This is a genomic window from Mesorhizobium sp. SEMIA396 (assembly GCF_024518615.1).
Taxonomy (GTDB): Bacteria; Pseudomonadota; Alphaproteobacteria; order Rhizobiales; family Rhizobiaceae; genus Mesorhizobium.
On record NZ_JANIFC010000002.1, the window covers coordinates 1 to 229,139 of the forward strand.

Here is a 229,139-nt window from a genome sequence, read left to right on the forward strand (position 1 = left end):
TTGACGGTTGTAGCCGGAGGGGCAGCGGGCGACTTCGCCAAGCCTCGGGCCGGATGGCCATCCGGCCCGAGGCTCAATCGCTTCCATCGCACATAATCATCTCGTGCAGATACAAGGGGCGGCGCCGACGCTCGGAATTGGCCATTCCGACGAAAACTGAAAACTAGACCAGTTCCTCGCTGTGGCGGATATCGACACCATACTCCGCAGCCGAATCCAGCACCGTATGCCAAAGGCTTTCGGCGAAGGTCGCAAACACCAGAAGGTTGAACACCGCCTGCCCATCCGGCCGATCGCCGCCGCGCCAGAGCGTGACGCTGGTGTGATCCATCGATGTCGCGGCGGCGGCGCCAACCGGGAACGTCGTTGGGTGCAAGTCGATCGAAGACAGTTTCGCCAGCATGGTGCGTGCCTTGACGCCCGAAATGCTGATCAAGACCCGTGCATGCGACTGATCCGACAGCGAGGCGGAGCCGGAGAATGCCGGCGTCAACGTCTGCGTCGTGTGCTTGCCGCCGTTTGACAGAACGAAGAACTGATCCGGCCCCGACCAGATCAGCGTGGCATCCGGAGTCTGTACCGCCTTCGGCGCATCCGGTGGCACCGCGCCGAAACGGGCCCTGGCCGCTTTCGCCAGATCAGCCCCTTGGCCGCGCCTCGCCATGATCTGGATCAGGTCAAAATTGCGGATCTCGGTCAGCGAGACGCCGGCCTCGATACCGCGTGCACCATGCACGCCGGCAACAAGCGCCTTTTCAAGGGGACTGCGGGGAGCCCAGGAAAAATCAACCACGCTGGCGCCCTCCATCCGGATCGTAGAAGACGGGATTGCAGAGTTCGACATCGTAGTCTTCGCCGCGCAACGGGTCATGCCCATGCACGATCTCGCCGATGCGTTCGCGGCCGCGTTCGACAAGCGCGAGCCCGATCCACTGATCCGACGTCGGCGAGAAGCAGACCGAGGTGACATAGCCCTGGTCGTTGCCGGGGCCGGGTGTCTGTCCCTTCGGGATGATGTGCGCACCGGAGCGCAGCCGGCGTGCCTTGTCCGTCGGCTTGATGCCGACGACGACCTGCCGGTCCGGGGCTACCAGCGCCTCGCGTCCGGCCATGACGCGGCCGATATAGTCTTTCTTGGTCGACATCATCTTGCCCAGGCCAAGATCGGCCGCCGTCGTCGTGCCGCTCAGTTCCGGTCCGGCGATGTGGCCCTTTTCGACGCGCATGACGCCGAGCGCCTCGGTGCCGTAGGGCGTCACGCCGAATGGCGCGCCGGCCAGCATCAGATTGCGCGCCATGGCATCGCCAAAGCGCGCCGGCACTGAAATCTCGAAAGCCATCTCGCCTGAGAACGAGATACGGAACAGCCGTGCCCTCAGGCCCCCGCGAAGTGCTACTTCGCGCGCGCCCATGAATGGAAAGCCTTCGTTGGAAAGGTCTTCGGCCGGGTCGACGATTTCCCTGAGCAGGTCGCGTGTCTTCGGCCCGGCGATCGAGAATTGCGCCCACTGGTCCGAGACGGAAGTGAGCTGCACGTCGAGCTCCGGGAACAGCACCTGGCGGCAGAATTCGAGATGCTGCATCACCAGCCCGGCCTTGGCCGTGGTGGTGGTCAGAAAATAGTGGTCCTCGGCCAGCCGCGATGTCGTGCCATCGTCATAGACGATGCCGTCCTCGCGCAGCATCAGCCCATAGCGCGCCTTGCCAACGGCGAGGCTGGAGAAGGTGTTGATGTAGACGCGATCGAGAAAGGCGCCGGCATCGGGGCCGTGCACGTCGATCTTGCCGAGCGTCGAGACATCGCAGAAGCCGACGCCGCCGCGCACCGCCTTGACCTCGCGGGTCACCGATTCCAGCCAGTCCTTCTCGCCGGCGCGAGGGTACCATTGCGCACGTTTCCACAGGCCGGTGTCGACGAAGATTGCGCCCTGTTCGGCCGCCCAGTGGTGCGACGGCGTCAGCCGCGTCGCATGAAACGTCTCGTCGCGATGATGACCGGCGAAGGCGCCGATGGCGACCGGCACGTAAGGCGGCCGGTAGATTGTCGTGCCGGTCTCGGGGATCGAACGGCCGCTGACCGCGGCCATGATGGCAAGGCCGGCGACATTGGAGGTCTTGCCCTGGTCGGTCGCCATGCCGAGCGTCGTGTAGCGCTTCAGGTGCTCGACGGATTCAAAGCCTTCGCGTTGCGCCAGTTCGATGTCGGAGGCGGTGACGTCGTGCTGGTAATCGACAAACGCCTTGCCCTTGCCGGCGACGTGCCATAGCGGCGTCAGCGAGAATGCCTCGTCGTCGGCGGCAGGCGCGATACCCACTGTGCCGCTATGTCCCGTGTCACGCGCCGCTGCCGCGCCGGCGGCAAATCCCTCGCTCAGGCAGGCGCCGAGGCCGAAATCGCCATTGGCGGCACCCGCGGCGACCATGCCTGGAGGCGCGCCGTCCGGCACGAAGGCAGATATGTCGTTCTGCCATTTCGGCCGGCCACGATGGTAGGAAGTCAGCCCGACAGCCGGGTTCCAGCCGCCAGAGACCGCGAGGCCGTCCGCTTCGACCTCGGCGCGCGCGCCACCGGTCAGCGAGACCGCGATTTTCCTGACGCCATCCTTGCCGCCATCGACGCCGCTGACGGAACCATGCAGCACCGGGAAGCCGCCCTTGGAGGCCAGCGAACGATGCGCTGGCGACACTTCGGACCGTGCATCGATGACCGCCGCGATCTGCAGGCCGGCCCCGAGTGCAGTCTCGACCGTGCGCCAGCCATCCTCATTGTTGGTGAACAGCGCGAGGCGCTTTGCCGGTGTCGCCGCATAGCGCGCGACATAGGTGCGCATGGCGGACGCCATAATAACACCGGGCGTGTCGTTGCCGGCAAAGACGATCGGCCGTTCGATGGCGCCGGCCGCGACGACGCAGCGCTTCGCCACGATCCGCCACAGCCGCTGTCGCACCTGATGCTGAGGCGGCGAGGGCAGGTGGTCGTTGACCCGCTCGATCGCGCCATAGGCGCCGCCATCGTAGACGCCGAATAGTGCCGTGCGGGTCATGATGCGGACGTCCGGCATATCGGCCAATTCAGCCAGCGTCCGCGACAGCCATTCGGCGGCCGGAACACCATCGATCGTGCCGCCATCCGACAGCAGGCGGCCGCCGGGGACAACATCCTCTTCGCACAGGATGACGCGGGCGCCAGCGCGGCCGGCTGCCAATGCCGCGGCCAAACCGGCCGGACCTGAACCGGCGATCAGCACATCGCAATGCGCCCATGCCTTGTCGTAGTGATCGGGATCGGCGATGCCTGAGGCACGGCCGAGGCCGGCGGCGCGGCGGATCGCCGGCTCGTAGATCGCTTCCCAGAATTTCGCCGGCCACATGAAAGTCTTGTAGTAGAAGCCGGCAACGAAGATCGGCGCGAACAGCTGGTTCACCGACATCAAATCGTGGCGCAGCGACGGCCAACGGTTCTGGCTGGCGGCCTCGAGCCCGTCATAGAGTTCGGCTGTCGTCGCCTTGGTGTTCGGCTCGCGCCGTGCGCCGGTGCGCAGCTCGACCAGCGCGTTGGGTTCTTCCGAACCAGCGGTGAGAATACCGCGCGGGCGATGGTATTTGAATGAGCGGCCGACCAGCTTGACGCCGTTGGCGATCAGCGCGGAGGCGAGCGTATCGCCCTGGAAGCCGGAGAAAGCCTTGCCGTCGAAACGGAAGTTCAGTGGCACCGAGCGGTCGATGAGACCGCCATTGCCGAGCCGATGGGATTGGCTGGAAGTCACGATTGCCGACCCTTCGTCGCTTCGATGTCATGCGGCAGCGTCGAGCCGCCCCTCATCGCCCTGCCGGGCACTTCTCCCCGTATAGTGACGGGGAGAAGGACGCTCTCGTCCACGATTTCGCTAATCATCAACGCTGCAGGAATAGCAGCCAGGTCCCTCTCCCCGTCTCTATACGGGGAGAGGATGCCGGCAGGCAGGTGAGGGGCGGCGCTGACTTGCACAAGAAAATTCATTTCGCGACCTGCCTCGCACCCACGCCAGCCGCCGGCTCAACGGCGGAAATCTCATGCGTCAGCGTGTTGCGGGTGACCTTCAGCCAGGCCCGGCAACCGCCGCCATGGTACCAGTGTTCGCTGGTCTGTCCGGCGACGTTGTCGCGCAGATAGACATAGTTGAAGACCTCGTCTTCCGAGGCGTCGGCGACCGGCCGCACCGGCTTGGCGTCGCCGAGATAGGTGAACTCGCCGAGTTCGCGTTCGCCGCAGAAGGGACAGACAATGCGCATGCTGTTCTAGACCGCCTTCAATGCAGGTTCGGTTGGGCGCCTTGGCCCTTTTCGTCGATCATGGCGCCGGTACGGAACCGGTCGAGACGGAACCGAGCGGCTTCTTCGTGCGATTCGTCGCGCGCCAGCAGATGGGCAAAGACAAAGCCGGAGCCTGGTGTCGCCTTGAAGCCGCCATAGCACCAGCCGGCGTTGAGATAGAGCCCGTCGACCGGCGTCTTGTCGATGATCGGCGAACCGTCCATCGACATGTCCATGATGCCGCCCCACTGGCGCAGCAGGCGCACGCGGCCGATCATCGGCATCAGCGCCATGCCGCCCTCGCAGACGTCCTCCATGACAGGCATGTTGCCGCGTTGGGCGTAGGAATTGTAGCCGTCTATGTCACCGCCGAAGACGAGGCCGCCCTTGTCGGACTGGCTGACGTAGAAATGGCCGGCGCCGAAGGTCATGACACCAGGGATGAGCGGCTTGATCGCCTCGGAGACAAAGGCCTGCAGCACATGGCTTTCGATAGGCAGGCGCAGGCCGGCCATCGCCGCGACGCGCGACGAACTTCCGGCGACCGCCATGCCGACCTTGCCGGCACCGATCTTGCCGCGCGATGTCTCGACGCCGGTCACCTTGCCATTGGCGTCCCTGACGAAGCCGGTGACTTCGCAATTCTGGATGATGTCGACGCCGAGTTCGCTCGCCGCATGGGCATAGCCCCAGACCACCGCATCGTGCCGCGCCGTGCCGCCGCGCCGCTGCAAGAGCCCGCCTTGCACGGGAAAGCGCGCATTGTCGAAGTTCAGGAACGGGATCATCTTCTTGACGGCAGCGAGGTCGAGCAGTTCGGCGTCGATGCCGTTGATGCGCATGGTGTTGCCGCGCCGCGCATAAGCGTCGCGCTGTGCGTCGGAGTGGTAGAGGTTGATGACGCCGCGCTGGCTGACCATCGCATTGTAGTTGAGGTCCTGCTCCATCCGCTCCCACAGCTTCATCGACAATTCGTAGAAGCCGGTGTTGCCGGGCAGGCCGTAATTGGAGCGGATGATGGTGGTGTTGCGGCCGGCATTGCCGGAGCCGATCCAGCCTTTTTCGAGTACGGCGACATTCTTGATGCCGTACTCGCTGGCGAGAAACCAGGCGGTGGCAAGCCCGTGGCCGCCGCCGCCGATGATCACCACGTCGTAGCGATCCTTCGGCGTGGCGTCGCGCCAGGTGCGTTGCCAGTTCTTGTGGCCGGACAGGGCGGCGCGGGCGAGCGAAAAGATCGAATATTTCATCAGTTCATTCCGAGGTCGCTCGCGTCACGCTGGTGGTCAGATATCCAGCGTGTGGTCGCGCTCCCATTGCGTGAAGTGCGAAGCATAGGAATTCCATTCCTGGTGCTTCAGCTTTAGGTAGGCCGACGAGAATTCCTCACCCAGCGCCGCCTTGAGCGATTTGTCCTTGTCGAACTCGCGCAACGCGTCGAGCAGGTTGAGCGGCAGTTTTGGCGCGCCCTTCACCGTGTGCCCATGCTGGTACATGTCGATGTCGTAGCGCTTGCCGGGATCTGCCTTGGAGCGGATGCCGTCGAGGCCGGCGGCGATGATAACCGCCTGCAGCAGATAGGGGTTGGCCGCCCCATCCGGCAGTCGCAGTTCGAAGCGGCCCGGGCCGGGCACGCGCACCATGTGGGTGCGGTTGTTGCCGGTCCAGGTCACTGTATTCGGCGCCCAGGTCGCGCCCGAAATGGTGCGCGGCGCGTTGATGCGTTTGTAGGAATTGACCGTCGGGTTGGTGATCGCGGCCAGCGCCGAGGCATGCTTCATGATGCCGCCGAGGAAATTCCGGCCCTTGGCCGACAGGCCGAGCTCCATCGATTTGTCGGCGAAAACGTTGGTCTTGCCCGATTTATCCCAGACCGAGATATGGGCATGGCAGCCATTGCCGGTCAGGCCCTGGAACGGTTTGGGCATGAACGTCGCGCGCAGGCCATGCTTCTCGGCGATCGACTTGACCATGAACTTGAAGAAGGAATGCTTGTCCGCGGTCGCCAGCGCGTCGTCGAAGGCCCAGTTCATCTCGAATTGGCCGTTGGCATCCTCGTGGTCGTTCTGGTAGGCGCCCCAGCCGAGCGCCAGCATGTGGTCGCAGATCTCGGCGATGACGTCATAGCGACGCATCACCGCTTGCTGGTCGTAGCAGGGCTTTGAGGCCGTGTCGTATTCGTCGGAAATCGTCTTGCCGTCGGGCGAGATCAGGAAGAACTCGGCCTCGACGCCGGTCTTGACGTGCATGCCGTCGCTGGCGGCTTCCGCGATCAGCCGCTTCAGCGTGTTGCGCGGCGCCTGGTCGACCTCCTTGTCGTCCATGATGCAGTTGGCCGCGACCCAGGCGACTTCCGGCTTCCACGGCAGCTGGATCACCGAATCCGGATCCGGCACCGCCAGCATGTCGGGATGTGCCGGCGTCAGGTCCAGCCAGGTGGCGAACCCGGCAAAGCCGGCGCCATCCTTCTGCATGTCGGCGATCGCCTGTGCCGGCACCAGCTTGGCACGCTGGCCACTGAACAGGTCAGTGTAGGAAATCATGAAATATTTGACGTTTTTCGCCCTTGCGAATTCTGCAAGATCAGTTGCCACGATAGTTCCCCATTTTTATCGATTGTTGTTCCCGAGTATGCGGGAGTCGGCCCTTCGTTGATTAGAAGCCGTTCTTCCCCGGTATCCAGTTGGTGCCGGCCAGCGGCACGCCGGCCATGGCGGCTGCCTCGATCGTCAGCGCGACGAGGTCCTCGGGTTCGAGATTGTGCAGGCTGTTCTTGCCGCAGGCACGCGCGATGGTCTGCGCTTCCAGCGTCATCACCTTGAGGTAGTTCGCCAGCCGGCGCCCGGCAGCCACCGGGTCGACCCGCTTCATCAATTCGGGGTCCTGCGTGGTGATGCCGGCGGGGTCGCGCCCCTCGTGCCAGTCGTCATAGGCGCCGGCGGTGGTGCCGAGCTCGTTATACTCCGCCTCCCAGCGGGGATCGTTGTCGCCGAGCGCGACAAGGGCAGCCGTACCGATCGAGACCGCGTCGACGCCGAGCGCCAGCGCCTTGGCGACATCGGCGCCGTTGCGGATACCACCGGAGACGATCAGCTGCACTTTGCGGTGCATGCCCAGATCCTGCAGCGCCTGCACCGCCGGCCTGATGCAGGCAAGCGTCGGCATACCGACATTTTCGATGAACACTTCCTGGGTGGCGGCGGTGCCGCCCTGCATGCCGTCGACGACAACGACATCGGCGCCGGCCTTCACGGCAAGCGCGGTGTCGTAGTAGGGCCGGGCGCCGCCGACCTTGACGTAGATCGGCTTTTCCCAGTCGGTGATTTCGCGCAGTTCCAGGATCTTGATCTCGAGATCGTCGGGTCCGGTCCAGTCGGGATGGCGCGAGGCCGAGCGCTGGTCGATGCCCTTGGGCAGCGTGCGCATCTCGGCGACGCGGTCGGAAATCTTCTGGCCAAGCAGCATGCCGCCGCCGCCCGGCTTGGCGCCCTGGCCGACGACGACTTCGATCGCATCGGCGCGGCGCAAATCGCGCGGGTTCATGCCGTAGCGCGACGGCAGATATTGATAGACCAGCTGCTTTGAATGGCCGCGCTCTTCCTCGGTCATGCCGCCGTCGCCGGTGGTGGTCGAGGTGCCCGACAGGGTCGCGCCGCGCCCGAGTGCCTCCTTGGCGGGGCCTGACAGCGAGCCGAAGCTCATCCCGGCGATGGTGATCGGGATCTTTAGCTCGATCGGCTTCTTGGCATGGCGAGAGCCGAGCACGACTGATGTGTCGCAGCGCTCGCGATAGCCTTCGAGCGGATAGCGCGAGATCGATGCGCCGAGGAACAGAAGGTCGTCGAAATGCGGCAGCTTGCGCTTGGCGCCGGCGCCGCGGATGTCATAGATGCCGGTCGCTGCGGCACGGCGGATCTCGGAAAGCGTGTAGTCGTCGAAGGTCGCGGATTTGCGCGGCGTCGTCGGCGGGTTGCGATAGGTCATGCTGCCTCAATACGCGTCGGCGTTGTCGATATTGAAATTGTAGAGCGTGCGCGCCGAACCGTAACGCTTGAACTCCGACGGCTTGACGCCGGTGATGCCGGCACGGTCGAGCAGGCCTTGCAGCAATTCCAGATGCTCGGTCCGCATCTCCTTGGCGATGCAGTCGGCACCGAGGCTTTCGACCTTGCCGCGCACGAAGAGCCGCGCCTCGTAAATGGAATCGCCCAGCGCGTCGCCGGCATCGCCCAGCACCACCAGATTGCCCGACTGCGCCATGAAAGCCGACATATGGCCGATATTGCCGTGGACGACGATGTCGATGCCCTTCATCGAAATGCCGCAGCGCGACGAGGCGTTGCCTTCGATGACCAGCAGGCCGCCCTTGCCGGTGGCGCCGGCATATTGGCTGGCGTCGCCTTTGATGGTGATCGAGCCCGACATCATGTTCTCGCCGACGCCGGGGCCTGCCGAGCCATGCACGGTAATGGTGCTGCCGGAATTCATGCCGCCGCAGTAATAACCGACGCTGCCGCGCACATCGATGGCAACAGGCTGGTCGACGCCGACGGCGACCGAATGGCTGCCTTTCGGGTTCAGCACTTCCCATGCCGTTTCGTTCGAGCCCGGCGCCAGATTGTGCAGCGCCTGATTGAGTTCGCGCAGCGACAGCTGGTCGAGATCGAAGACCCGAGGATCGTGTGCCGCAGTCTTTGAAAGCGTGGTTGCGGGCATGAACTCAATGCTCCCAGAAATAGACGGTTGCGGGCTCGGGTTCCCAGACCCTCGCATTGTCTATGCCGGGCAGTTTGGTCAGCGCGCGATATTCCGAGCCGAAGGCGACATACTGGTCGGTTTCGGCCATGACAGCGGGCTTGCAGGCGATCGGGTCGCGCACCACGCCAAAACCGTTCTTGGTGCCGACGACGAAGGTGAAGAAGCCGTCTAGGTCGGAGAGCGTGCCTTCCAGCGCCTCGCCGAGATTCTTGCCATGCGCCATCTGCGACGAGAGATAGGCGGCAGCAACCTCGGTGTCGTTTTCGGTTTCGAACGTCATGCCTTCGCGGATCAGTTCGCGGCGGACATTGTTGTGGTTCGACAGCGAGCCATTGTGCACCAGGCACTGGTCGGCACCGGTCGAGAACGGATGCGCGCCCATCGTCGTCACTGCCGATTCCGTTGCCATGCGGGTATGGCCGATGCCATGCGTTCCGGTCATCTTGCGGACGTCGAAGCGATCGACGACGGCCTCCGGCAGGCCGACTTCCTTGTAGATCTCGACAACGTCGCCGGCGCCCATGATGCGGATGTCGGGGCGCAGCGCCTGGATGGTTTCGCGCGCTTCATCGATCTTGGCCGGCGTGGTCCTGACGACCGCATGGGTGGATTTCACCGCGATCGTCACCGGCGTGCCGATGGCCTTGGCGAGCTCCGCCTCGAGGCCGCGGAAATCGCGGTCGGGCTTGGCGGACTGGATGGTGATCTTGGCCTCATTCTTGGAAGGCGCGCCATAGATGGCGATACCGGCGCTGTCCGGACCGCGGTCGCTGAGGGAGATCAGCATCTGCGACAGCATCGCACCAAGCTGGGGTTCCAGCGACTTGTCCTTCAAAAACAGTCCGACAATTCCACACATGTCAGCCTCCCGATGTTTGTAGCTAAGAGATCGTTTGTAGCTAAGAGAGGATGTATCGAATGAGCTGCACAAATTCAATCGTATGAAAAAAATATTCCTCTAGTTACCTATGCGGCTCAATGCCGCTCTGCGCACTGTCGCCGTCTCGCCGGGCATTGTGAACCCATTTGGCGGAGCGGATGCGGGCGAGCTTGTAGGCGTCGAGAATCGACAAGGCATAGATCAGGAAGCCGCCGGCGTGACGGCCGACGAAGCTGGCATCGGGCGGTGCGATCTTGGCCGTCACCCATGCCAGGATCACCATGAAGAAAAGGAACTGAAGGCCGCGCACCGGCACGCCGAGAATGACGTGCCCGCTTCCCGGCAGCACGATTGCGGCGCCGAGAACCAGATAGGGATTGGTGGGTGCCGTGGTGGGAATGGTCATGCGGCTTGCCGTTCGCTTTTGTTGATGGCGTCGCGAAGCGCCGACACCGACATCAGCAGTCTTTCGATCAGCGCACGATCGAGTGTGGCGTCGCCAAATTCGGCCTGCCGGAACACACCGTAGCGCGCCCGTTCGGCTTCGGCCAGCAGCCACACGATGCGTACCCCTTTCGGGGTGATCAGCAGTTCCTTGGCGCGCCCTTCGGAAAAAATCCCGAGGTGGCCGGCGATGGTCTCCAGTGGGAAGTGGACGCCCCTGCGATCCGTCCGCAACACGGCCTCGGCCGGAAATGCCGAACTCTTCGGCAGCGTGTGGTCGAGATGATCGAAATTGGAGAAGGTCGTCGGCGACCCCGGCCGCATCATCATGTCGAAGGTGCCGGGCACGGCCACCGGCTCGGTGACCGAGATGCTGAGCCAGCGCGCCGGCAGTTTCCGCGTCGCCAGTGTGTCGACGATGGTGCGCACCTGGACGCGTTGGCTGTTCCAGGATCCTTCCCAGGTGATGACGCCGGCGGTGCCGTCCGAGACATTGGCTGCGTCGGCGATGGCTGTGCGGATGCGGTCCTGCTCGACGGCAAGCGCCATCGATGCCCTGTTGCGGCTGGCACGCGCCTGCCAGGCAAGGTGGAGAACGATAGCCAGGACAATGGCTCCGGCCAGCAGTGCTGATGTCAGCTCGGACATTTTCTCATGCCACGCCCATCCAGGATACGGACCGGCCTACTCCCATCAATAACCCTGCGGCTTCGGCCACGGCATGGTGAACTGATCGCCGCGCCGCACGAATTTGTAGCGATAGAAATGGAACCACAGTGAGATCAGGAAATAGAAGGCGACCATGGCGATCAGTTGCGAGCCGAAGCCGAGGAAGATGGCGAAGAAGGTCACCACGCACAGGCAAAACAGCACGATGGCCGGGATCGGGTGGAAGGGGTGCGTGTAGCCGCGGCGGATCGAGCCGAGCGGCCACTTCTTGCGGAACATGATGATGTTGATGCTCATGAACGTGTATTGCAGCACGCCCGACAGGATCGAGAAGGTGATCGCCTGGTTGAGGTCGGCGATGAAGGCGAAGGCCAGCGCGATCGGCAGCAGGAACAGGATCGAACGATAGGGCGTGCGATATCTCGGATGCACGGCCGAGAACCATGTCGGCAGATAGCGGTCGCGGCCGAGCGAGAACCAGGCGCGCGCCGCATCGTTGATGCAGCCATTGGCGGAGGCCATTGCAGCAAGCAGCGTGGCGACGAACAACAGGTTCTCGAGCAGCGGGCTGCCAGTCAGCTTGCCGGCGTCCCACAGCGGATAATAGGTGATGCCGAGATATTCCCATGGCATCATCGAGGCGCAGACATACCAGGTCATGGCGGCGGCGATCAAAAGCGTGATCATGCCGGCCATGGTGCCGTAAGGCAGCGAGCGGGCCGGCGAGCGCACTTCCTCGGCGGCCTGTGTGGTGCCCTCGATCCCGAGATAGTACCAGATGCCGAACTGGAAGGCGGCGATGACGCCAATCCAGCCATAGGGGAGTGCATTGCCTGGCGTGACCAACTCGTTCAGCTTCAGCACGGCGCCTTGCGTCCACGGGCTGACCGAAAAGAACAGGATGACAATCGAGATATAGGCGACCGCTGTGATGACGAAGTTGACATTGAGCGTCATCAGCACGCCGCGATAGTTCAGCCACGCCAGCACGACGATGGTCGCGGCGATGAAGGAATTGTGGGTGAGCCCTTCGACGCCGGCCTTGGCGACGATGGTGTCGCCGAGCAGGATGGCGTCGGACACTTCGAGCATGGTGTAGGCAAAGACCAGGAACAGCGCGACGTTGAACGCCATCAGCGGTCCGACGATGTGCTTTGCCTGCGCATACTGGCCGCCGGCGGCGGCCACGGTCGATGTCACCTCGGAATCGATCATGGCGACCGAGGTGTAGAGCAATCCCACGACCCAGCAGACGATCAGCGCGGCCAGTGCGCCACCCTTGTCCGCCGAGAAATTCCAGCCGGTGAATTCGCCGACCAGGACGATGCCGACGCCGAGCGCCCAGACATGGGCCGGTCCGAGCACGCGCAGGAGTGAAACTCTGTCCCCTTGGGCAGCCGGTTCAAGTGCGATCGTCATTGTTCAATCCTCACTCAGATCCGGTGTTTTTCGGAAGTGGCTTCCAGTTCGCCCTCGCGCGAGGAGGTCAGCACCTCTTCGGAGAAGGTCGTGTCAACCTTGAACCAGTCGTAGAGCATCCACAAAGCGAGCACGATCGAGATGCCCCAGCATGCGTAAGAGAGTGCCACCCACATGATCGTGTCCCCCGAATTAAATCGTCCTCAGAACTCTTACTTGTCGTCGAATTTTTCGTTGATGACGTCGCGATATTCGCGGTCTGATGCACGAAACAGGAAGACGAAATAACCGATCAGCACCGCCGCCATGATGATCAGCGTCGGCCAGTCGATGACATAGTGGAAGCGGTTCTGGATGATGTCGTGCGCGGTCTCGGGCGTATAGCCGAGCTTTTCCCAGATAGACGCCATGGTCGGGTTCTGGCCTAGCGCTTCCCAGGTCTTGGCGTCGAGCGCGTCGATGGATTTCGCCGCGCCGGCGAGGCCCAGCTTGAGCGGTAGCCACAGTGCCACGAAAATGGCGACGACGACGACGGCGATGTCGAAAACCTGCCCGGCCTTGCTTTGTTCCGGCGGCGTGTAGCGGGACATCTCTTCTACCCCTCAGGACTTGCGGTTCAGGACTTGCGGTTGCGGAACGCGTCGGCGTTCTTGATATCGAGCCCGTAGATGAATTCCTTGTCTTCCTTGTAGTGCTTGACCATCGCCAGGATGGCGGCCGTGTTGAAGATCAGCACGGCGGCGGCGGCGATCGCGACCACGGCCTTGATGCCGCTGTGCGGGATGTAGGGCCATGTCATGAGGAGGACGAAGAGGATCGTCGCCCACAGGCAGACGATCAGGAGCGCGGCTCCGCGCACGTCGGAACGATACAGCGCTTCGATGCGCTGTTGCATGTCTGACATCGGTTTCTCCCCTTTTCCGCCGTCCGGTTCCGAATCCCCCGTCCGTCGTCCTCTTTCAACAGAGTGAAATTTTTTTCATAAGTTCTGTCTGAATCCCGCAATTGTCAAGCGCGATTTACGTGGGGTTAACCGTTTGGTTTGCGCGGCGGATTTTGCCTGACAATGAAATTAATTGCTTATGGGTATTGCGGCGCCCGGAGGTTTGCGATCAATATTCGGCCAAAGCTCCCGCCGCTGCGCAGGGGGCAGGGAACAGCAGAGCATTATCGAAACGGAGGACGAGCGGATGACGGCATCCTGGAGATTTTCGACCCTGGCGGATCGGCACCGAGCGCTCGGTTCGAAGCTCGAAGACTGGAGCGGCATGGGAACCGCCTGGACCTACGACAAGGATGCCGACGAGGAGTACATCGCCATCCGCACCAAGGCTGGTCTGATGGATGTCTCCGGCCTCAAGAAGGTCCACATATCAGGGCCGCACGCCTCGCATCTCATCGACCTCGCCACCACACGCGATGTCGAAAAGATCTATCCCGGCAAGTCGGCCTATGCCTGCATGCTGAATGAGGCGGGCAAATTCACCGACGATTGCATCCTCTACCGCACCGGCCCCAACGCTTGGATGGTCGTGCATGGTTCGGGCACCGGCCATGAGGAGTTGCAGCGGGCAGCTATGGGCCGCGACGTCTCGCTGCGCTTCGACGACAATCTGCACGATCTGTCGCTGCAGGGTCCGACAGCAGTCGACTATCTAGCCAAGCATGTGCCGGGCATTCGCGACCTCAACTATTTCCATCACATGCAGACGCAACTGTTCGGCTTGCCCGTCATGATATCGCGCACCGGCTATACCGGCGAGCGCGGCTACGAGATCTTCTGCCGCGGCCAGGATGCCGGCACGATCTGGGACAGGATCCTCGACGAGGGCAAGAGCGCCGGCATCATTCCGTGCCGCTTCACCACGCTCGACATGCTGCGCGTCGAAAGTTATCTGCTCTTCTACCCCTACGACAATTCCCAGAAGTATCCGTTTGAGAACGAAGGCCCGGGCGACACGCTGTGGGAACTCGGCCTCGACTTCACCGTCAGCCCCGGCAAGACCGGCTTTCGCGGCGCCGAGGAGCACTATCGCCTGAAGGGCAAGGAGCGCTTCAAGATCTATGGCGTGCTGCTCGACGGCAAGGAGCCGGCCGATGAAGGAGCGCCGGTCTATCGCGACGGCAAAAAGGTCGGCGTAGTAACCTGTGCCATGTATTCGCCGCTGGTCGAGAAATCGATGGGCATCGCCCGGCTCGACGTGGACTGCGCGGTCAAGGACACCAAGCTCGAAATCCGCAACAAGAGCGGTGCCATCAAGGCGACGGCGCAGCCGCTTCCCTTCGATGATCCCAAGAAGACCAAGCGCGCGGCGAAAGGTTGAGGCATAGTCAACACCGAGGGGTTCGAGCAATTCCAGGAAAGTGTGAAACGGTTTTCCGTCCGGAATTGCGTCGAAGCAAAGAGATAGAGCGGTCCGCCGTTTCTATGAAACGGTGAAGCGCTCGAAGGCACGAAGACATAAATGGCAGCCAAAAGTATCATCAGCCGGCCCGTTTACGGAACCTTGTCTCCGCAACCCGGCAAGCATCATCTTTTCATCGCGGACGCGGAAGGGGCGCTGGCGATAGCGGAGATGGCCGGGAGGGCGCCGCCCGGGTTTTTCGGCGACGCCGAAATCGTCTTCATTCCCGGGCTTGACGGCAAACATGCCGTCGCACTCGAAGCGTTGAAGCCGGCACAGTTCCACCAGGCGCCGTCCTTTGCCAGCCTGCTGCCACGGCTCCGGCAGACACTGGCCAACGCGCATATGGGCTTGCGCCTCTATCTCGCCGGCACGGAGGGCCTGATCGGCCAGGCGATGCAGGTGGCGCTTGAAGCCGGCATCGACCACACTTCGATCCAGACCGAGCACCGCGGCTCGCTGGCGCGGCGCATGCAATGTGTCCATTGCAAGGGCATCACCGAGAATGTGACGACGCAGCCGGCGACCTGCGCGCATTGCGGCCTGCTGCTTCTGGTGCGCGACCATTATTCCAGGCGCATCGCAGCCTTCCAGGGCGTCTGCATCAATGCGGAAGATCGCTCGGAGATTCCTCCGATGGAGGAGATTTTTCGATGAGCACCGGAACAACAAAACTCGATGTCGTTGTCAGCGACGTCGTCCCGGTCAACGACCTCGTCACCCGCTTCCATTTTCGCCGGCGCGACGGGCAGCTTTTGCCGACTTTTTCCGGCGGCGCCCATGTCGTGGTCGAGATGCGCGACGGCGAACGCACCAGGCTCAATCCCTATTCGCTGATGGGCTCGCCGCTCGATACGCGCGAATACACGATCTCGGTGCGGCGCGACGATGTCGGCCGTGGCGGCTCGCTGTTCATGCACCGGAGCGTCAAGCCGGGCATGGAGATGGTGGTCAGCTACCCCGTCAACCTGTTCTCGCTCGACCTGCGCGCCAAAAAGCATCTGATGCTGGCCGGCGGCATCGGCATCACGCCGTTCATGGCGCAGACCGCTCAGCTTGCGGCGGAAGGCGGCAATTTCGAACTGCACTACACCTGCCGCACCGCATCGCTCGGCACCTATGCCGATGTGCTGCGCGAGCGCTACGACCGCCGGGTCAGGCTCTATCATGACGACCTTGAGGAGCGCATCGAACTCGACCGGTTGCTGTCGACACAGCCGCTCGGCACGCATCTCTATGTCTGCGGCCCGGCTGGCATGATCAACTGGGTGCGCGATCGCGCGGCAAGCCTCGGCTGGCCGGCGGAAACCGTGCATTTCGAGCATTTCGCGGCACCTCAACCCGGACTGCCGTTCGACGTGAGGCTTGCCGTCAGCGGCAAGGCGATCCGCGTCGATGAACAGCAGAGCCTCTTGGAAGCGATCGAGGCGGCCGGCGTCGATCCGCCCTATCTCTGCCGTGGCGGCGTCTGCGGCCAGTGCGAGACCAACGTCATCTCTTGCGACGGCAGGTTCATCCACAACGACCACTGGCTGAGCGAGGAAGAGCACCGTTCGGGCAAGAAGATCATGCCGTGCGTGTCGCGCTTCGAAGGCCGGTCGCTGGTCCTGGAACGGTAGAGCATTTTGCAGCCAAGTGGATACACTTGGCGTCGCAGAAATGCGGCTAAAACAAAGAGATAGAGCGGGCAGCCCGCTCTAGGAGAAAATCATGGGCATCACCTTTCGCAAGGAAACGTTCCGCGATGACTTCACCTTCAAGAACAGCCCGGAGCACATAAGGCGCTTCCCGTTCCCGTTCCACGAAGACGCCTACATGTATGCTGTCAACATCGAGCCGCATGTCGTCGGACCCAGGGGCAGCGTGCTGGAAAACCTGATCGACGTCGACGAGCACTATGTCGCCGAGATGCAGGACCGCGCGCTGGTGCTGGCCGAGGATCCGCTGCGCTGCCAGTCGCTGCCGCACATGACGCTGGCCGGCTGGGACCTGCTCGAGCTTTTGATGGAGCAGCAGGCGCTGGGCTATCCCGAGCATTTCACGCTGACCCGCGACGGCGATCGCTGGCGCTGGATCAACCGGCCGCTCGGTATCGACGACACCTTCACTTTCGGCGACACCTCGACGCTGCCTTACGGGCCGATGGAATACATCACCCGGCAGAGCCAGGGCGATTTCTGCATCCTCGACCAGCGCGACGGCAATCTGTGGATGGATGCCGGCATGGTCACCACCCAGGCCGACTGGTCGCTCGATTTCGACATCGGCATGAACTTCTTCGAATGGCATGCGCCGGTGCCGCTGGCGCATGAGAAGGGGATTTTCGTCAGGGCGCTGAAATTCCTCACCAACATCCAGCAAGGCAAGCCGGCTCGACGCCTGAACTGGACGATGACCATCAATCCGCGCCTCGACACCAGCCCCGAGAACTACCACAAATGGGGGCCGGACCGGGCGACGGTGACGCCGGAGAATGTCGGCGACAAGGTGCATCTGCGGGTCGAACTGCAGAGCTTCTGGCGGCTGCCGCGCTCCAACGGCATCGTCTTCCCGATCCGCTGCTATCTGATCAAAATGGATGAACTGGTGACGCAGCCAAAATGGGCCCGGCGCCTGCACCGCGTCATCCGCGACCTGCCTGACGAACTCGCCAACTACAAGGGCCTGACACGCTATCGCCCGGCGTTGGTCGAGTGGCTGTCGAAGCTGGACGATGGGAGCGCGACGAGCCCAGGGTTTGGGCCGGATTGAATAGCTGATGTTGGCGCTGCCCCCAAAGCAGCCAATCTCCCCCCAAGAGGGGGAGATGCCCGGCAGGGCAGAGGGGGGCGCCGTGGAGCGCCTGCCTTGCCCAATCTCCACCTCCGCGCTTACGACGCGTCGCCCAGCCCAGCCACAATCATGACATGCTGGCAGACATTGTCGATATCGCGAATGACATCGTCGTTCCAGAAGCGCAGGACCGTCCAGCCCAGCGCTTCGAATTTGGCGGTTCTTGCAGCGTCCGATTCCGACGTTTCGGCCCGGCCATGCTGGGAACCATCAAGCTCGACGATCAGCTTTTTGTCCGGGCATGCAAAATCGACGATATGGCCGGCGATAGGCATCTGGCGCCGAAACCCCAGTCCCATCAGCCTGTGTGCCCTGATCTCATTCCAAAGCTTGAGTTCGGCATCGGTCATCACCTTGCGCATCGTGCGCGCATTGCGGCGGCTGTTGGCGGATACCAGATTGTGCGTCATCGCGGTTCGCCCCCCTCTGTCCTGCCGGACATCTCCCCCTCCAGGGGGGAGATCGAATGTCACTTCAGCTTTCGCCAATCACCAGTGCAAAAGAGGAGCCGTCGCGAAGCCGATCTCCTCACGAGAGACCAAGGGGAGATCGAGTCCCGCTTAACCCGCGCTCTGCGGATAGCAAATAATCGACAGATAGCGCATCGGCAGTTTCGTCAGTTGCTCCGGCCCGTGCGGCGCGTCGGCGTCGAAGAACAGGCTGTCGCCGGGCTTCATCGGGTAGAGGTTGCTGCCGTGCCGGTAAACGACCTCGCCTTCGAGCATGTAGAGGAACTCCATGCCCTCATGCTGGAAGGTCGGGAACACATCGGAATCCTCGGTCAGCGTGATCAGATAGGGTTCGACGACGACGCCGCTGGTGTTGGAACCGATATGTCCGAGCAGGTTATACTGGTGGCCGGCGCGGGTGCCGCGGCGCTCGACATCGAGACCTTGGCCGGCCTTGACGAAGACGGCGCTGCGCTCTTCCTCGAAGCGGCGGAAGAAGGCGGTGACCGGAACGCCGAGCGCCCGCGACAGTGCCTGCAAGGTGGTCAGCGACGGCGAGGTGATACCATTCTCGATCTTCGACAGCATGCCGAGCGAAATGTCGGTGGCGACCGCGAGATCAGCCACGGTGATGCCGAGCTTCTTGCGGAAGGCCCGCACCTCGCGGCCGATCGCCACCTCCAGCACTTTTTCGCGCGTGTCGCGAATGGCATGCGGGTTCTGCGTCAGCGGCGCGCGGATGGTCTTGCCGTCGGCCGAGACCTTTGGCAGCGGCTTGGCCGTCGCACCGGCAAGACCAGCCTTGGGATCGGAAACCTTCTTCGCCATGTCGCCCCCGGCACTCCTGGGATTTATTTCACTCTAGGTGAACATGTCAGGTGCCGATACAGGAGCGCAACTGCGACGGCAAGTCGCGTGAACGCGCATGCGCATGATAATGATGTTTGGCCGCGTCCGGTTTTTCGCGGGAAATCCACATCGGCGAAACCTTGTTTCAGCATCGGGCTGTTGACAGCACGAAAGGGCCAATTACTGTCCTGTGAGTGAAATTTGTTTCGTAAGAGCAATTCCGGGACAAGCGCATAGCGCTTTCCCCTCGGGAATTGCGTCAAGACAAAAGTCGAAACCAGATCGGGAGGCCTGCCATGAAAAGTCGCGTTGCCGTCATCGGAGCCGGCCCGTCCGGCCTGGCACAGCTCAGGGCCTTCAAGTCGGCGGCCGACAAGGGCGCCGACATTCCCGAAATCGTCTGCTTCGAAAAGCAGTCGGACTGGGGCGGCCTGTGGAACTACACCTGGCGCACGGGCCTCGACGAGCATGGCGATCCGGTGCACGGCTCGATGTACCGCTATCTCTGGTCGAACGGACCGAAGGAGTGCCTGGAATTCGCCGACTATACTTTCGAGGAGCACTTCGGCCGGCCGATCGGCTCCTATCCGCCGCGCGCCGTGCTGTGGGACTACATCAAGGGACGCGTCGAAAAATCAGGCCTTCGCAAATGGGTGCGCTTCAACAGCCCGGTGCGCATGGTGACGTTTTCCGACGAGACGAAGAAATTCACCGTCACCGCGCATGACCGCACCAACGACGTCACCTATTCGGAAGAGTTCGACAATGTCGTTGTCGCTTCCGGGCATTTCTCGGTGCCCAACGTGCCCTATTTCGAGGGCTTTTCGACCTTCAACGGCCGCATCCTGCATAGCCACGATTTCCGCGACGCGATGGAATTCAAGGGCAAGGATATATTGATCATCGGCCGCTCCTATTCGGCCGAGGACATTGGCTCGCAATGCTACAAATACGGCGCCAAATCCATCACCTCCAGCTACCGCTCGAAGCCGATGGGTTTCAAATGGCCGGAGAATTGGAAAGAGGTGCCGCTCTTACAGAAGGTCGTCGGCAAAACCGCGCATTTCAAGGATGGCACCACGAAAGACGTTGATGCCATCATCCTGTGCACCGGCTATCTCCATTCTTTCCCCTTCCTCACCGACGATCTGAAGCTCAAGACCGCCAACCGCATGTGGCCGCTCGACCTCTATGAAGGCGTCGTCTGGGAGAAGAACCCGCAGCTCTCCTATATCGGCATGCAGGATCAGTTCTACACCTTCAACATGTTCGACGCGCAGGCCTGGTTCGCCCGCGACGTCATCATGGGCCGCATCAAGCTGCCCTCGGCCGAGGCGATGGCTGCGCACGGCGCGAAATGGCGCGCACGCGAGGAGACGCTCGAAGACGCCGAGCAGATGATCTGGTTCCAGGGCGACTACACCAAGGAATTGATGGACCAGACCGACTATCCGGGCTTCGACGTCGAGGCGGTCAACCAGACCTTCATGGAATGGGAACACCACAAGGCGGAGAACATCATGGGCTTCCGCGACCACGCCTACCGCTCGCTGATGACGGGCACCATGGCGCCGCTGCATCATACGCCGTGGCTGCAGGCGCTGGACGATTCGATGGAGAGCTATCTCGAGGTGAAGGGCGTCGCGGCGGAGTAGGGCGGCGCCTGCTACCCCAGCCTTGCCCTGGCCTTCGCCGTCCAGGCGCCGAACAGCCGGTCGGCGACAATGCCGATGAAGGCGATGGCCAGACCCGCGACGATGCCGCGGCCGGAATCGGCCTTGGACAGCGCGATGAACACTTCCTGGCCGAGATCGCGGGTGCCGACCATGGCGCAGATGATGATCATCGCCAGCGCCATCAGGATCGTCTGGTTGACGCCCAGCATGATCTCCGGCAGCGCCAGCGGCAGTTGCACGCGAAAGAAGGTCTGGCGCGGCGTGCAGCCCGACACCTTTGCCGCCTCGATCAGCGCCGGCGGCACCTGCCTGATGCCGTGATTGGTGTAGCGGATGGCCGGCACCACGGCGAAGGCAATGGTGGCGATCATCGCCGTGACATCGCCGACCCGAAACAGCATCACCACCGGAATGATGAAGCAGAAGGATGGCAGCACCTGCAGCGTGTCGATGACCGGCGTGACGATCTTCTCGAAGCGGTCGCTGCTTGAAGCCATCAGCCCGATCGGGATGCCGACCAGGCAGGCGATGAAGGCCGAGATACCGCAGAGATAGACGGTTGCCATGGTCTTTTCCCACAGGCCGGTGATGGCGCAGAAGGCAGTCAGCGCTGCCACCAGCGCGGCCAGCCGCAGGCCGGAGAGCTGATAGCCGGCAAGGCCGAGCAGGAACACCGCGCCCAGCCAGGGAAACCCTTCGCAAAAGGCACGCAGCGGGTTCAGCAAATTAAGGATCAGCGCCACGCGGAACGCTTCGATCGTGTCGAAGAAATTGATCGTCACCCAGTTCACCGCTGCTTTCCACAGCGGCGCGGTGGTGAAGGTGATCGCTTTTGGCACTCCCGCGAAGGCCGGCACGAACAGGCCGAGAAATGTCGTCACCACAAGGATGGCGATCGCCAGCGTCAGATTGGGATAGCGCTGCCAGAAGCTCGGGCCCGCCTGCTGATGGGTATTCCCCTCTGCCTGCTTGTGCGCGATGGCCTGGCTCAGCCGGTCGAGCGCAATGGCCAGTGCCACGATGGCAAGGCCGGCTTCCATCGCCTCGCCAACCTTCAGTGCGCGCAGCGCCAGGAGCACGTCGTAGCCGAGGCCGCCGGCGCCGATCATCGAGGCGATGATCACCATGTTCAGCGCCAGCATGATCACCTGGTTGACGCCGACCATCAGTGTCGGCCGTGCCGAGGGCAGCAGCACTCGCCACAGTTTCTGCCGCGCCGTGCAGCCTGCCATCTCGCTGAAATCGTCGATCTCCGACGGCACCCGCGACAGGCCGAGCATCGTTGCCCGCACCATCGGCGGCGTGGCGAAGATGGCGGTCGCGATCATCGCCGAGACCGGGCTGTTGCCGAACAGCAGCAGCATCGGGATGAGATAGGCGAAGGTCGGAATCGTCTGCATCAGGTCGAGGGCAGGGGAGACGATAAGCCTTTCGGCCCATGGCCTGCGCCACGCCCAGATGCCGGCGAACAGCCCGGTGACGATACAGAACGGCACGGCGATGGAGATCAGCGCCAGCGTCAGCATGGCGCTGGTCCATTGGCCGAACAGGGCGATGTAGAGGAAGCAGCCGCCGACCAGCAGGCTGAGTTTTCTGCCGCCAGCGGCATGACCGGCGAGGAAGGCGGCGGCGCAGACGCCGACCCAGGACAGGCGCGGCAGGATATAGGCGTCAGCGCCGTGGCCGATCTTGAAATTCTTGGCCAGTAGATTGAGCGCGAAATCGAGGGGAACGCCGAGCACAGCGGTGATCGAGCGGGTCAACCAGGACAGGTTCGACTTGATCCAGCGCATCAGCGCGCTGACCCAATCGGCGACCGGCACGACGGCACTTGCCGGATAGTTGACGGCCCAGGGCAGGCGGTCCTGCAACAGGAACACGACAAGCACGGCGCCAAGCGCTGCCGCCCAGACCAGCAGCCAGACCTGAATCGGTCGCGACCGCGTCTCGCTGGCGCTTGCTGTCACCGTCATGCGCCGACCCTTGAGCGATCGATGCCGGCCAGCAGATCGATCACCGCTTGCGGCGTCACCTCGCCGATCGGCTTGCCGGTGCCGTTGACCACCGCGAACGGCTTGTTGGCGGCAACGATACCGGCCGAGAAGCTGGCGATCTTGGCCTCCGGCGCCACCGTTCCGCCATGCTCCGAGCCGTCGCAGGCGCGCATTAGGCTGCGTGCCGAAATCACCTTGGCGCGGTCGACGTCGCGGGTGAACTCGGCGACATAGTCGGTCGCCGGATTGACCACCAACTCCTCCGGCGTGCCGATCTGGATGACCTCGCCATCCTTCATGATGGCGATGCGGTCGGCCAGCCGGATCGCCTCGTCGAAATCATGGGTGATGAAGACGATGGTCTTGTGCAGCATGGTTTGCAGCCGCATCAGCTCATCCTGCATTTCGCGGCGGATCAGCGGGTCGAGCGCCGAGAACGGCTCGTCGAGGAACCAGATTTCCGGTTTTGTCGCGAGGCTCCGGGCGATGCCCACACGCTGCTGCTGGCCGCCGGACAATTCGCGCGGATAGAAATGCTCGCGGCCACGGAGCCCAACGAGTTCGATCACCTCGCGCGCCCGTGCCTCGCGTGTCGGCCGATCCTGCCCCTGGATGCTGAGCGGGAAGGCGATGTTCTCCAGCACGTTGAGATGCGGCAGCAGGGCAAAATTCTGGAACACCATGCCCATGCGGTGTCGTCGCAGCTCGATCAGCGCTGCATCCGAAATCTTCAGCAGATCCTTGCCTTCGAATTCGACCTTGCCGTGGGTCGGCTCGACCAGCCTCGACATGCAGCGCACCAGCGTTGACTTGCCGGAGCCCGACAGGCCCATGATGATGAAGATCTCGCCCTGGCGGATTTCGAGGTCGACGGCGCGCACCGCGCCGACAAGTCCGGCAGCTGTGACGTCGGCCATGCTGGCCTTGCCGTCGCGTTCGCGGATGAAATTGGCCGCGTTCGATCCGAACAGCTTCCAGACATTGCGGCAGGCAAGCTTTATCGGGCGGGCATCTTTTGGCGTGCCCGCCCCCTTGGCGCCCTGTTCAGTCTTGTCCGTCATTCAAACGTCCTTCTGGAGCACAAGAACCGAGGCCCGCCTGATCAACTGCCGGGTCTCATCTTCCAGTCGGAACGATCACTGCGCCCAGGCTTTCCAGTCGGCCTCGTGGGCGGCGATCCAGGCGGCGGCGACGTCTTCCGGCGTCTTGCCGCCGAGATCGATCTCGCCGCTCATCTTGTTGAGCTCGTCGGTGTCGACCGTGTAGGCCTTCGCCACCTTGTAGGCGACCGGCCATTTGTCCTTCATGCCGGCCCAGGAGTACTTCCAGATCTCGCCATGCGGCTTGCCGCAATCATATTTGGCGTCGGGGTTGGTGCCCCATTTCGGGTCGTTGTAGCACTCGGCCGTGTATTCGGGGAATTCAACCCATTCGCCCTTGTATTTGGCCGGCGCCCAATGCGGCGAATAGATCCACAGCATGATCGGCGCTTTGCGCTGATAGGCCGAGTCCAACTCGGCGAACATCGCCGCGTCGGTGCCGGCATGGATGACGGTGAAGGGCAGTTTCAGCGCTTCGACGCGCTCGTCGTCAAAGCCTTCCCATGTTACCGGGCCGCCGAGATAGCGCCCCTTCGGTGCGGTCTCCGCCGTCGAGAAGGCTTCGGCGCATTTCGGATCCTTCAGCGCTTCCCAGTTAGGCAGGCCGGGGCACTTCTCCTTCATGTATTCGGGAAACCACCATTCTTCCTTGGCCTTGGGGCCGAGCTTGCCCAGCCGTTCGGTCTGGCCTGTCGCATCGGAGGCCTTCATGGCCTCGCCGGCGGTCGTGTCCCAGAATTCCATGCCGACATCGAGATCGCCATTGGTGAGACCGGTGGTCAGGCTGGAGAGGTAGTCGGCGGTCGGATATTCGACGGTATAGCCGAGCTTTTCCAGGATGCCGCCGAGGATCTTGGCGTTGAGGTTGACGCTGGTCCAGTCGAACAGCGCGATCTTGATCGGATCGTTGGATTCCGGTGCGGCGGCTTGGGCGGAAGGTGTCAGCAGGCTTAATGTCGCGAGCGCGACGGCGCTCATCGAGAGTTTCGAGATCTGGCTGCGAAATGACATGCTTGTTCTCCTTCAAGCTGTGAAAATTATCGTTCGTTCCCTTCTTGCGGCTTTTTCTTGATTGTGTTGGAAAGACTGGTCTTTGCGCAAGACCGTCGGCGCCAAATTATTGCCCCGGCTTTGGCCAGTGCAGGCAAGATGGTGCTCAGTTCTGGTGATAATGGAACAGGATCGGAGTGTCGGCGTCATGACTGCCGACGGATCACTGAGGGAGCGGTCATCTGCGGATCGATTGCCAGTCCTGCGGCGCCCTGCAAGGTGCGAGCCATCAAGGTCGTATGATCTCGGCTACCCGCCTGGTAAGCCCCATCTCGCCAAGGCCGTTTCATAGGATGAAATTATATATACCAAGGTTCATGTCGCGCAACGACTAACGCTTCGCGAGACGTACAAATTCAGACTGCAGGCGAAGCTGAGCTCTTACCAGCAGACGTAGCCGCCATCGACAATCAGGTCGAGGCCGGTGACGAAGCTCGCTGCGCGGCTGGCGAGGAACACCGTCGGCCCGACCATTTCCTCCGGCGCCGCCATGCGCCCCATCGGCGTGTCGCGCTTGAAGATCTTCACCTCTTCCGCCACCTCTGGCCGCTTGTTCATCGGCGTCAGCGTGTAACCGGGACTAACCACATTGACGCGCAGGCCGCGATCGGCCCACTCCATGGCGAGGCTCCTGGACATGTGGATGACGGCGGCCTTCGAAGAGTTGTAGTGCGCCTGCGTCAGGCCGCGGTTGACGATGGTGCCCGACATCGAGGCGATGTTGATGATCGAGCCCTTGCCTCGCGCCAGCATCTTGCGCGCTTCGGCCTGACAGGACAGGAACACGCCGGCGACATTGACGTCGTGAACCTTCTGCCACGTCTCCAGCGGCATCGTCTCGGCGGGCTCGGAGCCGGCAATGCCGGCATTGTTGACGGCGACGGTGAGCGCACCGAGTTCGCTCTCGACGCGATCGATCGCCGTCGCGAGATCGCTCTGCGATGTCACTGTACCGGTCAGCACCAGCGCTTTGCGGCCGAGCGCCGTGATCCGGTGCGCGGTTTCGTCCAGCCCACCCTTCGATGCATGGCCGAAACAGGCGACGTCGGCGCCTGCCTCGGCCAGTCCGATCGCGATTGCCTGGCCGATGCCGCTGCCGGCGCCGGTGACCAGCGCGACATCGCCGTTCAGTTTGAAAAGATCCATCGAGTGCCCTCCCTGGCCCAGGGAGGGTATGCGCTGAGCCGTGCTTCGATCAAGCGCTCGCGCGCAAATGGCTCAAGCGGCGTCGATACTCAGAAATAACCGCTCGACGCGGCCGTGGCTTCCTTCGGGATTTCGACGCCATCGACCAGGATCTTGTCGACCAGTTCGTGGTGGAAGCAGACCAGCCCCTTGATGCGCTCCGCCTCGTGCACCGGCTCGGGATAATACCAGACCAGGTTCTCGTGACGCTTGGCCTTGGTCGTCACGTGATAATAGTTGGAGATGCCCTTGTAAGGACAGCGCGAAATGTAGCGGCTGGGCGCGAACATATCGAGCCGCGTGTCGGCGATCGGCAGATAGTGGCGCACCGGATGGCCGGTCTCGAACAGGAACACGCCGCGGCGTGAATCGGCGACCTGTTCGCCGTCGAGAATGACCTGCACGCGCCGCGACGACGGCAGGCAGTCGACCCGGCGGAACGGATCGCGGGCGTGGACGAAGATCTCCTCGTCCTCCTCGAACCAGTGTCCCATCTTACTCCAGGTGAACGACATGTAGTCGGATATCGGCGGACAGCCCTTGACCGGATCGAGATAGCGCCAGGCCGCGTCCTCGACCAGCGTGATGCCGGTGTTGAGTGAATAGTGGGTGGCTGTGCCCTTGAACGGGTCCTCTGTCGTCGTCTTGCTCGGCAGCAGGAATTCCTCGCGAACGTCGCCGATCGGGAAGTAGTAGACCGGCAGGTGATCGGATTCGTAGAACACCAAGGCATTGGTCGTATCGGCCACGGTCATCGATCCCACCTGCACACGCAGGCGCTTCTGCGTCGGCATGGTGAAGGCTATGTAGCCCGGCTCGAATTCATACTGCACGATGTTATCGAGCAGTGGAAAATGCGGCCCACGGCCGCGCAGATGGGGCTTGCGAATGGTAGTCTCCCGTTTTGTTTCTTTTGTCATCGGGCGTTGGGGCATGATCAGCTCAACGACACGCGGTCGAGCAGCAGGCCGGCCGCGATCGGCGGAAGGCCGCTGACATTCTTGCGCACCGGCACCAGCAGATCGGGGAAATAGCTGAAGATGACAGGCGTCTCGTCGAGCAGCAATTTCTGGATGTCGGAGGCGGCAGCGCGCTGCGCGCCGGCATCGAGCGCCTTGAGATAGCTGGTGACCATGCCATCATAGGCCGGGCTCTTGAAATGCGCCGCGTTCCAAGGGCCGTCGCTGACCAACGGGCTCTTGAGGAAGATGTTTGGCACGCTGCGATGCGCGTAGTCGGTGATGCCGAGCGGGCTGTCCAGCCAGTCCGACTGGCCGAACACCGCTTTGCCGTAATATTTGTCCTGGTCCTCGATGTTGAGCGAGATGCGCGCACCGATCTCCTTGGCGAAATTCTGGAACAATTGCGCATAGCCCGGAATGTCGGAATAGCGCAGCGTGGTCAGCGTGACGTCGAAGCCTTCGGCGAGACCCGCCGCCTCGAGCAACTGCTTGGCCTTGGCGATGTCCTGGACGCGTTGCGGCACCGACTTGTCGGTCGCCGGGAAGGCCGGCGCGAACGGGCTGTCATTGCCAGTCGCCGCCATGCCGCGGCACAAGCCGTCGACCAGCTTGGCGCGGTCGATGCACAGCGCCAGCGCCTGGCGCACGCGCTTGTCGGTGAAGGGGCCGGTGTCGCAGCGCATGTGCAACTGGCGGTGCGCGGTCGAAGCGACACGCAAGACGGTGATATCAGGACTGTTCAGCACGACCTGGCTGACATCGAGCGGGACGGCATCGAGAATGTCGACCTCGCCGGCCTGCAGCGCCAGGATGCGTGGCTGCACATCGCCGTAGAACTTGAATTCGAGCCGGTCGGGCAGCGCCTTCTCACCCCAATAGTCGGGGTTGCGGATGAAGGTCGCGCCGACCTTTGGCGTGTAGCTTTCCAACCGGAACGGTCCGGTGCCTTCGAACGTCTTTTCGTAATCGCCCTTGTAGCTCGCCGGCAAGATGACGGCGTTGTAATTGTCGATCGACACTGAATAGGGAAAGCTGCCATTCGGCGCATCGAGATGGAAGGCGACGGTGTGGTCGTCGACCTTCCGGGTGCCGCCCTTCGAAAGAAGGCCTTTGAACACCGAAAGCGCGTTGGAAGCGCCGTTGGGATCGGCCAGCCGGTCGAAGGTCGCGACGACGTCGTCGGCCTTGAAATCCTCGCCATTGTGGAATTTCACGCCCTTGCGCAGCTTGAAGGTCCACACGCTGCCATCCTCGTTCGGCGCCCAGCTCTCTGCCAGCACAGGCTTCAAAGTGAGGTCCGGCTGCGTGATGCAGAGAAACTCGGCGGTTTGGAAAACCAGCTGGTAGCTGCCGCTGTCATAGTAGGTGACGGGATCGATGGCGCCGCCCGGCGTCGCCACGCCGGCGCGCACCGTGCCGCCCGGCTTGCCCTCGGCGCGGGCCTGCTGGGTGCCGAGGCCGGCGGCCGCGACAAGGCTGCCCAGGAACGGCAAGGAAAGCCCAAGCACGCTGCCATGGCGCAGGAAGTCACGGCGGTCCATCCTGCCGGCCAGCAATTCGTCAACAGCGGAATTTTCGATTGCAGTGAGTGTTCTGCAAGCGTTGTCGATCATCCGGAAATGCTTGGGCATGGCTGGATTCCTCGCTTGTCTTGGGGTTCAGCCATCTAGTTCATTGTTGACTGCCGCCGGAAAGCGATATTTTTTGATAGGAGTCATCGAAATTTTCGATGCAGGAGGTGGGCATGGACACTGAGAATCTGCGCAGCTTTCTCGAAGTCGCCACCCATGGCAGCTTCACCGTCGCGGCCAGCCGGCTCAACCTCGCCCAGTCCACCGTCAGTGCGCGGATCAGGGGGCTGGAGGAGCAGTTGGGCCGCCGGCTTTTCGTGCGCGACCGCGATGGCGTCACGCTGACGCCGGCCGGCCGGCAGTTCCTGCCGCATGCCTCGTCGATCACCCGCACCTGGGAGCAATCGCGGCAGGACATCGCCGTTCCCGATGGTTACGAGACCTTGCTGCGGCTGACCGCGCCGGCCTATCTGTGGGACCGCATCACCTCGCCATGGGTCGAGTGGATGCGCGCCAGGCGGCCGAACGTGGCGCTGCGGCTGGAGGGCAGCTTTCCGGACTCGGCGATCGACCAGCTGGCGGAAGGCCTGCTCGACATCTGCATCCTCTATCTGCCGCGACCGCATCCCGGCATTGTCTACGAGACGCTGGCCGTCGATCAGGTCGTGCTCGTCCAGCACGCCGCACAGACCAAGCCATGGACCGAAAACTATATCCTGATGGACTGGGGGCTGGAGTTCCGCATCGAGCACGACCGCGCCTTTGCCGGCATGGTCAAGCCGGCGATTTCGGCCGGGCTGGTCTTCATCGGGCTTCAGCACGTGCAGTCGCAGCAGGCCGCCGCCTATCTGCCGCTCAGTGCCGTCAGCGGTCATATCGAGCGCGGCGAGATGCGGCGCATCGACAACGCTCCGGTATTCCAACGGCCGATCTACCTCGCCTATCCCTCGAATCCCGTGTCTTCGGATGTTCTGGATGTCGCGCTCACAGGCCTGCGCACGCTGGCCAGAGACTGGGCCGAAGGGCAGGGTTTTTCAGAAGGTGACCGTGCTCTCAGCATGGCCGGCCAGATCTGACCGGCCAAGCCACGCGAGCGAGAGCGCTATGCCGGCTCGGTCACGACCGCTCTCTGCAGCCTGGCCAGTTCGGCGTAAGGAATGTGGCAGCGGATCGAATGGCCGGGCTGGGCCTCGCCGAGTGGCGGCTCCTGCTGTTCGCAGATCGGGCCGATCTTGCGCGGGCAGCGCGTGTGGAACACGCAGCCCGAAGGCGGATTGGTGGCGCTGGGGATTTCGCCGTCGAGACGAATGCGTGCCGTCTCGGTCTGGTCGAGTTTGGGCACCGCCGACAAAAGCGCCTCGGTATAGGGGTGATGCGGTCCGGAAAAGACGTCTTCCGATGGCCCAAGTTCCATGATGCGGCCGAGATAGAGCACGGCGATCTTGTCGGAGAGGTAACGCACCACGGCAAGGTCGTGCGAGATGAAGATGTAGCTGACGTCTTCCTTCGACTGCAGGTCGGCGAGCAGATTGAGGATGGCAGCCTGCACCGAGACGTCGAGCGCCGAGGTCGGCTCGTCGCACACCACGATGCGCGGGTCGCCGGCGAAGGCGCGCGCGATGGCGACGCGCTGCTTCAGGCCGCCGGAGAGCTGGCGCGGCTTGACGGCAAGATGGCGGTCGGTGAGCCGGACCGAGCGGACAAGGTCATTGAGGCGCGACTCCAGCGCTTTGCCGGAGAGGCCGGCCAGCCGCTTCAGTGCCCGGCCGATCAGATGGCGAATCGAATGCGAGCGGTTGAGAGCCGAATCCGGATTCTGGAAGACGATCTGCATCGCCTTGATCTGGTCGTCGCTGCGGTTCTCCAGCCGAGGCGCCAGCGCCTTGTCCTCGAGTTCGATGGTGCCGCCTTCGTCGGGCGGTACCAGGCCGAGCAGCAGCCTGGCGAAGGTCGTCTTGCCGCTGCCGGACTCACCGACCAGCCCGAGCGTCTCGCCGGGCCGCAAATCGACCGAGACATCCTTGACGGCGCGCAGTGCGTGACCGTGGCTGGAATAGGTCTTGTTCAACCCGGCGACGCGCAGCACTGGTGCTGCCGCCGGCTTTGGGGCGGGCGCCACATCGCTCGGTGTCGCGCGCGGCAGCGCCTGCGCCTTGTCGTGATGGAAGCAGCGCGACAGCCGGCCGCCCAGATCATAGAGCGGCGGCAATTCGCTGCGGCAGCGATCGTCGGCGAGCGCGCAGCGATCGGCGAAGGCGCAGCCCTTGATGTCGGCCCCGATGCCGGGCAGGAAACCCGGAATGGTGTCGAGCCGGCCCTGATCCTTGCGTTGGCCGCCGCGCGGCAGGCAGCGCAGCAGCGCCACCGTGTAGGGGTGGCGCGGATCGTTGAACACGACCTCCGTTGGTCCTTCCTCGACCAGCATGCCGGCATAGAGCACGCCGACCCGGTCGCACATGTTGGAAACGACGGCGAGGTTGTGGCTGATGAACAGGATAGAGGCTGACAGTTCCTGCCTGAGCTGTGCGATCAGGTCGAGCACTTCGGCCTCCACCGTCGCATCGAGGCCGGTGGTGGGCTCGTCGAGGATCAGCATCGACGGATCGTTGGCCAGCGCCATGGCAATCGCCAAGCGTTGCTGCATGCCGCCGGAAAGCTGGTGCGGGTAGCGCTGCATGACACTTGTCGGGTCGGAGATGCGCACTCGGTTCAGCATCGCAATCGCCCGGTCAGTGGCCGCTCGTCCCGAAACGCCGCCGAGTTCAAAAATCTCGGTCAGCTGACGGCCGACGCGGATCGATGGGTTCAGCGCCTTGCCCGGGTCCTGATAGACCATGGAGACGCTTTCCGCGCGCGCCCGCCTGAGCGCTTCGGCGTCAAGTTTCATCACATTCTGGCCGTCGAGCGAGATCGCGCCGCCGGTGATCGAGCCATTTCTCGGCAGATAGCGCACGACGGTGAGCGCCACTGTCGACTTGCCGCAACCGGACTCGCCGACCAGCCCATAGGCTTCGCCCTGGCCGATGGTGAGGCTGAGGTTGCGCAGCACGGCGCGATTGCGGCCGGCGACGCGGTAGGCAACCGAAAGATCGGTGAGTTCGAGTGCGTTTTCGGCCTTGGCGGAGTTAGTCATTGAGCGCTCCGTGAACGCCGTCGGCCGCCAGATTGACGCCGATCACCAGCGAAGCGATGGCGAGCGCATCGAACAGCACCGTCCACCAGAAGCCGCCGCCGATCATGCCGTAATTGTTGGAGATCGACAGCCCCCAGTCGGGCGAGGGCGGCTGGATGCCAAAGCCCATGAAGGAGAGCGTGGCGACGGCGAAAATGGCATAGCCGAGCCGCACGGTGGTTTCGACCAGGATCGGCGGGATGACGTTGGGCAGGATCTCGACGAACATCGTATGCAGGGCACTTTCATGCCTGAGTTGTGCGGCGGCGACATAGTCGAGCTCGCGCTCGGCCAGCACCGCCGAGCGCACGGTGCGCGCGATGATCGGCGCGAAGCTCAGGCCGATGACGACGATGACCGTCGTCTTGGAGGTGCCGAGCGCAACGATGGCCAACAGCGCAACGATGACCACCGGGATCGCCATGAAGGCTTCGAGGATGCGGCTGACGACATCGTCGACGAGACCGCGAAAATAGCCGGTAAGGAGGCCAAGCGCCGTGCCGGCTACCGTCGCCAGCAAGGTTGCCAGCGGTGCGACGGTCAGGATGTCGCGCGAACCGACGATGACGCGCGAGAAGACGTCGCGGCCGATCTGGTCGGTGCCGAACCAGTGTTCGGAAGAGGGCGGCGCCAGCGCGTTGATGATGTCGTCGGCGAGCGGATCGTAAGGTGCGAAATGCTCGCCGAACAGCGCACAGGCAACCCAGAACAGCACGATGGCGAAACCGACAAGGAATGTGCGCGAGCGCAGCAGCGAGAAAAAGACCTCCGCCAGCGGGCTGCGCCGGCGCGTGTCGTCTGGTGTAGGAGAGCTGGTTTGGACGGCGCTCATTGATCTGACCCCAGACGGATACGCGGATTGAGCACGGAATAGAGGAAGTCGGCGACAAGGGTGGCCACGGCATAGACAATGCCGATGGTGAGGATGCCCGACTCCAGCATCGGGAAATCCTTGCCGCGCGCGGCGGTGAAGATCAGCGACCCGATGCCCTGGTAGCGAAACAGCGTTTCGATGACGACAAGGCCGCCGATGAGGTAGCCGGTCTGCGTCGCGATGACGGTGATGGTCGGCAGCAGCGCATTGCGCAGCACATGCCGCCAGATCACCGTGCGCCAGGGCAGGCCCTTCAGCACGGCCGTTCGCGTGTAGTCGGAATCGAGCGCCTCGATCATGCCGGAGCGTGCCATGCGGGCGATGTAGCCGAACAGCACCAGGAACAGCGGCAGCGAGGGCAGGATCAGGTAATAGAGCTGCGTGAAGAAGCCGGCGTCGCGCGGCCATGCGGCCGATATCGGCAGCCAGCGCAGCCAGACACCAAAGATCAGGATCAGGATGATGCCGGTGACGAATTCCGGCAGCACCGTCACCGACAGGCCGCCGAGACTGATGATGCGGTCGAGCGGGCGGTTGAGGTTGAGTGCGGCGACGACGCCGCCGAGGATGCCGATCGGCACCACCAGCACGAAGGCGACCGCCGCCAGCTTCATCGAATTGCCCAGCGCATCGATGACGAAAGGCGCGACCGGCGAGCGGAAGATGTAGGACGTACCCATGTCGCCCTGGACGAAGTTGGAGATCCAGCTCCAGTATTGCGTTAGCAGCGGGCGATCGACGCCGAGCGTGTGATTGAGCGCGTCGACCGCGCGCTGGTCGGCGAACGGGCCCAATATGGCGCGCCCGACATTGCCGGGCAGCACCTGGCCGCCCAGGAACACCATGATGCTGAGCAGGAACAGCGTGACGAGCGACAGCGAGACACGCCGGACAAGGAAGGAGAGAATGGCTAGGACTCCTTGTGGAGCCAGCCCCCATGCGGGAGCTGGCTGTTAGAGGATTGGCTTTCCCTTCCGTTCAGGCCTTCGATGCCTTATCGAGGAACAGCTGCGACATGGCGGTCGGCTGCACGCCGGCCACACCCTTCGCCGTCGCCGTGAGATAGTCATAGAAATAGCCGAAGATGACAGGCGTTTCTTCGAGCAGCAGCTTCTGGATCTTGCCGGCGTCGGCCTTCTGCGCCTCGAGATCGAGGGCCGCGATGTAGCTGGTCGCCAGCGCGTCATAGTCCTTGTTCTTGAAGTGTGCCGCGTTCCAGGTGCCTTCACTCTTCAGCGGTGCCGCGAGATAGACGTTCGGCACGCCGCGGTGGCCGTAGTCGGTGATACCCATCACCGAATCCAGCCAGTTCGACTTGCCGAACACTGCGTCTCCGTAATAGCCGCTCTGGTCGAGGATGTTGAGGTCGAGTTGGACGCCGATCTCCTTGACCCAGTTTTGGATCAGCTGGGCGTATTCAGGGATTTCCAGGTAGCGTTCGGTGGTCAGGGTTATCTTGAAGCCCTGGCCAAGGCCGGCTGCTTCCATGAGCTGCTTGGCCTGGGCGATATCCTGCTTGCGCTGCGGCACGCTCGTATCGGTCGAAGGGTAGACGGCGGCGAACGGGCTGTCATTGCCCAGAGCGGAGCGTCCCTTCATCAGGCCGGCGGCCAGCTTGTCGCGATCGAGGCAGAGCGCAATGGCACGGCGCACGCGCGCATCCTTCAACGGGCCCTCGTCGCAGCGCATGTGCAGTTGCTGATGGGCCGACGACTTCAGGCTGATGATGTCGACGTTCGGATCGTTGAGCAGAGCGACGCCGGCCAGCACGGGCATCTGGTTGATGATGTCGACCTGTCCGCCCTGCAGCGCCAGGATCTGCGGCTGCATATCGGTGAAGAAGGTGAATTCGGTGCGTTCCGGCAGTGCCTTCGGACCCCAATAATCCTCGTTGCGGACGAAGGAGGCGCCGACCTTTGCCGTGTATTTCTCAATTTTGAACGGCCCGGTGCCGTCGAAGCTCTTCTCGTAGTCGCCCTTGTAACTCGCCGGGATGATGACGGCGTTGTAGTTGTCGGACGACAGCATGTAGGGGAAGTTGCCGTTCGGCGCATCGAGGTGGAATTCCACCGTGTAGTCGTCGACCTTCTTGGAGGCGCCCTTCTGCAGGATGCCGTTGAACACCGACAGCGCGTTGGACGAGTTTGCCGGATCGGCAAGGCGGTCGATGCTGGCCACGACGTCGTCGGCCTTCATCTCCCCGCCGCTGTGGAATTTTACGCCCTTGCGCAGCTTGAAGGTCCAAACCGTGCCGTTGTCGTTCGGCTTCCAGCTCTCGGCCAGCGCCGGTTGCAGCACCAGGTCGGGGCCGTCGACACAAAGGAATTCCGCAACCTGCTGCATCACCAGCAGGCCGCCGGCGTCCGCAATGGTGACTGGGTCGATCGTTGCTGCCGGCACGCTGCTGGCGACACGGATGGTGGCGCCGGGTGCGCCTTGGGCACGCGCCAGCGACGGCATGCCGCCGAGGCCGGCGGCCATGCCGATACGGCCCAGCAGCGGCAGCGACAGGCCGAGCAGGCTGCCGTGACGGACGAAGTCGCGGCGGCTGACACGACCGTCGACAAGGCCGTCGATCAGGTGATTTTCAAGCGGCGTGCGATTGCGCCGGATCAGGTCGAGAATGCCAAAGTTCTTGCTCATGGGTTTTTACCCTTTCCCCTATTTCTTATGGTTGACGAAATTTCGTGGATTGCTCCATTTTTCGGCCGCCAGAGAGGTCTGTCGACCGAAACCTTAGCATGCGGTTTTGTCCGGTCCATCCAGTCGTGGCGTGGACGCGCCGGCTTCCTGGCTGCACTGCTCCATCGTCTTGTCCAACCTTCCTGACCGAAGTCGCGCGGTTGGCTTCTCGTCTCTTGGCCGCTGTCTGGCCGGCTGCCGCCGTCTAGTTCAGCGGCAAACGGCGATAGGTTCCGGGCTTTGCCGGGTCATGATACTTGTTGCACGGTCCTTTCTCGGTAAAGTCTCTGTGACAGGCAGCGAGGTTTTCGCGCGACAAGGTGACGCCGAGACCAGGACCTTCCGGAACGCGCACGAAATTGTTTCTCGGCGAAAACGGCCCTTCCTCGGTGACATCCATCGGCAGCATGCGAAACAGCGACTGGTTCGGCTCCCTGATCCAGCCAAGTGCCGCGCACAGGTGCAGATAGGCGGCACTGCCGATGCCGCTGTCGCCGCTGTAGCACCAGAAATCGATGCCGGCGTGCTCGCAGGCGCCAACGAAGCGCAGTAGCCGGCCGATGCCGCCATGCGTCGTCGGGTTGCCGACGAACGCGTCCGGAACCTTGGTTTCCATGGCGCGCGCAATGTCGATGTTGTGGGTCGAGAACGGGATCGAGCAATGGCGCCGCAATTCGCGCATCTCCTCGATGGTCGCCACCGGATCCTCCCAGTTGCGCACGCCCAACTCTTCCAGCGGGCGCGCCAGCCGCCGCGCGGTGCTGAGTGAATAAGCCTGGTTGGAATCGATACGGATCATCGCATCGTCGCCGAGTTTCTTGCGGATCAGCTCGACCATCCTGAGCGAGACTTTCGGATCTTCGGTCGAGAACTTGCCTTCGAAGAAGGTCGTTCCATGCGTCTCGTGCAATTCGACGCAATAATCGGCGACTTCTTCCGGCGTCGTCTCGCCCTTCACCTTTGGTCCATCACCGCGCAGCGAAAAATAGTCGGTGAACGGGATATCCTTGCGCACAGCGCCGCCAAGCAACTGGTAGAGCGGTTGGTTCCACGCCTTGCCGCGCAGGTCCCACAACGCCATCTCGATGGCGCCGAAGGCCATGATGCGGGTGCGGTCGTTGATCGACTGCACGCCGGTCCAAAAGGGCAGGCAGACATGCTCGGCGCCGGCGATGTCGAAGGCATCGCGGCCGACCAGCCGTGGCGCCAGGACATCGTTGATAATCGCGGCCGCCGCTGGCGTCGGCGCTTCGCCGAGGCTAATCAAGCCATCCTCGGTCTCGACTTCAACAATGGTCGGCGAAAATCCGTCGAGTTCGCCGAACACCCAGGCATAGGGTGCTTCGAGGCGCAGATTGATCGGCGTGGCTTTGATGCTGCGGATCTTCATCTCAGCGGCCGACCTCGAAGAAAGGCTTGCCCAGCAGGTCGGGAACGACGTCGATGCCGAGGCCCGGTCCGTCCGGAATGCCCATGCGGCTGCCGGTGACCGGCGGCATGTTCGACGCCGTGCGCACCGTCACCCATTCATGGAAGGCGATGGCATGCAGCCGGCGCTCTTCCGGCGTCGACAGCGACAGATGCGCCATGGCCGCGGTGTCGATCTCGGCGCCGCCCGTGTCCTCGACCGTGATCATGAAGCCGAGGTCGACGGCAACGTCGCGGATCTGGCGCGTCTTCGTCACGCCGCCAAGGCGCGAGATCTTCAGGGTCAGCCCGTCGGCCGCACCCAGGCGATGAATTTCCAGCATCGCCTCGAGCGAGGTGACGGATTCGTCGAGCACCATCGGTTTGTCGAGCATGCGGCGCACCGACATGTTCTCGTCGATCGTGGTGCAGGGCTGCTCGAACGTGTAGTCGATGGCGCGCGTGGCGTCGGCGAACTGGCGCGCCTGATAGGGCGTCCAGCCGGCATTGGCGTCGCAGAAGATGACCGTGCCTTTCGGCACCGAGGCGGCGACCGCGGTGACACGCTCGATGTCGTCATGCACATTGCCGCCGACCTTGACCTGTAGCCGGTGGAAGCCGTCCTTGACGATGCGCTTGGCCAGCGCGGCCATGGCGTCGACGCTGCCGTGCGTGACGACCTTGTAGAGTTCTGCGGTGTCGCTTTCCTTGCCGCCGAGCAGCGTTACCAGCGGCACGTCGGCGGCGCGCCCCGCCAGATCCCAGCAGGCCATGTCGAGCGCCGACTTGATGTAGGGATGACCCTTGAACACCGTGTCCATCAGCCGGCCGATGTTGGCTAGTCCGCGCGGATCATGGCCGATCAGATGCGGCGCGATCTCGACCACGCCGGCGCGAACGCCGGCCGGGAAGGCTGCCGAGTAAAAATTGCCGAGCGGCGCCATCTCGCCCCAGCCGGTGATACCGCTGTCTGATGCAATGGACACGATCACCGCGTCGAAAGCGTCGGCCTCGCGCCCCTTCGACATGCGGTATGGCCCGTCCACGAAGGGCTGCACGACATGGTAGGCCTTGATGGTTTCGATCTGCACGTGTCTTGTCCGCTGTCTGTGATGGTGGGGAACGGGTCAGGCGCCCCTCGACGGGCGTTGTTCGAGGCCGCGCGCATAGGCAAGCAACTCCTCGAAATCGAGATCGATGTGCTCCCTGGCATGGCGCTGGGCTGCACGCATGTCCTTGCCCTTCAGCAACCGCACATAGGTTTCGTGAACGTCTTCGGCCGGCACCGGCTCATTGCGGGCATGCTGGTGGAGCGCAAAATACATCTGCAGCCGGCTGGTCAGCCGCTGCCAGGTTTCCAGCAGCACCGAATTGTCGGCCCATTCGTAGATCAGGCCATGCAGTTGCAGCGCGGTTTCGATTTGGCGTGTCGTGTCCAACGCACGGGTCGCCTGCTTCACGGCTTCGTGACGCCGGTCGAGCTCGTCGAAGAAGCGCTGGTCGCGCAGCGGCCACGCCCGCTCGATGGCCAGCTCGTCCATCACCTTGTTGAACGAATAGGCATCGTCGATGTCCTTGGCTGTGACCTCGATGACGAAGGTGCCGGCATAGGGGATGCTGGTCAGGATGCCTTCCTGGACCAGTTCGCGCATTGCCTCGCGCAACGGCGCGCGGCTGACCCGCATCTGTTCGGAAATCCGCAGCTCGTTGAGCTTCTGGCCGGGTGCGAGCTGCCCGGTCAGGATCGCACGCCGCAACAGCGCGACGATCTCGGCGCGTCGCGTCGTGTCCGCAATCGGACTGAAATCCGCTTTCGCCATTCGGCCACTCCCAGGGAAATCGAAAGCAAGACAAGCAGATTGTCGACAATCTAACAAGAGGTCATCTTCGGATTCTTGGGGGCCGTTGGCATGTCGGCCTTTCGGTCTCAGGCGGCACGGCCGTAGAAGCCGACCCGCTCCTCGGGGCTGAACACCACGCCGGGCTTTTCATAGTAGGAAAACACCGCGATCATGCGCTCGCGCTCGCCTTCGACCGTGGTGACGCGATGCGCGGTGTTTTTGCCGCGGAAGACATTCAGCGTGCCGGGCTTCATGCGCAGGATCTTTGCATCGGGATCGCGCCCGTCCAGCAGCCTTGCGACGCCGTCATAGTTGGGATTGCCGTCAGATCGCAGATCGGTGCGGTATTCGAGGTCGCCGCCGTATTCCGCTGCCTGCAGCAGCAGCGTCGTCGTGAATTCGGAGCGATCGAAATGCCAGTTCAAAGCCTCGCCGGCGCGATAGGCCATGACATTGGTTCGCGCCAACGGATCCTGCATGACATGCAGCCTGGTCTTGCCCATCGTCGCCGCCAGGAAGCGCAGCAGCGGTTCGTATTCGTAGATGGCGAGCACGACGCTGGCCGGAATCTGGTCGGCACAGACGGTGTGGCTGATGGTCTCCACCTTGCGCAGCGCCGGATGGTCGGGTGCAAGCTCGGGAATGTCAGGCTTGAAGTAGATGTTGTGCATCCGCTTGTGCACATGCGAGCGCGCGGCCATCACCGGCTGGATTTCGCGCACGGCTTGTTCCGCCACGCCGGGGCGCAAAAACCCTTCCAGATTGAACATGCCGTCGGCTTCGAGCGCGGCGACGGATTGTTCGACAAGGCGCTGCCATTCGGCGCTGCCTTCGCGGTCGAGCGGATAGCGGTCGAGATCGAGGATGTCTTTCATCGTCATGGCTCCGAAGGTTTCGAGCCTATGAGACGGCAAAAAAATCTTTCTCTCAACGTCGAAAATAATTAGGATTGAGCAAGAAAAACTTATGGATCTGTTGTGGAACGGTTGCCGCCGCTGAATGCGATCAAGGCTTTTGAAGTTGCCGCCCGTGCCGGCAGCTTCACCTTGGCCGCTTCTGAACTCGGCGTGTCCTCTGCAGCGGTCAGCCAGCAGATACGCAATCTTGAGAACTGGTTCGGCAAGCAATTGTTCGTGCGCACCGGCAACCGCATCGCGCTCACCGATGCCGGCCACGCTATCTATCCGCAGACCGCGAAGGCTTTGGGAGACATCGCCGCTATAGGCCAGCGTATGCTGGAGGGCGGGATGCGGACGCGCCTGGTCGTCAGCGTGCCGTTCTCGCTGGCCGAACTGTGGCTGGCGCCGAGGCTGGCGGTACTTCTCGATGCCTTTCCGCAGATGGCGATCGACGTTCGGGTCGAGGACGATCCGGTCGACCTGATGCGCCAGAACATCGACCTGCGCATCAGCTATGGCGATTATCACTATCCCGGATTGAAACTCGTCCGTCTCGTCCATGACGACGTCCTGCCTGTCTGCGCACCGGAATTCTGGCACCGGCACGGCAATGGCGATACCAGTCTGGCGGATTTGCACGAGAGCCAGTTCATCCACACCAATTGGGGGCCGAACTATGCCTCGCACCCGACCTGGGCTGACTGGTTTGCGGCCTCCGGCGGCAGCCGCTCACCCGACCCGTCGCACGGGCGGCGCGTCGGCCTGTCCAGCCTTGCGATCGCCTCGGCAAGGCTGGGCCTGGGCATCGCGCTTGGCCAGCGGGTCATGGCGCGCGCCGATCTGGAGGCCGGTCGGCTGATTGCGCTCTCCTCCGTCTCCGTGCGCCTCGGGCATCCCTACTGTGCATTCATGCCGGTGGCCAAGGCCGACCGCGCCGATGTTGCCGGTCTGGTGGAACTGCTCAGTCGAGCGGCGCCCGCGACCTGTGGGAAGGTCGGGGCGCCGCGCTGAAGCCGGGTCCTGACGGGGGTGTTCAGGTGGCCGGCTTTTCCGGTATCGGCGATACAGGCGCTCCGGGTCCGATCTTCTGCAGATTGCCCGTGATCACCTGGTCGCCCTCGGCGACGCCGCTGAGGATGGCGACCTGACCGCCGCTCGTCGGTCCGAGCGAAACCAGCCGCTGGTCGACCGTGTTGTCCTTGCCGACGACATAGAGATATTTGCCGAGCTGGCTCGAGCCCAGCGCCGTCTGCGGCACCATCAGCGCGTCGGCCTGCTCTCTCACATGCAGCCGGACACGAACATATTGGCCGGGCAGCAGCGTGAACTTGCCGTTACCGATCGTTGCGCGCGCCGTGATCGTGCCGGTCGAGCGGTCGACCGAATTGTCGATGAAGGTAAGCTCGCCCTTCTGGCTGGCCTCGGTCTGGCCGGGGAGCAGCACCTCCACTTCGATCGGGCCGTTCGCGCGGGCTTGCTCGATCTCGGCCAGATCCGTCTCGCTCGGGTTGAAGGTGACATAGATCGGATCGAGTTGCACCAGCGTGTTGAGCACGGTGCCGGCAACGCTGACCAGCGTTCCGACCGAAGCCTGGTTGCGGCCGAGACGCCCGCCAAACGGCGCCCGGATTTCAGCGTAGCTCAAATTGAGCTCTGCCGTGCGGACCGCCGCCTGATTGACCGCCAGCGACGCCTGTGCCTCGCGCAAGGTGCTGGTGCGCTGGTCGAAGCCGTCCTTGGCGAGGTAGCCGCTCTTGGCGAGCTCGGTGCCGCGACCGAGGTTGGAGCGGGCATAGTCGAGCGTCGCCGTATCGCGCTGCACTTGCGCCTTGGCCTGGTCGAGAGCCGCCTGGAAGTCGTCAGGCGAGATCTTGTAGAGAAGATCGCCTTGCCGGACGTCGACGCCGTCGGCTGCGGTCTGCTCCTGCAGATAGCCCGGAATCCTGGCCTGCAAGGTGATGCTGCGGATCGGTTCCGTCCGCGCGGCATAGTCCAGGTAGATCGGGATCGTCTTCTTGACGACACTAACCACCGGCACCGGCATGACGAATGCCGCCGGAGCAGGCGTCGCCGCGGCCGTGCCGGCATTGAGGCTGAGGTTGCCCATGTCGAGCAGGTGGACGCTGGCCACCGAGATCGCTCCCAGCGCGACGGCCGTTCCCAACGCGATTTTCCATTTACGCATGATCAGTCTCCAATCTTATTCGGCCGCTTCCGCCAGGGGGCGCAAGGCGGGCTCAGTCGTTGGTTCATTGTCTTGAGAGGCGGGCTCGTCATTGCCGCGGCGTTCGCGCAGCTGCTCGATGACCGCGTAGAACACCGGCACGAACACCAGCGACAGGATGGTCGCTGCGACCATGCCGCCGAACACGGTGGTGCCGATCGACTGCCGGCTTGCCGCGCCGGCACCGGTGGCAAACATCAGCGGCAGCACGCCGAGGATGAAGGCGAAAGCCGTCATCAGGATCGGCCGCAGCCGGAGCCGTGCCGCCTCCATCGCCGCGTCGACGATGCTGAGGCCTTCTTCGCGCCGTCGCCTTGCGAATTCGACGATCAGGATCGCGTTCTTGGCCGCCAGGCCGATCAGCATGACGAAGCCTATCTGCGAGTAGACGTCGATCTGCATGCCACGCAGCAACAGGGCCACGAAGGCGCCGAACAGGGCCAGTGGCACCGCCAACAGCACCATGAACGGCATCGCCCAGCTCTCATACTGCATCGCCAAGATCAGGAAGACGAAGACGATGGCGAGGCCGAAGACGACGGACGCGATCGATCCTGCCTTGAGCTCCTGGAAGGTGATGCCGGTCCATTCGAAACCGAAATCCCTTGGCAGCGCAATGGCGGCGGCCCGTTCCATCGCGGCAACCGCCTGGCCCGAGGAAAAGCCGGGTGCGGCACCGCCATTGATCGAGGCCGAGGCATTGTTGTTGTAATGCGGCACCGTCTCCGGGCCGACGAAGGGCACGAGTTTGCCCAGCGTCGAGAGCGGCACCATGCCGCCGGAGGCATTGCGCACATAGAGCCGCGAAATGTCGGCGGCACCCGCACGTGCATCCTTGTCGGCCTGGATGGTCACCCGGAAGGTGCGGCCGAACAGGTTGAAGTCGTTGACGTAGAGCGAGCCGAGATAGATCTGCAGCGTGTTGAAGACATCGGGCAGATTGAGGCCGAGCAGTTTGGCCTTGCTGCGGTCGAGGTCGTAGTTGAACTGCGGCGTCGAGGTCGAGAATGGCGAGAACAGCTGCTGCGGGTTGATTTCGGGCTGCTTGCGCGCCTCGGCGATCACGGCTTGCGTCGCATCGTTGAGGGCTGAACTGCCGCGGCCGGTCAGATCCTCGACGACGAATTCGAAGCCGCCTGTGGTGCCGATACCCGGGATAGAAGGCGGATCGAAGCTCAGCGCGAAAGCTTCCGGAATCTGCATCAGCTTGCCGCGCACATCGGCGACGAGCTTCGATGCACTCTGGTCGGGGCCGCGCTCCTCCCACGGCTTCAGGATGGCGAATTCGACCGCCGAATTCGACTGCGCCGCACTGGTCAGGAAATTCAGGCCGCTGATCGAGCCGACAATCTCGACGCCGGGCGTCGCCTGCAGGATGTCACGCGCCTTCTGCGCCACCGCGTCGGTGCGTTCCAGCGACGCGCCGTCGGGCAACTGGATGACGACGAAGAAATAGCCCTGGTCCTCGACCGGAAGGAAGGTCGAGGGCAGGCGCTGCCAGACGAAGTAGGTGGCGACCAGGCCGGCCGCGAACAGGCCGAGCATGATCCAGCGCAAGCGGATGAGAATGCGTACGCCATTGGCGTAGGCGTGCGATAGCCTGTCGAAGCCGGTGTTGAACCAGCGGAACGGGGCGAACTGCGTCTCGCCGCGATGCCGCAGGAAGGCCGCGCTGAGCGCGGGACTGAGCGTCAACGAGTTGAAGGCCGAGATGCCGACGGAAATCGCCACCGTCAGCGCGAACTGGTTGTAGAGCTTGCCGGAGACGCCGGGAATGAAGGCGACCGGCACGAACACCGCCATCAGCACCGCGGTGGTGGCGATGATCGGTCCGGTGACCTCGCGCATTGCGGCCTTGGTCGCCGCAAGCGGCTTGAGTCCGGCCTCCAGCTGTCGTTCGACATTCTCAACCACGACGATGGCGTCGTCGACGACGAGGCCGATCGCCAGCACCATGCCGAGCAGGGAGAGCATGTTGAGCGAGAAGCCGAGCATCTCCATGACGACCAGCGTCGCCACCAGCGACACCGGAATGGCGATGGTCGGGATGATCGTCGTGCGCCAGCTTTGCAGGAAGAGGAACACCACGGCGACGACCAGCACCAGCGCTTCGCCGAGCGTGATCAGCACGTCATGCATCGACGCCGAGACGAAGCGCGTCGTGTCGTAGTGCATTGCATAGGACACGCCCTTCGGGAAGCGGCCCGACAGCTCCTGCATCTTGTCCTTGACGCGCTGCTGCAGATCGAGCGCGTTGGAGCCGGGCATCTGGTAGACGGCGAGCACCACGGTCGGGTCCTTGCCGAAGAAGGCCGACGACGAATATTGCAGTGCGCCGAGCTCGATGCGGGCGACGTCGCGCAGCCTGACCAGCGAGCCGGTGTCGGTGTTGGCGCGCACGACGATGTCGCCGAATTCCTTTGGATCGCTCAACCGGCCGACGGCGTTGACCTGCATCTCGAAGGCGGTGCCGGCGGGTGCCGGCGATTGGCCGATCTTGCCGGCCGCCACCTGGACATTCTGCTCGGCGATGGCGTTCTGCACATCGACCGCGGTGATGCCGAGATTGGCGAGCTTGTCGGGATCGAGCCAGACGCGCATCGAATAGCGCCGCTCGCCGAAGATCTGCACATCGCCGACGCCGGGCAGGCGCTTCAGCGGATCGACCACCTGCAGATAGGCAAGGTTGCTCAGCGCCACCGGATCGACCGAACTGTCGGGCGAAGTCAGGTTGACGATGAGGACGAAGTTCGGGTTCTGCTTCTTGATCGTCACGCCGCCCTGGTTGACGATCGCCGGCAGCGACGAGGCGGCCTGCGAGACGCGGTTCTGCACGTCGACGGCGGCGGTGCTCAGCGAATAGCCGACATCGAAGGTGATGGTGATGGTCGAGGAGCCGTCATTGGAGCTCGTCGACGACATGTAGGTCATGCCTTGCACGCCGTTGATCTGCTGCTCCAGCGGCGTCGTCACCGTATCGGCCACCACTTGCGCGCTGGCGCCTGGATAGTGGGCGCTGACCACGACCTGCGGCGGCGTGATGTCGGGAAACTGCGAGACGGGCAGCAGGAAATAACAAATCGACCCGGCGAGCACCATGATGATGGCGATCGCCGAGGCGAAGATCGGACGGTGGATGAAAAAGTTTACCACGAGACGCAAGCCTCCCCGGCTGCTCTTGCCCGCCCGAAGGCGCTGGCGACGCTGGACAGTCTTTGACCGCGCTTGTCACCGAGGTCGTCCCGCGAATGCAGCAACGGCACCTCGTTGCGCTGCGCATCGGCAAGCGAGCGCAGCATCGTCTCGAAGGCGCGCGGGTCGACGCCATCGGCTCTCATGACCAGCCGGATCATCGGATCCCGGACGGCTTCATCTATGGTAAGATCGCGGCGCTGTGGCATTGGCCGGCTCCTTGTCTGTCGATTCGCAGCACGTGCTCGCGAACCGTTTTCATCTTTTCACCGGCCGAGGCCGCATGATTGGCAGTTTCTTGTCCCTCTCGTCGGCAGGGCCAGTTCACGGCCTTGTTATTGACGGTGGACGATATAGGTGTTACCAGTAAGTAACATTCTGGAAGTTACAGACCGGTAACACCCTAGTCAAGAGGTGGCCGAGGGTTTTTTGGAAACGAAAGGAGATCATGATGGCAGACGGCATCGTGGAGCGCTCTCGTCCCCGGGATCGGATCCTGGAGACGGCACGCGACATGTTCCACAAGCATGGCATCAAGGGTGTCGGCGTCGACGCCATCACCGAAGCTGCCGGCACGAACAAGATGACGCTCTATCGTCACTTCGAATCCAAGGACGAACTGATCGTCGAATGCCTGCGCGCCAATGCGGCCAAGGCGGGCGCTATGTGGGATGCGTTCGAGGCCGAATTTCCTGGTGACAAGCTTGCCCAGCTGCATGCCTGGGTTCGCAAGGCGGCTGCCATGCTCAATGCGGATGGGCGCGGCTGCGACATGGCCAACGCCGCCGCTGAGCTGACCGAGCCGGACCATCCGGCCAGGCTGGTGATCAAGGAGCTCAAGGAAGCCCAGCGCGAGCGCCTTGTGACGCTATGTCGGGATGCGGGCATCGGCCAGGCTGAACTGCTCGCCGATACGCTGTCGCTTCTGCTCGAGGGCGCGCGGGTTAGCGTGCAGACCGTGGGGTCGGAAGGTCCGAGCACGCAGTTCGTGCGCATGGCTGAAGGATTGATCGTTTCTTTCAGGGGCGCCGCCGCCGGTTGAGGTGACCTGTCGCCTGTCCATGTGCGCCATTCATCGCGTGATGACTGGGCGCGCTTTGGTGTCGCTGTGCCGTCATCCCTGTCGGCCAAACGAAAAAAGCCCGCTGCCGGGAGGAGGTGGCAGCGGGCTCGATTTTCGAATGTGGCGCGGGAGGAGGTGCACCCCATTCAGCGTCGGCATCGCATCTGGGAGGAGTAGATGGCCGACAACCAGAACCTACGAGTTGCCCAACGATTCGGCAACAAAGAAACTTGCATAGCTGCTGTGCAGATTTGCCGTGCCAATTATCGTACAAATCCGGAAACCCGGTTTAGCCAAGCCATTTCGCATTACTGCCCCGGGACGTTTTCCCTGAAGATCAAGCGCGGTTCGATGAACTTGCGCGTCAGATAGGGTGCCGAGGAGGCGATCGAGCCGAGCAGGCGGATGACCGACTGCTCCGCGATCAGCCGTGCATTCTGGTCGATGACGATATCGAGCAGGTCGTCGACGAGATGACCGCGCGTGTCCTTGGTCAGATCGTGGCAGATGAACACCGGCTTGCGGTTCGGCCTGGCCTCGCGGATCGCCTTTGCAACGCCCGAATGTCCAGCTCCGACGCAATAGATGCCAAGCAGTTCCGGCTCGTCGTGCAGCGCCTTCATGGTCTCGGTGTAGCTGGCATCGGGCTCGTCGTTGACCTCAACGGCGCTGCTGACGGTCAGATTGGGAAACTCCTCACTGAGCACCGAGCGGAAACCCATCTCGCGTTCCTCGTGGCCACGATAGGAACGTGAGCCGACGACCATCGCCAGATGGCCGGTGCGGCCGCCAAGGAAGCGTCCCATCAGCAGCGCCGCCGTTCGTCCCGCCACCCGGTTGTCGATGCCGACATAGGCCGCGCGCGGTGCCGCCGGAACATCGGACACCAGCGTCACCAGACGCATCCCGGCATCGACGATGTCGCGCAGGATGTTGCGCGTACGCGGATGATCGACGGCGATCACGCCGACGCCATTGGCCCTGAGCGACAGGTTTTCGACAGCGCTCTGCAGCGCGTTCGGCGAGATACCGGCGAGGTTGTGGATCCGGCACGAGGCGACAAGCGGCAGGCGCGCGGCGTAGTCCTCGATATGCCCGGCGAGATCGCGCATGAAGGCATTGCTGCCGATCGGCAGCAGGAATTCAAGGTGGGCGGGCCGCGAGGGCAGCGTTACCTGATCGGCGACCGGCAGATAGCCGAGCTGCTTGGCCGCCTCCATGACGCGCTGGCGGTTGGCCGCACTCGCACCCGGCCGGTTGTTGAGCACCCGGTCGACCGTTGCGGTCGATAGCCCGCAGCTACGAGCGATATCGGAGACAGTGGCTTTCATGCCGTAACCCACAGCCCGCAGTTGCGTGCGGTATCCGAAACTGTGGCTTTCATGCTGCAATCCTGTTCGCCATGCGATGGCGCGTCAGACAAGCGATGCGATCTGAGGTGACGGGTGATTGCCGCCCATCACCATTCTCAGTGCGATGGCTTGCCATCGGCGATGGCATCGCGGATCTCCTTGTCCGACATGCCGGTGATGATCCGTTCGACCTCCGCCACGCTGGTCTTCTTGGGGTCTATGTCGTCAGCAACCACCTTGCCGCGGCGCATGACGACGATGCGGTCGACCACCTGGAAGACATGGTGGATGTTGTGGGCGATGAAAATGCAGGAATGGCCGGAATCGCGGGCGCTGCGCACGAAGCTCAGCACACCCTGTGTTTCGGCGACGCCGAGATTGTTGGTCGGCTCGTCGAGAATGATCAGGTCGCTGTCGAAATGCATGGCGCGCGCGATCGCCACCGCCTGGCGCTCGCCGCCGGAGAGCGAGCCGATCGGCGTCGTCGGCGGGATGTTCTTCGAGATGCCGACCTGCTTGAGCAAGTCGCGAGCAACCGTGTTCATCGCATCCTGGTCCATCCGGTTGAGGAAGCGCGGCGGCTTGATCGGCTCGCGCCCGAGGAACAGATTGCGGGCGATCGACAGTTGCGTCACCAGCGCCGAGTCCTGGTAGATCGTCTCGATGCCGTGGGCGATGGCGTCGCTGGTGCTGCGCAGGCTCACCTTCTTGCCGCGAATGAAGATATCGCCGCTGGTCAGCGGAACGGCACCCGAGAGCACCTTGATCAGCGTCGACTTGCCGGCGCCATTGTCGCCGAGCAAGCCGACGATCTCCCGTTCATTGACATGGAAATTGGCATCCTCCAGCGCCTGCACGCGGCCATAGGACTTGCGGATGCTCGTCATGCGGATCAGTGGCTCGGCCATGGTTCAAGTCCCCGCCTGGTGCCGGCGTTCCAGCCATGAATGCAGCGCCATCATGCCGAGGATGATGGCGCCGATGAAGATGTTGTAGGCAAGACCGGGCACGCCGATCAGCACGATGCCGTTGCGCATCACGCGTAGGATCAGGATGCCGAGCACGGTGCCGATGATCGTGCCGCGCCCGCCGGTCAGGGCGGTACCGCCGATCACCACCATGGCGATGACTTCCAACTCATAGCCGGTACCGCTGTTGGGGTTGGCGGCGGAAGTGCGCAGCGAAGAGATGACGCCGGCAAGCGAGGCCATGACCGACGACAGCACGAACAGGCCGATCTTGACGCCGCTGACATTGACGCCGCGCGCCCTTGCAGCACTCGGGTTGCCGCCGGCCGCCTGGATCCAGTTGCCGGTGCGGCTTTGCGTCAGCACATAGCCGAGCCCGATCGCCGCGGCGATGAACCAGAACAGCGACATGTAGATGCGGAACGGGCCGATGAAGAAATCGCCGACCAGCACTTCCGCCAGCCAGCTGCCTTCCGCGGTCCAGGTGCGCTGCGGAAAACCATCGGTGACGAAAAGAGCGGTGCCGCGCACCACCAGCAGCATGCCGAGCGTCACCAGGAAGGACGGGATCTTGAGCTGCGTCACGAACCAGCCATTGACCAGCCCGATGAAGGCGGCGACCAGCAGCGCGGCGACAAAGCCGACCTCGAGCGAGGTCAGGCCGCTGTTGAACAGGGTCCACATCAAGACCGGCGAGAAGCCGAATAGGGAACCGACCGAGAGGTCGAACTCGCCCGATGTCATCAACAGCGTCATCGCCAGCGCGATCAGGCCGAGCTCGACCGTGAAGGCCAGCGTGTTGGAGATGTTCTGCGGCGACAGGAAGTCGTGGTTGAAACTCCAGAAAACGGCGATCTCGACGACGAGCAGCACGAAAGGGCCGAATTCCGGCCGTGCGATCAGGCGTTGGACGAGCGAATGATTTTCCACAGGCAATCCGCGACATGAGTGGAAGGCTGAGCGTTGCACATCGCGTGCGAAGGGCTCGGCGAAATGGAGAGCCAGTCGCGACCGTTGGGCGGCCGCGACTGCTAGGATTGGATGTTACTTGCCGGACAGGATGTCATCGTAGATTTGCGCGGTGTCTTTTTCGTAGAGCGCGCCGGTGATGACGTTGAAGCCCGGAGGAATGCCGCCGGCGGCCATATTGGCCAGCGAAAGCGCGACATAGCTGGTCGCCTGCGGGTCCTGCCACTGGCCGGCATTGACATAGCCGTTCAGCACTTCCTGGGTGGTGTCGAGCGAATTGCCCCAGCCGACGACCGGGATTTCGCCCGGCTTGATGCCGACCTGGTCGAACACCCGCTTGATCGAGCCGGTGACGAGATCGCCCAGGCCGATGATCGCCTTGACCTTGGCCTTGTTGGCCGTGAGGTAGTCGACCATGCGGTTGATCACTTCAGCCTGATCAAGCGTGGCTTCCGTGATTTCATAGGTGATACCGAGCGGCTCGAAGACGCTCTTGATGCCTTCTTCTTCCTGCACGCCATAGGTGGCGCCGGGGATTTCGACCGGCATCCAGACGAAGTCGCCTTTCTTCACCAGGCCTTTGTCGACCAGATACTGCGCCCAATGCTTGCCGAAGGTGACATTGTCGCCACCGACATAGGCGTTGAAGTCGGCCTTCGGATCAGGCGTGTTGAAATTGATGATCGGCACTTTCGCCGCACGCGCTTCCTTGACGATCTCGATCAGGCTGCCCGGATCGGGGCTCGTGGTGACGATACCATCGGCCTTGGCGGAGAGGGCGGCGCGAACCGCTTCCTGCTGCGAGGCGACATCGCCATTGTGGAACGAGGTGTTGACCGTGTTGCCGGTGTCCTTGGCCCATTGCTTGGCGCCGGCCAGGAAGTAGGTCCAGACCGGATCGGCCGGACCGCCGTGCGAAATCCAGTAGAACGTCTTGGCCTGTGCCGCTGCTGGTACCACCATCAGCGCCACCAACAGGCCGTATAGAACGAGTCTTAGCCGTGTCAGCATTTGATTTCCTCCCGTTTGTAGATCGTCAGTTCAAAATCCGTCCCTTGTTCCGCGTCTTTTTGCCAGCGCCGGTTGAATGCGTCAGAGCATCCCCTTTTTCGACGGATGGCAAGCCTCCATCTGCCAAGCCTCCATCTGCAGGTGTAGTGGGCGCCTGACGGGGCGTCATCAGCGGTCCCATCAGATTGCATCAGCTGAGGTGATTTTCCGACTGTCGGATAATTGGCGTGATTGTTTAGGGTCGCGCGAACGCGGCCTGCGCCGACAAGGGTCACGCCGGCGACCATCCTGCGCCCACGGGACCAGGTCCGCAGCGCTTGGCAGGGCGTCGACGACACCAGTTGCTAGATCAGATCGGCTCTGGCCAGCTCCCGCATCAGATGGCTGGCGCCGTAGGTCCAGTGCGGACAGTCCGGCGACAGCTGCACGCGGTTGACCAGCGCGCCGAATTTTTCCGACGAGATGGTGACGATGTCGCCGACCTTGTGGGTAAATCCCTTGCCCTTCTCGCCGCGATCCTTGGACGGAACGAACATGGTGCCGAGATAGAGCGCCAGCCCGTCCGGATACTGGTGGTGCGGCCCCATGGCCGCGGCGACCAGTTCCTCCGGCGAGCGGCTGATCTCCGCCATCGAGCTTGCGCCCTCCAGCGAGAACCCGTCCTCGCCCTCGACTTTCAGGCGCACGACGGCGCGCTTGACGTCATCGATGGAGAATTTGTCGTCGAATAGGCGGATGAAGGGGCCGAGTGAGGCCGAGGCATTGTTGTCCTTGGCCTTGCCGAGCAGCAGCGCCGAACGCCCTTCGACGTCGCGCAGATTGACGTCGTTGCCGATGGTCGCGCCGACGATCCGGCCGCTGGAGGCGGCGATCATGGCGATCTCGGGTTCCGGATTATTCCAGGTCGACACCGGGTGCAGCCCGACATCGGCGCCGAAGCCCACCGAGGCCATCGGCTGGCACTTGGTGAAGATCTCGGCATCGGGGCCGATGCCCACTTCCAGATATTGCGACCAGGCGCCGCGCGAAATCAGCTTGGCCTTGATCTCCATCGCTTCGGGCGAACCGGGCTTCAGCTTCGACAGGTCGTGGCCGATCAGTCCTGCGATGTCGGCGCGGATGGCATCGGCTTTTTCAGCCGAACCACGCGCCTGTTCCTCGATCACCCGTTCCAGCAGGCTGACGACGAAGGTGACGCCCGATGCCTTGACCGCCTGCAGGTCGACCGGGGAGAGCAGGTAGGGTTTTGCTGGATCGCGCCCGGTTTCAAAACTGTTGGCGGCGATGTCATCGAGCGATCCGATCGGTCTGCCTTCGGCCGAGCGGACATGCCCAGCCGGGTCGGCCATCTCGCAAAGGTCGCGCATGGTTGGTGCCGCACGCGAGGTGATGTCGAAGACCGTGCCATCGCGCACCGCGACGACCAGCGGGTATGCGGCATCGCTGCTTCTGGCGCGTCCGACAAAAAGGCCCTCTGTGGGCAGGTGGGTCGGGTTCGTCATAGCGCTCTGTCCTCTGAGTGATCGACAATGTGGCGAAGTGATCGTCAATGTGGGTTGGCCGGATCGGCGCGGCACTTTCACCGGATTCCCGTCAAAGGTCTATCCCGTCGCGGGCGATCGGAACTCTGGGTCTCCGATCGTCTCGGCGGCAGTCCACAGACGAAAGCCAGGGCGCTCTTTCAAAATTGTGAAATTCTGACTAGGATTTTCACCAATCGCAGCGCAGTCAGGTGACCTTTGGCGACAGCATTCTCCGATCCGATCTGGCGCAAGCCACAGACAGCTTCCACGTTTCAATGGCTTCCCAATGGCGAACGTGTCGATCTCGCCATCGTTGGCGGTGGCATCATGGGCTTGTCGACCGCCTTGCATGCCGCCCGGCTTGGCCTGTCGGTGCAGGTGCTGGACGCCGGCGAGATCGGCCAGGGCGCATCGGGCTTGAATGGCGGTCAGGTCATTCCCGGCCTGAAATACGATCCGGAATGGCTGCTGGAGCATTTTGGCCCGGAGCGCGGCGAGGCGCTCGTCAATTTCGCGGCGTCGACTGCCGATGCGGTGTTCGAGCTGATCCGCGACGAGAAGCTGGCGGTGCCGTTCGTCCGCAATGGCTGGATCCAGGCGGCGCACACGGAGGCCGCGCTGAAGGCGGCGGCGAACCGCGACCGGCAATGGCACGCGCGTGGTGCCGACGTCCGGTTGCTCGATGCAGCGGAGATCGCGGCCAGGACCGGTGCGCAGGGCTATCTCGGCGGCTGGCTCGACCGCCGCGCCGGTGTGATCGATCCGCTCGCCTACACGTCGGAATTTGCCCGGGTCGCGACCGCGGCTGGAGTGAGGGTAGCCGGACACCAGAAGGTGGTTCGGCTAGACAACAGCGCCGGCGTTTGGCGTGTTTCAACTGAAAACGGGGTGCAATTGCAGGCAAAGGCGGTCGTGCTGGCGACAAACGCCTATACGGACGGTCTGATCCCCGGTCTCGCTCAGACGATCGTGCCGCTGCATTCCTTTCAGATCGCCACAGCGCCGCTGTCGCCCGATCTGGCGGCCACGATCCTGCCGGAAGGGCAGGCGGTGTCGGACTCCAGGCGCATCCTCGTCTACTACCGCAAGAGCGCCGACGGCCGGCTGGTGCTTGGCGGCCGGGGTCGCATGGCGCTGCCGACGAGCGCCGGCGACTGGGCGCATCTCGAGCGGGCGCTGCGGCGGCTCTATCCCGTGCTGTCCGGTGTCGCCATCGAGAAGCGCTGGTTCGGCCGCGTGGCGATGACGCCGGACCATCTGCCGCACATCCATGAGCCGGAGCAGGGCCTGCTGGCCGTGGCCGGCTGCCAGGGTCGTGGTGTCGGCCTGATGACCGCGCTTGGCGAGCGCATCGCCGGCTACCTCCAAAGTGGCGACGCCAGGCAATTGCCTTTCCCGGTCTCGCCGATCCGGCCGATCCCGTTTCACGCCTTCCGTCAGGTCGGCGTCGCCGCGACCATCGCCTGGTACCGTCTGCTCGATGCGTTGGAGCGCTGACCAGGGCGCTTCATCTCCTTGGGGTTCCGTTAGAGGATTCTGCTTGACAGTTTCATGGATATGAAAAACTCTAAGCCAATTTCAAAATCCCGATAGGCAGGTGGATGTCGACCCTAGTTGCAACATCAGCGCCAGAGGTCCGGTCTTCTCAGGGCTTCCGGGTCGCCATGCTGCTGCCGGGCGCTCTGGTCACTTTCCTGCTGATCCTGTTTGCCCTCGGCCTCGTGCTTTTTCTCGCCTTCCGCGGCAATGACGGTTCGCTGCTCGGCGCCGGCTTCACCGTGGCGAATTTTGTCACTGTGGTGTCCGATCCGCTGTACTGGACGGTGACGCTGCGCTCGCTGATCATTGCCGCTCTGGTCACGCTGGCGACCGTCGTCACCGCTTATCCCGTCGCCTACTACCTTGCCTTCCACGCCGGCCGGCGGCGCGGCCTGCTGCTGTTCCTGGTGACGCTGCCGTTCTGGACCAGCTATCTCCTGCGCGTCTTCGCCTGGAAGATCGTGCTCGCCTACAATGGCGTTTTGAACTCGGCGCTGATCGAAAGCGGTATCTGGTCCGAGCCGACATTGGCCTTTCTCAACACGCCGGCCGCCGTCGTCGTCACGCTCGCGCACGCCTATGCACCGTTCGCCATCCTGCCGATCTATGTGGCGCTGGACACCATCCCGAAATCGCTGATCGAGGCCGCTTCCGATCTCGGCGCGCGGCCATTCACCTCTTTCCGCCGTGTCGTGCTGCCCAATTCGATGCCGGGCGTGCTGGCGGCAGCCCTTGTCGTCTTCGTGCCGACGGTCGGTGACTATGTCACGCCGGCGCTCGTCGGCGGCCCGGCCAGCACCATGATCGGCACGCTGATCCAGGCGCAATTCGGCAAGGCCAATGACTGGCCGTTCGGCGCCGCACTCTCCGTCGCCGTCATGCTGGTCATCCTGTGCGTGGTGCTGGTCGCGCGTTTCGCCGACCGCAGATTTGGCAGCCGCACATGAGCGCTGCACGCACGCAGGGAGGCGGCCGCTGGCTCGGCGTCTACGTCGTCGCCTATCTGGTCTTTCTCTATCTGCCGGTGCTGCTGATCCCGCTGTTTTCCTTCAACAACTCGATCCAGGCAGCGTTTCCACTGCAAGGCTTCACCTTGCAATGGTACGCGACACTGTTCGGCAATTCGGCGCTGACTGGTGCACTCTTGAACAGCCTCGTCATCGGCGCCATTGCCGCCACGGGCGCGACGCTGTGCGGCATCACCGTATCCTACATGGACCTCTATGGCCGCTCGCCGCTGGCCGCCACCATCAGCGCCATCGCCCGGCTGCCGATCCTGATCCCCGGCGTCATCGTCGGCATATCGCTGCTGATCCTCATCAACCTCATTGGTTTGGGGCCATCGCGCATCGCCATCGTTCTCGGTCACATATTGGTGGCGCTGCCGACGACCGTGGTGATCATGCGCAGCCGCTTCGCCGCCGTCCCGAAAACCATTCGCGAGGCGGCGCTCGATCTCGGCGCCTCCGACTGGACGACGTTCCGGCGGGTCATGCTGCCGCTCAGCCTGCCGGCCATCGTTTCGGCCTTCATGCTGGCCTTCCTGATCTCCTTCGACGAATTCATCGTCGTCTTCTTCCTCGCCGGCACCGAGCCGACGCTGCCGCTCTACATCTGGAGCCAGCTGCGTTTTCCAAAGTCGCTGCCGACGGTGATGGCGCTGGGCACGTCGATCCTGGCTGTGTCCTTCATCATCGCTGCAGCAGCTGAAATCCTGCGCCATCGCGGCCTGTCCGCCACGGCGCCAAAGCCCGCGGATCCATCACAACCAAAACAAACCAAGAGAGGAGAACTGCAATGGCATTCGACCTGAAATCGATCTCTGCAAAGACTGTTTGCGCTGGATTGACGGCGTTCGCGATGACGCTGTCGTCGACCGTCGCTTTCGCCGGCGACAAGCTGCAATATTTCACCTGGTCGGGCTATGAACTGCCCGATTTCAACAAGAGCTTCCTTGCCGCGCATCCCGATGGCGTCGAGGCCTCCATCTTCGGTGACGACGATGACGCCTTCACCAAGGTCAAGGCCGGCTTCCGCCCCGACATCGCGCATCCCTGTTATGACAAGGTGGCGCGCTGGAACAAGGAAGGCCTGCTGCAGCCGATCGACACCAAGCGCATCAAGAACTGGGATTCGATCTTCCCGGTGTTCAAGAACCTGCCCGACCTGCAGGCCGGCGACGGCAAGGTCTGGATGGTGCCATGGGACTGGGGCAACACCTCGATCCTCTACCGAACCGATCTGGTGAAGAACCCGGAAGCGAGCTGGAACCTTTTGTGGGACAAGCAGTATGCCGGCCGCATGGCGACGATCGACGCCGTGCACGACACGCCGGTCGTTGCCGCACTGCTCGCCGGCGTCAATCCGTTCGACATGACGCCGGAGCAAATGGACAAGGTGGCCGAGAAGCTGCGCGAGCAGCGCCCGCTGCTCTCCAACTACACCACCGACATGACCTCCGTCGAACAGGCGTTGGCCAGCGGCCAATTGGTCGCCGCCATGACCTGGAACGCGTCCGCCACGTCGCTGAAGAAGCAGGGCGTGCCGGTCGAGTTCATGAAGCCGAAGGAGGGCATGCTGACCTGGGCCTGCGGCTTCGTCATGCTCAAGGACGCCAAGAATGTCGATCTCGCCTATGACTTCATCAACAGCCGGCTGGATGCCGACTCCGGCAAATACCTGATCCAGGCCTATGGCTACGGCAGCTCGCTGAACTCCGCCTTCGCCACCGTGCCGAAGGAGGAACTTGAGAAATTGCAGCTGCCATCCGATCCCGAGGTGTTGCTGAAGACCACCATCTTCACCGGGCCGATGAAACAGAATGACGACCTCGCCAAGATGTTTGAAAAGGTCAAGGCGGGCGGGTGAGTTTCAACCGTATTCGAGGCGACCAATTGCCGAAGTTTGCGCTGCCCCTCACCTGCCTGCCGGCATCCTCTCCCCGTATAGTGACGGGGAGAGGGACGCTGTCATCGCCCATTTCGCCAATCATCAGCGTTGCAAGGATGGCGCCGGCGTTGCGGCCAGCCACTTCTCCCCGTCACTATACGGGGAGAAGTGCCCGGCAGGGCGATGAGGGGCAGCACTGACGCCCGATAGCTATCCAACCCTGAAGCCGGCCTTGGTCGCCACCGGCCCTAAGCACTGCAATAAGGACTAACAAATGGACATGCTGGACGAACCGGCTGAGAAGCCGAAGGACGATGCCGATGTGCGGGTCGGCCGGCGCGTGCGGGCGCTGCGGCTGGAGCGCAATCTGTCGCTGGCCGATCTTGCGGCAAAAGCTGGTGTGTCGATCGGGGCGCTCAGCCAGATCGAGCGCGGCATGTCCTCGCTGCGCGTCAAGGTGATCTGGCCGCTCGCCGCCGCCCTCGACATCGAGCCGTCGGCGCTGATCGCCGACGGCAACGATGCGGCCAACGATCTCTATTGCGTGCGCGCCGACAAGCGGCGGCAGATCCCGGTGAAGTCGGAAGGCATTGCCAAGGCGCTGCTGTCACCCCCGGGCGCGACGCTGACCGGCATGCTGGTGACGGTGGAAGCCAGCGGCGGCACGGCCGAGGCCTATGCCCATGCCGGCCATGAATTCGGCTTCGTGCTGGCCGGCGAGGTCGAACTGGTGGTGGATTCGACAAATTACGTGCTGAAGGCCGGCGACAGTTTTGCGTTCAAGAGCACGCTTTTGCATGCCTTCCGCAATCCGGGCACCGAGCGTTGCCAGATCCTCTGGGTCAACACCACGAAGCCGTCCGAGGTTCGCGATGGCGCCTGATCCACTCGTGCGGCTGCAGGCGGTCTCGAAGATTTTTCCTGGCGGCATCGTCGGGCTCGACGCCGTCGACCTCGACATTATCAGCGGCGAGTTTGTCACGCTGCTCGGGCCGTCGGGTTGCGGCAAGACCACCAGCCTGCGCGTCATCGCCGGTTTCGAAAGCCCGTCGAGCGGCAAGGTGTTGCTCGATGGTCGCGATATCACGGCCCTTCGGCCCTTCGACCGGCCGGTCAACACCGTGTTCCAGGATTATGCGCTGTTCCCGCACATGAATGTCGCCGAAAATGTCGGCTTCGGTCTGTCACTGCGCAAACTGTCTGGAGCCGAACAGGCAAAGCGAACCGGCGAAGCCCTCGACATGGTCGGTCTCGCCGACAAGCTTGGCGCCCGCGTCTCCGAACTGTCGGGCGGCCAGCGCCAGCGCGTCGCGCTGGCGCGTGCCATCGTCTGCGAACCACGCGTGCTGCTGCTCGACGAGCCGCTGTCGGCGCTCGATGCGCATCTGCGCGAACAGATGCAGGTTGAACTGAAGCGGCTGCAGTCGCGGCTCGGCACCACCTTCGTCATGGTCACCCACGACCAGACCGAAGCGCTGTCGATCTCCGACCGCATCGTCGTCATGAACAAGGGCCGCATCGAGCAGATCGCGCCGCCGGCCACCCTTTACGACCGGCCCGCCACGAAGTTTGTGGCGAGCTTCATCGGCACCATGAATCTCCTGCAATCGCGCTTCGTCGGCCGAGACGGCGATCGCCTGCGCTTCGCCGCCGGCGCCCTGCCGCTGGAGGCTATTTCTGAAACTAGCGAGGCACCTGCCGAGGGCGCCACCCGCACCATCGGCGTGCGTCCGGAGGATTTGCTGGCGATGACCGAGGCCGCGCCCGGCACCGCGCCGGCGCGCGTCAACAGCGTCGTCTTTCACGGTCGCACGCTGCGCCTTCATGCCGAACTCGGGCAGGGCGCGCCTGTTGTCATCGATGCGCCGCGCCAGGCCGAGGGTTCCCAATTCAGCGTCGGAGACGTGGCGCATATCAGCCTGCGCCGTGGTGCCAACTGCCCGGTGCTACCAAGCTAATTTTGTCGACGTTAAATAACCGGAGCACACGCCGCGCGGTGGCTACAAGCCGTCGGTCAACGGCCGGGGGTATGTCGACTGGTCGATCCACGATTTTCGGGAGGTCAGGGCATCATCGGCTACGGATCGTAGGGTTCGGCCCCTGCTCGAAAATGCTTGCTCCGCCGTTAAGCTTGCGGGCGCTGATGCGGAAACCATTAGCGCCGGTTTTGTTTTCACTTGATTCGTTCCCTTTTTGTTCTAAGCTTCTCGGCTTGATACAATCTGCCGGACGAGATCGGTTGTGAGTGGGCAATTTTCATACGGAACCGCGAAGAACGGTCAGACCTTTTTCCGATTTGAAGGACAGAGCCCGATCCGGGAGCCGCATCTGTTTTACGGATTTCTCGTTGAAGACCCGGTCAATGCCATGCTGCGGCGCAGGGCTGAGCACTACAATCAGGAACTGAGATTGCGGGGATGGCTGACGCCAACCGATCAAATGCACATATCCCTGATCGGCCTTGGCGACGGCAAACAGAAGCGTGTGGTGGAGATCGCCCGCCATGTCGGCTTGCTGATGCAAGCCACACCATTCGATGTTTGCTTCGACCGCCTGTCGGCTTTCGGCGGCGGGGCGCTGGTGCTTCGCAGCAGCGACCATTCGCCGACTTTGCAAGCCTTCTGGCGCAAGCTCTCTGCCGTAATTGACGACAGCCCGCTAAAGCCATTCATCACGACCTCGCTGGAGCCACATGTCACGCTGCTTCGCGACAGGAGGGGCGTTCCAAAAGTGCGGGAACGGATCGTTGAGCCGATATCCTGGACAGTGCGGAGTTTTTCGCTGATCCGTAGCCACCAGGGTGAATACAAATGTCCGGCGACCTGGCAATTGACCGGTCAGGACGATTCCCTAGCCGGCATGTGAGAAATCGTCGTCATACAGCCGCTATATCAATCGTCCTGACACGGCTTGTCAGCTGTAGTGCCGGCAATGGTGGCAGGCCAGCAAGCTGTTCCCCATTTGCAGTGCGTCTGACAGGAGGAACACAAATGACCATCGCGGAAATTGCCAAAGATTTCACCGAACTGCTCAAGCAGGGCGATAACGAAGCTGCTGCCGAGAAGTACAATGCCGATGATATCGTCAGTCTCGAAGCCATGGCGGGGCCGATGGCCATCTCCCATGGCAAGGAGGCTCTCAAGCAGAAGGGCCAGTGGTGGCAGGAGAACAACGAAGTGCATGGCGGCTCGGTCGAGGGCCCCTATGTCAACGGAGACCAGTTCGCGGTGCGCTTCAAGTTCGACATCACGCCCAAGGCCACCGGCGAGCGCGTCACCATGGATGAAGTTGGCCTCTACACAGTCAAGAACGGCAAGATCACCGAAGAGCGCTTCTATTATTGAGGCGGAAATGCCACCGGGAGACTGCTCTCTTCGCTCCCGGGTTGAAAACAAGCATGACGGCCAAGACAACGTCCTGGCCGTCATGTGGGAAGATCAGATCGTCTTCACGTACTGCCCAAGCTGATCGGCCACCGTGCCCCAGCCGTTGAAGAAACCCATCTCCTCATGGTTGTTGCGGGTCGCCTCGTCGCGATGGATGGCGGTGGCGGTGTAGCGCGTGCCCTTGCCGTCCGGCTGCAAGGAGATAACAGCGGTGATGAAGGGTTCCCCTGACGGCCGGTAACCCGGCAACAATGCATCCGTCCACACCAGCCGCTCGTTCGGCACGATTTCGAGATAGCAGCAATGGCGGTCGTTGACCTCGGTTCCGTCGGGCGACTGCATGCGCGTGCGGAACAGCCCGCCCGGCCTGAGGTCTATCTCGCAGTCGGTGATCATCCAAGGCTTCGGCGTGAACCATTGCTTGACGTGCTCCGGCGTCGTCAAGGCGCGCCACAGCAATTCGCGCGGCGCATCGATGACGCGCTCCAGCACGAGGTCCAGTCTGGGATCCGGCTTGAGGGGATAGATCATTTTTCTGTCTCCTTGAGGGTCATCACATAGGCGTCGAACTGGTCGAGGCGGCGCTCCCACAGCGTGCGCTGTTCGGCCAGCCAGTTTTCGGCAAGCTTCAGCGGCTCGGGCGCCAGTTGATAGGTCCTGACCCGGCCGGTCTTTTGCGAGCGCACCAGCCCGCAACCTTCGAGGATTTTGAGATGTTCGATGAAGGAGGGCAGGGCCATGTCGAACGGTTGGGCAAGCTCGCTGACCGAGGCAGGGCTGCGGTTCAGCCGCTCCACCACGCGTCGCCGCGTCGGATCGGACAGTGCGCGAAAGATGCCGTCGATCGGCGGAGGGCTCGGAGTTGTGGTCTGAAGGCTTGTCATTGGTTGGTCCTGAGGCGCTGTCAAAATACTTAGGGAAATTCCTTAGTGTTGGCAAGGGCAAAACCGAAGGCATGCCGGGGAGCGCTGGCAAAGCGCGCAGAGCGTCCTTAATCTGCGGTCAGATTCGAAATCGGAAGGGCCACTGTTTTGACGATCATCATGTACGGCATCACCACCTGCGACACGGTCAGGAAGGCGCGCCTCTGGCTGGAAGGCCATGACGTGGCCTACAGGTTTCACGATTTCAGGGCAGAGGGACTGGACGCGAAGCGGCTGGATGGCTGGGCGGGCAAGGTCGGCTGGGAAAAGCTGCTCAACAAGGGTAGCACCACGTTTCGCGAACTGCCGGACAACGACAAGCAGAGCCTCGACGAAAAGAAGGCCAAGGCGCTGATGCTGGCCAAGCCGACCGTGATCAAGCGACCGGTGCTGGAGGTTGGGGATCGGATTCTGGTGGGGTTCAAGGCTGATGTTTATGAGGCGGTGGTGAAGTAGGGCAGCGCATACACCTCACTTCGTCATCCTATGGCGAAGCAAGGAGCGGAGCGACGCAGCGCAGACCATAGGATCCATGCCGTGATCTATCCGTGTTGCAACGGTGCAGATTCTGCTCCGCTGCGCCTTTCGACTGAGGTCGCGGCATGGATCCTCGGGTCAAGCCCGAGGATGACGAAGGTCTGGCTAACGATGGCTAATTGTGAGCGCTTGCGCTGAGATACCCCGCCAGCGCCACCGCATTGTTATGCGCTTCATCATGCGCGCCATAGAGCAGCGTCACCTTGCCGTGGCTGATCAAGCCTCGCAATTCACTCACCGCCTCGCCGTTCCCGTCCAGCTCAGCACGATACCGCTCCTGAAACTCCGGCCAGCGCGCCGGCGCATGGCCGAACCACTTTCGCAGGTCGTCGCTCGGTGCGATGTCCTTCAACCACAGCGTCAGCGCAGCGTCTTCCTTGCTGACACCGCGCGGCCAGATGCGGTCGACCAGAACCCGCTGCCCGTCATCGGGCGCGGGTGGCTCGTAGATACGCTTGACCGCCAGGTCGAAGGCCATCGCACCCTCCGTACGGTCAAGCCCATTCACCCTTGCGCATGACGGGCACGCGGGCGCCGTCCTTGTGGACACCATCGATGTCGATCTTGTCCGAACCGATCATCCAGTCGATGTGGATGAAGCTCTTGTTGCCGCCGCGCGCCGCGATCTCGTCCTGGCTGAGCGAGGCGCCGTCGACGAAGCACTTCGAATAGCACTGGCCGAGCGCGATATGGCAGGCGGCGTTCTCGTCGAACAGCGTGTTGAAGAACAACAGCCCGCTTGCCGAGATCGGCGAGGAATGCGGCACCAGCGCTACTTCGCCGAGGCGGCGCGCGCCCTCATCTGTATCGAGCACCTTCTTCAGCACATCCTCGCCCTTCGATGCCTTGGCCTCGACAATCCTGCCTTCTTCGAAACGCACCGAAATGTCGTCGATCAGCGTGCCCTGGTAGGACAGCGGCTTGGTCGAGGAGACATGACCCTCGACCCGCCTTGCATGCGGCGTGGTGAAGACTTCCTCGGTCGGGATGTTGGGGTTGCAGGTGATGCCGTTCTTGGCGGTCGAGGCGCCGCCCATCCATTCATGGCCGTCCGCCAGTCCAACCGTCAGGTCGGTGCCGGGTCCGGCAAAGTGCAGCGCATGGAAATCATGGCCGTTGAGCCATTCGGTGCGGCTGCGCAGCGCCGCGTTGTGCGCCTTCCAATTGCCGATGGGGTCCTCCACATCGACCCGCGACGCGGCGAAGATGGCGTCGGCGAGCTTCACGACCGCGACATCGTCGGCATCGTCAGGAAAAACCTGCCTGGCCCAGGCGAGGTCCGGATAGGCCACGATGTTCCAGTTGATGTCGAAGCCGGTGATCTTTTCCAGCGCCGGCTGGTAGGCCATCGAATTCGCCTTGTTGGCGCGCGCCACTTTCGCCGGATCCTGAGCCGACAACAGCGATGGATCCTCGCCGCGCACGGCAAGCCTGGCCGCATTGTTGGAAAAGGCGTTCGCCATGCCTTCATAGAGCCAGCCGGCGGCGCGGTCGAAGCTCGCATCGGCGCCGAAGCGGTAGCGGGCCAGCGTCATCTCGTCGTCGTTGAAGATCGGCGTCACCAGCCCGGCGCCGGCCTTGTAGGCGTGCTCGACGATCCGCCTGGTCAACGGCAGTGCCGCGATCGACGAAGTCAGCACCAGATCCTGCCCCGGCTGCAATTGCAGTCCGACCTTGATGGCGACTTCCGCCAGCCTGTCGAGCTTCACCGGGTCGATCGATGCGGAAACGCCGCGCGAATGTGTGGTCATGATCCTGCCTGTCGTAGTTTGATGTCCGACTCTACATAGCTCGGTGCCTCCGTCCTTTCCACCGCGATCGCGCCGGCGGGTTCTGGGTTTACGGACCCGAACCGCGCCATGGTTGCCTCGATCTCTTCCCTGATCCAGACCTTGAAATCACGGACCTTGCGGCTTTCCGCCTTGACGGACGAGGTCACCAGCCAATAGCCGAGCCCGCTCTGGGCGCGGATTCCGAAAGGCGCCACCAGCCGCCCGTCGGTCAGCGCATCCGCGGCAAGCAATTGCCAGCCCAGCATCACGCCATGGCCGGCAATCGCCGATTCCAGGCACAGCATCGGGTCGGTGAAACGCGCACCCTTGAGGAAGGTGACAGGCGGAACGCCTGCTGTCTCGAACCAGCTTTCCCAGTTGATCATTGCCCGCTCGTCGGTGATCGCGCAGGTCTGGGCAAGATCCTCGATCGACTTCAGTTTTTGGGCGATCGCCGGCGCGCAGACCGGGAAGACTTCCTGCGCCAAGAGCAGTTCCGTGCGTCCGCCCGGCCATTTGCCGTCGCCGAGCCGGATGGCGATGTCGATGTCCGAGTGATCGAGATTGGCCAGCCGCACCGAAGCGTCGATGCGCAGCAGCACTTTGGGATGCCGGTCGAAGTGGCGAGATAGTCTGGGCAACAGCCACTTCGAGGCAAAGGCCGGCGCCACCGAAACCACCAATGTGCATTGCGTAGCCTCGTCGGCCAGGGCCACGGCCTGGGAAAGCTCACGAAATCCAGCACCGAGGCGGGCCGCGAAGACGGCGCCGAATTCGGTCAGCACCAGACCGCTCGCCGTTCGCTCGAACAGCGCCTGGCCGAGCTGTTTTTCGGTACGGCTGATCTGCTGGCTGACGGCGCTGACGGAAACGTTGAGCTCACCGGCCGCCGCCGCCAGCGATCCGAGACGGGCAACGGTTTCGACGGCGCGGAGGCCGTTGAGATGGACGCGGTTGAGCATGGCCATTGAGTTTTTCTAAACTGATCCGGCTGAAATCTCAATTGATAGGCATATCGAAACGGCAGATTTTGTCGGGAGAGACAGACCTGTGGAGCCGGAAATGTTAGGGATTTTGTCGTCGTCGCTGAAGGTCTTTTTCACTGCGAGCAGGCCGTATGAGCCGCGCCCGGACGGCGAGGCGCAGAGATGGCTGATCGATCCGCTTTCGCATCCGGTGCTGAACACCATGTCGGAGCGCGAACTGGGCGATGTGCCGTTCAGGCTGACGGCACGGCGGACAGTGCACGAAACGGCTCCGCTACGCGCCGGCGGTCGCTGCTGAGCAGGCGCGAAGCGTTCGGCTTGGGGAAAGTCGAGGCGAGCACCGCGTCCCGCGCACGCACTGGCCCAACAGATGGCGATTGTTTCAGCGATCCCTGCACTTATTGTGCAGTGCAATGACATCGGCCACCTCGACAGCGCTGCGTTTCGCCTTCGCCGGCATGATTGCCATGGCGATTGCCATGGGCATCGGCCGTTTCGTCTACACGCCGATCCTGCCCGGCATGATGCAGGAACTGCATCTGTCGCCGGCCGATGCCGGCTGGATCGCCTCGGCCAACTATCTCGGCTATCTCGTCGGCGCGTTGGCGGCGGCGGGCGGCTGGGCGCATGGGCGCGAGCGCCTGCTGATGCTGGCGGGGCTTGGCGCCAGTGCGGTCCTTGCCGCGCTGATGGGGCTGACCGAAGCGATGGCGGCCTTTCTCGCCATCCGCTTTCTGGCCGGTCTGGCCAGCGCCTTCGTCATGGTGTTCATGGCCAGCATCGTGTTCAGCCATATCGCGGCTGCCGGTCGCAACGACCTGCAGGCCTGGCATTTCGGCGGCGTCGGGCTCGGCATAGCGGCATCGGCGGCGATGATGGCGGTGCTGGTCGCCGAGCATTCGGGCTGGGCGGCAGGCTGGCTATGGTCGGCGGCGATTTCGGCCTGCGGTTTCGTCCTCGTGGCTCTGTTGGTCAATGAGGGTCCGCTCGGCAACGGCGAAGTCCCCCGCGAGCCGGCACTGCGGATGGACCGGTCGTTGGTCAAGGTCATCATCGCCTACGGCCTGTTCGGCTTTGGCTATGTGGTGACGGCGACATTCCTGGTCGCCATCGTCCGGCAAGGCGGCGGCAGCCGCGTCTTCGAGGCCATTGTGTGGATGGTCGCCGGTCTTGCGGGCTTTCCCTCGGTCTGGTTCTGGCAGAAGATCGCGGCGCGGACCGGCCTCTATGCCGCCTATGCGCTGGCGTGCTTCATCGAAGTTGCCGGCGTCACCGCCAGCGTCGCCATCGGCGGCGCCACCGGGCCGCTGCTTGCCGGCGTGCTGCTCGGCGGCACCTTCATTGCCATCACCGCCTTTGGCCTGCAGGCCGCCCGGCAGCAGGCGCCAAGCGCGCCGCGCCGGATCTTTGCCCTGATGACGGCTGCGTTCGGCCTTGGCCAGATCATCGGGCCGGTCGCGGCCGGATTTCTGGCGCAAATGTCCGGCGATTTCTTCCTCGCCTCGATCACCGCCGCAATCGTGCTGGTCGTCTCCGGCGCCATCACATGGTCGGCTGCGCCAAAATCGCCATGATTGTGGGCTTGCTGTGCCGGGCATCGGGCACAGGCATTTTCTTTCCTACTAATGTGTGACTTTATGCCCGCTGCCGTCAGCTGATTTGCGCCTAGATCGAGGAATTCGCCACAGTGTTCGTATCCTTTTTCCCGCAGCCGAAGCTCTTCTTCTCTTCGGCCGCCCTCTGGAGCCTTGCGGCAATCCTGTTCTGGTTTTTCGGTGGTGAACAATTGGGGGCGGTTTTCGGATTGCCGCCCGCAGTGGCCGGTGCGCCGCCCATCATCGGCATCGCGATCCTCATGTCGCCGCCGTTTCTATGGTTTTATCTCTATTTCGTGTTCTGCGTGGCCGTCTTCTACGCATTCTGGAGCTGGTATTCGCCGCATCCGTGGCAGCGCTGGTCGATCCTGATGACCGCGGTCATCCTGTTCTTCATCTATTTCAATGTGCAGGTCAGTGTCGCCGTCAACGCCTGGTACGGACCATTCTTCGACTATGTGCAGGGACTGATGTCGGGGACTGGAAAGTCGACCAACAGCGAATTTTATATCGGATTGGCGGATTTTTCGTGGCTCGCGCTGGTCGGCATGAATGTGCAGGTGGTCAATGCCTTCATCGTCAGCCACTGGATTTTCCGCTGGCGCACGGCGATGAACAATTATTTCGTCGAGAATTGGAGCAGGCTACGCCATATCGAGGGTGCCTCGCAGCGTATCCAGGAAGACACGATGCGGTTCTCGCAGATCATGGAAGACCTCGGCTCCAGCTTCGTCCAGTCGATCATGACATTGATCGCATTCCTGCCGGTCATGATCCAGTTGCAGGCCCATATCACTGAGTTGCCGATTATCGGCGCGATCCCGCAGCCATTGGTTGTCGCGGCCCTTGCCTGGTGTCTGTTCGGGACGATCTCGGTCATGGTTGCCGGTCTGAAACTTCCAGGGCTGCAGTTCCGCAACCAGCGTGTCGAAGCCGCCTACCGCAAGGAACTCGTCTACGGCGAGGATCATGCGGACCGCGCCCAGCCGGCCACCACCGCCGAGCTGTTCGAGAATGTTCGTCACAATTATTTCAGGCTGTATTTCCACTACATCTATTTCAACGTCGTCCGTTACACCTACCTGCAGGCCGACAACATTTTCTCGCTGCTGATCCTTGGTCCCTCACTGGTGGCGCACAAGATAACGTTCGGCGCGCTGAACCAGATTTCGAACGCATTCGGCAAGGTGACGGGGTCGCTGCAGTTTCTGCTCTCCTCCTGGTCGACCATCGTCGAGCTGCAATCTGTCCACAAGCGCCTGCGTGCCTTCGAAGCGACGCTGCAAGGCGAGCCATTGCCTGAAATCGACCAGCGCTATCTGGCAAGACAGAGCGCCGAGGACCCAGCCTAAAAACCGAGGCTTTGGAAATCGAACCGGGTTGGCGGCTCAGCCGCCGACCGAGACCTGCCTTTGGCCAGCGTCCTGTCGCGAAACATAATCGCGAAAACTGATGCATTCGACATCGGCTTTGACGCAGACGTCGCCGGCAAAGCGCTCCAGCGCGTTCCAGTAGGCGCCGTCATTCATCAGCGCGAAGTGGAAGCCGAGCTCAAGCGGAATGCGCTTGCCGGCATACTGCTTGTCGAAGGCGGCGCGAAAGGCAGCATAGGTCCGGTTGGCGAACTCGTCCGCCTGGCTTGGCCGCTCGAAGCCGCCGGAATGCCTGACATAGAGATTGTAGTCCATGGCGATCACCGGCCGTGACTTCGGTCCTTCCGGAATCTGCGGCAGCGAAAAGTGCACGATGCCGTTGCTGGCCGTCGGTCGGGCAGGGCCTTGCGAGACGCCGCTGGCATCGAATTGATATCCGGCCGCCGGCAGCGCTTCATAGAGCGCCTTGCCGGTCGACAGATACGGCGCGCGAAAGCCGACCACCGCATGCCGCGCGAAATCGCGCCAGCCCTGTGGTTCGGGTGCAATGCCGTTGATCGCATAGGCGTTCTCGAGAATGTGCTCGAACGAACTGAACTCTTTCAGCCAGTCGGCCTTGCTCCAGTCCTTGCCGTCGAAATGGCCACAGCCATGGCTGGCGATATCGTGGCCTTCATGCGCGGCAAGGCCGATCTGTTCGAGTCGCTCGGTGACTTCCTGCTTCGAGGCGGCAAAGCCGATGTTGGATTTGCCGGCGCCTTTGCCCGGTGCGGTGTATTCCTTGCGTGTCTCCGTTGACAGCAGGAAGACGCAGGAGAGAAAATAGGTGAAGTGCGCGCCGGTGCGCTCAGCCAGTGCCCGGCTGCGTTTCCACTGCGAAATGTCGCGGGCACTGTCGAACGAGATGATGACGACCTGTTTCGGCTTTGCCGGCGCCGGTGGATCGGCCAAAGCCCCACCGGCAGCGGCGAGTGCCGCAAGCGAAAACGCAACAACGCGGAACGGACGAAGCATAGGCAATCTGATCTTCACTCGGGGAATGTCTGCAAGCCGGCTATCGCCTAAATGTGGCGTGGGTGCGATTGGTCTTTTCGGCTGCCTGTCCGGGGCAAACATCCGTTTGCCCCGGACAATAGGCGATTTTCCGGTTGAACCCCTTCCATGCCGGCAAAATTTCGCTAAAACGCGGGCTGACAAAGGGCCCGACCGGGCAGGAATGGTTTGATTGATGTCCGACGACAGTTTTATCCGTGAAGTCAACGACGAGATCCGTCGCGAGCAGGCACAGGCGCTGTGGGACCGTTTTGGCCCGGCCTTGATTGTCGTTGCGGTCCTCGTGGTGCTCGGCACTGCCGCCTTCGTCGGCTATCGCTATTGGGACGAGACGCGCGCCAACCGCTCGGGCGATGCGTTCTCGCAGGCGCTGAAGCTCGCCAATGACGGCAAGAACGATGAGGCGCTGACTGCGCTCGATCAGTTGGAGAAGGATGGCTACGGCGCCTATCCGCTGCTCGCCCGCATGCGCGGCGCGACCGTCAAAGCGAACAAGGGCGATGTCCCCGCCGCCGTCAAGGATTTCGACGAAGTCGCCGCGGATACGGCCATTCCCCAGGGAATTCGCGACATGGCGCGGCTGCGGGCAGCACTGCTGCTCGTCGACCATGGTTCCTTTGCCGACGTCTCCAGCCGTGTCGAGGCGCTGACATCCGACACCAACACGCTACGCCACACGGCGCGCGAGGCACTCGGCCTTTCCGCCTGGAAGGAAGGCAAGACGCAGGATGCGCTGAAACTGTTCGACCAGATCGCCGCCGATGACGGCGCGCCGCGCAACACCCGCGAGCGCGCAACATTGATGTCCGAGCTGATCCGCGGGTCGGGCAGTGCGTCGTGACCTTCAAAGTCGCCATCATCGGCAGACCTAACGTCGGCAAATCGACTCTTTTCAATCGGCTGGTGGGAAGGAAGCTGGCGCTCGTCGACGACACGCCGGGCGTCACCCGCGACCGTCGCGTCCATGCCGCCAAGCTTTACGACCTGCATTTCGACGTCATCGACACCGCCGGCTTCGAGGACGCGGGCGCCTCGACCTTGCCCGGCCGCATGCGTGCGCAGACCGAGATCGCCATCCGGGATGCCGACCTGATCTTCTTCACCATCGACGCCAAGTCCGGCCTGTTGCCCGACGACAGGACCTTCGCCGAGATCGTGCGCAAGTCCGGCAAGCCGGTCGTGCTGGTCGCCAACAAGGCCGAGGCCAAGGGCGCCCAGGGCGGCATGCTGGAGGCCTGGGAACTCGGCCTTGGCGAGCCGATCCCGGTTTCGGCCGAGCATGGCCAGGGCTTGCCTGACCTGCGCGACGCCGTGATCGGCGCGCTCGGCGAAGCGCGCGCCTTCGGCGAAGAAGAAGATGGCGAAGACGAAGACGTCGCTGCCGGCGAGGTGCTGATCGGCGAGGATATCGCCGATCCGGATGCCGAGCACACCTATGACGACACCAAGCCGATGCGCATTGCCGTCGTCGGCCGTCCCAATGCCGGCAAGTCGACGCTGATCAACGCGCTGATCGGCGAAGAGCGGCTGCTCACCGGACCGGAAGCCGGCATTACCCGTGATTCGATCTCGGTCGATTGGGATTGGCATGGTCGCCGCCTGAAATTGTTCGACACAGCCGGCATGCGCCGCAAGGCCAGGATTCATGAAAAGCTGGAAGTGATGTCGGTGCAGGACGGTCTGCGCGCCATCCGGTTTGCCGAGATCGTCATCATCGTGCTCGACGCCACCATCCCCTTCGAGAAGCAGGATCTGCAGATCGCCGACCTGATCATCAGGGAAGGCCGGGCGCCGGTGATCGCCTTCAACAAATGGGATCTGATCGACCATCCCCAGGAACTTCTGGCCGAACTGCGAGAGAAGACGGAACGGCTTCTTCCCCAGGCGCGCGGCCTCCAGGCCGTACCTGTCTCCGGCGAGACCGGGCGCGGCCTCGACAAGCTGATGGATGCCGTCATCAGGACGCACAAGGTGTGGAACAGCCGCGTCTCGACCGGCAAGCTCAACCGTTGGCTGGAAGGCATCCTGGCACACCACCCGCCGCCTGCCGTGGCCGGGCGCCGGCTGAAGGTCAAATACGTCACCCAGGCCAAGACCCGGCCGCCGGGTTTCGTTGTCCAGTGCTCGCGGCCCGATGCGATGCCGCAATCCTATGTCCGCTATCTCTCCAACAGCCTGCGCGAAGCCTTCGACATGCCCGGCGTGCCGATCCGCATCGCGCTGCGCACGTCGGACAATCCATTCGCCGGCAGGTCCAACAAGCGCAAATAAGCGGTCGGGCTCGAATGAGCCTCTTTGCTCGCGGGAATTCTCCGCAAAGTTGGCGGGACAGCACCCCCCTCTGGCCTGCCGGCCATCTCCCCCGCAAGGAGGGAGATCAGCAGTTCGTTCTGACGGCGCCTTTCTTGCAACGTTGAAGATTCGCGAGAGCACTCGCGACATCCAATCTCCCCCCTTGCGGGGGAGATGTCCGCAGGACAGAGGGGACGGAACGCGACACTGGATACCTTTCCGGCTGTCTAAGCGACCTCCTTCAACCGCTCGTCCCGTGGCAGCGCCTGCAACGCCGCCTGCAACAATATGTCGGCTAGCCGCGCTGCCACCGGATCCAGTTCAGCATCCTTCTGGTGCAGCACCAACGCCATTTTGGGCAATGCCGGCAGCCCGGCGATCTCCGGCGTCATTGCGCTGACGCTGGCCGGCAGGCCGATGTCGGTGCGGATCGTCAGCCCCAGCCCCGCCGCCACCGCTGCCCAGATGCCGCCAAGGCTCGGGCTGGAAAAGGCCATCCGCCACGACAGCCCGGCGCGGTCGAGCGTTTCGGTTGCCACCGTGCGCAGAAGGCATGGCGCTTCGAGCGCCACCAGCGGCAGCGGCTCACCGTCGCGCAGGCTGGTCTCGATGCGCTTTGCCGGCCCGATCCAGCGCATCGGCACATCGGCGACATGCTGGCTGTAGGGCAGCGTTTCGCCGCAGTGCCAGGCGAGCGCGATGTCGAGGCTGCCTGACATGACCCTTTCGGCAAGGTCGTGGCTGCGTGCGATCCTGGCTTCGATCTTCACCTTGGGGTGCGCCCGGGCAAATCGGCCGAGCACGTCCGGCAGCACCGCCTCGCCGAAATCTTCCTGCAAGCCGAGCCGTACCCAGCCTTCCAGCTCGACATCGTGGATGGCGGATGCCGCCTCGTCATTCAATTCGATCAGCCGGCGCGCATAGCCGAGCATGGTCTCGCCGGCCTCGGTCAAAGCGAGGCCGCGTCCTGATTTGCGGAAGATCGGCGTCGCCGCCTGTTCTTCCAGTTTCTTCAATTGCGCGCTGACCGCCGACGTCGACCGGCCAAGCCGGTCAGCCGCCTTGGCAAAGCTGCCCAGCTCCATACCGGTGACGAAACTGCGCAGGACGTCGAGGTCGAAAGTTACGCGTCGCATATCTGAAGTCCCGATTTTCAGGATTGTAAGTTCAAAACTTCCTGATTTTCAGGATGAAATTATGGCGGTAGGGACAGATCGTCAAGGCCGGACCACTGGCCAGCACGGGAAATGAAATCATGTCCGCCATCGTCAATTGCACCGATCGGCAGTCGCCGAAGCTCCTGGAAGATACCGGTTCCGCCGGGAGGGTTTTCAAGCCGGGCCATCGCTGGAAGGTTCTGGGCATCGGCGTTGCCGCCAATGCCGCCTTCTCGGCTACGTTCTCCGGCATCCCGGCGACGGCGGTCGTTCTTCGCCAGGGCTATCATTTGGGCAATGCCGAGCTCGGCCTGGCGCTCGGCCTTCTCGGGCTGGGGGTCGCGCTCAGCGAACTGCCCTGGGGTTTGCTCACCGATCGCTGGGGCGACCGCCGCGTGCTCCTGATCGGGCTCTGCGCGACGGCGGCGTGGCTCCTGGTCATGGCGATGCTGGTTGTGCCGACAAAGTCCGGTATTCCCGGCGTCACGCTGCTCTCCGCGAGCCTGCTCATCACCGGACTGCTCGGCGGCAGCGTCAACGGTTCGAGCGGCCGCGCCATCATGGGCTGGTTTCGGGAAAACGAGCGCGGCTTCGCCATGAGCGTCAGGCAGACGGCGGTGCCGCTTGGCGGTGGCCTTGGCGCGCTCGTGCTGCCCTCGCTTGCGCTGGCTTTCGGCTTTGGCGCGGTGTTCGGGGTGCTGGCGGGCGCATCCGCTCTGTCTGCCCTGTTCGCCTGGCGCTGGCTGCACGAGCCGCCGACGGCGGGCGAGGGCCATCTCGCTTCGGCTGTGGCCGGACCGGCGCCGCTGCGCAATCGCGATGTCTGGCGTATCGCGACCGCCATCGGCCTGCTCTGCTTTCCGCAGGTGGCCGTGCTCACCTTCGCTTCCGTGTTCCTGCACGATTTCGTTGGGTTGGGAACGGCGGCAATCGGCGCGAGCCTCGCCGCCGTTCAGATCGGCGCCATGGTCATGCGCATCTGGAGCGGCCGCTTCACCGACCGTCACGGCAACCGCCGCCAATTTCTTCGCTTGTGCAGCGCGTTCAGCGCCCTTGCCTTCGCCATGCTTTGGCTGCTGGTCCTGTTCGGCCCAACCGTTCCGGGCGGCCAGCTCATCTGGTTGGCGGTCCTTCCAGTCGTGCTAATTGTCGCAGGCATCTCGGTCTCTTCCTGGCACGGCGTCGCCTACACCGAGCTTGCCACCCTTGCCGGGGCCAGCCATGTCGGGACCGCGCTCAGCCTTGCCAACACCTTTGTTTTCGTAGGCTTCTTCCTGGTGCCGGTGGCCATTCCGGGGCTCTTGCACCTTTGGTCTTGGTCCGGCGTCTGGCTGGCGGCCGCCATCTGCGCGCTGATCGCCCGGCCGATCTTCCTGCGTCCGGCCTGAGTTCGGCCGCAAAACCGCCCGACTTCGGAACCACGACCTGAAGCCGGCTGAGAACAATCCGATCGAAGCCGTTAACGTCCCATCAAGGTTAATGCATCATTTTGCTCTCCAGTGGGGTCTGTCGCGTTCCTGGAGAGTGTTCCGTGCATCGACGTGTGTTGAAGCGGCTGGTTGCCGCCGCCGGTGAGAGAAGACGTGGCTTTCTGCCCCCGTTCGTCATCGGTCTCGGCATCTGGATCGGCTTTCCGACCATCGTCGCCTATCAGGACATGACGAGCCTTGTCTCCGGCCTCGAAGCGAACACCCGCTGGAATTCCTATGTCGAGAAATCCGTCGCCGGCTCGACCCATGCGGCCGAGATGCCCTTTGTCGATTCTGATGTCACCGGCTCCATCTCCGGATCGGGTGTCCACCTGGCCGGTGTCGGCAACGTGTCGTTTCGCGGCAAGGGCGGCAAGGTCAGCGGCACGCCCGATGAGGACCGCGTCGTGCGCGCCGAGAAGAAAGGGCGCATCGTCCAGATGTCTCCCGTCGCACCGCCGAAGAACTTCAACGCCGGCTCGATCTTCGAGCGCACCTCCTCCTTGCTGCGGCCCAGCATGGACAGCGGCCTGAAAATGGCTTTCGCCAAGCCGCAGATCAAAGGCAAGGAAATCCAGATCGCCGCGGCATTCCATGCGCGCGAGGACAGGAAGCCGGATCCCGGCGTGCCGGCCATGCTGGCAGCGCTGGTCAACAACGACCATCCGGACGTGCTGGCCACCGCCTACGCGCAGTCCGAGCCTGACTATGCCAAGGCATCGCCCTTCGAAGCCCTGCTTCAGGACGAGCAGCCCAATGAGGGCCGCTTCATTCCGCCGATGGCCAAGGGCGATCATTCGTGGATCCAGAACCCGCTGCCCGCCAGTGTCTTCTCCCAGAAGGAGCAGGCATGCCTTGCCAACGGCATCTATTTCGAGGCGAGGAGCGAATCCGTGCGCGGCCAGGCCGCCGTCGCCCAGGTCATCCTCAACCGCGTCCGCAACCCGACCTATCCGAATTCGATCTGCGGCGTCGTCTACCAGAACGACAGCTGGTTCAACCGCTGCCAGTTCTCCTTCGCCTGCGACGGCAGGAAGAAGCGCATCGATAGCCCAGCCGCCTACAAGACCGCCAAGGAGATCGCCATGGCCGTCACTGCCGGCAAGATCTTCATCCCGGAGGTCGGATCGTCGACCCACTACTATGCGCAATATGTCCATCCCGGCTGGGCGCGCACGATGCAGAAGATGACCAAGATCGGCCTGCATATCTTCTATCGGACCTATGGCGGCGGCTGGAGCTGAGTGCGGAGTAGCCGCTGATCTTTGATGTGGCGCGCAGCCGATCAAAGGGCCATTGCGCGGGGGATTCGCGCCATGCATCTTCGTCATCATGGCGGGCACGATGTCGCACCTTTCTAATTCATTGATTTTATTGCCTAAAATACATGGCAATGAACTTCCGCCCGTGGCTTGACGGGCGCAAACCCTCTAACTATGTTGCCGGCGACTTTAGAAGCGGACGGACGGTGACGGTCTGACCGGGCAGGGGGGGTGCGATGGCCGACAAGAATGGGCCAGACGGAACCGGAAAAACCGGCCGCGGCAATCAGCATGAGCCCGACATCCGCGACGACGATCTTGAGCGCCGCCGCCGTGACCTTGAAGCTTCGCTTGCGACAAGGCGGCCGGGCCGGCTCGAGGGGAAAGACGACGCGAAAGCGGGCAGTGTGGCCGGTTACGGTCAGGCGCTCAAACTCTCCAGCGAATTTATCGCCGGGGTGGTGGTGGGTGCCGGCATCGGCTGGATCATCGACCGTCTGGCGGGGACATCGCCATGGGGTCTGATCGTGTTTCTGCTGCTTGGTTTTGGCGCCGGAGTGCTCAATGTGATGCGTTCCGCCGGCGTTGTGGCAGAATTTGGACAGGGCGATAAATCGCGCCGTGGCCAAGACGACAAGAAATGACCGCGCACCATGTGCGGTAATGGTAACGAGGCCGTACGCGGCATTGACGGGGTTTGAACGTGGCAGCTGACAAGGTCGATCCGATCCACCAGTTCCATATCAACAAGCTGATTCCGATCGACATCGGGGGCTATGACCTGTCTTTCACCAATTCGGCACTGTTCATGGTCGCAACCGTTATCGTCGCGGCTGGATTCCTGTTTCTCACGACGTCAAGCCGCAGCCTGGTTCCCGGGCGGCTTCAGTCGGTCTCCGAGATGGCCTACGAGTTCGTCGGCAACATGTTGCGCGATGCCGCCGGCACGCAAGGCATGAAGTTCTTCCCTCTCGTGTTCTCGCTGTTCATGTTCGTGCTCGTCGCCAATCTGCTTGGCCTGTTCCCGTATTTCTTCACCGTCACCAGCCACATCATCGTCACCTTCGGCCTTGCCGTGCTGGTGATCGCAACCGTGGTCGTCTACGGCTTCATGAAGCATGGTCTCGGCTTCCTGAAACTGTTCGTGCCGCATGGCGTGCCGGTCTTCCTGCTGCCACTGGTGGTGCTGATCGAAGTGATCTCCTTCGTGTCGCGCCCGGTCAGCCTCTCGGTTCGTCTGTTCGCCAACATGCTCGCCGGCCACATCACGCTGAAAGTGTTTTCCGGCTTCGTGGTCAGCCTGAGCGCGCTCGGCGCGGTCGGCGTCGCCGGCTCGATCCTGCCTCTGGCGATGGCGGTGGCGCTGACGGCACTGGAACTGCTGGTCGCCTTCCTGCAGGCCTACGTCTTTGCCGTGTTGACCTGCATGTATCTCAACGACGCCCTGCACCCCGGGCACTAGGTCCAAAAGTTTCCGGCCCAAGAATTTCCAACATTGGCGCCGGATGGAATCGCAACGGAATTTTAGATCCAAAGGAGTTGAACAAATGGACGCAGAAGCAGCAAAGTACATCGGCGCCGGCATCGCTTGCCTGGGCATGGGTGGTGCGGGCATTGGCCTCGGCAACATCTTCGGCAGCTACCTCGCGGGCGCACTGCGCAACCCGTCGGCTGCCGATGGCCAGTTCGGCCGCCTGATCTTCGGTTTCGCCGTGACCGAAGCTCTGGGCATCTTCTCGCTTCTCATCGCGCTTCTGGCCCTGTTCGGCTGAGCACTCGGGAAGATTGGACAGGCCGGCCGCGCGAGCGGCGGGCCTGAATTTCGGGGATAGTCCATGTTCGTGACATCTGCCTTTGCGCAAGAGTCCGCGCCATCAGCCGATACCAGCCACGCTGCTACGGAAGGCGACACGCATTCCAGCACCGGTGTGCCTGCTGAAGCGCATGGCACGTTTCCGCCATTCGATCCGGCGACGTTCCCGTCGCAGCTTCTGTGGCTGGCGATCACCTTCGGGCTGTTCTATCTCTTCCTGAAGCGGGTTGTGATGCCGCGCGTCGGCGGCATCATCGATGTCCGCAACGATCGCATCACGCAGGATCTCGATCAGGCGGCCAAGTTGAAGGGCGAGGCCGACGCTGCCGTTGCTGCCTACGAGCAGGAACTGGCGGAAGCCAAGACCAAGGCCAACGCGATCGGCCAGCAGGCCAACGACGCGGCTAAGGCCGAGGCCGACACCGCTCGCAAGAAGGTCGAGGCCGCGCTCGACGCCAAGCTTGGCGAAGCCGAGGCCCGCATCTCTTCCATCAAGGCCAATGCCATGAAGGAAGTCGGCAGCATCGCCGAGGACACCGCTTCGGCGATTGTCGAAGCCCTGGTTGGCGGCAAGGCCAGCAAGGCAGAGATCGCGGCCGCGGTCAAATCCGTGGCCCGGTGAGGAGCGCATCATGGACGCCACATCTCTCGCGACGCTCTGGGCCACGGTTGCCCTGGTCATCTTCCTGGGCATTGCCGTCTACATCAAGGTGCCTCGCCTGATCGCCAAGGCGCTCGACGCCCGCGCCGAAAGGATCAGCAACGAACTCGACGAAGCGCGCCGGCTGCGCGAGGAAGCCCAGCAACTGCTTGGCCAGTATCAGCGCAAGCGCAAGGAAGCCGAGCAGGAGGCCGCCGACATCGTCGCCGCCGCCAAGCGCGAAGCCGACTTGCTTGCCGCCGAAGCGCACAAGAAGACCGAGGACTATGTTGTCAGGCGCACCGCGCTTGCCGAGCAGAAGATCGGCCAGGCCGAGCGTGACGCCATCAGCGAAGTCCGCGCCAGCGCCGTCGACATCGCCGTAGAGGCAGCGCGCGCGCTGCTTGCCGGCAAGATCGACGCCAAGGCCGGTGCCGATCTGTTCAAGGCATCGCTTGCGGACGTGAAGTCGAAGCTGAACTAGAGGGTCCCGCTAGCCAATCATCGAAAGCCGCCCGGGCAACCTGGCGGCTTTTTGTTGTGGGCGGGGATAATCTCCCCCTCGAGGGGGGAGATCAGCTATCCATTCCGACGAAGCTCTCTTCCTCGACCACTTCAGCGCCACCCAGCCTGAACGGCGAAAACGATACGCGATGCAGCCGCGCCACCGGGCCATGCGCCTCGATTGCCGTGCGATGGCGAAGCGTGGCGTAGCCCATATGGACTTCGAAGCCGTAACGGTCGTGATGGTTGCCGCAGCCGCACATCATGCGATCACGCATCACCTTGGCGACGATCGAGGCGGCGGCGATCGACTGCGAACGCTGGTCGCCCTTGATCAGCGCGCGCCCTTCACAAGGCAGGCCAGGCGGCACGTCGCGTCCATCGGCAAGGGCGAGCTTCGGTCTGACCGACAGCCCTACCAGGGCGCGGCGCATGGCTTCCAGGCTTGCCTTGAGGATGTTGCTGCCGTCGATACCCTCGGCACTGATGGAGGCCATTGAGACCGCCTGCGCAGAGCCGAGAATTCGCAGGAACAAGGCTTCACGCTGCAGATGGCTGAGGCGCTTGGAATCGTCGAGGCCGTCGGGAATGTTGGCGGGATCGAGCACCACGGCCGCGGCGACTACCGGCCCGGCCAGGGGGCCACGGCCGGCCTCGTCCATCCCGGCAACCGGCCACAGGCCCTCCGCCATCGCCTTCGTCTCGAAGGAGAAGTCGGGCTTCTCGATGATCTCAAAGAGAGGCGGAGAATCAGAACGCGCGCGAGCCATGTTGCGGCGAGGTTCGCATCGGCTCTGATTCTCCGCAAGTCCCTCCGGGTCGGGTGGGGCGCCGGACCGGGAGGGCACCGTCTGCAGGCCGGGGCAGGCCGGACGGGATTCTGGTGCCGCGACGGATCAAACCACCGCGACGAATTGTCTCTTAAAGCAGCGTCAACTGCACCTGGTCTTTCCCGGCGGCAACGAACTGGTCGGTCCGCAGCGTGCGCCGTTCGGCATTGAGGCCGAGCCGCTTGGCTGTGATCTCGAAGCGCCGGCCGATCTGCCAGGCATAGGGACCGGCGCCCTTCATGCGTTTGCCCCATTCCGAATCGTAGTCCTTGCCGTCACGCATCGACCGGACCAGCGACATCACATGGCGGTAGCGGTCGGGATAATGACGCAGCAGCCAATCCTTGAAGATCGGGCTGACCTCCAGCGGCAGCCGCAGGATCACGTAGCCCGCTTCGCGCGCGCCCGCCGCACATGCGGAATCGAGGATGCGTTCCATCTCCGGATCGGTCAGGCCCGGAATGATCGGCGCCACCATGACCGACGCCGGAATGCCGGCATCCGAAAGCTGCCGGATCGCTTCCAGCCGCTTGGTCGGCGTCGACGCGCGCGGCTCCATGGTGCGCGCCAGCATGCGGTCGAGCGTCGTCACCGACAGCGCTACCTTGGCGAGCCCGCGTTCGGCCATGCGCGACAGGATATCGATATCGCGCGTCACCAGAGCGGACTTTGTCACGATGCCGACCGGATGGCCGCGCGCTTCCAGCACTTCGAGGATTTCGCGCATGATCCGGTATTGCTTCTCGATCGGCTGGTAGGGGTCGGTGTTGGTGCCGATGGCGATGGTGCGCGGCTGATAGCTGTCCTTCGAAAGCTCCTTGTCGAGCAAGCGCGCCGCATCAGGCTTGGCGAACAGCTTGGATTCGAAATCCAGACCCGGCGACAGGCCCATGAACGCGTGCGTCGGGCGGGCAAAGCAATAGACGCAGCCATGCTCGCAGCCGCGATAGGGGTTGATGGAACGGTCGAAGGAAATGTCGGGCGATTCGTTGCGGGTGATGATGGTGCGCGGCTTCTCTACCTGCACTTCGGTCTTGAAAGGCGGCAGTTCTTCCAGCGAATTCCAGCCATCGTCGAACACGTGCCGGCTGACTGGCTCGAACCGGCCGGACGGATTGATGCCAGCCGACCTGCCGCGGTTGCGGTCCGGGCGGACACGCATGCCGCTCTGCTCGACCATCGCGTTGGCCATCTCGGCTCTTCCTGCTCCGAAAGCTGCAATGTCGGCGCGCACGATCTGTTCCATTTTCGCCCGCTCCCAGGGACTGTCCGTGTTGTGTCGAATCGCTCTGTTCATGAAATTATTCCTATTTTACTGGTGGGAACAAAGCAAGAACTTTCTATGGTGCGATGCAAAAACTGGCGCTGTCCGGCGCTTTCCGCTATTCGGCTAAGGATGCTCAGTGTTCTCATCGAAACCCGCAATGACGAGGAGGGCCTCGCCCGCACGCTCGCCTCGCTGATTGGCGGAGCGGTCGAGGGCGTGGTGCGTGAAGTCATCGTCTGCGACACAGGCTCCACCGACCAGACGCATCGTGTGGCCGAGCATGCCGGCTGTCAGTACGTGACGGGCGGTGTCGCTGCCGGCATCCGCCAGGCCAAGGGGGATTGGTTGCTGCTCCTGGAGCCGGGCGCGCGGCTGGTGGAGGGCTGGATCGATGAAGTTGTCGCCCACACGGCCAGGCAGACCATGGCGGCACGGTTTTCGCGCACGCGAGCCAGTCGCACGCCATTCCTGGCCCGGGTCTTTTCGGGAAACCGCGCCTTGGCCGACGGCTTGCTGATCAGCAAGCGTCAGGCAGCTGCCGCGGCAAAGAGCGCCGGCAGTGCCGGGACCATCGCCCGCGGCCTCGCGACGAAGCGGCTCGACGCGGAGATCTGGATGGCGCCGGCCAAGCAGGAGCGCCGCTCGTCGACGTGATTTTTGCAGTTGCTCAGGTCATTGTGCATTGCACAAAATCTGACGCGGGGTTAGCTTCCGTTCAAGCGGGAATTGGGTTTGGACATGCCGAGAGGCGAGCACCGATGCGGCATCGGTGGTGCTCTCATAGCCGAGGACCCAATGAAGCTTTCAACCCCCGACACATCCGGCGCGGCCAGTCTCGAGGCCATTGCGCGCAACGGCAGCCTGCTGCGGCGCATCGCCGTACGTATTCCAACCTATCTGACGGACCTGCGGGAGAACCCTGCCTGGCTGCCGATGTTCGTGTTGGCGCGCACAATGCCCGGACGCCGCATGCATTGGCTGGGCGCAAAACGCGCCCGCCCGGTCGCCAATGCCGGGGATACGATGTTTGCCGGTGTCGAACGGGGAGCGGTCGTCGATGCGTTGCGCTCCGACGGGCTGTTCTCAGGCCTGGTCCTGCCGCCTGATATCCATGAAGAGATCGCCGACTTCGCCGGGCGCACGCCTTGCTTCGGCAATTTCGACCGCCGTCTCGAATTCATGCCGGGGGAACATGCCGAGGCCGAGAAACGCCTTGGCCGCTCGCTGCTCAGCGGGCATTTTTTCGAGCGCATCCTCGACTGCCCGGCGGCGCTTGCCATCCAGCGCGATCCGCTGCTTCTGGATATTGCCGCGCACTATCTCGGCGGCCAGGCAAAACTGATCACGACGCGCGTCTGGTGGAGTTTTCCAACCGGTGCGGCTTCGGACGCCGACAAGAACCTCGCCTCGCTCGGCAAGTATCATTTCGACCTCGATGATTGGCGCATGCTGAAATTCTTCTTCTACCTCAAGCCGGTCGACGCCGACACCGGTCCGCATGTCTATGTCAGGGGCAGCCACAAGCGCCGCAGCCTCAAGCACCAGCTTACCCTTCTGGTCGGTCATCCCGCGCAGCAGGTTCTGGATGTCTATGGCGAGCAGAGCCCGGTGACGCTGACCGGCGAGGCTGGTCTCGGCTTCGTCGAGGACCCCTTTGGCTTTCATATGGGCACCGTGCCGGCACGCACGCCGCGACTGATGATGGAAGTCGGCTTCGGCGTATCGCCGCCGTCGCGCCGACGGTTTCATGGCGAGCCGGTTATCCGCTGAGAGCTGCCTATCCGAAGCTCATCTCGACAGGTGTCCAGTGTGTGCGGCGTCTGGCTTGGCGCTGCGCCCTGTTTTCCGTATCGAAGTCAACGCGGACCGGCTCCTGGTTGAACCGTTCGCGGTCGTCCAGGGCGTTGATGATGACGATCGCCCTTGCATCGTCATCTCTGGCGATTGCGGCGACGTAGACACCGCACCGCCGGCAGATCAGATAGTCGGCCGTCCTCAGCCCGAACTGATATCTCCGCAATTGCGTCTCGTCCTTGACCGAGATGACCAGTCTGCCATTCGGATCGGCAACGGCGCGCGAACCATGTCTGACACAGAACGAGCATTGGCAAGCGCGAACTTCGGTTTGCGGTGGCTCGAGCTCGGTTGAAAATTCAAGGCGTATATTGCCGCAATGGCACCCACCGGTGTGCACGGTCATCGTAGCTGCCTTGTCGTGAACGGCGATGATCGCCTTCAGACAAGGTACTTTTCCGAGGTCCGGTTTGGAATGGGGTTTCAAAGGCGCCGGTGCTGTTTTGCCTGGCGAACGCGGCGTGGAACCGGCGCTTTGCCTCGGCTTTTACGGAGCCGATTTGCCGCGCCGCAAATGCTCGTCCAGGCGCGGCATGATCTCGACGAAGTTGCATGGCGTGTGCCGGTAGTCGAGCTGCGCTTTCAGGATGCCGTCCCACGCGTCCTTGCAGGCGCCGGGTGAGCCCGGCAGCACGAAGACGAAGGTGGCGTTGACGACGCCGCCGGTCGCCCGGCTCTGGATCGTCGAGGTGCCGATCTTGTCGTAGGAAATGCGGTGGAACACTTCCGAAAAGCCATCCATGCGCTTTTCGAAGATCGGCTCCAGCGCGTCCGGCGTCACGTCACGGCCTGTGAAGCCGGTACCGCCGGTGGTGATGACGACATCGATATTCTTGTCCTGTGACCACGCCAGAACCGTGTCGCGGATTTTCTCGCGGTCGTCGGTGACGATATCGCGGGCCGCCAGCAGATGGCCGGCCTCGGTGATGCGGTCGGCCAGCGTCTGGCCGGATTTGTCGTCGGCGAGGCTGCGCGTGTCCGAAACGGTCAGCACCGCGATGCGCACGGGAATGAAGGAGCGGCTCTCGTCAATTCTGGCCATCTGCGCCCTCCGATGCGATGGTGCGCGTCGCCGCGACGAACCAGTCGGGCTGGCGGCCGCGGATCTCGGCAGCGGCACGCTTGGCGACATTGCCGGTCTCGAACAGGCCGAAGCAGGTGGCGCCGGACCCGGACATCCGTGAAAAACCCGATCCGGCCTTGTTCAGCCAGGAAAGCGCCCTGCCGATGGCGGGCTGCATCGCTAGCGCCGCGGGCTCGAGATCGTTGCGAGTAATCTCCAGCCAGTTGCGCAGGCTGTGAAAATCGATGCCGCGCGGCAGGGGCGGCAAGGCCTCATTGTCGCGCCGCGAAAGCGCTGCAAAGACATCCGCCGTCGACACCGGGGTGCCTGGATTGACCAGCACCAGGCCAAGCGCCGAAAAATCCGGCACCATCGACAGTTCATCCCCGATGCCGCGCGCTACCAGCGGCTTTGCCGCCAGGCACATCGGCACATCGGCGCCAAGCGAAAGGCCGATCCGCGCCAGCTCTGCGCCGTCGATGTCCAGCGCCCATGTCTCCACCAGCCCGCGCAGCACGGTCGCCGCGTCGCTCGAACCGCCGCCGACGCCGGAGGCAACCGGCAGGTTCTTTTCGAGCCGGATGGCAACCGGCGGTGTTCTCTCGTGCCCGGCTGTCTGCCGCAGGGCATCGCGCGCCCTAAGCACAAGATTGCTTGCGTCGACTGGAACGGCCGGTGCGTAGCGGCCGGACACGGCAAACTCATCGCTGTCGGCGGGCGCGATTTCGACCCTGTCGCCAAAACGCGTGAACACCGCTAGGCTTTCTATCAGATGATAGCCGTCAGGGCGCCTGCCGGTGACATGCAGCGCAAGATTGATTTTGGCGTACGCAGGCCAAGTGCGCACACCGAAAGCGGTGTCCACTGCGTTTGATGTAAGCGAAATGATGGTCAGTCCTTGGCCAGTCGGTATTCGCCGGTCTTCGGATCCTTGACCAGCGTTCCGATCGCGCCGTTGGCCGTCTGCTTTTCTGTGCGCCGCACCTTGGCGGTCACGCGCTCGGCTTCCCTAATGAAGGTGCGGTAGCCGAAATAAGCGGCAACGCCAACGACGGCGAAGAAAATGATCTGCGGCATGCCAAAACTCCTCCCACGCTGGGCCGGCGAAGGCGGCCGGTCGGGTCGGTTGATGCATGTCGACCCGGTTTTGGGGACACGACATGCATGAAACTCAAGCTCTCATGCTAGACGGTTTTGCCGGGTTTTCAAAGCCCGAAGCGAGACCACAATGCGCGCTCTTCCGCCGCATCGATCACGCCGCTGGCGGCAGCGGCTACGATATCGGGCGCTGAAAAGCCCTTGCTTGAGCCGAACAGGCCGAAGCGGCTAAGAAAACCGCGCGGTGTCGTGATCAGCCTGAGCTGGGTTTTCGCCCCGAAACGGGTCTTGAGCACAGTGCGCATGTCGCCGAGCGCATCGACCAGACCGAGTTCGAGGCCCTTGATGCCGGTCCAGAACAGGCCGGTGAACAGGTCCGGGTCGTCCTTCAGTTTCGTGCCGCGCCGCTCCTTGACGAGGTCGATGAAGGTTGCGTGCACCTCGAGCTGCAGCGCCTTCAGCCGTTCGACATCTTCCTTCTTCTCGGGCTTGAACGGATCGAGCACCGCCTTGTTCTGGCCGGCGGTGTGGACACGGCGCTCGACACCGATCTTTTTCATCAGTTCAGGGAAGCCGAACGAGGCCGATACCACGCCGATCGAACCGACGATGGACGACGGATCGGCGAAGATCTCGTCACCGGCGACCGCGATCATGTAGCCGCCCGACGCCGCGACATCCTCGACGAAGACCAGTACCTTTTTGTTCTTTTCCGTGGCCAGGTCACGGATGCGCTTGAAGATCAGCCGAGACTGCACCGGCGAGCCGCCCGGCGAATTGATCGAGATGGCGACCGCCGGCGCGTCGTAGGAGAACGCCTTCTCGATGAGGCCGGCGGTGGAAGCCAGCGACAGGCTCGGCCGAAACTGGCCACCGCCTGCCATGATGGTGCCGTGCAGCCGGATCACCGGAATGGTGACGACGGTGGAGCGCCAGGATTTCGGCAGCAGGCGGTTGATAAGGCGTTTCACGAGGGCGCGGTCTCCGGTCGGTGGGTTGCAGGCATGTAGGGATTTCCCGGCCAACGGCAATGTCGCCGGGCAGAATAGCTCAATCTCCGAACAGCGAGGCGAGGCCGTTGGTGATCATTTCGCTGCGCTCGTCGGGGCCGTTGCCTGACTGCGTGTGGAGCATTAGGGGCGGGCGTATGGCAAGCTTTCCCCGCGCCCCGAGCGCTGCCCGCACGACGATGCGGATCGCCGCCGCATCGGGACGAGGGTGGACGGCGAGCATCTCGGCATCGCCGAAGCGGCCGGCGATCGCATCGAGAATGGCGCCGAGCTGTTCGGGCCGGGCGATTACGGCGAGCCCGCCGCGCGGCCTCACCACCGCCGCCGCACTTCTGATCCAGCTCTCGAACAGCCCGTCCTCCATGACATGGGCTTCCTTTCGCAGGCGATCCGATGTGGCGCGGTCCCGGGGGGCATTGAAAGGCGGGTTCATGATGACGAAGTCGAAGTCGTTGTCGGCGAGGCCGGCGGCCGCCCGCGCCCGGCCCGATACGGTGACATTGGCGACCAGCACGGAGGCGCGATCGCTCAGATGGGCATTGCCGGGATGGGCAAGCGTCGCCGCCGCGAAGGCCGCCATTTCCGGCGCGCGTTCGACAAGCACCGCCTCTGCCGCCGGGCAGCGTGACAGCACCGCCAGTCCGGCAGCTCCGGCTCCCGCGCCGAAATCGGCCAGGCGCCCGCCAAAGGTCGATGGCACGGATGCCGCCAGCATCATCGCATCCATGCCGGCGCGATGGCCGCCCTGCTTGGGCTGGACGAGCCAGAACCGGCCGCGATGGAAGGCGTCGACCGTATGGGCCGGCGTGTCCGGAACAAGGGCGGGCGCGGCGGGCATTATTTTCCGCGGATCTCGTTGGCGATGCCGGCATCCCTGAGGATGCGCCGTGCCGCGTCGGCCTGGTCGGCGTCGACCATGACGCGTTTCTGCAAAAGACCGATCGATCCTTCGAGAATGCTCATATTCTGATCGGCGACAAAGCAGGCGATGCCGGCGTCGCGCATCAGCGATTCCACAAAGGAGATGATCACGGCATCGTTGGTGCGGACAAGTTCTATCATCGTATGAAACTCGCAGTTTGCGCTATTGATGTAAACGGGCAGGGGATTCCGAGGCAGAGCCCCGTTCCCTCTGTGGTCGTTGACATTCCGTCATCGACGCCGCGCCAATTCGCCACTTGCCGTGGCCATGTCCGCCGCCCTAGAGTCCATGCAGGGACTAAGGGTGCCGTCGCACGCTCTATACCAAGACGGGAGTGATTGTCGTGGGTGTCGTTCTCAACATCGAAAACGGGAAGCGGGAGCCCGCCTCCATCAAGGATCTGATCGATCTGACTGCCGCCGATATGGGGCGCGTCAATGAATTGATCCTGTCCAAGGCCGGCTCCGACGTCGAGATGATCCCGGAGGTCGCCAATCATCTGATCTCGTCCGGCGGCAAACGGCTGCGGCCGATGCTGACGCTCGCCGCCGCGCAGATGTTCGGCTATGCCGGCGAGGGCCACGTCAAGCTCGCCACCTCCGTCGAATTCATGCACACGGCGACGCTGCTGCACGACGATGTCGTCGACGAGAGCGGCATGCGGCGCGGCAAGAAGACCGCCCGCATGATCTGGGGCAACCAGGCAAGCGTGCTGGTCGGCGACTTCCTGCTCGGCCAGGCTTTCCGCATGATGGTCGATGTCGGCTCGCTCGAAGCGCTCGATATCCTGTCGAGTGCTGCCTCGATCATCGCCGAGGGCGAGGTTATGCAGCTTGCCGCCGCCAAGAACCTCGAAACCACCGAGGACGAGCATTTCGCCGTCATCAAGGCCAAGACCGCCGCACTTTTTTCGGCTGCTGCCGAGGTAGGGCCCGTCATTGCCCAGGCGACCCGCAACGATCGTGCGGCGCTGCGCTCCTACGGCATGAATCTCGGCCTTGCCTTCCAGCTGATCGATGACGCGCTGGACTATGGCGGCACCAGCAAGGATCTCGGCAAGAATGTCGGCGACGATTTCCGCGAAGGCAAGGTGACCTTGCCGGTCATTCTCGCCTATCGGCGGGGCACGAAGGCCGAGCGCACTTTCTGGAAGCGTGCCATCGAGGACAATGTCACCGATGACGCCGGCCTGGAAAAGGCGATCGGCCTGATGACTCGCCATGGCGCCATCGCCGACACGATCGGACGAGCCCGCCATTTCGGCGAGATCGCCCGCGACGCGCTGGCGCCGCTGGAAGCGACGCCGCAGAAATCGGCGCTGATCGACGTCATCGATTTCTGCATCAGCCGGGTGAACTGAGCGGCGTCACCCGGTTGCCCGCTGCTTCGCCTTTCCCGGCAAAGCGAACGCGGCCAGCAGGCTGACAAAGATGCCCGCCGCCGCCAGCCAGAAGGCGATCTGTATGCCGTCGGCGATCGCGGCCTTCAGTGCATCGCCAGTCAATCCGCCGACATGGCTGTTGGCGATCGCGATCAATGTCGCCATGCCGATCGCGTTGCCGATGTTGAGCGTCGTGCAGGCCATTCCCGAGGCAACGCCCTGTTCGTCGTGTGCCACGCCCGACGCGGCCGCGATCCACATGGCGGTCCAGACGATGCCCTGTCCGACACCGGAGATGATCAGGCCGGGAACGATGGCGGCATAGCTGCTGTCGGCTGATGCTCCAAGGACCATCAGCGCTGTGCCGGCTGCGCCGACTATCATGCCGCCGACCAGGGTCGAGCGTGTAGAAAAGCGCGTCGCCAGGCGCTCACCGAGCTGCGTGCCGGCGGCGATGGCGATCGACGGCACCAGGAACGCCAGGCCTGTTTGCAGGGCGGTGAAGCCATGTACGGTCTGCAACAGCACGGTCAGGAAATAGGGCAGGGCTCCGAACGTTCCCATGAACAGGAAGGTGATCGTCATGCCGGCGACGAGGCTGCGATTGCGGAACAGCCGCAGCGGCATCAGCGGGTCAGCGCTCTTCGCCTCAATCAGCGCGAAGGCGATAATGAAGATCGCTGCCAGTGCGGCGCTGGCGATGATCGCTGGCGAACCCCAGCCATATTCAGGTCCCTGGACCAGCGTGAAGACCAGCAATGTGGCGCCTGCGGTGACGGTCAGCGCGCCCGGCAGATCGAAGTTGCGGTGCTGGTGCCGCTTGGGATCGCGCGGAATGATGGCAAATGCGGCGATGATGGCGATGCCAGCCAGCAGCACATTGACGTAGAAGACCGACGACCAGCCGAAGGCGCCTGTCAGGATTCCACCGGCCAGTGAGCCAAGGGTAAGGCCGCTCGCGCCGGCACCGCCCCACACCGCCAGCGCCCTGTTGCGTTCCGGTCCTTCGGCAAACAGGCGGTTGATCAGCGAGAGCGTCGCCGGGAACAGGAAAGCGCCGCCGATGCCTTGCACGGCACGCGCAGCGATGATGATTTCCGGCGACCAGGCGAGGCCGCCGACCAGCGACGAAAGCGCATAGAGCCAGAGCGCGAAGATGAAGATGCGGCGCTGACCGATAAGGTCGGCGGCGCGGCCGCCGAACAGCAGAAAACCGCCGGTAAACACGGTGTAGGCGCTCACCACCCATTGCAAGGTCTGGCCGGAAAAGCCCAGCCCAGCCCCGATTTCGGGCAGCGCCACGAAGACGATGTTGATGTCGAGAGCGATGATAAGCTGGGCGAAGGCGAGCAATGCCAGCGTGGCGCCGCGCTTCGCGCCAATCCCTCCCTGTGTCGCAGTGGCGCCGAATGGCAGCCCTTGATCGAGTGAACTCATGCCAGTCTCCTTTCGATTCTTTATCGATCGACAAAGAATTGAATTTGCAATCTTGAGTCAAGCGGATTATTTGTGGATCGATAAAGAAATGGAGGTTGCGATGGCGGGACGGCCAAGGGAGTTCGACAGAGCCCAGGCTCTGCAGAAAGCGCGCGATGCCTTCTGGATGCGCGGCTACGAGGGCACCTCGATGGCCGACCTCGTCTCCATGCTTGGCCTGGCCTCGGCGCGCATCTATGCCGCCTTTGGCTCGAAGGAGGATCTGTTTCGCGAAGCCGTTGTTCTCTACGAAACCAGCGAAGGAAGCTTCGCCACCGGTGCCCTTGCCGAAGAACCAACCGCTCGGCGGTTTGTCGAGCGGCTGCTGCGCGATGCGATCGATATCTACACAAGGCCGGATCTGCCGAAGGGCTGCATGGTTGTCTCGGCCGCCACCAACTGCGCTACCGAAAATGACGGCGTGCTGCATTGGCTGGCCGAGCGCCGACTGGCGCGCAATGCATTGATTGTGGAGCGCCTGAGAAAGGGTGTTCGCGACGGCGACCTCAAGCCGGATACCGATCCGGAAGCGCTTGGCGACTACTACACCACGCTGTTGTTTGGCCTCTCAGTGCAGGCGCGCGACGGGGTGCCGAAGAAGCGGCTGCATGACCTGGTCACCGTGGCGATGCCTGCGCTCGACGGTTTCGTCTCACAGCCTTGAGTCTTGCTTCTGGCGCCTCGCGATTTCGACTGCAATTGTCTCGACAAGCTGCCCTGCCGCAAATTATCTATAAAACATGGCAAAGGGCACAGACGACACCATCGCGGTGCGCATCAGCAAGGTTCTGGCGGACCGCATCATATCCGGCGCGATCGAGCCGGGGGCCAGGCTTCGGCAGGATCATATCGCCGAGGAATTCCAAACCAGCCATGTTCCCGTGCGCGAGGCCTTCCGGCGTCTGGAGGCGCAAGGGCTGGCCATCGGCGAGCCGCGGCGCGGCGTGCGCGTCGCGTCTTTCGATCTGGGCGAGGTCAAGGAGGTCGCCGAAATGCGCGCCGCCCTTGAGGTGCTGGCGCTGCGCCACGCCGCGCCGCACCTGACATCGGCCATTCTCGATCTCGCCGAGGAGGCGACCAAGGCCGGCGACAAGTCCCGCGATGTCAGGTCGTGGGAAGAGGCCAACCGCGCCTTCCACCGCTTGATCCTGTCGCCATGCGGCATGCCGCGCCTGCTCGCGACCATCGACGATCTGCACGCGGCAAGCGCCCGTTTCCTGTTCGCGGCATGGCGGTCGGAGTGGGAGACGCGCACCGATCAGGACCATCGCGCGATCCTCTCCGCCTTGCGGCAGGGAAACACCGAATCCGCGGCCGTCACACTGGGGCGGCACGTCCAATGGATTGGCCGCAAGCCGGTCAGGACGGCCTCCGGGACGACGCGCGAAGCTTTTGCCATCGTAGGTTAGTCGGCCTCCGCCAAAGCCAGGGCTTGCAATCTCCAGGGAAGTGTGGATTCGATAATAGATCGGAAAGAGAAATTATCTATAATTTTCAATCGATCAAAGGAATCCCAATGACAGACGTCGCATTCTCCCCCGGCAAGCCGTCGTTCAGTCCGCTCCGGCTCCAGGATCGTTCTCTTGCCTGGCAGGTTGGAGCCGTCGTGCTTGGCACCCTGTTCCTGGCGCTGGCGTCCTATATCGAGGTGCCGATGGTGCCGGTCCCGGTAAACATGCAGACCTTTGCCGTGACCCTGATCGGCGCGCTCTATGGCTGGCGGCTTGGCGCGCTCACCATCGTCGCCTGGCTGGTCGAGGGTGCGGTCGGCTTTCCGGTTCTGTCCGGAGGGGCAGCGGGTGCGGCGCATTTCGTCGGGCCGACGGGTGGCTATCTCTTCGCCTTCCCGCTTGTCGGCGCCTTGGTCGGCTGGCTAGCAGAACGCGGCTGGAACGGCAAAAGGGTGATGCTTGCCTTTGTCGCCATGCTGCTTGGCAACCTTGCCTGCCTTGTGCTGGGCACAGCATGGCTTGCCGTCATGATTGGAGCCGAACAGGCCGTTACCTTCGGCTTCCTGCCGTTCATCGTCGGCGGCTTGCTCAAGTCAGCGCTGGGTGCCGCGACCCTCATGGCCTTTCCCGGCGGCAAGGCCAAGCCGGCCAATCCGTGACGATCAAGCTGCGCGCCCATCATCTCCTTTGCCCGCTCACCTATGTGGGCAAGGGATACAGCCCCGCCTTCACCGCCAATTATGATCGCGTCGCGGAGCGCCTGAGCCGGGGCGAGGACATCCTCCTCGTTTCCGGCCCCGACGATGTCTGCGCTCCATTGCTCGACGAGCCGGAACCTCACTGCCTCAACGAGAGCGTCGTCGAGCGGGACCGGCTCGCCGCGCTGGATGTAGGAGAATTGCTGGCGCGGCCAATCCGGGTCGGCACCCACCTCGATCTCGACACGGGGACCTTGGCCCGGATGCGGCAGGCGTTTTCGGCTGGCCTTGTACGCAAGGCCTGCGGCGGCTGCGAATGGAACGAACTGTGCAGCACGATAGCGGCCGGTGGATACAGCGACACGCTGGTGCAGCGGTCCGCCGCGCCAGCCGAGGGTTGATATTGGCCCCGAGCCTTAGCGGTCGAAGCCGAGCTCAAGGGTCGAATCTGCGATATCTTCGGCGCCGCGCAGGGCCAACACCGAAATTCAAGACCGGAAAACTGGTGCCTGTCGCCATGATTTGTTAATCGGGTGCCCGGATTGTGAATTCGAGGCGGATTGAAGCGCGACCCCAAAAAGGCCATGCTTTGCCTGGAAAGATCGAGTCTACGCCGATCCCGCTGATGCGGAGATGGCGCCTGGCTGAAAGGGATATGATGCGGCAAGGACGTGCGCGCTGGCTGACAAGGCTGGCAATTGTGACCGGCATGGCGATCTCGGCTTTGCCGGCCTATGCCAAGCAAACCACCGAACCGGTCAAGATCACGTCGTTTTCGGGCGCTTATCTGGCGGCCCGGGTCGCCGAGGGCGACAACGACCTCGACAGGGCCATCGCCTACTACAAGCAAGCATTGGCCTTCGACCCGAGCGACACCGGCCTGCAGCAGAGCCTGATGCTGTCGCTGATCGCGCAAGGGCGCTTCGACGAATCCCTGGTCTATGCCGACAAGCTCAAGGAAGTGCCTGACGTCGAGCGTTTCTCGCGCTTGGCGCTCGCCGTCGATTCCTTCCACAAGAAGGATTTCACCAAGGCGCAGTACTGGCTCAAGCTGTCGCTGGAATCCGATCTCGACCGGTTGATCTCCGGCGTGATGTCCGGCTGGGCGCAGCAAGGCGCCGGCGAGCCTGCCGATGCGATGGCGTCCATCGACAAGCTGCAGGGGCCGGATTGGTTCGGCCTGTTCAAGTCGTTCCACCGCGCCCTGATCGCTGATGCATCCGGCATGCCCGAAAAGGCCGAGGCGATCTATGCCGCGACCATGCAGGATACCGCCGCCGGCGGTGCTGCTCCCGAAACCTGGATGCGCAACGCCCAGGCCTACGCCTCGTTCCTGGTCCGCAAGGGCGACAAGACCAAGGCGCTGTCGGTGCTCGACCAAGCCGAGGCGTTTTCGCCGGGCAAGCTGGAAATCGTCGCCTTGCGCGACCGAATTGCAAAAGGCGACAAGATTGCGCCGCTGGTTGCCGGCCCATCCGATGGCGCCTCCGAAATCCTGCTCGACCTCGCCACCGCGCTCAACCGTGGCGGCGGCGAGCCGTTCGTGCGCCTCTATCTGCAATATGCGCTTGCTTTGAAGCCTGACAGCGACGCTGCCCTTGTGCAACTCGCCGCCGTGTCCGAGCAATTGAAGGACGGCGAAGGTGCCATCGCGCTCTATCGCCGGATTCCCGCCGCTTCGCCGCTGAAGGAGCTTTCGGACCTGCAACTCGGCCTCAATCTTGCCGATCTCGACCGTCACGAAGAAGCGATCACCCATCTGAAAGCCTTGGTCGACGCCCATCCCAATGACATGCGCGCCTATCTGGCGCTCGGCGGCGTCTATTCCTCGAAGGACGATTTCCGTTCGGCCGCCACTCTCTACGATAAGGCCGTCGAGGTGCTGAAGGCGCCGACCGCGGCCAACTGGAACATCTTCTACCAGCGCGGCATCGCTTATGAGCGTCTGAAGGAATGGCCCAAGGCCGAGCCGAACTTCCGCAAGGCGCTGGAACTGTTCCCCGACCAGCCGCAGGTGCTGAACTATCTCGGCTATTCCTGGGTCGACATGAACATGAACCTCAAGGAAGGCCTGGCGATGATTCAAAAGGCCGTCGACCTCAGGCCGAGCGACGGTTACATCGTCGATTCGCTGGGTTGGGCCTATTTCCGCCTCGGCAGGTTCGATGACGCGGTGCGCGAAATGGAACGCGCCGTGTCGCTGAAGCCGGAAGATCCGGTTCTCAACGATCACCTCGGCGACGCCTACTGGCGCGTCGGCCGCAAGCTGGAAGCCACCTTCCAGTGGAACCAGGCTCGCGACCTGAAGCCGGACCCCGATGTGCTGGCCAAATTGCAGCAGAAGCTGATGAAGGGCCTGCCGCCGATCGAGTCCAACACGGCGCAGGAAACCCCGAAGGTCAAGCCAGAGCCGGTGCCCGCCCCGAAAGGGTGAAGTTCGCCATTTGAATTCAATGCAAACGGGGCTCTTTTCGGAGTCCCGTTTTCGTTTGAACCGGATTCGGCTGGCTGCCTCAGAAGAGCTTGCGATAGACGACGAAGCCGGAGTGTTCGGCGACCTTGTCGTAAAGCTTCATCGCCGTGTGATTGGTCTCATGCGTCAGCCAGTATACCCGGCCTGAGCCGGCCGCCTGCGCGCGCTCGTAAACGCGCTCGATCAGCGCCCGTCCGATGCCTTTGCCACGCGAGGCCTGCGTGGTGAAAAGGTCCTGCAGATAGCAATTCGGCGCGATCGCCGTGGTGCTGCGATGGAAGAGATAGTGCACGAGGCCGAGAAGCTGTCCCTCGCCTTCGGCCACCAGCGCGTGGACCGGCTCATAGGCATCGAAGAAACGAGACCATGTCATCTGGGTGATCTCACCCGGCAGGGCCGTTTCACCCGAGCGGCCATAAAATGCATTGTAGCCGTCCCACAGCGGCAGCCATTGCTCGAAATCCTGTCGCGTGACAGGGCGGATGACGATCGGGCTGGGCATGGCTGAAACCTGTTGTCGTTGCTGCACAGGCGAACAGAGCGCAGGCCCCAGAGATGGGCAATGGGCCAGCCCCTGCAAAGCTTTCAACATTGTCCATAATGTCGGGGTGACCGCATCGGCGTGCTTTGCTTGACGCTTTGCTGTTGGGTCTCTAGGACGTGCCGGCAAGCTAGCCTGTGCTGTCGAGGCCATCCGTGACAATTGAAATCCCCGCCCATATGCATCCCAGCCGCTCGTTCCAGGGGCTGATCCTGACCTTGCACAACTATTGGGCGGCCTATGGCTGCGTCATCCTGCAACCCTACGACATGGAAGTCGGCGCCGGCACCTTTCATCCGGCAACGACGCTGCGCGCGCTCGGCCCAAAACGCTGGAACGCTGCCTATGTCCAGCCCTCGCGCCGCCCCAAGGACGGGCGTTATGGCGAGAACCCGAACCGGCTGCAGCATTATTACCAGTACCAGGTGATCCTGAAGCCGAACCCGCCCAATTTGCAGGAACTCTATCTCGGCTCGCTGGCGGCGATCGGCGTCGATCCGCTGCTGCACGACATCCGCTTCGTCGAGGATGATTGGGAAAGCCCGACGCTGGGCGCCTGGGGTCTCGGCTGGGAATGCTGGTGCGACGGCATGGAAGTCTCGCAGTTCACCTACTTCCAGCAGGTCTGCGGCATCGAATGCGCGCCGGTGGCCGGCGAACTCACCTACGGGCTGGAGCGGCTGGCCATGTATGTGCAGGGCGTCGACAATGTCTACGACCTCAATTTCAACGGCCGCGAAGGCGCCGACAAGGTCACCTATGGCGATGTCTTCCTGCAGGCCGAGCAGGAATATTCGCGCCACAACTTCGAACACGCCAACACGGCGATGCTTCTGCGCCACTTCGAGGACGCCGAGGCCGAGTGCAAGGCGCTGCTCGACGCCGGCGCGCCGGCATCGAACGACAATCTGCCGATGCACCGCATGGTTTTCCCGGCCTACGACCAGTGCATCAAGGCCAGCCATGTCTTCAACCTGCTCGACGCACGCGGCGTGATTTCGGTCACCGAGCGGCAGAGCTACATCCTGCGGGTGCGCAATCTGGCCAAGGCCTGCGGCGAAGCGTTTTTGAAGACGCAGGCGGGTGGCTTGGCGGCCTGAGCTTCAGGCCCGCTTCATCATCTCGAGGGAAACGTTGATCGGCGGTACGGCCTGACCGCCGGCACCGTCGATCGTGCGCAATGCCTGTCGAACGCCCGGCATCGAGAAGGCACCGTGAGCCTGCGCCGTGAAGCAGGCGCCGAGCGCGAGGATCTGCAGAAGTCTGGATGCCGTTTTCATGGTCGTTGAGCCAATAGTTTCCTGCCTGAGCGTGGGTCGCTTCAGCGCTGCGTTCGGTTCATGGAAATCTTTGATCCAAGGACGGGTGGCGCGGTCTTGTCCCGACAGGGCGGCCAAAATTTCTGGAAACGGGCGCAAATCGGCGATCCCCGCGCGGAAAGGGTGACAGCGGCCAGCCGAGTTGCTATGCCCCCGCCCGGACCATTTTGCCGCGTGAGCCCCATCCATGCCTGACCTGCTTCTAGAACTCCGCTCGGAAGAGATTCCTGCCCGCATGCAGCGCAAGGCGGCGGGTGATCTCAGGAAGATGCTGACCGACGGCCTGGTCGAGGCGGGGCTGACCTATGAAGCGGCGCGCGAGTACTGGACGCCACGCCGGCTGACGCTCGATATCAGGGGCCTCACCGCGCGCTCGAAAGATATAAGCGAAGAGATCAAGGGGCCTTCGACATCGGCGCCTGAACAGGCGGTCCAGGGGTTCCTGCGCAAGGCCGGACTTTCCTCGATCGCCGAGGCCCATGTCCATTCCGATCCGAAGAAGGGCGATTTTTATGTCGCCCACATTTCGAGGCCGGGCAGGGCGGCGGAAGAGATCATCGCCGAACTGGTGCCGGGCATCATCCGCAATTTCCCGTGGACGAAATCGATGCGCTGGGGACCGGCCTCGGCCAAGCCAGGCTCGCTGCGCTGGGTGCGCCCGCTGCAATCGATCCTGTGCACCTTCGGCCCGGAGACAGAGGAGCCTGTCGTGGTCGATTTCGAGATCGACGGCATCCGCTCCGGCAACACCACCTACGGCCACCGCTTCCATGCGCCTGACGCCATCACGGTGCGCCGCTTCGACGACTATGTTTCCAAGCTGGAAGCGGCCAAGGTCGTGCTCGATGCTGATCGGCGCAAGGAGATCATCCTTGCCGACGCCCGCAATCTAGCCTTCGCCAACGGGCTTGATCTGGTCGAGGACGAAGGGCTGCTGGAGGAGGTGTCCGGGCTGGTCGAATGGCCTGTCGTGCTGATGGGCGAGTTCGAGGAGGCATTCCTGGCCATTCCAGCCGAAGTGATCCGACTGACCATCCGCGCCAACCAGAAGTGCTTTGTGACGCGGCCGCAGGGTGTCGACGACGCGCTTTCCAGCCGCTTCATCCTCACAGCCAATATCGAAGCGAAGGATGGCGGCAAGGAGATCGCCCACGGCAACGGCAAGGTGGTGCGCGCCCGCCTGTCCGACGCGCTTTATTTCTGGACGACCGACCAGGGCGATTTGCCTGACCTGGCTGAGCTCGAGGCATCGGCGGAAAAATTCGGGCTTGATCTCAAGAAGCCGCTCGACCAGCGCATGGCCCGGCTCGACCATCTCGGCGTGACTTTCCACGCCAAGCTCGGCACGCAGGGCGAACGGGTGGAGCGGATCAAGCGATTGGCGGAAGAACTGGCGCCGATCGTGGCGCAGTCAATCTCCCCCCTTGAGGAGGAGATGGCCGGCAGGCCAGAGGGGGTCGCCGCGCGTGAAGCGCCGGCGTCCTCTGACCGCGATGGGGCGTCGCATCCGGTCGTGCCGACCCCCTCTGTCGCCTTCGGCGACATCTCCCCCTCGAGGGGGGAGATTATCGCGCTCGCAGGTCGTGCCGCCGTCTTGGCCAAGGCCGATCTCACCACCGAAGTCGTCGGCGAGTTTCCGGAACTGCAGGGCGCAATGGGCCGCAAATATGCGCTGCTTCAGGGCGAGCATGCATCGGTCGCCGCTGCAGCGGAGGAACACTACAAGCCGCAGGGCCCGTCCGATCGCGTACCGAGCGATCTGGTGTCGGTCGCTGTCGCGCTCGCCGACAAGCTGGATACACTGGTCGGCTTCTGGGCGATCGACGAAAAGCCGACAGGGTCGAAGGACCCTTATGCGTTGCGGCGGGCCGCGCTCGGGGTTGTTAGAATATTGGTCGAGAATAATATTCGACTGGCGCTGATATCCATTGTCGGGACGGCTTCCGACCTCCTCTCCTTCTTCCACGACCGCCTGAAGGTCTATCTCCGTGACCAGGGCGCACGGCATGATCTCATCGATGCGGTGTTGGCGGCAGGTTCGCGCCCCATCTCCCCCCTAGAGGGGGAGATGTCGGCGAAGCCGACAGAGGGGGGCGCTATCCCGCCGACCTCTCAGCGCGAAGCGCCCCCCTCTGCCCTGCCGGGCATCTCCCCCACAAGGGGGGAGATTGGCCAATCGCCGAACGACGATCTCCTGCAGATCGTGCGCAGGGTCGAGGCGCTGGGCTCCTTCCTCGATACGGAGGACGGTAAGAACCTGCTCGCCGGCACCAAGCGTGCGGCCAACATTCTGGCCGCCGAGGAGAAGAAGAAAACGGCGGTCGCCGAAACCGTTGAGCCGGCGCTGTTTCGCGAGGATGCCGAGAAATCGCTGTTTGCGGCGGTGAATCAGGCTGAGAAGCAAGCCGGCGAAGCGATTCAAAACGATGACTTTTCCGGCGCCCTGCTGGCGCTTAGCGTGTTGCGCGAACCGGTTGATTCATTCTTTGAGCATGTTCTCGTAAACGATGAGGATCAGGCGGTGCGTGCCAACCGCCTGGCGCTGCTCGCCCGCATCCGCGCGGCCACCGGTCAGGTCGCGGATTTCTCCAGGATCGCAGGTTAAGGCGAAGAAAATATTCTCTGCTACCGGCCGCTCAAGCCGGCTTACAGTCATATGGCGATGATCTCTCCGTGGCAAAAGGAACATGTTCCCCAACCCCACGGAGGCTTCCATGAATTCCGATCACGAAATCGAAGTGACAGAAGAAACTCCCGCCGAGGCGCTTGAATCCGCTTCCGAAACCCGCCGCAGCAGCGGTCGAAGCCGCTGACCTGTCTGATGACGACGAAGATGAAGACGAAGAAGACGAGGACGACGCCGAGGACAGCGTGAAGGCTGAAGGCGACGAGTCCGAAGAAGATGACGACAAGGAAGAAGCGGCCTGATTTTTTCAGCCGCCGAATCTATCGATGGCAAGGCGGCGCTGAGGCGCCGCCTTCTCCTATCAGCCGTCCCCCGAAGCCGACGGTCAGCCGCCCCGGCGACGGTCAGTTCTCGAGAATGCTGACGCGCACGCTGTTTTCGTAGACATCGACCTGGATCAGCGGTTCGCCATTGACGATGGCGCGCTTGGTCGAGGAACTCATCGCGCCGCCGCGTTCCAGCATGCGCTGCAGGTCGGCGCGCTGACCGTTGGTCCTGAACCAGCCATCAGCCTCGTCGTCGCTGTCACGGCGGTGGAATTTGTGCCAGTTGGCGCGGTCCTGCCGCACCATCTGCGCGGCATTGTCCAGCGCATAGCCGTCACTCGCCTGATGGTCGCGATCGGAAATGCGCGCGACATAAGATCCCAGCATGTCGTCGGCATGAGCCGCGACGACGCCAAGCAACGACGCCAGCAGAAGGCCTGCCCCGGTTACGATTCCAGATTTTCTCATGATCACCCCCCTTTACCCCTAACGATGAAATCCCGTCTGCCAGAAATACCTAGAACGGGATTTGCCTGGCAATGGTGCGCCGGGCGCCAGACCACCGTCAAGTCACGCCATCGATGTCGGCTGTCTTGGAGCCGGGGCTATTTGGTGTAGCCGTTGGGAGGCATGTGCTGCCCTGCTGCCGGCGCCGGAGCGCTCGGCGGCGTGGGTTGGTTCTCGGCGTTCCCTGAGGGGGCTGCGGAGGCGGTGGCCGTTGCCGGCGCTGTGCCTGCCGCCGGCGCCGTGCCAGCGGCCGGCGCGGCACCGGCCGCTGGTGCAGCGGTTGGCGCCGGTGCAGGGAAATCGGGACCGGTAACGCCGCCACGAATGACCATCGGGCCTGGCTGGAAGCCGTGCCCGGTCGCGGGCTTGTCCGGGATCGCCGCCACTTTTTCATCGGTGACGTCGGGCTGCGCTTCCCCTTTTGCCACCACCGACAGCGCATCGCTGGCGCTGACCGCATCGGCGGTTCCAGGCTGGTTGGGGGCGCCGATCCTGACGATCGATGGGGTGGAGGATGGCGTGCCTGGAAAAACCAGGGATGACGCCTGGGCTTCGCCGGCCGCAACAGCAAGAATGATACCCAACAGGATACGCGCAGACACTGATGTCGCTCCCCTTTGCCCAGAAGCTCTTCGATAGCAGGCCGGAATTGATGCCGGCTTTCGCGGAAACATAGCATTTTAGGGATTGATAAATCGCCAATGCTCCTGCTCGCCAACAATAGGTTACCCAACAGCGGCTTGCCCAACGGCCGCCATCGTACTACGCACCCCGCATCTGTGAGGTGACGAGAGTGGCTGAAATACTTGGCTCGGGCGAGGCGCTGGAGCGGGCGCTGGCGCTGCTCATGGAAGGCGATGTCGTCGCCATCCCGACGGAAACCGTCTACGGGCTGGCCGGCGACGCCACCAACGGCATCGGCGTCGCACGCATCTTCGAAGCCAAGGGGCGCCCGCGCTTCAACCCGCTGATCGCCCATGTCGCGGATATGGCGATGGCAGAGCGCCTCGCGTTGTTCGATCCGCTGTCCAGGAAACTGGCGCTGGCATTCTGGCCAGGTCCGCTGACGCTGGTGCTGCCGCAACGGCCCGGCAACGGCATCCATCCGCTGGTCACCGCCGGGCTCGATACGATTGCCTTGCGCATGCCGAGGGGCTTTGGTGGCGAGCTGATCGCCAGGCTCGGCCGCCCGCTTGCAGCGCCCAGCGCCAATTCATCCGGCAAAATCAGCGCAACGACCGCGCAAGCGGTAGCGGCGGATCTCGGCACGCGCATAAAGCTGGTGGTCGATGGCGGCGCGACGCCGATCGGGCTGGAATCGACGATTCTCAAGGCCGAAGGGGACAGATTGCGGCTGCTGAGGCCCGGCGGCATCGCCGCCGAGGAGATCGAGGCGGCTATCGGCATGGAGCTGTTGCGCGGCGGCGCCGCCGGCGTCGAGGCGCCGGGCATGCTCGCCTCGCACTATGCGCCAGGTGCTGCGATGCGGCTCAATGCCGGCACGGTCGGCGAGGGCGAGGCTTTGCTAGGCTTCGGCAGCCAGAGGGCGCAAGGCTGGCGCCGCGCCGAAGCCTTCCTCAATTTATCCGAAACCGGTGACCTGCGCGAAGCGGCGAGCAATCTGTTTGCCTATATGCAGGAGCTCGACCGCTGCGGCGCGCAGACCATCGCCGTCGAGCGTATTCCCTTCGACGGGCTCGGTGAAGCCATTAACGATCGGCTGTCGCGTGCCGCCGCCCCTCGTGACATCACGCAGCCCACACCATAGTTTTCCCCCATGACCGAAATCACAGAGACACTCGATTCCGCTCTCATCGATCGCTTCGCGGCGATCGTTGGCGACAAATATGCGCTCCGCGACGAGCGCGATATCGCGCCTTACCTCATTGAGCGGCGCGGGCTCTGGCACGGCGCGACATCGCTGGTGCTGCGCCCGGGCAGTGTCGACGAAGTCAGCCGGATCATGCGGCTGGCGACGGAGACGGGAACGCCGATCGTGCCGCAAAGCGGCAACACCGGGTTGGTCGGCGCCCAGGTGCCGGACAGGTCCGGGCGCGAAATCGTCCTGTCGCTGTCGCGGCTGAACCGCATCCGCGAGATCGATGTCCTGTCCAACACGGTGACGGTCGAGGCCGGCGTCATCCTGCAGACGCTGCAGGAGGCAGCCGACGCCGCCGACCGGCTGTTTCCGCTGTCGCTGGCCGCGCAAGGCTCCTGCCAGATCGGCGGCAATCTTTCCTCCAATGCCGGCGGCACCGGCGTGCTTGCCTATGGCAATGCGCGCGAACTTTGCCTCGGTGTCGAGGTGGTGCTGCCGACCGGCGAGGTGTTCGACGACCTGCGCAAGCTGAAGAAGGACAACACCGGCTACGATCTGAAAAACCTGTTCGTCGGCGCCGAAGGTACGCTCGGCGTCATCACCGCCGCCGTGCTCAAGCTGTTCCCGAAGCCGAAGGGGCGCGAAGTCGCCTTCGCCGGCCTTTCGTCACCCGAGGCAGCACTTTCGCTGTTCAGCCTGGCCATGGACCGTGCCGGGGCAGCGCTCACCGCTTTCGAACTGATCGGCAGGCGGCCATATGATTTCACGCTGGCGCATGCCCAGGGCGTGGTGCGGCCGCTGATCGAGGACTGGCCGTGGTATGTGCTGATGCAGATTTCATCAGGCCGTTCGTCGGAGGATTCGCGGGCGTTGATCGAGGACGTGCTCTCGGCCGGCCTTGAACAGGAATTCGTCGGCGACGCCGTCATTGCGGCGAGCCTCGGGCAGGGGGATGCCTTCTGGAATTTCCGCGAGCTGCTGCCCGAGGCGCAGAAGCCGGAAGGCGCCTCGATTAAGCACGACATTTCGGTGCCTATTGCATCGATCCCGCGCTTCATCGAAGAAGCCGCCGGCGCCGTGGCGTCGGTAAGTGCAGGCGCCCGCGTGGTCTGCTTCGGTCATATGGGCGACGGCAATCTCCACTACAACATTTCGCGGCCAGTCGACGGCGATGATGAGGCGTTCCTCGCTCTCTATCACCCCATGAACAAGGCGGTGCACGGTGTGGTGCGCAGCCTGCACGGTTCGATCTCGGCCGAGCACGGCATCGGCCAGTTGAAGCGCGACGAACTGATCGCCACCGCGCCGCCAATGGCGATCGATCTGATGCGAAGGGTGAAGGCCGCTTTCGACCCGGCCGGCATCATGAATCCGGGTAAGGTTATCTGATCCTTTCCACATCTTGCGGCTGGTGGGATTCCGATAACCATCCCTGAGATCAGCAAAATTTAACCGACTTTCTTAAGCGGGGCGGTAAGGAGCCCGCGCTACTGTCTCCATACAAACGAGGCTGGAAAAACCGGCCCGGAGAGAACCGGACACCGGCTCTCAGGAGACAGACAGGAAGGCCACTCTATGAACACCGGACTGAAGCCAGTCTGGGCGGGACGCAACATGCGTCTCGACCCATTTCGCCTGCCGCAAGTGGTGAGCTACGCGACTCGCGACGACTACGGCGATGTAACCTTCACCATCGACCAGCGCGGCGCCGTGATCCGCCGCCTGCTCGAGATGAGCGGCCTGCCCGCGATCATCGTTCTGCCCGCCAATGCGTTCCGCGGCGTTGCCGCCCGCGCCATGGAGGATCCGGACGGCAATGTCACGGTGACCCTGGAACTCCTGCACAACGACCCGATGCTGTCGGTGCCGCTGCTGGTGGCCGACGATCTCGACGATGTCGCAGCCGACTGGCGCGCCTGGGCCGACGCTTACCGTCTGCCGATGCTGCTGATCGAATCGGACGGCGTTGCCCGCACCCTGGAAGAATCGCTCGGTGCCGCCATCAAGACGCTGCCGCCGCAGGATCGGCGCAAGGGGCGGATTTCGAACACGCGCCGTCCGCGTTTCCTCGCTCGCCGCAGGGCCGGCGCCCTCGGTCTCAGGCTGGTCATCGACGGCCAGGAGATTATTTCGAGGGATTAGCCTTCTTCTCCCCGTATAGTGACGGGGAGAAGAAGACTAAACCAGCGGCTTCAGAGCCACCCACACAGCGCCGCCGATCAGGCCCAGGAAGATCAGCCAGCCGACCTGGTTATTCGACCTGAACAGCCGCAGGCATTGGTCCGGATTGTCGATATCCAACACGGCGATCTGCCGCGCCATATGGGCGCCGGCGGCGATCAGTCCGGCCAGCGCCACCACCGGCGCTTGCGCCGACGCGAAGGCGATGGCGAAGCAGATCAGCGCGCCGCCATAAAGCCCGGCCAGCCACGATTTGGTGTTATCGCCAAACAGGCGTGCCGTCGAGCGCACGCCGACAATGGCGTCATCTTCCTTGTCCTGATGTGCGTAGATCGTGTCGTAGCCGATCACCCACAGGATCGAGCCGATATAAAGCATGATGGCAGGCCCATCGAGATCGCCGAACTCGACCGCCCATCCCATCAGCGCGCCCCAGGAAAAGGCAAGGCCAAGCACCAGTTGCGGCCAGTTGGTTATCCGCTTCATGAATGGATAGATGGCGATGACCGCCAGTGAGCAGATGCCGAGCAGGACGGCGAAGCTGTTGAACTGGATGAGCACGACGAGGCCGACCAGGGCCTGCAGGACGAGAAACAGCCATGCCCGCCGGCGCGTCGCCTTGCCCGACGGCAACGGTCGCGAGCGCGTGCGCTCCACCTGGCTGTCGATGTCCTCGTCGACGAGGTCGTTGTAGGTGCAGCCGGCGCCGCGCATGGCGATGGCCCCGACCAGGAACAGCACGAGATACAAAGGCGCCGGCAGCAGTGAGAGCAGCGGGTCGCCCGGACGCGGATAGGCGCTTGCCGCCAAGGCTGCCGACCACCAGCACGGCCACAGCAGCAACTGCCAGCCGATCGGCCTGTCCCATCGAGCAAGCTGCGCATAGGGCCATATCGAGCGCGGCAGCACGCGGTAGACCCAATGGCCGTTCGGCGCATCGGCGACACGGCCCTGGGCCGCTTTCGACTGGATATTTTCCATGTCCATGGAGTGGCAGCAGCGGCAGAAACCGTCAAGCGGCAAGCGGAGACGCGGCGCCTGTCAGCCTTTCACGAGGCAAAGATGTCGCGGGTGGCGAACCAGTCCCTGGCCACCTCGACGAAGGCCAGCGCTGCATTCGACACACGCTGATGCGTGTCATAGGTCAGCAGGATCCGCTGCATGGGCAGCGGATCGGACAGCGGCTTGCAGATAAGCGGCAGGCCGTCATAGCTGCGGTCGCCGTGCGGGCGGGTATAGCTGACCGCGACGCCGAAGCCGTTGGCGACCATGCTACGCTGCAGTTCGAACGAGCTTGTCGTCGTATCGGCCACCGGCGAGAGGCCGCGGCTGCGGAACAGGTCGAGCATGTGCTGCCAACTGTGCGGCTGATCCGTCGTGATCAGCGGATAGGCGGCCAGATCGGCAAGGCTGACCGTTGGGCGGTCCGCCAGGGCATGGCCTGCCGGCAACAGCGCGTGTGGACGAAGTTCGCGCAGCAGGATGCGGGCGAAATGCGTCGGCAGGCTGAGATCATAAGTCAGGCCGAGATCGATGGCCGCATCTCCCAGCCGTCGTCCCAGAGTCTCGAACGTCTCGTCGCGAACGACGATTTTGACGGCCGGATAGCGTTCGGAGAAGGCGCGGATCAAAGCCGGCGCGAAGAAAGGCGCCAAATCCTCGAAGCATCCCAGCACCAACTCACCGCTGACAGCCGATTTGCTTGAACCCAGGCCGACGAGTTCTTCCGTTTCGGTGAGAACCTGCCTTGCCTTGGCCACGACGGCGCGGCCGAACGATGTCGGCGACACGCCGCTTCCGCGCTGGCGGACGAACAGCTTCTGGCCGAAATTCTTTTCGACCGCGTCAATGGCCACCGAGATCGACGGCTGCGAAACGTTCAGCATCTTTGCCGCTCCGGTGACGCTGCCGTGACGCGCCACGGCAACAAGATAACGCAATTGGGTGAGGGTCACATTCATAGGATAGTCCTATGTATCAAATGGAAAGTTATTATTTTACTGAATGAACGAGGGTTGCGATAGTCGGTTCATTCCAAGAGGAGAACGCCATGGCTTCCGCAACCGACACCCAGACAATCGACGCCCAAACCATCGATGCAAAGACGATCGCCGACTATCAGCGCGACGGCGCTGTCTGCATTCGCGGCGCCTTCAAGGGCTGGGTCGACACGATCGCCGCCGGCATCGAGCGCAACATCCAGAACCGCAGCGCCACCGCATCCGACATCGCCAACGGTCGCGGCAGTTTCTTCGACGACTACTGCAACTGGGAGCGCATTCCCGAATTCGTCAGCGTGGTGCGGGGTTCGCCCGCCGCCGAACTGGCGGCAGCGGTGATGCAGTCGCGCACCGCGCAGTTCTTCCACGATCATGTGCTGGTCAAGGAACCCGGCACGCAGAAGCCGACGCCCTGGCATCAGGACATCCCCTACTATTTCGTCGATGGCCAACAGACGGTGAGCTTCTGGATCCCCATCGACCCGGTGAAGGAAGCGACGCTGCGCCTGATCGCCGGCTCGCACAAATGGGACAAGATGATCCTGCCGGTGCGCTGGCTCGACGACAGCAATTTCTATGCCGGCGAGGGCGACTATCTGCCGGTGCCAGATCCCGACAAGGATCCGTCGATGAAGGTGCTCGAATGGGAAATGGAGCCGGGCGACGCCATCCTGTTCGACTTCAGGACCGCGCATGGCGCGCGCGGCAACCTGACCGCGGCGCGGCGCCGGGCGCTGTCGCTGCGCTGGGTGGGTGACGATGCGCGCTATGTCGAGCGGCCGGGCCGCACCTCGCCGCCCTATCATGGCCACGGCATGCAGCCGGGCGAGAGGCTGCGCGAGGACTGGTTTCCGGTGGTCTACCAGGGCTGAAGCGAGGCCAGAAAATCGACGCCGATGTGCGCCGCCGATTTTCGGCTGGGGTAACGTTCCCGTGCGCAATTCCCATCAATGCGCCCGGATGCCTTGACCCGTCGCCCAGAGAGCAATAGCGGGTGCTCTAACGGATAGTCGGCATCAAGAGGTGGCCATGAACGTTCTTCTTCTCGGCTCCGGCGGCCGCGAACATGCGCTCGCCTGGAAGATCGCCGCATCACCGCTGCTGACAAAGCTCTATGCGGCTCCCGGCAATCCGGGCATCGGCAGCGAGGCTGAGCTGGTGAAGCTGGATTTAGCCGACCATGCCGCCGTGGCCGCGTTCTGCCGGGAGAAAAAAATCGACCTCGTCGTGGTCGGCCCGGAGGGGCCGCTGGTCGTCGGCATTGCCGACGATCTGCGCGCGCAAGGCATTCGCGTCTTCGGACCCTCCAAGGCTGCCGCACAGCTGGAAGGATCGAAAGGTTTCACCAAGGATCTCTGCGCCCGCTACAACATCCCGACCGCCGCCTATGGCCGTTTCAGTGACCTGGCCTCGGCCAAGGCCTATGTCGAAAAGACCGGAGCACCGATCGTCATCAAGGCCGACGGGCTCGCTGCCGGCAAGGGCGTCACCGTCGCCATGACGCCCAGTGAAGCACAGGCAGCACTCGATGCCTGCTTCGACGGTTCCTTCGGCGCCGCTGGCGCGGAAGTTGTGGTCGAGGAGTTCATGACCGGCGAGGAGGCGAGTTTCTTCTGCCTCTGCGACGGCACCACCGCACTGCCCTTCGGTACCGCGCAGGACCACAAGCGCGTCGGCGACGGCGACACCGGTCCCAACACCGGTGGCATGGGCGCCTATTCGCCGGCACCGGTGATGACGCCGGAACTGGTCGCGCGCACCATGCGCGAGATCATCGAGCCGACCATGCGCGGCATGGCCGAACTGGGGGCGCCGTTCTCCGGCGTGCTGTTTGCCGGGCTGATGATCACCGACAAGGGACCGAAGCTGATCGAATACAACACCCGTTTTGGCGATCCGGAATGCCAGGTGCTGATGATGCGGCTGAAGGATGATCTGCTGGTCCTGCTCAACGCGGCGACCGACGGCCAGCTTGCGCATACTTCGGTGCGCTGGCGCGACGAGGCCGCGCTCACCGTAGTAATGGCGGCGAGAGGCTATCCCGGCACGCCGGAAAAAGGCTCGGTCATCCGCGGCGTCGAAGACGCGGCGAGCGACGGCGTCCAGATCTTCCACGCCGGTACCGCCATCAATGGCGGCGCGCTGGTTGCCAATGGCGGCCGCGTCCTCAACGTGACGGCATCAGGCGCCACGGTCGGCGAGGCACAGAAACGAGCCTATGCCGCGCTTGACCGCATCGATTGGCCGGACGGGTTCTGCCGCCGCGATATCGGCTGGCAGGCCGTAGCGCGCGAACAGGGAACCTGAAGTTCCGCATTGGCTCACCGCTGGCCGCGATCGAGTTCGGTGGAAGCGGTGCTGAGTGGATCGGACACGGCAAAGGCAGCGTCGAGTTGTGCGGGTGAACGCCGTTCGGTCCGCTTCCAGGCGACATATTGGACAATGCCGAAGCTTGGCCGTCGCGGCACCGTCTTCACGACTGGCATGCGGAAGCCGTCGCGGAAACGGGACCAGCGTGTGCCCAACGCTGTAACCATGTCCTCGAGAGTCGGCGGCGCGGCCACAGACGCATAGGTGATGGTGACATTGCCGGCGAGGCCGGCCTCGCGTGAAACCGGTAGCGGTATCGAGGCGAGATAGTCCGGCGGCACGTCGATAAGCCCACCGAACGGCCATTGCGCGCGCAGCGTGGCGGCGTCTGTCGGCGCGACATTCACGTCTATGTCGTTAGGCGTGCCGGCAACCCTGTAAGGGCAGCGGAAACGGCCGCAATTGGCTTGCGCCGAAAACTGCCACAGTGCGTAGCCTTGCCAGTTGCCCATCGGAAAATGCACGTCGATGTCCTTGGTGTAGCGCGCATACCAGAGCGGCAGCCGCGACAGGAGCCGGTATCGGTACCTGTTGTCGGCAATATGCTGGGCGGTCTTGCCGTTGGTGTACAGCACCGGGAAGCGGCCGATGCGCCGATGCACCTGGCGTACGAACTCCTCGGCATCGTCGAGCGACATCCATTGCGAGGGGTCATTGCCCTCGATGTCGAGAGCCATGAGATCGTCCGGCGCAGGCTCGGCGAAATCGAGGAAATTGTTGGCCTGCTCGACCGGATTGCCGGGACGGGCAAGGTGATAGGCGCCCCATTTCAGGCCGAGTGCCTTGGCCACCACCCGGCGCGTCTGGAACAGTTCGCGCGTCACCGCATGGCGTTTCCACAGCGCCTTGCAAAGCTTCACCTCAATGTCGTTGCCCAAGCAGAAATAGGGGGGCGGCACGCCGTCGGAGGCCTTGTTGATGAAGCCCACGATCCGCTTGTCGGTGGCGAGCTGGGCCCAGTCGATGGAATTATATTCGTAGGCATCGACGACCAGAGCGCGGTCGGCGTTCTTCCACGGCTCGGAGAAATCCGAGGCCGTTGCCGCCGTCGAAAGCGCCATCGTCGCCGCAAGAGCGAGGATCGCCAGCGCATGCCGGCCAAAAGTGTGCAGCGGTTTTGGGGCAACGACATGCGCAGGAAACAGAGGCTTGAAGGGTGTCGGTACGACACTCTTCAAGCGGCGAAGGAGGTGCGCCGTCCTTTTCAAAACAGGGAATCCCCGTTGACCAAAAACAAATCCTGAACGGCTATGGTTAAGGAAGTGCTTTCGGGGCTGGCCTCAGAAAAGCTGGCCACGCATCAGCCGCTAGAATTCAAACGGGTCAGGCGCCGGCTCTTGCCGCAGCGTGCCTTCGGCGGCGCGTTTGCGGTGGTGGGCGAGCGAGCATTGCGGCGAGCACAAAATGCCGCGATCCGACCAGTAGGCGGCACCATGGTCCAGTCTGCCCCCATGGTAGCAGAACCCCTCCGCTCGATAGGGCAGGCCGCATTCGATGCAGCGGTAGGCGTCGGGTCTGGCAAGCATAGGCGGTTCCGGTTGGCTGGTCTGATCCATCGCCGGTCGACTTGATCCGGCATGGGTTGAACTTAATACGCGCCGCCGCGATTGCAAAATCCGCGTGACAAAATTTGACGTTTACGTAAAAAGAAGATGGGAGACCGCTGATACGGCGGGTGGTTTTGCAGCGGCACCGGTTCTAGGGTTGGGCAGGCCGATGCAATCAGGAGGAGTGGGCGGCATGTATAGGGCACCGGTCGAGGATATCGCCTTCACGCTCAAGCACGTGGCCGGCATGAAGTCGGCGCTCGATGCCGGCACCTTCGGCGATCTCGGCGAGGACCTGGTCGATGCCGTTCTGGGTGAGGCCGGCCGTTTCGCCACCGAAGAGGTCGCACCGCTCTACACGATCGGCGATCGGCAGGGTGCGGTGCTGAAAGGCGGCGCCGTCACCACGCCGCCCGGCTGGAAGGAACTCTATCGCCGCTGGATCGATGGCGGCTGGAATGCGCTCTCGGGGCCTGAGGAATATGGCGGCCAGGCGCTGCCGACCATGCTCGGCGTGGCCGCGCTCGAAATGTGGAACTCCGCCGCCATGGCCTTCGGCATCGGCCCGACGCTGACCATGGGCGCGGTCGAGGCGCTCGACAAACACGCCTCCGAAGACCTCAAGGCCAAATATCTCGAAAAGCTCGTCTCCGGCGAGTGGATGGGCACGATGAACCTGACCGAGCCGCAAGCCGGCTCGGATCTCGCCGCCTTGCGCGCCCGCGCCGAGCCGGCGGGTGACGGCAGCTATCGCATCTTCGGCCAAAAAATCTTCATCACCTATGGCGAGCACGATTTCACCGACAACATCATCCATCTCGTGCTGGCAAGGCTGCCCGATGCGCCGGCCGGCACGCGCGGCATATCGTTGTTCCTGGTGCCGAAATTCCTGGTTGGCGACGATGGCGCGCTCGGTGCCCGCAACGACGTCTTCTGTTCCGGACTTGAGCATAAACTCGGAATCCATGCCTCGCCGACCTGCACCATGATCTATGGCGACGGCTTTGGAGGCGCCAAGCCCGGCGCCGTCGGCTGGCTGATCGGCGAGGAGAACAAGGGGCTCGCCTGCATGTTCACCATGATGAACAATGCGCGGCTTTGTGTCGGCATGCAGGGGGTGGCGGTCGCGGAAGCCGCAACGCAGAAGGCGATCGCCTATGCCAATGAGCGCCGGCAGGGCAAGGCCGCGAGCTACACTGGCACGGGTATGGCGCCTATCGTCCATCACCCCGATGTCCAGCGTAACCTGTTGACCATGAAGGCGCTGACCCAGACCGCACGCGCCATCAGCTATTCCTGTGCCCACGCCATCGACATGGCCCGTGTCTCCGCCGGTGACGAGGCGGCATACTGGCGCGATCGCGCCAATCTGCTGACGCCGCTGGCCAAGGCGTTCTCGACCGATATCGGCGTCGAGGTTGCCTCGCTCGGCCTCCAGGTTCATGGCGGCATGGGCTTCATCGAGGAGACGGGAGCGGCCGCCTTCTATCGCGATGCGCGCATCGCCCCGATTTACGAGGGCACCAACGGTATCCAGGCGATCGATCTGGTGATGCGCAAGCTGCCGCTCGGCGGTGGCGACCATGTGCATGGTTACATCGCCGAACTGGCTGATATGGCCGCAGCGGTGCGGACCTCGAACATGCAGGGTTTCGGCCGCACCGCCGCCGCTCTCGACGCGGCACTTGGCGATCTCAGCGAAGCGACCCGCTTCCTGCAAAAACTGACGGCCGATGGCCGATCGGAAGAGGCGCTGGCAGGCGCCACGCCCTATCTCAGGCTGATCTCGCTTGCCGCCGGCGGCGCCTATCTGGCGCGCGGTGCTCTTGCCGATCACAACCGCATAGCGCTTTGCCGTTTCTTTGCCGAAAACCTGCTCGGCGAGGTCAGCGCCTTGAGGGCGCGCGTCATTGATGGCGCCGAAAGCCTCGCCGCTGCCGGCAAGACGCTCGTCTCTGCCTGACGTTTCACAAGGAAAACACCGTGACAGACCATATCCTCGTCGAGCGCCAGGGCGCCATCCAGATCATCCGCATGAATCGGCCGGACAAGAAGAACGCGCTGACGCGCTCCATGTATGCGAAAATGTCAAAAACCCTGGCCGAGGGCGACGCCGACCCGGCCATCCGCGTCCATGTCTTTCTCGGCGTGCCCGGCGCCTTCTCCTCCGGCAACGACCTTGCCGACTTCATGGTCGTCGCCACCGGCGGCGACGGCGGCACCGAAGTCTGGGATTTCCTGATGGCGCTGGCCAAGGTCGAAAAACCCATGGTCTCCGGCGTCGACGGCATCGCGGTCGGCATCGGCACGACGCTCAACCTGCATTGCGACCTGACTTTCGCCACGCCACGCACCGTGTTCAGGACGCCTTTCGTCGACCTGGGCCTTGTGCCTGAAGCGGGATCGAGCCTGCTGGCACCGCGCATTCTGGGCCAGCAAGCCGCTTTCGCGCTGCTCGGTCTTGGCGAGGGTTTTTCGGCCGAGCGCGCCAAGGCCGCCGGCCTGATCTACGAGGTGGTCGAGGAAGCAGCGCTGGAGGCTTCGGTATTGGCGGCAGCCGGCCAGATCGCCGCCAAGCCACCACAGGCGCTGAAGATCGCGCGCAACCTGATGCGTGGTTCGCGCGACGATCTCGTCGCCCGCATCGGCGTGGAAAGCGAGCATTTTCGCGAGCGGCTGAAGTCCGATGAGGCGCGCGCCGCGCTCACCGCGTTCATGACGAGAAAGAAGGCCTGAGCCTCAGGGATAAAGCCGTGTCTTGTCCCAGCCGTCCTTCGCACTGCGCGTAAAAACGAGCCGGTCGTGCAGGCGGAACGGCCTGTCGTGCCAGAACTCGATGGTGCTGGGCACGATGCGGAAGCCGGACCAGTGCTTTGGCCGCGGGATCTCGCCGATCGGATAGCGTGCCGTGTATTCCGCCACCGCTTTCTCCAGCGCAAAGCGGCTTTCCAGCGGCCGCGATTGTTTCGAAGCCCAGGCGCCGATGCGGCTGCCGCGCGGCCGTGTCGCATAGTAGGCGTCGGCTTCGGCGTCGCTGACGATCTCCACCGGTCCGCGAATGCGCACCTGGCGGCGCAGCGACTTCCAATGGAAACACATCGCCGCCTTCATGCTGCCAAGAATCTCCTGGCCCTTGGCGCTCTCGAAATTCGTGTAGAAGACAAACCCGCTTTCATCGAACCCCTTGAGCAACACCATACGCACATCCGGCATGCCGTCGGCATCGACGGTCGCCAGAGCCACGCCGTTGGGGTCGTTCGGCTCGCTTTTCGTGGCGTCGTCCAGCCATGCGGCAAAGAGGCGAAACGGTTCGGCAGCCTCGGTAAAGTCACCGCTTGTTAACTCAGTGTCACTCATAGTTTTTCTCAAATTGTCACGAAGCCAAGATTCTTACAAAACCAAGATTCTTTACGAAGCAAGGGGGAGGCTGCCGATTGTCGCGTATCGCGCAAGCTTTTGACAGCAGGCAATGGAGCGTTATCGCTTCGGCCAGCGCGAAAGCCGCGATCGTGGCGCTCGCCTTGCCGCTTGCCGCGTGTGGCGCCGGCGGCTTCAGCCTGGAAAAAGCCGAAGTCGACCGCTCGATCCTGACCAGCAGCACGTCTGCTTCGGCCGCGCCGGCCAATTTGGATCGCGACTCCGACCAGACGACGATCGGCAATGCGGTTTCCTCGGCCGACATCGAGCAACTCGGCGGGCAGGCCGTGCCGTGGGCCAATGCCGGCACCGGCTCGCGCGGTTCCATCACCGATCTGGCGGAATTGAAGGACAACGGCCAGACCTGCCGCCGCTTCAAGGCCTCGCGCGAAAGCTTTGACGGCGTTGCCATGTTCGAAGGCGAACTGTGCCTGGCCAGCGCCGGCGGCTGGCGCATGCAGGACTTCAAGGCGCTCTGATTTTCCGCGTCTGATATGCTGCTCCAGCACTGGAATTTCTTCCTATGCGAGCGCATATAGGTGGCACAAGAGACTCAACTCTACTCCAGGGCAGTAAGCACATGCGCGACCCCTATGAGGTGCTGGGCGTTGCCAGGAACGCATCGGCCAAGGACATAAAGTCGGCGTATCGGAAACTCGCCAAGAAGCATCATCCGGACCAGAATCCGAATGATCCCAAGGCGAAGGACCGTTTTGCCGCGGCCAACCAGGCCTACGAGATCGTCGGCGACGAAAAGAATCGCGCCGCTTTCGATCGCGGCGAGATCGACGCCGACGGCAAGCCGCGATTCCAGGGCTTTGAAGGCGCTGCCGGTGGCGGCGATCCCTTTGGCGGCTTTCGTCGGCAACAGGGTCCGGGCGGTTCGCGGTTCGAATTCCGCTCCGGCCGACCGGGTGGCGATCCGTTCGACGGCAACAGCGACATCTTCAGCCAGATTTTTGGCGACACTTTTTCGGGCGCGCGCGGTCCCGGCACGGGCGATCGCCGCCAGCAGGCGACAGCAGCCGATCTGAACGTGACGCTCGATATCACCATCGAGGAAGCGGCGACCGCCGAAAAGGTGACGGCGATGTTCCCCGACGGCCGCAAGGTGGCGGTCAAGCTGCCGGCCTATGTCGAGGATGGTCAGACCATCCGCCTCAAGGGCCAAGGCGAGCAGGGGCCAGGCCAGCCAGGCGACGCGCTGGTCAAGATCCATCTGCGCCGACATCCACGCTACCGCATCGAGGGCCGCGACCTGCACGCCGATCTACCGGTGGTACTGGCGGATGCGGTGCTCGGCGCCAAGGTGCCGGTCGAGACGCCGACCGGCAGGCTCGCGGTCAACATTCCGGCCTGGTCGAGCTCCGACAAGGTCCTGCGGCTGAAGGGCAGAGGCCTGCCGGAAAAGGCCGGCGGCCACGGCGATCTCTACGCTCATGTGCGTATCATGCTGCCGGAAGGCGGCGACAGCGCGCTCGAAGCGCTGTTGCGCGGCCAAAAAGGCTGATCGGCGGCTTTTGTCCCCCGAACTGTCCGGTTTGGACGCTTGAAGGGGCTCTGTGCCTGTGCGATAGGGCAACCCACAAAGCTGAAATCTTGCGGAGAGCGCTCACATGGCGGGTGGACAGGGCCTAATGGCCGGCAAGCGCGGCCTCATTCTTGGCGTCGCCAACAATAGGTCGATCGCCTATGGCATCGCCAAGTCGTGCGTCGACCATGGCGCCGAGATCGCGCTGACCTATCAGGGCGAGGCGTTCAAGAAGCGCGTCGAGCCGCTGGCGGCGGAACTGGGCGCCTTTGTCGCCGGCCATTGCGACGTCACCGATCCGGCGAGCCTGGACGAGGTTTTCGCCAATGTCGCCAGGCACTGGGGCAAGCTTGATTTCCTCGTCCACGCCATCGCCTTCTCCGACAAGGATGAACTGACCGGCCGCTATGTCGAGACGACGCGCGACAATTTCCTGCGCACCATGGACATTTCGGTCTATTCCTTCACCACCATAGCCAAGCGCGCCGAGGCGCTGATGACCGATGGCGGCTCGTTGCTGACGCTGACCTACTACGGCGCCGAAAAAGTGATGCCGCACTACAACGTCATGGGTGTCGCCAAGGCGGCGCTCGAGGCCAGCGTGCGCTACCTGGCGGTCGACCTCGGCGCCAAGAAGATCCGCGTCAACGCCATCTCGGCCGGCCCGATCAAGACGTTGGCCGCCTCCGGCATCGGCGATTTCCGCTACATCCTGAAGTGGAACGAGTACAATTCGCCGCTGAAGCAGACGGTCACGCAGGAGGAAGTCGGCGATTCCGGCGTCTATTTCCTGTCCGACCTGTCGCGCGGCGTCACCGGTGAAGTGCATCACGTCGATTCGGGCTACCACGTCGTCGGCATGAAGGCGGTCGACGCGCCTGATATTTCGACGGTCAAGGACTAACGCCCGGCCAACCGTCGTCCGTCCCGATCCCGCACCGGAAGACCTGATGTACCCGCTGGTTTATATCGCGCGCCACGGCCAGACCGCGTGGAACGCCGAAATGCGACTTCAGGGGCAGGCCGATACCGATCTCAACGCTCTTGGCCGCGAACAGGCGACCGGCAACGGGCTTCGGCTAGCCGCGTTGGTCCCAAATCCCTGGGAATTCGATTTCCTCGCCAGTCCGATGAAACGGACGCGCGAAACGATGCAGCGTATTCGCGCCGCGATGAAGCTCGATCCGGATGCCTATCGAACCGATCCGCGCCTCGTCGAAGTCAATTTCGGCGATTGGCAGGGATTTACCTTTCCCGAGCTCGAGACAGGATATCCCGGAGCGAGCATGACGCGTGCTCTGGACAAGTGGAACTTTCAGCCGCCCGGCGAAGGTGCGGAGAGCTATCAGATGCTGCTCGAACGGGTGAGGCCATGCTTCGACGCGATCGAACGCCAGACGATATGCGTGACCCATGGCGGCGTCATGCGCACCTTGTTTCGCTTCGTTCTGGGGCTGGCCGAGGACGAGGCCGCGAACCTGGAAATACCGCAGGATCGCCTGCTCAAGCTCGAAGGCAAGAGTCTGGAGTGGCTTTAATGCATGTCGCCCAAAAGTGACCCCGGTTTTGGGAGAACGACATGCATAAAACAAAGACCTAAAGCGGGTCGCCTGAATCCGTTCAGACGCGACACGCTTTAGGCCATTGGCAGGCGGCTCGGCGAAAGCTGAACCGCAAACACAGCATTCAATTGAGGTTGGAAGCTCTAGTTGGCAGAGCTGTCCGGCAGTTCCATGTCGGTGACGATGTTTTCGCCATTGGTCACATCGTAGGCGATGACGATGTCCATGCCCGGCTTCAGCGCGTCGAGATCGGTCTCGGCGTTCAGCTTGTAGGACTTGCCGTCATCCAGCGTCAGCGTCGCCGTATCCTTGTCGATCTTCTTGATCAGGCCTTCGGTCTGGCCGGCGAAAGCGGCGGTGGAAAGCAGCAGCGTGGCGGCAATGGCGCCAATCAGGGTACGCATGATCGTTCCTCTTTATCATTGCGCCGGCATGGCGGCGGGCGTTCAACGGCGGATGGAGCAGAGCAGAAACCAACCGAATGTGTCAAAACTAAATCCGCCAGATCACAGTTTGACCCCTGTGAAAAACGCCAATAGAACGCAATCTTCAGCCGGCTCCGATGCCGGGCAGGGTCATTTCATGTCTCACAACACGTTCGGCCACCTTTTCCGCGTCACCACCTGGGGCGAAAGCCATGGCCCGTCGCTCGGTTGCGTGGTCGACGGCTGTCCGCCCGGCATCCGCTTCACTCGAGCAGACATCCAGGCCGAACTCGACAAGCGCCGGCCGGGGCAATCACGTTTCGTCACGCAGCGTCGCGAACCGGATGAAGTGAAGGTGCTGTCCGGCTTCATCTTCGACGAGGACGGCGAGACGATGATCACCACCGGCACGCCGGTGTCGATGCTGATCGAGAATGTCGACCAACGTTCAAAGGATTATGGCGAGATCGCCCGCCAATACCGGCCGGGCCATGCCGACTACACCTATGAGGTCAAATACGGCGTGCGCGATTATCGCGGCGGCGGCCGCTCCTCGGCCCGCGAGACGGCAGCCAGGGTGGCGGCCGGTGCCTTGGCGCGCAAGGTGGTTCCGGGCGTTGTGGTGCGCGGCGCGCTGGTGTCGATGGGCGAAAAATCCATAGACCGCGCCAACTGGAACTGGAATTTCATCGGCGATGCCGAAAATCCGTTCTTCACCCCCGATCCGGCCTCCGTACCCGTCTTCACCCAGTATCTCGACGGCATCCGCAAGGCGGGCTCCTCGGTCGGGGCGGTGATCGAAATCGTCGCCGACGGCGTTCCGCCAGGCCTCGGCGCGCCGATCTATGCCAAGCTCGATCAGGACATCGCCTCCGGCCTGATGTCGATCAACGCGGTCAAGGGCGTCGAGATCGGCAACGGCTTCGAGGCCGCCCGTATCACCGGCGAGCAGAATGCCGACGAGATGCGCATCGGCAATGACGGCAAGCCGGTGTTCCTGTCCAACAATGCGGGCGGCATCCTCGGTGGCATCTCGACCGGCCAGGCGATCGTCGCTCGTTTCGCCGTCAAGCCGACCTCCTCGATCCTGACGCCGCGAAAGTCGATCGACAAGGACGGCAGGGACGTCGAGATCATGACCAAGGGTCGCCACGACCCATGCGTCGGCATCCGCGCCGTGCCGATCGGCGAAGCAATGGTTGCCTGTGCGATCGCCGACCACTATCTGCGGCATCGGGGACAGACGGGAAGGGAATAGGGGAATAAGGGAATATGTTGCGCTCTTAGCGCGGCCGGCCAAATCTTTTTGCTTTTCCCTACTCCCGTACTGCCCTACTCCCTTATTCCCTGCGAGCAAAGCGAGCACTTATGCCTTACGACCAGAAGAAGATCGTCGAAGCCCTGCGTGCTTTCGAACGCGGCGAGATCGTCGTCGTCATGGATGATGACGGGCGCGAGAACGAAGGCGACCTGATCGTTGCCGCCGTCCACTGCACGCCCGAAAAGATGGCGTTCATCGTGCGCCACACCTCCGGCATCGTCTGCACGCCGATGCCGCGCGAAGAAGCCAAGCGGCTGAACCTTGCGCCGATGGTCGCCGACAACGATTCCGCCCATACCACCGCTTTCACCGTCAGCGTCGATTTCAAGCATGGCACCACGACGGGCATCTCGGCCGAAGATCGCACTTTGACCGTTCGAAATCTTGCCAACGGCAATGTCGGTGGCTCGGATTTCGTCCGCCCCGGCCACATCTTCCCGCTGATCGCGCGCGAAGGCGGCGTGCTGATGCGCTCCGGCCATACCGAAGCAGCGGTCGATCTGTGCAAGCTCGCCGGCCTGCCGCCGGTCGGCGTCATTTCCGAGCTGGTCAATGATGACGGCACCGTCAAGCGCGGCCCGCAGGTGCAGGCTTTCGCCGAGGAGCATGGGCTGAAGCAGGTTTCGGTTGCCGACCTCATCGCCTACCGGCAACGTAAGGAAACTCTGGTCGAACGCGTCGCTTGCTCGGAAATCGACACGCTCGGCGGCAAGGCACAGGTCTTCACCTACACGCTGCCGTGGGACTCCATGCACCACGTCGCCATCGTCTTCGGCGACATTCGTGACGGCGAGGAGGTCCCGGTGCGCCTGCATTCGGAGGATGTGGTGACCGATGTGTTCGGCACCAGCCACCGGCTCGACGCCATTATGAAGGCAATGGGCGAGCGCAGGCGCGGCGTCATCGTCTATCTCAGAGAAGGCTCCGTCGGCGTTGCGCATCAGGAGCGCAAACGACCGGCAAGCGGCGACCGCGAGGATCACGAAGAGGCCCGCCGCCGCGAAAACGAGTGGCGCGAGATCGGGCTCGGCGCGCAGATCCTCAAGGATCTCGGCATCTCCTCGATCAACCTGATCGCCTCGCGCGAACGCCACTATGTCGGCCTCGAAGGTTTTGGCATCCACATCGCCAAGACCGAGATCCTCTGAGCCTCCCGCCGATCCGGTTGCCGGAGAAGACGGATGAATGCGCCCCTGCCTTCCAGCCAGCGCAGCGAGCGGCTTTTGCTGCGCCGCCCGGCAGAGGCTGATCTGGATTTCCTGATCGATCTCTTTTCGCGCGGGGAGCTTGTTGCGCATCGACCCGACCCTGTTCCGGATAGAGCCCAGCAGAGCGCCGCGCGGCTGAGGCGCGACATCGGTCATTGGGACAAGCACGGCTTTGGCCGCTGGGCAGTCGAGGCGGATGGAAAGTTGATCGGCTTCGGCGGCGTCACGGTATCGGCGGATTTCGACGGTCTGAACCTGTCCCATCATCTTCATCCGGCGGCCTGGGGACATGGCTATGCCACGGAATTGGTGATGGAAGCACTGCGCACCGCGTTCGGCCCCTTGCGTGCCGATCGGGTTGTCGGCCTCGTCCGCCCCGCCAATCCGGCCTCGCGACGGGTGCTGGAGAAATGTGGCTTCGCCTTCGAAAAAGAGGTGATGCTGCGCGGGGCGCCAACGATACTTTTGGCATTGGCGCACCCGGGAAAAGCCAATATTTCAGGCCCGGCCGCCTAGAGCGGCGCGCCCGGTCCTAAAGCCCGGACGCGCCGGAACTATTCCGCGGCAATCGCGGCTGCTTCGCATCCGTCCATCTCGCACTCAGTCGTGGCAAGGCTGCGTTGGCCGAGCAGCACCGTGGCCAGTGCGATCGTGCCTGAAGCCACCGACACCCAGAACCCGCTCTTGGCGCCGAACGCATCCACCATCGCGCCGGCCGCGAACGAGCCCAGCGCCATGCCGATGCCGATGCCGGTCATGACCCAGGTGATGCCTTCGGTCAGCATCGCTTCCGGCACATGCCGCTCGATCAGGCCGAACGCGGTGATGAAGGTCGGCGAGATCGCCACACCGCTGATGAACACGGTCAGCGCCAGCAGTGGCACGGTGTCGGCGGTGAGCGGCAACAGCGTGCCGAGCGCGACGAGGGCGACTGCGATGGCCAGCTGGCGTTTCAGCGGCGCCTTCAGGCTGAGCGCGCCGACGATGATGCCGAGCACGAACGATCCCAGCGCATAAACGCCGATGACGAGGCTGGCGGCGCCCGGTTGGCCAAGCTCCTTGGTGATCGCCACGGTGGTCACTTCCGTCGTCGCGAAGGTTGCGCCGATGAAGATCAGGGCGAGGGTGATGATCTGAACCGGCCGCAGGCGGATCGCCGAGCCGCTTGAGTTATGGTCGACCGGCCGCACCCGGGGCTCGGTCGAGCGTTGCAGGATGAAGGCCGCTGATCCGAATGCGAGAAATAATGTGCTCACCAGAACGCCGGCTTCCGGGAACAGGGCGGCACTCAGGCCGACCGATAGCGATGCCCCGGCGATATAGACCAGTTCATCGGCCACGGACTCGAAGGCGAATGCGGTGTTCATCTGCGGCCGCCCCCGGAAAATCTCCGTCCAGCGCGCGCGCACCATCGCCGGTATGCTTGGCATGGCGGCGGCCAGCAGTGCCGATACGAACAGAGTCCAAACCGGCCAGTCCTGGTTGGCCGCCGCTATCAGGACCGCGAAAGCCAGCACCGCGATGATGGTGGTGGGCACCACGATTCGTGTCTGGCCCAGGCGGTCCACCAGTCTCGATATCTGCGGCGCGACGAAGGCGTTGGCCAGCGCGTATGTCGCCGAGACGGCTCCGGCCAGCCAGTATTCGCCACGCGTCTGCGACAGCATCGCCACGATGCCGATGGGCGCCATGGCGATCGGCAGGCGCGCCATGAAGCCGGCGGCCGCAAAGCCCTTGGCTCCCGGGGCACGAAAGATTTCCGCGTAGGGATTTTGCATCGGTTGGTTCCTCGACAAAGGACGATTGGACAATTACATACGGAGCGTATGATCATTAAATAGACCATACGTCGCGTATGTCAATTGGCATACGTTGCGTATGTGAATAGGGCCAGAAGCCATGCACAGACCCCGCAAGGAGATGATCGCCGAGACGCGCGCCAAGCTGATCGCGGCGGCCCGTCATGCCTTCGGCACAACAGGCTATGCGGAAGCCTCGATGGATGATTTCACCGCTTCGGCCGGGCTGACGCGCGGCGCGCTCTATCATCATTTCGGCGACAAAAAGGGGCTGCTGCAGGCGGTCATAGCCCAGATTGACGGCGAGATGGCGGCGCGCATCAATGAGGTCGCGTCGAGAGCGCCGACCCGTTGGCAGCATTTCGTCGACGAGTGCTCGACCTATATCGAGATGGCGCTGGAGCCGGAAATCCAGCGCATCATGTTCCGGGATGGCCCGGCCGTGCTGGGGGATCCAGCGCAATGGCCGAATTGCAGTGCGTGCATCGCTTCAATGACCGACCATCTGACCGCGCTGCAGGAGGAGGGGGTCGTTGTCTCCAGCCTCGACCCCGAGACGGCCTCGCGACTGATCAACGGAGCGAGCAGCCAGGCAGCGCAACGGATCGCCAATTCGAGCGACCCCGAAGCGACGTCGAAGAAGGTGGTGACGGCGTTCAAGCAACTGCTCGAAGGCCTGCTCAAGAAGCCGGACCCGCAGTCGAATTGAAGTTCCCACCGGAGCTTTCGTGCCGGCAGCTGTTCCCGATAGGAATTTTTTCTTGACTCGGTGACCTCAGCTAAGGTACATATTCGTCCATGGTGCTGATTTGCGCCAGTGACCCGCCGCACAGGCGGGTTTTTCGTTTGATGCTCCGTCAGCCTACGCGCCGGCGAAGGCTCCGAAGAAACCCGTTAGCCCGAATTCGTTGCCCTTTGGCGTCAGGGCCGGCAATTGACAATCGCCGGGTTGAGTCCATCCTCTTCCACCATCTCTGAGGCGGAGATTCGGGGCACATGTGGGATTTTGAGATCGGCCGGTCGGTGTCCATCATGATGCGGACCTGGCCGTTCATCGTCTTTCGCATGATCGTCTATTTCGGCATCACGCTGGCCTACATTATGGCGACGGGCACCGGCGCCTCGGTCGGCTATGGCGTCGGCCATATCTCCACTGATCCCGACGGGCCCATGTCCTTTGCCCTGTGGGGCGGCGTGGTCGGGTTTGGCCTCGTCTCGATCGCTGTGTATTGGATCCGCGAATACATCCTCTATGTCGTCAAGGCCGGCCACATCGCCGTCATGGTTCATCTGATCGACGGCCGCGACATTCCCGGCGTCAGGACCAGATCGCCTATGCCAGGGATATCGTGACCCAGCGTTTCGCCGAGGCCAACATCCTTTTCGTCGTCGACCAACTCGTCAAGGGCGCCATCCGCGCCATCACCGGCCTGCTCGGCGGCATCGCCGCCTTCCTGCCGATACCGGGCCTGAGCGGCCTGGTCTCCTTCATCAACACGGTGATCCGCCTGTCGCTGACCTATGTCGACGAGATCATCCTCGGCTACAACATCCGCATCAATTCAGCCTCGCCCTTCGAGACGGCGCGCCAGGGCGTCGTGCTCTATGCCCAGAACGGCAAGGTCATGGTCAAGAACGCCGTCTGGCTGGCGGTCATCATGTGGGGCGTGTCGTTCATCATCTTTCTGATGATGCTGGCGCCTGCCGGCGCGATTCTGTTCCTGATGCCTGGCCAGCTCGCCGGCTGGGCTTTTGTGCTCGCCATCGTCTTCGCCTGGGCATTCAAGGCGGCATTCATTGAACCCTTCGCCATCGCCTGCCTGATGCAGGTCTATTTCAAGACCATCGCGGGCCAGGTGCCGGATCCGGCCTGGGACGCCCGGCTGGCCGAGGCGTCGTCGAAGTTCAGGGAGCTCAAGGACAAGGCGCTCGCCTCCTTCGGCGGTTCGCGCTGGGCTACGGCCGGCGCCACACCCTGATCGGCCGGGCGGGTGATGTCTGGTGAGGCAGAAACGGTGTTGAGGCGCGCCACGGTGGATTTGAGCTGTGTCTCGCCTTGCCCGGAAAAGGTCTCGCTCATGATCAGCTCCGGCAGCGGCAGCCGCCGTCCCCAGCCATGCGTTTCAAGGTCCGGTTTGGGAGCGAACTCGGAAACACGGCCGACGCAGAGATAGGCGATCGGCGTTACGTGGTCCGGAATGGCCAACAGCCGCTTTAGCGCCTGCGCTTCGATGATGCTGACCCAGCCTACACCGACGCCCTCGGCACGCGCGGCCAGCCAGAAATTCTGCACCGCGCAGACGGTGCTGTAGAGATCCATCTCCGGATTGTGCCAGCGTCCCAGCGGCGAACCCTTCGAGCGCTGCCGGTCGCAGGTGATGCAGATGTTGAGCGCGCTTTCGCAGATGCCTTCCAGCTTGAGCTTGCGGTAGAGTTCCTGCCGCTCTTCGTCGATCGCCGGCAGTTCCTGCTCGCGCGCGGCCAGGAACAGGTCGCGCACCTCCGCCCGTCGCTCGATGTCACGAATGACAATGAAATTCCATGGCTGCATGAAGCCGACCGATGGCGCGTGATGGGCAGCAAGCAGCAGCCGCGCCAGCACGTCGTCATCGATCGCGGTGGGCAGGAAATGGCTGCGCACGTCGCGCCGTGTGAACATGGCGCGATAGACCGCATCGCGCGCACTCTGGTCAAATCCGTCGCCAACAGCAGCGGTCAGGTGTTCCGGCATCGCTTGTCCCCTTGCGATTGCAATTGATATCATCCGCCTGACCATGCGGATGACGATGCCTGCCAGGCCGGTCTTCTGGCTCGGGATCAACCCGCGTCCGGTGCCTTCCCGTCATCGACAGTGGCATTTACCGGCGCGGTCCCCCTCACAGCGTTGGGCACGCCACGGAATTCAACCGTGTTCCCGATTCTCCCGCTTGCGGCGGGCACCAGGCAGTACCAAAAACCTTACGCCGAAGTGCTGAGGACGCCAATGCTTGCAGCGACGCGAATGGACGCAGTCGCGATTTTCCCCAGTCATCGGCCGCCCGTGCATGGCCTTTGTCGATCCGGGTCACTAGATTAGGACGATGACCACCCGTCTCTACACCCATCCGATCTTCCTCGAGCATCTCACGCCGCCCGGACATCCCGAGCGGCCCGACCGCTTGCGTGCCATCGAGCGCGTGCTCGATGAGGAAGCCTTTGCCGGGCTCGATCGTATCCAGGCGCCGGAAGGCGACGAGGCCACCATCCTCTACGCGCATCCCGCCGATTTCGTCGCCCGCGTGCGCGCCGCCATTCCCGACGAGGGGATTGCCCGCATCGATGCCGACACCACTGCCAGTCCGAAGAGCTGGCAAGCGGCGATCACCGCGATCGGCGCCGCCAACGCCGCCGTCGATGACGTCTTTTCGGGCCGCGCCGACAACGTCTTCGTCGCCGCCCGGCCGCCCGGCCATCATGCCGAAAAGACCACGGCCATGGGCTTCTGCCTGTTCAACACGGCGGCGATCGCGGCGCGTTATGCGCAGAAGAAACACGGTGTCGAACGCGTTGCCATCGTCGACTGGGACGTGCATCACGGCAATGGCACGCAGGACATTTTCTGGGACGATCCGTCGGTGCTCTATTGCTCGACACACCAGATGCCGCTTTATCCCGGCACCGGAGCGAAGAACGAAACGGGCGCCGGCAACATCGTCAACGCGCCGCTGGCGCCGCAGACTGGCAGCGAGGTGTTTCGCGATGCCTTCCTGTCGCGCGTCCTGCCCGCGCTCGACAATTTCGCGCCCGACCTGATTATCATTTCGGCGGGGTTCGACGCGCACCACCGCGATCCGCTGGCCGAGATCAATCTGACCGAGGATGATTTCGATTGGGCGACCGGCCAACTGATGCAGCGCGCGGCACGCCACAGCGGCAACCGGCTCGTCAGCCTGCTCGAGGGCGGCTACGATCTGCAGGGATTGGCATTTTCGGTCGCCGCCCATGTCGGGCGACTGATGAAAGGATGAATGATGGCCGATGAGACCAACGAAGACGTCAAGGCGATGAGCTTCGAGCAGGCACTCGATGCGCTGGAGAAGATCGTCGATGATCTGGAGCGTGGCGACGTGCCGCTCGACCAGTCGATCAAGATCTATGAACGTGGCGAGGCGCTGAAGGCGCATTGCGACCGGCTGCTGAAGGCCGCCGAGGACAAGGTCGAGAAGATCAGGCTGTCGCGCGACGGCAAGCCGGTCGGAACGGAGCCGCTCGACGCGGATTGAGGCCCGGTCCGAACATAGGCTCGCCTCACCGGTTTTTGGACATGATCATGATCGAGGATATAACTCGTCCCGATTGAAACAGCTCAAGGACAAGAGGAGATACGGAAGCGATGTGCAGAAACATCAAGACCCTGTTCAATTTTGATCCGCCGGCAACCCCTGACGAGGTGCGCGACGCGGCTCTTCAGTTCGTCCGCAAGCTGAGCGGAACGACGCGACCCTCGAAGCAGAACCAGCACGCCTTCGACCATGCCGTCGAAGCCATCGCGGCCTCGGCGCGCGAACTGCTCGATTCCCTGGAAACCCATCAGCATCCGCGTAATCGCGAAGAGGTGGCGGCCAAGCTGCGGGCAAAGGCGGCGATCCGCTTTGCCTGACGCGGCCAGGCGGCCTTCGACGGCCGACAAGGAGAGTCCATGAGCTTCTTCCCCGGGAAAGACCCTGAGGCAGGCGACGCCTTTGCCAGCGACCAGATCGAATTGATGGTCATTCCGAACGCCAAGGACATCGGCGGTTTTCAGGTGCGCCGTGCCCTGCCGACGGCAAAAAGGCGGCTGGTCGGGCCGTTCATCTTCTTCGACCGCATGGGTCCTGCCATCCTGCGGGCCGGCCAGGCGCTCGACGTCCGTCCGCATCCGCATATCGGCCTGTCGACGGTCACCTATCTGTTCGACGGCAAGATCCGGCACCGCGATTCACTCGGCACCGAAATGGTCATTCAGCCCGGCGACGTGAATTTGATGACCGCTGGCCGCGGCATCGTCCATTCGGAGCGTACGCCGGAGGAACTGCGTGGCGCGCCGATGTCGGTATCCGGTCTGCAGACATGGCTGGCGCTGCCGGACGACAAGGAAGAGGTGGCACCGGTTTTCGAGAACACAGGAGCGCTCAGGCTTCCCGAGATCGATGCCGAAGGCGTCAACGGGCGCCTCATCATCGGCGATTTCCAGGGGTTGCGGTCGCCGGTCAGGGCCGACTCGGAGACGCTCTACGCCGACCTGCGCCTGGCGCCCGGCGCCAGCGTGAAAATCCCGGCCGATGCGGAAGAACGCGCCATTTACACGCTGGAGGGCGAGGTCTCGATTTCGGGCGATGTGTTCCCAGCCGAACGGCTGCTGGTGTTCCGTCCCGGTGACGAGATCGTCGTGTCGTCGCTGACCGGCGCGCATTTCATGCTGTTCGGCGGCGCCTCTCTTGGTTCGAAGCGTTATATCTGGTGGAATTTCGTCTCCTCATCGAAGGAGCGCATCGAACAGGCCAAGCAAGAATGGAAGGCGGGCCGCTTCGACATCGTTCCCGGAGACGAGGAAGAGTTCATCCCGCTGCCGGAAAGCTGATGCCCGTCGCCGGAAAGTGGCAGAACGAAATGCATAGACAAAAGACTAGGGCCTGATCCGCGTCACTGACACGCATTTACTTTCGCCGGCCGGCGGCCTATTCGCCCATCAACCGAAAGCCCGAGCACAGTGAACGCAACGCCGCATACGCCGCTTCTCGACAAGGTCCGCATCCCGGCCGACCTGCGCACGCTTGCGGAAAGTGAACTGCCGCAATTGGCGTCCGAGCTTCGCGCCGAGCTGGTCGACGCCGTCTCCCGCACGGGTGGTCATCTGGGCGCCGGGCTTGGCGTGGTCGAGCTGACAGTGGCGCTGCACTATGTCTTCAACACCCCCGATGACAGGCTGATCTGGGATGTCGGCCACCAGGCCTATCCGCACAAGATCCTGACCGGCCGCCGCGACCGTATCCGCACGCTGCGCCAGGAAGGCGGTCTGTCCGGCTTCACCCGCCGCGCCGAGAGCGAGTACGATCCCTTCGGCGCCGCCCACTCCTCGACATCGATATCGGCCGGCCTCGGCATGGCCGCCGCCCGCGATCTCTCCGGCGGCCGCAACAGCGTCATTGCCGTCATCGGCGATGGCGCCATGTCTGCCGGCATGGCCTATGAGGCGATGAACAATGCCGGTGCGCTCGATGCACGGCTGATCGTCATTCTCAATGACAACGACATGTCGATCGCGCCGCCGACCGGCGCGATGAGCGCCTATCTGGCGCGGCTGGCCTCCGGCAAGGCCTATATCGGCCTGCGCGATTTCGGCAAGAAACTGACGTCCTATCTCGGCAAGCGCGCGGATCGTGCGATCACAAGGGCGGTCGAGCATGCACGCGGCTATGTCACCGGCGGCACGCTGTTCGAGGAACTCGGCTTCTATCACATCGGCCCCATAGACGGCCACAATCTGGAGCACCTGATCCCGGTCCTGAAAAATGTCCGCGACAATGGCGAAGGCCCGGTGCTCATCCATGTCGTCACCCAGAAGGGCAAGGGCTATGCGCCGGCCGAAGCCGCCGCCGACAAATATCACGGCGTCAACAAGTTCGACGTCATCACCGGCGCGCAGGCCAAGGCGCCAGCCAACGCACCGGCCTACACCAAGGTGTTCGCCGAAAGCCTGGTCCAGGAGGGCCGCGAGGACGACCGCATCGTCGCCGTCACGGCCGCCATGCCGAGCGGCACCGGCCTCGACCTGTTCGGTGAAGCGTTCCCATCGCGCACCTTCGATGTCGGCATCGCCGAACAGCACGCGGTGACCTTCGCCGCCGGCCTTGCCACCGAAGGCTGCAAGCCGTTCGCGGCCATCTATTCCACCTTCCTGCAGCGCGCCTACGACCAGGTCGTCCACGACGTCGCTATTCAGAAATTGCCGGTGCGGTTTCCCATCGACCGCGCCGGTTTCGTCGGCGCCGATGGCGCGACCCATTGCGGCGCCTTCGACACCACCTTCCTGGCGACACTGCCGGGTTTCGTCGTCATGGCGGCCGCCGACGAGGCGGAGCTGCGCCACATGGTGCGCACCGCGGCGAGCTATGATGAGGGTCCGATCGCCTTCCGCTATCCGCGCGGCAATGGCGTCGGCGTCGACATGCCGGAGCGCGGCTCGGTTCTCGAAATCGGCAAGGGCCGCATCGTCAAGGAGGGTACCAAGGTTGCATTGCTGTCTTTCGGCACGCGGCTGCAGGATTGCCTGATCGCCGCGGAGGAGCTAGGTGCTGCCGGGCTGTCCACCACGGTCGCCGACGCCCGTTTCGCCAAGCCGCTCGACCAGGATCTGATCCGGCGGCTGGCCCGCTCGCATGAGGTGCTGGTGACGGTGGAGGAGGGCGCCGTCGGCGGCTTCGCCAGCCACGTGCTGCAGTTCCTTGCCCATGAGGGCCTGCTGGAAAGCGGCCTGAAGGTGCGTCCGCTGGTGCTGCCCGACGCGTTCAGCGACCACGCCAAGCCGGAAAAGATGTATGCCGATGCCGGGCTCGATGCCGCCGGCATCGTGCGCACCGTGTTCGTGGCACTCGGGCACACAGTCCACGCCCAGCGCGCCTGAATCCCAGCGCGCCTGAATCAAAGTCTCAAAGACTTGAATTAGTTTGCCGGCAAGCGATCTTAAGGCATTGTTTACGCTGCCATTTGGCGCTTTGCTTACCGTGTCTCTTGGCCGTTTTTCAATGGCGCCCTGCTAGATCGTGATCAGGCAGGGAGACAACAACAATGAAAACGCTTCTGTGCGGCGCAGCACTTTGCGCCGTTATCATCGCGCCGGCCACAGCCGAAACGCGCTATGACCGCAGCCTCGAAAAGGCGGCGATGGGCATCATCGCCGGCAAGATGGGCGACATCCGCGGCGGCTTTTCCTTCAAGCAGGTGCCGCAATTGGTGGTTCTGCCGGCCCCTGTTCCCGCGCCTGCGGGTGCCATCGAGCCTGCACGCGAGCAAGCTTCGGGCGGCCGTGAGGATGGCTTGTCTCCAGCCGTCGAGCGCCCGGTTTCGCGAACCGTATTCTGAGCTGAAGACAGCAAGCCTTGATCGGGATTGCCCGATCGTTTCGCGCTTGCCGCTGTGCAGGCGATCTAAAAAGCGTCGGCAATGCTACTCCGCCGCAACCAGCTCCGCTTGCTGCGCCGATTTCTCGGGGCGCCAGGATTGCGCCGCGTGGCGGGCGCGGTCTGCCAGGGCGGCTAGGCGTCCGCGCAGGTTTCGTCCACCCACCACCGACGACAAGATCACCGAATGCGTCGCAAAGCGGCGCTTGAAATCCTCGCCGCCGCAGAGAAAATCGATCGTGGTCAAGCCCCGGTCAAACGACCACTGGATGTAATCCATCATCAAGACCATCCCCGGCGAGGCCCGTTCGAAGGCCGGATCATAGGTGGTGACGAAAGCCATCATCGTTCCATGCTGCTCGAAATTGATCGAGATGGCGATGATCTCGTCTTCGCGTTCGAGCACGAAGATGCGCAGCAATCCAAGCTTGGCCAGAACGGATATGAGTGCCGCCAGCGCGGGGGAGCCTTCGTCGAAGAGGTCCGAAACGCGGCCGTGTTTTGCAAGCCACAACCGCTTCAGCGCGGCGACGCGCTCCAGCACCGGCTCGCGGGCTTCGTGTGCATCCATCAGGCGGAAACGCAGCGCGCCGCCTTCCTCCATGAATTTGTAGCCACGGCGATAGTTTTGCCGAGTTTTCTTCGACTGGCTTTCAAACCATTGTGCGCCGCGTTGCCCGGCGCCGGAAACTCGATAGCTGACCTCGCTGCGGTGGCTTGGCTGCAAGATATTGCTCTGGCCTGGGGCGGCGGGACCAAGCAGGGTCCGGAATCGGGCATCAGGCAACAGACGATTGAGGTAGGCAAGATCGAAGCCGCCATCGTCGAGGATATGTTGCCAGAGTTGCGGCAGGATCTGTGGCTCGGCATCGGGAGCAACCAGGACATCGCCATAGTCGCAGTGATCTTTCGCCGCCCATTCCAGCATACGGATGCCCGAGCGCCAGAAGGTCGCGAGCGCAATGACGGCCTCGAGACGCTCGCCGCTCCAGACCAGGCCGATCCTGAGACCGCGACGGTCCTGATGCGGTGTGGTGTGCCACCAGGCCGAGATCCAGTCGGGATGCTGGAAAACGAGGCCGCCGGCGCGTTGCCAGAGCGCTGCCCAGGCGGGCGCGATTTCTGCCAGTCGCGCTGGCGAGGTCGCAATTTCGATCCGGTGCGTTCGCGGCATCCGGAACACGGCGGGTCCGTTCATGGCTTCCCCCTTTGCGGCGATTGCTGTGGCTCGGGCTTGTCGGTGCGGAAATGTCTGGCGATCTGCCGCCACATCCGCTTCAGCGGCAGGACATAGAGGCCTGCGAGCGACTGGTAGTCGCGCACGTTGCGTTCGATCAAACCGAACTTGAAGTCCTCGTCGGGTCTCGGAACGCACAGGGTTCCGAAGAGCCGATCCCAGAACGAGAAGAGCAGCCCGAAGTTCTTGTCGTAGTGGCGCGGGTCGGTGCTGTGGTGCAGCTGATGCCAGTGCGGGCACAGGATCAGATTGTTCAACGGTCCAAACGAGATCTTGAAATGCGTGTGCCTGACGAAATCCATCATCAGGATGTTGCGTATGATGTAGACGTTGACGCCGAAGACCGTCAGCTCGACGAGGTTCAGCGACACCAGCGACCAGATGCCGAAGCAGATGCCGGGAATGACGCCGTCCCAGGCCCGGTTCATCAATTCGTCGAGCGGGTGGACGCGATCCTTGGTGATGCCGACCATCACCTCGGCCGAATGGTGAACCTTGTGCAGTTCCCACAGCACCGGGTAGCGGTGCTGGGCGACGTGATAGAGATAGTACGAAATGTCGTAGGCAAGCAGCATGGTGATGGTGAAGATCGTCACCGTCACCGGCCCTGCCGGTCCTTCGATCAGGGGCGGCTGGATCGCCAGCAGCGTGGAGAGCAACCAGTTCGTCGCATAGCCGACGGCGCTGACGAAGACGACGCCGGCGGGCAGCATGAGGAATGGCATCAGCGCCTTCCGCGTCACCCAGAACAAAAGGTCGGCTTTCGCCGAAGGGTGCGTGATGACCTCATGCGGGACTGCGAACTCGAAGAACTCTTTCCAGCTCTTTTTCTCGACCGTGCGCCAGTAGGCGACCAGGGCGCTGACCAAAGCAGTCAGCAACAGAAGTCCGGTCGCCAGCAGGCCGGCGCCGGAAATCCGGTCAAGAACCTTGTAGACGATATCGCTGGCCATTTCCAAGGTTGCCGCCTCTTCATCCGGCTTTTCCGGTCGTCGCGGTCATAACATTGAAGTCCTCAAGCAAATGCGATGAAAATTGGTTAAGAAATCATGAGGCTTTCTAGATTTTAGGCACTTATCGGCAGGCGACGAGACCTCATGCTTCGGCGGTCATCCGTCTCAACCGGCGCAACGATAGATATTCATAGGGTGGTCGGCGTGACGGAACGCCTCACCATCGCCGCAGTCCAATGTGCTGGGCGTGATGATGGGAACGTGAGACGAGATGCTTCCGGCCGGTGCTCTTGCCATCGTCATCGGCTTTCGCCATGAAGGCCGATGAATTCGCCTCTGCCAGCCAGCGCACGCCAGCGGCTCGACGACCTGCTCGTCCAGCGCGGGCTGTTTGCCAGCCGTTCACGTGCCCGCGACGCGGTCGAGCGTGGCACGGTGACCGTCGACGGCGTCATTGCGCGCAAGCCCGGCCAGAGCGTTTTGCCGCAATGCCTTGTTGCCATCGATGATCCGGCGCAAGGCTATGTGTCGCGCGCGGCACTCAAGCTGATCGGTGGGCTCGATCATTTCGGCCTCGACCCTGCCGGCTCTGAAGCGCTCGACATCGGCGCCTCGACCGGCGGCTTCACCCAGGTGTTGCTCGAGCGCGGCGTGGTCCATGTCACCGCGGTCGATGTCGGTCATGGCCAGATGCATCCTGATATCGGCGGCGACCCGCGTGTGACGGTGATCGAAGGACTGAACGCCCGCGACCTCGCCGTTGCCGATCTCAGCGGGCGTATTCCGGATTTCATCGTGTCCGACGTCAGCTTCATCTCGCTGAAACTGGCGCTGCCGCCGGCGCTTGATCTGGCGAAGGCTGGCGCCAAGGCCGTGTTTCTGGTCAAGCCGCAATTCGAGGCGGGCCGTGATGCGATCGGCAAGGGTGGTCTGTTGAAAGATCCCTACGACGCCTCCCGTGTCGCCGGCCTGCTGCAGGATTGGCTGGACTCCGTGCCAGGCTGGCGCTCGCTGGGGCTGCATTTGTCGCCGATCGAGGGCGGCGACGGCAATCGCGAATTCCTGCTCGGTGGGATCAAGGACCGATGAGCGCGCGCTTCAGCATCAGGAAACTTGGCGCTCAGGGCGACGGTGTCGCCGAGACCGAGACAGGCGATCTGTTCATTCCCTTCACACTGCCCGGTGAAACGGTCACCGCCGCGCGCGAAAGGGATCGCGCCATGCTGATGGCGGTGCTGGAAGCATCGCCGCAGCGCATCGATCCCGCCTGCCGCCATTTCACCGAATGCGGTGGTTGCGCGCTCCAGCATTTCGAAGCCGGAGCCTATCGCCAGTGGAAACGCGAAAAAGTGGCGCACATCCTGAAGGGCAAAGGCATCGATTGCGAGATCGGCGAACTGGTCGCCTGCGCGCCGCAGACGCGCCGCCGTGTCGTGCTGGCCGCCCGGCGCACCGATACAGGCATGCTGCTCGGCTTCCATCGCCATCTGTCGCCGGAGATCATAGCCATATCGGAATGCCCGATCTCGCTTCCTGAGATCGTCGCTTCGCTTGATCGCTTGAAGGCGCTTGCCGAATTGGTCTGCGCAACCACCAAATCGTTCCGGCTAGCGGTCACCGTGACCGGTTCGGGTCTCGATGTCGCGGTTCACGAATCCGGCAAGCTGGGGGAGCATCAGCGCCGCATCGCTGCCAATTTCGTCATGGCGCAGGGCTTTGCCAGGCTGTCCATCGATGACGAGATCATCATCGAGCCGAAAAAGCCTGTTGTCATGTTCGGCAGCGTCGCTGTCGCCTTGCCCCCGGGCGCGTTCCTGCAGGCAACCGAGGCCGCCGAACAGGCGATGGCCGATATCGTCGGCGGACATCTGAAGCGTGCCAAGAAGGTGGCGGATCTTTTCGCCGGCTGCGGCAGTTTTGCTCTGCGTCTGGCCGCGAAGTCGGAAGTTCATGCGGTGGAGGGCGATGCGGCAGCCCTTTCGGCCCTCGACCGTGGATCGCGTTTCGCCACTGGCTTGAAGCGGGTGACGGGTGAACGCCGCGACCTGTTCCGCCGGCCGTTGACGTTCAAGGAATTGAATGCCTTCGACGGTGTGGTGTTCGATCCGCCGCGCGCCGGCGCCGAGGACCAGTCGAAGCAGATCGCCCGCTCGGATGTGCCGTACGTCGCCGCGGTGTCCTGCAATCCGGTGACGCTCGCGCGAGATTTGCGCATCCTCATCGACGGCGGCTACATCCTGAAAAGCGTGACGCCGATCGACCAGTTCCTGTGGTCGCCGCATGTTGAGGCCGTGGCGTTGCTGGAGAAGCCGAAGCGGAGGCGGTAGGTCGCTTGTGCTTGAGTTGCGCGTGAATTGGGCCTATTTTGATACCGTACGCATCAAACTATGCTAGGTAATCGTCATGAACTCCGCAGCCCTCGAAGTTCCGGCGTCACGCTTTGGCGAGGAACGGTCGCCTTACCTTTCGGCAAGGCGTGTCGCGGAACAGCTTGGTGTCAACCTGACCGAATTGGCCGGCCTGATCGGGGTCGCGCGCAACACACTTGCCGCCAAGGCCGGCGCGCGCAAGGTCGACGCCGCCCTCAGCCCGATCGTCCGCATCCTGTCGATGGCCGGTGAAATGGCCGGCGGCGAGCAACGTGCGGCGATCTGGTTTAAGCACCAGCCGATCCCCGGCTGGGCGGGAAAGACCGCCTACGACCTGGTTCGCGAGGGCAAGACGGACAAGGTGCTGGCCTATCTGGAGGCCGTCCGCTCCGGCGTGTATGCCTGAGATCAGCCTGACCTTGTGGCGGGCCTTCGTACCGCGTTGGGCGCATCTGCCGCTTTCGGGCGAGGGCGCTGCCCACTTCGGCGGTCGCTGGAATCCAATTGGCGCTTCAACGATCTATGCGGCGCGCGAATTGTCCACCGCCTGGGCGGAGTACAATCAGGGCTTTGTCCAGCATCCGGCGTTAATTGCCCAACTTGAGCTCTCGGGCGCGCGCTTGGCCGATCTGACCGATGCCGCAATGCTGAGCGAATTGGCCATGACGGCGGGCATTCACCAATGCGAATGGCGAGACATGCTGGATCAGGGCCTTGTGCCCGAGACCCACAAGCTGCGGGATCGCCTGCTTGCCGATGGGGTGAACGGCGTGATCTATCCGTCCTTCATGTCGCCCGGCGGCACCTGCGTTGCGCTCTGGCGCTGGAACGAGGATGGCGCGCCGCGCCTGGAGGTCGTCGACCCCGACCGTCGTCTGCCGAAATCGCCGGCATCCTGGCTTTAGGGCAACTCAGATGGGCGAGTAAGCTCGTCGACTGTTCTTATCAAACCCTGGTGCCGCCCACCGTCATCTGGTTCATGCGCAGATGCGGCTGGCCGACGCCGACGGGCACGCCCTGTCCGGCCTTGCCGCACATGCCGATGCCGGTGTCGAGCTTCATGTCGTTGCCGATCATCGAGACGCGGTGCATGGCGTCCGGACCGTTGCCGATCAGCATCGCGCCCTTGATCGGCTGCGTCACCTTGCCGTTCTCGATCATGTAGGCCTCGGTGCAGCCGAACACGAATTTGCCCGATGTGATGTCGACCTGGCCGCCGCCGAACGAGACGGCATAGATGCCGTTCTTGACCGAGGCGATGATTTCGTCCGGCTCCATGTCGCCCGCCGTCATATAGGTGTTGGTCATGCGCGGCATCGGCTGGTGGGCATAGCCTTCGCGGCGGCCGTTGCCGGTCGCCTTCATGCCCATCAGCCGGGCATTCTGGCGATCCTGCATGTAGCCGACCAGCTTGCCATCCTCGATCAGCACATTGCGGGCCGAAGGTGTGCCTTCATCGTCGACGGTCAGCGAGCCGCGCCGTTCGGGCATGGTGCCGTCGTCGACGACGGTGACCCCTTTGGCGGCGACCTGCTGGCCGAGCAGGCCGGCGAAGGCCGAGGTCTTCTTGCGGTTGAAATCGCCTTCCAGCCCATGGCCGACGGCCTCGTGCAGCATGACGCCCGGCCAGCCGCTAGACAAGACGATGTCGAAAGTGCCGGCCGGGGCCGGTATGGCCTCGAGATTGACCAGAGCTTGCCTGAGCGCCTCCTTGGCGGCGTGCTTCCAGCTGTCCTCGACCAGGAATTCGCCAAACGCCTTGCGGCCACCCATGCCGTAGGAGCCGCTCTCCTGGCGGTCGCCATCGCCGACCACGACGGAGACGTTGATGCGGACCAGCGGGCGGATATCGCGCACCATTTGGCCATCGGCGCGCACGATCTCGACATGCTGCCAGGATGCGGCGAGCGATGCCGAAACCTGCCGCACGCGCGGATCCTCGGCGCGCAGCCAGGCGTCGATTTCCTGCAAGAGCTTTGCCTTGGCCTCGAAGGAGGGCGAGGGGATCGGGTTCTCTTCGCCATAGAGATGGCGGTTGGTGCGGGCCGGTGCGGCGGCAAGCGTGCCGGAATAACCGCCCTTGACGGTTGAAACGGCATCGGCCGCGCGCAGCAGCGACGCTTCGGAGAGGTCGCTGGAATGCGCATAGCCGCTGGCTTCGCCGGCAACCGCACGCAGGCCAAACCCCTGGTCGGTGTTGAAGTTGGCGGTCTTCAGGCGGCCATTGTCGAACATCAGCGCTTCGCTCTCGCTGTATTCGAGGAACAGTTCGCCGTCATCGGCGCCGTTGATGGTATCGGCGACGATCCGCTTGATGCGATCGTCTGAAATGTCGAATTGGCCGATCAGGCTGTTCATGGCGCATCCGTTCACAGGAGGAATGGGTCTTTGCCACGATGTAGGCGCGAAGGCACGCCGAGACAATCGCTCTGCCGCATTGTAACGACAAAAGCGGTTTGCCAGCAGCCCGTCGAAGTCACTTCTGGTTGAAGCCGGTGATGTCGCCGGGCTTTCAGGGGAGGGCGGCGAAGCCGTCGGCAAAGCCCTTGAGGTCGACCGGGATGCCGATACCTTCTTCCGGGGTCTGGAAAACGATGAAGGTGGCCGACGTGCCGGTCTTCAGCGTGTCGAGAAGCGGCTTTTCGAGGATCACCTCGGCATAGCAGCCGTCCTGGAAGCAGCGCACGAAATAGGCGCGGCCGATATCCTTGCCGTCGACATTGAGGCCGAGCCCGTTGGGCAAAAGCACGCCGAGCGGCGCCAGCACGCGCAGGATCTCCGCCTTGTTGTCGGCGGTGCGCAGCACCACGACCGACAGTCCCATCTCCGGACGGTCCTCGGCGACGACGTTCTGCATCATCACGCATTGTTCCGAGGTGGCACCGGCCGGCGTGTCGCAGATGATCGACCATGCGCCATGTGTCGAGCGCACGGTGCCGCTCGGCTGCGCGGCGTTCGCCGTGCCGGACACGATCGCGGACAAGCCGATGCCAGACAGGGCGGCGAAAAAGATGACCTTCGCCCAGTTTCTCGAAAACCGAGAGTTTCTCGAAAGCCAGTAATTCATGACGGCTCCATTGCGAATCACGGCACTTTAAGCCGCGCCAAAGCCAAGTAAAGGACGAGACCGCACCAGGTCTGCCCCGAAAAAGCCAATTGGGCGCTTTTCCCTGCCAATTTCGCCCGAATTGCGACGTTCGGCACCTGCGGCCCGCGGGAATGCTGCTGCGGGCTCACTGTAGGCGATTCGGTGCTGCCGCGGCTGCCTCCAAAGGCATATCCGGGCTTGCGCGCAAAAATGCCGCACGGTTTCGTCCGCTCCTTTCTTGCGGAGGGAAAAAGAGTATGGTTTGAACCAGCTTGAAACTGTCGGGATTCCCGTCCCGGCATTGTTCGTTATTCTCGTGGGTACCGCAGCGAGGAACTGGGAGACGATGAGGGCGATGAGAAATTTCCTGGCAAACGCCAAGGTTCCAGCAAGTGCCAAGTTTCTAAGTGCTTGTGCCGCTGTCACGTTTTTCGCCGGCGCATCCGCCCATGCCGACCAGCCCAAGAACTGGGAGACAACCTTCCAGGCGCCGGCGACCGACATGATGCGGCAGATCGAGTGGTTCGGGAACTACACGATGTGGTTCATCGTTCCGATCACCATCCTGGTGCTGCTTCTCCTCGCTTATTGCATCGTCAGATTCCGTGCGAGCGCGAACCCGGTTCCGTCCAAGACCAGCCACAATACGCTGATCGAGGTGATCTGGACTGTCGGTCCGGTCGTCATCCTGCTTTGCCTGGCAATTCCCTCGTTCCAGCTGCTGACCGCGCAATACACGCCGCCGGAAGAAGCGAAGCTGACCGTCAAGGCGACCGGTAACCAGTGGAACTGGGACTACGAGTACCAGACCGAAAACACGCTCTCCTTCAATTCCGCGATCCTTCAGGACACCGACCGCGCCGCCGCCGGCAAGGAGGACCGCAAGGTTTATCCGCGCCTGCTCGCGGTCGACAATGAACTGGTGGTGCCGGTCAACACCATGACCCGCGTGCTCGTCACCGCGACCGACGTGATCCACTCCTTTGCCATGCCGTCGTTCGGCATCAAGATCGATGCCATTCCGGGCCGCACCAACGAGACCTGGTTCAAGGCGGAGAAGGAAGGTATTTTTTACGGCCAGTGCTCGCAGCTCTGCGGCAAGGACCATGCCTTCATGCCGATCGCCATCCGCGTCGTCTCCGATGCGCAGTTCAAGACCTGGCTGGCGGCAGCCAAGACCGATCTGCCCGGCGCCAACAAGACGCTGATGGCCGAGGTCGACGGCCAGAACAAGGTAGCGTCCGCCGGCAACTGATGCCGCGGGTTAGCAAGATTTAGGGAACGGAGCGGAACATGGCAGACGCTGCAGCTCACGACGGGCACGACCACAAGCCTTATCACGGCTGGGTCCGCTGGGTTTATTCGACCAACCACAAGGACATCGGCACGCTCTACCTGATCTTCGCGATCATGGCCGGCATCATCGGCGGTGCCTTGTCTGTCGCCATCCGCATGGAGTTGCAGGAGCCTGGCATCCAGATATTCAGCGGCCTGGCGCAGATGGTCTATGGCATGAACGGTGACGCCGCGATCGACGGCGGCAAGAGCATGTACAATGCCTTCGCCACCGCGCACGCCCTGATCATGATCTTCTTCATGGTCATGCCGGCGCTGATCGGCGGTTTCGCCAACTGGATGGTTCCGATCATGATCGGCGCGCCCGACATGGCGTTCCCGCGCATGAACAACATCTCCTTCTGGCTGCTGCCGCCGGCCTTCATCCTGCTGCTCACCTCGATGTTCGTGCCGAGCGCGCCGGGCGCCTTTGGCGTCGGTGGCGGCTGGACGCTCTATCCGCCGCTTTCGACCTCGGGCCAGCCCGGGCCGGCCATGGATCTGGCGATCCTGTCGATCCACATTGCCGGTGCGTCGTCGATCCTCGGCGCCATCAACTTCATCACCACCATCTTCAACATGCGCGCGCCTGGCATGACGCTGCACAAGATGCCGCTGTTTGCCTGGTCGGTGCTGATCACCGCCTTCCTGCTCCTGCTGTCGTTGCCGGTCCTGGCCGGCGGCATCACCATGCTGCTCACCGACCGCAATTTCGGTACCACCTTCTTTGCGCCCGACGGCGGCGGCGACCCGATCCTGTTCCAGCACCTGTTCTGGTTCTTCGGTCACCCTGAAGTGTACATCCTGATCCTGCCGGGCTTCGGCATCATCAGTCACGTCATCTCGACCTTCTCGAGGAAGCCGGTGTTCGGCTATCTCGGTATGGCCTATGCCATGGTGGCGATCGGCGCCGTCGGCTTCATCGTGTGGGCGCACCACATGTACACGACCGGCCTGTCGCTCGACACGCAGCGCTATTTCGTCTTCGCCACCATGGTCATCGCGGTGCCGACAGGCGTGAAGATCTTCTCCTGGATCGCGACGATGTGGGGCGGGTCGATTTCGTTCAAGACGCCGATGCTGTGGGCGCTGGGCTTCATCTTCCTGTTCACCATCGGCGGCGTCACCGGCGTCCAGCTGGCCAATGCCGGCCTCGACCGCTCGTTGCATGACACCTATTTCGTCATTGCCCACTTCCACTACGTGCTGTCACTGGGCGCGGTGTTCGCCATCTTCGCCGGCTGGTACTACTGGTTCCCGAAGATGACCGGCTACATGTATTCGCCCGTCATCGCCAACACCCATTTCTGGGTCACCTTCGTCGGCGTGAACCTGATCTTCTTCCCGCAGCACTTCCTCGGTCTCGCCGGCATGCCGCGCCGCACCATCGACTACCCCGATGCGTTCGCCGGCTGGAATTATGTGTCGTCCATCGGCTCGTATATCTCGGCCATCGGCGTCCTGATCTTCCTCTATGGTGTGTTCGAGGCCTTCCAGAAGAAGCGGATCGCCGGCGCCAACCCATGGGGCGAGGGCGCAACGACGCTCGAATGGCAGCTGCCGTCGCCGCCGCCCTTCCACCAGTGGGAACAGCTGCCGAAAATCAAGTAAGGCGGCTGCCCGCTCGAATACGAAACCGCCGGTCCGCCGGCGGTTTTGGCCAACGGATGATGGACTTAAGTACGCATGGCCCTTGTCGACGACCCATTGATTGACGAAGCGGGCTTTCGCATGTCGGAAGCGACGGCGGGCGATTTCTTCGCGCTGCTGAAGCCGCGCGTCATGTCGCTGGTGGTGTTCACCGCCTTTGTCGGCCTGGTCGCCGCACCCGTGACCATCAACCCTCTGCTGGCGGTGATCGCCATCCTGGCTATTGCAATAGGTGCTGGTGCCTCCGGCGCGCTCAACATGTGGTACGATGCCGACATCGATGCCGTGATGACCAGGACCGCCAACCGCCCAGTCCCCGCCGGTCGCATCCAGCCGCACGAAGCCCTGACCTTTGGGCTGGTGCTGTCGGTGCTGTCTGTGATGACGCTCGGCGTGCTGGTCAACTGGCTGGCGGCGACGCTGCTCGCCTTCACCATCTTTTTCTACGCCGTCGTCTACACGATGTGGCTGAAGCGCTGGACGCCGCAGAACATCGTCATCGGCGGGGCCGCCGGTGCCATTCCGCCCGTGATCGGCTGGGCCGCGGTGACCGGGACAGTCAGCCTCGAAAGCATTGTCTTGTTCCTGATCATCTTCCTGTGGACGCCGCCGCATTTCTGGGCGCTGGCGCTGTTCAAGTCCGAGGACTATGCCAAGGCCGGCATTCCGATGATGCCCAACGTCGCCGGCCACGCTTCGACCCGCCGCCAGATCTTCGCCTATGCGCTGGTGCTGGCCCCGGTCGGCGTGCTGCCGTGGCTGCTTGGCTACACCACGCCGTTCTATGGCGTGGCCGCCCTGCTTCTGGGAGTCGGTTTTGTCTGGTACGCGTGGAAAGTGCTTAGCATGGCCGACGATGACCGCGTCATGAAACCGGCCAAGGCCCTGTTCGCCTATTCGCTGCTTTATCTCTTCGCCATCTTCGCTGCCTATCTGGCCGACAGCGTTGTCGAACGCGCGCTTGCCATGGGTGGAGCATGACCATGATCGAGGAAAAGCTCGAGACCGTCACGTTGACCGAGCGTCAGAAGAAGGCGCAGCGCAGCCGTTCTATCGCCATCGGTGTGGCGCTGGCGCTGCTGGTGGTCATTTTCTACATCGCGACGATCGTGAAGTTCGGCCACAATCTGGGCACGATGTGATGAGCGTCGGGACCTCCAAAAAAGCGGCTGGCAAGAACGGCAACGTCATCGTCGCGGCTGTCTGCCTCGCCTTTTTCACCGGCATGATCGGCATGGCCTATGCCGCGGTCCCGCTCTACAAGATGTTTTGCCAGGCGACCGGCTATGGCGGCACGACGCAACGTGCCGAGAAGCAGTATGCCGGCCGCGTGCTCGACCGCGAGATCACCGTCCGCTTCGATGCCAACATCGCTGGCGTGCCGTGGGAGTTCCAGCCGGTCCAGCGCTCGATGACGATGAAGATCGGCGAGACCGTGCAGGCGCACTATCAGGCGACCAACAAGTTCGATCGTCCCGTGACCGGCCGCGCCACCTTCAACGTGCAGCCTGAACTGGCGGGTCCCTATTTCAACAAGGTCGAGTGCTTCTGCTTCACCGACACGACGCTGAAGCCCGGCGAGACACTGGACATGCCGGTCCTGTTCTACGTGGACCCCGACATCGTCAATGTGCCGGAACTGAAGGACGTGAAGACGATCACGCTGTCCTATACGATGTTCCCGGTCGAGAAGGCCAAGCCGGTCGCCTCCTCGGAGCCGGCCAAGGGCAATAGCAAGACAATTTCGAATACCGAAGCAAATCTCGGGGGTTGATATGGCAGACGCGCACGCAAAACCACAGCATGACTATCATCTCGTTGACCCGAGCCCGTGGCCTTTCCTGGGATCGGTAGGCGCACTTGTCGCCGCCTTTGGCGGCGTCTGCTTGATGGAATACCTGAAGGGCGGCTCGTTCCCGATCTTCGGCTTCAACATCGCCAATCCATGGCTGTTCTTCATCGGTCTCGTGATCATCCTCTACACCATGTTCGCCTGGTGGTCGGACACGATCAAGGAAGCGCATGAGGGCCATCACACGCGTGTCGTGTCGCTGCATCTGCGCTACGGCATGATCATGTTCATCGCCTCGGAGGTGATGTTCTTCGTTGCCTGGTTCTGGGCCTATTTCGATGCCAGCCTGTTTCCGAGCGAAGTCCAGCAATATGCCCGCACCGCGTTTACCGGCGGTGTCTGGCCGCCGAAGGGCATGGAAGTTCTCGACCCCTTCCATTTGCCGCTCTACAACACCGTCATCCTGCTGCTGTCCGGCACCACGGTGACCTGGGCGCACCATTCGCTCATCCATGGCGATCGCAAAGGCCTGATCAACGGCCTGGTGCTGACTGTTGGCCTCGGCATGCTGTTCACCATGGTGCAGGCGTACGAGTACATGCATGCTCCGTTCGCCTTCAAGGATTCCATCTATGGCGCCACCTTCTTCATGGCGACCGGCTTCCACGGTTTCCACGTCATCATCGGCACCATCTTCCTGTTGGTCTGCCTGATCCGGGCGATGAAGGGTGATTTCACCCCCAAACAACATTTCGGCTTCGAGGCGGCCGCCTGGTACTGGCACTTCGTCGACGTGGTCTGGCTGTTCCTGTTCGCCTCGATCTACGTCTGGGGATCGGTCGGCGCGGTGATCGAGGGCCACTGATCCTGGCCTGAGGAATTTCCGTTTGGGGAGGGGCGGCCGCGGCAATGTGGCCGCCTTCTTCTTTTTGGCGCAATGATCGCTGATCGATAGCCAATGCGGCTGACAATTTTCCGGGCCATTTGCGCATTGATGATCGCGGCACTCCCGGCCTTTGCCGGCGAGAAGGTGGATCTGGTGCGTGTCCACAAAGCCGAACGCCGGCTGGAACTCATCGGCGACGGCAAGATCCTGCGCAGCTACGGCATCGCACTCGGCGGCGATCCTGTCGGGCATAAGCACCAGGAGGGCGATCAACGCACGCCCGAGGGGAACTATGTCCTCGACTGGCGCAACCCGAACAGCATCGCGCACAGATCGATCCATATTTCGTACCCCAATACCGACGATCTGGCGGCCGCCAGGGCGCGCAATGTCGACGCGGGCGGCATGGTCATGATCCACGGCCAGCCAAACGGTTATGGCTGGTGGGGCTGGCTGCTTCAATTGGTCGACTGGACCGACGGCTGCATTGCGGTTACGGACTCCGATATGGACGAAATCTGGGCGATGGTGGCCGATGGCACACCGATCGAGATCGAGCGGTAGGCAATGAGTGGCAAGATGAACTGGTTGCCGGTCGATCTGAAATCGAGCGGTAAGCAATGAGCGACGACTCTTCCAAGAGTGAAGATAGGGCGATCTGGCCGCCGATCGATCCGATCTCGGCCGGCCTGCATGGCCGTTGCCCGCGCTGCGGCGAGGGGCGGCTATTTTCCGGCTTCCTCACCGTCGGCAAGCGATGCGTCAATTGCGGCCTCGATTATTCCTACGCTGATGCCGGCGACGGGCCGGCGGTGTTCGTGATCCTGATCATCGGCTTTATCATCGTCGGCCTGGCGCTCTGGGTAGAAGTCACGTTCAGCCCGCCGCTCTGGCTGCATCTGCTGGTCTGGATTCCGCTGGCTGTTGTGCTGTGCTTGACGGCGCTGCGGCTGATCAAGGGCGTGCTGCTGACGCTGCAATACCGCAACCAAGCGGCCGAGGGCCGGCTGGATCGCGGCGAATGAGCGAGGCTTCCATTAAAACTGACGGTCGTTCGCGGCCGCGATCGGCATTGCTGCTCGGCCTTGGCCTTGTGCTGTTCCTGATCCTGCTGGTGCTCGGCACCTGGCAGATGCAGCGCCTGTATTGGAAGGAAGGCCTTCTGCAGACCATCGACCAGCGCACCCATTCGGCTCCGTTGCCGTTGGTTGCGGTCGAGAAAGAGTTCGCCGCCACCGGCGATGTCGATTATACGCCTGTCACCGTCACCGGCACGTTCCTGCATCAAGGCGAACGCCATTTCTACGCGACCTGGGAGGGTGATGCCGGCTTCAATGTCTACACGCCGCTGGCGCTCGACGACGGACGCTTCGTCCTGATCAATCGCGGCTTCGTGCCTTACGATCTGAAGGACGCCGCCAAGCGCGCCAAGGGACAGGTGGCTGGCAGTGTGACGGTCACCGGGCTGGCCCGCAACCCGCTGCCGGGCAAGCCGTCGATGATGCTTCCCGACAACGACGTGGCGAAGAACATCTTCTACTGGAAGGACCGCGACGTGATGGCTGCAAGCGCCGGTCTGCCGGCGGGCGCCGCGCTGGTGCCGATCTTCATCGACGCAGACAAGACGCCAAACCCAGGCGGCTTGCCGGTTGGCGGCGTCACCATCATCGACCTCCCGAACAGCCATCTCCAATATGCGATGACTTGGTACGGGCTTGCCGCGGCGCTCGCAGCCGTGCTCATCCTGCGGCTTCGCCGTCCCGCGAAAGACGAATGAACGCGGCTGATGCCCCCTTTCAACCGATGCCCTTGACAGGGCAGGGGTGCGCACTTCATTTCGGCTTTGATCAACCGGCCCGGATTTAATGCTTCAGACAACCACCAAACCACCTCTGACGATCCGGCTCTGCCAGCCGCGCGGTTTTTGCGCCGGTGTCGACCGTGCCATCCAGATCGTCGTGCTGGCGCTGAAGAAATATGGCGCGCCGGTCTATGTCCGCCATGAGATCGTGCACAACCGCTACGTCGTCGAGGGGCTGCAAAGCCTTGGCGCCGTCTTCATCGAGGAACTCTCCGAGATACCGGCCGAACATCGGCAGTCGCCCGTCGTGTTCTCGGCGCATGGCGTGCCGAAATCGGTGCCGGCGGATGCGAAGGCGCGCAATCTCTTCTATCTCGATGCCACCTGCCCGCTGGTGTCGAAGGTCCACAAGCAGGCGATGCGCCATCAGCGGCTCGGCCGCCATGTGCTGTTGATTGGTCACGCCGGTCATCCCGAAGTGATCGGCACCATGGGCCAACTGCCGGACGGAGCGGTGACGCTGATCGAAACCGAAGCCGATGCCGCAAAGCTCTCGCCCGCCGATCCGCAGGCGCTCGGCTTCGTTACCCAGACCACATTGTCTGTCGAGGACACCGCCGGCATCATCCGCGCCTTGCAGGATCGCTTTCCGGCGCTGCAGGCACCAGCGGCGGAATCGATCTGCTATGCCACCACCAACCGCCAGGAAGCCGTCAAGGACACCGCGCCGGGCGCCGATCTCTATCTGATCGTCGGCGCCCCCAATTCCTCCAATTCGCGACGCCTTGTCGAAGTGGCGGAGCGTGCGGGCGCTACGATGTCGCTTCTCGTGCAGCGCGCCGCCGAGATTCCGTGGAATGACATCGGCAACATTTCGACGCTTGGCCTGTCGGCCGGCGCGTCGGCGCCCGAAATCATCGTCGACGAGATCATCGACGCGTTCCGGCAACGCTTCGATGTCACGATCGATCTTGCCATCACGGCCACGGAAACCGAGGATTTTCCAGTCATGCGGGTCCTGCGCGATGTCGAACTGACGCGGGCCGACATGGCCTTCGTCAATGGAGCCGCGTAAGGCACATGGCGGTCTACACCGACGTTGCGGAAGGCGAACTCGGCGCATTCCTGAAGCACTATCCGGTCGGCGATCTCCTGTCCTACAAGGGCATCGCCGAAGGCACCGAGAACTCGAACTTTCTGCTGCACACCTCCAGCGGCTCCTACATCCTGACGCTCTATGAGAAGCGCGTCGAGAAGGCGGATCTGCCGTTTTTTCTGGGGCTGATGGGCCATCTCGCCAACAAGGGCGTGTCCTGCCCGCTGCCGGTGACCGCGCATGACGGCAGCGTCATCGGCACGCTCGCCGGCCGGCCGGCGGTCATCATCACCTTCCTGGAAGGGCTTTCGTTGCGGCGGCCCACAGCAACGCATTGTGCCGAGGTCGGCAAGGCATTGGCGCAGTTGCATCTGGCCGGTGCCGATTTTTCGATGACGCGTCCGAATGCCCTGGCCATCGACGGCTGGCGCAAGCTCTGGGATGCAGCGCGCGATCGCGCAGACGAGGTCGAGCCGGGCCTAGCGGCCGAGGTCGATGCCGACTTTGCCGATTTCGAGCGCAACTGGCCGAAGGACCTTCCCAAAGGCATCATCCACGCCGATCTTTTCCCGGACAACGTTTTCTTCCTCGGCGAAAAACTGTCCGGCCTGATCGATTTCTATTTCGCCTGCGACGACCTCTACGCCTATGATGTCGCCACCTGTCTCAACGCCTGGTGCTTCGAGAAGGATTTTTCCTTCAACCTCACCAAGGGCAAGGCGCTGCTCGCCGGCTACCAGAGCGTCCGGCCCCTGAGCGACCAGGAACAAGCTGCGCTGCCGGTGCTGGCGCGCGGTTCGGCGTTGCGCTTCATGCTGACCCGGCTGTACGACTGGCTGACCGTCCCCGATGGCGGGCTGGTGATGAAGCGCGATCCGACCGAATACATCAGAAGGATGCGGTTCCACCGGGCGATCAAATCTCCTTCGGAATATGGATTGGCCTGATATGGGGTATCATGAGCAAACTGGTTGAGATCTTCACCGACGGCGCCTGTTCGGGCAATCCCGGCCCTGGCGGCTGGGGCGCGATCCTGCGCTTCAACGGCACCACCAAGGAGCTTTCCGGCGGCGAAGCCGAGACGACCAACAACCGCATGGAACTGTTGGCCGCCATTTCGGCGCTGAACGCGCTGAAGGAGCCGTGCACGGTCGACCTTCACACCGACAGCAAGTATGTCATGGACGGTATTTCCAAGTGGATCCACGGCTGGAAGAAGAACGGCTGGAAGACCGCCGACAAGAAGCCTGTGAAGAACGGTGAACTTTGGCAGGCGCTCGACGAGGCCAACAAGCGCCACAAGGTCACCTGGAACTGGGTCAAGGGCCATGACGGTCATGTCGAGAACGAGCGCGCCGACGAGCTTGCGCGCGAAGGCATGGCGCCGTTCAAGAAAGGTCCGTTCAAGCCTGCAGCAGCGGCAAAGCCTGCTGCGCCGGCCAAACAACCGGCAATCGCGAAAGTGCGGCGCTCTACCCAGAGCTATTGATTTCCGGAGCGGCGCGGCTCTCAGGTACGAAGAAGCGGATCAGCCGGCGGGGGTGGCAACTACTACGATATCGGCGCGCACCGCGTTATCTACTGCTGGCTGCCGATCGACTGGCCAGCGCAGTTGTAGACCCTTATCGGATCAGCAGCGCCGTGCCCCAAAGCCCAAGTGCGAACACGGTGTGCGACACCAGATTCAGCGCCCGGATCAGCATCGGGTTGGGCCGCTTCGAGGCCGCCCAGCCGGCGCCCATGCCGGGTGCCAGCAGGAACCAGCCGGCGCCGACGGTGACGATGCCGAGGATGAAGGCCGGCAGGAATGTCGGCGCGGCAAGCCAGCCCGCTCCGGCCAGCACCACCAGGATGATGCCGTAGACGATGCCGACAAAATAGTGAAAGGCCCAACCCAGCGCCTTTTCATGCACGTACGGTGCGGCACCGCCGATATCGTCGTGGAAGACCTTGTCACGGAGATGCCAGACCCAGCGACCGACCGGCCCCCAGTTCGGCCGTGGCTGGCCGAACGCCTTGTGCAGGAAGATGGCCCAGAGATCCATCAGGACGGTGGCGCCGATGCCGATCGCGATAGCGCGCCAGAACATGTCAAACATCGCTAGAATCCCCCCAAACGCAAGCCCTGGGCTACAAGCGCGATCGTCGTTCCACACCCCACGCCGCGCTGAACTTCAGAGCTGTCCCAGAATATGAGCCGCGCCGGACTCGTCGACACCAGGCTTGGTCTCGACATTGAGCGCGGTGACCTTGCCGTCGTCGACGATCATCGAAAACCGCTTCGAACGCAGCCCCATGCCGCTGGCGGAAAGGTCATTGTCGAGGCCTACCGCCTTGGCGAAATCGCCACTGCCGTCGGCGAGGAACATGATCTTGCCCTCACCGCCGGTGAAGTGCGCCCAGGCGCCCATGACATGGACGTCGTTGACCGAAACGACGGCGATGGTGTCGACGCCGCGCGCCAGGATGGCATCGTGGTTCTCGAGATAACCCGGCAAATGGTTGTTGCTGCAGGTCGGTGTGAAGGCGCCGGGAACCCCAAACAGCACGACCTTCTTGCCCGGGAAGATCTCGGCCCCGGTGATCGGCTTGGCGCCATCGGCGGTCATCGTCTTGAAGGTCACGTCAGGCAGCTTGCCGCCAACGGAAATGGTCATGGATTCCTCGCTTGGGAAAATGGGGAAGGACGTGTCTTTGCCTAGCGAACCCGACGGCTTCCTGCAACCGTTGGGGTGGGCTGGATCAAGGGAAAGGCAGAACCCCTTCGACCGCGCCCGCCGAACTCGTCAGCGTATAGTGAAGCCCGCCATCGGTCGGCGTCGTCGAGGGGCGATCGAGGATCGGCACGGTGAAGATCAGCTTGCCGTCCTTTTCGCTGCGGGCAGGGGTGCCGAACATGTAGTCCCGCTCGCCGGCGACGAAGAAATCCGCCGCCTCCGGATCGCCGGGAAAGCTCGCTTCGACAATCAGCGTCTCGTGGTCGCCCGGCAGCACAGCGATGCCGAAATCGGACCTCGCGGGCGCTGGTAGCGCCGCGAAACTCGCCTTCACCAGCGCTGCGTCCTCGGCATTGTCCGGATCGGAGGCGGGGTCGACGGTCAGCCGCGTCTGCACCGGAATGCAGATCGTTTCGCAGATGCCGAGAAAGATGTCGGCATCGATCAACGCCGGCTGGTTCGGCGCCGCCAGCGTGAATGTCACCGGCAGAGAAACCGGATAGTTGTAGCCTGCCCATTTGCCATAGCCGTCGTCATGGCGCTGCGGCGCCGGAAACGATAGCGCTGCGTCGGCGATGTTGGTGCTGGCTGAAATGTCGAGTTGCGGTGGCACGCCCGCGTCGCCCGGATCGCGCCAATATGTCTTCCAGCCGGGCTTGAGCGCTATGTCGAGAACGCCCTGGATGCGGCCGGTGTCGTCGGCTTTGCCTGAGGTCACCAGCCGGACCTTGCCGCCTTCGCTGTTGTACCACGCCGATGAGGAGGCGGCGGCGGGAAGAGCGGTTGCCGATCCGATGGCGGCGCCGAGCAGCAGGATTTTCAAGCTTCGCATGGCGGTGATTTGATCGTCCGTTCGTGGCCGCGCAATGATTTCATGGCCTTGCCGGTATCATATTTGCGTGACTTCGAGGGAGAAGAATGTTCGAGCCGCCGCCACAAGCTTTGGTCGAATCCAGCACGGCGCATCTTTTCGGCGCTTTGGAAACGCGTTACGCTCCCTTCATGGACTTGTTGCGCCACAAGAAGACGGTCGCCAGTCGCGGCTTTCTCGACGATCAGTTCCTGATTGCCATGCCCGGCATGAAGGACGACCGTTTCACGCGCTCGGTCATCTATGTCTGCGCACATTCCGATGAAGGCGCCATGGGCCTGATCATCAACCAGACGCAGCAGATGCTGTTTCCGGACTTGCTCGTGCAACTGGGCATCATGAACGAGCAGGAGGCGATCCGATTGCCGGCTCAGGCCCGCGATTTCGTCGTGCGCAATGGCGGCCCCGTGGACCGCAGCCGGGGCTTCGTCCTGCATTCGGGAGACTATCGGGTGGAATCGTCGCTGACCGTTTCCGACGACATCTGCCTGACGGCGACCGTCGACATATTGCGCGCCATATCGTCCGGCCGCGGGCCTCGTCATGCGCTGATGGCGCTCGGCTATTCCGGCTGGGGCGCCGGCCAACTGGAGACCGAGATCGCCGAAAATGGCTGGCTGACCTGTCCGGCCAATGCCGAGCTTCTGTTCGACACCGATATCGAGCGCAAATACGACCGGATCCTCGCCTCGATCGGTATCGACCTTGCGCATCTCAGCCTGGCGGCCGGGCACGCCTGATCCGCTCACGCTTGCGTCAGCGGATACTGCTCTTTTAGCGTCTTCAGCACCTGGTCGCCCGGCATCGGGGCGCCGAACATGAAGCTCTGCACATATTCGCAGCCCATCTGACGCAGTTCCAGCGCATCGCTTTCGTCCGAAATGCCCTCGGCGACGACGGACAGGCCGAGCTCATGCGCCATGTTGACCATCGATTTCAGCAGCACCGCGCGCTTGGGCGTGTTGTCGTCGACGAAGCTCTTGTCGATCTTGATGGTGTCGAAGGGGAAACGCGTCAGGTAGGCCAGTGAGGAGTAGCCGGTGCCGAAATCGTCCAGCGACAGGCCGATGCCGAGCTGCTTCAGCTTGGTCAGCACATGGGCGGTCTGCTCGGGATTGTCCATGACAAGCGATTCGGTGAGCTCCAGCCGGAAGCAGCGCGGCTTCAGATTGGCCCGCGCGATGACCGAGCGGACGTCGCTGACCAGGTCGCGGCGGATCAACTGGCGGCTGGACAAATTGACCGAGACCGACAGCGGCGCGTCGCCGATCTGTTTTTGCCAGCTGGCGAGATCTTCCGCCGCCTGCTGCATGGCAAACAGGCCGAGCTGCACGATAAGACCGCAGCTTTCGGCTACCGGGATGAAATCCGCCGGCGGGATCATGCCGCGGCGCGGGTGGTCCCAGCGCAGCAGCGCCTCGAAGCCGGCGACACTGCCGTCCTCGAGCCGCACGATCGGCTGGTAGGCAAGCGTGAATTCGCGCCGCTCGATGGCGCGGCGCAGGTCGGATTCGAATTGCAGCCTGTCGGTGCCGACAGTGCGGAAAGCCGGACGGAACGGCTCGATCCTGTCGCCGCCGAAGCGCTTGGCCTGGTGCATGGCAAGCTCGGCATCCTTGACCATGTCCTCGGCCGACATCTGCGGCGAATTCCAGGTGATCAGCCCAATCGACGCGGTCAGCACGATCTCGCGCTTGGCGAAGGTGATCGGGTTGTTGATGGCATGCTTTATGGCATCAGCGACCGCAGCGATGCGGGCCGGGTCTTGTTCGGACAGCAGCATCAAAGCGAACTGGTCGCCGGCAAAGCGCGACAGCGAATCCTTCGGCTTGAGCAGCCGGTGCAGGCGGCGCGCGATGGTCAAGAGGATGGTATCGCCGGCCGAGATGCCGAGCCCGTCATTGACCTGCTTGAAACGGTCGATGTCGATGACGAAGACGGTCGGCCGCACCTTCTCTTCGGTGCGCGCGATCGAGATGATCGCTTCCAGCCGGTTCATCAAAAGTTCACGGTTCGGCAGGCCGGTCAGATTGTCGTGCACGGCGTCGTGCAGCAGCCTTTCCTCGGACTTTTTCTGCTCAGTCACGTCGACCATGGTGCCGACGCAGCGGATGACTTCGCCGTCCGAGCCGATGACCGGGCGTGCGCGCAGTGAAAACCAGTGATAGTGGCCGTCGGCGCCGCGCAGGCGGAAATTCTGCGACACCCGGCCGCGCCGGTGTTCGAGCACCACGTCGAGCGTCGTGCGGAACGTGTCGCGGTCGTCGGCATGCAGCACCGGCAGCCAGTTGCGGGCCGCGCCGCCAAGGCTGTTCGGTGCCAGGCCGAGCTGGATGCTGACATCGGGCTTGGTGACGACGCGGTCGCGCAGCACGTCCCAATCCCAGACCGTGTCGCCCGATCCGGCCACCGCCAGCGCCTGCCGCTCGAGGTCGGAGAACAGGCCCTGGTGCAGGGCGCCGCCGGCAAAGGCGTGCTGCATCACTGTGAAGCCGATCAGAAGGATGATCAGGATCAGCCCGCCGCCCAGGGCCGGCTGGGCAATGTCGTTGTCGAGCATGCCGGTGATCGCCATCCACGATCCGCATAGCCACAACAGCACCATGACCCAACTGGGCACCAGCATGATGGCACGGTCGTAGCCGCGTATGCCGAGGAAGATGATCAGGCCAAGCCCGGTCAGTGCGGTTGCGGCGAAGGACAGCCTGGCGATGCCGGCGGCAACCGCCGGATCGACGATCGCGACCCCGGCGATCAGCACCAGCCCGAGAATCCAGACCAGTGCGCCGTAGCTGAAATGGCCGTGCCATCGGTTGAGGTTGAGATAGGCGAACAGGAACACCACGAAGGTTCCAGCCAGCGCCACCTCCGTTCCCGCCCGCCACATCTGCTCATTGCCGGGCGAGATCTCGATGACCTTGTTGAGGAAGCCGAAATCGACACAGATATAGGCCAGTACCGCCCAGGCAAGCGCGGCGGTCGCGGGGAACATCGAGGTTCCCTTGACCACGAAAAGAATGGTGAGGAACAGCGCCAGCAAGCCTGCGATACCGATGACGATGCCGCGAAACAGCGTGTAGGAATTGACCGAGTCCTTGTAGGATTCCGGATCCCAGAGGTAGACCTGCGGCAGCTTCGGCGAGGCCAGTTCGGCGATGAAGGTGATCACCGTGCCGGGGTTCAGCGTCACCCGGAAAACGTCGGCATCGGGGCTGGTCTGGCGGTCGAGCGCGAAGCCTTCGCTGGGCGTGATGGCGGCGATGCGGGTCGAGCCGAGATCCGGCCAGAAGATGCCGGAATTCACCAGGCGGAAATGGGGTGCGACGATCAGCCGGTCGAGTTGCTGGTCGGTGGTGTTGGCGAGCGCGAACACCGCCCAGTCGCCGGTCGAACGGGCATCATTGGCCTCAACCTCGATGCGCCGCACGATACCGTCCGGACCCGGCGCGGTCGACACCTGGAAATTCTCGCCCTGGTTCCGGTAGATCTCGACGGCGCCGGAAAGGTCGAGCGCGACGTCGTCGCGGGCGATCTTGATCGGCTCCACGGCGAAGGCCGACGATGCCGCCCACAGCGTCAGGAGTGTCGCGAGGACAAAGGCGAACAGCGACCCGTTTCGCAGGAAATTCGTCAAAAATCAGTCCTTCGTTCCAACGCCCGGCGGATCGTCCGCGATCCGGGCGTAGAGGTAGTGGTCCTGCCAGATGCCGTTGATCCTGAGGTAGGATCGCAGCAGTCCTTCGCGCCGAAATCCGGCTTTTTCAAGCACGCGGATCGACCTGATGTTGTCGGGAATACAGGCCGCTTCGATCCGGTGCAACCTCAGCGTATCGAAGGCGAAGCGGGCCACCACCTTGACCGCGTCGGTCATCAGGCCGCGGCCGCCGAAGCGCTCGCCGATCCAGTAGCCGACATGGCCGCTTTGCGAGACGCCATGGCGTATGTTGCCGAGCGTGATGCCGCCGGCAAGCTTGCCGCTGCTCTTCTCGAAGATGAAGAAGGCGATCGCGGTTCCTTGCGCATAATCTTCGCGGTAGCGGCTGATGCGCAGCCGCCATGCGTTGCGGTCGAGTTCATCGGGAGTCCAGCGTGGCTCCCAGGGTTCGAGGAAGGCGCGGCTTTCGCCACGCACCACCGCCCACTCGCGGTAGTCGTTGGTGAACGGCACGCGCAGCGTGACGCGGTCGCCTTTCAGCGCCGGCAGGTCGCGGCGAAAGAAAGGGAGCGCGAACACGACGCTTCGAGGGGCTTAGACGGCGAGCTTACGGGCCGCGGTCTGCGTGCCTGCGAGCGATTCGAGGATCGCCTCGTATGGCGCCAGTGTGCCCACAGGCCCGACAGCGGTAAGCGTCGGCTTGGTCGAGAACAAACGCGACGATAGATCGGTCAGCCGCTCGACCGTCAGCGCCGACAGCCGTTCCATCAGTTCCTCCTTGGCGATCGGCCGGCCGAACAGGAGCAGTTGCCGTGCGATCTGCGAAGCGCGGCTGGCCGGGCTTTCGGCTGACATGATCAGTCCGGCGCGATATTGGGCGCGCGCCCGGTCGAGTTCTTCCTGCAGGATTTTCTCGCCGGCCTTCTGCAGTTCGTCGATAATGACAGGCACCAGTTCGGCGATGTCGCTCTGGCCGGTCGCGGCATGGACGCCGAAGACGCCGGTGTCGGAAAAGCCCCAATGGAAGGCATAGACCGAATAACACAGGCCGCGCTTCTCGCGGACCTCCTGGAACAGGCGCGACGACATGCCACCGCCGAGGATCATCGAGAGCACCTGCGAGGCATAGAAGTCGCGCACATGATAGGCCCGGCCTTCGAACCCCAGCACGATCTGCGCGTCCATCAGGTCGCGGTCCTCGCGAAAATCGCCGCCGACATATTGCGCATATTGCGGGATGGTGCTGTCGGCCTTGCTGCGGAAGCCGCCGAGCTGCTTTTCGACCTCGCGCACGAAATTGTCATGCTTGATGTCGCCGGCGGCGACAATCACCATGCGCTCGGCGCCATATTGCCGCTCGATGAAGTCGTGGAGTTGCTTGGAGGTGAAGGATTTGACCGTTTCGGGCGTGCCGAGAATGGAGCGTCCAATCGTCTGATGGCGATAGGCGGTTTCCGTGAAGCGGTCGAAGACGATGTCGTCGGGGGTGTCGTGCGCGGCGCCGATCTCCTGCAGGATCACATGCTGTTCGCGCTCGAGTTCCTGCGGGTCGAATTCGGACTCCTGCAGGATGTCGGCAAGAATGTCGACGGCCAGCGGCACGTCGTCGGAGAGCACCCTGGCATAGTAGGAAGTGGTTTCGACGCTGGTGGCGGCGTTGATCTCGCCGCCAACGTCCTCGATCTCCGAGGCGATTTCGAAGGCGCTCCGCCTTTTCGTGCCCTTGAACGCCATGTGCTCGAGCAGATGGGCCATGCCATGCTCGTCCTCACGTTCATTGCGGGCACCCGACTTGACCCAGGCACCAAGGGCAACCGATTCGATGCTTTGAAGGGTTTCGGTGGCGACTGTCAGGCCGTTCGACAGACGGCTTACCTCAACACCCATATGGCTAGTACTCCTTAACGCGCCGCCCGCGCGCGGCGGCCGACATAATCTTCCACCATTTTCAGGTCGGAGGGAAGTACCGTGTATTTTTCCTCCGATGTCATCAACCCACCTAGCCATGCGGGCAGTGCGGGCGACACGCCGCTGGCGGCTTCGACGGCGGCCGGGAATTTTGCCGGGTGTGCGGTACCCAGCACCACCATCGGGACGGCGCCTGACGCCTTGCCCGCAGCGACATGTACAGCTGCCGCGGTGTGCGGATCGAGCAGATAGTTGCTGGCCGCGAGCGTCGAGCGGATGGTGGCGGCGACCTCGTCCATATCAGCCCGGCCGGCGTCGAATTCCGACCGCATCCCGGCGATTTGCTGGGGTTCGATGGTGAAAGCGCCGGACTGCTTCAGACCGTCCATGTAGCGCCGCACGGTCGCCGCGTCACGGCTGGAGGCCTCGAACAGCAGGCGTTCGAAATTGGACGACACCTGGATATCCATCGACGGCGACGTGGTCGCAAAGACGCCCTTGGTGCGGTATTCGCCGGTCGAAAAGGTGCGCGCCAGAATGTCGTTGTCGTTGGTGGCGATGACCAGCCGCTCGATCGGCAAGCCCATCTTCTTGGCGGCGTAGCCGGCGAAGATATCGCCGAAATTGCCGGTCGGCACGGTGAAGGAGACCGGCCTGTCCGGCGCGCCGAGCGACAGCGCCGAGGAGAAATAATAGACGATCTGGGCCATGATCCGGGCCCAGTTGATCGAATTGACGCCCGAAAGCGCAACCCGGTCGCGGAAGCCGTGATCGTTGAACATGTCCTTGAGCAGTCCCTGGCAATCGTCGAAATTGCCTTCGATCGCCAGCGCATGGACGTTTGCAGCCGTCGACGTCGTCATCTGCCGCTGCTGCACCGGCGAGACGCGGCCGTGCGGGAAAAGGATGAAGATGTCGGTCCGGCTGCGACCGGCAAAGGCATCGATGGCCGCCCCGCCGGTATCGCCCGAGGTGGCGCCGACGATGGTGGCGTGCTGGTCGCGTTCGGCAAGCACATGGTCCATCAGCCGGGCCAGAAGCTGCATCGCCACGTCCTTGAAGGCGAGCGTCGGCCCGTGGAAAAGTTCCAGGATGAAGGTGTTGGGGCCGGTCTGCACCAGCGGGCAGACGGCCTCGTGGCGGAAGGTGGCATAGGCTTCGCGCACCAGCCGCTCGAAAACGGAGGCCGGGATTTCGTCGCCAAGGAACGGCGACAGCACGCGGATCGCAAGGTCGGGATAGGCAAGGCCGCGCATGGCGCGGATCTCGGCGGCGGAAAACTGTGGCCACTCGCGCGGCACGTAGAGCCCGCCGTCGCGCGCCAGCCCGGCCAGCACGGCGTCGGAAAATCCGAGAACGGGGGCTTCCCCGCGGGTACTCACATAGTGCATGTCACAATTCCGTTACTGCTTGGCTTTTCCATCCACCGCAAGGTGGTTAATTTCTGCGCTGGCTCAGTCGCATTTTTGCCGCGCGGTTGATATACGTCACCAGCTTTGCGAGAGGGAAGTGCAGTTTCATGGCGTTTCGTACATTCAGTGGTCGCTTTTTGGCGGGTCTTGCGCTCACCGGCTTTATGCTTGCCGCCGCCGGCTGCCAATCGGGCGACAATGGCATCCTGAACCTCGGCATAGGCAAGAAGGAGGACCCGACGGCGCCACCGCCGCCCCAGGATCCCAAGATACTGGCCAGCCAGTTGCAGGCCTATTGCCCCCGGGTGACGGTGCGCGACGGCACGGCCTTCTTCAACACCTATTCCAGGGAAGCTCAGAAGCCCAAGCCCAGGATCAAGAAGACCGGCGACGCCGCGCAGGATGCCGCGGCCCAGGCCGAGGCTGACGCCGCTGCTGCAACTCCGCCCGACGAATCGGCCAATATCATCTACCAGGCGTCGGTCAGCGACGTGACACGCGACTGCAGCCGTGCCAACGGCCAGCTGACGATGAAGATTGCGGTCGCCGGCAAGATTGTCCCCGGACCGAAGTTTTCTCCAGGCACGATCACCATGCCGATCCGAACGGCTGTGATGCATGGCACCGAGGTCCTCTACTCGCAGCTCCACCAGTATCAGGTCCAGGTCACCGATCCTTCGGTTGCCACGCAGTTCGTCTTCACCGATTCCAATGTCGTCGTGCCCGAGCCGACGGCGCAGGATTATCAGGCCTTTGCCGGCTATGACGAAACCGCGCATCAGGCAACGGCCGACAAGCCGAAGAAGACCCGCCGCAAGAGGGCTGCCGCGACGAACTAGGTCTCGGCAGTTGCATGAGGCGTGCGTCGCGGCGCACGCTTCTCAGGCGTCCGACCACTCCGACAGCGCCGCGATCACGCTTTTCAGCTCCGCCCAGCGGCGGATCACCGTCTCGGCGCCGGCCTCGGTGAGCGCGTCGGCATGGCCGGGATAGCTGTGGGCGGCTCCGGTGAAGCCGATCACCCGCATGCCCGCCGCCCTTGCGCCGTGGACGCCGTGCACGGAATCCTCGATGACGAAAGTGTTTGCCGGGTTGGCGTTGAGTTTCTCCGCCGCGAACAGGAACACGTCCGGCGCCGGTTTCGTTTTCCCGGTCGGTGTTTCCATCGCCGAAAAAATCCGGTCGGCGAAAAACGGCAAAAGATGCACCTTCTCCAGCATGAATTCGATCCGCTCGGAGCGTGAATTCGAGCAGACGCAGCGCGGCACGGTTACCGCGGCAACGGCCTCGCGCGCGCCATCGATGGCGCGGACGTCGCTGCGCAGTTTGCGGTCGACCAATTGTTCCTCCCTGTCGATCAGAGAGGCCTGGAAGGGGATGCGGGACTTTTCCTCGACCCGCAGCATGATGTCCTTGAAGGTCAGGCCGGCATAGCTCTCCGAAATCTCCTCAGCCGATATCTCGTATCCTGCCAAGGTCAAAAGCTCGGCGTCGACACGGGCGGCGATGATCTCGGAATCGACGAGCACGCCGTCGCAATCGAAGATGACAAGGTCTGGCTGGGGCATGGTGATCCGGACAATGGGAGGGCGAAGTGGCCTCGGAAGGCTCAGGCGGCGCGGCATACACCAACAGGGCCGCCTTCGCAAATTCGCCCCACCCGTGCCTTGGCCTTCACGGAATATTTACGCTGATCGGTAACCATAACCAGGAGTAAACAGTAACGCGTGCCCTGGGTGTCAGAATGTCTGCCGTGCGTCTTCTCGACGAGCTATCCCACGCCCCCCAGCAATCCGAATGGCTGGACACGATCCTCAAGGGCGACTGCGTCGCCGCGCTCGACCGGCTGCCCGAAAAATCGATCGACGTCATCTTCGCCGATCCGCCCTACAATCTGCAGCTCGACGGCGACCTGCACCGCCCCGACCAGTCGAAGGTCGACGCCGTCGATGACGAATGGGACCAGTTCGAGAGTTTCGAGGCCTATGACGCTTTCACGCGGGCCTGGCTGCTGGCGGCGCGCCGGGTGCTGAAACCCAACGGCACCATCTGGGTCATCGGCTCCTATCACAACATCTTCCGTGTCGGCGCCAAGATGCAGGATCTCGGCTTCTGGATCCTCAACGACGTGGTCTGGCGCAAGACCAACCCGATGCCGAATTTCCGCGGCCGCCGCTTCCAGAACGCGCATGAGACGATGATCTGGGCCACCCGCGACCAGAAGGGCAAGGGGTACACTTTCAACTACGAAGCGATGAAGGCGTCCAACGACGATATCCAGATGCGCTCCGACTGGCTGTTTCCGATCTGCACCGGCGGCGAGCGGCTGAAGAACGACAATGGCGACAAGCTGCACCCGACGCAGAAGCCGGAAGCGCTGCTTGCCCGCATCATGATGGCCTCGACCAAACCGGGCGACATCGTGCTCGATCCCTTTTTCGGCTCCGGCACCACCGGCGCGGTGGCCAAGCGTCTCGGCCGCCATTTCGTCGGCATCGAACGCGAGCAGGCCTATATCGACGCCGCCAACGAGCGCATCGACGCGGTGCGGCCACTGGATGGCGCCGATCTCACCGTGCTGACCGGCAAGCGCGCCGAGCCGCGCGTTGCTTTCGTCAGCCTGATCGACACCGGCCTGATGATGCCGGGTGCGACGCTCTACGACGCCAAGAAGCGCTGGGCCGCCAAGGTGCGCGCCGACGGTACTGTGGCGATCGGCGACAGCGCCGGTTCGATCCACAAGATCGGCGCCGAAGTGCAGGGGCTGGATGCCTGCAACGGCTGGACCTTCTGGCATTATGAGCGCAGCGGTGGCCTGACCCCGATCGACGAGCTTCGCCGCATCGCGCGGCTCGGCATGGAGCGGGCAGGGGCCTGAACCCCTGCCAATTGCTTCGAATGCCGTTGATTCAAAGGCTCAACGGATCGCGCGAAGTGATTCAAATCAAGCCTTGATTCCGAGACGTTCGAGGTCTGCTTGAAGCGTCTCTGCATCGGTGAACAGCACCGACTGCCAGCCTGCCGCCTTCGCGCCATCGACGTTCTTCTGGCTGTCATCGATGAACAGCGTGGCCGCCGGTTCGAGGCCGAATGCGGCGACGTGGTGATCGTAGATGCCGCGATCCGGCTTGATCATGCCGATCTCGCCCGAGATGGTGACGCCGCGCGGGCGGTTGAGGAAATCGAAGCGCTCGCGGGCTTCGGCCAGCGTGTCGCTGGCGAAGTTGGTCAGCATGGTCACGTCGTGGCCGCTCTCGATCAGACCGAGCATGATGGCGACACTGTCGTCATAGGCATGTGGAACCATCTCGTGCCAGTGGCGGCGGAACCCGCGGATGTTTTCCGCGTGATCGGGATGGTCCGCGATCAGCAGCGCCTCGGCCTCTTCCCAGGTGCGGCCGCGATCCTGCTCGATGTTCCAATCATGCGTGCAGACATTGTCGAAAAACCACTTTCTCTCTTCGGCATCCGGAATGAGGCGGCTGAACGGAATGTTGGGATCGTAGTGGATCAGCACTCTGCCGATGTCGAAAACGATGTGGCGTATTTCAGTCATGGGGCCTCTTTGCACTGTGTGGCGACGGCTTTTTCGTCGCGCCGGGTATCGCAGCCTCGATTGCCTTTTTCATGACAGTCGGCAGCGCCTCGCCGGAAATCTCGTGAGCGAGCGACCAGAAATGCCCGTCTGGCGCATCACCTTTGATGTGAGCGTGAAAGACTTCGAGTTGGAGAGCGAAATGCGTGAAGACATGCGCAATGCGGCCCGCATACCGCCAGTCGCCGGGAAAGGGCGCGGCCGCTTCCGTGGTCGCCCCATCGATCCGCGCGGTCCAGCCCGTCGTCGGCACCTCGGTCATGCCGCCGAGCAAACCCTTCTCCGCCCGTTTGCGCAGAAGGATGGCGCCGTCGGCCCGCACGGCGACAAAGGCCGCGCCGTGCCGCTGCGGCTTGTCGGCCTTGGGCAGGCGCACCGGGAAGTGCTCGGGATCGCCTGAAACGACCGCGCTGCAGTCTTCGCGCAGCGGGCATAGCATGCAGCGCGGCCGGCGTGGCGTGCAGATGGTGGCGCCGAGATCCATCATCGCCTGGGCGAAGTCGCCAGGCCTTGTCCCGGGCACCATGCGCTCGACATGGGCACGGATTTCGGGCTTGGCTTCGCTGAGCGGGGTTGCGATCGAAAACAGCCGGGAGATGACGCGTTCGACATTGCCGTCGACAACGGCGGCGGGACGGTCGAAGGCAATCGCCGTGATGGCCGCCGACGTATAGGCGCCGATGCCTGGCAGTTCTCTCAAAGCCGTTTCCGTGTCGGGAAACCGGCCGCCACGCGCGGCCACAAGATCGGCACACGCCTTGAGATTGCGGGCGCGGGAGTAGTAGCCGAGCCCGGCCCAGGCCTTCATCACGTCCTCCGCAGGCGCCGCGGCCAGCGCCTCGACATCGGGCCATTTCTCGACGAAAATCCGGAAATAGGCCTTCACCGCTTCGACGGTGGTCTGCTGCAGCATGACCTCGGAGAGCCAGATACGGTAGGGATCAGGCCGCACGCCGCGCGCATGCTCACGAGGCGTGATGCGCCACGGCAATTCACGGTGGTGCACGTCGTACCAGCCTAGCAGGCGGGACGCGATATGCCCGGATGCAGCTCTGCTGCTATCTCCGGATGCAGCTCTGCTGCTGTCCCCGGATGTGGCTTTGCCACTATCCCAGGATACGGTCTTGCGGGTCTGGTCTGCTGGTGCCATTGATCTGTATCGGCCTGGCCGGTATCTGCTGGGGTCTTGGCTGGAGGACGTACATGGCAGGCAGAACGCCCTACGGCAATCCCGTCCCGGTCAGCGATCTCGCGACCAGGATCCTCGATCCGGTGCTGCGCAAGCGGGCTGGCATTTCGATCGGCCTCGTCCAGTCATGGGACGAGATCGCCGGCCCGCGGCTGGCCAGCCATTCGCGCCCCGAAAAAATCCAGTGGCCGCGCCGTATGCATGAGGACGATCCGTTCGAGCCGGCCGTGCTGGTCATTGCCTGCGAAGGCATGGCGGCACTTCATCTGCAGCACGAGACGGGCGAGATCATCAACCGGGTCAACGCCTTCCTCGGCTTCACCGCCATCAATCGCATCAGGATCCTGCAGAAGCCGGTGACAACCGACAAAGGAAGGCGCAAACCGGCCCTGAGGCCGCTGACGGCGGCTGAGAAGACGAAATTGTCGGGAACTGTCGGCCTGGTCGATAATGATGAACTGCGCGCCTCGTTGGAGAAACTTGGCGCGACCATTATTGGGGAGAGAAAATCATAGGCGTCTTGAAGAAAGTCATGGATTCGTCGTCACTATCTCGCATTCGTGATCGCCCTTGTCAGGTTTCGCGATTGGATTGGGGATCGAGATGCCTTAATTCGCGCCAACTCTCGCCTTTTCGTGTCTTTGCATTGCAAAATCCAACCCTTGTCAGGTGATTCGTATGAACCGTCCCCCGTTTGGCCAAAGCTTGTCTCGCAGAAACGTCCTGTCTTCGCTGGCCGCCATTCCGGCGGTGGCCCTGCTCGCCGCCTGCAGCGACTCTGGCGAGGAGGCGAAGGCCGCGGATGTGAAACCTGCGGCCCCGGCCGCCCCCGCGACGCCGGCCACGCCGGCCGCCGCCACCGCGCCGGAAGCCCAGGGCACCGTGGACATGGCGGAACTGATGAAGCCGGGTGCGCTGCCCGACAAACAGCTTGGCAAGGACGACGCCAAGGTCACCATCGTCGAATACGCCTCGATGACCTGCCCGCACTGCGCGCATTTCGCCGAGACCACCTTTCCGGACCTGAAGACCAAGTACATCGACACCGGCAAGGCGCGCTACATCCTGCGCGAATTCCCGTTCGATCCGAGTGCCGAAGCCGGTTTTATGCTGGCGCGCTGCGCCAAGGACAACTACTACCCTATGGTCGACGTCCTGTTCAGGCAGCAGGCGAACTGGGCTGGCGTTCAGAACACCAAGGATGCACTGCTGCAAATCTCGAAGCTCGCCGGTTTTACACAGGAGTCCTTCGAGGCCTGCTTGACGGACCAGAAACTTCTGGACGATGTGAGATCGGTCCAGAAGCGTGGCGCCAATGAATTCAAGGTCGACTCGACACCGACCTTCTTCATCAACGGTAAGACCTACAAGGGGGCGATGTCGATTGAGGAAATGTCGGCCATCATCGACCCTCTGCTCTGACGTCCAGTCAGCCCTGAGGCGGCGGCGCTTCGGCGTGCGCGGCTTCCGGTCGTGCCGCGAATTCTCATCGCAAAACCACGGTAATCCGCTTAGTGGGCGGCGCGAATGAAGTTTTCGCGCCTTCGCCTCCTCGGTTTCAAGTCCTTCGTCGAGCCCGGCGAGTTCGTCATCGAACGCGGACTGACCGGCATTGTCGGGCCGAACGGCTGCGGCAAGTCGAACCTTGTCGAGGCGCTGCGCTGGGTGATGGGCGAAAGCTCCTACAAGAACATGCGCGCGTCCGGCATGGACGACGTCATCTTTTCCGGCTCGGGCACGCGCCCGGCACGCAACACCGCCGAAGTCACACTTTTCCTCGACAACAGTGACCGCTCGGCGCCCGCTGCCTTCAACGATGCCGACGAATTGCAGGTGTCGCGCCGCATCGAGCGTGAGGCCGGCTCGCTTTACCGTATCAACGGCAAGGAGGCGCGCGCCAAGGACGTGCAGCTTCTGTTCGCCGACCAGTCGACCGGCGCGCGTTCGCCGTCGATGGTCGGTCAGGGCCGCATCGGCGAACTGATCCAGGCCAAGCCGCAGGCACGCCGCGCGCTGCTCGAAGAGGCAGCAGGCATTTCCGGCCTGCACACCCGCCGCCACGAGGCAGAACTGCGGCTGAAGGCGGCCGAGCAGAACCTCGAACGACTGGACGACGTCGTCGGCGAGCTGGAAAGCCAGATCGAAAGCCTGAAGCGCCAGGCGCGCCAGGCCTCCCGCTTCAAGAACCTGTCGGCCGATATCCGCAAGGCCGAAGCGACGCTGTTGCATCTGCGCTGGACGCTGGCCAAGACCCAGGAAGGCGAGGCGCGTTCGGCGCTGGCGGTTGCGACAGCCCTTGTCGGCGACCGCGCCGCGGCCCAGATGGCCGCCGCCAGGGAGCAAGGTATCGGTGCTCACCGATTGCCGGATTTGCGCGACGCGGAAGCCGCCGCCGCTGCTGCCTTCCAGCGCCTGTCGATCGCCAAGTCGCAGATCGAGGAGGAAGCCGGCCGCATCCGCGCCCGTCAGAGCGAACTCGAGCGCCGGCTACAGCAGCTCGACGGCGATATCGCACGTGAAGAGCGCATGGTCCGCGACAATGCGGACATTCTCGAGCGCCTTCGCACCGAAGAGGCGGCACTCAATTCGGAAAATGCCGGCGCCGCCGAACGCGAAGCCACCACCCGTGCGGCGTTCGAACAGGCGGCGTCGACGCTTTCGCAAAGCGAAGCCAAGCTCGCCGCGCTGACAGCCGAACGGGCCGAGGCTGCCGCCTCGCGCAACCAGATCGAACGGACGCTGCGCGACACCGCCGAACGCCGCGACCGCTTCGCGCGCCAGCTTGCCGATGTCGACCGGGAATTGTCTGAGATACTCTCCAAGGTCGCTGGCCTGCCCGATCCGGCCGAGAAGCGGGTGCTGGTCGAACAGGCCATGGCGCTGCTGGAGGAGGCCGAGGCTGCCGTGTCTGAGGCCGAGCAGTCTGTCATCGATGCCCGCGCCACGGAAAGTTCTGCCCGGCCACCGCTTCAGGATGCCAGGGCCGAGCTGGCGCGGATCGAAACCGAAGCGCGCACGCTGGCCAAAATCCTGAATGCAGCCAGCGGCGATCTCTTCCCGGCCGTGCTGGAGCAGATCAGCGTCGATCGCGGTTTCGAAACGGCGCTGGGTGCGGCCCTTGGCGAAGACCTCGACGTGCCGCTTGACCGCAGCGCGCCGGTGCATTGGGGCGAAAGCGCGATCCAGCCCGGCGACGCGGCTCTGCCGGAAGGCGTTAAAAGCTTGGCCAGCGTGGTCCACGCGCCGGCACAGCTCGCCCGCCGCCTGGCGCAGATCGGTATCGTCGATGCCGCCGGCGACGGCCGCCGGTTGCAGTCGCTGCTTGCTCCCGGCCAGCGGCTGGTCAGCCGTGAAGGCGCGCTCTGGCGCTGGGATGGCTTTACCGCAAGCGCCGATGCGCCGACCGCCGCAGCACAACGGCTGGCGCAGAAGAACCGGCTGGCTGAGCTCGATGCCGAGGCGATACAAGCGACGCTCGTCCTGCGCCAGGCCGAGGATGCGCTGGGAGAGGCTGAACAGGCGCTCCGCCTGGCAAGCGAGGCCGAGCGCAACACGCGCCAGGCCGGTCGTGACGCTCAGCATCGGCTGGACGCTGCCCGCAATGCGTTGGCCGAGGCCGAGAGGGCCGGCGGCGAATTGCAGAGCCGGCGCGCCGCACTCGATGAAGCGCGCGCCCGCATCGTCGACAGCCATGAGGAGATTTCGGCCGCCTTCGCCGAGGCGGAAATGCTGCTGCAGGACGCGCCCGATCTTGGCGATCTGCAATTGCAGCTCGAACAGTCCTCGGCCAATGTCGCCCGCGACCGCGCCGCGCTTGCCGATGCGCGCGCGGTGCATGAGGGGCTTCGGCGCGAAGCCGAGGCGCGCGCGCGCCGGCTCGATGCCATTGGCGCCGAGCGCAGCAATTGGCTGGAGCGGGCCGAAAACGCCTCGACGCAGATCGCATCGCTCGGCGAACGCAAGGCCGAGGCCGAGGCCGAACGCGAGCGGCTGGCCGATGCTCCCGATGAAATCAACGCCAAGCGGCGTGCCTTGCTGTCGCAGCTCACCGAGGCCGAGAGCTTGCGCAAGGCGGCGGCCGACCGTCTGCAGGAAGCGGAGAACCGGCAATCCGAACTGGACAAGGCCGCCACCGGCGCCATCCAGTTCCTGGCCGAGGCGCGCGAGACCCGCGTTCGCGCCGAAGAGCGGCTGACGGCGGCCGACGAGCGCCGGCTGGAGGTCGAGGCGCGCATACAGGAAACGCTGAACACGCCGCCGCATCTGGTCATCCGCCACACCGGTCTGGAGGCCGACAGCCCGATGCCTGAGATGGCCGAGATCGAGCGTCAACTCGACAGGCTGAAGATCGAGCGCGAACGGCTCGGCGCCGTCAACCTGCGCGCCGAGGAGGAGCAGAAGGAGCTATCCGACCGGCTGGAGGCGATCGTCTCCGAGCGCGAGGACATCATCGAGGCGATCCGCAAGCTCAGGCAGGCGATCCAGAGCCTCAACCGCGAAGGTCGCGAGCGGTTGCTGGCCGCCTTCGAGGTCGTCAACGGCCATTTCCAGCGGCTGTTCTCGCATCTGTTCGGCGGCGGCACGGCGGAATTGCAGTTGATCGAATCCGACGATCCGCTCGAGGCTGGCCTCGAAATTCTTGCCCGCCCGCCCGGCAAGAAGCCGCAGACCATGACGCTGCTGTCCGGCGGCGAGCAGGCGTTGACGGCGATGTCGCTGATCTTCGCGGTGTTCCTGACCAACCCGGCGCCGATCTGCGTGCTCGACGAAGTCGACGCGCCGCTCGACGACCACAATGTCGAACGCTTCTGCAATCTCATGGACGAGATGGCGGCCACCACCGAGACGCGTTTCGTCATCATCACCCACAATCCCATCACCATGGCGCGCATGAACCGGCTGTTCGGCGTGACCATGGCCGAGCAGGGCGTCAGCCAACTGGTGTCGGTGGACCTGCAGGCGGCCGAGGCGATGCGCGAGGCAAGCTGATCCAGATTGCGCTGCCTGCGAAGGGGCCGCTCCGGAGCAATTCAGGAAAAGTGTGCAAGCGGTTTTCGCCCGGCAAAAAATGTCAGGGCCGCGGACTGTGCCTGTGCGAATGATGCTTGGCCGAGGACCAGACGAAATAGAGCGATCCCAGTTTCAGCACAGGCACCCTGCGATCCCGCTCGCGATCACGCAGTTCGCGGTAGGTCTTCACCTTCAGTGTGCCCCCCGGCAATCTGATTCGCAAAGCCATGATGCATAGAGCTTACGTGCTTTCTCCAGTCGATGGAATGTTCATTTCAAGCTCATCGTCAGTATTCGAGCTCTTGGAGGGTCGATCGGGAATTGTACTGGGCCACCAGATGACGAAATATTTGCCAAACTGCCAGACCGGGACTTCGCCCTTGTGCTCCCGTCGCCGCAACTCATGACGTTGCTTGACCTTCAACACGCCACCCGGAAGCCTGATCTTGATCGTCATCGTCCCTCAATACTGATGGCGCGCTTCCTGGGTGCCGCGCCCGAAGCTTCATCTGTCCGGCCAAGGTAGAAAAAACCGCCCACTCTCGGATCGGACCGTTGCAATCCGATTTCGCCGAGTCAATGGAGCCGGGGGCGAACTCCTCTGGCTATCGGCCCCGTGCACAAAGGGCTTGAGAACAGGCTCAACCTCTGCGCCGCAAGATCCAGTTCACACAGATCACGGCCACGAGGCCACACGCGATGCCGACGCAATCGGCAACCCAGTCGGACACGTCCAGATCACGTCGTATCAGCGCCGTGCCCTGGAGGACCTCGATCGCCGCTCCAACAACTGCAAGGAAGACGATCAGCCTGATCTTGCGATCAGGCCAGCCGAGCCCTCCAAGGAAAGTCATGACGGCAAAGGCGCTGGCGTGATTCAGCTTGTCGTAATGGAAACCGATATCGATCCCGTACTCCTCGAGTCCGGGTATAGGCACCAGTGCAAGGACAAGAACAGCGACAAGCGTGCTGAAAAAAGCAATCCGTTCGGCGGCTGGATGAAGTCTCATTCTGCTCCAATCTGTGCCTGCCCGCCGCGAAGGTCGAAACCGGCTCGGTATTGGCGGTTCAGGCTGAAACTCAGATCGACGACGTTGTCTTTCAAAGCCGCAATTTTTGCTTGAGCCTTTTCAGCCAGGTCTGTTCCGCCTCATCCTGGTCTTGATGCGCCGGGACATAGCGCGGCCGTATCTTTTTTCCTTTGATGTAGAATGGCTTTTCGACTTCTCCAACCAGGTTGACGAAAAGCCGGGATTTGTTGGTGGGTTGGCGGACTGTGACGCCGTGGACCGATTCAATCGAATTGATGAACAATACAAGAATGTTCTTGTCGTATTTAACTGTTTCGACGCATTCCAAATGGGTGTCGTCGACATAGGCATCATTGAAGAGTGTCGCTTTGGCTTTCAGCGTGGCGTATTTGGACTTGAAACGACTAATTGTCAGGTCCCCGCCAACGGCATCATAATCTTCCGGCCTCATATAAAACAGGCCAGAAAATAGCTTGTCGCCATTGTCGATGTGGCTTGTCCGCACCGATCCGGCATTGGTTACCGGCGTGTTCCCGCTGAGCATCGCATCCATCAGTATGTCGCGCGTTGCATAGGTGTCACTAAACCTGATGCCCGCTTTCATACTCTTGAGGCGTTCATAATTGGGATAATAATCAGGGTAAAGCTTGTGAATATCGTCGTAGAACAGGTCGGCGAGTTCGTCGAAAAATGCTTGAGATACGTGGTAGGCGATAAAATCGCGCCATATTTGCGGCACAGCTTCGTTCGACCGAACGCGGTGGGCCTCATAGTCCCATCTGGTGTTGTTGCGGCGCGTATCAATTTCGAGCGCTTCCGGAGCGGGAAACGTGTCGGCCAACTCCTGGTAGAGATCGAGGGGAAGGGCGTCGCGCAGGATGATGTGTGGAAACGGCTCTGATCGAACGTCGGCCCTGGTGGCACGTTGAAGGACTGAAAGCGGCTTTGACATCGATGGTGTCTCAGATCGAGTTTGCCTGAGTTGGATTCAAAGGATCGTGTTCAACCTGTTCGGGGCTGCCGCCTTTCAACGGATCCTTGGTTGCGTTCAAAGATTGGAGCCCTGAAAAGGGCTCCGCATGGGCTTTCACCATTTCGCTCATCAGAATATCCGCGCCAGTCATCAGGGGGATCAAGGTTTCCGCAAATGTGTATGTTTTGATGCCGTAAAGCCACTTCAGGTAGAGAAGGGCAGCTGACGTGCCGGAGACGCACCCAACAATGTTCATCCGGGATACGACAAGCTCTATCGGATATATGTGCGGAAGGTTCGCCTCCATGATCCTGGTGCTGGCGTCGGCCGTCACATTGCCGATGGTATCCAGCAATTCGGGGAAGAAGGGCGTGCTTATTCTGGGATGTTCCTTCCAGACGACGTCGTATCCTCTCTCAACGATCTGCTCCGCAATGCGTCTATAGATCGCCGCCTCGTGCGCGTACGACATTATGCCGTTTCGCGACAATGCCTGGCCGAGCAGCAGGATCCGTGGGTTGGCTGACGCACGGCAATGTTCATTGCCGCCGGAAAGCGCATCCCTGCAGGCTTCATCTATTACGTCGCGCATCAGCGAAGCGCCGACCTGAAATCTTGGTACGTTCTCCAGAGCATCGTGAATGGGGATTTCGTGGAGCAAAGAATAAAACTTTGTCACCCGTCTCAGATGGTGTCTTTCTATCTTGTCGGCCGCTTTCCTCAGTCGGAACGCCGGTGAAATTGTAGAGAGTCCTGCAATCAAGGCTCCGGTGATGCGCCGTCTAAACCTGGTGCCTGGCGGCCATGACATGGTTGAAATTTCGAATGGAAGGTATGACGTCAAGCCATCCTCATACAAAACGATCTTGGCTTCTGGGTATGAGTCCAGCAGTATTTTTTCCGATGGCCGGTTAACGAAGCAGGCCCAGATTTCAACCGCGGAACTCGCGTCGATGCCAATTGTGTCTCGGATCAGACGATGGATCCGGAAAATTTGCAGTTGCCCATATTTACGCTCGGACGTCAGAAGGTCGTATGCCCATATGATCCGTTTCCAGGTCCATACTGTAGACGCAAGTTCAGCAAGACCGGTCTTGAAATGCTCGGAAACGCCGGCCGTTTCATAGAGCAGAAGGTAATCCTCATGCTCCTCATCCGCCGGGGAGCTTCCATCCATTGTTGACTGGCGAAGAGAGGCAACCAGGCTGAGCAATTGCCAGCTGCCAAAGACGCAGCATATTCGAACTGGCAATTTAAGGTCTCCAGGTAGGATGGAAATAACGCCGCATGTTCCGCGATCTCAACCGCAAAATTGCTTCATGTCCGAAGACCGTGTGTGGCTCGGGGCGTTTCGCCAGCTTCATAATACTGCCTGTCGTCGACCGGAAAATATCTTGCAGATATTGGCGTCCAACGCCCGAGACAGGCTGGAGTTCCGCGCAATAAGCAGGCGAATTCAGTTCAATTGAGCGGCAGAGACCTGTTGAGATCCGGCATAAACATCAGGCGGCGGCAGACCGCTCATGCGGCTCGATCTTGCCGCTTCGGTTCCTGTCGGTACCAAGAGCGCGAATTCTCCCGGTTTTCGGGAAGGTCGTTGCCCGGGAAAGCGGGTTTCACTTCCATCAGTCAAAAGTAAGCTCCAGCCATGAACCGGAGCTTGATGATGACAGAGGCGGAAACCAGAATGTTTAACACGCTTGATGTGCCAGCCGGTCCGGTGCAGCGGCCCGGGATTCCGGCCGACCTGCCAAGGCATGGCGCGTGTGGCCGCACCTGTGCATCATGCCCGATGCGAAGCCTGCACTGCTCCTCGAGCGCCCTTGATGCCGACGCTTCGGCGCAATTTTCCCGGTGAGCAGGCGAAGGGCGGCGCCGGAAAATGCGCCGCCTGTCGGAAGGGTTGCCCGCGATCAGGCCGCGAGCCAGGCCCGGGTGAAGTCCTGCTCATAGGCCTGATGCATCTGGTAGCCCATCAAGGCAGGTTTCATATGGCAGAACAGCTTTCGCCAGTAGGGCTGAACGATGATGCCGGAATCCTGCAGCATGACCTGCAGTTCCTTCATCACCGCACGGCGCTGCTCCGGATCGGCGATGGCGTTGGCCTTGTGGACCTTGGCATCGAAGTCGGGATCGGCGAACCCTGTCTCGTTCCATGCCGAACCGGTCTGGTAGGCAAGCGCATAGGTCTGGATGCCGAGCGGTCGGGCGTTCCAATTGGTGGTCGCGAAGGGATACTTCGTCCAGTCGTTCCAGAATGCCGATTCCGGGATGACAGTGCGTTTCACCTTGAAGCCCGCGTCGCGCATCTGCTGGGCGACGGCATCGGAGCTTTCCTTGCGGTAATCGGCTTCGACCGAGATCAGATCAAATTCGAAATCGAGCTGGCCGGCTTCCTCGAGCAATGCCCTGGCCCGGACCGGATCACGTTTGATCGGCGGCAAGTCGGCGTGTTCGGGATGCATCGGTCCGACATGATCGTTCTGCGCGACGATACCCATGCCGTCGGCGCCCAGTTGCAGCACCGCTTCGTTGTCGACCGCAAGCTGTATGGCGTTGCGCACGCGCTTGTCGTCATAGGGTTTGGCGTTGACGTTGCAGCGCGAGACCAGGGTGGCGGCAGTGACGATCTCGCTTTTCTTCAGGCCCAGCCTGTCGAGCATGGCGACGTCATAGGACTGCGTCTGCCCATTCAGGTCGATCTCACCGGATTCGAATGCGGAGACGGTGGCGGCCGAGTCGGTGCCGTAGTCGGTCCAGTCGATGCCGTCGAGGAACACCTCGCCGCCCCACCACGACCCGTCCGGCCGCTTGCGCACCGAGGCAGCAACGCCGACATCGAGTCTTTTAAGTTCGAACGGGCCCGTGCAAACGGGGTTGGCCGACAGTGGCGCCGCCTTCGGATTGAATGTGTGGTGGACGATCAATGCCGGATAGTCGGTCATCGCTGGGATGATGGTGATGTCGGGCTGAGACAGTTTCAGGACCACGGTGTGGCCGTCGCGAACCTCGATGGCACCAGTGCGCGCCACCTTGGTGTCGGGATCGATCAGCGCGGTCATGCGCCCGGCCATCGAGTTGCCGGCGGCATCCTTCTCGCACCAGCGCGTGATGTTGAAGGCAACATCCGTGGCGGTGAAATCGTCGCCGTTCGACCATTTCACCCCCGGGCGCACCTTGAGCACATATTCCGTCGCGTCCGCATTGATCTCCCAGCTCTGCAGCAGCACCGGCTCGAAGGTGAAATCCGGCTTCCAGCGCACCAGCGGTTCGAGAAACTGCATGGCGATGTTGCCCATCTGCGAAACCTTGAACTTGCGCGGGTCTTCCAGCTCCATCACCTGCATGGCAACACGCACCACGCCGCCCTTCCTGGGTTGGACGGCTTCCTCGGCTCGCGCCGGGACCGGCTGACCGATGAGCCCGTAGGCAATCGCCGTGCTGGCGCCGAAGGCGCTGGCCAGCGCCAGGAACTCGCGGCGGCCAAGCGCGCCGCTCTTTGCGCCTTTCGCAAATGTGCCGATCGCGGGATGAAGAGGTCTGGATGTCATATCGGTTCTCCCATTGTTGATTTTACGCCCAAATTCGGTGGAATGCCCTTGCCGCGTCGTTGCTGGGCGCTGTTTTCTACAGGACGCAGCCGATGGCGGCGGGGCCGCGACGGCGAGGGGAAGGCAAGATGAATCTTCTGACGGCGATGCGGGTGTTCGATCGGGTTTGCCTGCTGGGCAGCCTGTCGGCGGCGGCGCGCGATCTCAACATGTCGACGACGGCCGTCAGCCGCACCATCAAGGAACTGGAAGACGACCTTGGCGTCCGGCTCATCAATCGCACCACAAGGCGTCTCAGCCTCACCGAGGCGGGCCGCGACTATGCTCCGCGTGCGCGCAGCCTGCTCGACGACATATCCGAACTGCAGGATTCGACGCGCGGCCTGCACAAGGAGACGCGCGGCCTGATCCGGGTTTCCTGCTCCAATGTTCTGGGCCACACGCGCATAACCAAGTTGGTGCCGAAATTCCTCGAAGAAAACCCGCTCACCACGATCGAGTTCGACCTCACCGCGCGTTATGTCGTCGGCATTGTCGAGGAAGGCTACGATGTGGCCATCCGCTTCGGCGGTCAGGCGGATTCCGCCCTGATTGCCCGCCGGCTTGGTGACGTCCGCAATTATGTCTGCGCTACGCCCGATTATTGGGATGCAAACGGCCGTCCGGTCCACCCGGATGAGCTGGCAAGCCATTCCTGCGTGCTGAGCAATTTCGCCAAGCGCCTTGGCACGTGGCCATTCATCGGACCCGACGGCCCTTTCGATGCGGCTATCGGGGGGCGGATCTCGACCAACAGCGTCGAGGCCGCCTACCAGATGACCACCGCCGGTTTCGGCATCGGCAACCTGCCCAGCCTGCTGGTCGACGCTGCGATCAGGGACGGCCGGCTGGAAGTGCAGCTGGATGAGTTTCGCCCCGGCTCCAGCCCGATCTACGCGCTCTATCCGCACCGCACCTATATTGCGGCCAAGGTGCGCGCGTTCGTCGATTTCCTGATCCGCGAACTGTCGGCCGACTTCACCGCCTGAAATGCTGCCCGATTGTCCATGGCCAACGCCGTCAGGGGCCTGGCGCGAACGCCAGGCCCCCTCTGCCCCCGTCGCCCGACGCGGCAGCGTCATTTCCACCAGGCGGTGGTGTCGTACATCGGTCCCGGCTCCTCGAAGAGCTTTTCGTATTTGCACAGTGCCGGCGTCTTGCCGAGCGGCACCGAAACGCCGTCCCTGAACGCCCATTCGCCACGTTGCGTCGTATCGGCCCGCACATAGCTGGACAGCGCAAAGGCCCGGTCGTGCTGCGATTTGTTGGGCGAGGAGCCGTGCACGGTAAGCAGCCCCCATAAAGCAAGGTCGCCCGGCTCTAGCACCAGCGGAACGATGGTCGCCGGGTCGATGCCGACTTTGCGCAACTCTTCTTCGGCGGTCAGGCCCTTCATCAGCTCGCCGGTTCCCTCGTCCGACAGGCCGAGATAGCCGAGCTTGTGGCTGCCGGGCACGACCTGAAGGCAGCCATTGTCCAGCGTCGCCCGATCGACCGCGAGGCCTGTTGTCACGGTGGCGTCGGCGACATTGTCGAAGGCCGCCTGGTTACGGAAGCGCAAATCCTGGTGGAAGCGATAACCCGTGACATTGGCGCCGGGCGGCTTCCAGTGCAGCTGTTGGGCGATCTGCCTTATGTCACGGCCGATCAGGCTCTCGAGCAGCTTCAGATAGTCGGGATTGCGGCGGAATTCTTCGAAATAGGAATTGATCCAGGAAAACCAGTAAGCCTGCAGCACATAGCGTTGGCCAAAGTCCGATTCAGGCAGGATCTGGAAATTCAGGTTGCCGTGCCGGAAGGTGGCGTGATGCTTGAGGCCTTCGGCATAGACCGCATCGGTTTCCTTCTTCAGCCGGATCATCTCGTCGCCGTCGACGAATTGTCGAACGACCGCGTATCCTTCCTCGCGGTACTGCTCCACCGCCTCGCGTGCCTGCCTGTCCGTCAGCATGTCCGTGACAACCCCTGTCTGTGATCCGTGTCGATCGTAACGAAGGGGTTGCCGGCGATAAGCCATCGATTTTGGCATCGACTTTCCCGATTATCGGGAAATTGAGCGGGGCGTCAAAGGTGGATTGGTCGCAATCGGCTGGTCAGATACGTGCTGCGCCGGCAGGCCCTAAAAATAGGTCCGCGGCGCGACAAGGTTCTTCTGCTGGCGAACATAAAAACAATAGAAGCCGAACGCTGCGGCAAACCACATGAAGGCCTCGCCCATGGCCAGCCGGTTGTTGGAATTGGTGAGGATGGTTAGGGCGAAGAAGACCAGTGTGGAGATGTAGCAGGACCATGCGGCCGGAGCGACGAGCTTGGCTCGCATGGCCAGCAGAACCTGCCTGGCCGACCAGGTGTAGAGAAAGGCAAAGAACGCCAGTCCGACCACCCCATAACGCACGGCAATCTCCAGATAACCATTGTGGAAGACATTGAAGATCATGGGATGATAGGTTCTGCTCTGCCATTCGGTCAGCCAGCTGGAACTGGCTCCGAAGATCGGGTGGCGCTTCCAGATATTGATCGCATCCGCCCACAGCATCAGCCTTTCCTTGGCTGCAAGCGGAACCGCGTCGCTCGCGATGGCGCGGTCGAAGGCGGGGAGGACCCCATGCCTGAACACATCCGGAACCAAGGTTTTGACGAATGCCATGGTATCGTCGGCGGTGGACGAGAAGATGTTGTGTGCCGCGACAATGCCGGCCGCCACGATCACCAGCACGCCACCCGAAACCAACAGTTCGCGGCGATGGCCTCTCGCCAGGGTCATGACCGCCAACAAGAGCAGAGCGAGCGCAAGCGCAAGCCACACTCCCTTTGAGCGCATCTCGATGATATTGACGAGGGCAAGCAGCAGGACGGCTGTCGACAGGGCCCAATGCAGGTTCTTGGTTGCTTTTCCGAGGTCCGTTCTCTGCGCCGAGTAGGCCATGAATTGCAGCGTGCAGAGGAAGATGAAACCGGCCGCCACCGACGCGTGGATGGGATTGTTGAAAAGCCACGGGGCAGGTTGGACGCCTTGAAACATGTCCGAATAGAAGGTGTCCGCCGCTAGGAAGACGAGACTGAGGATCATGAACCAGAGCACGAGCCGTGCGGGTTGCCTGACAAACAGCAGAAACGCGAAGCCGGTCGTCGCGTAGAACAGCGGAAACATGTAAATGCCTTCGGCGCCACCCAACTGGTGGGTGCCGAAATAGACGATCGCCAGTCGGATGAAGACGTAGAGCGACCAGCCCAGACACAGGAAGCCGACCCAACCGATCAGCGGTTTGCTGTAGGTCCACAAGTCCACTCTGAACCAGCGGATGACCGCGACCAGGGCCAGCGCCAGGCCCGCATAGCGGTAGGTGTCGGCCTCGCGCCACACCGCGGAGACCAAAGCGAGAATGGCGAGTGCCGCAAGCAACAGAAGCAAGGTGTGGCGCGGCGCGTTGTCCTTGGCATCATCCAGGGCATCTCGCGGCAGAGGGGGCGGCAGCAGGACGTGATGCAGGCGGCGCAGTTCGTCGCTGGCCCGTAACACCCCGGCACGTAGCCGGCTCGGCCCGCCCAGCCTTGCGGATTTGTAGCTTCCCGAGGGACCGGCTATGCCCGAGATCCCACTGCTGGCGGCGAAGCCAAGCACGTTTTGGCGGACCGAATAGACTTTCAGGCCAGTATCCCAAAAGCGCTCGAGCGCGACGTCCCATGGCATTTTCATTACGGCGAGCGCCGACAACAGACCCTGCGCGCCCTCTCGCGTCACCAGATAGGCGGCGGCCGAGCCTTGCGGGCCATGCAGCGCACGACCGATCTCATCGCCTTCCGCCGTCTCGACCGCGCGCATGAAGAAGCTCATGCGATGGTTGGTCAGCTTGATGACATCGAAATCCGGCACCGCCGCGATGATGGCCTCGATGCGCCGCATGGTGCTTTCGCTGAAGAGGACGTCGTCCTCGACAATCAGGCCATGGGCGCTGCCACCGGCCAGGAACGTTTCCAGCGCCCGGATATGGCTGCGGTAACAGGCATATTCGCCCGAAAGGATGTCGCGCCCGCTCAGCTTGCGCGCGGCTGGAAGATCGATCTCCGTCCAGTCTTTTTCAGCAAGCGCCCGACCGTCGACGGCGGCAATGCGCTGCAAGGTCAGTCCCGCCGCTTCGGCGCTGGCGAGCAATTCGCTCCAGCGCTGGGTCTCGCGATCGAGGTTGATGGCGAAGATAGGGAGGTTCATTGAAGTTCCATGTTGAGCCGCCACCCACCTGGTCGACCTATGTATGGAAAGAAGGAGATGTTCAAGGCGACACTTTACAGATCATGTGCAAGACCCGAATTTGCCGCGATGCCTCTTGCTCATCTGCGCTTACGACACCGTCGAATCATGAGCTGATCGGCTTCATGGAAGATCGCAAAGGTACTCTCGGGTCCCATGTGCCCAAAAGGGAATAGAACGGCATGGCCGGGCAGCTTCTTTAGACCTCGGATAGGTTTTGTCGGTATTTATCGGAAAAAAGGAGCCGAAGTCATGACTGACATCTGGCACTCACTCCTCGCCAACCTTGCCCTGGTCTCCATCCTCGTGGTCGCCTGGGACCTTGTGGCGGATTTCACCGGGCGTCTCTCGCGGCGGATGCAGTCGCTGCTTCTCGGCGTGGTCATGTGCGTGGGCGCGATCATTTCCATGGCGACGGCCCTGTCCGTCTCCGGCTTCGTCGTCGATCTGCGCGCCGCCTTCATTGCTGCTGCCGCGTTCTTTGGCGGATGGCCGGCAATGCTCATCGCCACGTTCGGCTCCATTGTTTATCGCATCCATCTCGGCGGACAGGGTGCGGGTGCTGGTGTCATGGGTATCCTCATCACCGCAATCGTCGGCATTGCGTGGCACCACATCGTCGCGGCCCGATCGCGCACCATGTACGACATATTCGGTCTGGGCGTAACGGTCGCTCTCGCCGGGCTGATCACGCTCCTGGTCATCCCGGCGCAAGCCGTCACGGGCCTTGTGCAGCAGAGCACGTTCCCGTCCCTCGTGTTCCGCTTTCTCAGCACAATCATCATCGGCGTCCTGCTCGACCGGCAGCAGCGCAGGCGGGAGCTCTTGATGTCCAACATGACCTACCGGGCCATGGTTCGCGAACTGCCGGATTGCCTGAACATAAAAGATGTCGACGGCCGCTTCATCGCCGCCAACCCCGCCACCGCCGAAATGGTTCGCGCCGCTTCGGTCGACGATCTGATCGGCAAGACGGATTTCGATTTCTACCCCAGGGAGGTGGCCGAGCGCTTCCGGCAGGATGAGATGGGCGCGCTGGAGGCCGGGCAGACGTTGCGGATCGACCAGCCCGCGCTTTTCCCGGATGGCCGGCAAGGTTGGCTCTACACGCTCAAGGCCCCTTTCCGCGACGAGGCCGGCAAGATCGTCGGCGTCATCACCTACAATCGCGACATCACCGAGCAGAAGCGCACCGCGCAGCTCAAGAATGATTTCATTTCCACGGTCAGCCACGAATTGCGGACCCCGCTGACCTCCATCCGCGGCTCGCTTGGCCTGATTGCGGCCGGTGTGGCCGGCGAACTGCCGCCCAAGGCCGCCAATCTCGTCAACATCGCGCACACCAATAGCGAAAGGCTGGTTCTTCTCATCAACGACATTCTGGATATGGAGAAGATCGAATCGGGCGTGATCACCTTCAAGATCAAGCAGATGCCTGTCCGTCAGGTCCTGGAGCAGGCCATTGCCGCCAGCTCCAACTACATGGCTGACAGCCGGATCAGGATCGTTCTGATCGACGATGCGCCGCGCGCCGAGGCCAACATCGATCCGGATCGCCTGCATCAGGTGATGGCGAACCTCCTGTCGAATGCGATCAAGTTCTCGCATGCCGACGGTACTGTCACAGTGAAATTCCAGCGTCATGACCACGACATGCTGCGGATTTCCGTGATGGACCAGGGCGCTGGCATCCCGGAGGCTTTCCGCAGCCGTATATTCGGAAAGTTCGAGCAGGCCGACGCCTCCAGCACCCGTAAGATAGGCGGCACCGGCCTAGGCTTGAGCATCGTCAAGGCCATTACCGAAAAACTGGGCGGAGCCGTTTCCTTCGAAACCGAGGAAGGCAAGGGAACCTCGTTCCACGTGGACCTTGCAGAAGTACGCAGGCACCAACCAAGGCCGTATCCGCCACCGCACCTGAAACGAAAGCCCGATGGCCGCCTACGGGTTCTGATCTGTGAAGACGAGACCGACGTCGCCGCAGTAATTGCGGCACTCTTGGATGCGGAAGGCTTTTCCAGCGACGTCGCACCCGATATCGCCACCGCAAAGGCGCTTCTGCGGTCCCGCGAATACGTGGCCTTGACCCTCGACATCAAGCTCGCGGGGGAATCCGGCATCAAGCTCTTCCACGACATTAGGGCATCGCCGGTGAATTCCGACATTTCGGTCATCGTCATCTCCGCCGTTGCCGATGAGGCCAGGCGCTCGCTCAACGGCAGCGCCGTCGGTATCGTCGACTGGCTGGAGAAGCCGGTGGATTCAAAGCGGCTTCACGCCGCCCTTGCCAAGATCCTTGCTGGCAGGACCGAGCAGAGGCCGAAGATTCTCCATGTCGAGGACGATGAGGGCGTGCTTGCGGTGATGTCGGAGGGGTTGGGTTCGGGTGTCTCGATTACTTCGGCGAAGACGCTCAAGGACGCCCGGGAGGCGATCGCGCAGCATCTCTTCGACCTGGTTATCCTGGATATTGCACTCCCCGATGGCTCGGGGTTGGACCTGCTGGTCGATCTGCCGCTCGAGACCGGGGTCATCGTGTTTTCGGCGGCGGAGCTCGACCAGAAACTCGGTGATCGGGTTCAGGCCATCATGACCAAGACCAGGGCGTCGGAAATCGATGTGGCAAAGCTGGTCAGGAGCATGTTGGTTTCGCCCCGCACTCAACCTGCCGCGCACGCCGAGGAGTGACGCTCATGCCCGCAAGGATTCTCTATGTGGATGACGAGGACGATATCCGCGAAATCGCCCAGATGTCGCTGGAGCTCGAGCCGGAATTCGAGGTGCGGTCCTGCCCGTCCGGCATGCAGGCGCTGGTCGATGCCGCCGAATGGCGGCCCGATCTCATTCTGCTCGACGTAATGATGCCGGATATGGATGGACCGGAGACGCTGAGGCGCTTGGCCCAGTCTGGGCCGACGGCTTCGATACCCGTGGTGTTCATCACCGCGCGCACCCAGACGCATGAAGTCGAACGCTATCTGGCGATGGGGGCGGTAGGGGTGATCGCCAAACCATTCGACCCGCTTGCGCTTGCCGGTGAAGTCAAAAGATTGCTTCTATCGCGCGCCTGATCCGACGTTTGGCGTGGGCACCGAGCGCAGTCTGGCTGCAGACTGTGCGACGCCGTTCACGGCTCCTATACCATGTCGCCTTATTCATCTACTGATTGTGCCGAGGTGCAGGCGTAGCGAATCAGGTTGTCTATAATCGCGCAGCATCGGCGGAGCTCGGCGAGAGATTGAGAAGAATGTCTCTGTCTGCATGAACCGCGTTGGCGGATGTCGGTTCATGGATCAATCACTCCGGGGGGCAAGCGGCAAAACGAGGCGCGAACCGGAGCAAGGCTGATGAACGGAGCGAAGGCAAGAGTTCTGATTTGCGATGACGATCCCCTCTTGCTCGAACTGATGGAATTCAGGCTCAGGGCAAAGGGATACGAGGTCATCAAGGCCATAGACGGGGCGGAAGCGCTCTTGAAGGCGGAGCATGAGGCGCCGGACATCATCGTGCTCGATGCGATGATGCCCAAGGCCGACGGCCTGGAGGTTCTTGCCCGCATCAAGAGCGACCCGGCTTTGTCGGAAATCCCGGTTGTCATGCTGACCGCCCGCAAGGGCGAAAGGGACATCGTCTCGGCCCTTGAGAAGGGGGCCGACGACTACCTTGTGAAACCCTTCATTCCCGAGGAGCTGCTGGCCCGGCTTGCGCGCCTGCTGGCGCGCAAGAGCGGGAAACGCTGATGTGGCGCGGCCGGCGCGCCGTCATTGCGGCATGCGTTTTCCTGGCGGTTGAAACGGCGCCTGCCGCCGCGCTGGCCCAGGCGGTCGACGAACTGTACGCCTCCGGCGTCAAGGCCAGGCAAGCCCAGCATTTCGACGAATCGGCGAAGCTGCTGCGGCGTGCGCTGGCGCTCAAGCCCGACAATGCCGATGCCCTGGTGCAACTTGGCTTCGCCGAGCTTGGCCGCAACAATCTGCCGGCCGCGCGTGAAGCCTTTTCCAGGGCGCTTGCGCTTGCGCCGACCTATCTGGATGCCAGCTTCGGCATCGCTCAGGTCGAGTTCCGCTCCGGCAATCTGGACGCCGCGCTGCAACTGGCAGAAGAGGTGTCGCGTGCCGAGCGGGGCAATGCCGACGCGGCGACGCTTGTCGCCAACATCCGCAAGGCCCAGCAGGCCGACAGCAGCAAGCAGAAGCCTGCGACCGCGAGGAAGAAGCTGCGCCCGCCGCGGCCGGATCCTGTCGCCGGCCTGATGGAGAAGGGCCAGAGATTGCGGGCGGCGGGACAATTGCCCGAGGCGGAGAACGCCTATTGCCGCGCGCTCGGGCTGGCGCCTAAAAACACCGACATCCTGGTCGCCATGGGTCTCGTGGCGGGCTCCCAACAGAAATTCGACGAGGCCGGGCATTTCTTCGACCAGGCGCTGGCCATCAAGCCCGGCCTTCTCGACGCCCGCCTCGGCAAGGTCCGGCTGGCGATCTGGCAGGGCGACGTGCCGCGCGCCCGCGCGATGATCGATGATGTGCTTGGCACCGCGCCAGGCAACGCCGAGGCGATCGCCCTCGACGCACGGATTTCTTTGCTCGAGCGGGATTACACGCGGGCCGAGCAGTCGTTTCAGCGGGTGCTGGCGATTGATCCGCGCAATGCCGAAGCGCTGGTGGGAATCGGCGATGTGCGCCGCGCCCGTGGCGACGACGACGCCGCGCGCGATGCCTACCGGCAGGCGCTTGCCCTCGAACCCGGCTCGCGCGACATCGAGCAGAGACTGGCCGCACCACCGCCGCGCAAATGGCGGCTCGATATCGGTAGCGAAGTGAGCGACCTCACCGATGGACTTGGTGATTGGACAGACAGTTCGACCGGCCTTGCCTATCGGCTCACCCCGCAGACGACCATTTCGGGCCACACCCGGATGGCGACTCGCTACGGTCGCACCGATGTTCAGATCGACGGCCGCATCGACCAGGCCTTTTCGGCCACGGTTTCGGCCTATGTGCTGGCAGCGGCGACGCCGGATGCCGACTTCCTGGCACGATATTCGGTCGGGGCCGGCGCTTCGTGGCGGATCATGGCGCCCGCGAAAGCGCTCGGTCCGTTCTCGCTCAACATCGATGCTCGCTATGACAATTTCGCCACCGCCGAGGTCACCACAATCTCGCCTTGGGTGCAGGTCTATGTCCTGGACGGCCGGCTGGGGCTTTCGGCACGTTGGGTCCACGCAGCCGACGACATCGGCACGCGCGCCGATGGTTATGTCCTGCGAGCCGATGTTGCAGTTATCCCGAGCGTCAATGTGTTTGGTGGCTATGCGGATGCCCCCGAGATCTCCGACGGCTCGCTGGTGCCGACGCGTACCATCTTTGCCGGCATCTCCTGGGACGTTACCGATCCGCTGACGCTGCGCGGCAGCCTCGCCCATGAGCAGCGCCCGACATTCGACCGAACCACATTCGGGCTCGGCCTAACCGCGCGGTTCTGATCATGTTGTACATCTGGCACCTATCCATCCTGCTCAGTGCCCTTTCCCTGGCGATCATGCTTCTGCTGATCGTGCGTCGGGTATTGCAGGAGCGCCGGGGGACGGCGGGCGCCGATCAGCGGCGCCTTCTTCTGACGGCGCTGATCGCCTTCACCGAAAATCGGGATCGCGAGGCATTGAAGACGGCGCTGCTTGCGGTACCGGCGAGGGTGGCGATCGATGCCGGCTTCGAGTTTATTTCGCTGTTGCGTGGCGAGGAGCACGACGAGCTCCTTTCAGCCTTCAATGAATGTGGCCTGCCGACCCTTGTCGGCACCCAGCTTGAAAAAGGCAACGGCGCCGAACGCGTCCACGCGGCCGAGATGCTGGCGGCGCTGCGTTCGGAAAACGCGGTGGCAAACCTGCTTTCGGCGCTCGATCGTGACCGCTCGCGCGAAGTCAGGATCGCCGTCGCCATCGCGCTGTGTGATATTGGCGCCTTGCCGCCGCTGGTCGTAACGCTGCGCAAGATCGGCGTGGCGGGGCAGCGCTCGCGACGCCTGATCGAGCTTTTCAGGCGCTTTCCGCCAAAGCGGTTCGACGAGCTCAGGGATTACGCCGGACGTCAGGACGCGGTGCCTTTCATCAGGGCGGCCGCAATCGATGCGCTTGCCCGCAACGGCGGGTTCCGGTTTGGTGAGTTCTTTGCCCGCGCGGCCGGCGATCCGTCGCCGGAGGTTACCGCAGCCGCATTGCGGGCACTCGGCCTGACCGGACATGCCAATGCGCCGGCCATCCTGATCAAGGCGATGGAAAATGGCGGCTGGGATGTACGCGCCGACGCTGCCGACGCGGCGGGCCGCCTCGGCCTGTCTGAACTCGCCGCGCCCCTCGCGCAGCTTATGGACGACGAGGCATGGACTGTGCGCTACGCCGCTGCCAACGCGCTCCGCTCGTTCGGCCAGAAGGGAGAGCAGGTGCTGCGCGAGATCGCCGCCAGCGACGTCTCGCGCAGGCAGCGCACGGCCTCGCTGATCCTCGCCGAGGGGCCAGCCACCTGATGTTCGACTGGAGCCAAGAGATCGTTCTGGGGGCCTCCATCCTGTCCTGGTTCATCATCGGGGCGGGGCTGGCGCAGACGGCGATCTACCTGCTGCAGCTCATCATCGCCGCCTACGCCCTGTCCAAGCGCCCGCCGGTCGCGCGTTCGGCTCTGCTGTGGCACCGCTATGGCGACGTAGCGCCGCCGATCGCGCTGCTGGTGCCCGCCTACAATGAGGAAGTGAATGTGGTCGAGAGCGTGCACTCGATGCTGGCGCTCGAATATCCGAATTTCGAGGTCATCGTCATCAACGACGGCTCGAAGGATCAGACTCTGCAGCGCCTTATCGAAGGCTTCAAACTGGTGAAATTCCACCGACCCTATGAGGAGGCCCTGACACACAAGCCGATCCGCGGCCTCTATTCCTCGCCGATGACAGAACGGCTGTTCGTGGTCGACAAGGAAAATGGCGGCAAGGCCGATGCCCAGAATGCCGGCGTCAATGTCTGCCGCGCGCCTCTCTTTTGTGTGATCGACGGCGACTCCATCCTCGAGCCCGACGCACTGATGCGCGCGGCCCAGCCCTTCATCGACGATCCCGAGCGCACCATCGCCGTCGGCGGCACGATCCGCATCGCCAACGGATCGAGGATCGAAGCGGGCAGGGTGCGCGAGATCCGCCTGCCCAGCCGGTTGCTGGCACTGTTCCAAGTGGTCGAATATCTGCGGGCCTTCCTTATGGCACGGCTGGCCTGGAGCCGCATCAACACGTTGATGCTGGTGTCCGGCGCCTTCGGCGTGTTCCGCCGCGCCGAAGTGGTGGCGGTTGGCGGCTTCACCAAGGGATCGATGGGCGAGGACATGGACCTTGTGATCAAGCTGCATCGCCACATGATGGACACCAAACGCAAATACCGCATCCAGTTCATTCCGGAGCCGGTGTGCTGGACAGAAGCACCCGAGTCACTGCGCGTTCTGGCCAGGCAACGCACGCGCTGGCAGCGCGGTGCGCTCGAGTGCTTCTTCCGCTACCGCTCCATGCTCTTCAACCCCCGCTATGGGCGGGTCGGCTTCCTCGGATTTGGTCACATACTGATTGTCGATGTGCTTGGGCCCATATCGGAGGTGCTGGGCTATGTGCTGATCCCGGCCTTTTGGCTACTCGGCATCCTCTCGACCGAATATCTCTTGGCATTCACGTCGCTGGTTTTCACCTACGGCGTTTGCGTGAGCGTGTGTTCGCTGGTTCTCGAAGAAGCCGAGCTTCAGCGTTTTCCGCGCGCGCGGGACCTTGCCGTACTCACGGCCGTGGCGGTGATCGAGAATTTCGGCTACCGCCAGCTCAACAATTTCTGGCGTGTGAAGGGCTGGTGGCAGTATCTGCGCGCCGACCAGAGCTGGGGCGAGATGACCAGGACCGGCCTGACTGGGCCGAAGAAGTGAGCCTCTTCGGCTGAGTCACTTCAGCGTCCGCTCGATCTCCGCAATAAGCGCATCGAGCGCAGTATGTGCGACATCCGACCGCTCGATCAGCAACGTCTCAAGCTCGGACGCTCGCACGCTGATATCCGGAAAGCCGAACGTTCCGGCCCCACCCGCCAGCGAGTGAGCGATCCCGATCAGCGTATCGCCGGAACTGCTGCCGGGCACAGCCCTCCTCTCACGGGCGGCCTTCAACTCCACGAGCCGATCCGCACACCGGGCAAGGAAACGTTGCTGCAAGGAAGCGAAGGGATCGTTTGAGATAGGCCGATGCTCCGTTGCGGGACGTCGAGGGTCATTCAAGCAGAAAGCGGCGCGGGTTGGAATGGACTGCTTGGTCGAGCACGCCCCCCTGTCGGAGGAGAACGGCACCAGGGCTGGTCTGCAACGACACTGGCATGCCTGGGCTGGGGACAACCGCGCTGCCATCACCAGAAAAAAAGTGATTGGCTGGGGCGCCAGGATTCGAACCTGGGAATGTCGGTACCAAAAACCGATGCCTTACCACTTGGCGACGCCCCAATTGCCGTCAGAGTCGCTTGTGCGGCGCGTTATTAGCAGAGCAGCCAAAAAGCACAATCCTTATGAGTGACGGTTGGAACGCTCGAATTGGGCAGGCAACGCAGCGCTGGCAAATGATATGCAGCGGGCTATTCGGACCACACCGCCATCTCGTTTCCGGCTGGATCGACGAAGTGGAAGCGCCGGCCGCCGGGGAACGGGAAGATCGGTTTGACAATCGTGCCGCCGGCGCTTTCGACAGCGTCGAGGGTTTGCTCCAGATCCCTGCTGTAGAGCACGGGCAGCGGCTTTGATGGCGCTTCCGCGGCATCTGCCTGGAAGCCTCCGTCCAGGCCTTCGGCAAAGGCCGGTGAACGACCAGGCAAAGGCGGTACTGTAGAAAGCCTTCAGCCGGTCCAGCGTTCCACCGGTCGCGGGCATTTCCAGATAGTCGAGTTTTCCGGGCAGTTTCATGGCGCACCTGTTTGTTCACTGTATGTTCTACTCCAGAATTCCTGACTTGGCAAGTCTTTTTGCCGCATGCTGGAGCACGGCTTTGCTTAATCGATTGTAGTGGCCAGGTGGCTTTGCCGATGTCTTGCCTTTCGCACTGCAGCATCATATCGCTCCAAGGACGGACCGGCGGAACTTTCCGTTTCGCCAATCTTTCCAGTCTCCTGCAACCGGAGCGATGCATGACCAAATGGGTTTTCACCTTTGGCGATGGTGCGGCGGAAGGCCGTGCCAGCGACAGGAATCTCCTGGGTGGCAAGGGCGCCAACCTGGCCGAGATGTGCAGCCTGGGGCTGCCGGTGCCGCCGGGCTTCACCATCACCACGGAGGTCTGCAACGCCTACTACGCCAACGGCCGTATTTATCCGGCCGGGTTGGAAGCCGATGTCGCGGTCGCGCTCGATCACATCGGCCGGCTGACCGGCCGTCGGTTCGGCGACCCGTCGAAACTGCTGCTGGTGTCGGTGCGTTCGGGCGCTCGCGCCTCGATGCCCGGCATGATGGATACCGTGCTCAATCTCGGCCTGAACGACGAGACGGTCGAGGCGCTGGCCGCCGATTCCGGCGACGCGCGCTTTGCCTATGACAGCTACCGCCGCTTCATCCAGATGTATTCCGACGTCGTCATGGGCCTCGACCATGAGGTGTTCGAGGAAATCCTGGAGGATCAGAAAGGCGGGCTCGGGCACGAGCTCGACACCGAACTCACGGCGCTCGAATGGCAAGGCGTCATCGCGCTCTACAAGGCCAAGGTCGAGGAAGAGCTCGGCAGGCCCTTTCCGCAGGATCCGCATGAGCAGCTCTGGGGCGCGATATCAGCCGTGTTCTCGAGCTGGATGAACAACCGCGCCATCACCTATCGCCGGCTGCACGACATTCCCGAAAGCTGGGGCACGGCGGTCAACGTCCAGGCCATGGTGTTCGGCAATATGGGCGAAACCTCGGCCACCGGCGTTGCCTTCACGCGCAACCCTTCGACCGGCGAAAAGATGCTTTATGGCGAGTTCCTGGTGAACGCGCAGGGCGAGGACGTCGTCGCCGGCATCCGCACGCCGCAGAACATCACCGAAGCGGCACGTATCGCAGCTGGCTCGGACAGGCCGTCGCTGCAGAAGCTGATGCCTGACGCGTTCCAGTCCTTTGTCACCATCTCCGACAGTCTGGAGAAGCACTACCGCGACATGCAGGATCTCGAATTCACCATCGAGCGCGGCAAATTGTGGATGCTGCAGACCCGGTCCGGCAAGCGCACCGCCAAGGCGGCGCTGAAAATCGCCGTCGAGATGGCGCAGGACAGGCTGATCACGAAAGAGGAAGCCGTCGCCCGTATCGACCCGGCCTCGCTCGACCAGTTGCTGCATCCGACCATCGACCCCAAGGCCGCGCGCGATGTCATCGGCATCGGACTGCCGGCGTCGCCCGGTGCCGCTACCGGCGAGATCGTCTTTTCCTCCGGCGACGCCGAGGAATTGAAGACGCAAGGGCGCAAGGCGATCCTGGTGCGCATCGAAACCAGTCCCGAAGACATCCACGGCATGCATGCGGCGGAAGGCATCCTGACCACGCGCGGCGGCATGACCAGCCACGCCGCGGTGGTGGCGCGCGGCATGGGCAAGCCTTGCGTCTCCGGGGCCGGCTCGCTGCGTGTCGACTACAAGGCCGGCACGCTGATGGCGATGGGCTCGACCTTCCGCAAGGGCGACATCGTCACCATCGATGGCGGCAATGGCCAGGTGCTGAAGGGCGCCGTGCCGATGCTGCAGCCGGAACTTTCCGGCGATTTCGCGGCCATCATGGAGTGGGCGGACGCGGTCCGCCGCATGAAAGTGCGCACCAATGCCGAAACGCCGCTCGACGCGCGCATGGCGCGCTCCTTCGGCGCCGAAGGCATCGGCCTCTGCCGCACCGAGCACATGTTCTTCGATGGCGACCGCATCGTCGCCATGCGCGAGATGATCCTGGCAGACACCGAAAAGGACCGGCGCGCCGCACTTGCCAAGCTTCTGCCCATGCAGCGCTCGGACTTCCTCGAACTGTTCGAGATCATGGCCGGCCTGCCGGTGACGATCCGCCTGCTCGATCCGCCGTTGCACGAATTCCTGCCGAAGACCGAGGAGGAGGTGGCCGAGGTCGCCGCCGCCATGAAGGTGTCGCCGGACAAGCTCAGGCAGCGCACCGAGGCACTGCACGAGTTCAACCCGATGCTCGGCCATCGTGGCTGCCGCCTGGCTGTCTCCTATCCCGAGATCGCCGAGATGCAGGCGCGGGCCATTTTCGAGGCGGCCGTGGAGGCCGGCAGGAAGGCCGGCGCGCTGGTGGTCCCCGAGATCATGGTGCCGCTCGTCGGCCTGGTGAAGGAACTCGATTACGTCAAGGCGCGCATCGATGCGGTTGCCAAGAGCGTCATGGAGGAAACCGGCGTCAAGATCGACTATCTCACTGGCACGATGATCGAGCTCCCCCGCGCCGCGATCCGTGCCCATGTCATTGCAGAGTCAGCCGAATTCTTCTCCTTCGGCACCAACGACCTGACCCAGACGACCTTCGGCATCTCGCGCGACGATGCGGCCTCGTTCCTGGAAACCTACCGCCAGAAGGGCATTATCGATCAGGACCCGTTCGTCTCGCTCGACATCGACGGCGTCGGCGAACTGGTGCGCATGGCCGCGCAAAAGGGCAGGGCGACGCGGCCAGACATCAAGCTCGGCATCTGCGGCGAACATGGCGGCGATCCGGCCTCGATCCGCTTTTGCGAAGAGGTCGGCCTCGACTACGTGTCCTGTTCGCCCTATCGCGTACCGATCGCCAGGCTGGCGGCCGCGCAGGCTGCGGTGCTGGTTGCGAAGGCAGGCCGCCGATAGGATCCATCCAGCTTACCGTTTTGTAAGGCAATTCACGCGAACGTGCTGGCGGCGTCGCGCAATCTCGACATTGTTCCTGCCCAATTTGCGGCTATCCGCAAATTGCTCCCGGAAACAGATGCTGCAGATTTCTCCCGCGCCGTTCCACTCGATCCTGGTCGTCCAAACCAAGTTCATAGGCGATCTCGTCCTCGCCTCGGCGCTCGCCAAGAACCTGCGGCTCGCATTCCCCGGCGCCAGCATCGTCTTTCTGTGCGAGGCTCGCTTCGAGAGCTTCGTGATCGCCCATGATATAGCTTCCGAGGTGGTCACATTCAGGCGCGACCGCATGCGCGGCACGTCCTTGGAGCGCGGGAAAGAGCTTTACGCCATGGTGCGGGCGTTGCGCCGCTTCCGTTTCGACCTGACCATCGACCTGACCGACTCGAAGACGTCGCGCATCGTCACCGGGCTCGTCAACGCCAAGACCCGTGTCGGTTACAGTCCTTCCGAAAGACCCTTGCGTATGTTGGAGCGGCAGCCCGCCAACGTTTTTGCCAAGCCCTACGGCTTTGATGGTCAGCATTTCCTGTACCGCTACCTCTCGCCGCTCGAAGCGCTCGGCATCGAACTTCGCACGGTGATTCCAAACCTTGAGCCGCTGCCAATGGAGACGGCGAAAGCATTGGCGCTGCTGGGTAAGCGCCATCTGAGGCCAAACGCATTCATCGCGGTACATGCGGGTGCAAGCTTCGAGGGCCGACGTTGGCAGCCGGAGCGGTTTGCAGCAGTGATCGTCGAGATTGCCGGCGAGACCGGCCTGGACGTAGTCCTGGTGGGCGGCCCGGACGAGCGCGAGATCGCCGAACGTATCGTCGCCAGGACCGCGCCGTCGGTCGTCAATCTCGTCGGTGACCTGTCGCTTGAAAGCCTGCTGGCGGTGCTGAAACAGGCCCGGCTGTTTCTCGGCAATGAGAGCGGCCCGATGCACATGGCCGCAGCCACCGGAACCCCGGTTGTCGGATTGTTCGGTCTGACGGAGCCGTCGCGCTGGGGTCCCGTCGGCGTGCCCAGCATCTCGCTCCAGCCGCCGATGCCTTGCGCCTGCATGGCCGAAAACCTCTGCCGCGCGCCAGATCCCAGCAAGGCATGCTGCGTCTGGGGCCTGGAGGTCAAGCCTGTGGTCGATGCGGTGCGCGAGGTTCTTTCGCGCACCGAAATGAAACTGGAACACGCCATCTGAGATCATGCGTCGCATGCACGACCCTCGACGCGGCGGAATGACCCCCTTCGCCACAGGAACGGTCACATTGTCGCGGAGCGCTTTTCTGCTATGCGCCATCCCGATTTCCGCCTTCATGCGGGTCGTTGGGATGCCTGCTTGAAATGACGGGTCCGGGAATCGGTTTGATGCGCCTGCTGCAAAAAAGTCTCTGCATGATCGCCCTGTCGTGGGCGATGGCATCCGCCAGCCATGCCGCGCCCCTCGTCGAGCCGACGCTGCACATCAAGTCGCAGGCGAGCGGAGCCGGCCGTGTGGCGCTTACGCTCGACGCGTGCGGTGGACAGACCGACAACCGGATCCTTTCGGCGCTGGTGGACAACAAGATCCCCGCCACCATTTTCGTGACCGGCATCTGGCTGAAGCGAAACGCCGCCGCCGTCGAGATCATGCGGGCGCATCCCGATCTGTTCGAACTGGAAAATCATGGCGGCCACCACATCCCGGCGGTCGACACGCCGCGGAAAATCTACGGCATTCGCAGCGCCGGCAGCCCGGATGCGGTGCTGGCCGAGGTCGAATCGGGAGCCGCCGCTCTTACCGGGACCGGCGAGCCGGCGCCGAAATGGTTTCGTGGCGCAACCGCCGAATACAGCCCGTCGGCAATCGCCATGATCCGCAAGCTTGGCTTCAAGGTCGCGGGATTCTCGATAAATGGCGACGGCGGCTCTTTGCTTGGCGCCAAGGAGACCGCCCGGCGCATCGCGGCGGCCAAGGATGGCGACGTCATCATCTCGCACATCAACCAGCCGACCCATGCGGCCGGCGAAGGCGTGGTGCAGGGGCTGCTGGCGCTCAAGGCCAAGGGCTTGACCTTTGTGCGGCTCGACGATGCCGAGGGCATCGGCAATAACGGCACGACGGAGTGACTGGCCAGCCGAGCGGATCTCGATGCCCTCGGCGTTGGCTCAGTCCGGTTTGGCTTCGATCGTGACCTTGCTAGCGTAGAATGCGCCGTGGTTGCGGATTTCAGCCATTTCGTCGAAAGGCCGCTCGTACGCCCACATGGCGTTCTGGCCGGTCTCGCCGGCAGGCAGCACGCTCCAATAGCTTGCATCGCCCTTGTAGGGGCAATGGGTCGAGTGGTCGGTGCGGCCGAGCTTGCCGAAATCGATGTCGGCGAACGGAATGTAGAAGGCCGCCGGATAGGGGGCCTCGGTCAGCACCTTGGCCTTCGTTGTTGAAGCGATGACCACGTCTCCGACACGCACGGTAACGGTGCCGGCATAGGGCTCGACAGTGATGATTTTGTCCGGGTTGCGTTGGAAACCGGGTGCGGGGTTGGCGATCTGATCCATGCGGGGGGCTCTCCTTGCGTCGACTTAAGGTGTGTCGCGCAAGCGCATTGCGCAAGCCGCTATCGCCATCCAACACGCAAAACTTGCTTAGCCGACGCCGATGGATCGCCCCTTGGAATCCTCGGGATTGTCGTCAGCGGTCAGGCAGCGGCTTTGAACACGTCCATGAGACCGGCATAGGCGGCAGCGATCCCGGCGACCGGGTTGCTGCTTCTTGAGACGGTCTCGACCTTCAGGGAACCGCCGCCGGTAGGCAAGGTAAGCAGCAGGAACTGGCGGTTTCCGCCATCGCCGACTGACGCGGCCGCGACGTGCTGGTCCTCGCCCTGATTCTGGACGCACATCTTGAACAGCAGCGTGCCGCCGACCGCTTCCAGCGCGCCGCCGACAACTTCAACAAATTCATCTTCGGAAACAGTCTTTGTGTCCGGCACCACATCGGCCAGACTTTCGGCAAGCGTACTCTCGAGAGCCTTGTCGTCGAGCTGCGCGTCCATGCGAACCTCTTTCAGTCGCCAATCGCACCCCTTTGCCCGTTAACGAAACTTAACGCCGACGATGGCCGGATTGTGGCGGTTTTCCACCAATGCGGCGCTCAGGGGTGCTGGCGGCTGGACAATCCGCCGGTTCGCTCCACAATAGCTCGAAAAGCACAACGCAAAAAGCGTGAGGGAGGATCGAATGCTGGGACTGATGCAGGAATGGCCGCTGCTTTGCCATAAGCTCATCGACAATGCCGAGCGGCAGCATGGCGTGCGCGAGATCGTGTCGCGCTCGATCGAAGGGCCGATCGTGCGCACCACCTACGCCGACATCCATCGCCGCGCCCTGAAGGTCGCCCAGCGGCTGGAGCGTGACGGTTATGGGATGGGCGACCGTATCGCCACGCTGGCCTGGAACACCGCGCGCCACATCGAGGCCTGGTACGGCATCATGGGCATCGGCGCCATCTACCACACGCTCAATCCGCGGCTGTTTCCCGAGCAGATCGTCTGGATCATGAACCATGCCGAGGACAAGGCTGTCTTCGTCGACCTGACTTTCATGCCGCTGCTCGAGAAGATCGCCGGCGCCGTCAAATCGCTGAAACAGGTGATCGTGCTGACCGACAGGGCGCATATGCCGCCGACGACATTGCCCAACACGGTCGCCTATGAAGATTGGCTTGACGAAGCGGATGGCGACTTCGCCTGGAAGACCTTCGACGAAAGCACCGCCGCCGGCATGTGTTACACGTCCGGGACCACGGGCGATCCCAAGGGCGTCGTCTACAGCCATCGTTCGAACGTGCTGCACGCCATGATCGCTGCCATGCCCGACGCCATGGGACTGTCGTCGCGCGATACGATCCTGCCTGTCGTGCCGATGTTTCACGCCAATGCCTGGGGCCTTGGCCAGAGCGGGCCGATGATCGGTGCCAAGCTGGTCATGCCCGGCTGCAAGATGGATGGCGCCTCGATCTATGAACTGCTCGACACCGAGAAGGTGACCTTCAGCGCCGCCGTGCCGACCGTCTGGATGATGCTGCTGCAGCATCTGGAGGAGACCGGCAAGGAGCTTCCCTATCTCAACAAGGTCGTCATCGGCGGCTCGTCGTGCCCGCGCGCGATCATGACCAAGTTTCAGCAGAACTACGATGTCCAGGTTATCCACGCCTGGGGCATGACCGAAATGTCGCCGCTCGGCACGCTGTGTACCCTGAAGCCGGACCATGCTGGTCTTGAGGGCGAAGCCCGGCTCGACGTCCAGCAGAAACAGGGCTATCCGCCCTTCGGCGTCGAAATGAAGGTGACCGACGACGACAACAACGAGCAGCCTTGGGACGGCAAGACTTTTGGCCGCCTGAAAGTGCGTGGGCCGGCCGTTGCCCGTGCCTATTATGGCGACGCCGGCGTGGAGCAGTTCGATGAGGATGGCTGGTTCGACACTGGCGACGTCGCCCACATCGACGCTGGCGGCTACATGCAGATCACCGATCGCGCCAAGGACGTCATCAAATCCGGCGGCGAATGGATTTCGACCATCGACCTCGAGAACCTGGCTGTCGGCCATCCCGATGTCGCCGAGGCGGCAGCCATCGGCGTTCAGCATTCGAAATGGGGCGAACGGCCGCTGCTGGTCGTCGTCCGCAAACCGGGCAAGGAACCGACCAAGGCTGACATTCTCGGCTTCATGGACGGCAAGGTAGCCAAATGGTGGATGCCGGACGATGTCGCTTTCGTCGGCGAAATTCCGCACACCGCAACCGGCAAGATCCAGAAGATCACCTTGCGCCAGCAATTCAAGGACTATCGCCTGCCGACCGATTGACGCGATGGTGCATGTTTCGGCTTCATGCCATCGCAAAAAGGCACTAAGTCTCCGTTCGGGTTGGGGCAGCACGGAAAACGATGGCTAGCATTCCTGAACGGCAAACGTCGAAGGCGGCCGGCTGGTCGCGGCGCACGGCCGCTTTTTCGTTGGTGCTGCTGCTGACGGTCTTCGTCGGCCATCGCTTCGATCTCGTCGAAACACCTGTCTTTCTGTGGGTGCTCGGCATTGTCGCGCTGCTGGCGGCGATGGCGCTGTTGTTTGCCGGGTTTGCCTTTTCGCGGCTGTGGAATTTCGGCGACCGCGGCGGCCGCGACCTGACGGGCGGCGCGCTGCTGGCATTGCTGGTGCTCGCACCCTACGGCGTCGCCGCCTACTGGGCGACGATCTATCCGCCGCTCAGGGATATCTCGACGGATTTCGACGAACCGCCGGCGCTCGACGTGAGCGACCGGACGAAGGATATGAACGTGCTTGCGCCGTCGACGCCTGGGGAACAGCGGCTGCAGGCCGATAGCTATCCGCTGGTCAGCGCACGCAGCTACGACCTGCCGTTCGAGACTGTCGTCAATGCCGTCGAAACCGTACTCGACCGGCGCGACTGGGAGCTGTCGGAGCCCTATCCCGATCTCGCCGGGCAAAGCGAGGTGACCATCACCGCCGTCGCCAAGGGCTTCGTGATCGGCCTTCCCGCCGATGTGGCGATCCGCGTGACGGACGATGGCGACACGGTCATCGTCGATATGCGGTCGGCATCCCGCTACGGCCGCTACGACCTTGGCGACAATGCCGCGCGCATCACCGAATTCCTGGCGGAGCTCGACCAGGAAGTCGCCGGTCAGGTCGGCGCCGCGCCAGCCGAATAAGGCTTCGGCACTTAGCAGCGGTCCAGGTTGGCCTATCCGGCCGGCGTGAAAATGCCGTCGATGGCCGGTGCGCCGTCTGTCGTGACCAGACCGCGCGCCGTCAGATCCTCGAGATGGGCAAGCACCGACAATCCGGCGGCGCCATGCAGCCGCGGGTCGGTGTCCCTGTAGATCGCCTTGACCATGTCCACGATCGTCCGGTCGCCTTCTCTGACCCGCTCCAGAATGGCGCGCTCGCGCATCTTGCGATGCGTCTTCAACCCGCGCATGAAAGCGCGCGGTGCTGTCACCGGCCCGCCATGTCCTGGCAACAGCAAGCGGTCCCCGCGTTCGATCAAGCGGTCCAGCGAGGCCATGTAGTCGGCCATCGCTCCATCCGGCGGGGCGACGATGGAGGTTGCCCAGGCCATGACATGATCGGCCGAAAACAGGATGCCGGTTCCCTGCAGCGCGAACGCCGCATGATTGGCGGTGTGGCCCGGGGTCAGAACCGTCCTGATCGACCAGCCGTCGCCGTCGACCACCTCGCCGTCGGGCAGGGCGACATCAGGGATGAAAGCCGTGTCGGCACTGGCATCGAGCGCATTGGTCTCGCCGATATGCAGGGCTCTTGCCGGCCGGTGCGGCCCCTCTGCCAGCACGAGGGCGCCGGTGCGCTCTTTCAGCCGGGCCGCCAGCGGGGAGTGGTCGCGATGCGTGTGGCTGACGAAGATATGGCTGACCGGCCGGCCTGCGATCACCTCGATCAGGGTCCGCAGATGCGCCTCGTCCTCCGGCCCCGGATCGATCACCGCCAGCGTATCGCGGCCAACAACGTAGCTGTTGGTGCCGTGAAAGGTGAAGGGGCTTGGATTGCGGGCCGTGATGCGCTGGACATCGGGCGCGACATTCACCCCCTGGCCATAGAAGGGGTCGAAGCCGGTATCGAATTTCAGTGCCATGCATCGGTGCCTTGTTTCGGGAAACGGCAAAACCGATTGCCGCACAACACGCAAGCCAATATAGGAGGATGTGAGGCCGCGAACATCGGAGTGCGGCAATCGGATTGGGGAAATACCATGGCAATTGCAACTACGATGCGTCCGCTTGTTTCTCTGGCTCTGCCGCAAAACGGCGCGGCGCGGCTGGCAACGCAGCTTTTCCTGGCCATCGCCGGAACGCTTGTGCTGACACTGTCGGCCAAGACCAAGGTAATGCTCGGGCCGGTCGACATTTCGATGCAGACGCTGGCCGTGCTGCTGATCGCCGCCGCCTTCGGCATGCGTCTCGGCGTCGCCACCCTGCTGCTCTACATGGCCGAGGGCGCCATGGGCTTCCCCGTCTTCCAGAGCACGCCTGAAAAGGGTCTCGGCATTGCCTACATGCTCGGCTCGACCGGCGGCTATCTCGCCGGCTTCGTGGTCATGGCGGCAATTGTCGGCTGGGCGGCGGATCGCGGCTGGGACCGCCATCCAATCAAGCTTTTCAACGCCATGCTGGTTGGCGAAGTCGTCATGATGGCAATGGGCTTTGCCTGGCTGGCGCTGCTCATCGGTCCGGAAAAGTCGTGGCAGTTCGGCGTCGTGCCGTTCATCGTCGGCGACCTGATCAAGGTGGCGCTCGCGGCAAGCCTGGTGCCGGCCGTCTGGACGCTGCTGAAGCGCGGCTGAAGCGCGCGATCGAAGAAACGGCCAGGGGCAATCAAGCCACTGGCCGGAGCGGCGTCACTGGCGGATTTCCGGTCTGATGTCCGCCAACCTCGATAGATTGTCGGTTATATCGCCCTAGACGCTGCGACATCTTCAGTAATGATCATTAAGTCGCTTTATTAGCCCAGGCTTTTCAATTTCCCGAACTGTTGATCTGAGAAATAGATGCTTGCTGGCGCGGCCGCGCTGTCGTAGCTCTTGGTCTTCGACTGTATCGAATCGCCGGGGGGCGAGACGTCCGATTCGTTGTTGTGAACGATCAGGTCAGATGCACTATCGCGCTGGTCTGTCGCCGATACGGCAGCTTCGGGGAAGGGGGGAAGACGTTGAATGTCGCAGCGTCGACTATTGTCGGAAGCCGGCACTTCCTGTTCAGGATTCGGTTTCAACTGCTTGGCGGACTGACATTCGCGATTTTTGCGCCGGCGATCATCCGGATTGTCTTCAATCCTGAATTCATCTATTCGGCCAATCTTCAGGTAACAGTAGCCGCTGCGGTCATCGCGCACCTTGTGGGCTTCTTGTCTTATCGCCGCATCGGAAATTTCCCGGGCGTGGCCGCGGCAAGTTACATCTTGCCGACATTTGCCCTGTCCTACGGGGCTGTTTTCCTGACCATCTTCTTTTTTCGGTTCGAGTACAGCCGGTTTCAGGCTGCCGCCAGTTTCACGCAGTCCACGCTCTGGTACTTCGGCCTGAGCCTGTTGACGCGGCGTCTCGATCCGTACCGGCTCGTGGTGATTCCCGGCGGAGATGTCGAGCGCCTCAAGACGTTACCGGGTGTGCATTGGTTTTGGATCAAGTCGACCAGTACGATAATCGAAAGAGCCAGCGGCGTGGTCGTTGATCTGCGTGCCGATCTTGGCGCGGAATGGGAACGATACATCGCGGATCGGGCCCTTTCGGGAACGCCCGTATACCACGTCAAGCAGGTCAGAGAGTCGCTGACCGGTCGGGTCGAGATCGAGCACCTGTCGGAAAACACGCTTGGTTCGCTCAATCCGAACCAGGCCTATCTCAAGATCAAGCAGGCGGTCGACTGGGTCTCGGCACTTGTCTTGATCATCGTTCTTTCCCCCGTTCTGGCGTTGATAGCGCTGCTGATCCGGCTGGATTCCGATGGTCCTGCGCTGTTTCGCCAGCAACGCATGGGCTACCGGGGCAAGATCTGCACGGTCTACAAGTTTCGCTCGATGCGCCAGCACTCTGGCGCCGGCAGCGACAAGGAAAGGGCGATCACCAGGCACGACGATGACCGCATCACCAGAGTCGGGCGTTTCCTGCGAAAATCCAGGATCGACGAACTGCCGCAGGTCATCAACATCCTGCGTGGCGAAATGAGTTGGATCGGACCGCGGCCGGAAGCTGTCGTGCTGTCGCAGTGGTACGAGGCTGAGCTGCCATTCTACCGCTACAGGCATATCGTCAGGCCGGGCATAAGTGGGTGGGCACAAGTAAATCAGGGGCATGTGGCTGCCGTCGATGACGTTATGGGAAAATTGCACTATGATTTCTATTACATAAAGAACTTTTCGCCTTGGCTGGACGTTTTGATAACTCTCAAGACGCTGAAAACGATGCTTACCGGCTTTGGTGCGAGATAACCAATGCGAAGCATGGCTCTGGAATAGCAAGCGCAGGAAGCAGATGGATCTCGCCTCCAGGAAAATAGCGATCATCGGGCTTGGCTATGTCGGCCTGCCGCTGGCGGTCGCCTTCGGCGCCGGCAGGGATGTCGTCGGTTTCGACATCGACCAGTCGAGGGTGGACGCGCTGAGGCGTGGCGACGACCATACGCTGGAAGCCAGCAGCGATGAGATCAGTGCTGCGTCGCGGCTGACATTCACCACCGACAAGGCCGCTCTGCGCGATTGCGGGATTTTCATCGTCACGGTTCCGACGCCGATCGACAGGGCCAACCGTCCGGATCTGAAACCGCTGATCATGGCATCGACTTTGGTCGGTGAGGTCATATCGCCAGGCGCGGTGGTGATCTTCGAATCGACGGTCTATCCCGGCTGCACGGAAGAGGTGTGCGCGCCGCTGATCGAGAAACATTCGGGCCTGCGCTACAATGAGGGGTTCTTCCTCGGCTACAGTCCCGAGCGCATCAATCCGGGCGACCGCGAGCATCGGTTGCAAACGATCGTCAAGGTCACCAGCGGCTCGACGCCGGAAGCGGCCGAAGGTATCGATGCGCTCTATGCCTCGATCGTGCCGGCAGGCACACACCGTACCTCGAGCATTGCGGTCGCCGAAGCGGCCAAGGTCATCGAGAACACTCAGCGCGACCTCAACATCGCGCTGATGAACGAGCTGTCGCTTATCTTCGGCAAGCTCGGCATCGACACGTCCGAAGTGCTGGAAGCCGCCGGCACCAAATGGAATTTCCTGCGCTTCACGCCTGGTCTCGTCGGCGGCCACTGCATCGGCGTCGATCCCTACTATCTCACCCACAAGGCCCAGGAACTCGGCTATCATCCGGAGGTGATTCTTGCTGGCCGCCGTATCAATGACGGCATGGGTCGGCACGCGGCGGATCAGACGGCCCGCCTGATGATGCGCAAGGGAATACCTGTCGTTGGCAGCCGGATTCTGGTGATGGGCGCGGCCTTCAAGGAAAATTGCCCGGACCTGAGGAATTCCAAGGTCGCCGATATCGTTGCCCAACTGAAGGAATACAACGCCGGCATCGACATATGGGACCCCTGGGTCGACGCGCAGGAATGCGCGCGTGCCTTCGGCGTGGCCAGCATGAAGGACATTCCCGACATGCGTTATGACGGCGTTATCGTGGCCGTCGGCCACAGGCAGTTCCGCGCGTTGGGCGTCGACGGCCTGATGGCGCTTTGCAAGACCCCGGGCGTCATCTACGACATCAAGGGTCTGTTCCCCAGGCATGTCACGGATGGGCGTTTCTGATGAAGGTTCTGGTCACCGGCGCGGCCGGCTTCATAGGATATCACGTAGCGAAGCGGCTGCTGGAGCGCGGTGACGAGGTCGTCGGCATCGACAACGTCAACGACTATTACGATCCGCAGATCAAGGAGGCGAGGCTGCGGCTTCTGAACGAGGCGAGCCGTAAGACCAATGCCGGCTATCATTTCATCCGCGGCAATCTCGCCGACAAGAGCGTGGTCGACGCCTGCTTTGCCGACCATGCATTCGACCGGGTGATCCATCTCGCCGCCCAGGCCGGGGTTCGCTACAGCCTGGAAAACCCGCATGCCTATGTCGAAAGCAACATCATCGCCTACACCAACGTGCTGGAGGCCTGCCGCAACAGCGCCGTCGCGCACCTGACCTATGCCAGCACGTCGAGTGTCTACGGCGCCAACACCGACATGCCGTTTTCCGAGCATCGTCCGGCCGACCATCCGCTGCAGTTCTACGCCGCGACCAAGCGCGCCAACGAGCTGATGGCGCACAGCTACAGCCATCTGTTCCGATTGCCGACGACCGGTCTTCGCTTCTTCACGGTGTATGGTCCCTGGGGGCGCCCGGACATGGCGCTGTTCCTGTTCACCAAAAACATCCTTGCCGGTGAGCCGATCAAGCTGTTCAACAACGGCAACCACACGCGCGACTTCACCTATGTCGATGACATCGCCGAAGGCGTGATCCGCGCCAGCGACAGCCCGGCCACGGGCAATGCCGCCTGGGACTCCAGCCGTCCGGATCCGGCCACAAGCAGCGCCCCCTGGCGCATCTTCAACATCGGCAACAACAACCCGGTGAAGCTGACCGCCTATGTCGAGGCGCTGGAAAACGCGCTGGGCCGCAAAGCCATCGTCGAACTCTTGCCGCTGCAGCCCGGCGACGTGCCCGATACCTTCGCCGACACCTCGGCGCTGGAGCAGGCGGTCGGCTACCGCCCGGCGACGACGGTGACCGAGGGCGTCGGGCGGTTCGTCGAGTGGTACAAGGCGTATTTTGCGCGGGGATAGGGTTCGGCGTTTCCCGGCTGATCCGCGCTGTTCCATGATCACTTAACCAGGAGCAGATGGAATCGATACGGCTCGCAAACAGGCAGTCTGCAATCCATTGCAGTCCCAGGCGCTACTGAGCGTCTGCATCCCCACGTTCAATCGGCGGGATCGCGTTGCGGCGCTGGTTCAGCAACTGTTGCGTACGGACTGTCCGTTGCAGATATGCGTCCATGTCGACGGTTCGACCGACGGAACGAACGAAGCGCTTGCGGAAATCGCGTCTCGCGATGCCAGTTTGGTGGTCACCACCGGCCCGAATGACGGCAGAGGCCGTGCGATGTTTTCGGCGATTGCTTCCGCCACTGGCGACTATTGCATGGTCTTCGATGATGACGACGATCTCTTCACCGATCGCTTGCCGGAGGTCTGTGAGCACCTCTCGCAGAGAGGTGTCGATCAGAAGATTGCGGGTTTTGTGTTCTCGATGGCTCTTGGCCACCCAGAGACCGCAGCAGAGCCGTTTCCGTCGGAACGGACAAACCTGATAAAGATGCGGGCCGACGAACGGGTGGTCGGCGACAAGAAGGAGGTCATCAAAACTCCTTTGCTTAAACGGGTTGCCGTGCCCCCAGCGGGGCGGTTCCGCCGCGTTCCAACATCTCTTCTCTGGTCCAGATTGGCGATCGAATACGACGTTATCTGTGTCAATGTCGAGATTGGACGAAAACGATATTTGCCGGAGGGGATGACGGCAAGGATTCGGCTTCTTCAGCGACAAAATGCATACCCGATGTTGTTGCTGAACTTGAACTACATCAAGGCGTTCTGGCTAGGACGATATCGGTCGGTTCGGTTCCTGGGCAAGGCGGTTCTTGCCTGTTTGAGCTTTGGTGTCTTGAGTTTCCCGTTCTTGCTCAAGAGGTCATTCGTGCGGGTGACTTCATGAAAGAAGCCAGCTTGTGGAAGTTGGTGGAAGCCATCGTAATACGAATTGTTCCTGGTCTTCTGAACATAGCGACGTTGCTGTACATCGGCAGCCATCTGGAGACTGGACAGTACGGTATTTTCAGCACGACGATTGCGACAGTTTCATTTATTTCGACACTTGTTTTTGGAGTCGCGACCTATTCGATAATGCCGATTTCCGCAAAAATGCATGCCGCGGGAATGGGTAGAGAGTACGTATCGTCCATTTTGACCGTGCTCGCAGTTGTGGCGTTGTTTGTCGTCCTGGCTGGACTGGCACTGACGTGGCTGGGATTTGGCAATGCCGTTGCCGCGACCATCATCGTTTCTTTCGGCTTGCACACCGCACTTCAAGAGATTTTGAGGTCACAACTGCGTTTGTGGGCGTACGGTTGGTCGGCGATTTGCCAGGCCGTCGCATACCAGGCAGGAGCCATAATCCTGCTTGTCGGCGATGCGAAAGTAGGCTCGGCTCTTGCAGCCTTTTCGCTCAGCTATTTCGTCGGAGCGCTGATTTCATTTGCCTTCCTGGGACCTATGAATCTGAGACGGCCTGGCTTTTCCTATCTTGCCGGGTCTCTGGTCACAGGCTGGGGATTTGTGTTGAGCAATCTGGCCGAGAGCGGCGTGTTTGTCGGCATTCGATACATTGTTTTGTTGCTTGGCTCCGAGACCCATCTCGGTGTCTTCTCGTTTTGCGTCGATCTTTCACAACGGTCCGTCGGCTTCTTCATGAATGCGGCCAGCTTCGTATTTGTGCCAAGGGCGTTTCTCAGTGCCGCAAATGGAAACGTCAGGCAGTTTCGGCGCGGACTGTTCGAGGGAGCGGCCATCGCACTCATTTTTGCGACCGTGGCCGCGGCCGGAATAGTTGGCCTGTTTTTCTCGGGCCATGCATCCGGATGGCTGGGGAAGTCTTTTGATCCTGTGGTGTTCGGGATCGTTTCTTGTGCTGTTCTGGTCAACAGGACGAAAAAAGTGATCATCGATCCGTTTGCGCTTCGGTCGAGCAAAGCGATGACGTTGACCTATTCCTACGCGATAGGGGCGTTGGCTTGCTGTTGTCTGGCGGCATTGGGCCTTTGGTGGCGGGTGCCTCTTGGCAGTGAAATGGCATTTTTGTTCGGATATGTCGTTGCCGCTGGCTGTTCCTTTTTCGCATTGAGGAATGTGATTGCAGATCAAGGGCCTGGTGCGAAACAGCGCACCGTTTTGATGGTCGGTCCGGATGCCAGAAATGAATGAGAAGAAAGCATTCTACGACGAGAAAAACAGGCGCATCGTCCATGTCGGCACGGTGGCTGATGACGACTATTGGGATTCTCACTGGGCCGAAGGGATTGTCTTGAGGCCGGATCGCTTTGTCGTTGAAACCACCAAGCGATACCTGACCGGATCGGCCAAGATCCTGGACGCTGGATGTGGCTTGGCCAATACGGTCCATGGCCTCGACCAGGCAGGCTTTTCCGCCTACGGGATCGACTTCGCGCAGAAGACCGTGGGGATGGTGAATCGTGCCGCGCCCCATTTGCAAGTGACCGTGGGGGATGTTCGAGCAACGGGCTTCGCGGACGAATTCTTCGATGGGGTGTGGTCTCTGGGGGTGATCGAGCACTTCTTCGACGGTTACGATGAGATCGCATTGGAGATGAAGCGCATCATCCGGTCAGGAGGAGTTGCCTTCGTGACAGTGCCGAGCATTTCTCCTCTCCGACGGCTGAAGATCAGAATGGGTCTCTATCCCAGGTTTCCAGGTGAACAGGCCGGATTTTACCAGTTCGTTCTTGAGCCGTCTTCGATTGTTTCCAGTTTCGAACAGCACGGCTTCAAGCTTCTGGAATCACAGCCGAGGGGAGGCTTCAAGGGGCTGAAGGACGAGACATTTTTCTCCAAGCCGATGCAGGCCTGGTACGACAGCAAGAATGGAATCCTGAGAGGCTTGCGTGCTGCTGTGGACCGGTTGCTCGGCCCATTTTCGCATCATACGCGGCTCTACGTCTTCCACAGGATATAGCGCGGATGTCAAATCCGAGTGGGCGCAGATCGCCAAACGAAACCGGTGGTGAAGCAGTGTCGATATGGCGAAAGTTTGTTCGCACGAATGTGGCCATTTCCGAGTTCCTGGACAGTGCTCTGCCGCGGCGCCTTCGCATCGACGGCAACCGGACCTTTGCGACGGAGATAGCACCTCCCTTACTTACCTCAAACGCACGGGTTTACGATCTTGGCGGGGGTGCCAGGCCGTTCGTCAGTCTTTCGGAGAAGCGGCGCCTGGGGCTTTTTGTCGTTGGGCTCGACCTCGACGCGGAAGAGTTGTCGAAAGCGCCACGCGGAATATACGACGAGGAGATTGAAGCGGACCTTACCTCGTTTAGGGGGAGGGGCGATGCCGACGTCGTCATTTGCCAGGCAACGCTCGAGCACGTCCGTGATGGCGAGGGCGCCCTGCGCGGCATTGCCAGTTGCGTGAAACCGGGAGGCATGGTTGCCATTTTCTCGCCCTCGCGCAACGCCGTTTTTGCCAGATTGAATCGGGTCCTGCCGGAGGGGATGAAGCGACGGCTGCTTTTTGCGATCTATCCTGAAAAGGGCATGGGTCATGACGGGTTTCCGGCCTTCTACGACAAGTGCTTGCCCAGTGACGTCGAAACAATCGCAAAACGGAACGACCTGGAACTTATCGAGCGCCGTCTGTTCTGGAAAAGCTCCTACTTCTATTTTTTCGTGCCGGCCTTTCTTGCCTGGCGCATCTGGTTAGGCGTTTCCGCCCTGTTCCTCCGCAAGGATGCCGCTGAAACCTACGCCTATGTCTTTCGGCGAAAACAGTGAGTTCCCGCGGCCATGAAAAGGAAGCTCGCGCTGATCGCCATTCCGCTCGACAGAAGAGGCGGTGCCGAAACCGTCCTGAAACTTGTTGCGCGCGCACTCGCGAGGCGACCCGACTGGGACGTCGAAATCGGCTTCTTGGGTAGCCAGGCGGCGGGCGAGGCCGCTGGATCACACCAGGACGGAATTCGGTGCAGCTACGGCTTTGGCGGCGGCAAGGCCATGAGCGAGTTTTTGCTCGCCCCGCGGCTGATCCGGCGTCGGTACGATTTGGTGTTCTCGAGCCACGCACGGGTAAACTCGTTTCTGGCTGCCGCCCGAAGCGTTGGACTTCTCCGCAGCCATAGGCTGGTCGCCCGCGAGTCCACGGTACTTCTGGATCGCTTCAAGGGTCCTCGCGCGCTCGCTTACAAGGCGCTCTATGCTGCCTATGGCAGCCAGGACATGATAGTCGCGCAAACGAGCTATATGAATGAACGCCTGCGTGACGTATTGCCCCGGCGAGCAATCGCCAAGCTGTGTACTTTGCCCAACCCGGTCGACGAAGATCTCATCGTCAAAATGTCCATGGAAGCATTGTCCGGGCACGACGCCGAGATACTTTCCCGCCGTCCGCAGATAGTCTGGTGCGGCCGGCTGATTGATGTGAAGCGTCCGACGATCGCGGTTGATGTGCTGGCCGAAGTCAGACGAAGGACCGGCGAGGATTATGAGCTGACCATGGTTGGCTCTGGCCCCATGGAAGCGGAGTTGAGAGCCCGCGCCGGCAAGCTTGATCTGGCCTCGCGACTAAATCTGCTCGGCCAGAGAGACAACCCGTTTCCGCTGTTTCGCGCAGCGCGTGCCGGCATGCTCACGTCGGCGACGGAGGGATTTCCCAACGTCCTTCTGGAAATGATGGCTTGCCGGATTCCCGGCATCGTCACCACCCCCTGTGCGGGAGATCTGGACATGCTGTCGGGCCTGGAGATTTCAGCCGGCTTTGGCGCGTCGGAAATTGCGGAAGCACTGCTGAAGATCATTCAAGGCGGTGATCGGTCGGCCTTGTACGGAAAGACCTTGTCGGAAAGATCGCCGGATCGGTTTGCGGATATGCTGTTGAGAGCGCCGTCGTCATATCCGGGTGGGCAGCGATGACGGCCGTTGCTCGCAACAAGATAGTCGTCTCGATAAACACATCCTGGAATGTCGTCAATTTTCGCAAGGGACTGATCGAGGCGCTGCGGAGCCGCGGCTATGACGTGGTCGTCGTCGCGCCGAGAGACGAGTATTCTCCGCTGATTGCGGCCATGGGCTGCCGCTATGTCGAACTCGACATGGACAATTCCGGCACGTCACCGTCGCGGGATTTGGTCCTTCTGTGGCGCTACTGGCGTCTCTTGCGGCGCGAGAGACCGCTGGTGTTTGTCGGCTTCACGATCAAGCCCAATGTGTTCGGCTCCATCGCGGCCAATCTGAACGGCATTCCCGTCATCAACAACATTTCGGGATTGGGGACAGCGTTCGTTCGCGGTGGTCTGCTGCTCAGGATTGCCAAGGCTTTGTACCGGGTGGCATTGGCCCGTTCCAAAATGGTTTTCTTCCAGAATGACGATGACCGGATGCTGTTCGTCGACGAACGCCTGGTTCGCAAGGATCGAACCGCGCTTTTGCCTGGCTCCGGCATCGACCTCGCGCGTTTTGCCCCTTCGCCCGAAGCGCGCACCGGGTCTGGCGCCATCATCTTTCTTCTCGTGGCCCGGCTTCTCTGGGACAAGGGTGTCGGCGAGTTCATCACGGCGGCCCGTCGGGTTTGCCGTGAGGTGCCCGGAGTGCGTTTCCAGCTACTCGGCTTTCTTGATGTCGAAAACCGGACTGCGGTCAGCCGCGAACACGTGGAAAAATGGGTTGGCGAGGGATTGGTCGAATATCTCGGCTCCACCGACGATGTGCGGCCTTTCATGCGTGGCGCCGATTGTGTCGTGTTGCCCTCCTACAGGGAGGGAACGCCGCGCTCGCTGCTCGAGGCGGCTGCGATGGGCAAGCCGCTGATCGCAACCGACGTGCCAGGATGCAGGGAAGTGGTGGACCACGCGGTCAATGGCTTCCTATGCAAGGTGAGGGACTCTGATGACCTTGCGAGCAAGATGGTCGAGTTTGCGCGGCTGGACGACTCGTCCAGGGACAGGATGGGGGCCCAGAGCAGAAACAAGGTCGAGCGGCAGTTTTCGGAAACGATCGTCATCGAGAAGTACATGCAGCAGATAGAAAGACTGAGCGCCCTTGCGACGAAATGAGCGGACCGGGCCCACCGGTCGGATGGAGGATGGTTTTGTCAGTCAGGAACATAGCGTTGCTTGCCGTCGTGGCTGTTTTGTTTGGTGTTGGCTTTCTGGGCATCATCGTGATGCAGAGGGGCGGCCCGTCCCCCGCGAAGCCGGTAGCCGAGCTCAAGCCGTTTGAAGGCAAGCTCTCCATTCCATCGGTCGATGATCTGCGTGTCGGCGGTCGCAAGATCCTGCTGTGCGGGGCGGCGTTTTCCAGGCCTCAGGCCATGCGCCTCCTGGTGACGGAAGCGGCGCGCCGAGACTACCAGGGGCTCGTCCTGGCCTGCAAACCTGTCGGTTCCGGAACACCTTGCGACGGCAAGATCGCTTCCAGGGTTGGCGATACCCTTGTTGTGCAGTGCCTGACGGCTGAGGGGGAAGATTTGGCCACCATACTTACGCAGGGCGGAATTCTCTGCGGCCAGCCGGTTCAGGCCGGCGCAACGTACAAACCTTGCTGAGCAGGTCGCCAGTACAGACCGGAGGCTCTTGCGGCGAAGTGAGTGGGTCTTGTTCTCAAGCTGGCCGGCGCCCGCATTTGGGTATTTATGGGTCCTTTATTGGGTATGCCGGTTCTTGATCGAGGTGGGGGCATGGAGCCAGATCTCTATGGCCGATAGATGAGAAATGGGTAGCCGAGCCGGCCACCTACCCCGTTGGCCGCGATTGGTATCGAGCCGATCTCGAATTACATGCTGTCAGCACGACCAATGGTCGAAATCGCGCGGCTGCCATCAAGGAGTATCTACCGAAAAATGTATCGATAATTCAATATATTAGGTGGCTGGCGAAAGGTTTGGCGCGCTCAGCTTGGTCAAAGCTTATCGAGCCAGTCACCGCGGAAAGGAGAGCTCAAATTTTTGCCCGATGGTAAGAAACCTGTGACAGGTAGTCGAAAACTATTAATGCGATCTGGCTAAAGTACTGTGCTTGGACAGACACGCGTCAGCTTAAATCGCCTCGCGCGCGCGAAACAGGTTGGAATTGTGGCCAAAAACTGGTACGCGCTGATGCAATGCCTTTGACTGGGTGCGTCTGAAGTGGTGCAGCAAGAAGGGATCGAAGACTGATGAGCCTTGTGGTTAAAACTGCGCTTGCCGTATTTGTCGTGTCAATCGGGTTTGGTTCAGCTTCATCGTTTGCCCAGGATGCTTCGTGCAGCTGCGCGACACCCTATCAAGGTTCGGCAAACCCGATCGGATCCATCCGTTCCGCCACCGGTGATGTGATGGTGTCGCAGACGGCGGGCTATGGCGCTGCCAAGGTTGGAAGCGCGCTCGATTTCGGCAGCCGTGTGGTGGTTGGCGCCAACGGCGCGGCCTCCGTTCTGGTCGGCGGCTGCAATCTGGAGGTTTCGGCCAATTCGAGCCTCGACGTTTCCCGCCTTGGCAACAACATTTGCCTCAAGCTTGTCGGCTCTGAGCAGACGGCTGCTATTCAGCCCTCCGGCGGCGGCGCCGGGTTCGGTCCGCCGGAGGCGATTTTCGCCGGGGCGCTTCTGACGTCTGGCGTGCTCGCGGCGACGCAGGATGACGACAACGGCGTCAGCCGCTGACGAAGATATGGCGGCATCGGCCGCTGTAGAGAAAGGTCTGGATAGGCGGGCTGGCTGGTTTATTGGGTTTGTTAACCATATTGTTCTATTGCTTGGGGCGGGGCGGGCTGTAATTTGTACCAACAGGGCGAGTTACAGGTTTTGGCGGGGTAAAATGATGAGTTGCCATCGGTTCGGGGTTGCTTTTACTTTTGTTGCATTCGTCGCAGGGGGCGCCCTGTTCGCCGCGCCCGAGGCTGTAGCTCAGCAAACCTGTTCCTGTCTTGCGCCCGTGCCGGCGTCCGCAGACGCGATAGGTCGTCTTACGCAGGTCCGGGGTAATGTGCAGATGTCCCAGGCCGGCGGCTATGCAGGGGTGGATGCCGAGGCGCCGGTGTATGCGGGCGCGCGCATCATGACCGGGGCGCAGGCGTCTGCTTCGCTGGCTATCGGAGCCAATTGCGCGCTCGATATTCCAGCCAATGCCACCGTCAAGGTCGACCCTATCGAAGGCGGCATGTGCGTTTCGCTTGAGACACCGTCTGCGACGATCGTACCCGCCAGCTCAGAACCTGGCATGCTGCCGGTTCTCTTGGGCGGCGCCGCCGTCGGTGGTGCCGCCGCCCTTATTATCGGCCTGCAGGATGACGACGACGCGGTCAGCCGATAGGCGGGATACGACCCCCGCTGTTTTGCGTAAATTTGTCAAATGCGTCATTCGCCTTCATGCGGGTGACGCGTTTCTATTTTGTCGAGGCGAAGCTTTGCCTCCTCTCAACCAGAAACGCCAATGATCGACCTGCATTCACATATCCTGCCCGGTCTCGATGACGGTTCTCCTGACTTGGCCATGTCGCTGGAGATGGCACGGCTGGCAGTGGCCGACGGTACAACGCATATGGCATGTACGCCGCATGTAATGCCTGGGGTTTATGAGAACGCCACGCCAAAGATTGCCGGGGCTGTTCAGGCGTTAGAACTGGAGCTTCATCGCGCTGCCATACCGCTTACCGTATATGTTGGCGCTGATGTTCATCTCGCGCCTGATCTCCCCGATCGATTGAGGCTTGGTACGGTGCCGACTCTGAACGGATCCCGCTATTTCCTGTTCGAACCGCCACATCACATTTTGCCTCCGCGGCTCGAAGACTTCGCCGCCCGTCTCATAGGGGCCGGCTTCGTGCCGATCCTCACTCATCCAGAGCGGTTGACTTGGATCAAGGCGAATTACGACGTCATCGAGAGGTTGAATACGCTAGGCTGCCTTATTCAGCTCACGGCTGATTCTGTGACGGGGGCCTTTGGACGTACGGCGCTCTACTACTCGGAGAAGCTGCTGGATGAGGGCAGGGTGGATATTGTCGCCTCCGACACCCACGGCGCCAGCCGGCGGCGGCCAGGGCTTTCGCAGGCGGTTGTCGCCATCGCGAACCGGTGTGGGGAAGATGAGGCTTACAACATGGCAGTGAAACGCCCGGACGCGATATTGCAAAATCGGCCGCTCGTGCCCATCGGAAAGCAAAGCCCGAGAAAATCGGGGGGCAGCAGTGCGGGGCGGTTTGGCGGATTGGGCCGGTTGTTTAAGAGCGGGGCTCTTTGATGGGCATTTTCGATCTCGCAAGAAGTCATGCGGGCACCGTGCCCGCTTTGCTCGCATCGCTAGCAATATCTGCCTGCGCAAGCACTTCGTCGACATCGACGTCCTCCACCAGTTCTGTCGATGCGCTGCAGCCGACGGCGTCTTCATCGGCGCTCTCTGGCGGTGGTACGCTGCAGGTGGTCAAGGATCTCCCGCCGCCGCAGAATACCCAGAACGGCAGCGAGCAGCCTCTGTCTGCCAACGATGTGCTCGAGGTCAGTGTGTTTCAGGTCGATAATTTGAACAGAACAGTTCAGGTCGACGCGGGCGGACAGATTTCGCTTCCGCTGATTGGGACCATGACTGCAGCCGGCAAGACCGTTCGTCAGCTCGAGAAGGAAATCGAGACTGCCTACGGTGAAAAGTACTTGCAGTCGCCTGACGTGACGATTTTCGTCAAGGAGTCGATTGGCCAGCGCATCACGGTCGATGGTGAAGTCAACAAGGCCGGCATTTATCCGGTGTCCAGCAGCGCTTCCTTGCTCGACGCGATCGCCCTTGCCGGAGGGTTCAATCCGGTCGGTGATGCCGGCAAGGTCTTCGTCTATCGCAATGTCGGCCAAAACAAGCTGGTCGCAAATTACAATGTCGAGGAAATCCGCGCCGGCAAGAACCGCAACCCGCGCATCTATGGCGGCGACGTGGTCGTCGTTTTTGCTTCGAAGTCGAAAATCGCGATGAACAATTTGAAGGATGCGCTGGGCCTCGCCTCCAGCGCTGCCCGCATTGCGGTCATTCCGTAGACACGGACAACCCCAGGATCACCTCGCGCATGCTCGATCGCAACAGGCAGCCCCAACTTGCCGGACCCGGACATGGCCAGGCCCTGTCCGCGGACTCCTATTACGACGTGCCGCAAAACTACGGTCCCTATGGTCGCGACTATGCGGGCCAGGATGAGGGGTTCAACCCGCTCAAGCTGCTTTTATACATCGTCCAGTATCGCTGGCTGATCGTCATGATGGCGGCGGCCGGGCTCGTTGCCGGCGTCATCGTGACGATGATGCAGACACCAAAATACCTGGCGACGACGCAGCTCGAAGTTCTGGTGCCTTCGGCGAAAGTGTTTCAGGACATTGAGGTCGTTTCCGAAAACAGCGACGTCCGGGCCTTCCTGACCGCTCGGGAGAAGCTGAAGAGCCGGGCATTGGCTCAGCGCGTGGTGTTCCAGCTTGGGCTTAGCGAAAAACCGGATTTTCTGTTTCCGACGCCGAGCTTTTCCCCGAGCAATATTGTCTACCGTGCGTTCGGGATGTCCAAGTCACCCTCCATTGAGGAGAAAACGCCTGAAGAGCGCGAGGCAATTGCGATCAAGCGCATCCAGGAAGATCTGACGGTCAATCTGGTCACCAATACGAGCCTGCTATCGATCACCTTCGTCGATCAAAAGCCGAAATATGCAAGCGACGTTGCCAATCAGGTCGCGCAGAGCTTTATCGATCAACGTCTCGATCAGACCAGCGAGACCTCTGATCTGGCACGGCAGTTCATCCAGGAACAGGTTTTGCAGGTGAAGCAAAAGCTGCAGACCTCCGAAGAGGAACTGGTCACCTATGCAAAAGATGCCGGCATCACGGTTACCGGCGATGACAAATCGCTGATCGGCTCCAACATCGAAGCCCTGAACACCGCCCTGGCCACTGCAATCCAGGAGCGTCTTGATGCGGGGCGGGTGGTCGATCAGATAGAAAAAGGCCGCGGGTCGAGCCTCGGTCCGGTTCTGGAAAGCGAAGGTCTGCAGAAGCTTAGCGAAAAGCTGGCGGATCTGACCAGCCAATATCAGCAGAAATTGGGCATCCTGAAGCCCGGTTTTCCGGAAATGCAGCAATTGCAATCGCAGATCAAGGAACTCCAGCGAATCTACAACAACGGCGTGCTGGCGATAACCGATTCGTTGCGGCTGAAATATCAGGAAGCACAGAACAAGGAAGCCGATCTCAAGTCCAAGCTCGCGGAGATGGAGAGGCAGCAGGTCGTCTTCAACGACAAGAATATCAAATACACGATCCTGAAGCGCGAGGTCGACTCCAACCGGTCGCAGTATGACAGCCTTATCGCCAAGCTGAATGAAGTCGGCGTCAGCTCGGAGCTCAAGACGCAAAGCGCTGCGATAGTCGATTTCGCTTCGCTGCCCACAGCCCCCTATTCTCCACGTCTGAGCATCAACCTTGCAGTCGCTCTCGCGCTTTTCATGGCCCTGGCTGCATCGATCATCTACATCATCGAGTTGCTGAACAACACTTTCACCAACCCGGAGCAGATCGAGAAAGAGCTGGGGCTGGCGATGCTCGGCATCCTGCCGCTTGTCGGTGACCGCGAACTCATAGCCAGCATCGCCGATCAAAAATCCGGGCTCTCCGAGGCCTATCGTTCGCTGCGGACATCGCTGCAGTTCTCCGGTGCGGAGGGCGCGCCGCGATCGCTGCTGGTGACCAGTTCGGAACCGTCGGAAGGCAAGTCGACCACGTCGTTCAAGCTTGGCCAGGATTTCGCGGCACTCGGCGCAAGGGTTCTGCTTGTCGACGGCGATCTCCGCAAACCCAACCTGCACCGGCTGTTCGGCCTCGACAATGCGATCGGGTTGAGCAACCTGCTGACTAATACCGTTCGCAAGGACGATCTGCCGGGCATTTTCAGACCGACGAAATACCCTAATGTCACCGTGCTGACGTCCGGAACGATTCCGCCGAATCCGGCCGACCTGCTCTCGTCGCCGAAGATGGCGTTGATCTTGACCAATCTCGGCAAACGCTTCGATCTGGTCATCATCGACGCCCCGCCGGTCGTCGGTCTTTCCGATGCACCAATCCTCAGCCGGCTTGCCGAAGGCACATTGATGGTCGTTTCGACCAATCAGGTCACACGCAAGTCAGCCAAAACGGCACTCAAGCGTCTGCGCTCAGCCGGTGCGAACGTGATCGGAGCGGCGATGTCGAAATTCACGGTCAACAAGTTCGATTACAATTACGCCTATAAATACATGAACTATCAGTACTACGACTATGGCGCGAGTACCCCGAAAATTGAGGGCAAAGTCGATGACGGAGCAGGCGAGCCCGCTCACGCGAAATCTCCGGCGTTCAGGCGTTTGGTTCGTCGCCTCCGTTCTGGTGTTGGCGGTTTCGTCGATAGGGCTAAGTCGGCTTCTTGAGTCGGAAACGCCGGCCGTCTCGCTTGCGCTCGATCCGTTGAATATAGATGCCTTGATAGGCGAAATTGCCGGTCGGCTGAGCGAAACAGGCGACGGTGTTGATCTCGACGTCTTGGCAGCAAAGGCGAGGGGCGCGCTTCGTTTCAACGTCGCGGACGCCCGGCTCTACAGCCTGATAGGCGAGATTGAGTATCGACAAGGCGAGAAAGACGAGGCTTTTGAACTCTTCGACCAGGCTCGAAAGCTGTCCAAGACTGAAATCCATTCGCTTCAGAGATCGATCGATCGCTCGATCGAGATGGGCGACCTGTCAAAGGCCGTCGCCGAGATCGACACGTTGCTGCGCCGGTGGCCGGACACATTTCCAGTCATTGCGGCGGGCTTGCCGGCTATTCTTGCAAACCCGGACGGATATCAGGCTGTCCTGGCAGCCTTAAGGATCGAGGCACCGTGGAGGTCCAATCTTTTCTCCGCCCTTGGTAAGGATCCGCGGGGCCTGCGCGTCGCAAATCAACTGTTGCTGGACCTTACCGGATCGAGCTCACAACCGACGTCGAAGGAATTGTCTGCCGTAATCAACGGGTACATCCGGCAGAAGGAATACGAGGCGGCCTATCGGCTGTTCCTGTTCAGTATGACCGATCAGGAGCGGACACTGGCCGGATACATCTTCAACGGCGGCTTTGAACAGATCCTCAGCGACAAGCCATTCGACTGGCAGGTTCGCGACCGCTCCGGTCTGGAAATTACCTTTGCCGGGGCGCGCGACGTCGGCGAAAGCGATAGCGGAGCGACTGTCCGGTTTCTGAATACGCCGGTGAAGAACGCCGCGCTCCAGCAATATGTCGAACTGCCTCCCGGCTCCTACAGGATTTCCCTGATCGCCTCCGCGAGAAACCTGAAGCTGCCCAAGCAGTTGTTCTGGTCCATCAGATGCGCGGATCCGGCGGGAGAAATAGCTCGGTTCAACATTCCGGAGGGCACATTCAATCGGCGGCAGTTGAGTCTGGATTTCGCGATCGGACCAGGCGCGTGTCCCATGCAAGTGTTGCGGCTGGAAACAGCTGCCATCGCTGAGAGCTGGCGATTTCGATACGTTGGCACGTTGGTCATGCACAAATTGAGCATCGAAAGAGTTTCATCTTGAGAGAGCGGTCAGCCCGGTCCACGGAATGGGAAAAATATCTGCTTGGGTCGGTTCTTTTCCTGTCAGTGCTGATTGGCGGCGGCACCGCGAGCGGTCTCTACACCGAGGCGGTGATCGAGGTGGCGGCGATTGTCGCGGCCGCGGCCATCTTTTCAAGGCCGTCTGAGCACGGCATCCCTCGCTCGGCCCTGTGGTTGCTTGCTCTGGGCCTTGCCGTGTTCTGTTTCCAAATCGTGCCGTTGCCCGCCGCCCTGTTGAGCGGATTGCGGCCTGAGGTTTTACTTGCAAATCCATGGCTGAGCGGTGAAACCGGGCTGCGTTTCGTCAGTGTCGGCGTGGGACGCACGATCGAGTGTCTGTTGTACTTCGTGGCGATGGCTGCATTCTTTCTGAGCGTCACCCGCTTGCGCCCAGATCAGGTCTACGGCCTCCTGCCCTTCTTTTTGATGGGTGTCATCTGTAACGGATTGGCTGCGGCGATCCAGTATTCGCTCTCCGATACGGTTGCCATACAGGGTTTGCTGCCGTTCACGATCAATGCGGGACTGTTTGCCAACCAGAACCACTTTTCAGCTTTGCTCTTCGTCTCCATCCCCTTCGTCGTCTACTACGGCCTGTTTCGCGGGCACCTTCTGTCCGGGTCGCTCGGTTTGATAACGCTGCTGCTGCTGCTTCTGGCCGCCGGTTCGCGCGCCGGTATTCTGATAGGGCTGGCGATCACCATAATATCGGTCGTCTTTCTGTCCGCGCGCTCGAGGCTGGGCGGGTATGGAATACCCGCTGTCTTCATCGGACTTTCGCTCTACACGATCGGGGCGTGGACGAAGATCGATGCGGAAGTGGTTGACCCGGCCTTTGGACGGGCCGAATTTGCACGCACCACGATCGCGGGAATTGAAGAGAACTGGGCGACGGGCGTCGGCTTTGGGAGTTTTCCGAAAGTCTACCAGATTTACGAAAAGGGGGAGATGATCTTCAAGCCCTACGTCAATCACGCCCACAATGATTATCTGGAATTGGCGCTTGAAGGTGGCGCGCCTGTTGTCTTTCTGGTCGCGGCCTACTCGATATTGCTTTTTGCGTTTTCCCTGGCGGCACGGCGAGATCCGCTGCAGAAAATGGCGTTTCTCTCAGTATCGTTTCTGCTCGTTCATTCCCTGGTCGATTATCCCATGCGAACGGCGGCGCTTGCGATGACTTTCGCCTATATGAATGGCATCATCTTTCACAAGGGATTCGCTGGGCGGTTAAGCCAGAGAGGCGAGTCGACCGAGGCCCATGATGACAATCTGCTTGTTCCCGTCAGGCCGGCTCTGGCAAGACGATAGCAATGCGTCGCCTGGAATTGGCGATGGATTGGCGCTGGATCGTGACCCAGACGTTTGCCGAACGCCGAGATTGACAAGCCATTGCATGGAACCTAAGCACGGTCGGCTGGGGCCGGGGGGTTCAGGCATGTCAAGGAGAGCTTCTTGAAAGGAATTATCCTTGCTGGAGGCAGTGGAACGCGTCTTTATCCACTAACATTAGCAGTCTCTAAGCAAATTCTGCCGATATACGACAAGCCGATGATCTATTATCCGCTGAGCGTTCTGATGCTCGCGGGTATCCGTGAAATTCTGATCATTTCGACGCCGCGTGACCTGCCCGTTTTTCGCGATCTGCTTGGCGATGGATCGGAGTTCGGCCTCGACCTGTCCTATGCCGAGCAACCGCAGCCCAACGGGCTGGCGGAGGCCTTCATCATCGGCCGCAATTTCATCGGCAAGGACAACGTGTCGATGATCCTCGGCGACAACATCTATTTCGGCGACGGGCTGTCGCAGCTTTGCCGCGACGCTGCCTCGCGCGAAAAGGGCGCTTCGGTGTTCGCCTATCATGTCGAGGATCCCCAGCGTTATGGCGTGGTTTCCTTCGACAAGGCCACGGGAACGGCGCTGACGATCGAGGAAAAGCCGCAGGTGCCGAAATCCAACTGGGCGGTCACCGGTCTTTACTTCTATGACAACGACGTCGTCGACATCGCCCCTGCCATCCGTCCCTCGGCGCGTGGCGAACTCGAGATCACGGCGGTCAACAACGTCTACCTCGAGCGCGGCCAGTTGCATGTGCATCGGTTGGGGCGCGGCTATGCCTGGCTCGACACCGGCACGCATGACAGCCTGCATGAGGCCTCATCATTCGTGCGCACCATCGAGCACCGCCAGGGCATCAAGGTCGCTTGTCCCGAAGAGATCGCCTTTGAACAGGGTTGGCTGACAGTGGACCAGGTTCTGCGTCGCGCCGATCACCTGGGCAAGAATGAATATGCCGCCTATCTGCGCCGGCGTGTCGTCGACCTGTCGGAGGGCTAGGTGTTGGAGGTCAGGCCCCTTGGCATCGATGGCGTGCTGGAAATCGTGCCGAAGCGACATGGCGACGCGCGCGGCTTCTTCGTGGAAACCTACAATGCCGAGCGCTTTTCGCAGGCCGGCATAGACCTGGCTTTCGTGCAGGACAATCATTCCTATTCCGCCGCGGCGGGCGTCTTGCGAGGGCTTCACTATCAGCTTGCGCCGCGCGCCCAGGACAAGCTGCTGCGCGTCATCCGGGGCAGCATTCTCGATGTCGCGGTCGACATTCGCCGCGGTTCGAAAACCTTCGGAAAATGGGTCGCTCTCGAAGTGTCGGCCGAAAAGGGCAACCAGATTCTGGTGCCGAAAGGCTTCGCGCACGGTTTCGTGACGCTCGTGCCTGACACCGAGGTCCTGTATAAGGTGACCGACACCTATTCGCAGGCGCATGATCGGTCGGTCCGTTTCGACGATCCCGCCATCGGCATCGAATGGCCGTCATTGGCCGGCGGGTTCCAGCTCTCGGACAAGGACCTCAAGGCGCCGCTGCTGGCCGCCGCCGAGGTGTTCGCCTGATGGGTTGCGTGAGGACAGCGGCATGAATTTTCTGGTGACGGGCGGTGCTGGCTTTATCGGTTCGGCGGTGTGCCGGCATCTATGCGCCAACCCGGCCTATCGGGTGACCAATCTCGACAAGCTAACCTATGCGGGAAACCTGGCCTCGCTGCGGCCGATCGAGAACGCACACAATTATCGCTTCGCGCAGGCCGACATCTGCGACGAAAAGGCTGTGCTCGACATCCTCCGGCGCGACGATATCGACATCGTCATGAACCTTGCCGCCGAGAGCCATGTCGACCGCTCGATCGATGGGCCGGGCACCTTTATCGAGACCAACATCGTCGGCACCTACAAGATGCTCAATGCCGCGCTGGAATATTGGCGCGGCCTGCCCGAAGACCGGAAGAGCCATTTCCGCTTCCATCATGTCTCGACCGACGAGGTGTTCGGCGATCTTCCCTTCGACGGCGGCATGTTCGTCGAGGAAACGCCCTACGCGCCATCCTCGCCCTATTCCGCCTCGAAGGCGGCCTCGGATCATCTGGTGCGGGCCTGGCACGAAACCTATGGCCTGCCGGTCGTGCTTTCCAATTGCTCGAACAATTACGGACCCTATCACTTTCCCGAAAAGCTGATCCCGCTGGTCATCCTCAATGCGCTCGATGAAAAGCCGCTGCCGGTCTATGGCGCCGGCGCCAATGTGCGCGACTGGCTGTTCGTCGAGGATCACGCGCGCGCGCTGGAACTTGTCGCGACCAGGGGACTGCCGGGCGAAAGCTACAATGTCGGCGGCAATTCCGAGCGGACCAACCTTGGCGTCGTCGAGACGATCTGCGATCTGCTCGACGGCAGGCGGCCGCGGGCAGGGGGCAAGAGCTATCGCGACCTGATTTCCTTCGTCACCGACCGCCCCGGTCACGATCGCCGCTATGCCATCGACGCCTCGAAGATAGGCCGAGACCTGGGCTGGGCGCCCAATGAGAATTTCGACAGCGGCCTCGCCAAGACCGTCGACTGGTTTCTCGACAACAAATGGTGGTGGGGACCGATCCGCGAGCAGCGCTATGCCGGTGAACGGCTGGGCGAAGCACGCAAGGGGGCGGCGTGAGGCTGGTTGTCACCGGACGCGACGGACAGGTCGCGGCGAGCCTTCTGGAGGCCGGCCAGGCGGCCGCCGGCGTTGAGGTCATCGCCATTGGCCGTCCGCAACTCGACCTCGCAAGACCCGACACGGTGATCGAAGCGATCGCGGCCGCGAAGCCTGATATCGTCGTGTCGGCCGCCGCCTACACGGCGGTGGATCAGGCCGAGGACGAGCCCGATCTGGCATTCGCGGTGAACGCCGCCGGAGCCGGCAAGGTGGCGCAAGCAGCAAGCCGCCTGGGCGTGCCCGTCATCCATCTTTCGACCGACTATGTCTTCGACGGCACCAAGGACGCCGCCTATGTCGAGACCGACGCCACCGCACCGCGCAGCGTCTATGGCGCCTCCAAGCTTGCCGGCGAGCAGGCGGTTGCATCAGCCAATCCGCACCATCTGATCCTGCGCACGGCATGGGTCTACAGCCCGTTCGGCAAGAATTTCGTGAAAACCATGCTGCGGCTGGCCGCCGACCGCGACGAGATCGCGGTGGTGGCCGATCAGTGGGGAAATCCGACATCTGCACTTGATATCGCCGACGCAATCCTGCATGCGGCGGCACGGCTGCACGAGGGCGCCGCCGCATCCGGCATCTATCATCTGGCCGGAACCGGCGAGGCCAACTGGAGCGGCTTTGCCCGCCATATCCTCGACACAAGCCGCGTGTTGGGTGGTCCCTGGGCGCGGGTACGGGACATTGCTACGATGGACTACCCAACCAAGGCGCGCCGCCCCGCCAATTCCCGGCTATCGAGCGCGAAATTCGCGGCGGCGTTCGGCTGGAATGCACCGGACTGGCGGCAATCGACGGAAGCGGTGGTGCGCCGGCTGCTAGCCGGTGAGCCGAAACAGGCATTGACGGCATGAACAAGCACCCTTCAGCGGAAAACACGCGCGATGCCGCGCCCGTCGACGAGCCGAAGGCACGCAAGGCAAAGCCGAAAGCAGCCAAACGCACCTGCATCATGGTGCTCGGCATGCATCGCTCGGGCACCAGCGCGCTGACGAGGGCGATCAATCTGCTTGGCGCGGAACTGCCTAAGAACATGCTGGGCGCCAATCTATCCAATCCAACGGGTCACTGGGAGCCGGAGCGTCTCATTGCGCTGCACGACCAGATGCTGGACGAAGCAGGAAGCAGCTGGGATGATTGGCGATCCTTCGATCCCAACGATCTCGGCGCGCAGCGTCTGCGCTTCTACAAAGCAGAGATCGCGCGGCTGATCGACGAGGAATACGGCAGCGCGCCGTTTTTTGTGCTCAAGGAGCCGCGTATCTCACGTTTCGTGCCGCTTTATGCGGAGATCTTGAGGCGCATGCGCATCGATGTTCGGTATGTGCTGATAGACCGCAATCCGTTGGCTGTGATCGCTTCCCTGGCGAACCGAAACGGTTTCACGATGGGCTTCAGTTCGCTTCTTTGGCTTCGCCACGAATTGGAAGCCGAGCGCGCAACTAGGGGTCGGTCACGCATCTTGTTGTCTTACGAGAGTCTGCTTGATGACTGGCGACAGGGTATCGACGGGATCACTGCTACTCTCAGCCTAGACTGGCCGGTACCCGACGTGAAATGGCAGTCCCTGCTGTCTGAGCATTTCGCTACCGACAATCAGCACTTTGCCGCCAGCACTGAGTTGCTCGACGCAGACCCGCGCATCATTGACTGGGTCAAAGACGCTTATACCGCACTGATAGCGCTCAGGTCCGATGATACTGATGCAGTTGCAATAGAAATTCTTGATCGGATCAGAGCAGAGTTCGAATCTGTTTCACGAACTTTTGGCGACGCTTTTTTCCTTGAAATTGATTGCCGTCTCCGCGTGTTTCATCGGCAGAAGTTGGAACAGCAGCAATTAGCCAAACAGCGCGATGCGCGGCCCGCAAAGCAGGAACCATTCGTTTCACTTCGTGACCTGTACGATGCGCATCGCGGCAAAGTGTCGGATAAATGGTCGATCTATCTCAGCACCTATGACCATATTTTTTCAGAGTATCGAGACAGTCCGGTTCGAATCCTGGAAATCGGAGTTCAGAATGGCGGATCCCTGGAGATATGGCAGAAATATTTCCCCAATGCTGAAATAATCGTTGGCTGTGACGTCAATCTGGCTTGCGGAAATCTCGTTTTCGACAGCCGGAAGATAAAGATCTCCGTAGGTGACGCCAATACTGATGAAACGGAGCGCGACATCATCTCGATGTCGGAAAAATATGATATTATAATTGATGACGGATCGCACCTATCCTCGGATATAATACGCTCGTTCGCGCGATATTTCCCCCACCTTTCCGAAGGGGGCATGTACATCGCCGAAGATCTGCATTGCAGTTACTGGCAGGAGTTCGAGGGCGGTCTCTACGATCCGCTTTCCTCAATCTCGTTTTTCAAACGCCTGCTTGATGTAGTCAACCATGAGCATTGGGGACTGGATCGTCGTCGGGTCGATGCCTTGGCCACTTTCGCCGACAGGCACAAAGTCACATTCGATGAGGCTTCTCTCGCGTCGGTTCATTCCGTCGAGTTCTTGAACTCGCTTTGCATCGTAACGAAGCTGCCTATTCCGGAAAACGTCCTCGGCGCGCGCAACGTGCACGGGCAGGTCGCGCTCGCCGACGGGAGCGTGGTTCCTCTCGACGACACGAAGAGCAAGGCGATCGATCAAACCGGAAATCCATGGTCGTTGAAGTCAACAACCATGGAGGAGGAGATCGAAACCAACAGGAAGTTGTTGGGACATCACGGGGCACGCATCGAGGCTTTCTCCAGCGAGATAGCTGATATGCGTGAACAGATCCGGACCCACAAAGACGAGATCTCAGGCACAAGGGCACAAGTTAGCGCGAGAGACGAAGAGATCGCTCGAGAACGGGCACAGATCATTGCGAGAGACAAAGAGATCGAACTCTTGCAAGAAAATTTGTCGATGGCGCACAGGGCGACGAGTGCGCTGCTTGCGGATCGCGACGAGGCGCGATCCGAGGAAATCCGGTTGCATGAGGTTCTCGATGCCGTTTATGCCAGCACATCCTGGCGAGTGACCAAGCCTCTGCGGGGGATTGGGAGCCGCGTCCGCGCTATCGGCGATGTTCGCATAAGGGTCCGCCGCTTGGCGATTCGGGGTGCCTACGGTTGTTGGCACAATGTGCCGCTCTCCACCGACCTCAAGCGAAAATTGAAGAGAGCGGCGTTTTCGACCTTTCCTTCGCTGTTTGGCGTTACGAATGCCTACCGCGCCTGGAGAAGCATGGAGGCACCCCAAGCGCCTGTGGGCAGCAACGAGATGGTCTTGCGCGGGGCGCTGGTCAGTTCCGGCCCGATCTTCTCGCCCGAACCAGTCTATGTGCCGCTTCTCGATGCGCCGCCGTTGCTCCAGAAGCCGGTGCGCGTCATCGCGTTCTACCTGCCGCAATTCCACCCGATCCCCGAAAACGATGAATGGTGGGGACAGGACTTCACCGAATGGTCTAATGTCCGGCCCGCTGAGCCGCAATTTATCGGTCACCACCAGCCGCACGTGCCGGATACGCTCGGCTACTACGACTTGCGCGATACTGCTGTGCAGCATCGCCAGATCGAACTGGCAAGGCTCTATGGAGTGGAAGGCTTCTGCTTCTATTTTTATTGGTTCGGCGGCAAGAGGCTCCTGGAAAAGCCGCTCGAAAACTGGCTCGAGGATAAGCGCCTCGACATGCCATTCTGCGTCTGCTGGGCCAACGAGAATTGGTCGCGCCGCTGGGACGGAATGGACCAGGAGATCCTGATCGCTCAGGATCACTCCCCCCAGGATGATCTCGCGTTCATCGCCGAGGTCGCGCCCTATCTTCGTGACCCTCGCTACATCCGCATCAATGGCAAGCCGCTGTTGCTCGTCTATCGGCCAAGCCTGCTCCCGGCGGCGGCTGAGACAGCGCGGCGCTGGCGGACTTGGTGCCGGGAGAACGGCATCGGCGAGATTTTCCTGGCCTACACCCAGTCCTTCGAATCTGTGCCCCCCCATCGCTACGGGTTCGATGCCGCCGTGGAATTTCCGCCAAACAATTCCGCGCCGCCAAATGTCACGCATACAGTGACGCCGCTGCATGAGGATTTTGCCACGACCGTCTATGACTGGTCGGTATTCCCACAACGCAGCGAAACCTACTCATCCCGCAAATACAAGCTCTTCCGTTCGGTTTGCCCGGGCTGGGACAATACCGCACGCCGCAAGCGCGGCGGCACGGTGTTCATCAACAACACCCCCGAGCTGTATCGCAGATGGCTGGACAATGCCATTGAGGACACCTTGGCCCATATTAGCGAGCCATCCGAGCGGGTGGTTTTCGTCAATGCCTGGAACGAGTGGGCGGAAGGCGCTCACCTGGAGCCCGATAGCGTTAACGGCCACGCCTATCTGCAAGCGACCCGCGACGCTTTGGAGGCGGCGAAGGGGAAGTCCAAGGCCAGGATTGCAATCGTTTCCCACGACGCCCACCCGCATGGGGCGCAATTGCTGGCTCTCAATCTGGCCAAGGGATTCAAGCAGCTTGGTTTTGAGCCCGATCTCATCGTGCTGGGCGACGGTCCGCTGCTCGGCCGTTTCGCCCACGCCGCGACCGTGCACAGGATCGACTTGCCTGAACAAGGCGATGCCGATGTGTTGAAACGTCTGGCCACCATTAGAAACAACGGTGCCGAGGTCGCCGTCGTGAATACCACCGTATCCGGAAAGCTCATCCCGCTGCTGAAGCAGGCAGGGTTCCGCACCGTTTGCCTCGTCCATGAACTGCCCGGAATATTGGCGTCCTACGGTCTTGCTGACGCAGCCGCAGCCATTGTTGAGAACGCTGAAACGGTCGTTTTCCCAGCCGAGATCGTCAAAGCCGGATTCGAAGAGTTTGTTGGCCAACCGGTCAGCCAGTCGGTAGTCAGGCCGCAAGGACTCTATCTGCGTACGCCCTACCTCGCCGAGGATCGCCAGCAGGTCCGCGAGGCGGTCCGCGCACGATTAGGGCTTTCGCCAAATGCAAGCATCATCCTGTGCGCGGGCTATGCCGACCATCGCAAGGGCCTCGATCTTTTCGTTGATGCTTGCGTCAAGGTTATCGCATCCAGGCCGGATGCGGTTGCAGTCTGGGTCGGTCATGTCGATACCGTCTTTCACGCCAAGCAAATGCGACGGGTGAAGGAAGCGGGACTGGAGAGCCGCTTCGTCTTTGTCGGATTGGTGGAAAATCCGCAGGAATACTATTTCGCCGCAGATATCTATGCCTTGACCTCGCGTGAGGATCCGTTCCCCTCGGTGGTGCTCGAGGCGCTGGATGCCACAGTGCCGGTCGTTGCCTTTGAGGGCGCTGGTGGCTTCCAGGATCTGCTGAAGCGGGATTGCGGTATCCTCGTGCAGGCATTCGACACCGATGCGATGGCCGAGGTCATTGGCAATCTGCTCGACAATCCAAGTGAAGCCCGGCGTCTCGCCAGCGTTGGCCGCGATATCGTCCGCCAGGAGTTCAGCTTCAGCCATTACCTGCATGATCTGCTGATTTACGCCGAAAAGCCATTGCCGCGGGTGTCGGTCATCGTGCCTAACTACAACTACGCCCGATACCTGGGCGCACGTCTAGGCTCCATTGTCGATCAGACGATAAAGCCCTACGAGTTGATCGTGCTTGACGATGCTTCGACCGATGATAGCGTCGAAGTCATCGAGAAATTTCTGGCCGGTTGCGACATTCCATACCGGCTGGTGGCCAATGCGCAGAATTCAGGATCGGTATTCCGCCAATGGATGCGGGGGGTCGAAATGGCGCGCGGCGATTATGTCTGGATCGCCGAAGCCGACGACCTCGCCGATCCCGATTTTCTGGCCGAGCTTCTGCCCGCCTTCGAACGCGAGGAGGTGGTGATGAGCTATTGCCAGTCGCGACAGATGGACGGCGCCGGCCGGGTCTTGTCCGAACACTATCTCGACTATGTGTCGGACATCGACCGGTCTCGCTGGACGAAACCCTACGTCGTGGACGGCCGCCGGGAAATCGCCGAGGCACTTTACCTCAAGAACACCATTCCGAACGTCAGCGGCGTCTTGTTTCGAAGGGAGGCGCTCAGCAATGCGATGGCCAAACACAGCGAAGAGATCATGTCGTTGCGCAACGCCGGGGATTGGGTGACATATTTGCGTCTGCTCGAAAATGGTTCGATCGCTTTTTCCCCGCGTTCGCTCAATTCACACCGCCGGCATCAGTCGAGCGTAACCATAGGAAATTTCGATCTCAGGCACCTACAGGAGATCAGGCAGGTACAGGCCGATACAATCCGCAGCCACGATCTTGGACCTGCCGCGCTCGAACGAGCGAGCATCTACAGCCATGAACTCAGTGAACGATTTGGTATTCCAATTCAAGAATGACGACGCTGGTGACTGTGGGGAGTTAGATGTCTACAGAGCGTCGAGGAGATTTTAGTGAGAGTTCTTTTTCTGGGAGCGCCAATAGCTCCGCATCCTGATCCGCAGATTGCTTTTGAAAAGAAATTCGAAATCATTGGATATAACACCGGAAATCTTCTGATAGGGCAGTCTCTGTTCGAGGAAATTCGCTTTGAAGAGTTCGGTCAGGGGTTGGACTATTCCCCGCAAGAAGCAAACGAACGTTTCGACATCATTGCTATCGCCGCAGCAAATTTCATTTTCAAAAATTTTGATTTGTCCTACTTGGCTGACTTTATCGAGCCGACCAAGCTGCCATGCTTGGTTGCCGGCCTCGGGGCGCAAGCTTCTATCATCGGTGAAAAAGTCACAGATATCCCAGAGGGCAGTAAACGCTTCCTTCGTATCATATCGGAACGCAGCAAGACCGTGGGCGTGCGTGGCCATTTTACGGCTGAAGTCATGAATGACTTTGGGATAACGAACGTCAGAGAGGTTGGATGCCCAAGTTTGTTTCGCAAATTGCGTCCGGATTTGAAGATAAAGAGGCCAGGAAGAGACGCCGAGCTGAGGGTTGCAGTGAACGGATCACGCAACGTATTTCTTCATTCGGCCAATCCCGAAGCTGCCCGGCGCGTTGAAGCTGATCTTTTGAAATTATCCGCTCACAAAAAATATCCATATGTTCTTCAGAACGAAGAACCGGAAATGAAAATGCTACTTTCCAGAGATGGGAGAGAAGACGATTTTGGGGTCGCCCAGGCAGTGCTCGGGCAGATGAACATGGAAATGGATCCGTCGCTCTATGTAAAGCATGTCAAAGAGAACGCAAAAATGTTCTTTGATTTGGCAGAGTGGGATGCGTACATCTCGAAATTCGACTATTCGATAGGAACGCGCTTCCATGGAAATCTGATTGCATTAACCAACGGTGTTCCTGCAACCATAATTTCCCACGATTCGAGGACGACGGAAATGGCGGAACTTATGAGCATCCCGCATATCCCGGTCGATAAAGTGGGACAATTGAACGTCAACGAGCTTGTGCAGGCTGGCAACTATGATGAGTTTCAGCGCAAGTACACTGTACTATATGATCGTTTTGCCCAATTCCTTTCGGAGAATGGGGTTGCCCACCGGCTAGAATAGCACCGTGGAGCTGAACTCGGACCGAAGCAGCATTCTGTTACGGCTTCATTTTTGAAAATCCTGATGGTGCTCCATGAATTCTGATTCCTATCCAGTTTACCGCCGGGCAGGTTACTGCCCAATCTGTGAAGCCAATGTCGAGTTTTCCGCCCACTATGATTGGTATCGTGATCATCTGCTCTGCTCCAGATGTGGATCGATCCCGCGTGAGCGCGCTTTGGCTCTTACGCTCACGCGACATGTCTCTCGTTGGCGCAACCTTGTTATTCATGAATCGTCTCCCACTCCCCGCGGAATTTCTCCGAAGTTGAAGCGGGAATGTGCCGGTTATGTTGAATCGCAGTACTTTCCCGGAGAGCGTTTGGGCTCGTCCGTCAAGGGCTTCCGAAACGAGAACCTGGAGGCGCAGACATTTGGTGATGCGACTTTCGATGTCGTCGTTACACTTGATGTCATGGAGCATGTGAATATGCCGGAGCGGGTGACAAAGGAGATTGTCCGCACCCTGAAACCAGGCGGCGCTTATCTGTTCACCGTTCCCACCTACAAGGGCAAGATCGACAGTGAGCGCCGTGCGCTCTACAGGCCGGACGGAACGATCCAGCACACCGGCGAGCCGGAATATCATGGCAATCCTGTTAGCGATGCTGGTTCGCTGGTAACATTTCACTACGGCTATGACCTGCCGGAACTGATCCACCGATGGTCAGGAATGGATGTCGAGGTATGCCGTTTTCATGATCACTGGCACGGCATAATAGGCGAATTTACAGAAGTATATTTGGCACGGAAGCACGCCCGCTAACCAGGCCGAGGCTTTCGTCAGGAGCGAACGTAGTATGCAGATCGATAAGTTGGCAGCGATGTGGCAGGGCTATAGGCAGCGGGGCGTCATCCCAACGATCCACCTTGACGACGGGATGTTCAAAGGCAATCCCTTTCTTGATGACTACGACATTGTTGGCGAAAGCGTGTTGAAGGTGATCGTATCGATCTTGGCAATCGCCCGGAAAGAAGCCATTTACAATATTATGGATTTTGGATGCGGCCATGGGCGTGGCGCTCGCTACATCCGGTCACTGTTCCCTGCCGCCAAGATAACCTTCTGCGATATCGATCCGAGCTGCGTCGAATTTTGCGCCCACGAGTTCGGGGGAGATGCGGTGCTTTCGTCTGAGCATCCCTCTGACATTAAAATCCCAGGCGGCATGGATCTAATCTGGGTTGGCTCTGTCTTCACCCATGTCGATTACGAGAGAATGCAAATTCTTTTCGATAAGCTTTTTGCGGCATTGGGGCGCGGGGGGATACTGATCGCAACCTTCCGGGGGCACAACACGTACGAGATCACAAAGAACGACCCGATCCAAGCTGCTGCCCAAGCACAAATGCTGAAGGACTACGAGCAGACAGGGACTGGCTATTGGCCATACCCAAATGCCGCAGGCCAAGTTGGCATGAGCGATTGGGGACTTTCGCTTGCATCGATCGAGCGAGTTGTGGCGCTAGGCAAACGGCACGCCAATGCTCGCTTGGTCGGCTATAGCGAATCCGGATGGGCGAACGTCCACGATGTTGGCGCTTGGACGAAACGCTGAACCACCGTGTATTCGACATGGCGGTCGAGAAGTCGGTTATTCTGGTCCTCAAACTGGTGGATCAAAAGGTATCCCGTTTCCGACTGAGCGAATCTGCCAAGCACGCTGCCTCTACAGAAGCGGGTCCGTCTGCTTCCCTCGGACCAATCCAAAGATTTCGATTAAATCCCTTATCGATTGGTAACTTTTGCAAGGGCTTGCTGATTTGCGTAGCTGGGCATCTCACCGAGCCTTATCAGCGCAATGTCGCCCTGGATTTCCACACTACCGGGGGCTGGCCATACCGGCATCGCCGAAAGACGAACAATCGTCTGGTCAACCTGATCTGGGGTAGCACCGTTCAAATTGGAGTAGCCGAGCAATTTCATGTAATAAGCGATGCGCCAACCGTTGCCACCGTCCCATTCGAAGAACGAGTGGCCGACTGTCGAGCCGGGCTGCTTGGGATAGTTGGTCACAAATGGCTGGGCGCCAAACACGCTCAGAGCATAGCTGCGCTTTACATCAAAACCGCGCGCGGCCGACAGCCTGTCGAAGATGGCGCCCGCCATGAGTGTATCATGCTTGTCGACCAGATAGTTAGACGCCTGACGATAGTTCTGGGCCACCAGAATTTGGAAAATTGCCACGGCCATCAAGATGGTTGAGGCTACGCGGGTTCTCGATTCTCTGCTCGTCACCGCGACATAGGCAAACATCCAAACTGCAATCGGAACCCCGACGAGGCTCCTGACAGGCATGCTGCCCGCAGCGAGGAGGTGAAAGCCGAAGGGAATAAGCAATGAAGCGAAGGCAATTGCCGTCAACAGCAATTTCGAGCGGGGCAATTCCTTCAATAGCGCCCAACCGCCAAGGATCAACAAGAGCGGAATTGCCCACAACGCGACGTCATATGTGCGCCGGTCCAGACCATAGATCCCGCCTATCGCTCCAAGCACACGCCCAATAACTGTGGCCGGATGTTGAAGCAAAAAGCCAGGCTGGGAAAGCGAGTCGAAATACTCGTTTCTAGCGGGGGTGAACGATCTGAAAATGGCATCGCCGACGACATAGAACAATATGGCACCAGCCAGCAGAATACCGGTCCGAAGCAGGTCTTTTGGCAGCGATTCGCTCCTTCCTGCCCGTGCTTGCAGAATTGAGATCGCGATGCCCAGGACCAGAATTGCCGGTGCGAAACTCTGGTAGATCGAGATGGCGAAGGCGCCGACTCCCACAGCTCCGAGAAAGCGAGGGCTGAGTGGGGAAACCTCCTCCTTGCGGATCAGCCAAAGCGCTAGAGCGGTCGCGAACAGGCCGACGCCGATAGCGGCAATGTTTGAATAAAATTCGACGATAAAAAACCAGGTCGGGAAAGCACAGAAAATCGCAAAACATGCGTACTCAGCGATGGAGAGCTCTTGCTTGTTAATGACATCCATGACGAGGAGGTAGGCGGCCACGCAACCGGCGCCAAAGACAGCTGGAGCCAAGAAAGGCATTACCGGATGAGGAATAAGGAACCTCTCGATCAGATATGCCCCCCAGCGTCCTTGAATGATCCAGACGGATGCGTCCGTTCTGAAGGCTGTTACTTCCTCATCCACTGACAGCGGAAAGGAAGCCAGCTCGGAAAAATACATCGCGGCGAAAATCGCAAAGAGATTAATGGCTGGTCGTATTGTGCTCGGTCGCGTCAGCATGATCTGCGGAGTATCCATCGAGAAATCACGAAGTTGAGGATGGTCGTGATGGCAAGGGTGACAAAGAAGGCTGCTGCAGCATTTTGCAGAACGCTTTCAAGCGTTTTGAGGGCTGCTAGGCCGAGCACGAACACGACCGCAATCGACGCCCCGATTGCCAGTCGATCGGCGATGCCCGTGCGGCCGCCGGGAAAGACGCGATCGGGATAGAACACCATTACGAACACAAGTCCTGTCAGCCAAGCGAGCGCGTAAGACAAACTTGAGGGCAGGACGACAAGGCCGGCAAAATAGACAAGGCTGGTCAGGGCGGTATTTAGTCCGCCGGCGACAAGAAACCGGACGGCGTCTCCGCCAATGCGATCAGCGGTCATCCTGCCTGACCGTATCCAGGAAATCCGCATAGTCCCTGATGTAATCGCCAGCATCATAGTTGTGCGAAGCCATGACCAGCAATGCTGTATCGGGTTGGAATTTATACTGAATTCCCCAAATGCCGGGCGGAATGTAGAGGCCGATCGAGGGTTCGGTCAACGAAACCTCTTTTCTCTCATGGCCGTCGTCAACGACAACGGACAGGCGGCCATGGGCCGCGATCAGGAATTGATGGCACTCGCGATGCGCATGCTCACCCCTGACCTTGTCGGAGGGAACGCCATAAACCAGAAAGGACCGGGCCGGCTTAAACGGTAGGTTTGCACCGAATTCGAGCGGGGCGAGTTCGCCTCGCAGATCGCTAAAATGCGGCAGCCGCCAGAGCTCGGTACCACCCACCCCAAGCGACATTTTCTCGCCCACTGCGCCGGGGAAGGTTTGCGTCAAGGCTGGCACGATCTTCGGGCCGGTCTGGTAGCCGATGATGACTGCGGGATTTCCGACCACGACGGCGTTGGCAGGGACGCTCTTGGTCACCACGGCGCCGGCGCCGACCATCGCCTGGCGGCCGACGACAATGCCCGGCAGGATTGTGGCATTGGCGCCGATGGAAGCGCCGTCCTCGATCGTGGTCAGCAGAAACGCCTCGGGATATCCCTTGGAGCGTGGGAAGCGATCATTGGTGAAGGTCGCATTCGGGCCGACAAACACACGATTGCCCAGGCGCACCCCGTCCCACAGTTGGACGCCGCTCTTGACAGTCACGTCATCGCCGACGATCACGTCGTTCTCGATGAAGACGTGATCGCAGATGTTGCAGTTCGAGCCGAGCACGGCCCCAGGCAGCACGTGAGCGAAGGCCCAAATACGCGTTCCGTCGCCGACATGGGAGCTTTCGCAGATACCCCGTTCGTGCACGAAAAATGGCTTGGCGTTCATTTCGCTGTTCCGTCAACGACGCGGCTGATGATCCGAAGTGGGCGCGATTTGGTGTTTTCAACTGCCCGCCAGAGATAGCAACCAAGAATCCCTTGGACTAGAAGACTGGCCGAACCGAAGCCCGTGATCAGCAGCACCAGTGTCGTATAGCCAGCGGGGTCTATATTGCCAAGTAGCCGTGCAATCACGGTAACGACTGCAAATAGGAGACTTAGCGCACAGCCGGCAAATCCTACCCAGAGGGTGAGCATTATCGGAAAATCAGAGAACGAGAAAATGCTGTCCATCATGTATCGGAACCGCCGTGCCATGCCCCAGGCGCTTGTTCCGTGCTTTCGTTCGCGCCGCCGATAAGGCACGAATTCCCGCCTGAAGCCGACCCAGAAAAGTTGTATGACAAGCGAGCTGTTCGGCTCCTCGATCGAGAGGATCGCTTCCAGAACCTGACGGTTGCAGGCGAAGATATCCACTCCGCCACTCGGCATGCTGGGCAGGACGAGCCTGCGGTAGGCCGACCAGAAAGCCCTCGACAGAAATTTGGTCAAGGGCGGATCGCTACGCCCGGTTCGCTGCCCAAACACGACGTCAGCCTCGTCCTTTTCCAGCTTCGAAAAGAATTCGACGATCAGTTCAGGCGGCTCCTGCAGGTCGGCGGCCATCGCAGCGACCTGGTCACCCGAAGCGTGTTCGAGCCCGGTTCGAATAGCAGTGAACGAACCAAAGTTCCGGCTATGGAAGATGATCTTGTAATCATAGCCCGAGCCTTTCAATTCCTTGATCAGCAGCGGGCCGGATTCGTCCGGCGACCCGTCGACGACGAAGACGAACTCGATGTCGCTATGATATCTGGAGTGGAAATCGGCGACTGCGCCCAGGAGGGAAGGGATGTTCGCCTGATTTCGATAGATCGGGAAAACGATCGAGCGTGTTGTCACATTGTCTCCCATTCGCGGAGGGCCAGGCAAACCCGCTCTACCTCGTCGTCCCTCATATCGGGATAGCAGGGGACCGAACAGAGACGGCTGACGCTGGCCCTCGATACGGTGAGATTTTCGCTCCCCATCATCGGTAAGTCCGCCCAGCCGACCTGGTCGCAATCCAGCACAGGGTAGTGTATGTCAGTGTCGATGCCGCGCTCTTTCATGAACGCCCTGAAGGCGTCCCGGTCGTCGCAAAGCGCGACCGCGAGGTGCGCGACAGCGCCTTCGCCACCTTCCAGGAACTGGAATCGACGCCCGGCAACCGACTTGTACTGGTCTAGGATGCCACGCCGCTGCTGGTTGCGTCTATCCACATCGCCCAGCAAAACGTCCAGTATCGCGGCTTGAACTTCATCCATGCGGGAGTTGCGGCCGTTGGGCACGCCGACATGATATTTTGAACTCCAGCCATATTGTTGCAGTTGCCGTACATGCGCGGCGGTTGCCGTGTCGGAGGTAAGAACAGCGCCGCCGTCCCCCATGGCTCCGAGATTTTTGGTTGGGTAAAAGCTGAACGTGGAGATATCCCCCAGCGAGCCTGCAACGTCGCTTCCGATTCTCGCCCCGTGCGCCTGCGCGCAATCTTCCACGATTGGAATGTGCGAGAGGCCAGCCTGCTCAAGTCCGTCCCGGATGGCGCGGACATCAACGACGCCACCATAGAGGTGGGTGGCGACGATCGCAGCGGTGTCTGCGCTGGCTGCTTTCAGTACCGATTGAAGGGCTATGAGTTGGCTGGCTGGTTCGATATCGACATAGTGCGGAACGAGATCATTCTGCCAGCAGGCACAACTGGCATAGCCCCCCGCATTGGCGGCGACGATCACCTCGCGCCCGTCGTAGCGCTTGGTCACTGCGGCCAATGCAAGTTCGAGCGCATCCGTCCCGTTGGCCACGAGAACGCATTCCGAAACACCTATGAATCTGGAAAAATTTGCCGCAAACCTTTTGCCGATAGCGCCATTGAGCCACCATCCCGAACGTAGCGTGTTCACTACCTCACTCTCGATTTCGACCTGGTAGCGCTGATACAGGCGCTTCAGATCATTCATCGGAACAGATTCTTGTCTCGTCATCGGTAACTCAACGGCTCGAGCGCAATTCATTTTAGTAACGTCCGCAGGGCGCAACGTTGGCATACTCAACTACAGCAGGTGCGACGAATTGGAATCTGAACTGCGAGCAAATAGTATCCGGGAAGAGTACCTTTAAGACTTAGCTCGCGTTCCAGCCCTCTTTGCAGGTTTCGTCGTGAAGGCTTCGACCCTTCCGTTCTTAAGCGTCATTCTTTTCGTACATACGCTTTCGAGCAGGCTCTCATTGTGGGTCGCCAGGACGATGATGCCTGCCTTCTCTGCCAGTTCATCCATGCGTCGTTTGGCTTTTTCCTGAAACGCGGCGTCGCCGGCGCCGATCCACTCGTCCATCAGCAGAATTTCGGGGTCAAGCGCTGTAGCCGCAGAGAAAGCAAGACGAGCGGCCATACCCTGGCTATAGGTTTTGAAAGGGACATCGATAAAGTCGCCAAGTTCGCTGAAGGCGATGATCTCCGGCATTTTTTCTTGGATCTCGGCCTCGGTCCACCCGCTGATCAAACCCCTCAGAACAATGTTTCGCCGCCCCGTCGCTTCGGGGCGAAATCCTATGTTGATGTTGAACAAAGCGTCGACTTTGCCTTCGATGGCTACTATGCCGGACGATGGCTGATAGATGCCGTACAACACCTT

At 62.1% G+C, this 229,139-nt stretch carries 218 protein-coding genes, 1 tRNA gene, 3 pseudogenes and 1 riboswitch (1 of these 223 running past the window's edge); of the genes and pseudogenes, 122 read left to right on the top strand and 100 right to left on the bottom strand.

Annotated features, from left to right (window positions below):
* Window positions 1–163: 163 nt before the first annotated feature.
* From NP503_RS04925 to NP503_RS04990, 14 genes are all read right to left on the bottom strand, one after another.
* Window positions 164–793 carry a sarcosine oxidase subunit gamma gene (locus tag NP503_RS04925; RefSeq protein ID WP_127269576.1) on the bottom strand — a complete coding sequence of 210 codons (630 nt, stop codon included), beginning with the start codon at window positions 791–793 and terminating at the stop codon, window positions 164–166.
* Window positions 786–3,767, bottom strand: a complete 2,982-nt coding sequence (locus NP503_RS04930; RefSeq protein WP_127269577.1) for a sarcosine oxidase subunit alpha — start codon at window positions 3,765–3,767, stop codon at window positions 786–788. The genes NP503_RS04925 and NP503_RS04930 overlap by 8 nt, the downstream gene beginning before the upstream one ends.
* A gap of 229 nt (window positions 3,768–3,996) precedes the next feature.
* On the bottom strand, window positions 3,997–4,272 hold the full coding sequence (locus tag NP503_RS04935; protein WP_127269579.1) for a sarcosine oxidase subunit delta: 276 nt from the start codon (window positions 4,270–4,272) through the stop codon (window positions 3,997–3,999).
* A 17-nt stretch (window positions 4,273–4,289) separates the two neighbouring features.
* Entirely contained in the window at window positions 4,290–5,543 is a 1,254-nt protein-coding gene (locus tag NP503_RS04940) for a sarcosine oxidase subunit beta family protein (RefSeq protein WP_127270293.1), read from the bottom strand.
* A gap of 36 nt (window positions 5,544–5,579) precedes the next feature.
* On the bottom strand, window positions 5,580–6,887 hold the full coding sequence (gene glnT, locus NP503_RS04945; RefSeq protein WP_127270291.1) for a type III glutamate--ammonia ligase: 1,308 nt from the start codon (window positions 6,885–6,887) through the stop codon (window positions 5,580–5,582).
* A 61-nt stretch (window positions 6,888–6,948) separates the two neighbouring features.
* Window positions 6,949–8,277 carry an FMN-binding glutamate synthase family protein gene (locus tag NP503_RS04950; RefSeq protein WP_127255237.1) on the bottom strand — a complete coding sequence of 443 codons (1,329 nt, stop codon included), beginning with the start codon at window positions 8,275–8,277 and terminating at the stop codon, window positions 6,949–6,951.
* A gap of 6 nt (window positions 8,278–8,283) precedes the next feature.
* Window positions 8,284–9,009 carry a GXGXG domain-containing protein gene (locus NP503_RS04955; protein ID WP_027036064.1) on the bottom strand — a complete coding sequence of 242 codons (726 nt, stop codon included), beginning with the start codon at window positions 9,007–9,009 and terminating at the stop codon, window positions 8,284–8,286.
* 4 nt (window positions 9,010–9,013) lie between these two features.
* Window positions 9,014–9,910: a glutamine amidotransferase family protein gene (locus NP503_RS04960; RefSeq protein WP_063167616.1), complete on the bottom strand. Its 897-nt coding sequence runs from the start codon at window positions 9,908–9,910 to the stop codon at window positions 9,014–9,016.
* Between the two features lie 103 nt (window positions 9,911–10,013).
* Window positions 10,014–10,337, bottom strand: a complete 324-nt coding sequence (locus NP503_RS04965) for a hypothetical protein (protein ID WP_127267812.1) — start codon at window positions 10,335–10,337, stop codon at window positions 10,014–10,016.
* Window positions 10,334–11,023 carry a hypothetical protein gene (locus tag NP503_RS04970; RefSeq protein WP_164748761.1) on the bottom strand — a complete coding sequence of 230 codons (690 nt, stop codon included), beginning with the start codon at window positions 11,021–11,023 and terminating at the stop codon, window positions 10,334–10,336. Before NP503_RS04970 ends, NP503_RS04965 begins: the two co-directional genes overlap by 4 nt.
* A gap of 45 nt (window positions 11,024–11,068) precedes the next feature.
* Window positions 11,069–12,463 (bottom strand): APC family permease, encoded by a 1,395-nt coding sequence (locus tag NP503_RS04975; protein ID WP_127267811.1) that lies wholly within the window; start codon window positions 12,461–12,463, stop codon window positions 11,069–11,071.
* A 14-nt stretch (window positions 12,464–12,477) separates the two neighbouring features.
* Window positions 12,478–12,639: a hypothetical protein gene (locus NP503_RS04980; protein ID WP_013532900.1), complete on the bottom strand. Its 162-nt coding sequence runs from the start codon at window positions 12,637–12,639 to the stop codon at window positions 12,478–12,480.
* A 36-nt stretch (window positions 12,640–12,675) separates the two neighbouring features.
* On the bottom strand, window positions 12,676–13,053 hold the full coding sequence (locus tag NP503_RS04985) for a hypothetical protein (protein ID WP_013532899.1): 378 nt from the start codon (window positions 13,051–13,053) through the stop codon (window positions 12,676–12,678).
* A 26-nt stretch (window positions 13,054–13,079) separates the two neighbouring features.
* Entirely contained in the window at window positions 13,080–13,367 is a 288-nt protein-coding gene (locus NP503_RS04990; protein ID WP_027036059.1) for a hypothetical protein, read from the bottom strand.
* Window positions 13,368–13,653: 286 nt separating this feature from the next.
* Between NP503_RS04990 and NP503_RS04995 the strand changes: the two genes are divergently transcribed.
* The 4 genes from NP503_RS04995 to NP503_RS05010 all read left to right on the top strand — a co-directional run bounded on the left by NP503_RS04995 (window position 13,654) and on the right by NP503_RS05010 (window position 17,619).
* The gene (locus NP503_RS04995) at window positions 13,654–14,787 is read left to right on the top strand and encodes an aminomethyltransferase family protein (RefSeq protein ID WP_127267810.1); all 1,134 of its coding nucleotides are present in this window, start codon (window positions 13,654–13,656) and stop codon (window positions 14,785–14,787) included.
* 141 nt (window positions 14,788–14,928) lie between these two features.
* Window positions 14,929–15,525, top strand: a complete 597-nt coding sequence (locus tag NP503_RS05000) for a dimethylamine monooxygenase subunit DmmA family protein (RefSeq protein WP_127267809.1) — start codon at window positions 14,929–14,931, stop codon at window positions 15,523–15,525.
* On the top strand, window positions 15,522–16,487 hold the full coding sequence (locus tag NP503_RS05005; RefSeq protein WP_127267808.1) for a PDR/VanB family oxidoreductase: 966 nt from the start codon (window positions 15,522–15,524) through the stop codon (window positions 16,485–16,487). Before NP503_RS05000 ends, NP503_RS05005 begins: the two co-directional genes overlap by 4 nt.
* Window positions 16,488–16,578: 91 nt before the next feature.
* Window positions 16,579–17,619, top strand: a complete 1,041-nt coding sequence (locus NP503_RS05010; RefSeq protein WP_127270288.1) for a DUF3445 domain-containing protein — start codon at window positions 16,579–16,581, stop codon at window positions 17,617–17,619.
* Window positions 17,620–17,738: 119 nt separating this feature from the next.
* Here NP503_RS05010 and NP503_RS05015 read toward each other — a convergent pair whose 3' ends face one another.
* Window positions 17,739–18,110: an endonuclease domain-containing protein gene (locus tag NP503_RS05015; RefSeq protein ID WP_127270285.1), complete on the bottom strand. Its 372-nt coding sequence runs from the start codon at window positions 18,108–18,110 to the stop codon at window positions 17,739–17,741.
* Between the two features lie 150 nt (window positions 18,111–18,260).
* Complete coding sequence (locus tag NP503_RS05020) at window positions 18,261–18,977, bottom strand: XRE family transcriptional regulator (protein ID WP_127270283.1); 717 nt, start codon at window positions 18,975–18,977, stop codon at window positions 18,261–18,263.
* Window positions 18,978–19,294: 317 nt separating this feature from the next.
* Between NP503_RS05020 and NP503_RS05025 the strand changes: the two genes are divergently transcribed.
* Entirely contained in the window at window positions 19,295–20,653 is a 1,359-nt protein-coding gene (locus NP503_RS05025; RefSeq protein ID WP_127270280.1) for an NAD(P)-binding domain-containing protein, read from the top strand.
* 11 nt (window positions 20,654–20,664) lie between these two features.
* Here NP503_RS05025 and NP503_RS05030 read toward each other — a convergent pair whose 3' ends face one another.
* The 6 genes from NP503_RS05030 to NP503_RS05055 form a co-directional block, all read right to left on the bottom strand.
* Entirely contained in the window at window positions 20,665–22,647 is a 1,983-nt protein-coding gene (locus NP503_RS05030) for a proline/glycine betaine ABC transporter permease (RefSeq protein WP_127270277.1), read from the bottom strand.
* A complete protein-coding gene (locus tag NP503_RS05035; RefSeq protein ID WP_127270274.1) occupies window positions 22,644–23,729 on the bottom strand; it encodes a glycine betaine/L-proline ABC transporter ATP-binding protein in 1,086 nt (361 codons plus the stop codon). The genes NP503_RS05030 and NP503_RS05035 overlap by 4 nt, the downstream gene beginning before the upstream one ends.
* Before the next feature lie 75 nt (window positions 23,730–23,804).
* Window positions 23,805–24,779, bottom strand: coding sequence for an ABC transporter substrate-binding protein (locus tag NP503_RS05040; protein ID WP_127270272.1), 975 nt, complete (start codon window positions 24,777–24,779; stop codon window positions 23,805–23,807).
* 420 nt (window positions 24,780–25,199) lie between these two features.
* On the bottom strand, window positions 25,200–25,964 hold the full coding sequence (locus NP503_RS05045; RefSeq protein ID WP_127270269.1) for an SDR family oxidoreductase: 765 nt from the start codon (window positions 25,962–25,964) through the stop codon (window positions 25,200–25,202).
* 89 nt (window positions 25,965–26,053) lie between these two features.
* On the bottom strand, window positions 26,054–26,923 hold the full coding sequence (locus NP503_RS05050) for a DUF427 domain-containing protein (protein ID WP_127270266.1): 870 nt from the start codon (window positions 26,921–26,923) through the stop codon (window positions 26,054–26,056).
* Between the two features lie 17 nt (window positions 26,924–26,940).
* Window positions 26,941–28,596, bottom strand: a complete 1,656-nt coding sequence (locus NP503_RS05055) for an ABC transporter substrate-binding protein (RefSeq protein ID WP_127270263.1) — start codon at window positions 28,594–28,596, stop codon at window positions 26,941–26,943.
* Between the two features lie 113 nt (window positions 28,597–28,709).
* On the opposite strand from NP503_RS05055, the gene NP503_RS05060 reads away from it, so the two are divergent.
* Window positions 28,710–29,612: a LysR family transcriptional regulator gene (locus NP503_RS05060; protein WP_127270260.1), complete on the top strand. Its 903-nt coding sequence runs from the start codon at window positions 28,710–28,712 to the stop codon at window positions 29,610–29,612.
* 26 nt (window positions 29,613–29,638) lie between these two features.
* Here NP503_RS05060 and NP503_RS05065 read toward each other — a convergent pair whose 3' ends face one another.
* The 8 genes from NP503_RS05065 to NP503_RS05100 all read right to left on the bottom strand — a co-directional run bounded on the left by NP503_RS05065 (window position 29,639) and on the right by NP503_RS05100 (window position 39,387).
* The gene (locus NP503_RS05065; protein WP_127270258.1) at window positions 29,639–31,669 is read right to left on the bottom strand and encodes an ABC transporter ATP-binding protein; all 2,031 of its coding nucleotides are present in this window, start codon (window positions 31,667–31,669) and stop codon (window positions 29,639–29,641) included.
* Window positions 31,662–32,540, bottom strand: coding sequence for an ABC transporter permease (locus NP503_RS05070; RefSeq protein ID WP_127270255.1), 879 nt, complete (start codon window positions 32,538–32,540; stop codon window positions 31,662–31,664). The genes NP503_RS05065 and NP503_RS05070 overlap by 8 nt, the downstream gene beginning before the upstream one ends.
* Window positions 32,537–33,490, bottom strand: a complete 954-nt coding sequence (locus NP503_RS05075; RefSeq protein ID WP_127270253.1) for an ABC transporter permease — start codon at window positions 33,488–33,490, stop codon at window positions 32,537–32,539. The genes NP503_RS05070 and NP503_RS05075 overlap by 4 nt, the downstream gene beginning before the upstream one ends.
* Before the next feature lie 70 nt (window positions 33,491–33,560).
* Complete coding sequence (locus tag NP503_RS05080; RefSeq protein WP_127270250.1) at window positions 33,561–35,225, bottom strand: ABC transporter substrate-binding protein; 1,665 nt, start codon at window positions 35,223–35,225, stop codon at window positions 33,561–33,563.
* Between the two features lie 244 nt (window positions 35,226–35,469).
* A complete protein-coding gene (locus tag NP503_RS05085) occupies window positions 35,470–36,654 on the bottom strand; it encodes a mandelate racemase/muconate lactonizing enzyme family protein (protein WP_127270247.1) in 1,185 nt (394 codons plus the stop codon).
* A 1-nt stretch (window position 36,655) separates the two neighbouring features.
* Window positions 36,656–37,762: a mandelate racemase/muconate lactonizing enzyme family protein gene (locus tag NP503_RS05090; protein WP_127268582.1), complete on the bottom strand. Its 1,107-nt coding sequence runs from the start codon at window positions 37,760–37,762 to the stop codon at window positions 36,656–36,658.
* Window positions 37,763–37,798: 36 nt separating this feature from the next.
* Window positions 37,799–38,491, bottom strand: coding sequence for a GntR family transcriptional regulator (locus NP503_RS05095; RefSeq protein WP_023808713.1), 693 nt, complete (start codon window positions 38,489–38,491; stop codon window positions 37,799–37,801).
* Window positions 38,492–38,598: 107 nt separating this feature from the next.
* Complete coding sequence (locus tag NP503_RS05100; RefSeq protein WP_127268583.1) at window positions 38,599–39,387, bottom strand: 2OG-Fe(II) oxygenase; 789 nt, start codon at window positions 39,385–39,387, stop codon at window positions 38,599–38,601.
* Between the two features lie 102 nt (window positions 39,388–39,489).
* On the opposite strand from NP503_RS05100, the gene NP503_RS05105 reads away from it, so the two are divergent.
* Window positions 39,490–40,422: a LysR substrate-binding domain-containing protein gene (locus NP503_RS05105; RefSeq protein WP_127268584.1), complete on the top strand. Its 933-nt coding sequence runs from the start codon at window positions 39,490–39,492 to the stop codon at window positions 40,420–40,422.
* 22 nt (window positions 40,423–40,444) lie between these two features.
* Here the strand turns inward: NP503_RS05105 and NP503_RS05110 are convergent, their stop codons facing one another.
* From NP503_RS05110 to NP503_RS05120, 3 genes are read right to left on the bottom strand one after another with little or no spacing between them, the layout of a single operon-like run.
* A complete protein-coding gene (locus tag NP503_RS05110; RefSeq protein ID WP_127268585.1) occupies window positions 40,445–41,596 on the bottom strand; it encodes an efflux RND transporter periplasmic adaptor subunit in 1,152 nt (383 codons plus the stop codon).
* 15 nt (window positions 41,597–41,611) lie between these two features.
* The gene (locus NP503_RS05115) at window positions 41,612–44,788 is read right to left on the bottom strand and encodes an efflux RND transporter permease subunit (RefSeq protein ID WP_127270244.1); all 3,177 of its coding nucleotides are present in this window, start codon (window positions 44,786–44,788) and stop codon (window positions 41,612–41,614) included.
* The gene (locus NP503_RS05120) at window positions 44,782–45,036 is read right to left on the bottom strand and encodes a hypothetical protein (RefSeq protein WP_127270242.1); all 255 of its coding nucleotides are present in this window, start codon (window positions 45,034–45,036) and stop codon (window positions 44,782–44,784) included. The genes NP503_RS05115 and NP503_RS05120 overlap by 7 nt, the downstream gene beginning before the upstream one ends.
* Window positions 45,037–45,278: 242 nt before the next feature.
* Between NP503_RS05120 and NP503_RS05125 the strand changes: the two genes are divergently transcribed.
* A complete protein-coding gene (locus NP503_RS05125; protein WP_127270239.1) occupies window positions 45,279–45,869 on the top strand; it encodes a TetR/AcrR family transcriptional regulator in 591 nt (196 codons plus the stop codon).
* A 329-nt stretch (window positions 45,870–46,198) separates the two neighbouring features.
* Here NP503_RS05125 and NP503_RS05130 read toward each other — a convergent pair whose 3' ends face one another.
* The 5 genes from NP503_RS05130 to NP503_RS05150 all read right to left on the bottom strand — a co-directional run bounded on the left by NP503_RS05130 (window position 46,199) and on the right by NP503_RS05150 (window position 51,692).
* On the bottom strand, window positions 46,199–47,221 hold the full coding sequence (locus NP503_RS05130) for a LacI family DNA-binding transcriptional regulator (protein ID WP_127270236.1): 1,023 nt from the start codon (window positions 47,219–47,221) through the stop codon (window positions 46,199–46,201).
* A gap of 137 nt (window positions 47,222–47,358) precedes the next feature.
* A complete protein-coding gene (locus NP503_RS05135) occupies window positions 47,359–48,150 on the bottom strand; it encodes an ATP-binding cassette domain-containing protein (protein WP_127269326.1) in 792 nt (263 codons plus the stop codon).
* 3 nt (window positions 48,151–48,153) lie between these two features.
* Window positions 48,154–49,140 (bottom strand): ABC transporter permease, encoded by a 987-nt coding sequence (locus NP503_RS05140; protein ID WP_127269325.1) that lies wholly within the window; start codon window positions 49,138–49,140, stop codon window positions 48,154–48,156.
* A 114-nt stretch (window positions 49,141–49,254) separates the two neighbouring features.
* On the bottom strand, window positions 49,255–50,190 hold the full coding sequence (locus NP503_RS05145) for a substrate-binding domain-containing protein (protein WP_013532868.1): 936 nt from the start codon (window positions 50,188–50,190) through the stop codon (window positions 49,255–49,257).
* A gap of 344 nt (window positions 50,191–50,534) precedes the next feature.
* Complete coding sequence (locus tag NP503_RS05150; RefSeq protein WP_127269324.1) at window positions 50,535–51,692, bottom strand: fumarylacetoacetate hydrolase family protein; 1,158 nt, start codon at window positions 51,690–51,692, stop codon at window positions 50,535–50,537.
* Window positions 51,693–51,929: 237 nt separating this feature from the next.
* Between NP503_RS05150 and NP503_RS05155 the strand changes: the two genes are divergently transcribed.
* The 8 genes from NP503_RS05155 (at window position 51,930) to NP503_RS05190 (ending at window position 59,485) form a co-directional block, all read left to right on the top strand.
* The gene (locus NP503_RS05155; RefSeq protein WP_127270233.1) at window positions 51,930–53,210 is read left to right on the top strand and encodes an FAD-binding oxidoreductase; all 1,281 of its coding nucleotides are present in this window, start codon (window positions 51,930–51,932) and stop codon (window positions 53,208–53,210) included.
* Between the two features lie 104 nt (window positions 53,211–53,314).
* Complete coding sequence (locus NP503_RS05160) at window positions 53,315–54,199, top strand: ABC transporter permease (protein WP_127270231.1); 885 nt, start codon at window positions 53,315–53,317, stop codon at window positions 54,197–54,199.
* A complete protein-coding gene (locus NP503_RS05165; protein ID WP_127270229.1) occupies window positions 54,196–55,065 on the top strand; it encodes an ABC transporter permease in 870 nt (289 codons plus the stop codon). Before NP503_RS05160 ends, NP503_RS05165 begins: the two co-directional genes overlap by 4 nt.
* The gene (locus NP503_RS05170; RefSeq protein ID WP_127270226.1) at window positions 55,050–56,120 is read left to right on the top strand and encodes an ABC transporter substrate-binding protein; all 1,071 of its coding nucleotides are present in this window, start codon (window positions 55,050–55,052) and stop codon (window positions 56,118–56,120) included. Before NP503_RS05165 ends, NP503_RS05170 begins: the two co-directional genes overlap by 16 nt.
* Window positions 56,121–56,415: 295 nt before the next feature.
* On the top strand, window positions 56,416–57,024 hold the full coding sequence (locus NP503_RS05175; RefSeq protein ID WP_127270224.1) for a cupin domain-containing protein: 609 nt from the start codon (window positions 56,416–56,418) through the stop codon (window positions 57,022–57,024).
* A complete protein-coding gene (locus NP503_RS05180; protein ID WP_127270221.1) occupies window positions 57,014–58,099 on the top strand; it encodes an ABC transporter ATP-binding protein in 1,086 nt (361 codons plus the stop codon). The genes NP503_RS05175 and NP503_RS05180 overlap by 11 nt, the downstream gene beginning before the upstream one ends.
* Window positions 58,100–58,382: 283 nt before the next feature.
* Entirely contained in the window at window positions 58,383–59,006 is a 624-nt protein-coding gene (locus tag NP503_RS05185; protein WP_127270218.1) for a 2'-5' RNA ligase family protein, read from the top strand.
* Between the two features lie 125 nt (window positions 59,007–59,131).
* On the top strand, window positions 59,132–59,485 hold the full coding sequence (locus NP503_RS05190) for a nuclear transport factor 2 family protein (protein ID WP_127270215.1): 354 nt from the start codon (window positions 59,132–59,134) through the stop codon (window positions 59,483–59,485).
* 93 nt (window positions 59,486–59,578) lie between these two features.
* On the opposite strand, the gene NP503_RS05195 is transcribed toward NP503_RS05190, so the two are convergent.
* Window positions 59,579–60,058 carry an SRPBCC family protein gene (locus NP503_RS05195; RefSeq protein ID WP_127270213.1) on the bottom strand — a complete coding sequence of 160 codons (480 nt, stop codon included), beginning with the start codon at window positions 60,056–60,058 and terminating at the stop codon, window positions 59,579–59,581.
* Complete coding sequence (locus NP503_RS05200; RefSeq protein WP_127270295.1) at window positions 60,055–60,411, bottom strand: helix-turn-helix transcriptional regulator; 357 nt, start codon at window positions 60,409–60,411, stop codon at window positions 60,055–60,057. Before NP503_RS05200 ends, NP503_RS05195 begins: the two co-directional genes overlap by 4 nt.
* Before the next feature lie 147 nt (window positions 60,412–60,558).
* On the opposite strand from NP503_RS05200, the gene NP503_RS05205 reads away from it, so the two are divergent.
* Window positions 60,559–60,906 carry an ArsC family reductase gene (locus NP503_RS05205; protein ID WP_127270294.1) on the top strand — a complete coding sequence of 116 codons (348 nt, stop codon included), beginning with the start codon at window positions 60,559–60,561 and terminating at the stop codon, window positions 60,904–60,906.
* A 196-nt stretch (window positions 60,907–61,102) separates the two neighbouring features.
* Here the strand turns inward: NP503_RS05205 and NP503_RS05210 are convergent, their stop codons facing one another.
* The 3 genes from NP503_RS05210 to NP503_RS05220 are packed head-to-tail and all read right to left on the bottom strand — an operon-like array spanning window position 61,103 to window position 63,727.
* Window positions 61,103–61,465, bottom strand: a complete 363-nt coding sequence (locus NP503_RS05210) for a DUF488 domain-containing protein (RefSeq protein ID WP_127270292.1) — start codon at window positions 61,463–61,465, stop codon at window positions 61,103–61,105.
* A gap of 16 nt (window positions 61,466–61,481) precedes the next feature.
* Window positions 61,482–62,738: an aminopeptidase gene (locus tag NP503_RS05215; RefSeq protein WP_127272629.1), complete on the bottom strand. Its 1,257-nt coding sequence runs from the start codon at window positions 62,736–62,738 to the stop codon at window positions 61,482–61,484.
* Entirely contained in the window at window positions 62,735–63,727 is a 993-nt protein-coding gene (locus NP503_RS05220) for a LysR substrate-binding domain-containing protein (RefSeq protein ID WP_127271620.1), read from the bottom strand. Before NP503_RS05220 ends, NP503_RS05215 begins: the two co-directional genes overlap by 4 nt.
* Before the next feature lie 94 nt (window positions 63,728–63,821).
* Here NP503_RS05220 and NP503_RS05225 point away from each other — a divergent pair, with 94 nt between their 5' ends.
* From NP503_RS05225 to sbmA, 3 genes are all read left to right on the top strand, one after another.
* Window positions 63,822–64,043, top strand: a complete 222-nt coding sequence (locus NP503_RS05225) for a hypothetical protein (RefSeq protein ID WP_127271618.1) — start codon at window positions 63,822–63,824, stop codon at window positions 64,041–64,043.
* 115 nt (window positions 64,044–64,158) lie between these two features.
* On the top strand, window positions 64,159–65,319 hold the full coding sequence (locus NP503_RS05230) for a YbfB/YjiJ family MFS transporter (RefSeq protein WP_127272628.1): 1,161 nt from the start codon (window positions 64,159–64,161) through the stop codon (window positions 65,317–65,319).
* Window positions 65,320–65,432: 113 nt separating this feature from the next.
* Entirely contained in the window at window positions 65,433–66,692 is a 1,260-nt protein-coding gene (gene sbmA, locus NP503_RS05235) for a peptide antibiotic transporter SbmA (RefSeq protein WP_127271341.1), read from the top strand.
* A 36-nt stretch (window positions 66,693–66,728) separates the two neighbouring features.
* Here the strand turns inward: sbmA and NP503_RS05240 are convergent, their stop codons facing one another.
* A complete protein-coding gene (locus NP503_RS05240; RefSeq protein ID WP_127273545.1) occupies window positions 66,729–67,727 on the bottom strand; it encodes a polysaccharide deacetylase in 999 nt (332 codons plus the stop codon).
* Window positions 67,728–67,941: 214 nt separating this feature from the next.
* Between NP503_RS05240 and NP503_RS05245 the strand changes: the two genes are divergently transcribed.
* Entirely contained in the window at window positions 67,942–68,607 is a 666-nt protein-coding gene (locus NP503_RS05245; RefSeq protein WP_127272332.1) for a tetratricopeptide repeat protein, read from the top strand.
* The gene (gene der, locus NP503_RS05250) at window positions 68,604–70,037 is read left to right on the top strand and encodes a ribosome biogenesis GTPase Der (RefSeq protein ID WP_127272331.1); all 1,434 of its coding nucleotides are present in this window, start codon (window positions 68,604–68,606) and stop codon (window positions 70,035–70,037) included. The genes NP503_RS05245 and der overlap by 4 nt, the downstream gene beginning before the upstream one ends.
* A gap of 248 nt (window positions 70,038–70,285) precedes the next feature.
* On the opposite strand, the gene NP503_RS05255 is transcribed toward der, so the two are convergent.
* Window positions 70,286–71,194, bottom strand: coding sequence for a LysR substrate-binding domain-containing protein (locus tag NP503_RS05255; RefSeq protein WP_027036003.1), 909 nt, complete (start codon window positions 71,192–71,194; stop codon window positions 70,286–70,288).
* A gap of 119 nt (window positions 71,195–71,313) precedes the next feature.
* Between NP503_RS05255 and NP503_RS05260 the strand changes: the two genes are divergently transcribed.
* The 7 genes from NP503_RS05260 to NP503_RS05290 all read left to right on the top strand — a co-directional run bounded on the left by NP503_RS05260 (window position 71,314) and on the right by NP503_RS05290 (window position 76,883).
* Window positions 71,314–72,603 carry an MFS transporter gene (locus NP503_RS05260; protein ID WP_127270763.1) on the top strand — a complete coding sequence of 430 codons (1,290 nt, stop codon included), beginning with the start codon at window positions 71,314–71,316 and terminating at the stop codon, window positions 72,601–72,603.
* A gap of 143 nt (window positions 72,604–72,746) precedes the next feature.
* On the top strand, window positions 72,747–73,928 hold the full coding sequence (locus NP503_RS05265) for a cell wall hydrolase (RefSeq protein ID WP_127270764.1): 1,182 nt from the start codon (window positions 72,747–72,749) through the stop codon (window positions 73,926–73,928).
* A 254-nt stretch (window positions 73,929–74,182) separates the two neighbouring features.
* A complete protein-coding gene (locus tag NP503_RS05270; protein ID WP_127272330.1) occupies window positions 74,183–74,590 on the top strand; it encodes an AtpZ/AtpI family protein in 408 nt (135 codons plus the stop codon).
* Between the two features lie 59 nt (window positions 74,591–74,649).
* Complete coding sequence (locus NP503_RS05275) at window positions 74,650–75,408, top strand: F0F1 ATP synthase subunit A (RefSeq protein ID WP_013532843.1); 759 nt, start codon at window positions 74,650–74,652, stop codon at window positions 75,406–75,408.
* Between the two features lie 85 nt (window positions 75,409–75,493).
* Window positions 75,494–75,718 carry a F0F1 ATP synthase subunit C gene (locus tag NP503_RS05280; RefSeq protein WP_006206606.1) on the top strand — a complete coding sequence of 75 codons (225 nt, stop codon included), beginning with the start codon at window positions 75,494–75,496 and terminating at the stop codon, window positions 75,716–75,718.
* Window positions 75,719–75,781: 63 nt separating this feature from the next.
* The gene (locus tag NP503_RS05285; RefSeq protein ID WP_127272329.1) at window positions 75,782–76,381 is read left to right on the top strand and encodes a F0F1 ATP synthase subunit B; all 600 of its coding nucleotides are present in this window, start codon (window positions 75,782–75,784) and stop codon (window positions 76,379–76,381) included.
* Between the two features lie 10 nt (window positions 76,382–76,391).
* A complete protein-coding gene (locus NP503_RS05290) occupies window positions 76,392–76,883 on the top strand; it encodes a F0F1 ATP synthase subunit B (protein WP_127270951.1) in 492 nt (163 codons plus the stop codon).
* A 91-nt stretch (window positions 76,884–76,974) separates the two neighbouring features.
* On the opposite strand, the gene NP503_RS05295 is transcribed toward NP503_RS05290, so the two are convergent.
* On the bottom strand, window positions 76,975–77,673 hold the full coding sequence (locus NP503_RS05295; protein ID WP_127270953.1) for a ribonuclease HII: 699 nt from the start codon (window positions 77,671–77,673) through the stop codon (window positions 76,975–76,977).
* A 151-nt stretch (window positions 77,674–77,824) separates the two neighbouring features.
* The gene (locus tag NP503_RS05300) at window positions 77,825–78,979 is read right to left on the bottom strand and encodes a PA0069 family radical SAM protein (RefSeq protein WP_127270954.1); all 1,155 of its coding nucleotides are present in this window, start codon (window positions 78,977–78,979) and stop codon (window positions 77,825–77,827) included.
* A 150-nt stretch (window positions 78,980–79,129) separates the two neighbouring features.
* Between NP503_RS05300 and NP503_RS05305 the strand changes: the two genes are divergently transcribed.
* Together NP503_RS05305 and NP503_RS05310 are read left to right on the top strand one after the other, a co-directional pair.
* On the top strand, window positions 79,130–79,654 hold the full coding sequence (locus tag NP503_RS05305) for a glycosyltransferase (RefSeq protein WP_127272328.1): 525 nt from the start codon (window positions 79,130–79,132) through the stop codon (window positions 79,652–79,654).
* A gap of 141 nt (window positions 79,655–79,795) precedes the next feature.
* A complete protein-coding gene (locus tag NP503_RS05310) occupies window positions 79,796–80,770 on the top strand; it encodes a hypothetical protein (protein ID WP_023808671.1) in 975 nt (324 codons plus the stop codon).
* 7 nt (window positions 80,771–80,777) lie between these two features.
* Here the strand turns inward: NP503_RS05310 and NP503_RS05315 are convergent, their stop codons facing one another.
* The 7 genes from NP503_RS05315 to NP503_RS05345 all read right to left on the bottom strand — a co-directional run bounded on the left by NP503_RS05315 (window position 80,778) and on the right by NP503_RS05345 (window position 85,087).
* Window positions 80,778–81,200: a GFA family protein gene (locus NP503_RS05315; RefSeq protein ID WP_127269627.1), complete on the bottom strand. Its 423-nt coding sequence runs from the start codon at window positions 81,198–81,200 to the stop codon at window positions 80,778–80,780.
* Between the two features lie 141 nt (window positions 81,201–81,341).
* Complete coding sequence (gene moaB, locus NP503_RS05320) at window positions 81,342–81,896, bottom strand: molybdenum cofactor biosynthesis protein B (RefSeq protein WP_127269628.1); 555 nt, start codon at window positions 81,894–81,896, stop codon at window positions 81,342–81,344.
* Window positions 81,883–82,782: a 4-(cytidine 5'-diphospho)-2-C-methyl-D-erythritol kinase gene (locus tag NP503_RS05325; RefSeq protein WP_127269629.1), complete on the bottom strand. Its 900-nt coding sequence runs from the start codon at window positions 82,780–82,782 to the stop codon at window positions 81,883–81,885. The genes moaB and NP503_RS05325 overlap by 14 nt, the downstream gene beginning before the upstream one ends.
* A 26-nt stretch (window positions 82,783–82,808) precedes the next feature.
* Window positions 82,809–82,994, bottom strand: a complete 186-nt coding sequence (locus NP503_RS05330) for a membrane protein (RefSeq protein WP_023808667.1) — start codon at window positions 82,992–82,994, stop codon at window positions 82,809–82,811.
* 128 nt (window positions 82,995–83,122) lie between these two features.
* Window positions 83,123–83,986 carry a S49 family peptidase gene (locus tag NP503_RS05335; protein ID WP_127272776.1) on the bottom strand — a complete coding sequence of 288 codons (864 nt, stop codon included), beginning with the start codon at window positions 83,984–83,986 and terminating at the stop codon, window positions 83,123–83,125.
* 79 nt (window positions 83,987–84,065) lie between these two features.
* Window positions 84,066–84,863, bottom strand: a complete 798-nt coding sequence (locus tag NP503_RS05340; protein ID WP_127272009.1) for a tRNA1(Val) (adenine(37)-N6)-methyltransferase — start codon at window positions 84,861–84,863, stop codon at window positions 84,066–84,068.
* Complete coding sequence (locus NP503_RS05345; RefSeq protein WP_063167652.1) at window positions 84,863–85,087, bottom strand: DUF2007 domain-containing protein; 225 nt, start codon at window positions 85,085–85,087, stop codon at window positions 84,863–84,865. Before NP503_RS05345 ends, NP503_RS05340 begins: the two co-directional genes overlap by 1 nt.
* A 203-nt stretch (window positions 85,088–85,290) precedes the next feature.
* On the opposite strand from NP503_RS05345, the gene NP503_RS05350 reads away from it, so the two are divergent.
* On the top strand, window positions 85,291–86,307 hold the full coding sequence (locus NP503_RS05350; RefSeq protein WP_127272280.1) for a polyprenyl synthetase family protein: 1,017 nt from the start codon (window positions 85,291–85,293) through the stop codon (window positions 86,305–86,307).
* Window positions 86,308–86,313: 6 nt separating this feature from the next.
* Here the strand turns inward: NP503_RS05350 and NP503_RS05355 are convergent, their stop codons facing one another.
* A complete protein-coding gene (locus NP503_RS05355; protein ID WP_127268977.1) occupies window positions 86,314–87,765 on the bottom strand; it encodes an MFS transporter in 1,452 nt (483 codons plus the stop codon).
* Between the two features lie 100 nt (window positions 87,766–87,865).
* On the opposite strand from NP503_RS05355, the gene NP503_RS05360 reads away from it, so the two are divergent.
* From NP503_RS05360 to NP503_RS05380, 5 genes are all read left to right on the top strand, one after another.
* Window positions 87,866–88,468, top strand: coding sequence for a TetR/AcrR family transcriptional regulator (locus tag NP503_RS05360; RefSeq protein ID WP_127268976.1), 603 nt, complete (start codon window positions 87,866–87,868; stop codon window positions 88,466–88,468).
* 76 nt (window positions 88,469–88,544) lie between these two features.
* Window positions 88,545–89,213: a GntR family transcriptional regulator gene (locus NP503_RS05365; RefSeq protein WP_127272279.1), complete on the top strand. Its 669-nt coding sequence runs from the start codon at window positions 88,545–88,547 to the stop codon at window positions 89,211–89,213.
* A gap of 107 nt (window positions 89,214–89,320) precedes the next feature.
* Window positions 89,321–89,914, top strand: coding sequence for a biotin transporter BioY (locus tag NP503_RS05370; RefSeq protein ID WP_127268974.1), 594 nt, complete (start codon window positions 89,321–89,323; stop codon window positions 89,912–89,914).
* The gene (locus tag NP503_RS05375; protein WP_127268973.1) at window positions 89,911–90,354 is read left to right on the top strand and encodes a DUF1284 domain-containing protein; all 444 of its coding nucleotides are present in this window, start codon (window positions 89,911–89,913) and stop codon (window positions 90,352–90,354) included. The genes NP503_RS05370 and NP503_RS05375 overlap by 4 nt, the downstream gene beginning before the upstream one ends.
* A gap of 257 nt (window positions 90,355–90,611) precedes the next feature.
* Window positions 90,612–92,387: a tetratricopeptide repeat protein gene (locus NP503_RS05380; protein ID WP_127272281.1), complete on the top strand. Its 1,776-nt coding sequence runs from the start codon at window positions 90,612–90,614 to the stop codon at window positions 92,385–92,387.
* 79 nt (window positions 92,388–92,466) lie between these two features.
* On the opposite strand, the gene NP503_RS05385 is transcribed toward NP503_RS05380, so the two are convergent.
* The gene (locus NP503_RS05385) at window positions 92,467–92,928 is read right to left on the bottom strand and encodes a GNAT family N-acetyltransferase (RefSeq protein ID WP_127270006.1); all 462 of its coding nucleotides are present in this window, start codon (window positions 92,926–92,928) and stop codon (window positions 92,467–92,469) included.
* Window positions 92,929–93,146: 218 nt separating this feature from the next.
* Here NP503_RS05385 and NP503_RS05390 point away from each other — a divergent pair, with 218 nt between their 5' ends.
* Complete coding sequence (locus NP503_RS05390) at window positions 93,147–94,067, top strand: glycine--tRNA ligase subunit alpha (protein WP_174800366.1); 921 nt, start codon at window positions 93,147–93,149, stop codon at window positions 94,065–94,067.
* A gap of 3 nt (window positions 94,068–94,070) precedes the next feature.
* Here the strand turns inward: NP503_RS05390 and NP503_RS05395 are convergent, their stop codons facing one another.
* Window positions 94,071–94,385 carry a hypothetical protein gene (locus NP503_RS05395; protein WP_127270002.1) on the bottom strand — a complete coding sequence of 105 codons (315 nt, stop codon included), beginning with the start codon at window positions 94,383–94,385 and terminating at the stop codon, window positions 94,071–94,073.
* 88 nt (window positions 94,386–94,473) lie between these two features.
* Here NP503_RS05395 and glyS point away from each other — a divergent pair, with 88 nt between their 5' ends.
* Together glyS and NP503_RS05405 are read left to right on the top strand one after the other, a co-directional pair.
* Window positions 94,474–96,891, top strand: a complete 2,418-nt coding sequence (gene glyS, locus NP503_RS05400; protein WP_127272278.1) for a glycine--tRNA ligase subunit beta — start codon at window positions 94,474–94,476, stop codon at window positions 96,889–96,891.
* Window positions 96,892–97,052: 161 nt separating this feature from the next.
* Complete coding sequence (locus tag NP503_RS05405) at window positions 97,053–97,214, top strand: hypothetical protein (protein WP_236382840.1); 162 nt, start codon at window positions 97,053–97,055, stop codon at window positions 97,212–97,214.
* A 102-nt stretch (window positions 97,215–97,316) separates the two neighbouring features.
* Here the strand turns inward: NP503_RS05405 and NP503_RS05410 are convergent, their stop codons facing one another.
* Window positions 97,317–97,706 carry a hypothetical protein gene (locus NP503_RS05410; protein WP_127271781.1) on the bottom strand — a complete coding sequence of 130 codons (390 nt, stop codon included), beginning with the start codon at window positions 97,704–97,706 and terminating at the stop codon, window positions 97,317–97,319.
* A 137-nt stretch (window positions 97,707–97,843) separates the two neighbouring features.
* Window positions 97,844–98,347, bottom strand: a complete 504-nt coding sequence (locus NP503_RS05415) for a hypothetical protein (protein WP_127272277.1) — start codon at window positions 98,345–98,347, stop codon at window positions 97,844–97,846.
* A gap of 191 nt (window positions 98,348–98,538) precedes the next feature.
* Between NP503_RS05415 and NP503_RS05420 the strand changes: the two genes are divergently transcribed.
* The 3 genes from NP503_RS05420 (at window position 98,539) to NP503_RS05430 (ending at window position 101,706) form a co-directional block, all read left to right on the top strand.
* On the top strand, window positions 98,539–99,513 hold the full coding sequence (locus tag NP503_RS05420; RefSeq protein ID WP_127270789.1) for an L-threonylcarbamoyladenylate synthase: 975 nt from the start codon (window positions 98,539–98,541) through the stop codon (window positions 99,511–99,513).
* A gap of 9 nt (window positions 99,514–99,522) precedes the next feature.
* Window positions 99,523–100,953, top strand: a complete 1,431-nt coding sequence (locus tag NP503_RS05425; RefSeq protein ID WP_127270791.1) for an FAD-binding oxidoreductase — start codon at window positions 99,523–99,525, stop codon at window positions 100,951–100,953.
* Window positions 100,954–101,139: 186 nt separating this feature from the next.
* Window positions 101,140–101,706: a DUF6101 family protein gene (locus NP503_RS05430; protein ID WP_023808648.1), complete on the top strand. Its 567-nt coding sequence runs from the start codon at window positions 101,140–101,142 to the stop codon at window positions 101,704–101,706.
* Window positions 101,707–101,742: 36 nt separating this feature from the next.
* Here the strand turns inward: NP503_RS05430 and ubiA are convergent, their stop codons facing one another.
* Both ubiA and NP503_RS05440 read right to left on the bottom strand, forming a co-directional pair.
* The gene (gene ubiA / locus NP503_RS05435) at window positions 101,743–102,726 is read right to left on the bottom strand and encodes a 4-hydroxybenzoate octaprenyltransferase (RefSeq protein ID WP_164749081.1); all 984 of its coding nucleotides are present in this window, start codon (window positions 102,724–102,726) and stop codon (window positions 101,743–101,745) included.
* A 68-nt stretch (window positions 102,727–102,794) separates the two neighbouring features.
* Window positions 102,795–103,706, bottom strand: coding sequence for a LysR family transcriptional regulator (locus NP503_RS05440; RefSeq protein ID WP_127270340.1), 912 nt, complete (start codon window positions 103,704–103,706; stop codon window positions 102,795–102,797).
* A gap of 89 nt (window positions 103,707–103,795) precedes the next feature.
* Between NP503_RS05440 and NP503_RS05445 the strand changes: the two genes are divergently transcribed.
* Window positions 103,796–104,617 (top strand): phytanoyl-CoA dioxygenase family protein, encoded by an 822-nt coding sequence (locus NP503_RS05445; protein ID WP_127270339.1) that lies wholly within the window; start codon window positions 103,796–103,798, stop codon window positions 104,615–104,617.
* A 157-nt stretch (window positions 104,618–104,774) separates the two neighbouring features.
* Window positions 104,775–106,052, top strand: coding sequence for a phosphoribosylamine--glycine ligase (purD, locus tag NP503_RS05450; RefSeq protein ID WP_127270338.1), 1,278 nt, complete (start codon window positions 104,775–104,777; stop codon window positions 106,050–106,052).
* A gap of 14 nt (window positions 106,053–106,066) precedes the next feature.
* Here the strand turns inward: purD and NP503_RS05455 are convergent, their stop codons facing one another.
* Both NP503_RS05455 and NP503_RS05460 read right to left on the bottom strand, forming a co-directional pair.
* Window positions 106,067–107,176 carry a glycoside hydrolase family 25 protein gene (locus tag NP503_RS05455; RefSeq protein WP_127302114.1) on the bottom strand — a complete coding sequence of 370 codons (1,110 nt, stop codon included), beginning with the start codon at window positions 107,174–107,176 and terminating at the stop codon, window positions 106,067–106,069.
* Window positions 107,177–107,422: 246 nt separating this feature from the next.
* Window positions 107,423–107,641 (bottom strand): hypothetical protein, encoded by a 219-nt coding sequence (locus tag NP503_RS05460; protein WP_013532811.1) that lies wholly within the window; start codon window positions 107,639–107,641, stop codon window positions 107,423–107,425.
* 214 nt (window positions 107,642–107,855) lie between these two features.
* Here NP503_RS05460 and NP503_RS05465 point away from each other — a divergent pair, with 214 nt between their 5' ends.
* Both NP503_RS05465 and NP503_RS05470 read left to right on the top strand, forming a co-directional pair.
* Window positions 107,856–109,625: an acyl-CoA dehydrogenase gene (locus NP503_RS05465; RefSeq protein WP_127270343.1), complete on the top strand. Its 1,770-nt coding sequence runs from the start codon at window positions 107,856–107,858 to the stop codon at window positions 109,623–109,625.
* A gap of 20 nt (window positions 109,626–109,645) precedes the next feature.
* The gene (locus NP503_RS05470; protein ID WP_127270336.1) at window positions 109,646–110,398 is read left to right on the top strand and encodes a crotonase/enoyl-CoA hydratase family protein; all 753 of its coding nucleotides are present in this window, start codon (window positions 109,646–109,648) and stop codon (window positions 110,396–110,398) included.
* Window positions 110,399–110,401: 3 nt separating this feature from the next.
* Here NP503_RS05470 and pdxH read toward each other — a convergent pair whose 3' ends face one another.
* Window positions 110,402–111,019, bottom strand: coding sequence for a pyridoxamine 5'-phosphate oxidase (gene pdxH / locus NP503_RS05475; RefSeq protein WP_127270335.1), 618 nt, complete (start codon window positions 111,017–111,019; stop codon window positions 110,402–110,404).
* Between the two features lie 77 nt (window positions 111,020–111,096).
* Here pdxH and NP503_RS05480 point away from each other — a divergent pair, with 77 nt between their 5' ends.
* The 4 genes from NP503_RS05480 (at window position 111,097) to NP503_RS05495 (ending at window position 114,148) form a co-directional block, all read left to right on the top strand.
* Entirely contained in the window at window positions 111,097–111,558 is a 462-nt protein-coding gene (locus NP503_RS05480; protein ID WP_127270334.1) for an RT0821/Lpp0805 family surface protein, read from the top strand.
* A 101-nt stretch (window positions 111,559–111,659) separates the two neighbouring features.
* The gene (locus NP503_RS05485; protein ID WP_127270333.1) at window positions 111,660–112,589 is read left to right on the top strand and encodes a DnaJ C-terminal domain-containing protein; all 930 of its coding nucleotides are present in this window, start codon (window positions 111,660–111,662) and stop codon (window positions 112,587–112,589) included.
* 106 nt (window positions 112,590–112,695) lie between these two features.
* Complete coding sequence (gene fabI / locus NP503_RS05490) at window positions 112,696–113,514, top strand: enoyl-ACP reductase FabI (protein WP_127268175.1); 819 nt, start codon at window positions 112,696–112,698, stop codon at window positions 113,512–113,514.
* 46 nt (window positions 113,515–113,560) lie between these two features.
* Window positions 113,561–114,148 (top strand): histidine phosphatase family protein, encoded by a 588-nt coding sequence (locus NP503_RS05495; protein WP_127268176.1) that lies wholly within the window; start codon window positions 113,561–113,563, stop codon window positions 114,146–114,148.
* A 167-nt stretch (window positions 114,149–114,315) separates the two neighbouring features.
* Here NP503_RS05495 and NP503_RS05500 read toward each other — a convergent pair whose 3' ends face one another.
* Window positions 114,316–114,576 (bottom strand): DUF1344 domain-containing protein, encoded by a 261-nt coding sequence (locus NP503_RS05500; protein WP_027035965.1) that lies wholly within the window; start codon window positions 114,574–114,576, stop codon window positions 114,316–114,318.
* Window positions 114,577–114,754: 178 nt separating this feature from the next.
* Here NP503_RS05500 and aroC point away from each other — a divergent pair, with 178 nt between their 5' ends.
* The 3 genes from aroC (at window position 114,755) to NP503_RS05515 (ending at window position 117,642) form a co-directional block, all read left to right on the top strand.
* On the top strand, window positions 114,755–115,855 hold the full coding sequence (gene aroC / locus NP503_RS05505; RefSeq protein ID WP_127268177.1) for a chorismate synthase: 1,101 nt from the start codon (window positions 114,755–114,757) through the stop codon (window positions 115,853–115,855).
* A gap of 110 nt (window positions 115,856–115,965) precedes the next feature.
* Window positions 115,966–117,066 carry a 3,4-dihydroxy-2-butanone-4-phosphate synthase gene (ribB, locus tag NP503_RS05510; protein WP_127268178.1) on the top strand — a complete coding sequence of 367 codons (1,101 nt, stop codon included), beginning with the start codon at window positions 115,966–115,968 and terminating at the stop codon, window positions 117,064–117,066.
* 33 nt (window positions 117,067–117,099) lie between these two features.
* Complete coding sequence (locus NP503_RS05515; protein WP_127268179.1) at window positions 117,100–117,642, top strand: GNAT family N-acetyltransferase; 543 nt, start codon at window positions 117,100–117,102, stop codon at window positions 117,640–117,642.
* A gap of 38 nt (window positions 117,643–117,680) precedes the next feature.
* Here the strand turns inward: NP503_RS05515 and NP503_RS05520 are convergent, their stop codons facing one another.
* Window positions 117,681–118,904: an MFS transporter gene (locus NP503_RS05520; RefSeq protein WP_127268180.1), complete on the bottom strand. Its 1,224-nt coding sequence runs from the start codon at window positions 118,902–118,904 to the stop codon at window positions 117,681–117,683.
* Between the two features lie 121 nt (window positions 118,905–119,025).
* Between NP503_RS05520 and NP503_RS05525 the strand changes: the two genes are divergently transcribed.
* Together NP503_RS05525 and NP503_RS05530 are read left to right on the top strand one after the other, a co-directional pair.
* Window positions 119,026–119,634: a TetR/AcrR family transcriptional regulator gene (locus NP503_RS05525; protein WP_127268181.1), complete on the top strand. Its 609-nt coding sequence runs from the start codon at window positions 119,026–119,028 to the stop codon at window positions 119,632–119,634.
* Between the two features lie 287 nt (window positions 119,635–119,921).
* Window positions 119,922–120,904, top strand: a pseudogene (locus NP503_RS05530) (hypothetical protein).
* A gap of 122 nt (window positions 120,905–121,026) precedes the next feature.
* Here NP503_RS05530 and bluB read toward each other — a convergent pair.
* Window positions 121,027–121,701, bottom strand: a pseudogene (gene bluB, locus NP503_RS05535) (5,6-dimethylbenzimidazole synthase); the annotation flags it as partial.
* Between the two features lie 2 nt (window positions 121,702–121,703).
* Window positions 121,704–121,884, bottom strand: a riboswitch (cobalamin riboswitch).
* Window positions 121,885–122,005: 121 nt separating this feature from the next.
* Here bluB and NP503_RS05540 point away from each other — a divergent pair.
* The 6 genes from NP503_RS05540 to NP503_RS05565 all read left to right on the top strand — a co-directional run bounded on the left by NP503_RS05540 (window position 122,006) and on the right by NP503_RS05565 (window position 127,025).
* Window positions 122,006–122,932: a histone deacetylase family protein gene (locus tag NP503_RS05540; protein WP_127270331.1), complete on the top strand. Its 927-nt coding sequence runs from the start codon at window positions 122,006–122,008 to the stop codon at window positions 122,930–122,932.
* Between the two features lie 3 nt (window positions 122,933–122,935).
* The gene (locus tag NP503_RS05545; protein ID WP_127268720.1) at window positions 122,936–123,187 is read left to right on the top strand and encodes an exodeoxyribonuclease VII small subunit; all 252 of its coding nucleotides are present in this window, start codon (window positions 122,936–122,938) and stop codon (window positions 123,185–123,187) included.
* A gap of 110 nt (window positions 123,188–123,297) precedes the next feature.
* Complete coding sequence (locus NP503_RS05550) at window positions 123,298–123,564, top strand: DUF2277 domain-containing protein (protein ID WP_127268719.1); 267 nt, start codon at window positions 123,298–123,300, stop codon at window positions 123,562–123,564.
* Window positions 123,565–123,603: 39 nt separating this feature from the next.
* On the top strand, window positions 123,604–124,524 hold the full coding sequence (locus NP503_RS05555; RefSeq protein ID WP_127270330.1) for a pirin family protein: 921 nt from the start codon (window positions 123,604–123,606) through the stop codon (window positions 124,522–124,524).
* A 129-nt stretch (window positions 124,525–124,653) separates the two neighbouring features.
* Window positions 124,654–126,567, top strand: coding sequence for a 1-deoxy-D-xylulose-5-phosphate synthase (dxs, locus tag NP503_RS05560; protein ID WP_127268718.1), 1,914 nt, complete (start codon window positions 124,654–124,656; stop codon window positions 126,565–126,567).
* Between the two features lie 164 nt (window positions 126,568–126,731).
* Window positions 126,732–127,025, top strand: a complete 294-nt coding sequence (locus NP503_RS05565) for a hypothetical protein (RefSeq protein WP_127268717.1) — start codon at window positions 126,732–126,734, stop codon at window positions 127,023–127,025.
* Between the two features lie 84 nt (window positions 127,026–127,109).
* Here NP503_RS05565 and NP503_RS05570 read toward each other — a convergent pair whose 3' ends face one another.
* Entirely contained in the window at window positions 127,110–127,991 is an 882-nt protein-coding gene (locus tag NP503_RS05570; protein ID WP_236382844.1) for a GNAT family N-acetyltransferase, read from the bottom strand.
* A 266-nt stretch (window positions 127,992–128,257) separates the two neighbouring features.
* The gene (locus tag NP503_RS05575) at window positions 128,258–129,253 is read right to left on the bottom strand and encodes a sterol desaturase family protein (RefSeq protein ID WP_164748752.1); all 996 of its coding nucleotides are present in this window, start codon (window positions 129,251–129,253) and stop codon (window positions 128,258–128,260) included.
* A 324-nt stretch (window positions 129,254–129,577) separates the two neighbouring features.
* Between NP503_RS05575 and NP503_RS05580 the strand changes: the two genes are divergently transcribed.
* The 4 genes from NP503_RS05580 to NP503_RS05595 all read left to right on the top strand — a co-directional run bounded on the left by NP503_RS05580 (window position 129,578) and on the right by NP503_RS05595 (window position 132,527).
* Window positions 129,578–130,342, top strand: coding sequence for a TlyA family RNA methyltransferase (locus NP503_RS05580; protein WP_127270328.1), 765 nt, complete (start codon window positions 129,578–129,580; stop codon window positions 130,340–130,342).
* Entirely contained in the window at window positions 130,339–131,580 is a 1,242-nt protein-coding gene (locus tag NP503_RS05585; protein ID WP_127270327.1) for a class I SAM-dependent RNA methyltransferase, read from the top strand. Before NP503_RS05580 ends, NP503_RS05585 begins: the two co-directional genes overlap by 4 nt.
* Before the next feature lie 76 nt (window positions 131,581–131,656).
* Window positions 131,657–132,028: an antitoxin Xre/MbcA/ParS toxin-binding domain-containing protein gene (locus NP503_RS05590; RefSeq protein ID WP_127270326.1), complete on the top strand. Its 372-nt coding sequence runs from the start codon at window positions 131,657–131,659 to the stop codon at window positions 132,026–132,028.
* Complete coding sequence (locus tag NP503_RS05595; RefSeq protein WP_127270325.1) at window positions 132,021–132,527, top strand: RES family NAD+ phosphorylase; 507 nt, start codon at window positions 132,021–132,023, stop codon at window positions 132,525–132,527. The genes NP503_RS05590 and NP503_RS05595 overlap by 8 nt, the downstream gene beginning before the upstream one ends.
* A gap of 40 nt (window positions 132,528–132,567) precedes the next feature.
* Here the strand turns inward: NP503_RS05595 and tldD are convergent, their stop codons facing one another.
* Together tldD and NP503_RS05605 are read right to left on the bottom strand one after the other, a co-directional pair.
* Entirely contained in the window at window positions 132,568–133,980 is a 1,413-nt protein-coding gene (tldD, locus tag NP503_RS05600) for a metalloprotease TldD (protein WP_127270324.1), read from the bottom strand.
* A gap of 154 nt (window positions 133,981–134,134) precedes the next feature.
* Window positions 134,135–134,689 (bottom strand): invasion associated locus B family protein, encoded by a 555-nt coding sequence (locus NP503_RS05605; RefSeq protein ID WP_013532781.1) that lies wholly within the window; start codon window positions 134,687–134,689, stop codon window positions 134,135–134,137.
* A gap of 376 nt (window positions 134,690–135,065) precedes the next feature.
* Here NP503_RS05605 and coxB point away from each other — a divergent pair, with 376 nt between their 5' ends.
* The 12 genes from coxB (at window position 135,066) to rnhA (ending at window position 144,759) form a co-directional block, all read left to right on the top strand.
* A complete protein-coding gene (coxB, locus tag NP503_RS05610) occupies window positions 135,066–135,965 on the top strand; it encodes a cytochrome c oxidase subunit II (protein WP_127268980.1) in 900 nt (299 codons plus the stop codon).
* Window positions 135,966–136,003: 38 nt separating this feature from the next.
* Window positions 136,004–137,656 (top strand): cytochrome c oxidase subunit I, encoded by a 1,653-nt coding sequence (ctaD, locus tag NP503_RS05615; protein WP_023808611.1) that lies wholly within the window; start codon window positions 136,004–136,006, stop codon window positions 137,654–137,656.
* Between the two features lie 75 nt (window positions 137,657–137,731).
* The gene (locus tag NP503_RS05620; protein ID WP_127270323.1) at window positions 137,732–138,676 is read left to right on the top strand and encodes a heme o synthase; all 945 of its coding nucleotides are present in this window, start codon (window positions 137,732–137,734) and stop codon (window positions 138,674–138,676) included.
* A 2-nt stretch (window positions 138,677–138,678) separates the two neighbouring features.
* A complete protein-coding gene (locus NP503_RS05625; RefSeq protein WP_013532777.1) occupies window positions 138,679–138,837 on the top strand; it encodes a hypothetical protein in 159 nt (52 codons plus the stop codon).
* Entirely contained in the window at window positions 138,837–139,469 is a 633-nt protein-coding gene (locus tag NP503_RS05630; protein WP_127270322.1) for a cytochrome c oxidase assembly protein, read from the top strand. Before NP503_RS05625 ends, NP503_RS05630 begins: the two co-directional genes overlap by 1 nt.
* Window position 139,470: 1 nt before the next feature.
* Window positions 139,471–140,352 (top strand): cytochrome c oxidase subunit 3, encoded by an 882-nt coding sequence (locus NP503_RS05635; RefSeq protein WP_127270321.1) that lies wholly within the window; start codon window positions 139,471–139,473, stop codon window positions 140,350–140,352.
* Between the two features lie 93 nt (window positions 140,353–140,445).
* Entirely contained in the window at window positions 140,446–140,937 is a 492-nt protein-coding gene (locus tag NP503_RS05640) for a murein L,D-transpeptidase family protein (RefSeq protein ID WP_127270319.1), read from the top strand.
* 56 nt (window positions 140,938–140,993) lie between these two features.
* Complete coding sequence (locus NP503_RS05645) at window positions 140,994–141,398, top strand: DUF983 domain-containing protein (protein WP_127270316.1); 405 nt, start codon at window positions 140,994–140,996, stop codon at window positions 141,396–141,398.
* On the top strand, window positions 141,395–142,150 hold the full coding sequence (locus NP503_RS05650; RefSeq protein ID WP_164748751.1) for an SURF1 family protein: 756 nt from the start codon (window positions 141,395–141,397) through the stop codon (window positions 142,148–142,150). Before NP503_RS05645 ends, NP503_RS05650 begins: the two co-directional genes overlap by 4 nt.
* An 88-nt stretch (window positions 142,151–142,238) precedes the next feature.
* On the top strand, window positions 142,239–143,249 hold the full coding sequence (gene ispH / locus NP503_RS05655; RefSeq protein ID WP_023808604.1) for a 4-hydroxy-3-methylbut-2-enyl diphosphate reductase: 1,011 nt from the start codon (window positions 142,239–142,241) through the stop codon (window positions 143,247–143,249).
* Window positions 143,250–143,254: 5 nt separating this feature from the next.
* On the top strand, window positions 143,255–144,217 hold the full coding sequence (locus NP503_RS05660) for a homoserine kinase (RefSeq protein ID WP_127270022.1): 963 nt from the start codon (window positions 143,255–143,257) through the stop codon (window positions 144,215–144,217).
* Between the two features lie 11 nt (window positions 144,218–144,228).
* Window positions 144,229–144,759 (top strand): ribonuclease HI, encoded by a 531-nt coding sequence (gene rnhA / locus NP503_RS05665; RefSeq protein ID WP_127270020.1) that lies wholly within the window; start codon window positions 144,229–144,231, stop codon window positions 144,757–144,759.
* A 133-nt stretch (window positions 144,760–144,892) separates the two neighbouring features.
* Here the strand turns inward: rnhA and NP503_RS05670 are convergent, their stop codons facing one another.
* The 3 genes from NP503_RS05670 to NP503_RS05680 all read right to left on the bottom strand — a co-directional run bounded on the left by NP503_RS05670 (window position 144,893) and on the right by NP503_RS05680 (window position 146,819).
* Window positions 144,893–145,369: a DUF2938 domain-containing protein gene (locus NP503_RS05670; RefSeq protein WP_127270018.1), complete on the bottom strand. Its 477-nt coding sequence runs from the start codon at window positions 145,367–145,369 to the stop codon at window positions 144,893–144,895.
* Between the two features lie 75 nt (window positions 145,370–145,444).
* Window positions 145,445–145,927: a peroxiredoxin gene (locus NP503_RS05675; RefSeq protein WP_127270016.1), complete on the bottom strand. Its 483-nt coding sequence runs from the start codon at window positions 145,925–145,927 to the stop codon at window positions 145,445–145,447.
* Between the two features lie 85 nt (window positions 145,928–146,012).
* On the bottom strand, window positions 146,013–146,819 hold the full coding sequence (locus tag NP503_RS05680) for a protein-disulfide reductase DsbD domain-containing protein (RefSeq protein ID WP_127270313.1): 807 nt from the start codon (window positions 146,817–146,819) through the stop codon (window positions 146,013–146,015).
* A 170-nt stretch (window positions 146,820–146,989) separates the two neighbouring features.
* Here NP503_RS05680 and NP503_RS05685 point away from each other — a divergent pair, with 170 nt between their 5' ends.
* On the top strand, window positions 146,990–147,598 hold the full coding sequence (locus NP503_RS05685) for a YqgE/AlgH family protein (RefSeq protein ID WP_023808594.1): 609 nt from the start codon (window positions 146,990–146,992) through the stop codon (window positions 147,596–147,598).
* A gap of 5 nt (window positions 147,599–147,603) precedes the next feature.
* Here the strand turns inward: NP503_RS05685 and NP503_RS05690 are convergent, their stop codons facing one another.
* The 4 genes from NP503_RS05690 to thrC are packed head-to-tail and all read right to left on the bottom strand — an operon-like array spanning window position 147,604 to window position 153,812.
* Window positions 147,604–150,492: an EAL domain-containing protein gene (locus NP503_RS05690; RefSeq protein WP_127270311.1), complete on the bottom strand. Its 2,889-nt coding sequence runs from the start codon at window positions 150,490–150,492 to the stop codon at window positions 147,604–147,606.
* A gap of 3 nt (window positions 150,493–150,495) precedes the next feature.
* Window positions 150,496–151,092, bottom strand: a complete 597-nt coding sequence (locus tag NP503_RS05695; protein ID WP_127268573.1) for a GNAT family N-acetyltransferase — start codon at window positions 151,090–151,092, stop codon at window positions 150,496–150,498.
* Window positions 151,093–151,107: 15 nt separating this feature from the next.
* On the bottom strand, window positions 151,108–152,400 hold the full coding sequence (locus NP503_RS05700) for a pitrilysin family protein (protein WP_127268574.1): 1,293 nt from the start codon (window positions 152,398–152,400) through the stop codon (window positions 151,108–151,110).
* Between the two features lie 14 nt (window positions 152,401–152,414).
* Entirely contained in the window at window positions 152,415–153,812 is a 1,398-nt protein-coding gene (gene thrC, locus NP503_RS05705; RefSeq protein WP_127270308.1) for a threonine synthase, read from the bottom strand.
* Between the two features lie 128 nt (window positions 153,813–153,940).
* On the opposite strand from thrC, the gene NP503_RS05710 reads away from it, so the two are divergent.
* On the top strand, window positions 153,941–154,672 hold the full coding sequence (locus NP503_RS05710; RefSeq protein WP_127270306.1) for a hypothetical protein: 732 nt from the start codon (window positions 153,941–153,943) through the stop codon (window positions 154,670–154,672).
* A gap of 42 nt (window positions 154,673–154,714) precedes the next feature.
* On the opposite strand, the gene NP503_RS05715 is transcribed toward NP503_RS05710, so the two are convergent.
* Window positions 154,715–155,401, bottom strand: a complete 687-nt coding sequence (locus tag NP503_RS05715; protein WP_127268823.1) for an HAD family phosphatase — start codon at window positions 155,399–155,401, stop codon at window positions 154,715–154,717.
* 176 nt (window positions 155,402–155,577) lie between these two features.
* Between NP503_RS05715 and NP503_RS05720 the strand changes: the two genes are divergently transcribed.
* Window positions 155,578–156,711 (top strand): site-specific DNA-methyltransferase, encoded by a 1,134-nt coding sequence (locus NP503_RS05720; RefSeq protein ID WP_127268824.1) that lies wholly within the window; start codon window positions 155,578–155,580, stop codon window positions 156,709–156,711.
* A 66-nt stretch (window positions 156,712–156,777) separates the two neighbouring features.
* Here NP503_RS05720 and NP503_RS05725 read toward each other — a convergent pair whose 3' ends face one another.
* Both NP503_RS05725 and mutY read right to left on the bottom strand, forming a co-directional pair.
* Entirely contained in the window at window positions 156,778–157,389 is a 612-nt protein-coding gene (locus NP503_RS05725) for an HAD family phosphatase (protein WP_127268825.1), read from the bottom strand.
* Window positions 157,382–158,578, bottom strand: coding sequence for an A/G-specific adenine glycosylase (gene mutY / locus NP503_RS05730; RefSeq protein WP_127268826.1), 1,197 nt, complete (start codon window positions 158,576–158,578; stop codon window positions 157,382–157,384). Before mutY ends, NP503_RS05725 begins: the two co-directional genes overlap by 8 nt.
* Before the next feature lie 53 nt (window positions 158,579–158,631).
* Here mutY and NP503_RS05735 point away from each other — a divergent pair, with 53 nt between their 5' ends.
* The 3 genes from NP503_RS05735 (at window position 158,632) to smc (ending at window position 163,606) form a co-directional block, all read left to right on the top strand.
* Window positions 158,632–159,132, top strand: coding sequence for a DUF721 domain-containing protein (locus NP503_RS05735; RefSeq protein WP_127268827.1), 501 nt, complete (start codon window positions 158,632–158,634; stop codon window positions 159,130–159,132).
* 163 nt (window positions 159,133–159,295) lie between these two features.
* Window positions 159,296–160,039 (top strand): DsbA family protein, encoded by a 744-nt coding sequence (locus NP503_RS05740; RefSeq protein WP_127268828.1) that lies wholly within the window; start codon window positions 159,296–159,298, stop codon window positions 160,037–160,039.
* 105 nt (window positions 160,040–160,144) lie between these two features.
* On the top strand, window positions 160,145–163,606 hold the full coding sequence (gene smc, locus NP503_RS05745; RefSeq protein ID WP_127270481.1) for a chromosome segregation protein SMC: 3,462 nt from the start codon (window positions 160,145–160,147) through the stop codon (window positions 163,604–163,606).
* A 262-nt stretch (window positions 163,607–163,868) separates the two neighbouring features.
* Here the strand turns inward: smc and NP503_RS05750 are convergent, their stop codons facing one another.
* From NP503_RS05750 to NP503_RS05770, 5 genes are all read right to left on the bottom strand, one after another.
* Window positions 163,869–164,084, bottom strand: coding sequence for a hypothetical protein (locus NP503_RS05750; RefSeq protein ID WP_127268451.1), 216 nt, complete (start codon window positions 164,082–164,084; stop codon window positions 163,869–163,871).
* A gap of 184 nt (window positions 164,085–164,268) precedes the next feature.
* A complete protein-coding gene (locus NP503_RS05755) occupies window positions 164,269–164,637 on the bottom strand; it encodes a hypothetical protein (RefSeq protein ID WP_127268450.1) in 369 nt (122 codons plus the stop codon).
* Window positions 164,638–164,728: 91 nt separating this feature from the next.
* Complete coding sequence (locus NP503_RS05760; protein ID WP_127268449.1) at window positions 164,729–165,610, bottom strand: hypothetical protein; 882 nt, start codon at window positions 165,608–165,610, stop codon at window positions 164,729–164,731.
* A 10-nt stretch (window positions 165,611–165,620) separates the two neighbouring features.
* Window positions 165,621–166,883, bottom strand: a complete 1,263-nt coding sequence (locus NP503_RS05765) for an alpha-2,8-polysialyltransferase family protein (RefSeq protein WP_236382846.1) — start codon at window positions 166,881–166,883, stop codon at window positions 165,621–165,623.
* A 661-nt stretch (window positions 166,884–167,544) separates the two neighbouring features.
* A complete protein-coding gene (locus NP503_RS05770) occupies window positions 167,545–169,182 on the bottom strand; it encodes an ABC transporter substrate-binding protein (RefSeq protein WP_127270479.1) in 1,638 nt (545 codons plus the stop codon).
* Window positions 169,183–169,310: 128 nt separating this feature from the next.
* Between NP503_RS05770 and NP503_RS05775 the strand changes: the two genes are divergently transcribed.
* A complete protein-coding gene (locus tag NP503_RS05775) occupies window positions 169,311–170,210 on the top strand; it encodes a LysR family transcriptional regulator (protein WP_127270477.1) in 900 nt (299 codons plus the stop codon).
* An 89-nt stretch (window positions 170,211–170,299) separates the two neighbouring features.
* Here the strand turns inward: NP503_RS05775 and NP503_RS05780 are convergent, their stop codons facing one another.
* Both NP503_RS05780 and NP503_RS05785 read right to left on the bottom strand, forming a co-directional pair.
* Window positions 170,300–171,172, bottom strand: coding sequence for a phytanoyl-CoA dioxygenase family protein (locus NP503_RS05780; RefSeq protein ID WP_236382848.1), 873 nt, complete (start codon window positions 171,170–171,172; stop codon window positions 170,300–170,302).
* Between the two features lie 168 nt (window positions 171,173–171,340).
* The gene (locus tag NP503_RS05785; RefSeq protein WP_127270473.1) at window positions 171,341–173,431 is read right to left on the bottom strand and encodes an O-antigen ligase family protein; all 2,091 of its coding nucleotides are present in this window, start codon (window positions 173,429–173,431) and stop codon (window positions 171,341–171,343) included.
* Window positions 173,432–173,722: 291 nt separating this feature from the next.
* Between NP503_RS05785 and NP503_RS05790 the strand changes: the two genes are divergently transcribed.
* The 6 genes from NP503_RS05790 (at window position 173,723) to NP503_RS05815 (ending at window position 181,416) form a co-directional block, all read left to right on the top strand.
* The gene (locus NP503_RS05790; RefSeq protein WP_127270470.1) at window positions 173,723–176,158 is read left to right on the top strand and encodes an ATP-binding protein; all 2,436 of its coding nucleotides are present in this window, start codon (window positions 173,723–173,725) and stop codon (window positions 176,156–176,158) included.
* 5 nt (window positions 176,159–176,163) lie between these two features.
* Complete coding sequence (locus NP503_RS05795; protein WP_127270165.1) at window positions 176,164–176,541, top strand: response regulator; 378 nt, start codon at window positions 176,164–176,166, stop codon at window positions 176,539–176,541.
* Between the two features lie 276 nt (window positions 176,542–176,817).
* Entirely contained in the window at window positions 176,818–177,210 is a 393-nt protein-coding gene (locus tag NP503_RS05800; RefSeq protein WP_127270163.1) for a response regulator transcription factor, read from the top strand.
* Complete coding sequence (locus NP503_RS05805) at window positions 177,210–178,952, top strand: YaiO family outer membrane beta-barrel protein (RefSeq protein WP_127270467.1); 1,743 nt, start codon at window positions 177,210–177,212, stop codon at window positions 178,950–178,952. Before NP503_RS05800 ends, NP503_RS05805 begins: the two co-directional genes overlap by 1 nt.
* A 2-nt stretch (window positions 178,953–178,954) precedes the next feature.
* The gene (locus tag NP503_RS05810; RefSeq protein WP_127270465.1) at window positions 178,955–179,992 is read left to right on the top strand and encodes a HEAT repeat domain-containing protein; all 1,038 of its coding nucleotides are present in this window, start codon (window positions 178,955–178,957) and stop codon (window positions 179,990–179,992) included.
* A complete protein-coding gene (locus NP503_RS05815; RefSeq protein WP_127269369.1) occupies window positions 179,992–181,416 on the top strand; it encodes a glycosyltransferase family 2 protein in 1,425 nt (474 codons plus the stop codon). The genes NP503_RS05810 and NP503_RS05815 overlap by 1 nt, the downstream gene beginning before the upstream one ends.
* A gap of 15 nt (window positions 181,417–181,431) precedes the next feature.
* Here NP503_RS05815 and NP503_RS05820 read toward each other — a convergent pair whose 3' ends face one another.
* The 3 genes and pseudogenes from NP503_RS05820 to NP503_RS05830 form a co-directional block, all read right to left on the bottom strand.
* Window positions 181,432–181,884: an Hpt domain-containing protein gene (locus NP503_RS05820; protein WP_127269370.1), complete on the bottom strand. Its 453-nt coding sequence runs from the start codon at window positions 181,882–181,884 to the stop codon at window positions 181,432–181,434.
* Window positions 181,885–181,902: 18 nt separating this feature from the next.
* Window positions 181,903–181,977, bottom strand: a tRNA-Gln gene (locus NP503_RS05825).
* A 128-nt stretch (window positions 181,978–182,105) separates the two neighbouring features.
* Window positions 182,106–182,430, bottom strand: a pseudogene (locus NP503_RS05830) (VOC family protein).
* Window positions 182,431–182,651: 221 nt separating this feature from the next.
* Between NP503_RS05830 and ppdK the strand changes: the two are divergent.
* From ppdK to NP503_RS05845, 3 genes are all read left to right on the top strand, one after another.
* Window positions 182,652–185,330, top strand: a complete 2,679-nt coding sequence (ppdK, locus tag NP503_RS05835) for a pyruvate, phosphate dikinase (RefSeq protein WP_127270462.1) — start codon at window positions 182,652–182,654, stop codon at window positions 185,328–185,330.
* A gap of 118 nt (window positions 185,331–185,448) precedes the next feature.
* Window positions 185,449–186,552: a glycosyltransferase family 9 protein gene (locus NP503_RS05840; RefSeq protein ID WP_127270460.1), complete on the top strand. Its 1,104-nt coding sequence runs from the start codon at window positions 185,449–185,451 to the stop codon at window positions 186,550–186,552.
* A 167-nt stretch (window positions 186,553–186,719) separates the two neighbouring features.
* The gene (locus NP503_RS05845) at window positions 186,720–187,460 is read left to right on the top strand and encodes a polysaccharide deacetylase family protein (RefSeq protein ID WP_127270458.1); all 741 of its coding nucleotides are present in this window, start codon (window positions 186,720–186,722) and stop codon (window positions 187,458–187,460) included.
* Window positions 187,461–187,499: 39 nt separating this feature from the next.
* On the opposite strand, the gene NP503_RS05850 is transcribed toward NP503_RS05845, so the two are convergent.
* Entirely contained in the window at window positions 187,500–187,889 is a 390-nt protein-coding gene (locus NP503_RS05850; RefSeq protein WP_127270456.1) for a DUF427 domain-containing protein, read from the bottom strand.
* Between the two features lie 140 nt (window positions 187,890–188,029).
* Window positions 188,030–188,386 (bottom strand): hypothetical protein, encoded by a 357-nt coding sequence (locus NP503_RS05855; protein WP_023808564.1) that lies wholly within the window; start codon window positions 188,384–188,386, stop codon window positions 188,030–188,032.
* A gap of 184 nt (window positions 188,387–188,570) precedes the next feature.
* On the opposite strand from NP503_RS05855, the gene NP503_RS05860 reads away from it, so the two are divergent.
* A complete protein-coding gene (locus tag NP503_RS05860; protein ID WP_127270454.1) occupies window positions 188,571–190,199 on the top strand; it encodes a fatty-acid--CoA ligase in 1,629 nt (542 codons plus the stop codon).
* 80 nt (window positions 190,200–190,279) lie between these two features.
* Complete coding sequence (locus NP503_RS05865) at window positions 190,280–191,065, top strand: DUF1499 domain-containing protein (RefSeq protein ID WP_127270452.1); 786 nt, start codon at window positions 190,280–190,282, stop codon at window positions 191,063–191,065.
* A gap of 32 nt (window positions 191,066–191,097) precedes the next feature.
* Here the strand turns inward: NP503_RS05865 and NP503_RS05870 are convergent, their stop codons facing one another.
* The gene (locus NP503_RS05870; RefSeq protein WP_127270451.1) at window positions 191,098–192,006 is read right to left on the bottom strand and encodes an MBL fold metallo-hydrolase; all 909 of its coding nucleotides are present in this window, start codon (window positions 192,004–192,006) and stop codon (window positions 191,098–191,100) included.
* Window positions 192,007–192,123: 117 nt separating this feature from the next.
* On the opposite strand from NP503_RS05870, the gene NP503_RS05875 reads away from it, so the two are divergent.
* The 26 genes from NP503_RS05875 (at window position 192,124) to NP503_RS06000 (ending at window position 223,436) form a co-directional block, all read left to right on the top strand.
* Window positions 192,124–192,714, top strand: coding sequence for a biotin transporter BioY (locus tag NP503_RS05875; protein ID WP_023808554.1), 591 nt, complete (start codon window positions 192,124–192,126; stop codon window positions 192,712–192,714).
* 365 nt (window positions 192,715–193,079) lie between these two features.
* A complete protein-coding gene (locus tag NP503_RS05880; RefSeq protein WP_236382852.1) occupies window positions 193,080–194,357 on the top strand; it encodes a sugar transferase in 1,278 nt (425 codons plus the stop codon).
* Window positions 194,358–194,400: 43 nt separating this feature from the next.
* On the top strand, window positions 194,401–195,675 hold the full coding sequence (locus NP503_RS05885; RefSeq protein WP_127268852.1) for a nucleotide sugar dehydrogenase: 1,275 nt from the start codon (window positions 194,401–194,403) through the stop codon (window positions 195,673–195,675).
* Window positions 195,675–196,700, top strand: coding sequence for an NAD-dependent epimerase (locus NP503_RS05890; protein WP_127268854.1), 1,026 nt, complete (start codon window positions 195,675–195,677; stop codon window positions 196,698–196,700). The genes NP503_RS05885 and NP503_RS05890 overlap by 1 nt, the downstream gene beginning before the upstream one ends.
* Before the next feature lie 97 nt (window positions 196,701–196,797).
* Complete coding sequence (locus tag NP503_RS05895) at window positions 196,798–197,628, top strand: glycosyltransferase (RefSeq protein ID WP_164748852.1); 831 nt, start codon at window positions 196,798–196,800, stop codon at window positions 197,626–197,628.
* Window positions 197,625–198,893, top strand: coding sequence for a hypothetical protein (locus NP503_RS05900; protein ID WP_127268857.1), 1,269 nt, complete (start codon window positions 197,625–197,627; stop codon window positions 198,891–198,893). Before NP503_RS05895 ends, NP503_RS05900 begins: the two co-directional genes overlap by 4 nt.
* Window positions 198,886–199,662: a class I SAM-dependent methyltransferase gene (locus tag NP503_RS05905; protein ID WP_164748853.1), complete on the top strand. Its 777-nt coding sequence runs from the start codon at window positions 198,886–198,888 to the stop codon at window positions 199,660–199,662. Before NP503_RS05900 ends, NP503_RS05905 begins: the two co-directional genes overlap by 8 nt.
* Window positions 199,663–199,667: 5 nt before the next feature.
* On the top strand, window positions 199,668–200,477 hold the full coding sequence (locus tag NP503_RS05910; RefSeq protein ID WP_127270449.1) for a bifunctional 2-polyprenyl-6-hydroxyphenol methylase/3-demethylubiquinol 3-O-methyltransferase UbiG: 810 nt from the start codon (window positions 199,668–199,670) through the stop codon (window positions 200,475–200,477).
* Window positions 200,478–200,489: 12 nt separating this feature from the next.
* On the top strand, window positions 200,490–201,611 hold the full coding sequence (locus NP503_RS05915) for a glycosyltransferase (RefSeq protein ID WP_127269564.1): 1,122 nt from the start codon (window positions 200,490–200,492) through the stop codon (window positions 201,609–201,611).
* A complete protein-coding gene (locus NP503_RS05920) occupies window positions 201,608–202,750 on the top strand; it encodes a glycosyltransferase family 4 protein (RefSeq protein ID WP_127269563.1) in 1,143 nt (380 codons plus the stop codon). Before NP503_RS05915 ends, NP503_RS05920 begins: the two co-directional genes overlap by 4 nt.
* Before the next feature lie 56 nt (window positions 202,751–202,806).
* Window positions 202,807–203,241, top strand: coding sequence for a hypothetical protein (locus tag NP503_RS05925; RefSeq protein ID WP_127269562.1), 435 nt, complete (start codon window positions 202,807–202,809; stop codon window positions 203,239–203,241).
* A 767-nt stretch (window positions 203,242–204,008) separates the two neighbouring features.
* Complete coding sequence (locus tag NP503_RS05930) at window positions 204,009–204,335, top strand: hypothetical protein (protein ID WP_236382855.1); 327 nt, start codon at window positions 204,009–204,011, stop codon at window positions 204,333–204,335.
* A 328-nt stretch (window positions 204,336–204,663) separates the two neighbouring features.
* Window positions 204,664–204,984 (top strand): hypothetical protein, encoded by a 321-nt coding sequence (locus NP503_RS05935; RefSeq protein ID WP_127268328.1) that lies wholly within the window; start codon window positions 204,664–204,666, stop codon window positions 204,982–204,984.
* 120 nt (window positions 204,985–205,104) lie between these two features.
* Window positions 205,105–205,914 (top strand): tyrosine-protein phosphatase, encoded by an 810-nt coding sequence (locus tag NP503_RS05940; protein ID WP_127268327.1) that lies wholly within the window; start codon window positions 205,105–205,107, stop codon window positions 205,912–205,914.
* The gene (locus NP503_RS05945) at window positions 205,914–206,696 is read left to right on the top strand and encodes a polysaccharide biosynthesis/export family protein (protein ID WP_027035883.1); all 783 of its coding nucleotides are present in this window, start codon (window positions 205,914–205,916) and stop codon (window positions 206,694–206,696) included. The genes NP503_RS05940 and NP503_RS05945 overlap by 1 nt, the downstream gene beginning before the upstream one ends.
* 29 nt (window positions 206,697–206,725) lie before the next feature.
* On the top strand, window positions 206,726–209,104 hold the full coding sequence (locus NP503_RS05950) for a polysaccharide biosynthesis tyrosine autokinase (RefSeq protein ID WP_127268326.1): 2,379 nt from the start codon (window positions 206,726–206,728) through the stop codon (window positions 209,102–209,104).
* Window positions 209,064–210,251 carry a hypothetical protein gene (locus NP503_RS05955; protein WP_245456755.1) on the top strand — a complete coding sequence of 396 codons (1,188 nt, stop codon included), beginning with the start codon at window positions 209,064–209,066 and terminating at the stop codon, window positions 210,249–210,251. Before NP503_RS05950 ends, NP503_RS05955 begins: the two co-directional genes overlap by 41 nt.
* Window positions 210,248–211,579 (top strand): O-antigen ligase, encoded by a 1,332-nt coding sequence (locus NP503_RS05960; protein WP_127268324.1) that lies wholly within the window; start codon window positions 210,248–210,250, stop codon window positions 211,577–211,579. Before NP503_RS05955 ends, NP503_RS05960 begins: the two co-directional genes overlap by 4 nt.
* 144 nt (window positions 211,580–211,723) lie before the next feature.
* Window positions 211,724–212,605 (top strand): glucose-1-phosphate thymidylyltransferase RfbA, encoded by an 882-nt coding sequence (gene rfbA / locus NP503_RS05965; protein ID WP_127272412.1) that lies wholly within the window; start codon window positions 211,724–211,726, stop codon window positions 212,603–212,605.
* A complete protein-coding gene (rfbC, locus tag NP503_RS05970) occupies window positions 212,606–213,160 on the top strand; it encodes a dTDP-4-dehydrorhamnose 3,5-epimerase (protein WP_127272014.1) in 555 nt (184 codons plus the stop codon).
* A gap of 22 nt (window positions 213,161–213,182) precedes the next feature.
* Window positions 213,183–214,253 carry a dTDP-glucose 4,6-dehydratase gene (rfbB, locus tag NP503_RS05975; RefSeq protein ID WP_127272411.1) on the top strand — a complete coding sequence of 357 codons (1,071 nt, stop codon included), beginning with the start codon at window positions 213,183–213,185 and terminating at the stop codon, window positions 214,251–214,253.
* Window positions 214,250–215,152 carry a dTDP-4-dehydrorhamnose reductase gene (gene rfbD, locus NP503_RS05980; RefSeq protein ID WP_127268902.1) on the top strand — a complete coding sequence of 301 codons (903 nt, stop codon included), beginning with the start codon at window positions 214,250–214,252 and terminating at the stop codon, window positions 215,150–215,152. Before rfbB ends, rfbD begins: the two co-directional genes overlap by 4 nt.
* Window positions 215,149–220,671 (top strand): glycoside hydrolase family 99-like domain-containing protein, encoded by a 5,523-nt coding sequence (locus NP503_RS05985; RefSeq protein WP_127273099.1) that lies wholly within the window; start codon window positions 215,149–215,151, stop codon window positions 220,669–220,671. The genes rfbD and NP503_RS05985 overlap by 4 nt, the downstream gene beginning before the upstream one ends.
* Before the next feature lie 54 nt (window positions 220,672–220,725).
* Window positions 220,726–221,838 carry a polysaccharide pyruvyl transferase family protein gene (locus NP503_RS05990; protein WP_164748974.1) on the top strand — a complete coding sequence of 371 codons (1,113 nt, stop codon included), beginning with the start codon at window positions 220,726–220,728 and terminating at the stop codon, window positions 221,836–221,838.
* A gap of 73 nt (window positions 221,839–221,911) precedes the next feature.
* Entirely contained in the window at window positions 221,912–222,643 is a 732-nt protein-coding gene (locus tag NP503_RS05995; protein WP_127271277.1) for a class I SAM-dependent methyltransferase, read from the top strand.
* A gap of 34 nt (window positions 222,644–222,677) precedes the next feature.
* Window positions 222,678–223,436, top strand: a complete 759-nt coding sequence (locus tag NP503_RS06000; RefSeq protein WP_127271275.1) for a trans-aconitate 2-methyltransferase — start codon at window positions 222,678–222,680, stop codon at window positions 223,434–223,436.
* Window positions 223,437–223,606: 170 nt separating this feature from the next.
* Here NP503_RS06000 and NP503_RS06005 read toward each other — a convergent pair whose 3' ends face one another.
* From NP503_RS06005 to NP503_RS06030, 6 genes are all read right to left on the bottom strand, one after another.
* Window positions 223,607–225,136 (bottom strand): glucosyltransferase domain-containing protein, encoded by a 1,530-nt coding sequence (locus tag NP503_RS06005; RefSeq protein ID WP_127272216.1) that lies wholly within the window; start codon window positions 225,134–225,136, stop codon window positions 223,607–223,609.
* A complete protein-coding gene (locus tag NP503_RS06010) occupies window positions 225,112–225,492 on the bottom strand; it encodes a GtrA family protein (RefSeq protein ID WP_164748973.1) in 381 nt (126 codons plus the stop codon). The genes NP503_RS06005 and NP503_RS06010 overlap by 25 nt, the downstream gene beginning before the upstream one ends.
* Entirely contained in the window at window positions 225,482–226,432 is a 951-nt protein-coding gene (locus tag NP503_RS06015) for a WxcM-like domain-containing protein (protein ID WP_127270265.1), read from the bottom strand. The genes NP503_RS06010 and NP503_RS06015 overlap by 11 nt, the downstream gene beginning before the upstream one ends.
* Window positions 226,429–227,367: a glycosyltransferase family 2 protein gene (locus tag NP503_RS06020; RefSeq protein ID WP_206517162.1), complete on the bottom strand. Its 939-nt coding sequence runs from the start codon at window positions 227,365–227,367 to the stop codon at window positions 226,429–226,431. Before NP503_RS06020 ends, NP503_RS06015 begins: the two co-directional genes overlap by 4 nt.
* Complete coding sequence (locus NP503_RS06025; protein ID WP_164748809.1) at window positions 227,364–228,464, bottom strand: DegT/DnrJ/EryC1/StrS aminotransferase family protein; 1,101 nt, start codon at window positions 228,462–228,464, stop codon at window positions 227,364–227,366. Before NP503_RS06025 ends, NP503_RS06020 begins: the two co-directional genes overlap by 4 nt.
* A 156-nt stretch (window positions 228,465–228,620) precedes the next feature.
* Window positions 228,621–229,139, bottom strand: partial view of an ABC transporter ATP-binding protein gene (locus tag NP503_RS06030; RefSeq protein WP_127272218.1) — the 3' portion only. It continues 222 nt past the right edge of the window; 519 of the gene's 741 nt are visible here — the last part of the coding sequence; its start codon lies beyond the right edge, outside the window; it ends in the stop codon at window positions 228,621–228,623.

Coding starts and splice junctions, on each gene's coding strand:
- ctaD (WP_023808611.1), top strand. CDS start 136,004: ATGGCAGACGCTGCAGCTCACGACGGGCACGACCACAAGCCTTATCAC.
- NP503_RS05545 (WP_127268720.1), top strand. CDS start 122,936: ATGGCCGATGAGACCAACGAAGACGTCAAGGCGATGAGCTTCGAGCAG.
- NP503_RS05365 (WP_127272279.1), top strand. CDS start 88,545: ATGGCAAAGGGCACAGACGACACCATCGCGGTGCGCATCAGCAAGGTT.
- NP503_RS05280 (WP_006206606.1), top strand. CDS start 75,494: ATGGACGCAGAAGCAGCAAAGTACATCGGCGCCGGCATCGCTTGCCTG.
- NP503_RS05025 (WP_127270280.1), top strand. CDS start 19,295: ATGAAAAGTCGCGTTGCCGTCATCGGAGCCGGCCCGTCCGGCCTGGCA.
- NP503_RS05920 (WP_127269563.1), top strand. CDS start 201,608: ATGACGGCCGTTGCTCGCAACAAGATAGTCGTCTCGATAAACACATCC.
- NP503_RS05735 (WP_127268827.1), top strand. CDS start 158,632: ATGGCAGGCAGAACGCCCTACGGCAATCCCGTCCCGGTCAGCGATCTC.
- NP503_RS05650 (WP_164748751.1), top strand. CDS start 141,395: ATGAGCGAGGCTTCCATTAAAACTGACGGTCGTTCGCGGCCGCGATCG.
- NP503_RS05380 (WP_127272281.1), top strand. CDS start 90,612: ATGCGGCAAGGACGTGCGCGCTGGCTGACAAGGCTGGCAATTGTGACC.
- NP503_RS05460 (WP_013532811.1), bottom strand. CDS start 107,641: ATGCTTGCCAGACCCGACGCCTACCGCTGCATCGAATGCGGCCTGCCC.
- NP503_RS05440 (WP_127270340.1), bottom strand. CDS start 103,706: ATGAATGTGACCCTCACCCAATTGCGTTATCTTGTTGCCGTGGCGCGT.
- NP503_RS05295 (WP_127270953.1), bottom strand. CDS start 77,673: ATGGCTCGCGCGCGTTCTGATTCTCCGCCTCTCTTTGAGATCATCGAG.
- NP503_RS05390 (WP_174800366.1), top strand. CDS start 93,147: ATGCATCCCAGCCGCTCGTTCCAGGGGCTGATCCTGACCTTGCACAAC.
- NP503_RS05950 (WP_127268326.1), top strand. CDS start 206,726: ATGCTCGATCGCAACAGGCAGCCCCAACTTGCCGGACCCGGACATGGC.
- NP503_RS05940 (WP_127268327.1), top strand. CDS start 205,105: ATGATCGACCTGCATTCACATATCCTGCCCGGTCTCGATGACGGTTCT.
- rfbB (WP_127272411.1), top strand. CDS start 213,183: ATGAATTTTCTGGTGACGGGCGGTGCTGGCTTTATCGGTTCGGCGGTG.
- NP503_RS05255 (WP_027036003.1), bottom strand. CDS start 71,194: ATGCGACGCGTAACTTTCGACCTCGACGTCCTGCGCAGTTTCGTCACC.
- NP503_RS05685 (WP_023808594.1), top strand. CDS start 146,990: ATGGACTTGTTGCGCCACAAGAAGACGGTCGCCAGTCGCGGCTTTCTC.
- NP503_RS05055 (WP_127270263.1), bottom strand. CDS start 28,596: ATGCCCAAGCATTTCCGGATGATCGACAACGCTTGCAGAACACTCACT.
- NP503_RS05355 (WP_127268977.1), bottom strand. CDS start 87,765: ATGAGTTCACTCGATCAAGGGCTGCCATTCGGCGCCACTGCGACACAG.
- NP503_RS05620 (WP_127270323.1), top strand. CDS start 137,732: ATGGCCCTTGTCGACGACCCATTGATTGACGAAGCGGGCTTTCGCATG.
- NP503_RS05865 (WP_127270452.1), top strand. CDS start 190,280: ATGGCTAGCATTCCTGAACGGCAAACGTCGAAGGCGGCCGGCTGGTCG.
- NP503_RS05260 (WP_127270763.1), top strand. CDS start 71,314: ATGTCCGCCATCGTCAATTGCACCGATCGGCAGTCGCCGAAGCTCCTG.
- NP503_RS05675 (WP_127270016.1), bottom strand. CDS start 145,927: ATGACCATTTCCGTTGGCGGCAAGCTGCCTGACGTGACCTTCAAGACG.
- NP503_RS04975 (WP_127267811.1), bottom strand. CDS start 12,463: ATGACGATCGCACTTGAACCGGCTGCCCAAGGGGACAGAGTTTCACTC.
- NP503_RS04965 (WP_127267812.1), bottom strand. CDS start 10,337: ATGACCATTCCCACCACGGCACCCACCAATCCCTATCTGGTTCTCGGC.
- NP503_RS05370 (WP_127268974.1), top strand. CDS start 89,321: ATGACAGACGTCGCATTCTCCCCCGGCAAGCCGTCGTTCAGTCCGCTC.
- NP503_RS06025 (WP_164748809.1), bottom strand. CDS start 228,464: ATGAATGATCTGAAGCGCCTGTATCAGCGCTACCAGGTCGAAATCGAG.
- ribB (WP_127268178.1), top strand. CDS start 115,966: ATGCCTTACGACCAGAAGAAGATCGTCGAAGCCCTGCGTGCTTTCGAA.
- NP503_RS05515 (WP_127268179.1), top strand. CDS start 117,100: ATGAATGCGCCCCTGCCTTCCAGCCAGCGCAGCGAGCGGCTTTTGCTG.
- NP503_RS05135 (WP_127269326.1), bottom strand. CDS start 48,150: ATGGCCGAGCCACTGATCCGCATGACGAGCATCCGCAAGTCCTATGGC.
- NP503_RS05645 (WP_127270316.1), top strand. CDS start 140,994: ATGAGCGACGACTCTTCCAAGAGTGAAGATAGGGCGATCTGGCCGCCG.
- NP503_RS05240 (WP_127273545.1), bottom strand. CDS start 67,727: ATGCTTCGTCCGTTCCGCGTTGTTGCGTTTTCGCTTGCGGCACTCGCC.
- NP503_RS06005 (WP_127272216.1), bottom strand. CDS start 225,136: ATGGATACTCCGCAGATCATGCTGACGCGACCGAGCACAATACGACCA.
- coxB (WP_127268980.1), top strand. CDS start 135,066: ATGAGAAATTTCCTGGCAAACGCCAAGGTTCCAGCAAGTGCCAAGTTT.
- NP503_RS05360 (WP_127268976.1), top strand. CDS start 87,866: ATGGCGGGACGGCCAAGGGAGTTCGACAGAGCCCAGGCTCTGCAGAAA.
- NP503_RS05570 (WP_236382844.1), bottom strand. CDS start 127,991: ATGCTGGAATGGGCGGCGAAAGATCACTGCGACTATGGCGATGTCCTG.
- NP503_RS05720 (WP_127268824.1), top strand. CDS start 155,578: ATGTCTGCCGTGCGTCTTCTCGACGAGCTATCCCACGCCCCCCAGCAA.
- NP503_RS05210 (WP_127270292.1), bottom strand. CDS start 61,465: ATGGCCTTCGACCTGGCGGTCAAGCGTATCTACGAGCCACCCGCGCCC.
- NP503_RS05165 (WP_127270229.1), top strand. CDS start 54,196: ATGAGCGCTGCACGCACGCAGGGAGGCGGCCGCTGGCTCGGCGTCTAC.
- glyS (WP_127272278.1), top strand. CDS start 94,474: ATGCCTGACCTGCTTCTAGAACTCCGCTCGGAAGAGATTCCTGCCCGC.
- NP503_RS05790 (WP_127270470.1), top strand. CDS start 173,723: ATGACTGACATCTGGCACTCACTCCTCGCCAACCTTGCCCTGGTCTCC.
- aroC (WP_127268177.1), top strand. CDS start 114,755: ATGTCTCACAACACGTTCGGCCACCTTTTCCGCGTCACCACCTGGGGC.
- NP503_RS05850 (WP_127270456.1), bottom strand. CDS start 187,889: ATGGATCAGATCGCCAACCCCGCACCCGGTTTCCAACGCAACCCGGAC.
- NP503_RS05870 (WP_127270451.1), bottom strand. CDS start 192,006: ATGGCACTGAAATTCGATACCGGCTTCGACCCCTTCTATGGCCAGGGG.
- NP503_RS05785 (WP_127270473.1), bottom strand. CDS start 173,431: ATGAACCTCCCTATCTTCGCCATCAACCTCGATCGCGAGACCCAGCGC.
- NP503_RS05410 (WP_127271781.1), bottom strand. CDS start 97,706: ATGAGAAAATCTGGAATCGTAACCGGGGCAGGCCTTCTGCTGGCGTCG.
- fabI (WP_127268175.1), top strand. CDS start 112,696: ATGGCGGGTGGACAGGGCCTAATGGCCGGCAAGCGCGGCCTCATTCTT.
- NP503_RS05815 (WP_127269369.1), top strand. CDS start 179,992: ATGTTCGACTGGAGCCAAGAGATCGTTCTGGGGGCCTCCATCCTGTCC.
- NP503_RS05635 (WP_127270321.1), top strand. CDS start 139,471: ATGGCAGACGCGCACGCAAAACCACAGCATGACTATCATCTCGTTGAC.
- NP503_RS05160 (WP_127270231.1), top strand. CDS start 53,315: ATGTCGACCCTAGTTGCAACATCAGCGCCAGAGGTCCGGTCTTCTCAG.
- NP503_RS05095 (WP_023808713.1), bottom strand. CDS start 38,491: ATGGCGAAAGCGGATTTCAGTCCGATTGCGGACACGACGCGACGCGCC.
- NP503_RS05580 (WP_127270328.1), top strand. CDS start 129,578: ATGAATTCGCCTCTGCCAGCCAGCGCACGCCAGCGGCTCGACGACCTG.
- NP503_RS05425 (WP_127270791.1), top strand. CDS start 99,523: ATGACCGAAATCACAGAGACACTCGATTCCGCTCTCATCGATCGCTTC.
- NP503_RS05520 (WP_127268180.1), bottom strand. CDS start 118,904: ATGCAAAATCCCTACGCGGAAATCTTTCGTGCCCCGGGAGCCAAGGGC.
- NP503_RS04935 (WP_127269579.1), bottom strand. CDS start 4,272: ATGCGCATTGTCTGTCCCTTCTGCGGCGAACGCGAACTCGGCGAGTTC.
- NP503_RS05795 (WP_127270165.1), top strand. CDS start 176,164: ATGCCCGCAAGGATTCTCTATGTGGATGACGAGGACGATATCCGCGAA.
- NP503_RS06015 (WP_127270265.1), bottom strand. CDS start 226,432: ATGAACGCCAAGCCATTTTTCGTGCACGAACGGGGTATCTGCGAAAGC.
- NP503_RS05770 (WP_127270479.1), bottom strand. CDS start 169,182: ATGACATCCAGACCTCTTCATCCCGCGATCGGCACATTTGCGAAAGGC.
- NP503_RS05110 (WP_127268585.1), bottom strand. CDS start 41,596: ATGCGTAAATGGAAAATCGCGTTGGGAACGGCCGTCGCGCTGGGAGCG.
- NP503_RS05150 (WP_127269324.1), bottom strand. CDS start 51,692: ATGACGAACCCGACCCACCTGCCCACAGAGGGCCTTTTTGTCGGACGC.
- NP503_RS05080 (WP_127270250.1), bottom strand. CDS start 35,225: ATGAGCAAGAACTTTGGCATTCTCGACCTGATCCGGCGCAATCGCACG.
- NP503_RS05710 (WP_127270306.1), top strand. CDS start 153,941: ATGGCGTTTCGTACATTCAGTGGTCGCTTTTTGGCGGGTCTTGCGCTC.
- NP503_RS05300 (WP_127270954.1), bottom strand. CDS start 78,979: ATGGAACAGATCGTGCGCGCCGACATTGCAGCTTTCGGAGCAGGAAGA.
- NP503_RS05190 (WP_127270215.1), top strand. CDS start 59,132: ATGACCATCGCGGAAATTGCCAAAGATTTCACCGAACTGCTCAAGCAG.
- NP503_RS05700 (WP_127268574.1), bottom strand. CDS start 152,400: ATGGGTGTTGAGGTAAGCCGTCTGTCGAACGGCCTGACAGTCGCCACC.
- moaB (WP_127269628.1), bottom strand. CDS start 81,896: ATGGCCAGAATTGACGAGAGCCGCTCCTTCATTCCCGTGCGCATCGCG.
- NP503_RS05595 (WP_127270325.1), top strand. CDS start 132,021: ATGCCTGAGATCAGCCTGACCTTGTGGCGGGCCTTCGTACCGCGTTGG.
- NP503_RS05270 (WP_127272330.1), top strand. CDS start 74,183: ATGGCCGACAAGAATGGGCCAGACGGAACCGGAAAAACCGGCCGCGGC.
- NP503_RS04950 (WP_127255237.1), bottom strand. CDS start 8,277: ATGACCTATCGCAACCCGCCGACGACGCCGCGCAAATCCGCGACCTTC.
- NP503_RS05175 (WP_127270224.1), top strand. CDS start 56,416: ATGGACATGCTGGACGAACCGGCTGAGAAGCCGAAGGACGATGCCGAT.
- NP503_RS05495 (WP_127268176.1), top strand. CDS start 113,561: ATGTACCCGCTGGTTTATATCGCGCGCCACGGCCAGACCGCGTGGAAC.
- NP503_RS05660 (WP_127270022.1), top strand. CDS start 143,255: ATGGCGGTCTACACCGACGTTGCGGAAGGCGAACTCGGCGCATTCCTG.
- NP503_RS05525 (WP_127268181.1), top strand. CDS start 119,026: ATGCACAGACCCCGCAAGGAGATGATCGCCGAGACGCGCGCCAAGCTG.
- NP503_RS05285 (WP_127272329.1), top strand. CDS start 75,782: ATGTTCGTGACATCTGCCTTTGCGCAAGAGTCCGCGCCATCAGCCGAT.
- NP503_RS05640 (WP_127270319.1), top strand. CDS start 140,446: ATGCGGCTGACAATTTTCCGGGCCATTTGCGCATTGATGATCGCGGCA.
- NP503_RS05915 (WP_127269564.1), top strand. CDS start 200,490: ATGAAAAGGAAGCTCGCGCTGATCGCCATTCCGCTCGACAGAAGAGGC.
- NP503_RS05455 (WP_127302114.1), bottom strand. CDS start 107,176: ATGGCGCTTTCGACGGCGGCAACGGCCTCGGATTTCTCCGAGCCGTGG.
- NP503_RS05760 (WP_127268449.1), bottom strand. CDS start 165,610: ATGTCAAAGCCGCTTTCAGTCCTTCAACGTGCCACCAGGGCCGACGTT.
- NP503_RS05500 (WP_027035965.1), bottom strand. CDS start 114,576: ATGCGTACCCTGATTGGCGCCATTGCCGCCACGCTGCTGCTTTCCACC.
- NP503_RS05985 (WP_127273099.1), top strand. CDS start 215,149: ATGAACAAGCACCCTTCAGCGGAAAACACGCGCGATGCCGCGCCCGTC.
- ubiA (WP_164749081.1), bottom strand. CDS start 102,726: ATGGAAAATATCCAGTCGAAAGCGGCCCAGGGCCGTGTCGCCGATGCG.
- NP503_RS05995 (WP_127271277.1), top strand. CDS start 221,912: ATGAATTCTGATTCCTATCCAGTTTACCGCCGGGCAGGTTACTGCCCA.
- NP503_RS05625 (WP_013532777.1), top strand. CDS start 138,679: ATGATCGAGGAAAAGCTCGAGACCGTCACGTTGACCGAGCGTCAGAAG.
- NP503_RS05905 (WP_164748853.1), top strand. CDS start 198,886: ATGAATGAGAAGAAAGCATTCTACGACGAGAAAAACAGGCGCATCGTC.
- NP503_RS04940 (WP_127270293.1), bottom strand. CDS start 5,543: ATGAAATATTCGATCTTTTCGCTCGCCCGCGCCGCCCTGTCCGGCCAC.
- NP503_RS05750 (WP_127268451.1), bottom strand. CDS start 164,084: ATGACGATCAAGATCAGGCTTCCGGGTGGCGTGTTGAAGGTCAAGCAA.
- NP503_RS05550 (WP_127268719.1), top strand. CDS start 123,298: ATGTGCAGAAACATCAAGACCCTGTTCAATTTTGATCCGCCGGCAACC.
- NP503_RS05585 (WP_127270327.1), top strand. CDS start 130,339: ATGAGCGCGCGCTTCAGCATCAGGAAACTTGGCGCTCAGGGCGACGGT.
- NP503_RS05590 (WP_127270326.1), top strand. CDS start 131,657: ATGAACTCCGCAGCCCTCGAAGTTCCGGCGTCACGCTTTGGCGAGGAA.
- NP503_RS05010 (WP_127270288.1), top strand. CDS start 16,579: ATGGGCATCACCTTTCGCAAGGAAACGTTCCGCGATGACTTCACCTTC.
- NP503_RS05855 (WP_023808564.1), bottom strand. CDS start 188,386: ATGGACGCGCAGCTCGACGACAAGGCTCTCGAGAGTACGCTTGCCGAA.
- NP503_RS05035 (WP_127270274.1), bottom strand. CDS start 23,729: ATGACGGACAAGACTGAACAGGGCGCCAAGGGGGCGGGCACGCCAAAA.
- NP503_RS05780 (WP_236382848.1), bottom strand. CDS start 171,172: ATGCTGACGGACAGGCAGGCACGCGAGGCGGTGGAGCAGTACCGCGAG.
- NP503_RS04985 (WP_013532899.1), bottom strand. CDS start 13,053: ATGTCCCGCTACACGCCGCCGGAACAAAGCAAGGCCGGGCAGGTTTTC.
- NP503_RS05945 (WP_027035883.1), top strand. CDS start 205,914: ATGGGCATTTTCGATCTCGCAAGAAGTCATGCGGGCACCGTGCCCGCT.
- NP503_RS05935 (WP_127268328.1), top strand. CDS start 204,664: ATGTCCCAGGCCGGCGGCTATGCAGGGGTGGATGCCGAGGCGCCGGTG.
- NP503_RS05725 (WP_127268825.1), bottom strand. CDS start 157,389: ATGACTGAAATACGCCACATCGTTTTCGACATCGGCAGAGTGCTGATC.
- NP503_RS04990 (WP_027036059.1), bottom strand. CDS start 13,367: ATGTCAGACATGCAACAGCGCATCGAAGCGCTGTATCGTTCCGACGTG.
- NP503_RS05005 (WP_127267808.1), top strand. CDS start 15,522: ATGAGCACCGGAACAACAAAACTCGATGTCGTTGTCAGCGACGTCGTC.
- NP503_RS05755 (WP_127268450.1), bottom strand. CDS start 164,637: ATGAGACTTCATCCAGCCGCCGAACGGATTGCTTTTTTCAGCACGCTT.
- NP503_RS05180 (WP_127270221.1), top strand. CDS start 57,014: ATGGCGCCTGATCCACTCGTGCGGCTGCAGGCGGTCTCGAAGATTTTT.
- NP503_RS05670 (WP_127270018.1), bottom strand. CDS start 145,369: ATGTTTGACATGTTCTGGCGCGCTATCGCGATCGGCATCGGCGCCACC.
- NP503_RS05930 (WP_236382855.1), top strand. CDS start 204,009: ATGGTGTCGCAGACGGCGGGCTATGGCGCTGCCAAGGTTGGAAGCGCG.
- NP503_RS05290 (WP_127270951.1), top strand. CDS start 76,392: ATGGACGCCACATCTCTCGCGACGCTCTGGGCCACGGTTGCCCTGGTC.
- NP503_RS05225 (WP_127271618.1), top strand. CDS start 63,822: ATGTTAGGGATTTTGTCGTCGTCGCTGAAGGTCTTTTTCACTGCGAGC.
- NP503_RS05045 (WP_127270269.1), bottom strand. CDS start 25,964: ATGGATCTTTTCAAACTGAACGGCGATGTCGCGCTGGTCACCGGCGCC.
- NP503_RS05385 (WP_127270006.1), bottom strand. CDS start 92,928: ATGCCCAGCCCGATCGTCATCCGCCCTGTCACGCGACAGGATTTCGAG.
- NP503_RS06010 (WP_164748973.1), bottom strand. CDS start 225,492: ATGACCGCTGATCGCATTGGCGGAGACGCCGTCCGGTTTCTTGTCGCC.
- NP503_RS05245 (WP_127272332.1), top strand. CDS start 67,942: ATGTCCGACGACAGTTTTATCCGTGAAGTCAACGACGAGATCCGTCGC.
- NP503_RS05125 (WP_127270239.1), top strand. CDS start 45,279: ATGGCAGACGGCATCGTGGAGCGCTCTCGTCCCCGGGATCGGATCCTG.
- NP503_RS05840 (WP_127270460.1), top strand. CDS start 185,449: ATGCTGCAGATTTCTCCCGCGCCGTTCCACTCGATCCTGGTCGTCCAA.
- NP503_RS05715 (WP_127268823.1), bottom strand. CDS start 155,401: ATGCCCCAGCCAGACCTTGTCATCTTCGATTGCGACGGCGTGCTCGTC.
- NP503_RS04995 (WP_127267810.1), top strand. CDS start 13,654: ATGACGGCATCCTGGAGATTTTCGACCCTGGCGGATCGGCACCGAGCG.
- NP503_RS06000 (WP_127271275.1), top strand. CDS start 222,678: ATGCAGATCGATAAGTTGGCAGCGATGTGGCAGGGCTATAGGCAGCGG.
- NP503_RS04970 (WP_164748761.1), bottom strand. CDS start 11,023: ATGTCCGAGCTGACATCAGCACTGCTGGCCGGAGCCATTGTCCTGGCT.
- NP503_RS05195 (WP_127270213.1), bottom strand. CDS start 60,058: ATGATCTATCCCCTCAAGCCGGATCCCAGACTGGACCTCGTGCTGGAG.
- NP503_RS05170 (WP_127270226.1), top strand. CDS start 55,050: ATGGCATTCGACCTGAAATCGATCTCTGCAAAGACTGTTTGCGCTGGA.
- NP503_RS05305 (WP_127272328.1), top strand. CDS start 79,130: ATGCTCAGTGTTCTCATCGAAACCCGCAATGACGAGGAGGGCCTCGCC.
- NP503_RS05340 (WP_127272009.1), bottom strand. CDS start 84,863: ATGCCCGCCGCGCCCGCCCTTGTTCCGGACACGCCGGCCCATACGGTC.
- NP503_RS05230 (WP_127272628.1), top strand. CDS start 64,159: ATGACATCGGCCACCTCGACAGCGCTGCGTTTCGCCTTCGCCGGCATG.
- NP503_RS05015 (WP_127270285.1), bottom strand. CDS start 18,110: ATGACGCACAATCTGGTATCCGCCAACAGCCGCCGCAATGCGCGCACG.
- NP503_RS05085 (WP_127270247.1), bottom strand. CDS start 36,654: ATGAAGATCCGCAGCATCAAAGCCACGCCGATCAATCTGCGCCTCGAA.
- NP503_RS05215 (WP_127272629.1), bottom strand. CDS start 62,738: ATGACCACACATTCGCGCGGCGTTTCCGCATCGATCGACCCGGTGAAG.
- ppdK (WP_127270462.1), top strand. CDS start 182,652: ATGACCAAATGGGTTTTCACCTTTGGCGATGGTGCGGCGGAAGGCCGT.
- NP503_RS04980 (WP_013532900.1), bottom strand. CDS start 12,639: ATGTGGGTGGCACTCTCTTACGCATGCTGGGGCATCTCGATCGTGCTC.
- NP503_RS05345 (WP_063167652.1), bottom strand. CDS start 85,087: ATGATAGAACTTGTCCGCACCAACGATGCCGTGATCATCTCCTTTGTG.
- NP503_RS05845 (WP_127270458.1), top strand. CDS start 186,720: ATGCGCCTGCTGCAAAAAAGTCTCTGCATGATCGCCCTGTCGTGGGCG.
- NP503_RS05065 (WP_127270258.1), bottom strand. CDS start 31,669: ATGACTAACTCCGCCAAGGCCGAAAACGCACTCGAACTCACCGATCTT.
- NP503_RS05630 (WP_127270322.1), top strand. CDS start 138,837: ATGAGCGTCGGGACCTCCAAAAAAGCGGCTGGCAAGAACGGCAACGTC.
- NP503_RS05900 (WP_127268857.1), top strand. CDS start 197,625: ATGAAAGAAGCCAGCTTGTGGAAGTTGGTGGAAGCCATCGTAATACGA.
- NP503_RS05070 (WP_127270255.1), bottom strand. CDS start 32,540: ATGAGCGCCGTCCAAACCAGCTCTCCTACACCAGACGACACGCGCCGG.
- NP503_RS05805 (WP_127270467.1), top strand. CDS start 177,210: ATGTGGCGCGGCCGGCGCGCCGTCATTGCGGCATGCGTTTTCCTGGCG.
- NP503_RS05565 (WP_127268717.1), top strand. CDS start 126,732: ATGAAAACGCTTCTGTGCGGCGCAGCACTTTGCGCCGTTATCATCGCG.
- NP503_RS05465 (WP_127270343.1), top strand. CDS start 107,856: ATGTATAGGGCACCGGTCGAGGATATCGCCTTCACGCTCAAGCACGTG.
- NP503_RS05820 (WP_127269370.1), bottom strand. CDS start 181,884: ATGGCAGCGCGGTTGTCCCCAGCCCAGGCATGCCAGTGTCGTTGCAGA.
- NP503_RS05330 (WP_023808667.1), bottom strand. CDS start 82,994: ATGCCGCAGATCATTTTCTTCGCCGTCGTTGGCGTTGCCGCTTATTTC.
- NP503_RS05540 (WP_127270331.1), top strand. CDS start 122,006: ATGACCACCCGTCTCTACACCCATCCGATCTTCCTCGAGCATCTCACG.
- NP503_RS05100 (WP_127268583.1), bottom strand. CDS start 39,387: ATGAAAGACATCCTCGATCTCGACCGCTATCCGCTCGACCGCGAAGGC.
- NP503_RS05875 (WP_023808554.1), top strand. CDS start 192,124: ATGGCAATTGCAACTACGATGCGTCCGCTTGTTTCTCTGGCTCTGCCG.
- NP503_RS05810 (WP_127270465.1), top strand. CDS start 178,955: ATGTTGTACATCTGGCACCTATCCATCCTGCTCAGTGCCCTTTCCCTG.
- mutY (WP_127268826.1), bottom strand. CDS start 158,578: ATGGCACCAGCAGACCAGACCCGCAAGACCGTATCCTGGGATAGTGGC.
- NP503_RS05740 (WP_127268828.1), top strand. CDS start 159,296: ATGAACCGTCCCCCGTTTGGCCAAAGCTTGTCTCGCAGAAACGTCCTG.
- NP503_RS05910 (WP_127270449.1), top strand. CDS start 199,668: ATGTCAAATCCGAGTGGGCGCAGATCGCCAAACGAAACCGGTGGTGAA.
- NP503_RS05885 (WP_127268852.1), top strand. CDS start 194,401: ATGGATCTCGCCTCCAGGAAAATAGCGATCATCGGGCTTGGCTATGTC.
- ispH (WP_023808604.1), top strand. CDS start 142,239: ATGCTTCAGACAACCACCAAACCACCTCTGACGATCCGGCTCTGCCAG.
- NP503_RS05800 (WP_127270163.1), top strand. CDS start 176,818: ATGAACGGAGCGAAGGCAAGAGTTCTGATTTGCGATGACGATCCCCTC.
- thrC (WP_127270308.1), bottom strand. CDS start 153,812: ATGCACTATGTGAGTACCCGCGGGGAAGCCCCCGTTCTCGGATTTTCC.
- rnhA (WP_127270020.1), top strand. CDS start 144,229: ATGAGCAAACTGGTTGAGATCTTCACCGACGGCGCCTGTTCGGGCAAT.
- NP503_RS04955 (WP_027036064.1), bottom strand. CDS start 9,009: ATGCCCGCAACCACGCTTTCAAAGACTGCGGCACACGATCCTCGGGTC.
- NP503_RS05445 (WP_127270339.1), top strand. CDS start 103,796: ATGGCTTCCGCAACCGACACCCAGACAATCGACGCCCAAACCATCGAT.
- NP503_RS05575 (WP_164748752.1), bottom strand. CDS start 129,253: ATGGCCAGCGATATCGTCTACAAGGTTCTTGACCGGATTTCCGGCGCC.
- NP503_RS05145 (WP_013532868.1), bottom strand. CDS start 50,190: ATGCTGACACGGCTAAGACTCGTTCTATACGGCCTGTTGGTGGCGCTG.
- NP503_RS05860 (WP_127270454.1), top strand. CDS start 188,571: ATGCTGGGACTGATGCAGGAATGGCCGCTGCTTTGCCATAAGCTCATC.
- NP503_RS05020 (WP_127270283.1), bottom strand. CDS start 18,977: ATGGCGAAGAAGGTTTCCGATCCCAAGGCTGGTCTTGCCGGTGCGACG.
- NP503_RS05130 (WP_127270236.1), bottom strand. CDS start 47,221: ATGAAAGCCACTGTCTCCGATATCGCTCGTAGCTGCGGGCTATCGACC.
- NP503_RS05775 (WP_127270477.1), top strand. CDS start 169,311: ATGAATCTTCTGACGGCGATGCGGGTGTTCGATCGGGTTTGCCTGCTG.
- NP503_RS05120 (WP_127270242.1), bottom strand. CDS start 45,036: ATGCCACAGCGCCGCGATCTTACCATAGATGAAGCCGTCCGGGATCCG.
- NP503_RS05605 (WP_013532781.1), bottom strand. CDS start 134,689: ATGAATTACTGGCTTTCGAGAAACTCTCGGTTTTCGAGAAACTGGGCG.
- NP503_RS05040 (WP_127270272.1), bottom strand. CDS start 24,779: ATGTCATTTCGCAGCCAGATCTCGAAACTCTCGATGAGCGCCGTCGCG.
- NP503_RS05060 (WP_127270260.1), top strand. CDS start 28,710: ATGGACACTGAGAATCTGCGCAGCTTTCTCGAAGTCGCCACCCATGGC.
- NP503_RS05680 (WP_127270313.1), bottom strand. CDS start 146,819: ATGCGAAGCTTGAAAATCCTGCTGCTCGGCGCCGCCATCGGATCGGCA.
- pdxH (WP_127270335.1), bottom strand. CDS start 111,019: ATGAGTGACACTGAGTTAACAAGCGGTGACTTTACCGAGGCTGCCGAA.
- NP503_RS05000 (WP_127267809.1), top strand. CDS start 14,929: ATGGCAGCCAAAAGTATCATCAGCCGGCCCGTTTACGGAACCTTGTCT.
- smc (WP_127270481.1), top strand. CDS start 160,145: ATGAAGTTTTCGCGCCTTCGCCTCCTCGGTTTCAAGTCCTTCGTCGAG.
- NP503_RS05050 (WP_127270266.1), bottom strand. CDS start 26,923: ATGACAAAAGAAACAAAACGGGAGACTACCATTCGCAAGCCCCATCTG.
- NP503_RS05200 (WP_127270295.1), bottom strand. CDS start 60,411: ATGACAAGCCTTCAGACCACAACTCCGAGCCCTCCGCCGATCGACGGC.
- tldD (WP_127270324.1), bottom strand. CDS start 133,980: ATGAACAGCCTGATCGGCCAATTCGACATTTCAGACGATCGCATCAAG.
- NP503_RS05485 (WP_127270333.1), top strand. CDS start 111,660: ATGCGCGACCCCTATGAGGTGCTGGGCGTTGCCAGGAACGCATCGGCC.
- NP503_RS05220 (WP_127271620.1), bottom strand. CDS start 63,727: ATGGCCATGCTCAACCGCGTCCATCTCAACGGCCTCCGCGCCGTCGAA.
- NP503_RS05310 (WP_023808671.1), top strand. CDS start 79,796: ATGAAGCTTTCAACCCCCGACACATCCGGCGCGGCCAGTCTCGAGGCC.
- NP503_RS04960 (WP_063167616.1), bottom strand. CDS start 9,910: ATGTGTGGAATTGTCGGACTGTTTTTGAAGGACAAGTCGCTGGAACCC.
- purD (WP_127270338.1), top strand. CDS start 104,775: ATGAACGTTCTTCTTCTCGGCTCCGGCGGCCGCGAACATGCGCTCGCC.
- NP503_RS05315 (WP_127269627.1), bottom strand. CDS start 81,200: ATGACCGTGCACACCGGTGGGTGCCATTGCGGCAATATACGCCTTGAA.
- NP503_RS05430 (WP_023808648.1), top strand. CDS start 101,140: ATGAACACCGGACTGAAGCCAGTCTGGGCGGGACGCAACATGCGTCTC.
- NP503_RS05555 (WP_127270330.1), top strand. CDS start 123,604: ATGAGCTTCTTCCCCGGGAAAGACCCTGAGGCAGGCGACGCCTTTGCC.
- NP503_RS05030 (WP_127270277.1), bottom strand. CDS start 22,647: ATGACGGTGACAGCAAGCGCCAGCGAGACGCGGTCGCGACCGATTCAG.
- NP503_RS05890 (WP_127268854.1), top strand. CDS start 195,675: ATGAAGGTTCTGGTCACCGGCGCGGCCGGCTTCATAGGATATCACGTA.